This window comes from Peribacillus butanolivorans (assembly GCF_001273755.1).
In the GTDB taxonomy this organism is placed as follows: domain Bacteria; phylum Bacillota; class Bacilli; order Bacillales; family DSM-1321; genus Peribacillus; species Peribacillus butanolivorans.
Genome location: NZ_LGYA01000001.1, coordinates 4,266,514 through 4,444,802 on the forward strand (window position 1 = coordinate 4,266,514; position 178,289 = coordinate 4,444,802).

Below are 178,289 nucleotides of genomic sequence, written 5' to 3' on the forward strand. Positions count from 1 at the left end.
AGCTGGGTAATAGTAATTTTCATCAAAATTATACATTTTCAGCTTTCCTGTAATTACTAAAGATCGAGCTTCTCCTGTTGGGCACACATCAACATTCGAAAGTCCTCTCCCATTTTCGTCATATCCCCCTTCACATTGATTGGCTGCGGTAGCCCCACCCCATAAAAAATCATCACTAAACTTCATCACTCATTCCTCCAGTATCGAAGTATTATCCCTAATGACCGTGTACAGAAAACTTTTTTGCCTAGATTAGGCCGTCTTTGATATCAAAATATAACCGTAATTAAATTCGTTCCTCTATCCACGTTACCCTCTTTATACTCCGCAACCTCCAAATAATCTGCGGAATTCGTAATAACTATTGGAGTAACAGCACTGTAACCAGCTTGTTCTATTTCTTCAATATTGAAATCTAACAACCTTTGACCTTTCCTCACCTTATCGCCTTGTTTTACATAAGCTTTAAATCCTTTACCTTCTAATTGGACTGTGTTTAGACCAACATGAATCAGAATCTGCACTCCATTCTCCGATATAATTCCAATCGCATGTAAACTAGGGAATAACGCTGTTACTTCCCCATTAACAGGGGCCACAACCACTCCTTCTGCAGGTACGATTGCAACTCCACTACCTAATACACCTGATGAAAAAGCCGCATCTTCTATATCTTTTAATTGCATCACTTCACCTTTTATTGGGCTTTCAATTATTTCTTTCTCTAATCTACTTTTCTTTTCCTCTTGGATAACTTCAATTTGAGCCTCATTCACACCTGCGTAAACAGTCTCTTTATCTTTATAGACAATCATCGTCAATATAAATGCCACTACCATCGAAATTGCAATACCGATAACCGCGACAATTAAATTCCCCATTGCTCCATCCGGTTCAATCATTGCGGGTAATTCAAAAATACCCATTCCACCAGCCATGAACTTTCTTAAATTAAAGAATCCATAGAATCCTCCACCGATCCCACCAGCAATACAACTTATAATAAATGGTTTCTTTAAGGGTAATAGAATTCCATAAATAGCTGGTTCTGTTACCCCGAATATACTGGATAGGAAATTTGGCAAAGACATTTCCTTCATCTTCTTGTCTTTTGTTTTAAGTAAAATTGCTAGGACAACTCCCGCAGTTGCAAAAGTACAAGCAAAGAAAGGCATCATCACATTATCGTATCCCATAGTCATAATGTTATTTAGATATACAGGTATGAATCCCCAGTGCATACCAAAGATAACTAGTATTTGCCACGTAGCTCCTACGATGATGCCAGCAAACACTGGGCTGAAGTCTCTAACTGCAAATACAAATTCAGAAACAACCGTTGAGCCAAATGTTGCAAGTGGGCCAATTACAATAAATGCAACTGGTAATGCAATTAATAATGTAAGCATCGGAACAAAGAAGAATTTAAGTAAATCTGGTACAACCTTATTACAAACTTTTTCGCATTTTGCAGCAAAATATACAGCTAAAATAACAGGAATAACTGTCCCTGTATAATCTATCGAAATTAAAGGTATGCCAAAGAAGTCAATGTAAATCGGCGCTTCAAACATGGAACCTTGAAATAATGTATACATTGCATTAGTACTTGAAGAAACAACACTAGCTTGTATGTTTGGGTAACACATAATAGCCCCTACAACTAAGCCTAACATGGGTTTCAAACCAAACTTTTTAGCTGAAGTATAACCTAAAAACAATGGTAGAAAAGTAAATAGGGCATCACCGATTGCGTTAATGACCATTGAGCCACCCGAAGTTGGGCTATATAATCCTATAGCAACGAACAGCGCATCTAGTCCTTTCAACATACCACATGCAGCCATAATACCTAATATTGGCTGGAATATGCCTGATATGATGTCAATTGCCTTATTTAGTAATTTTTCAGGCTTTTGCTCACCTTGATGGGATGCATTCAGTTGATCTACGTCAATCAGTGCACTAATGTCATCATATACTTGTGGTACATGGTTTCCGATAACGACTTGATACTGCCCACCACTTTTCATGACCGTGACAACACCATCTATATTTTTTAGGATGTCATCATTTGCGATGTCCTCGTCCTTCAATTTAAACCGTAGTCGAGTCACACAATGTGTTAAGCTATTTATATTTTCCTTTCCACCTATATTTTCAATAATTTTTTTTGCTAATTCGTTGTATTTCCCCATTTTTTAATCCTCCATTTTTTCTTGTATTTATTAACAAAAATAGTGAAGGTTTGGCCAACTTAATGTTACCATCCAGCTATGTATTGCATGTTTACAGTCATCACCACCTTTAATGTTCCTTTACCTATCTACTCGACTCCCGAACTACCTTTGCTACATGAATGGTCAGATAAATTATTTCATTTGAGGTTAAATCGTATCCGTATTTCTTATGGATAAATAGTTGAATCTTCGAAACACATTCAAAATCTTTCACGTACTTGTTTTTAATAATCTCAAGTAACTCTTCATCAGATCCATCACTGTATGTGCTATCCGTAATTAGCCGGGAAGCGAAAAACTTTAAATGGCTAATAAAACGATAAGAGGAAACCGATTCTTCCATAATCTCAATACCAAAATGAACTCTAACAATTGTCAGCACTTCTTGAATCAACTGTGTAATCTCTTGTACGATTGGCTGTTCTTTACCCAACTGAGCATTTACAATATGAAAAGCAATAAAACCTGCTTCATCGTCAGGTAAACGGATATGTGTTTCTTTTTCTATAATATCCAGTGCTTTCATTCCAATATTAAATTCATCTTTATAAAATCGTTTTATCTCCCAAAGAAGTGCATTTTTCATCTGAATTCCTTCTCTAATTCTTTGAATTGCAGTATGGGTGTGATCACTCAATGAAATATAAATACCTTCATTGAGTTTTTTACCTAATTTGCTTTGGGCATATCCAATAATTTCATCTGTGAGTTTCATATGCTCAATGGGTATGTTATTTAGCAGTTCTTGTAATTTAGTAGATATATCTTGATTGGCTATGCGAAAAATTTTGTTTACCTTCCTTTCATCAATCACATCACCTTTTGATTTTTGATAGCCTATTCCTTTTCCCATAACAATTATCTCTTCACCGTTTTTATCTTCCGTAATAACGACATTGTTATTTAGAAGCCTTTTAATTTCCATATATTTCACTCCAATCAAGGATATTTTAGTATGGATTCATTGTATATTTCATTTTAGGGGGATTATCTATCATCCCAATATAACAAAAAAAAGCCCATTCATTACAATGCATAGAAGTACCTAAAGTCTTCTCTGCACACTAATGAATAGGCTTAGCTTGTATTTAAACAATTACTACCCAATTCCAATAATATACGTACATAATAGCCTACATTTAAAATTTCGTCAACGCCGTTAGGGGACATATCTACGGTAGGACCCCATCGCCATCAAGCTAAGGTGAATTTGTATCATCATAACGAAAAAAAACGCTATTCTTTTTGTAGAAATATACAGGAAGGATGGCGTTTTCTATGAGTTTTTCTGTTTCAGACGAAATGAATCTCTTTTCTCAAGAACTTCAAAACTACTTATCTCCGTCTTCTCTACAACAATTAGCTAAAGAAGTTGGTTTTGTTCAACGTACAAGTAAATATCAAGCACAAGAATTATTTGCTTTATGTGTATGGCTTAGTCAACAGGTCGCGAGTACGCCACTCACACAATTGTGTAGCCATCTCGAAGCATCTACAGGTGTCCTTATGAGCCCCGAAGGGCTTAATCAACGATTTAATGGTTCAGCCGTACAGTTTCTTCAACAAGTTCTAGCTAATCTTCTCACTCAAAGAATTCATTCAACACAAGAAATACTTCACCCATACTCCACGACTTTTAAACGTATTCGGATCCTAGATTCTACAACATTTCAACTTCCAGATAAGTTTTCCTCACATTATCAAGGTTCTGGCGGAAGCAGCCATACCGCAGTTGTTAAATTCCAACTTGAATATGACTTATTGAGTGGGAAGTTCCTCCACGTTTATGTAGGAGAAAGGAGAGAAAATGAATGATGAAGGCGCTTACTATGTCTCACGTTTGAAGTTAAATTCTCGTATCTAAGAACGATGAACCAGAGTTTTTTCGAAATGGGACTGTGAAGAAAGGTACTCTCTTTATTCAGTTAGACAGGGAAGAGCTTATGAATCAATTACAACCTGGTCAAACACTCGAAATTTCAGAAGCATACATTGGGCTGTATCAAAAACTACCCGCACGAGTGGTTATTCATCGACTAACTGAGGCACAAACAGAGAAAAGATTGAAAGAACAAGCAAAAAAAGAAAAGAAGAAGGGCATTACCTATAAAGACCGAAGCAAACGATTAAGTGGAATGAGCGTATATATTACAAATCTTTCTTTAGAAGAAGTTCCAACGGAACATATCCATGACCTGTATTCGTTACGTTGGCAGATTGAAATTCTATTTAAAACATGGAAATCTTTCTTTCAAATTGACAAGTGCAAAGAGATCAAGAGGGAACGCTTAGAGTGTCACTTGTATGGCCAACTGATTAGCATTTTACTCTGTTCCTCTACCATGTTTAAAATGCGTCAGTTACTTTTAGACAAGAAAAAGAAGGAGTTAAGTGAATATAAATCTATCTATATGATAAAAGACTATTATTTATTGTTTTATCAAGGATTACAAAAGGACACCCAAGAACTATCAACGACTTTTCTCCGTCTGTTTTACCTTTTGGAGAAGACGGAAATGTCATCGTTATAACAAGAAAACGGTCTTTGATATCTTAGGTGTTGTCTATGATTATTCGATGTCACAAAAACTCAAAGTTTCCTAATATTTTAAAAAAAACCTATTTAATAGGTTTTTTTGTCATGCACAATTTTAGTATTACTGTAGCAAAATAAAGAGAACACACTTTCATATTAACTCTTGGCACGATTAGCTTGATGGCGATGTGGCGGTACCCCATAGCCATCAAGCTAAGAAAATAAATGCCCCCAAAATGAAAATTTTAGTTACTAGCTAAACAAAGCTCGACTTTTTCACTTTGGGGGACATAAAAATATTAACTTGATGGGCATGTGGTGGGACCCCACTTAGCGTAAGAAAAGTCGGTTTTTTTATTAGGATATTGCTTAGCGTATGTTTTCCGCGTTTTGCTACTGGGACCCCATATAAGGCAAAAAAAAGAAGGATAGATAAAATTTGCTTTATCTATCCTTCTTTGTACTACATATGACCTCATTTACTACAACAACATTAAGATTTACTACAATAAAATAAAAAATTCGTTGTTCAATTAATGCGCCCTTTAATTGAATAACTAATAAGTTTTTTATTAGCTAGTATTGGAAATTTTTGTTTATTAATCCTCATCAATCTCATCTTCAAATGCAGAATTCAATACATTAAATTCTTTTAAGTTAGAAGCTAATTCTTTACAGTTTTTGTTGCAAGGACGCTAATCTCCGCAGCCGATGCCCAGCCGTTAACACCCGCCGTTGCTTCGAGCTTTACATATGATGCATCTGTCGAGTCAAAAATTGCTTCTTTCTCCACATTGTTATTTGCCCAACTTCCGCTTGCAACCTTGGTAAAGGTCACTCCATCCGTACTTACATATACATTATAGCTTGTTATATTTCCGTTTAGCCCCGATTGCCTTGGTAAATACGTGACTTTATTGACTTTGTAAGCTCCTCCAAGGTTTAAAGTAATCGATTGAGGGAGAACATCAGATTTATCCCACTTTGTATGCCACAGCGTTTCTGGGTTTCCGTCAATCGCCATGGATGCAGCACTATTTTCACCACTTGTTTCCTGACTTGTCGCCGTTGCCTTCATTTGTGACTGAGGGATCTTATTAACAGTTACTTTAATGCTTGTTGTCAAAGGCACGTTATTTGGATTTGCCACCCCAGTTGGCAAAGTTACAGCTCCATTTACATTGAAGGTCTGTACAGTCGTTACAGCAGGATCATAGTTTGAAGCATCTACATCCCATGTCACTTTGGCATCGCCACCACCACCATCGGTAACCAAGGATACTGTCTTTGGCAATCCAAGGGCGTCTGCTGTCTTCGCCGCTCCGATTGCCACCCCTGTTTTGTCAGCAGGTGCAGTGATGCTCTCTAAATTAACACCTTGAGGCGTAATGTCAATGTCCTGCGACGAACGGTTATACATGGAATCCGCAGCGAATACTCGGAGGGTATATGGAGTAATCGGCGACAAACCTGTAATCTTGTATTCCCTGTGTTCATCGAATGGCTTGTCTAGCGGCAGCGAAAGACTGTTAAACGATTTGTCAACTTCCCCGGTAAGCTTGTTGATAAGCTGAACATTGTATTCCAACACACGCACATTGTCATTGGCTTGCTTCATTGTAAAAGTAAGTTCGTTGTTTTTGAAGGAATTGATCGTAATACCCTCATCAAACTGCGGAGCGATGAGTTCTCTTGTATCGCTTTTGCTATACGTAAAGGCATCTTTGCCTTCGCCAACGTAGACTACAGAAGGTATGCCTACAAATTCTTCTGTGCTTAAATTATAATGTTTGATGATAACTTTTGTACCATAAACCTCTATGAAATTCGAGATGCGAGGTGTGGTATTATAATTGATATATGCACCTTCAATATATCCGCCGGACGGACCGCCATCAATATAACTAGAATAATTCGTCGAACCAGCATCGAAATACGATGCCGCACCTTGATAGAGTGAACGTTCGTCGGTCGGATCGTAATGCGTATGACCTGACAGATAGACTACCTGCGACAAATTATTGTCAGCAATATATTTACCTACATTATTACTTCCTGCGGTGCTCCATGCCGATCCCCAATTGGTTCCGCTGATAGGGAAATGAGAAGATACAAATATCGGTTTGGTTGGATCGTAATCCGCTTCTTTTTTAATTTGGTCAAGGAAATTTTTAGCTTTTCCAGACGTGTTGTTGTTGTCATAATTTCCGTCAAAAACCACAAGATTATATCCTTTTATCTTGACCCGATAAGCATCGTTAAAGAAATTGTTATCGTACGATTTCGTAGATTCGTTCCAAGCGCCCGCCGAACCAACAGGAATTAATTTTTCGGCGCCGCCCATATCATGGTTGCCTCTTACTAAATAAAGCGCGATATTGTCAAATAAACTTTCATCTTTAAGTTTATTGTAGACTTTTGTCAGCTCATTCATCCACAGATATTCGATGGCATTGTTACCGCCGGTAACGTCGCCGGGAATCAACATTACGTCGGCTTGCGAGAATATTTTCAGGCTTTTTCTGAAATCATCTTCCACTCGCGCGATTGCAGCAGGATTACCACTGATTTCCGTATCGCTGTTCACAATCATATTTAAATCGGCGGGCGTTGCTGTTTTATTACTTTTTTGATAGATGAAGATGGCATTGGTTAGTTCACGTTCGTAATAATTGATCGTTTCCTGTGTAAATAATTTTTCTTTTTGCGTTGTTGCAACCGTAGTTGCCTTATTCAAAACCTTTTTCAAATAATCAAAATCGGATTCGCTGAAGCCGTTGCCGAGACCGCCTGCTTTGATTGCATTTGCTTCTGATATTGTGTCGTTAAGTGCGTTCATATCTACTTTATTTACAGCGTAACTATTATAATTCGCTTGAACTACATCACTGCTCAAAACACCTTTCCAAACCATCAGATCAGCTATATCGAATGAATTACCGCCGAGGTTGCCCAAACCGTCGACACCTATTTTTAATGGGTTCGATGTATCTAAAGTTCCAAGCTTCAGCGTAGTTTCAGCCATTTCGTAACCATCAATATACAACGACGCGAGCATTTTATTTCTGTCTACGGCATATGTCACGTAACGCCAATCGGAAGCATCAAACGTATTGCGCCCAAAGGAAATGTTCTTATCTTTTGCGGTCGGGAATCCTAAATTCATGTTGACCGAATTGGCTGATGTGTAAATCGCCCAGCCTGCGTTAGAGCCGTTACTAAAATCCTTGTTTGATAATATTACCTGATTATTCTTAGTGTCGCCCTTATACCAGAAGGATATGGTAAAACTGTCATTACCAAAATTCAAGCTATGCTTCGTACCGACATAATTGCCGTCTCCGCTTTCTAAGTGCAGAGCTTTGGTCCCAGGTAATACACCGTCTACATAACTATAATTTCCTTTCCCTTCCAAGTTCTCTTGATTAGCATCGTCCTTTAAATTATTGTCGAATTTCATCGATGCAATAAGGGGGTTGGCATTTAATACTGCGTTCGTGGGCAATGAAGTTTTTTTGTCACCATTTGATGGTAAACCAACTACAACGCGCAATTTTTTACCAATATCATTTAACGTTACGGTGTAGCTTTTGGATTTACCACCCGATTTTACATTAATATATTGATCGCTTATACGTGATTCCTGTACTTGCCATTGAAATGTTAGATTTTTGCCCATTGAACCATGATTCATGATTACACTGGCGGTGATCGTTTGACCGTAAACCGGCTGCATATTGTCGATTTTGACGAGTTTGTCGCCCGATGCGTTTGCAAGTGCGTCTGTGGTGGTCGATAACATAACGAATATCATCGTTAATACGACGGTAATGGATAAAATTCTTTTCATTACAGAAAACCTCCAAATTTTATGTATTTTAAGAGCCTATTCAAAAATCTCGTAAAATTAAGTAAAAAAACAAAAACGCACCGTAGCGAAACTTTGGTGCGGAACTCATTGATTATATCGATCATGTTGACGACTCCATTGTGCTAGAGAAAGTCGCCCCGCTTTACAAGGATGGCGGGCATCCTCCCATCGATCGGGATGAGAGGAGATTTTTCGTCACGGAAATCCCCCTTTCGTTTCTAATATTGGAACCTTGATTTTCTCCTTCTGCTGCTCTCATTAAACTAAAATGGTGCTTTTTGAATAGGCTCTTTTTGTATTCTAATGTAAAAATATTATATTTATATTTTCTCAGAGTAAATTTATAGTAAATCTGGCGGGCAACTATAAAGGGCCTTATTATCTTTAAATGTAGAATAAGGTAAATGTCTACCTACATTATAAAATGCCTCCTACGGCACCACTCCCGTATAGTATTTATAAATAATATATGAAAATTTCAACTTATATAAAATAATGAGATTATAGATAAAAGTATCTAGTATATTCAAGGAAAACTTAATAGTTCATCAACCAAATATTTTATTTAAGGGGTACCGCCATTGCCATCAAGTTAAAGTTTTGTAGTACCCACAGAACGAAATTTTGGACTTTCTTGTAACTTCTAAGTTCAATTTATCGTTTTGAGGGTGACCGATTTTCTTGGCTTGATGGGCATGTTGCGGTACCCCTTTTTTTCAACTTACTACCGTTTATAGTCTGATACAAAATTTCTGATTTCTTTTATCGGTATTTCCAAATTATTAACCATTTTAATGAGTTCAACCCATTCTTTATCAAGTTCTTCTACTGTATCGTTTGCCTCCTGACTTAGCATTACTATTCCCCTATCAGAATCAGAGAGTAACCCAACTATCTTTCTTACACCAGATTCACCTTCTTTTTCTTGATAACCCTGTGATTCTTCGTGTAGCAGTTCCCGCTGCTCATATAGGCTTTTAGCTGTCTGATAGTCATCGAAGTAAGATTGGTTCACATTGAATTAGAGCAAAGGTTTTAACAGTAGAACAGGCTATGGACATAGGCTAGAAAAGAACATAAACTATATCAATATTGGCAATATTGGGCTAGTATGAAGCTTATTTATTCTGCCGTTATATTTCCCTCCGTATTAAAAATTATTATCCAACCTAAAGGCGAATAAAAGATGGAAATAAAAGAATTATTAGAATAACAAGGTACTTTTTTGTTAATAGCCAACACGAGCTAAACCCCACATATTGATTACAAATAGTTATTATAGTGATTAAAATACAGCGTTTTTTTCGGTATTTGCCTTAGCTTGATGGGCATGTGGTATGACCCCTGTAAGATTCAGAAACAGCAATTATTGAAATAAAATTAATATCGTTTATTCCCCGTGAAAACTAGGGCAGTATCCATAGCGATTATAAAGTTCTTTTTTTATGAATATTCTCGGAAATACAGCAGATAGTACTAGGGTAAATACTTTTAAAGGAGTGACTAACATGAAATACACATTTTTAACAAGCGCCTTGATTGCTCTATTCCTTACGGGCTGCGGGGTAAGTGATAATAATGATAATGGAAAAAATGTAGGAATGAATACTAGCAATAAAAATAATGCCATGGACAATACCTTGAATGTAAATGACAGAAACAGGGACAACGATTACAATACCAGGCAATTAAGCAATGATGACAATGATAATAAAATGCGCGTGGCTGATGAAGTAGCAAATCGGCTAGAGGACATGGATAATGTAGACGGTGCCTCTGTCATTATTACAGATAATAACGCATATGTCGCCGTGAATCTGACAAATGACAAGAACCTGACAAATGACTTAGAAAAGAGAATTGTTGATCATGTAAAAAAACATGATGAAAGTGTAGACAACGTTTATGTCTCTGCGAATCCTGACTTTGTTAAAAGTATGAATGATTACAGGAACGATATTCAAAATGGAAAGCCGATTGGCGGACTATTTAATGAGTTTGGTGATATGGTACAAAGAATGTTCCCGGATGCCAAATAAAAGAGCTTAAAACCTCTGTTTATAATCGACTTGAGCTCATATTGCTTAGGTTCACTATCGGATCAAGATATCGATACAAATTGTTAAACGAGGAAGCATTTTGGTGTTTTTCGTTTAGACCTGTAAGGCTTTAAGGTCAAGAAGAGGTGCTACCTATTGTTACAGGTAGCACCTTCTCATACTTCTTTAATCCCTAAAAGGGGTATCTTTAGCAAAACGCGGATTTACAACGTTATACTATTAAAACTCCCAATCTTTCAGTGATATAAATGAGAAATTGGGATTTAATTATTCAACAATCGCGCCCTTTAACAGAAGACTCGATTTCAAGATAATCTTAACAGACATTAATATCGATCTTCAGTTACTGCCCCCTTATATGTCCTAGTGACAGGGTTCTTAACATAGACCGCAAAGCACCATGATGTCAATAATTCTCCTAATTCGAATGCTCATCTTTTATGATTTACATGTAATGAATTATAGTATTTCTATATAACCTTCTGTTCCATTTACTCGAATACGTTGCCCATCTTTTATCAGCTTGGTGGCATTTTCAACACCGACAACGGCAGGTAAGCCATATTCACGTGCGATGACTGCTCCATGGGTCATCAGTCCGCCAACTTCGGTGACAAGTCCTTTTATGGATACAAACAATGGTGTCCAGCTAGGATCGGTGAAGGTTGTAACCAGTATATCTCCATCTTCTAGATCTGCATCTTCCATTTTTAAGATGACGCGTGCTCTGCCCTCTATAACTCCGGAAGAAACCGGTAGACCTACAATAGCTTCGGCTGTGAGATTTTCTCGTTTGTACTCACCTACAATGATTTCACCATCAGACGTGATAACACGTGGTGGAGTTAGTTTTTCATATAATTTGTACTCGTCTTTTCGTTTGCTGATGATCTGGTAATCTAGTTTATTTGTGCGTACAACTTCGTGAAGTTCTTCAAAAGTGAGATAGTATATATCTTCTTTTTCATGAATAACGCCCGCTTGTACGAGTTGTTCGGCTTCTTTCAGTAAAGCCTGCTTATAAACGAAGTAGCGATTAACCATGCCGTATTTTGGATATTCCCGATAACCGATGAAATTCCGGATTAGGTCGATCATTCGTTTTGTTTCTTTGGCTTTTTGTTCACCATCCGGTAATTGCTTCAATCGATCTAATAACTCTTGTTCTTTTTTCAAAGCTTCCTGTCGCCCTTGCTCAAATTTCCGATTGCTAGCATTAGGCTCAAAGTTTTTGATATTACTAAGAATCACGGGGACAAGTGTAGTTGGTTTTTCGCTCCAACGAGTTTTAGTAATATCGATTTCTCCGGTACATCGCATTCCGTATTTGCTGAGAAAATCATAGATAGCGTCTTGGGTTTCCTGTCCACCATCAAACTTAACCAGTTTATCCAAAAAGTTTTCATCTTTAACATGTTGTAAATGATCAATTACTTCTGGATAAGGACGAATCACATCTGCGACATCCAATAGCGCCAGACCCATTTCTGAAGTAATATTGTTTGGTACAGATTGAGAAAGGGTGTCGGCTGCGTTTTTTTCACCTAACCACTCGTTCATATTTTCATTGATCCATGATGAAGCATCTATAGCAGCCATAAACACAGCTGAACTTTGTGGGTCAAATAAAATCTTCTTTAATATCTGGATATCTTCCAGAATAAAATCAAATAAATCCGATCCTAATTTCGTTTGGATGTTTTGTTTTAACTCTTCTATCGATGTTTGACTACTCTTAATCAAATCAGAAACGATTGTCGGGTCGTTTTCGATTTGTGCCCTAGAATCCGCAGACGACACACTTTTATTGCTTTTACTGGAACTCTGTTCTTGCTTATCATTTGGTAAAGATTTTATGAAATCTCCTCGCTCTATTATGGTAATGAGTGCGTCTTTCATGAGCGGATCGTGTTGTCCCATGGCATCTAATAACATTTTTCTGCTGACAGGTAAAGCCAGATTATTTATTACATCAACAAACAACCTTCCGCCAGCTTTAAATCTTGGTCCAAAAGATGTCAACTGAAATAAAGACATTCCCAATGGTTTCATGGGGTCGGTCATCATTTGTTGATGACCAACAGATACGTAAACGTGATTTTCTTGATCATTCGCTTCAGGGATCGGGTATAAAGTAGTGATTGGCCGACTCTGGACAATATAAAATGTATCATCAACCAAACACCATTCGATATCTTGTGGGCAACCAAAATAAGCTTCGATCTGTCTTCCTGTGCGTGCTAGTTGTAAAATTTGTTGTTCATTAAGTGTTTGAGTCTTTTGCTGATCGGGATCGATCTGCTGGGTCTCTGTTCCGCCTTCTTTTAGTCCATAGATAGCCAATTTTTTGGTTGCTATCATCTTATCGACGATTTCCTCTTCCTGTACTCTATAACAATCGGCAGATACCAAGCCAGAGACCAGTGCTTCTCCAAGCCCAAAACTGGCATCGATTGATAGCAGTTTTCGGTTAGAAGTAATCGGATCAGCGGTAAATAAAATCCCTGAAGCCTGTGGGAAAACCATCCTTTGAACGATAACGGATAAATAAACTTGTCTGTGGTCAAATCTATTTTGCATTCGGTAGATTACCGCACGATCCGTAAATAGGGAAGCCCAGCATTTGCTGATATGCTGTAAGATTGCTTCTTTTCCGATGATATTTAAATAGGTATCTTGTTGACCGGCAAAAGAGGCGTGTGGTAAATCTTCAGCAGTTGCACTGGAACGCACTGCATAAGCATGTTCATCGCCAAACTGGGAGAGATAGTGAGCAACAGCCTTCACTACATCGGAGGGAATCTCTACTTCCATAATGATTTTCCGAATCTTCCTGCTGATTTCACCAATTTGATCTCGATCCTCTACTTTTAGCAGTGTTAGTTGATCCAACAATGCGTAGAAGGCTTCGTTTTGTTCGAGGGCTTTTTGATAAGCTTCTGTCGTAACACAAAATCCTTCTGGCACTTGTATTCCATGAATCTTCGATAGTTCCCCTAAATTCGACCCTTTTCCTCCCGCGAGCAAAAGTTGCGTTTTATCGATCTCCCGAAACTCTAGTACATATGGTTTCATTTCTTTCCCTCCCATTTATCGCTCAATACCAAGACGAATCATATTACAAAAATTGTTCATCTGATCAACCAATTACGCTGTCCACTCGTTCCTGCTCCTGGCGAAGTTCCATGTTCCCTAAAAAAAATAAAAATAGTAGTTGACTGAAAAGGATTTTATGAAGTATAATTAAAATAGGGATAATTTATACAAAAATACATAATCGGTGTATCTATATAAATTTACCACAGTTTCTCATTTTTATCAATGTATTTACACGACCATAATTGTTGCAAATTCAAAGGAAGAAAAACTCCTTTTTACAAGACAAATGACTCACAAAAAATGATATTCAAATATCAAATCATAAAGTGTAGCGTCAGGAGAATACGGATTTACAACTTTAAGAAACTCCAATATTAAAAAGCCCAATTTCTTAGTATTAATATTAAGGAATTGGGCTTTTTTCGTTCCCCATTAAAGCGCCCGTTTATTGAGAATTTATAGTCCAGTTTTTGAGGTGTAATAGCCCAATTGTTATTCAACTAATATGCCCCTTTAGTGAAATCCACTTTATTCCCCCTAAAATAAAAATAGTGCCAACTTCTCTTTAATAGAAATCGGCACTTCGTTTATTCGCTATACATTATCGTGCCGCTTTAGGCGGTTGGCACACGTCACATTTACGTTGGTTATTATTTTTAAATTTCGTAAATGTTTTTTCAAAGTTGCTACCACATGTACATTTAAATAGTAACTTTTGAGAAAAACCGTGATATTCCGTCGTTAGCAACTTACTTTCCGAGTTCTTCTCAACAAATTCTTTAATTTTACCAATCGTCCATTGTTTATTCATTCTTACACCTCCATATTTTATCGCTATGCGGAGGCTTTTCTTGGCATCCGTTCAATTATAGGTAAAAATAGTAATTATCTTAAGTTATCCATTATAACATGAGCTGGCACTCAATTAAACAGATGGAAGATATCTTATTAAACTCCCTCAGTTTAATAAGATTTTCTCACAAATACAGCTACTGTCATAGATAATATTTTTTTATGTTTCTTTTTCATACGATTTCTCCCTCCTTAAAGAAACTATCATTTTACGTTTTGTGTAGAAGCGAACATGATCAAATCATTATTATCTTTTCGTCCATAATAATGGCCAAGTAACCTTTGTAGCTTTGGTATGCACGTACTGCCACTCAAACGTAGTCTCCTCTATCCTCGTCGTAGTATTTTTTTATATACTCGATGGAGTCTTTCCTTGGATGCTTAGCTACATAATCCGGTTCCTGAAGGATTTCAGGTCAAAGAGGTATTCATTAGACACGAAATAAAACATATACTGAATGATACTTATGATCAGATTAGAAAGGAGAAATCAGCTTTGACAAAATATCGGATCATGACCTTTGATGGAGGCGGCACCTTAGGGGCTTTAAGTTTACAACTTTTGAACAGACTGGCTCAGCAAAACCCAAAATTAATTAGTCGAACCAATGTTTTTTCGGGAAATTCAATCGGTTCATTCACTGCCCTTGCGTTAGCAAGTGGAAGATCGCCGAAGGAGACACTCCAGTTTTTTAAGGATAAAATCCTGCCGGCATTCAGCGTTTCCCGACCAGGTGGACCTGTTTATAACCAACAATTACCTTATTCTGGTTTCATTAAAGCGGTAGAAACCTTTTTCCCACCAGATCTTCTCCTCAAAGACTTAAAAAGACGAATTGTTGTCCCTGCATTTCATTTATTCTCACCGGAGCTGAATCGTTGGACTCCTGTGTTATTCCACAACTTTCCTGGCTCTCCCTATTTAAATGAGAAAGCGAGTGATGTAATACTACGGAGCAGTGGTGCTCCTGCGACACAACGAGCCTATCAGAACTACGTGGATGGGTATACAGTAGCAACTAACCCCAGTACAGCCAGTATTGCGTTTGCAGTGGGGAAAGCCAAACAGCCTTTGGATCAAATTGCGGTATTATCCATTGGAACAGGTGAAGAGCCGACTCAATTAAGAAGAGATACGAAGGGGTGGGGGATGGTGAGTGCAGATAACATACGCCCCGAAAATATGAAGAACCTTCCCCCAAATTGGGGAGTTCTTTTGGACCGATCTCCCAATGAACCCTTACTGCCATTTCTTCAAATAGTCGCTAGTGGATCCGGTTACTATGAATCCATGGTCAGTTCTCAGCTTCTAGGAAATCGTTTTTTTCGGTTAAATCCACGGATCCCTAATTTATCCAAAACGGACCCTTCTGTGGTTCCCACTGTCATTTCAATTGCTAACAAAACAAATTTACAACCTGCAATTCAATTTATAGAGAAAAACTGGAACATAAAATTATCCCATAAATCTGATTGATTTTTTTATTTTCAAGAATTTGGATTTTTTATAAAAAAACAGCCAGAACCTGGCTGTTTTTATTTATTTATTTATTTATTCAGTTCATCTTCAACTAAACTGCCCTGTTAGTGCTACGAATAACAATGACATCCTTTTAAAGTAGATTACCTTAAATAGGATGATTTTTTATGCAAATGTGAATAAGGTATGCAATTTTACATGTTTTTGGAACTTAATTGTGGTTTCAAGTACAAATTTCTTCTCATTTGATAAAGGATTTCTTAAGGCTTGTGTCACCACAAAAGACAAAATGGCATATTTTTTGCTTTGTTTTATGTGTAGAAACTAAAAAGAAATAAAGGGGGTTGTTATGTGTCAGATTCAAAAGGGATGAAGAGGTCGTTAACGGTTATTCCTGTCGTTCTATTTGGTTTTTCATTTATGGCGTTGGCCACTGTGTTTAGTACATATGGAATCGCGGCTCAATTATCTCATGGTATGGTTCCAGGATCCTACTTACTCGCTTTAGGTGTGATGTTCTTTACGGCATACAGTTATGGACAGATGGCAAAGGTTATACCTTCAGCAGGTTCTGCTTATGCGTACACACAAAAATCAATTAATTCTTATGCTGGTTTTCTCGTAGGTTGGTCGATTTTAATGGATTATTTATTCATTCCAATGGTCAATTACTTATTATTTAGCATTTTCTTCTCGGCAGCTTTTCCATCTATACCGGCTTATGTTTGGGTATTAAGTTTACTGTTGATTGTGACAGTGATTAATGTGATAGGCGTAAAAATGGCGACGAAAGCAAATGCTCTCCTTACAATTTTAGCCCTTCTTTTCATCGCTATATTTATCGGATTATCCATCCGTGAAATTACCGGTGGCACAGGAACGGGTACACTTTGGAGTTTTGAATCTTTTTATAATACGAATGAGCACTTTTCTTTCATAGTCGCAGGAGCAGCACTTCTTTGTTTCTCATTTCTTGGATTTGATTCTGCTACAGCATTTGCTGAAGAGACGATTCAACCTGAAAAAACCATTCCCCGCGCAATCTATATCATCATGTTTACAGGAGGAATTCTATTTATAGCCGTTTCATATTTTGCACATAACGTATGGCCTTTATATGATACGTTCAGTAATGCGGATGCTGCAGCTAATGAAATTATTACATTAGTTGGCGGAAAAACATTTGCTACTTTCTTCTTAGCTGTTTATGGATTCACCGCCTTTGGATCTGCAATGTCTTCTCAAGCAAGTGCATCACGTGTCCTCTATGCAATGGGGCGTGATGGACAATTACCGAAGCGATTCTTCGGAACTCTCCATAAAAAATATAACACTCCTGTTAATAACATTCTTGTAATTAGTGGGTTTTCACTACTTGCATTAGTTTTAAGTTTGACATTAGTTGCTTCATTTATAAACTTCGGAGCCTTCCTTGCCTTCACTTGTGTTAATCTCTCTGTAATTTTTTATTACTTTATCAAGAACAAACAGCGATCTTTCAAAGGAACCATTCTATATTTAATCATCCCACTTATTGGAGCCGTTCTTGATTTATGGTTACTTGTGAACTTAGATATTCACTCAAAAGTACTTGGAGGGATTTGGTTCGTGCTGGGGTTTGTATACATGCTGGTATTAACAAAAGGATTTAAAGAGTCACCACCAGAAATAAACTTATCAGGTGAACATACTTAAAAATAAAGGAGAAATTATCATGATAAAAGAAGATACAATAATCAAAAGTAATAGGATTAAGTGAACAGCCAGAGTTAATTTGGCATAGAACTTGCAATTTTTAAATAAAACAAGTGGCATGCGAAAATAAGATTTTACTCTATAAGGAGAGGTTACAATGCCGATCATAGCAGATATTGTTATTAGTGGGAATGCAGTTTTAACTGGGTCAACAGACTCTCCCGTTCCAGCGTCTATATTAATCAAGGAAAATAAAATTATAGAAGTTTTAGAATTAGGTTGTTTTGCTGAATATGTAGATAGTCAGACGAGGATTTACCATTTTGGTGATCAACTGATTATGCCGGGTTTCCATGACTTCCATATCCATTTGTTGTTAGGAGGTTTATTGAATGATAGCGTTCGGCTCAATTCAGCGAAATCGGCAAAAGATGCCGCTGAGATGGTTAAAGCATACGCAGACACCAAAATAGATGACCCCTTTGTCATAGGATGTAGCTGGGAACAAAGCCTTTGGGAGGATGGGCAGCCGCACCGATCCTTCTTGGACGAAGTAATTTCGGACAGACCTGTACTGTTATATCAGGCTGAATTTCATAGTGCATGGGTGAATTCCAAAGCGTTGGAATTGGCAGGGATCGATAAAAATACGAAAAATCCTCCATACGGCGAGATTGTTAGGGATGAAAATGGGGAGCCTACAGGATTATTACTTGAGCACGCTGTAGGTTTTGTCACGAAAGCATTACCTATTAATCTTGAAATGCAAGATAAGTTACTCAATAATTTCTTACGTGAAGCAGCTAAATGCGGAGTTACTTCTGTTCACGATTTATTAAGGATCCCAGAAATGGGTGTGGAAGAAGCTGAATTGTATGGTGAATATGAAAAACAAGGTAAGTTAACAGCAAGAATTCATTTTGTTGCTCCCTTAAACGGAGATTTGGGACTGGCAAAAAGTTTACGTGAGAAATATACATCAAATTTGGTTCAATTCTGTGGCTTCAAGCAGTTTGTCGATGGAGTCACCACCAGTCATACTGCCTATTTGCTAGATGAATATGCAAACAATCCAACGACAAAGGGGAATACAGTTTTTCCTGAGGAGACGATTAAAAATTGGACAGTAGAAGCTGATGAAGAAGGATTTCGGGTTCGCTTCCATTGTATTGGGGATGGAGCGGTTAAATTAGCCTTGGATTCTTTTGAAGCAGCACAGCGGAAAAACGGGGTGAGAGATTCCCGTCATGTAATAGAGCATGTAGAAATGATTCATCCTGATGACATCGAAAGGTTTAACAAACTAGGAGTACTTGCCTCTGTTCAGCCAGAACATATCAACGTTTCACAAAGGGAGGTGTACGAGGACTTAATCGGGCAAGAGCGAATGAAATATACCTTTTTACTAAAAACGATGATAGATAATGGCACAAATGTTGTATTTGGCACCGACTATCCAGTTGTAAAGTTGGATCCGTTGTCAGGGATTTATCGTGCTGTTACAAGGCTAGATGATGAAGGTGTAACATGGGATGAAAAGGAACGAATTTCATTAAAGGATGCGCTACTTGCTTATACTGCGGCTCCGGCATATGGGTCTTTCCGTGAAAAAGAACTAGGAACAATTGAGGCTGGAAAACTTGCAGATATTATTGTCCTTGACCGTAACTTATTTGATGTCCCATATGAGGAAATCAAAAATGCAAATGTTGTTTTTACCATGGTAGACGGAAGGGTTGTCCATGAAATTGTTGGGGAGGTATCCATATGAGCAAAGTGAAGATAGGATTAATTCAATTGACTTGTGATGAACGAATTGAAGTGAATGTAGAAAAAACAAAAGTGAAGGTCAGAGAAGCTGCAGCTCAAGGAGCAAAGGTTATTTGTTTACAGGAACTCTATCATTCTGAATACTTTGCTCAAACAGTTTCTGTAGAGAATTATCAATTAGCAATCCCTTTAGACCACGTAGCTATAAAGGAGATGCAGGAACTTTCCAAAGAGCTAGGAATCGTGTTAATCGTTCCTTTCTATGAATGGGTAGCAAAAGGGATTTATTTTAATAGTGCGGCGGTTTTTGATGAAAATGGACAACATTTAGGCACAACACGGAAAAACCATATCCCAGACGGGCCTCAATACCATGAAAAATATTACTTTACGCAAGGAAATACAGGGTATCCAGTGTACGATACGAAATTTGGGAAGATTGGAATCGGCATCTGCTGGGACGAGTGGTTTCCGGAGGTAGCCCGTATTTTGACATTGAAGGGAGCAGATATACTATTCTATCCCTCCGCAATTGGTTCGGAGCCGGATCATCCAGAGCTATCCACTAGAAGAACCTGGACCAAAGCCATCTCTTCACACGGCATTCACAATGGAGTATTTGTAGCTGCGGTTAACCGAGTCGGCCAAGAAAAAGATATGAGATTCTATGGTGGAAGTTTCATAAGCAATCCAATGGGGGATATTGTCCAATCATTAGATGATGAGGAAGGAATCCTGGTCCAGGAAATCAATATAAAAGAAATCGAGATTGCAAGAAATCTCCTACAATTTTTAAGGGATCGACGAACGGATACATACGGGCCGATTTTGGAACAATGTTAGGGTTACCTGTCCTATGTATAAGTACGTACTAATCATTTAACATTTTCTATTAGAAAATGTTGAATCCTATAAAACACTAATTGGTAACTAACTCTTTTGAAGTTAGCTCAAATAAACCGAATAAACGTTATGTAGATACAAGAGCATAATGCAACTCTTGCTATATTTCGTTCGGTTTATGTATATGAGGAAGCAAATAATAATCACGTTTTGGGGTCCTACCAATTTATTGAAATAAAAAAATAACATAATAAACTGAAGGGACTGCCTTATTTTATATAAGACAGTCCCTCTTCCTTTAAGTCATTCGTTCGTCATCCTTGCTTTTGATAATGACTTCATATGGATCGTCCTTCACCTTTTCTCAAATTTCATCTGTCATGATAAACTCTTCAATCATCGTGTTTAGATCGCCTGCCAATTCAGTGGCTTTTGGTATGGCGCTAGGAAGTTTTATTCACGCCTTCCCAATTAGCTGTATAAGGAAATTACTCTTCATTTCACTTTTTTGTACAATAGACGCACTTTTTCGAAGTAAAGTCCTGTCTCACTATTTAGGTTATAATTGCGGGACGATACCTAGCAATTTTTTAGCCTTTAGCCATATCGTCAATCCAGTTGTCCAAAGGATTAGTGCGGAGCCGAAGCCGATTATCGACAACGGTGCAATGATTTGATGCTCAAACAGCGTGACACTCTCAGGCACAACCAGTAATGTAATAATCGCAAGTAAACAGAGAAGTAATCCGGTAACATAGTAGATTCTTAATTGAAAAAGATGCGCCAAAGGTAAAAAATGAATACCCACAATTAAGGCGATAATTGCCGGTATTAGATCAGTAAAATTAGTTGCGTTACAGATGGCAATTGCAATCCCGATTGCCAAACCTTCCGCAATGAAGGTTATGTTAAACCAAAACCTTATACGCTTCCAGCGCCTGGCATCTTCTTGTGAGACCTGATTAGATAATCGTTTTGATGCTCGTATTAATGAAATCCCACCAATAATCAACGTAATACCTACGAAAACAGCAGCTAACTCCACGTAAGGAAATCCCCAACCTTGCAATCCCATTACACCTGTGCCTGCCCAAAGCGTACCGAAAAACGCCATGAATAGTAAACCACTTGCAGATCCGCGAACAGCAGCTCTAGAAATGAATCTTGAAGTTTGTACCATAAATAAAGGTTTCCTTTCATCTTAAGTATTTGATCATTACACCTTTCATTGGCATTGGCGATAAAAAAACTACATCCCTTTTTCATTATATTCGAGCGTGCAAATTACTGAACTATTCACTCCCATTTGCTCTACAAGAAAAAAGCGACACTTCATTATTGAAGTATCGAAACAGTTCGTTTAAGAAGAATTAGTTTAGGTCAGCAGAAGATATTCAAAAAGCATATGCTGAAATTTTTCCATCTATACAAAGCTATGGATATCAAATTGATAACAAGCCCATCTTGGAAAGATACACTGGTGATATAATTAATAACCCTTATTGCGAAATATGCGTACCAGTAAAACCGTAATAGTTGATTAGCTTTTTTCTAGTTTGATACTTTATCAATGGATAATTTCCCAATTAATAAAGGGTAACCCTGCTACTTAATCAAGAACGTCTCTCCTTTTTCATCAAATGCATGCTTAAAATCAAATGCAAAAGGAGTGGGACCATGCTGAATATAATAGTTATATCTCTTGAAGGCCTCCTCCCATGAGACATCCGTCTCCTTTTCTGTCCACCAAACTACATAAGAAAGGTGTTTCTCTGGATATGGCTCGATCCATCTGCTTCTATCTCGTAATGCTTGCATATGCTGTCCTGAATAGGTAAAGCGATATAAGGATTGAAGGCTTCTCCATACAGTTAGTGTGAGAATAGGAGAACCATTTCCCTTTACGGTTTCGTCTGGGAAAGGGACTCCTTCAGGTGAAAACGCCTCTATAAGTCCTGATTTAGTTGCCTGACGATATACTTCATTTCCCACTTGAAAAAATTCACGAGAGGCAGGGTGGTCATAGGGGTGGTTTAGCCTACCAACAGTATAGATTGAAACTAATGCCATAAACAGCCCTCCATCTATAGTCTTTTCCTAGATATATTCAAGTAAAAATGTGAAAATTCCTTCTTCAGCTAACCTGCCCCTTTAGTTGCATAAGAAAGAGGTCGCCTCAGCAACCTCCCTAATTGTAGTAAAGCACCCGTTAGTAAAAGAACATTGAAGCTACACTTATTGGAATAGATGATGAAGCAACCGATCTTTATCTTCAAAAAACTGTTTCATTAATAAATAGTGATTGGACTCCTCTAAAGTTACTTCACTCAATCCACCCTCTTTTATTTCAATAATTTTAGCATCTGGATAGGCCATAATTATCGGAGAATGGGTGGAAATGATGAACTGGGACCCTTGATTAACAAGTTCATTTATTCTGGCTAACATCGATATTTGTCTCAGTGGTGACAAAGCTGCTTCAGGCTCATCGAGGATGTACAGACCATTGCCTTGAAATCGTTCTATAAAAGCTGAAAAAAACGATTCACCATGAGATTGTTGGTGAAGTGATTTTCCTCCAAAGGAATCTATAATTTTCCGACCACTCGATGGCTCCTTGTCTAATTCCTCTATATTTGTAGCTAAATTATAAAAGGTTTCCGCCCTAAAGAAAAAACTATCCTTCGGCTTATATACCCCCTTTTTTAAACGGAGATATTGTTCTAAATTCGAGTGTGAATCATAACTGGAAAAGTTAAAATTTAAAGTTCCACCTTCTGGGTTAAATCCAAATGCAATAGCAATCCCTTCAAGCAAGGTTGACTTCCCCATTCCATTTTCACCTATAATATAAGTAACATTGGGATGAAAAGTTAATTCTTGCAAGTGCTTAATTACAGGTAGATTAAGTGGGAAATTTTCATATGAGGAAATTTGATCTCTTTTAAGGTAGGTACCCCTGATAAACTGTGAATCATGATATAGCTTCATTATTAATCACCTCGTGTCAAATACAATTCTTTAGCTATAAACAAATAAACTTCTAGGAACCTTTACGACAAATAAAGCGAGCTTCATACGTATCTTAATAATAAAGTATAGCAGATCTATTTACACGATACTCCCTTAATATAAAGTGTAATCTCCCGTTTTCTCAGAATTTTATAGAGGTTTAATTTAGCTAGTTATCTTCTATTCTTTAGAGTTATTCTGCTTTCTAAGACTGCTCTTCACCATTCCCAGAAACAGATTCTAAATTAGGTCCTTTGAGTTAATTAGTTGTCACCTAGTCATATTTTACATAAATTTATATAGACATGTTTCTCTGTTTAAGAAGTTTCCTAATAGAATCGGCAATTTTTTGTACACCAATACTGATAGAATCATCTTCAATTTGAGAAACACTAAGTCGAATAACATTTTCTTTTTTACATTCTGGCATGTACATTTTTCCAACATCGTCCACATACACACTTTCCATCATTAAATGTTCAATGAGATGTTTAGCTTTTAGAGGATAAGGTAATTCAATGGTTGAATAAAAACCCGATAATGAACCGGAAAAAGAAGCAGAAGATGGCAGATGATCTCTATAGGCTGTTTGTAATAGCCTCCCTTTGTTTCTATACATCTCCCTCATTTTTTTTATATGTGCATGAAACATTCCATTTTTGAAGTAAATTTCTAGTGCACCCTGTGTAAGAACCGGGGTATGTAAATCTGCAGCAAATTTGGCCTGCAAAAATACTTCTTTCATCGAGTCAGGTATGACTGTCAGGCCCAGCCTCAAACCAGGAAGTAATATCTTAGAAAAGCTTTTTGTATAGATAACCCTTCCTGAGGTATCATAGGCAAACATCGGGTCCTGCTTCAAATTGAAATCAAGATCTCCCATATAATCATCTTCAACGATATAGACATCATATTGTTGTGCCAATTCCACAATCTCCTTTTTTTCAGCATTCGAATAACTGTAACCAGTTGGGTTATGAAACCTTGAAGTTATGTAAAAGAACTTGATGCTATTCTGTTTAAATATTTGTTCCAAATCATGCAAATCTATCCCAGTTTTCGTTACCTCTATTCCATAAACAACAGCATTCTGATGTTTTAGAGATTCAATGAATCCAGTATGTGTTGGCTGTTCAATGCAAATATTATTCTTTCCGTTGGGAAATGGAAGTGAGACAAAAAGATGAAGGGCTTGTTGAGATCCAGTTACAACAAATATTCTTTCGGGTATGGTAAAAACCTGGAGGTCCTGTAAATGCTTCACTAGCTCTAAACGAAGCGAACGCAATCCTTGAATCTCTGAATAGGAAAACATTTCTTCTTTATATAAATCAATCGCCTGGTTAATGCAATGTTTAAAGTCAAGATATGGCATTGAATGTTTATCGGGACCTGCAGACAAAAAATCTATTTTCTTATTCTCTATGTGATCCTTTTGGCGAAAAGAGTAGTCCTCGACAACATAATAACCGCTCTTGGGAACAGAATAGATTAAATGTCTATTCTCCATTTCCTGGTACGCCTTGATCACACTGTTTTTACTGCAAGAGAGCTCGTCCGATAAAGCCCTGATAGAAGGCAGCTTGCTCCCTGTCCCCAATAAACCTTGCGCTACCCGATGATTAATGACCTCGATAATCTCCTCGTATATCCTCACTATTTTCCCCTTCCCTTCTAATCTGTATGGGCACAGCATAAGAAAAACATCGTTTAGTTTCTCAACGGAAATAAGTATACTTTAGCTATCAAATCTTGTTAACTATTTTTGATTGCAGTAATGAAGGCCTGCATTGCTGCTGATCCATCAATCCATGACTTTAAGGAGAGTGTGAAATGAAAATCCTAAAGGTATTTCTAATGCTTATTGTACTCCTATTTAGTGGTTCAATGAGCAGCATTCAAGTAAGTGCAAACAACCAGAAGGTGAAAGTACTGCAAGTTGGGGAATCGTTCGATGGGGTACAAGGGACAACCGTAATACAAAACATTAAATCTGATACGGTATATATCTATAACAAAAAGAGAAGTACAGTGCGCTTTACTCCAGAATCGACTTTTAAAGTGCCAAATGCATTAATCGGCTTACAGACAAAAGCCGTACATGATGAATATGAAGTGAAGCGCTGGGATGGTGTACTTAGGGAATTTGAGGATTGGAATAGGGATCATACGCTGGCTTCAGGCATGAGACATTCAGTGATCTGGTATTATCAAGATATGGCCCGGGATATTGGTGCAGAGGATATGCAGAAATACGTGAAACGAATCAATTATGGTAACCAGGATATATCCGGTGGGATTGATCATTTCTGGCTTGACAGCAGCATAAAAATATCTGCCCAAGAACAAGTTCATTTTATGGAGAACCTCGTAGAAGAAAAACTGCCCCTTGATAAACAGCATATGAGAACAGTAAAAAGAATCATGATTAATGAAGAAGCAGACTCATATGTTCTCCACGGAAAAACAGGTACACGCCTTTCTGACCTAGGGTTAGGCTGGTATGTAGGTTACATCGAAACAGAGAAAGGAAAATGGGCCTTTGCAACGAACATTAACGGAAGCGGAAGCAAAGCAAAGACGATTACAGTAGATGTTCTGAAAGAGTTGAAAATTATTAACGAATAAACCTTCACGTATGCTCTTAATCAGATTTTACAATATGAGGAAAAATCAAAAGGAACCGATTGATTCAGGTTCCTTTTAATTTCCTTTATGTTCTGCCATCTCTTAATCTGATATTCCAACCAAAACAGAAACCTTTTTCATATTACCTAAGCTACAACAATTTTACATAAGTGTATGTATGGTAATGGATGACACATTAAGCAAAGTGTTGGACAGCATACATGCGGTTTTTTGAAGGATTTCGACCCGTTATTCTTATCCTTTGGTCATAAAAAAAACAAAAACTCCTTTCCACAATAGAAAAAGAGTTCAAAAAGAATTTTTAATCTATTACAACATAAATCTCACAAGTAGATTCCTGAGAAGTTGTTTATTTTTGGGTGAAGTTAATAATTTCTAACCGGTTGGTAATTTCATTTTATCTTTGATTGTTGAAAAATATTTTCTTACAGTCCCAATTGTGTTACTTTGCTGATTAGAGGGTTCAATTGTGGTTTGAGCATCGGCCAACAGTCCTAACACTCCCATTTCCTGTTCATTATAGTTGGAAGCATGATCTATAAGTTCGGGGGAGTAAATTCGCTTTCCATCCATTATACTGCGAATCGAACAGGCTAACTCGTCGCTTGGGCTGTCCTTCAATAAATATCCTCTTACATTAGCTTTTAACGCACGTTGAAAATAACCATTTTTCCTGAAAGTTGTTAAAATAATTACTTTGTAATCAAATGGCTTTAAAGCTTCTGCTGCCTCAAGTCCACTCTTTTCAGGCATCTCTATATCCATGATACAAACATCCGGCTGTAATTGGTGCACAAGTGTAAGTGCCTCTTCTCCATTACGCGCTTGCCCGACAACTTCAATATCTTCTTCAAAATTAAGTAGGGAACTCATTGCCTCTAACAGCATTTCCTGATCCTCTGCAATTACAATTCGAATCATTTAAGTTCTCTCCTTACCGGGCAGTAGTTTTATATTAATCAAAGACTCCCCCTATAATCAAGGGGAGTCTGTCCATAAATGGGGCAGTTATATCTCAGATTTCACTTTAGCAGAAACACTTTTTTCCGCTACATATCTTAAATCTTTGAAGCCAATAAAATTCTTATTTTCCTCATCCCACAGGCGGAAACGGATTGACCGCAAGCTTGTAGCAAGAGTAATCGTTGGTACGTTCTTTAAAGGAAGGGTATTATTATGTGCCTCTTCTAGTTTATAGTTAGGTACCCTTGGACTTAAATGGTGCACATGATGGTATCCGATATTACCAGTAAGGAATTGCATCAGTTTTGGAAGCTTATAAAAAGAACTTCCTTCCACTGCTGCTTTTACATATTCCCATTCCTTATCTTCTTCAAAATAAGAATCCTCAAATGTGTGCTGTACGTAAAACAGCCAAATGCCTACTGAACCTGATATTAAGAATATGGAACCTTGTACTAAAAGAACCGACTGCCAACCAACTGCCAAGCAAAGTAATCCTACTAAAACAACGATTAGTACATTCGTCAAATAGGTATTCATTTTTTCCTTCTTTCGAGCACCTTTTCGGTTAAATCTATTTTTAAGAAGGAAAACATAAATTGGACCTATTCCGAACATTACCAATGGATTGCGATAAAAACGATAGGCTAAACGTAGTTTAAGTGGTGCTGCCAAATATTCATCCACCGTAAGTGTCCAAATATCTCCCGTACCTCGCTTATCTAAATTACCACTTGTAGCGTGATGAACAGAATGCTCATGCCCCCACTGATCAAACGGGAATAACGTTAAAACACCCATAGCTGTCCCCACTATTCTATTGATACGACGGCTTTTAAAAAATGAATGATGGGTACAATCATGAAAAATAATGAAAATTCGTGTCAAGAAGCCAGCAGCTATCACGGCTGGAACTAATGCTAGCCAATAAGAAACGGAAAGGCTTATATAGGTTAAGTACCATAAGATAATAAATGGCCCCAACGTATTGATAATCTGCCATATACTTTCCTTTGTGGTTGATTGTTCAAAAGGAGCAACTTGTTTTCTCAAGTTTTTAGTATTTTGTATGGTCATTATTCAAATGCACTTCCTTTTGTTTTTGTTGTTACTTCATATTATAAAGGAAGGAAAATGACATTGTTAGTACCTGGTGTCATGACTAGCATATGACAAATGTCATGTACAAGTTAAATTTATACTACACTTGCCTATGATATTTCCCTAAATTTCTGAACAAAGGACGTAATATCAGAAACATCCTAGTTTCCTTAGCCTTTAATTCTAGGAGTAGTCAATGCGTTTCTATGGGGTCTTGGTAGAATGCTGCCCCCAAAATAGCTTCTAAATCTAAAAAAAAGTTAGCCTTCACTAAAGGCTAACTCAAAAGTTCAAATTAAGAATAAAAAATCAAGAACTATGCCTTTAACCTTTAGGGCATAATAGGCATAGTTCTTCCAATAAAAATTCTATATATTAAAGTTATTCTCGATCGAAAAGAGAAGCACCCGCAATACCAGGCTTTGTCATCTCATAAGGGTTTAGAATTAAATCTAATTCTTCTTCTGTTAACACATCATACTGTAAGCAAAGTTCGCGAACTGATTTGCCTTTTAAAATCGCTTCACGTGCAATACGTGAAACCACTTCGTAACCAAGGTGCGGGTTGACTGCTGTAATCACTCCAACACTTTGTTCGACATAATCTTTTAAATGTTGCTCATTCGCTTCAATACCTTCTAAACAATAATCTGTAAAGACATTGAATGCATTATTCATAATGCTAATTGATTGCAATAAATTGAATACAAGTACAGGCTCCATTACGTTTAATTCTAATTGTCCTGCTTCTGATGCTAAGCAAATCGTATTATCATTCCCAATTACTTGGAAAGCAACTTGATTAATTAATTCTGGCATTACTGGATTTACTTTTCCTGGCATTATTGATGAACCTGGTTGACGTGCCGGAAGCGAGATTTCACCTAACCCAGCTCTTGGCCCTGATGCCATCAAACGTAAATCATTAGCAATTTTAGACATATTCATCATACATACTTTCAATGCAGCTGACACTTCAGTATAGGCATCCGTATTTTGTGTTGCATCTACTAAATGTTCTGCACCTACAAGTGGCAATTCACTAATTTCAGCTAAATAAGTAACAACATTTTCGATATAACGTGGATCTGCATTTAATCCAGTTCCAACAGCTGTTGCTCCCATATTCACTTCATATAAATGCTGACGTGATTGACTAATTCTTTTTATATCTCGTTCTAGCACGCGACTATATGCTTCAAATTCTTGGCCGAGACGAATTGGCACTGCATCCTGAAGATGTGTACGGCCCATTTTGATAACATGATCAAATTGTTTTGCTTTTGCCTTTAATACTGACGCCATCTTTGTCATTGTTTTTATTAACTGCTCTAATAGTCGTAGTGTTGATAAATGAATAGCAGTTGGAAATACGTCATTGGTTGACTGCGACATGTTAACGTGGCTGTTTGGACTAACTTTTGCATAGTCACCTTTTTCGTGCCCCATTAATTCTAACGCTCTGTTCGCAACGATTTCATTGATATTCATATTCATCGATGTACCCGCGCCACCTTGAATTGGATCAACGATGAAATATTCATGCCATTTTCCATCGATCACTTCATCTGAAGCTTTAACGATAACGCTTCCAATTCCTTCATACAAACGTTTTGTGTCCATATTTGCTAAAGCGGCTGCTTTTTTTATCATGGCTAGTGCACGAATCATTTCTTCATTGACTTTGTAACCGGTAATCGGAAAATTTTCTACAGCGCGCATAGTTTGTATTCCATAATAAACATCTGCTGGTATTTCCTTTTCACCTAGAAAGTCTTTCTCAATTCGGCATGTTCTCTCGTCTATCATCATTTCCCCTGCTCCCCCATGTTTCAAAATGTAATATCTTCTGCAATTGGTGTTTCCATCATTTCCTTCACCTTTTGTGGATCCTGTGTCTTGCCTAATACCCACATCAATTTAGGAACGATGGCTTCTGTATTCATATTTCTGGAACGAATGATTACATTCTGATTTACTTTACGCCCCACTTCGTATATATCCATATCCTCCCCTTCCTCTAAACATTGAGTAGTAATGACAACAGATATTCCACACTCTGCCAATTCATTCAATTTCTCCAAAATGTTTCTTCCGTGAAATGGAATACCGCCGCTTCCATAACTTTCTATTACAATCCCCTGATATTCGTTTTTCAGAAAATCAAAGAATTCTGGCTTAATTCCAGGATGTAACTTTACCAAAGCAACATCTGTACAAAGGGAAGTATCTAATTTAACTTCCTTATTCTTTGATAAATGAACAGACTTATTATACTCTATTTTATCTTTATATATAGTAGCAACATAAGGGTAATTAATACTTTCAAACGAGTCATAGCTTTTCGTTCTCAATTTAATAGCCCTTGTTCCCTGAATGACTCTACCATCAAAAACTACATATACTCCTCCGATCCCTTCACAAGCAAACCGAATTGCGTCCGAGATATTTCTTTTGGCATCTGTTTTTTTAAAGGCAATTGGGATTTGAGACCCTGTAACCACAATTGGTTTCTCTACATCTTGTAACATATATGAGAGCGCAGCTGAAGTGTAGGCCATTGTATCTGTCCCATGGGTGATTACAAAGCCATCGTAATCATGGTAGTGTTCATGGATGGATTTTGCCATTTCAGACCAATATTCCGGTTGCATATTTGTACTATCAATATTCATCAAAGGCTTACTATCAATCTGACAGAGTAAATCCAAACCCGGTAGATGACCTAAAATTTCATCAGCTTTCATCTCTGGAACCAGTCCATTTTTCCCTTCTAACGAAGCAATTGTACCACCAGTCGTGAGAAGCATCAACCTCTTCATAATTATACCTCCTCTATAACTTACCTATATCGGTATTTACAATTACTATAAGTATAACGACAGAAATAAATGCATTTTTCATTAAAATTCGCGTTCCGCGAACGCTATTTGTATTATAATTTTATAAAAGAGGGAAATCAAGCAAAATATTATTCGCTTCGCGTACATTTTATATTATTATAATGGTATAAGAATAAGAAAAAGAAGGAGTACTGGAACATGATATTAAACAGAATTATCTCATTAAGAAAGAAAAAAAGATGGTCATTGCAATACACCGCTGATCGACTCGGGATTGCCAAGAGTACATATGCAGGTTACGAGTCCGGATATCGTCGTCCATCATTAGAATCTATTAAGTCAATGGCTGATTTATTTGAGACTTCGATTGACTACATTCTAGGTAGAGTTGAACATTCAACTTTTCTGCCTAAAGAGATTTCCACAGAGTCCGTTCAATTCATGGAATTAACGGATCCCTTAAATTTGGAGCTGGCTGTCGATGGAATATCTCTTTCTGAAGAGGAAATGATACAATTTATTGCTTTTATTAGAGCTAAGCGAGAATTGGAAGGAAACTGCTATAAACAATATGTGACAAGAGATTCATTGGGCTAAGGCCGTAATGGATTCTTAATCAACCTCAAATTTTTTCAACAAAATAAATAGATATAACCAAAATACAGAATATTCTAATCATAAAAATTCAACTTTAAGTATGATTATATAATCCATTAACTGAGATTATTTTGTTTTTGCTATCTGTTTATTTTCGCTCCAGAACCACAAAATAATTATTTCCCTAAAAGTTTATCATCAGGAACAGTAGGTGGTTTATCTGAATATTTCAAGCTGAACCACCGTAAACAGTGGTTTTGCTTGAAGAATCCCCTTTTTGTTGGTTATATTATCAAAAAGATTAGAAAATCTTTGGAATCAGATAGAAATGGTTGCAATTGATGAGCATGATCCTTAAGATCACTTGGTGAGATGCTGCCTTTTGCAAAGGATTCTTTTTGACAAGTTTCTTCTATTGTATGATGATTTTTTTAAGATTCCTTGTCATATTCCCTAACCAACTTATAAATAGTCTGATCATTTAATGAATTAAGTTATCCACTCTCTATAACAGAACATTACAATTTCTGAACTTCGATTTTCTCCATTTCTTTCTTCCTCTTCTTTGAAACACGTTCACGGCCATCCAAATCCCCAGTAAGATTACTGTCCCAAATAAACCTAGAAAAATTGCCCCCTTATCATCAAACAGAAAGAACCCATTTTGAAATAGAGCTAATCAAAATAGGTTCTGTACTTACATATAAGATTGTGATTTTTATCCATCTTCTTTTAGAAGTCCCATGAGTAAAACGCGGAAAAGATACCTGGACTTCATTGGTAAAAAAATTTAAAATAATCGTTCGTGTTAACTTCATAAGCTAGCAATTTTATGGAAACTGAGAATCTATGTTTCTAGGGAGTAGATTTTGCAAGATAGCCATTCATTTTCTTCGACTGTTGCAGGCTTGTGCCCCATACCCTGTTTAACCATAAAGACTTTATCTTTAAGTAATGCCATCCGTGATCCATTGTTAGGATGAACTTCGTAATAAATCTCTCCCTCTCCTGCTTTGGCGACCAATTCTTCCACAAGTTCAGGCGACAGAGTGTGTTCGACAATCTGCTTCTTTCCAATAAATGCAGACATTCCATTCGCAGTTACCATTCCATCCACTTTCAAATCAGCCGGCAAAACGTCTCTTACTTCTTTTAACGTTCTTCCCGTTGCAATAAAAATCAACTTTCCACTTTCTCTAAGTTCGATTAAGTAATTTTTCAGTGTCTCATTCACTGTATTCATTTCATTCAGTGTCGTGCCATCCAAATCTAGCACAATTACTTTATAATCCATACCATCACCTCATACATTTCTATTATGTAATAAAAAAGCCAACAGCCTACTATCTATAAGATCTTAGGCTGTTGGCAGATATATGATTTTTTCCTTATTCAATATCAGATTAAGATAATCCTAATAGTTTCATAATACTTAGAATTAAGAGTCCAACCACACCGAAGTCTGAATCACCAAATGTGGTACCTTCAAACCCTACATCTCCTAAGAAGACCAAGAGAACCGCAGGCAGAAAACTAATAATGATACCGTTGGCAAATGATCCTAGCATCGCTCCACGTCGGCCACCCGTAGCATTTCCAAATACACCGGCAGCTGCCCCAGTAAAGAAATGTGGTACGAGCCCTGGAACGATAACTTTTAATCCTATTGCCGGAAGAAGGAACATGGATAATAGTCCAGCTAAAAAACTGAATAAGAACCCGATGATCACTGCGTTTGGAGCAAATGGAAAGATGGTTGGACAATCTAACGCAGGCTTTGTATCAGGCGCCACTTTATCCGCAATCCCTTTGAAGGCAGGAACGATTTCAGCAATTAACATCCGCACCCCTGCAAGAATGATGTACACACCGGCCGCAAATGTAATGGCCTGGATGAATGAAAATACGATGAAGTTAGAACCACCGGATAGTTTCGTTTCAATATAGTCTTGACCCGCAAACAACGCAACAATCACAAAGAACAATGTCATCGTAAGTGATACAGCGACTGAAGTGTCCCTTAAAAATCCTAAAGATTTAGGAACCTTAATCTGCTCCGTCGTCTTTTCCTTATTTCCAAACCATTTTCCAACAGTCGCGGAAACAAAATACCCGATCGTCCCAAAGTGGCCGATGGCAAAATCATCGCTTCCGGTAATCTTCCGTACGTATGGTTGAAGGATAGCAGGGAACAACACCATGCATACCCCTAATATAATAGAACCGACCAGGATAAGCGGAACACCGTTAAGCCCTCCGACCGACAGGGTGACCGCAATTAAACAAGCCATAAATAATGTATGATGGCCAGTTAAAAATATATATTTAAATGGCGTGAAACGAGCTAGTAAAACATTGACAACCATACCAAATACCATAATAAGTGCAGTCGAAGTACCAAAATCACTTTGTGCTGCTGCGACAATGGCCTCGTTATTTGGTATGACGCCTTGAACATTGAACGCATGATCGAACATTTGACTAAAAATATCAAGGGCGCCAACAAGTACTGTCGCTCCCGCTCCAATGATAATGAAGCCCATAACTGTTTTTAGCGTTCCAGATACAACATCAGCACTGGACTTTCGCTGTAACAGCAAGCCAATGAGAGCAAACAGCCCTACTAGTATGGAAGGTGTACCTAAGATGTCATTCATGATAAGTTCCAGCATTGCCTCTCCCCCTCTTCATTCTGTTTTTTATTATAAATGTGACGCTAATTTCGATGTAATTTCAGGAATGCTCATCATGTTTTCCAGGGTAACAATTGTACGGGTCCCATCATCAAGTTGACCTACAATATCCGCTGCTCCAAGGAAAATATCCGCCTGTACCGTTTTTGCGGATGTTAGATCTGTATGATCTACCTCCGCCGTTTTTCCCATTTCCGTTAATGCCTTTTTCACATTCATCTCCATTATGAAACTGCTGCCTAATCCGTTCCCGCACACTACCATGATTTTCTTCATATCAATCTCTCCTTTTTTTATCCTAAATGCGACTCTAATTTAGATTTGATTTCAGGAATGCTCATCATATTTTCAAGCGTAACGATTGTTCGGGTTCCATCATCTAGCTGGCCTACAATATCCGCTGCTCCAAGGAAAATATCCGCTTGCACTGTTTTTGCAGATGTAAGGTCTGTATGATCTACATCAGCTGTTTTTCCCATTTCCGTTAATGCTTTTTTCACATTCATTTCCATTATGAAACTGCTGCCTAATCCGTTTCCGCACACTACCATGATTTTCATTCCGCTTCCTCCTTTGAATATTTATGAACATACTCCATAAGCACAGATTTATCTGCAGTCTGTAAAATCTCCTCAATATTAGCTGGTTCATTCAATAATTGAGTGAGCTGAATTAATGCCCGTAAATGCGAATCGTTATCTACAGCTGCCAAAACAATAATCAGCCGGACCGGTTTATTTGGTGCGAAGTCCACAGGTTCGTCCAATTTCAACAGACTCATGGATAAAGAGCGAACTCCCTGCTCCGGACGCGCATGAGGTATGGCCACTCCAGGCGTGATGACCACATATGGTCCATTCGTTTCTATAGCCTTAATCATGGCTTCCACATATCGCTCTTCCACAGTTCCTAAATCTACGAGTGGCTTGGCTGCGACTTGAATGGCTTCTTTCCAATCTGAAACATGCGACTGTAATTGAATCGTTTGTAAGTTGAGTAATTCTTCTAACACAGGCTTCTCTGCCTCCTTTAAAGAAAATTGGGTTACTTTTGGTGTGTGATTATACACATTTGATTGAAGTGCCTTTTCAAGCTGATCCGGTTCATGAATGGTTGCATACTTGGAAATGACTTTTAATAATGCTGCAACATCTACATTGTCCGTCGTATACCCATACAATTCCTGCATGACTTGCTGACGCAGCTTATGTTTGTCCTGCATTTCTAATATAGGCGGTACAACAAATAAAGTTGCTTTTGTTCTCATATGCACCGTTGAAAAAACAAGATCGTACGACAGTCGATAATCAGCGGCATCTCGAACAGACAGAACATCCAAAAATAAAATATCCGGAAACAATTCTCTCAATGTATAAATGAGAATATTGCTGATTCCTATACCATTCGGGCATACAACAATCGCCCTTTTTCGATCATCCAATGTTGTCCCTTGCTTGCGCAGCCATCCGCCAAAATAAATAGTAAAGTATGCTATTTCTTCTTCAGATACTGAACGGCCAATCTCTTTTTCTAATAACCATAGAGATTTTTTGGTCAGATGATGCAGTTCAGGATAGACCTTCTGCACCCGTTCTGTCATCAGATTCATTTGTGGGAGCCCATATTTTAGACGATGATAAGCCGGTTTAAAATGAACGTACAATTGTTGGCATAGCTGTTCTTTATCATGTAAATGAACAAAAGCCAATCTCTCAAACTCTTCCACAATCTCCTGCAAAAGATGTTGAATGACTTCATCATCCTTAAGAGGGGAAATATCCTTCGTTCTATTCATACTTAGTAAATGTAAGGTTGCGTATAAATTTTCCGTTTCGCTCCATACTGATTGAAAAGCATCGGTTTTGGTCATTTCCTCAACCATTTTATATTCTTCAGTTGTAACAAAAGGCGCCCAGCTCTGATCAGATTGTAATTCTTCTCCTTTTCCAATGAGCTGATCTGTACATAAAAACAAATATGTCAGTTCATGAAGCCGCTCATCCGTAAAGGTAATGCCCAATTTACGCTCGATTCTTTCAAGCTGTAACCGGATTGAGCTTATTTGTTTTTCTTGATTTCCCCATATGCACTCCAAGATCAATTCACTATTTGGGCTGTTCAGTACATCATGTACGAGATGTTCGATGATATATCTCTTTAATCGACTTTCACCCTTCATCACGTAACCATCTTGTTTGGAATACTCGATCTTAAGCGCTATGTTCCTGTTTTTCTCCTTAAGCCGCTTTAAATCTTTCAACACAGTATTTCGAGAAAGCCCTGTGATCGATTGGAAATGATAGACGGATAATTCTTCCTGGCTTAGTAAAATCATGAGGTAAAAAACTTTTTCTCTATCTGTCTCTGAAAATATATAATTGCGTTTTGTCAGTTTTACGTTCAATTCTTCATCTCTGATGTTTCCAGAAAAGGAATAGCCTGTTTCACGTTTATATTGAATGGGCTGATATCCTTGAAATTGGAGCCAGTCATTCGCTTTATTCAGGCCATATTGTATTTGCCTTCTTGTCAGACCGGTTTGTGCTTCAAGTTCTTTCATTTTTGAAATGGGCGAATGCTGTAATAGTTTTAGTAAATTGGCGCTTCTTTCATCTAAAAACATTCTCTTATCCCTCTCCCTGCTTCTACGATATCTTACTTCTTATTGAAAATGAATCGTTTCTAAGTCCGATTGTTGTCACATGGACTGCACAACAATATACTCTATAAACATTTGTGCACATTACGGCATTCACTTGTTTAAGATTTTTTCGTTCATGTACGTATGTAGGTTTAATAAATAAGACGTATATTTTTTACTTCCCTTCACTAGACTACTATAGGATTATTCTATGGAATTCATTTAGCCTGTTACCATTACTTTTTATAATGATGTTTTTCCAGAAGATATAAACGGGTTCTTTGTTTAACTGGACCTTATAAATAAAAGAATTACATGTAAGCTTGAAGATCATACATTTCTTAATATTAAATTTACCAAGCATACCACGATATGCGTAAATATTTGAATCCAAATTGACAATATGTATACGATTGTATACGATAATAAACATAACGATATGTATACAATCGTATACACAGAAAGAGGTTTTAACATGAGAAATGAAAAATTCAAGGATTCTAAGAAAGATGGACATCACAGAGAGCATTACAAAGGAAAAGACCATGGTTCACACCATCGTGGTCCAAAAACGTTTCGCCGTGGAAGGGCAATTGTTTTTTTAGAAATGATGAATCTTAAACGTTCGACCATCAAGGAGCAATTAGATAAACCAGAGTTTCAATCCATAAACCAAATCTTAGTCGGTGAATTGAAAGCCATTGATATGTTAATCAACGAATTTATTCAATTATTTGAAATACAAGAAAGTGAGGCAGCCTATAAGAAAAGTGAAGAAAAGGAAACTTCCAATAATGATGAGAAAGGAATTGAAATGAATGAAACAAATTAACAGTTATATCGATTCATTGTTTTATACCCAAGATGCTCTTTTGGAAGAAGTCATTACGACCATACAAGAAAATGGAATGCCGTCCATATCGGTATCTCCCTCATCTGGAAAACTTCTTACCATGCTTATATCCATTTCAGGAGCTAAAAATGTTTTGGAAATAGGAGCTCTTGGGGGCTATAGCGGAATTTGCCTTGCCAGGGGATTCGGCAGCGAAGGAAAATTAACCTCCCTTGAATTAAAGGAGTCATACGCAAAGTTAGCTTATGCCAATCTATCCAAAGCTGGCTTTGGCGATCAAGTATCATATATGACCGGAGCAGCTTTGCAAAGCCTTGAAAAACTCGTTGGTGATAACCAGCGATTTGATTTTTTCTTTATAGATGCTGACAAGGACAATTATGAAAATTACCTGCAATATTGCATTAGACTGGCGGAACCGGGTGCTTTAATCGTCATGGATAACGTACTTGTGGGAGGCAGTGTGGCGGATCAGGATGCTGAACCTAAACATTATACTGCATTTATGAAGACATTCAATGAAACTGTGGCCAATCATCCTCAATTAGAATCCCTGCTGATTCCAATCGGTGATGGGCTGACCATTTCAAAAGTAATCGATCAAACTCACGAGTAAAACAGCTATATTCACGAGTAAACAGCTCAAACTCACGAGTAAAATAGCTCAAACTCACGAGTAAACAGCTCAAACTCACGAGTAAAATAGCTCAAACTCACGAGTAAATTGCTCAAACTCACGAGTAAACAGCCAAACTCACGAGTAAATTGCTCAAACTCACGAGTAAATTGCTCAAACTCACGAGTAAATTGCTCAAACTCTCGAGTAAAACAGCCAAATTCACGAGTAAACAGCTCAAACTCACGAGTAAAACAGCCAAACTCACGAGTAAATTGCTCAAACTCACGAGTTAACAGCCAAACTCACGAGTAAATTGCTCAAACTCACGAGTAAATTGCTCAAACTCACGAGTAAATTGCTCAAACTCACGAGTAAACAGCTCCAAACTCACGAGTAAAACAGCCAAACTCACGAGTAAATTGCTCAAACTCTTGAATTTATCGCCCAAACTCAGAATTTATCGCTCTAACTCGAGTTTATCGCACTAACTCTCGAGGATATCGATCAATCTCTCGAGGATATCGATCAATCTCTCGTGGTCATGAAAAAAAAATAAAATGAATTTCTATAATCTTGAATGAAAATGATAATTATTATCAATAATATAAATAAAGAAGGGTAACCAGTATGATGGTTACCCCCAATGATTTAAATTTCTGGATCAAATGTTTTGCAATCAGTTTCTTCGCTATTAGATGCTTGTTTCCCTTTATTACTAACTACATAAATAGCATCTGCACTACATTTGTTTCCAGAATCCCAAAATTTACAATTATTCACTTCACATAGAACATCTTTTGCCATAGTATCACACCTCCTCATCTGCTATCATTAACAAAGTTGGAGTTATTGATACTTCCTTTTTCAGGCTCAAGTTCCTTCACTTTAAAATAAATGTCATGAATCGGGAAATAAAAGCTTTTTAACCAACAAAGGACTTTTTTCTCGTTAAACTGTTTAGATATTAAGACATTAGGTCGTTTTTTTTCTGAAGTTGATGGGATATAAATGAATCTGCCCGGATTCTTTAACATTATGCTGACTTTTCCAAAAGTTCGGCTTGTGGGATCTTCCAAAGCTCCCGCCATTTTTTCAAGGCTGAAATAAGAATGACTAATCCTAGGCATAACATGGTGATAGATAATACACCATTTAAGATACTAAATCCTGCTGATTCTGGATTTAAGTATACGTTTCTTACCATCCAGTACCCCGCTACATTAACCGTTACATATAAGTAGGCAAGAGGTACGAGGCATGTCCATATATACCAACGTTTGTCTGCAATTTTTAAGACGACAGTCGCACCGATGATGAGTCCAATCGAGGCCATAAGCTGATTTGATACACCAAAGAGTGCCCAAATTGAACCAATGTCACCAGAGTAGAGAAGATAGCCCCAAATAAAGCAGGCTAACGCACTGGCGAAGATGTTACCCGGTAACCAGTCGACTTTCTTTAATGGTTTATAAAACTCTCCGAAGAAGTCCTGGATTAAGTAACGGGCAACACGTGTCCCAGAGTCGATTGCGGTTAGTATGAAGACCGCCTCGAACATGATGACGAATTGGAAGAAAAATGAAGCCAGCTTGTCAAAGAAGGGAATTGCGGTAAAAATATAGGTCATCCCAACAGCAAGTGTAACTGCCCCACCTGTTCTTCCCTCAAGATTAATGCCAATTTCCTCACTAAGTTCGTTAAGATGTACGGTTTCCATGCCTAATGTTTGAAATACCTCAGGTGAGGAGTTAATGGCAAAATAATCGCCTGGTTGTAACGAAACTGCAGCAATCAATGCCATAATGGCAACTACACATTCTACAAGCATCGCACCGAAACCAACGGATTTTATATCACTCCAGCGATTTAACATTTTTGGAGTTGTGCCTGATCCAACAAATGCATGGAATCCTGAAATGGCACCACAGGCAATGGTTATTGAAATAAATGGCCAAACCGGACCGGCGACAATCGGACCTCCGCCATTAATGAATTCCGTAACCGCAGGAAATTGTATCTCTGGATTTACCACGAAAACGCCGATTATCAATGCGGCAAACACACCAATTTTCATAAATGTACTCAAGTAATCACGCGGTGCGAGCAGCAGCCAAACCGGTAATGCGGCCGCGAAGAAAGCATAGATTGGTAGAATAATAGCAAGTGTGCTTGCTTCTAGTGTCAATAATTCCCCAAGTGCTGTACCTTGAATGTTAGGCCCAAGTAAAATCCCGGCCATAATGAGCCCGAACCCGACAATGGTGGCACCTTTTAGATTGCCAGTTTTTTTATGGTAAAGCCCAACACACATTGCGATAGGAATTGTAATCCCAACAGCAAAGGTCCCCCATGGGTTATTTTCTAAAGCATGCAGAACGACCATTGAAAGTCCTGCCATCGTAATAGTAATGATAAAAAGCATCGCTAGTCCTGTACAGAAGCCTGCTACAGGTCCAAGTTCTTCTTTCGCTACTTCCGATAGGGATTTACCGTCTTTACGCATGGACGCAAAAAGCACCACGGCATCATGGACGGCTCCCCCGATTACAGCTCCGATTAAAAGCCATAATAAACTTGGCAAATAGCCGAATTGTGCAGCCAAGATGGGGCCTACAAGTGGACCAGCAGCTGCAATGGCTGCAAAATGATGGCCAAATGCCACCCATTTATTTGTTGGTACATAATCTTTTCCATCTTCTAATTTATGAGCCGGAGTCGGCTTAGAATCATCGAGCTTTAATACTTTGAGTGCTATGAATGTCCCGTATAAACGGTAGGCAATCATTAAAATACAAATGGAGCCTATGACGATTGGAACCGCATTCATTTTTGAACCCCCTCTATTTCTTACATCGTAAAATGATGATATCACAATGAAAGCGGATTCAAACGGTTTTCAAGTTATAATGCAAATAATGAGGGATGGGTTGCAAAATAAAGAAGTTAAAATGCAGAATTGTTAAAATATTAAAAACCAATAAGCTGCTTTAGCTCTTTCACATATGTGCGACTTACTGGAATGTTTGATCCATTACTCATAATGAGGTTATAAGTCGAGTTGAACCAAGGTTGTATTTCTAATATATGGACAATATTTACAATGAAACTACGATGCACGCGTAAAAAAGAGCGATTGTCGAGCTTCCTTTCAAGCACAATGAGAGGGTCACCTATTTTATATTCATTATCTTCGGTTTTAATGATTGTCTTTCCTTCTATGAATCCTAAAAATATAATGTTATCCCGATCAATCAAGACAATCCGATCATCTATTACAACAGCCAATTTACTTGTTTGTTCAACCGCGGTTCGATTATCAGGAGATTTTATCCTAGATTCGTCTTCCCCGATCTTATGGAGTTTCATAATTTTATCCAAAGTTTGACGAATTCTTTTTTCATTAAATGGCTTTAATAGATAATCAAAAGCATATAATTCAAAGGCTTGAAGGGCAAACTCGTCATAAGCCGTCGCAAAAATAATCGAAGGCGCAGGGTCAAGTTCTACTAATTGTTTAGCCAATAGTAAACCATTTCCCTCCGCAAGCTCAATATCCAAAAAGACAAGATCAGGATTCAATCGAGGGATATCCCTCATGGCTTCTTCTATCCCATCAGCCTCGCCCACAACTTCAACCTGTCTGCTTCTCTTCAGAAGATATTTCAATTCATCTCTTGCCAGTGGTTCATCTTCTACGATAAATGCTTTCATCATCGTTGACATATACTCCTTTTTCGTTAAGTGGTATTGATATTTTCACTTGTGTTCCATGACCAGTTTCACTTTCAATAGAGAGGCTGGCATGACCATTATATATACCTTCTAGCCGTTCACTGATATTATAAAGGGCGGTTCCTGTTCCTTTATTCGATTTTACAGCATGTTTACCTAATTCATCTAATTTCTCGCTTGAAATCCCTTTCCCGTTATCTTCCACAACAATAAACATCATTTCGTTTTTAAAATATACATGAATGATAATTTCACCTTTGCTCTTCACATGTAGAAAGGCATGGTGTATCGCATTTTCAACAAGTGGCTGTAACGTAAATGGAGGCAATAGAACTTCTTTAAGACTTGGCTCAATTCGATACACGATATGATATTTATTTGGAAATCGGGCCTGCTCTAGTGATAAATAAGCGTTGACATGCTCTAATTCTTTTTCAAGCGGAATTAGTATTTGACGAGCACCTTGTAAATTGCTACGAAAAAAGGCACTTAGCTCCAACAATAAATTTCTTGCTTTCTCCACATCAGTCCGGCATAAAACAGATATCGTGTTGATCGCATTAAACAAAAAATGAGGGTGGACTTGGGCCTGTAAAGCCTTGATTTCAGCATCCTTTAATAATTTCGTTTGCATTTCCGCTTCGGCTAGTTCCAATTGTGTGGAAAATAGTTTCGCCAACCCCTCAGCTAACTCTTGTTCTACTTGGCTTAATTTATCGGGATGCTTGAAATACATCTTCAAAGTTCCGACCGTTTTCTGTTGGACTTGCAATGGCAGGACTACGGCAGCTTGCAATGGACAAAGTTCATGGAAACAATAAATATCCTTTCTTGTTTTAGCAATAATGATTTTGCCTTGTTCAAGGGCTTTTCTCGTTAAGCCTGTAGCTATTCCCTCCTTTGGGACATGGTGATCAGAAGCAGCACCCACATGAGCAAGGACACTATGTTCATTGGTTATGGCCACAGCGTCGGCTTCAGTCAGCCCCAAAATGATTTGTGCTATTTTCTTACAGGAAGTTTGATTTAATCCTTGTCTGAAATAAGGTAATGTCTGATCAGCAATCAAAAACGCAAGGTTCGTTTGTACAGCCCGTGTCCGTGCTTCATCCCTCATAGTGGATTGAATGATGAGCATAAATAGCAAAGTGCCAAACCCGTTGATAATAATCATAGGGAGTCCGATTACTTCTACGAGCTCCCACGCCCTTTCAAATGGTTTAGCGGTTAATAGTATAATGACCATTTGAATCGCTTCTAAGGCCATACAAATAGGAAGAGCAAACCAGGGAGTGATCATCCCATACTTTCGGCGCCTTTTACCCAAAAACCCCGATAAGACTCCAGCCAAAATTGCTGCTATCGCACAAGCCCCCGCTGTAAAACCTCCAAGTGAATAACGGTGCAACCCAGCAATCAAACCGACACCTAAACCAACAAATGGTCCCCCTAGCAAACCACCGATCGCTACTCCCATGATCCGCGTATTCGCAATAGCGTTATCGGGAGCTATCTCAGTATGCCAAACACTTTCTGGTATTACATGATTCCCAATTTCTATTCCTGTATAGTTACTTATAATTCCGAATGCCCCAAAAAGTGCTATGAGCATGATTTTCTTTGACATTTGATGTTCATGACCAATCATTTGTCGAAAGGGTTTCATATAAGAAAGCAGGAATGCAGCTATCACAATAATCCCTACTTTTTCAATAAGCGACGGTAATAAATGAACCAAATCATTCACCCTTTTCATGGTTTTTTCATTCATCTTACAATAGCTAAGAAATCATTGTCGAATCTGGTTTTACGTTAGCTACTTAATAGTCATAGGGACTCCCCCATGAACCTGAGACCAGTTATTCCTCGGGCACACGCGATTCCTAACTTCCTAACTACGTGCATACATAAAACTCCTGCTAGTATTTTTGGAATGGAAAAGACGATTTTACCTAATCCAAGGGGAAAATCGTCTGTTTGCTATTATTTCTTGCATGTTCGGGACAGGCCCAAGTTTCAGCGATCCTTAATCATTTTATGTAAAGAGATATGATACCCCCAGACCTCCATATTGGCTCAGGAATGGTTCCATGCTTTTGCTTAAATCTGTTTAACCGTACATTCATGATGAGCTTCAATTGTTTGTAAGAAGCTTTGCATGGAGTTTGTCAAATAAGCATCTTTACGGTGAATGAAGACAGTCGAAATATTGCCGTACTCTTCTGGAATTGCATGAACATGCACATTTTCATTGGCTGCAAGGTGATTTACCGCTGATTGTGGTACGAGGGTTATGCCAAGGCCGAGTGTTACGCTGGTTAAGATGGTCTCTAATACATTGAACTCCATAATCCTTTTAGGCATCACTTCTTCTTCTTTCAACCATTGTTCTAGTTTAGAGCGATATCCACACCCCTGACTGAATACTAAAATTGGTTCTGTTAAAAATTCTTCAAGGTTGAATGTTTCATTTCTTGTAACTAAAACAAGTTTTTCTGTACATACATCGTACGGCTGAATGAGTGGATGTTTAATCGGCCCTGTAACAAAAGCGCCATCTAGCCTATGTTCAATTACATCTTTAATTAAATCCTCTGTTAACCCAGCCTTTATGGACAAATCGACATTTGGGTACTGTTTATGATAAGAGGCTAGAATCTTAGGAAGACCGCTGACCGTTTCAACTGTACCGATGTTCAATATCCCTGTAGGTGTTTCACTATCCAGGAATACTTGCTTGAGTTCTTCCATATCAAGCAAAATTTTATTTACATACTCTAGCATTTTTCGGGCCTCTGCAGTTAAAGACATACCACGTTTATGCCTATTGAATAAAGGCGTCCGTAACTCATGCTCCAGATGCTTAATCCTCGCCGTTACATTGGATTGGACGTAATTCAACTCAACAGCTGCCTTACTTATGCTTCCATATTTAGCGACGCACTGGAATATTTGCAAATCCCTCATTTCCATATAAGTGACCCCCCTTTCCAAAATATCATTAATAATGATGGTTATATTCATTTTAAGTCATTTTACATGATAATGACTTTATCATAAGGTGTGTATAGGAATTTAATCAATCATTATTTTTTTGAGGGGAAGCTTTTAATGAAGAAAAATCAAGTTTTAATCGGTGCACTTTTATGTTTGACAGCCAGTATTTCTTGGGGAGCCATGTTTCCAGTTGCAGAAAGGGCACTAAGGTATATTGATCCTATTTATTTCTCTTTTCTGCGATATTTAGCTGTTAGCATAATTTTAGGGATATTGCTTTTAATTAAAGAGGGAAAGAAGTCTTTTTGCTTGGAAGGTAAAGGAAAGAATTTATTGTTTTTTGGAACGATGGCGTTTACAGTATACAATTTTCTCATTTTCTCAGGTCAAGACTTACTGGGCCATAACGGGGTAATTGTTGCTTCCATCATGGAATCATTAATGCCTATGATTTCAATTATGATAATGTGGGTTTTCAAAAATGCAAGACCCATGAAATATACCATCGCCAGTATGCTCCTTGCCTTAATAGGGGCCATTCTTGTTATTACCAATGGAAACTTATCATTCCTTTTTTTATTGAAAGACAGCATCATTCCTATCCTTTTCATTCTTATTGGGGTTATAGGATGGGTTATATATACGATGGGCGGCAACCAGTTTAGTGGATGGTCAACACTCCGCTATTCAACTTTAACGTGCATTTTAGGAACATCTGTATCAGGAATCATAACATTCTTTGCAACTGTCCTGGGCCTGTCCGTCCCTACAGCAGAGGTTATCCAATCCATTTATGGCGAGATGATTTTTATGATTATTTTCCCCGGAGCCATAGCACTATTAAGCTGGAATTTAGGTATTAAACTTTTAACTCCCATTAATGGAATTCTATTTATCAATGTAGTTCCGATAACCACGTTAGTCATTGTATTTATCCAAGGGGGATCACTTTCATCATTCGAATTACTGGGAACTTTTTTAGTGATATATGCATTGATTCAAAACAATTATTATCAAAGAAAAAACTTGCCTTCCCAAGTTGAAGAATTGAATCCAAGGAAAGTAAAAAGAATCGCTTAATTATAAAGGTACAAAACATCAATTGGGAGGACAACAATGGATTACTTAACGCTTATGATAATCTTTGGATTAGCTGTACTATGGGAATTGGCAACGATTAATAAGAATGTTAAAAAAATGAATAAGCAAAATGCAGAATTAATTAATCTATATAATGATAGAAGTAAAAGAAATCAGTAATAATCAAAAATAGACTTTTGGTAGTGCCTGAAAGCAAAAGCACACGAATAATATGCAAAAAAGCCTATCATTTAGAGAGGCTTTTTTGCACTTTGGTTTGATATAAAATGGTTTATTTACTGTCTCATGACCGTACTATTCACCAAGTTTCTTCCGTATATCCGCTGCTACATTCTTCAACGCCTTTTTGGATCCTCTTTCAAGGTCCCGCTTCAATTTTCTTTCTTTGTAACTGACAAATAAAGAATTCAGATCATAGCCTTCAGGATATAAATCGATGGCTTTTATTTCAAGCTCCATTCTATTAACGTGAACCTCTATGAATGTATCTTCGAAAAGCACAACTACATTATTGTAAGAATCCATTTTTTTATATACAATGCCATAACCATTCAGTTCAGTTAACTTTACCTTGTCTCCAACTTCAAATTCATACAATGCTTCCTTTGGAACCGCCGCTACTTTCGGTTTTTTGATTTTACCTTCTTGGATACGGTTCAAGTCATAGTCTTTATTCTCGATATAAAGCTTTGCCTTTTGCAAAACCTTTTCGCGCACATCCATTTTTTTCGCTATCCAAAGTGCGTTACTATCCCCTGACTTACCAATCACTATCTTATACATGGGCTCTAGTGTTTCACTATTGAACTGCATGGCCGCATTCATAAAATCACTGTGTATTTCCGAATATCGTTTGATTTCACCATAATGGGTTGTTGCAACTGTTATGCAGCCCATTTGATAAAATTCCTCGAGTATTGCAATAGCTAGAGCTGCGCCTTCATTCGGTTCCGTCCCGCTCCCTATTTCATCGAATAAAAGCAATGAATTATTGGTTGATGCACTCATAATATCTGAGATGTTTTTCATATGTGATGAAAAAGTACTGAGCGCATTTTCAATACTTTGATTATCGCCAATATCGACAAATACTTGATCAAAGACTGCAAGTTCCGTCCCCACGTTTCCTGCAACATGAAACCCTGACATAACAGCCAATGTAAGGATACCGATTGTTTTCAGGACCACTGTTTTACCGCCGGCATTAGGACCTGTAATAATCAAGCTGCGATAGTCCTTACCTATCTCAAAATCCAAAGGTACGCTATTTTGGGGCAAAAGAGGATGTTTACAACTTTTCAACTGAATATAACCATGATTATTGATCTTCGGTTCAATGGCATCCATGCTTTTACTGAACTTTGCTTTTGCGAAAATCATGTCGTATTGACTGATTAGTTCTATATTTATTTTTATTGGTTTCAGTTCCTCGTAAATCGTACCGGATAGAGTTGCTAAAAGTTGATACACTTCCATCGATTCTTCAGCTTTTAAACTCGCTAATTCTACATTTAATTTGGTCACAGATGCTGGTTCAATGAACACTGTTGCCCCTTTAGATGATACTTCCACGATTGTTCCAGCCACCTGATTTTTATAAGAAGCTTTAATGGGGATCGTAAAGCGATCATCTTTTTTACTGATAAAAAACTCCTGAATGAACTCTTTGTTGGCTCCACTCTTTAAGAATTTATTTAAGCGTTCCTCTATTTTAGATTCTGTCTTAACTATTTGGTTTCGAATTCGCTTCAAATCCTTACTCGCTTCGGAAACAACCATATTTCCTTTTATAACGAATTGAATATCTTCTTCAATACTCCTGAATTCAGTCATGGAGTGAGCATAGGCATGCAATGTGGGTGCGAAGAATTCTTTATCGTTCATAAATTTCTTAATATTCCTGCAGCCTCTTAAGAAATCTGCTATTGCAACTAACTCTGATGGTTCTAAAATCATTCCTTTTTCTAGCTTTTCAATTTGGTATCCAACATTAGATATGCCTTTTAAGGGAATATGGTTTTCAGCATTCAGTAAATTCCTCGCCTCAGTCGTCTCGTTTAAACGAATTTTAACCACATTCAGCTGAGTACTTGGCTGAAGCCGATCCAACAACGCTTTTCCTAAACCACTTACGCAATGGTTTTTCACCATTTCTTTCAGTTCTATATATTGTAATTTTTCATATGTCATCTTATTCATTATGATTGCCTCCTTGAATGAGTGAGAGATTAAAAATCCTCGATTCCAAAAAAATGCCCGCAAAAGTCCTCCTACCTTTACAAATGAACAGGCTGCATTGACAGCCATTCATTTGAGTAGAAAGCTCCTGCGGGCATCGGCCTTATAGATAATAAGGACCTTTATCGATAACAAAATTGGCAGATCAAATAGACCTACTTACAACGAAAAAGCATGGCAGGACAAATCCCACCATGCTTTTCGTCGTAACACCTTTATGTTACACGATTATGGAAAAGGAAGCAGTCTTAAGGTAGGTATTTACAGTGCATATTTACACTGTAAAAAAAGGTACACTTAATGCACTGATAAACCAGTGATTAAAAAACCTTATTCAACTAAATTAGTTGATACCTACTCCCGACATAAAACACCACACCTTTTCTTAGATTGGAAAAATTATACCATATCAGTAAAAAAGAGTCAATAAAATTCAATAACCATACAGAGAAAATATTTATTACCGTAAATTTACAGCTAGATAGGAAAGCCAAATATTCAGGCAAAAAAACTGATGCAGTGCAAAACTTATCAATTACAAATACAATACTGGATTAAAAAGAGAAAAAACTGAGCCAACCCCACTTTATATGGTTTTTGGTATCAGTTTTTTCCCTGATTTAATGTTGAAATGATTTATATACTAAACTAATCCTCATCACTTACTATAAGAGGGACAATTTTCCCTTCATTTACGTTGATTAATCCATGGTCAGTTATTTTTAGAGCCGGGCTGACAGGAAGCGATAAAGTGCTCAAGGACATAATTACATTGTAATGTTCATATCCTAACGACTTAAGTGCATTAGTTAGATGCTGAACCTGTTCCGATACAATGTCTAATGGCTCTTCCGAAAGAATTCCTCCTACCGGGAGAGGAATCATGGAAAGGACTTTACCATCTTCTACGCAACAGACTCCGCCTTGCTTCCTTATTACTTCGTTAGCGGCAATCAGCATATCCTGCTTATTGCGACCAATCACCAATAGATTATGGTTATCATGGGAATAGGTGGTGGCGACTGCTCCCCGCTTTAAAACATCCCCTGTGATTAACCCATGCGCACGATTACCGTTTTTTCCGTATCGTTCAAATGTTGCGATTAAACCGTAAGAGCTTTCTTCCCAGCATAACTTACCATCTCTTATATCAAGCATATCATGTGTTTCACTTGTAAAAGTTGAACCATTCTGCACGTTTATAATGCGGCATTTGCAACGGTCATGCTTGTGTGAAAGTGGGACATCAAAATCGTCTTCTGTAAGTGCCTCAAGCTTCACACTTTGATAAAACTCCTCAGGAAATTGTCTCTCCTTTACTACTTGCATATATGGCTGTGAAGATTCATAAACAAGCTCACCTTTTTTGTATACTTGTTCAATGTCAAAGTTTTCCAAGTTTGATACCAGCAGAAAGTCAGCCACTTTCCCTGGTGCAATGGTACCCCGGTCATACATTCTCATCCGCTGTGCAGGTGTGTAAGTGCACGCATAAATGGCTTTTTCCGGAGACAAGCCCATTTGAATCGCTTTCTTTAAAAGGACATTGAGATGTCCTCTTTTTTGAAGAGAGTCAGTCATAACATCATCGGTGACAAAGCAGAAATGTTCATCTACTTGTTTTTCCTTTAAGTAATCGATAACTTCTTTAGTCATTGATTTTTCTTGAATCTCAAGAAACATACCAGCAGCAATCCTAGCATCCATTCCTTCCACTGTTTGGTGGGTGTGATCTGAATTTACTCCGGCATATGCTATCTTTTGTAAGTCTAAATCGAGCAGTTTCGGAACATGCCCCTCTATTATTAAATCGGGATAACGAGAACGGATATGAGACAAAATCTGATTCGTTTTACAATCCGGGTCGGAAATAATCTCATAGTAGTTCATGATTTCACCCAGACATTTAATGTCTTCTGTTTGGATCAATTCATCTATGTCGCTAATTTCAATAGAACCGCCTGTTGTTTCCATCGACGTCGCAGGAACAGAACTCGGGATTGCATAAAACATATCTGCTACGCACTCTTTACTCGCTTTAATCATTTCCTTAACACCTGATATTCCGAATATATTGGCCATTTCATGTGGTTCCGGCACAATAGTGGTCACGCCATTTTTGATTACCCCATAGGAAAACGTGGACGGCGTTACCATCGTACTTTCAATGTGTAAATGGATATCAATCAGACCTGGAACCATATACTTACCATGCCCATCAATAATCTGATCCGGCTGGAAGGTCTCTATTTCCCGATCTCCAATATAATAAAACTTCCCGCCTTTGATAGCTGCATTTCCTTTAATAAATCTTTTAAAATAGCTGTTAAAAACGTAGATATCTCTTACCAGCACATCTATTTGCATAACTTACCCTCCTAAGCTAATCAACAAGCACCATCTGGTTTCTCGGAATTTCAAGGACAATTTCCTGACCAGCACGATAAGATTCTGTCATTTCCTTGTTCACAGTGAAATCTCCTATTGGAGTTTCAACAACATATTGAAAGCTTCTTCCCAGATACGTGCTAACTTTAACTCGGCCAGATATACTATTTTCCGAAACAACTTCAGAGATATCTTTTGCCCGAATTAATAGATCGTCCGGTCTGATAGCTCCTATTTTTCCAGATAAATTGATCATTTGTGCGTCCTTTTGTATCACAAAGACATAACCCGACTTACTAAGTTCAATTTTATCCTCGTGATCCACGCGCTTATCAAAATCAATGAAGTTTTTAAAACCGATAAAGTCAGCAACAAATTTGGTTTCAGGATATTTGTAGATAGACGCAGGATCGCTAAGCTGCTCAATGACACCTTTATTCATAATCGCTACCTGATCAGAGATGGAGAAACATTCTTCCTGATCATGCGAAACATACACCGTTGTAATCCCCAGCTCTTGTTGGATACGGCGAATCTCAACTCTCATATTCACCCTCAAATTTGCATCAAGATTACTCAAAGGCTCGTCAAATAATAGGATATCAGGTTCAATGACGAGTGCCCTTGCAATCGCAACTCGCTGCTTTTGTCCTCCAGAAAGCTCTTGTGGATATCTCTTTTCAAATCCTTTTAGATTAACAATTTCTAGCACATTCATAACACGCTTTTCAATTTCACTTTTAGAAATCTTTCTAAGCCGAAGACCGAATGCAATATTATCGAAAATGGACAAATGCGGAAATAATGCATAGTTTTGAAACACAAAGCCAAAGTTCCGCTTGTTAACAGGTACTTTCGTATAATCCTTATCTTTAAATAAAAACTTCCCTTCGTTTGCCTGTAAAAATCCAGCAATCAAACGCAAAGTTGTTGTTTTTCCACAGCCGCTAGGGCCAAGAAGAGAAACTAGCTTTCCTTTTTCAATCTCAAGATTGAAGTCTTTTAAAATATTTTGTTTATTATAAGCTACAGAAATATCTTGTAATGTAAATAAAGCCATCCATTATTACCTCCTTATCGTTTTGTGAAATAGGACAAGCCCATTAGCCGTTCAACTATAAACATGAAGAAAGCCGTAATGATCATGAGTAATACCGAAATAGCTGAAATGGTAGGATCAAAGTAGTTCTCTACATATGTCAGCATCTGAATCGGAAACGTGCTTACCCCAGGACCTGTCATATACACTGAAATGTCTACATTATTGAAGGATTCTAAAAAGGCAATCATGACAGCTGCTAAGATTCCTGATTTTATATTCGGGAGGACCACTGTAAAAAAGGTTCCCACCTTACTCGCTCCTAGACTCTCAGCCGCTTCTTCAATTGAAAAGTCAAAATTTGATAAGCTTGAAGAAATCACACGTATAATGAAAGGAAGCATTATGACTGTATGTCCAACAAACAGTGCCGCATAAATCGGTAGCTGATACGTCCCCACAATGTATCGTAAAAACGCAAAGCCCAGCACAATTCCCGGAACTAATATAGGAGAAACAAAAAATGCATTTATGATTGTTTTCCCTTTAAAATCAAATCGGCTTAATGCATAGGCAGCTGGCACTCCTAGTAAAAGAGCCAAAAGATTGCCTGCAAGTGAAACTAGAATGGACGTTTTAAACGAAATTAAAAACATTTCCACATTAAAAATATTTTCATACCATCTTAAAGAAAATTCTTCTGGCGGGAATTTTAAAATATTGCCGCCTTCAAATGACGTAACGGATATGATAAGTAAAGGCCCTAGTAAAAAGAGAAACACCAGGAAGGTAAACAGGGCCAATCCTCGATTTTTTTCCTGCATACACCTCTACCCCTTTGGATTTAATTTTTTAGCCAAACCATTCATTATTGATATGATAAGAACCGTAACTGCGATCATTATCGTAGCGACAATTGATGCCACTTGCCATTCATTCAATGTAATGGCATTTTGATAGAGAAACGTCGAAATAACACGCTGTTTCCCACCAAGTAATGCTGGCGTTGTATACGCAGTAAAGCTCCCTACAAAAACAAGAATACTACCAATGACCAAACCTGGAACCGAAAGCGGAATAATCACTTTTGAAAATACCGCTAATCTTGAAGCACCTAAACTCTCCGCTGCTTTTAATAGATCCGTTTCGATATTTTCCATCACTCCTACCAGTGTTACAATAATCAATGGCAAAAATAAATGGACTAATCCGATAATAATAGCCGTTGGCGTGTACAAGATGTCGAGTGGTTTGTCGATCAAGCCCATACTCAGCAGCAATTTATTTATCACGCCGTTTTTACCGATAATCACCATCCAGCTAAATGATCGAACAACCGGACTTGTTAATAGTGGGAAAATTGTAAACAAAAGCATGATAGCTTTTGTTCTTTTTCCTAGCTTAGAAATATAATAGGCTGCTGGAAATCCTAACAGAATACAAATAATAGTCGTGAACAGACTCACTCTAAGTGTCGTGAGCAGAATTTCAATGAAGTATCGATCTTTGAAAAAATCGAGGTACCCTTGGATAGTAAAGCCACTTTCATTAAAAAATGTCGTTCCAATCGTTAAGAAGATTGGAACAATCATAAAAATCGTTAAAAAAAGAACACCTGGCAACAGCAACAGGTATAGATAACGTTTTTTCACCTCGTAACCCCCTGTTCATATTATTTATGAATTGATTATGCGAATAAACAGGTTGAAAAACGCCTCCGCATTGACGTCTAGACAAACATTTGCATTTGCTGGCTTCATCAGCCGGTTTTGAAAGTCGCAAACCATCTGCCCGTCACAAATCTCACTTTTTATTTCAACATCCACATAGTATTCTTCACTAGTGACAAGATCTTTTTGCAAAGCAATACCTACAGCTAATGGATCATGCATTGCACACGCCCAAATATTATTACGTTCAAAATACCTTTTCCGATATTCAGACGTACTGTCTCTTATATAGTCAGCAAGTGTACTGTTTTGAATCAATTGTATATGCTCTTCTGTTAGAAGAACCTTTCTTGTGACATCAAGACCAACTTGTGTAATCGATTCGAACCCCGCTTGTAATACAATTTTGGCTGCTTCAGGGTCGACAAACGTGTTATACTCCGAGGTTGGTGTGACATTGCCCACCCCTTGTACAACTCCTCCCATAAAGATAACTTCTTTCACAAGCTTGGTAATTTGCGGACATTTTTTAACTGCCAGGGCCAAATTTGTAAGAGGTCCCGTCATGACAAGTGTTACTTCATTAGTGAAATTTAAAATGGAATTAATAATAAAGTCAGAAGCAAAGCCATCATCAGGCTGCTTGTTAACTTCAACATTCTTTAAGGCACCTCCAAGACCGTCTTCCCCATGAACTCGATGTTCAAAAAAGGAATTCCTGATAATTGGAGTATCTGCCCCCTTAATGACTGAAATTTCTTGTTCACCCAACAGATCTAGTATTTTGCATGTATTCCGTGTGGCAGTATCAAGTGATACATTCCCGTTTACTGTTGTAATGCCTAATATGTCAAATTGACGGCTTTTAACAGCAAGAATGATCCCGATTGCATCATCTATTCCTGTATCCACATCGAGAATCAATTTTTTTTTCATCGATCAAACCTCTTTTTCTTAGTGTGCAAGTTCACGATTCCAACGATCAATCCATTGTTTAGAGTTTTCATTAACAAACTTCATATCTAGTACAAATAATCTGTTAACAACATCTTCTCCATACGTTAAGCCTTTTGCTTCTGTTTTAGATAGCTTAACTTCTGTGTTAACTGGAGAGTCGATCTTCGCTTTCGCTGATTTTTCCTGAACTTCATTACTCAAGATGTAATTAATAAATTCTTCAGATAATTCTTTTTGATCGCTTCCTTTTACGATATTCATCGTATTCATGACTGCGTATCCGCCTTCTTTAGGGGAAACGAACTTAGCATTAGGAACGGCTTCCTGTAAATCGCCAAAGTACATTTCCATTATTGGACCTGCAGCAATTTCTCCTTGCGAGAACATGTTGACAAACTCAGATGTTTGTCCATATTCTTTAACAACATTTGGCAATACTTTTTTCATTTGACCAAAGGCTTTATCTTCATCAAACTCATTACTTCCACTGACTTTTGAAGCAGCATCTAAAAACATTGGTCCAGTTGTTGAAGTAATTGATGGAATTGTAATTTCACCTAAATCCTTACTCCAAAGATCTTTCCAAGAGGAAATTGGTTTACTCACTTCATCAGGGTTATACGCAATTCCAAATTGCGCAATTGTATAGGCTGGTCCATATTCATCGCCATTTGGGGCTTTTGCTTTGTCATAAATTTTATCAATATTCGAAATCTTGCTATGATCAATTTTTTCAAACAAACCATCATCGATTCCCTGTTGTGCATAGTAGTCGGATAGATAGATAACATCCACATCGGTGTTTGCTTGACGCACTTTGTTCAATCGATCTGCATTGTTTCCTGAATCTATTACAATTTCAACATTGTGTTCCTTTTCAAATGGTTCGTAAACTTCAGGTCGAAAGAAATCCTCAGCAAATCCCCAAGTTGAAATGACTAATTTTGTTGGCTTTTTCCCATCAGAAGTATTTTCATTTGAAGAGCATGCAGCTAAAACTAATGCAAAAACCGATAACATCATAAATGAGCTAATTATTTTTTTCATCAATTAAACCTCCGTTTTTTATATGTTTAAAGTTGCCTTTCTTACTAATATAAATGTAAAAAAAGACAATCTTAAATAGAATAAAAATTCTACCCAAGATTGTCTTTTCTTTGTAAACAAAGATAAAACCTATCATTTGGTTCTTTTGTGGCGTTCCCTCCAGATAAATCCGAAGTGGAAATCCATTTATATTATTATATTATTTTTCTTTCAATACTATATTGGTAAATGCCCGTTGCGTCGCTGAGTCATAATCTCTTAGAACGGCTTCAATATCCCAATCCGTTTGCGTTTCTAACTTTTGTCTTAATTTCTTTTTATAAAGCAGTGACATATGAAAATCAACCTCTTGCTTTAGGCTAGGAACTTCTCCCTCTAAAGCTTCAGAACGTGGGGCACGTCGATGTTTGGCCTGAAATGTAATCACATTCAGCTCAACAGTAACCTTTAGCAACGTCGTACCAAAGCCGAACAATTCCTTCGATACCTCATTATACATATGAGAAAGCAATTTCTTCGTTTCGTTAGAGTTTATCGGTAAGATGACTATCACCTGCCAAACCTGTTGTTTGTGGTAATTATATATACTTTTTGTGAATTACACAAGATAATATTCGGATTTTCAACAAAAAAAATGTTTTTTCTTCAGAAAAAGAACATTTACCAACCAATACCCGAATTATACTAAAAATCATTTGGGTATTTTTGTGATTTTATTTACAACTATATATCAGTATAATCACCCAAAATGTGGATTTCAACCTTAATCATAGCGAATCCCCCCTATAACGTCCATACAACTACAGCTTTAAAAATTGTAGAAAACAGGGCAATTGTAGTTGTTAGTGATATGTATCATAGGGCTGTAGGTTTTCAGTATGTTTTTGTTAGCTAAACCTGACAGAAGGTCACATTCGATACTATTCATAATACTGGAGTTAAACTAACATTAAATATATTTACGACGGATTTTAATGACTCCGTTCCTTCTAAATAAGCAAAAACAGCTTTAATTTTCAAAAAATGAATAATTTGTCATAAAAAAACTACACCTCCAATTGTTAGACGGTGTCTAACAATTGGGGTGCAGTTCCTTTTAAACTATATCCCTTATTACTGGCATAGAACGTTCTTGGAGGCTATCGGAAAGCAGACTATACGCAATTAATTTCTTCTTGTACTGTTTAACTACATCCACGTGGTCGTTGTAAATGTACACAAATAATCTAACATCCATTTTGCCTCTTTTAGTATCAATGACTAATGGAGTCCCACCGTTCTCTGGATGCAAAAATAATTGCTCGTTCCCTGGAAATATATGATTTTTTTTCAAAAATTTCGCTTTGTTAAAATAATTAATAACTTGAATCTTGTCTTCACCTTCCAAGCGTTTTCCGTCAATGGTTACGATGGCATTCGCGTCACTAAGTTCTGAATGCAGCTTAAATTTGCTGATAATCCAATTCACTGCATCGGTTGGAAGACAGGTAACTAATATTTTTAACAAGGCTAAGAGAATTGTTAAAATCAAAATAGGCAATGTCATATTTCATCATCTCCGCTACGTAATAAATTAATTGTTATATCCAAGAGGCGGACAGTTTTTCTTAGAAGTGACCGTTCTATTAACGTTTCACTTTTAGTGAAAAGTTGTACTTAAACTAGAGACCAGTAAGTTAAGTTCACAATTTTGTCACATTTGTGAACTAATTCACAAATACTCACAAATAGTTAGTGTCATGTACTTCACTCGAACAAACATGACCTTTATACAATTAAGCCTATATTTCTCTCCTGTCTTTTCATCTCCATTCTGTCAATAATCAGCAACTAGCAAGTTGGTTATAAGTTGATAATTCTATCATAATAAAATTGGATGAAATTAAACCATCCACTTGGCTGGTATTTTGACCATCCACTTTATTTTTTTAGAAAAAATCCAAATTAGTTAACCTCTGCTTCATGCTATTAATCCAAATCTTAGCCATAAATGAACTATAAAAAACCTCAAGATTTGATTTTTTAGAAGTGCTTTATACATTTATAAAAATACTTATTTACGGTATACCTTAAACAATAATTCATGCTAATTTTATTATGAAGTAGAAGATGCCTACAGTTAATACTAGTGCAAGACCAATATAAATATAACTAAGATTCAACAAATTCCCTTTTGTAGCTGAAGAGTAATTACTATCACCCTTCCCCATTAATGAAATGGTACTAACTAAGGCAACTAAACTAATGGCTACTACTAATATTACACTAATCATCATCGTCATACGCCTCCAATATTATTAGTATTTATATCCTTTAACCATTTGACATTATTCCGATTCTCATTATTGATGTGTAATGTAAATATATCAGGTCTGCTGTAATGACCAACTGGATCAAAGTCAAATTGGCTGTATGCTATTTGTTTAAGGTTCAAATCACTAATTAGTATTGCTTCTTCACCATACACTGGTTCATAGACATATTCACCAAAAGGATTAATAATTGCGCTTCCTCCCCGGCACATTTCATTGGGGGAAGTCTCTAATTCATCATAGCAGGCCAAGTCCTTAGGATACATATCCTTTGTTACATATTGATTACATGACAAAACAAAGCACCTTCCTTCCATAGCAATATGACGAATAGTAGATTGCCAGGAGTCCCTTGAATCAGCTGTTGGAGCAATATAAAGTTGTATGCCCTGTGCATACATGGCGCTCCTTGCTAATGGCATATAATTTTCCCAACAAATAAGCGCCCCAATCTTTCCATATGGAGTATCAAAAACAGGTAAAGTGCTACCATCTCCTTCGCCCCATACAATTCTTTCTGAGGCCGTAGGTTTAAGTTTACGATGTTTTCCTAAAATCAATCCGTCCGGACCAATAAAAAGCACTGTGCAATAGAGAGTTCCACCGCTATTCTCAGAATCCCTTTCTATTACTCCAATAACAAGATAAATATTAGCTTTACGGGCAGCTGAACATAATAAATTCGTTTCTTCCCCTGGTACAAGTATAGAATTATCCCAATAACGATACCAATCCTCTCTTCCTGATTGAGAACGGCTGCCAATTTTTGTTCCGAATGAAAGCCCTCTTGGATACGCAGGGATGAACGCTTCCGGGAAAACGACTATATTAGCTCCTTTACTTGCAGCCTCGTGAATAAGATCAATGGCTTTTTTCACACTTGCCTTTTTATCCATTATGACGGAAGCAGCCTGGACAACAGCTACTCGGACATTCTCTTTGTTCTCCATCCCTGTACCTCCTCTACTAAAGTGCAACAATACCTTTGTTATATTTTCTTTAAAATTTGATCATTTATAAATAACATAAAACATTCAGTGTATATGAAATAATTTACAAGCTCTTAGCTTTTACGGTGTATATATTTTAGAATGAGCCCTACTTCTCTATAATAAAAGAACGACCGAATTTATGACCATCCAATCTTGTAATATTTCCACCCTCCACTTGTTGAACTCTTTTATTAATATACATAAAAAGGTAAAAGCACCTCTGAAGGAACGGCTAAGATACCACGGCTTGTGGCACCTCTAACCTAACTTACTTCTTTGAAAAGACAAAAAAAGAATCATGACTTTGTCATGATTCACTCGAGAGTATTTGAGCACACAGCTATAAGCTCCTTACAGCATCTGCAAATCTTTTGATCCCTTCTTGAATGGATTCCTCGTTTTCTCTCGCAAAGGTAAAGCGAATATATTCCTTGTTTGTTCCCAATGTTGAACCGGGAACGTAAATGACTCCTCTTTTGATAGACTCCTCTAGTAATTTTATTTCGTTTAATTGTACTTTCAACTTACACCACAAATGAATACCACCATTTGGCGAATAATACTCAACTTTGTTATTTAGAAATTGTTGAAGACTCGACACCATTGCATCCCTTCTTCTTTCTAGCTGCTCTCTTAAGTAGGTAATATGAGTAGGGAAATGCTCTGATTCAAGAAAATCGTTTGCTATCCATTGAGTGAATGAGCCATGGCCGAAGTCAACCTGTTGCTTAGCATCAGAGAGCCTCTCTATTACTGATTTCGGTCCTATAATCCAGCCAATTCTTAAACCAGAAGCAACAATTTTTGACAAAGAGCTTATATATAAAACATTTCCGTTGTTGTCCATCGATTTTAGAGTAGAGATTTCCTCCCCAGTAAAGGAAGTTAAACTATAAGGATCGTCTTCTATAACCGGTATGCCATATTCGGATGAAAGCTCTAGAATCCTTTTACGACGGTTGATATGAAGTACAGTTCCTGTTGGGTTTTGAAAAACAGGGTTCAAAAATATCATCCTGATTCGATGTTTTTTATGTAGTGCTAGTAAATCCTCTGGGTTGATGCCATCCTTATCAACTGGTAAAAGAAATGTTCTTAGTCCTGCGGATTGAAAAATGGGAAGGTTGTAACTGTATGATGGATCTTCCAACGCAACGGCATCGCCTGGTTTTAACAAGCATTGGACAACGAGATGTATGGCTTGTTGTGCACCAGAAGTAATTAGTATGGAAGATGGATGAGTATCAATTCTTCTATACTGTTTAACATGATTGGTTATTGTGTCCCTTAAAATCGCATTACCCTGGGGATGATCATAACCTAAACTACCAATAAAAGACCTATTCGAAATGATTTCACGTAAGGATTCGACTGGAAATAAGTCTTCTGATACCTCTCCACTAGCTAAGTTTATAAGGTTATGCCCTTCCGTTTCTTTACGTATTCTTTGGGTTACCGGCAAATTGGGTAAAAATGAACCAGCTTCGATATATCTATTCCAACTAGGTATACGTTTTCTGTTGATTCCCCATATATCCTTGCTGATCATCGTTCCGCTTCCTTTTTTTCGTTCAACCAGCCCATTTGCTTCCAATTCATCATAAGCTGCTACAACTGTACTTCTGTTAACCCCCAGTTCATGTGCCAAGAAGCGCTCAGAAGGTAATGGCTTATCTAGTAAAAATGTCCCATCAGCAATACCACTCTCAATATAACCAGCTATTTGTTTATATAAAGGCTCCTTGGATTTCCTATCCGTTCTCCATTCCATAAGCTACATCCTTTAAAATCGTTTAGTTAAAAGCGTACTAAATCCCTCTTTATTCCCTTAAATGGAAAAACCATTTATGTTAGTATAATCCTCTATCAAGATTATTGCACCCTTGGGATAGAAGTTCGAAACATTTTTCAAATTTCATCCATTTTCCCAAACTCATTGGATTTCCCTCCCAAAACAAAAAATGGCCTCTATCCCTTAAAAGGAATGGAGGCTTTAGCTTATTAAGAATGATACATTCTATTAACTACGCAAACTTCCTTTCAGCCATGGGCGCTGTCGATAGGGACCGATTGGAATTTGGATGAGGCTTGTTTTTCCGTGATTTTCCATCTTGTAAATGTCATCACACACGTTCACATCAAATCCGAGTAGGGGGTGACCATTCATCCCGAGTGCTGAAGCCGCTATAAGTAATCGTTGTACGAGCATACCTGCTTCCATTTGCTGGATTCGATATCCTCTATAACCTAGTTCCGGTTTGTAGTGATCCTTATTACCCGCTACATGAAGGCAGAGCGGTATTTGCTGCAAATTCACATTATCCAGCGACATTCCGTATTGCAACGGAATCCGATGATCTCCGGGCTGTATCTGACGTAACACATGATCCATGCTGTCATATTGATAAGCTCCATCAGGTATGTCTTCTACATTATATAAACAGCCATACAAGGAAACACGCGGATTTTGCTTTGTATCTGTTTCATCCAAATCATTTCGATAGGAAAAGGAAGCCGTCGCCTCCTGAAGAAGTGTGGCTAGTTGTGTTTGACTTACCTTTCCCAAAACGAAATCCATTTCCGGTGAAAATCGCTTTCGGCAAACCGAAGCCAAATCATACGACAATCGCTTCGTAGATGGCAGATCGATCTCGATTCCCTCACAATTCCTACCTTTCATTGCTTTCATTGGTCGAAACGACTCTGTTGACTCCATCATGGATGCTGCATTCATTTTGGTTAACATCGGATACTCTTTAATCTTCAGTGACCGAACATAGTGATTACACTGAATCGTTGTCAATTCCCTGTATAATTCTTTTGAAGAGACAAACCCGCCTGTGTTGCCTACATTTGCAAACGAGTGAATCGGTTCCACAGATAAGGGAATCACCGCATACGTGCTCTCTTCTTCTTCGGATAACCCAAGCAAATGATTGATGGCACGATCTAAAAATTGGAAGTATACCATGGATGTAAAGCCAAACCGTTTTGCCACTTCTAGCAACTGTCCAATCAGCACTCCAGCATCCAATCCTTGCAGACGGTATGAAAAATTATTGTATTTATAGAAATTTTTCCAAAACATGGTCGATACAAAAACAGTGCCAAAACAGGATGAGATGTCACACCGATTCCCAAGAGCCTGTTTTAAATATTCATCAAAATTGCCTTCGCGCAACAACACCAATCGATGATGTGCCACATCATAATGGTACACACCTGCAGGCAACTTCTCCATCTTCAAATACACGTATAATTCGTTTGGATACAACGCTCCTCCTGAAGGAGCAAAACGCCGAAAGGATTGCATGAGATCCGCCTGATCTGCAGAACCCAAAGTCTGACTTACTTGTGTAAGTCCGAATACATACCAGAGAAAATGACCGATTCTATCGCAGTCAGGGATCGAAGGCGTTGCCCCTTCTTCAAGCGTCAGCGGCACCTCCATGGATAAAGGAAACACTGGTCTATCACGGTAGAGCTTATACGTAAGCGGTGCATCATTCCAATCCACCACCCAATCTGGTGGACTTGCCTTCTCAACGTCAAAATGTAGATTGTGAAGAAATGTGTCTAGACTCATCCTCCTACCTCCTAGTCACCGCTTAGGGAAACGGGTGCGGATGTGGGTTGAGCTGTTCAGGTTTTAGCGGTTGTTTTGCATATCCGAGTTCCATTGGAACCTTCAATACCCTCTCCAGCCCAGTTGTACGGGTAAGATGATGTCCGAATGTCATCGGCAGCATTCCTGGAATCAGCACCTTTACGCAATGTAATCCGTTTCGTTTGATTTCCGGAGTCGTCTGATCTACCACAATCACCTCAAGTTTCAATCGGCGAAATTCTTGAAGAATATCTTGCAAATCATCAGTCAAATCTGGATGATTCGCCTTTTGCTTGAATTCCTCATCAAATGTTCTCAATGGACGATTATCATCCAATAAGAACTGCAAGCGTTCTTCAGCTTGTAGCAAGCCATACAGCATTCCATGATCATCCATCTTCTGCACCAGCGAGGAATCATGCAGCATTTTTTCAATCTCCTCTTGGTCCTCCTCCATTTTCTCGTCAAGAGTCAGCATCATGCCAGCCAACTCGAAAACTGCGCTTTTCACCGCCCTTATCGGATCAAGATGAGCTCCGGCCGCACATATGATATTCAAGCCTTTTTGCTTCCTGTTTTTCGCCATCGCCCATACGCTTGGAATGCCGTGTTCCATTGTCGAATTATACAAATAAATATCATATCCCGCCGCAGCCCTTGCCCGGTCAATCATCAACTCCAGTTCTTTGTCATTTGCAGAATAAGGGTCAAGACGCGGGAGAGACAACTGCGCGTACCAAGTCAACAGAAACGAATCACGCTCCACCACTTCCATAATGCCGTAGAAAATAGCCTCCTCCAAACTTCCACCTAAAGCGCAGCCATTGGAGGTTTCATAAACAAATCCTTCCCCGCAGCCTAAGCTGTAATAAGAAAGTAACTCCGGAACAAGGATCGGACGCTCCTGCAGAAATGAATGGCCCCATACCCAATCTATTGAGCGATCAGGATTAAACGGTGGAAACGGAAAATCAGACTTTGCATATTGTTCCTTGGCGTGTACGCCTACCTTGGTAGGATTAAGTGCATGATCTTTCAAATTACGATAGCTGTCATGGATTACTGTCCGTTTGCCACGGGGCTCCATCCCACAATACCTTTCCAAGCCCTCCAATATAGCCGTCATCTCACTTACGGCGTATGAGAGAGTCCGACCTGCAGCTCCCTCATCTCCAATGAACAAAGGCAGATTAACACTTACATCAGCAAATGGAGGCACAAGATCATACATTTTATTATTCAAAAATCCCATGCGGTGGTCCAAATAATCTTTGGCTAATACTTTACTCAAATCCTCCATCGAACGACAGCGGTAACTGTCGGGACTGATTTTCGGACTTGATTGTAATGAAATACGAGCCAGTTCTGGCGAGTCTTCAGGTAATTCGCTGCAAACTGCACACAGCGGATCAGGTAAAAAAGAATGCCATGAACTATTCAGTGTTTTCAGGTTGATTAATGCAACCCTTCCTTCCGAATGAGGGTGATCACCTTTCATTACCCTCCCTACCTCGGCGCCTATCAGGTGAGCCATCTGCATAAGTCCTGTACGTGATGCCGCCACATCACGCTGTATTCCTCCTTTTTCTTGTAACTGCTTGCGAATTTCCCACATCTCTTTACGATCACGTCCTGCCATGAGATGCCTTAAATCTGCACACTGAGAACACCCCTGAGTGTCCGGGCGTACCAGCGGACCGATTATTCCTTCTCCAAATGAAACGAAGCCCCGCAGCCAAGGAATGCCCGTTGGCCGTAACATCTCTTCTGCCTTTTGATGGGCAATAGGATTCCAAGCATCTTGTAACACCAGAACCATAGCAGTCGTTTGCGGTATTCCTGCCTCGAAATCGGTTTGGTGAGTGACCTGGTATTGGCCGGACAGGTCTCCATAAACATGGTCAGCCAACACTCCTTCTCCGACAACCAATACGCCAGCTTTCACCCTGATTCCTCCTCTCGCAACAACACCCCAAACACCCCTGCCAGTTCTTCTTTCAAAAACGATTCCAACTCTAGTTCGAAAACACAGATTCGCTTTTTATTCCTTTCCAAAACTTGCATGGCAGACTGAAAAACCTCAGAATGCGCTGTCACCTCGTACGCAGGAATCACAAGCTTTAGCGGCGGTTTGCCTTCCTGAAGCAAGCGTGAACCTTCTACCTCTTCCGTTGTGGGGCAAACTGTTTGATTTTGGGCTTTCGTAACGGCCTGCTGTAACGCATTTCGCAATGCCATTGTTATATTCAAACCGACAGAACCAGACCAGTCATCACCCGAAAAGACCCATACCACAGGGAAACCGGATATTTCCCCTCCTAAGCCAATGATTGGTTCACCTTGCAGCGTGGTCAGTGCCTGCAAGAAATACCGGCAGCGTTCATCTTTTACCGCGTCCAACTTCACCTTGGCAACAATATTCTCTTGATTGAATGGCTGCTTGTTTAACTCATCATCTAAACACCTTTGCAATCCTCGGCACATGCATTCCGCGAACGTTTCCCCTGCACCAATACCGACAAACCCCTGCACTTTCTCTACTCCCTGGAACGGCGATAAAGTCGTTACGAGCTGTTTGACTGTTGGGGACACATACGCTTCAATCCCTACAAGGCCCGCTTCCCTCCTTGCTTCTTCATGCGTCAAATCGGAACAGATTATTTCTGGCTGCAGCTCGCATGGTCCCTCTGACAATGGATCAGCCACCTGAACTCGGCATTGAGCCAGCGGCAACTGCTTAAGATCTCCCTCATCCCAACGATGGAAAATTCCTGACTGTACCGATGTCAATCTGCTGAAACCCAAAAATAATTTCCCCTGCTCATCGCTACCCAATTTCTGTTCGAGACGCTGACCGAAATCCTGAACCCATTTTGCTGCCGTATTTCCAATCACCAGCGGGTGAGGCATGAACGAATGCCAGTTTCCCTCCAATGTTTCCATATTAAGCAGGTAGAATTGATTATTTTGCCTCGATTCGTTCACTTCTGTCGTTTCTTTAAAAAATTCAAATACCATCACATTGGCCAACATCGCTCCTGCTGTGGATGAAAAGGCGGTGACATGCTGATTTTTACTCAGTACAGACTCGTGTATTCGACGCCATGAAGACTCCCAACACGCAATAGAATCCGGATTCACCAGCGGGCCTGCCAATCCTACTTGATTTAGACTTATTGCAGGGAGAAACATTTTTTTCTCTTGCCTACAAACCGAATGAAGTTCTTGTAATTCCTCTACAGCACCTTCTTGTGACACATACAATATCGAATCAAACGGCTGTACAATCTCTTGCCAAGAAGAACCGCCCTCTCTCTCCAGCTGGACCTCATCTACGGCTACATCGGAGTCTGTCTTCCGTGCATGTGCCACGAGCTCCTTCAACCGCTGTCTATCAGTTGGTACCGAGTCTGTAATGAAAACATGGAATGTGGGTAATCCAGCTTCCATTAATGCAGAAACCAACGAAATAAAAAAGGAACCAGAACCAATAGCCAATACTTTTACTTGGCGAAAGCCTTGAAAACGGTATGTGCCCGAACCCCCAAAACTGTCCAAAAACTCTATTTGAGAATCATACTTTTTAAGAACCTGTTCCGACAGTTCATGCGGTCGATCTTGACTTACATCCCGAACAAACCCGTTTTTATATAAAACCTCTGCAATTTCGAACACTCGATTTCGGTACGGACCTGGCAATCCTTCAGTCAATTCACTCAATGTATGGTCCCCATTGAACATCGGTAATAGCTTTTCAATCCACGGAACAATCGTACTGCCCTCCATACGGAACGAACTTATGTTATTCCTGAAATACACACCTCTGTTTGGTTCAGGGAGAAAAAACGTGTCCCTTTTCACTTTCAGACGCATAGAAGGGGTCATATTTTCCATTCCGGTCCTCCTAACCCGAAGCTTTTCTAGTTCTGCTTCAGCACTTCACTTTAATCCTATGTATGACAATTTGTCTCTTATGTCTATTCTTTCAAAGAAAAGTCCCTGCAACATCAATGCAGGGACATCTCCTTCTCTTTAGAAAACCTGAACTCTTAACGACCGCAACGTCCGCAGCCGCCGCAACGACCGCAACCGCCGCAACGAAAACCGCAACCACCGCAACCACCGCAACGACCGAACCCACAGCCCCCAATAAAGCAACCAAGACATCCAAAACAACCAAAACCGAAACCAATGAGTCGAGAATCGTCCGCAGAATACGGTTGCTGGAACTGGTTTTGATCCCAAAGAATTGGCTGGCTTACCTGAAAATCGTCAACATTCAACATTTGCAATTGATTTTGAAACTCATACATTTATATAACCTCCATATATTCATTAATAAGGTAATGCTTAGTACTTAATAACAGGAAAGAAAATCGGACCGAAATTGTCTGGGAATCCACGTCGTGTACTCCCTCCAACAAAATATGTAAGGGGAATGGGGATTGTTACTGATTCAAAAGCCTATTTTTATTGAATCTTTATAAAACGGTTCAAGAGGAAACAGGGATAATCACTTTATTAATACGTGGCTTAGTACAAATGAAAACTTAGAGACAAAGCTAAAAAAGCTGGGACTAAGTTAGCAAGCCTAGAGTAGGGACTTAGCTTATCAACTCGAAAATCGCTCTGGTGCAAGTTAGAAACATAGAATCTCAATATCCTTTTCATCTATGAATAATGATGGTACTCAAAACAATTTATGTATGAATTCAATCTCGCTTCGGACCAAAATAAAGCCCTTGCACTAACTTATGCAAGGACTTTATTTAATCATTTTGAATTTTCTTTTGGTAAATCTAATGTTGGAGTACGATCAAAGAAATTCCACGGTTTTAACATGGCGTGTACCCATTCTGTTGGCATCATTGGCCATTCTTCAGCTCGTGCTATATGAGTTGCACCTGTAGTCATCCATACCACATTATCTGTATTTTCAATGGAACCGTTGTCTGCCGAATATTTTCCTAATCCTGTATCGGTTTTGCTGCGGTTCGGATATTTACCTTCCGGATATCGCTCATCCGGGTCATAATTTGTGACCCACAACTGCTTATCCATGAAGTTAACTCGTTTGAAAAGCCAGTCATCATCACTAAATAAGGCTCCTTTGGCAATCGGGTGGGTGCCTCCTGCAAAAGGGATGATTTGATAGGAGACAGGATTTCCTACCTTATTCTCCTTGTTAAGATTACTGAACAGTCGAATAGTGGAAGAATCAAATTTTTGAATCGACTCTTGCTCCGTCTTTACTGTTTTTTCTTCTGTTACCATAACACTTTTGCGTGGACCGCCCTCTTGATTTTTTTCTACTTTTGGATTAATTTCCATTAGGGAATTACTCTCGCCATCAACATCTAGGTCAAGCCTGAAATTGTAAATGTGCTGGTGAGTTGTTCCGACAATGTTATTATCAAGCAAAGTACCATATTTTGTATCCTCTTTTGCAGTTTTGTCATGCATTGTTTTTGATTTAACACCTTTTACTGCTTCAATACCGGATGCTCCTACATCAATATTAATTATTCCATTTTGTGATAACTTCCAATCAAAGATATAATCATAGTTTCCTATTGTACTAACCCAGCGAACCACTAATTCACGGCGTTCACGGCTTTGATTTTCTTCTTTAAATGTCGCAAGGTCGGCATGTTTATATTCTGGCCCCGCATATTGTTCAAATACAGCAATGGCATTTTTAATAACGTAAGGATTGCCCGAATTATCTGCAATTGTTGCATCTAGCAGCACGGCGTTTTCTGGTACGTCAGCTCCAAGTTCTAGCGGTGCAGTTAATGTACCCATTCCATATTCACCAGCGTCTAAATAGGACTTGAAGTACCAGCCAACGTCCGGATCTCCGTAAGGAACTATCATCCCACCCAGCGATCCTTCATACATAATTTTTCTTTTTTTCCCTTGGTCATCATAAGTAACAGTTGATAACACAGGTCCTACCCGCGTATCCAATCGCAAGTGGAAATCCCAATTTTGCCAGCTAATCGTATTTCCTTTTATTTCATAGTTCTTGCCTTCAGGCTCGGTAATATTAAGCGGTTTTACATCGGACTTCTTCTCATAATCTCTACCATCATATGCGTTTAATTGCATCGGGATTGGAATGACACCTTCATCTTCTACTTTAATAACCGCTTTCTTTTCAAGATCTACAACAGCGACCAGATTTTCAATTGGATGCGCCCAAAAATTCCCATCACCAGTATCCAAATAAGATACTATTTTCAATAGACGCTTATCATGTTCCAATTTATCTTCACCATCGAAATAACCTACTGTTAACGGGGTCGCGACGACCTTTTTAGGGTCATCTATCCCCCGCTTTTTTAGCGCTTTTGCATATTCTTCACTTGCTTCAATGGCTCCTTGAACAGTAGCAAAATCATCCAGAATAAACATGCCATGAACGCCGTCCATTTCATTCCATGAAACTAGTTTTTTTGATGATATATTCACTTCACCCTCAATAACTTGTTTGCCATTCAATGCAATGAACTCTGCTTCTCTTGTAAATGCGTTGTCTTTTTTCTCTTTATCGTACTCCCACTCCCACACTTTCTTTTTTTCGGGAAGCTTCAGTGTAATTTCTGTAAAACGAAGAGTATCTTTATATTTCCCTGCCTCTTTGATTACATTAACCACCGCTTTAATTTCTTTAGGAGTTAAAGGATCTAAAGGATGATAAGCTTCTTTTATTTTAGCTGTTTGCTTGATGTCAGGGAGAACTTCATTCACAAAATGATCAGTTACGTAGATTTTCTCATCTTTTTCTATCACGTTTGATTCAAGTGTAATCGCTTTTCCATTAATATACGCTTTATCAGAATCAGGTTTTATTTTTATGACCGTATCATCTTTTTCGATGGTAATTTTTTTTGTAAAAAAACTCCAAAAATCAGATTTAACAGTTGCACCTGTACCGTCTAAAGCTGTTTCTAACTTAATTAATTCCACTTCACCGCCATGAGCAGAAGCATTGTTTTTATGAATTAGTGAATAAGGAGAGAATATGAAAGTTAGTGCAGTCATTACAATAATTGCTGCTTTGAAAGTTCTTTGCTTTGTTTTCATAGAATGTTTCCTTTCATTTTTTATTTTTAACTTTCATTAGCTAAATAATAGTCTTAGCCACCGTACCAATTTAAACCTTTTTCAGCTAAATCAATCCATACACTCTTTGAGTGTGTATACATATCCATGGCTTGTACCCCTAACTCTCTACCAAATCCACTTTGCTTCATTCCTCCAAAAGGAGTTGTACTATCTAGCATACTGTACGTATTCACATAGACAGTTCCTGCTTGGATACCACGTGCCATACGATGAGCTCTTTTTAAGTCATTGGTCCATATCCCTGAGGCTAAACCGTAAATAGTATCATTTGCTTGTCGTAGAGCATCCTCTTCATCTTTGAAGCGGATAACCGACACAACCGGTCCAAATATCTCTTCACGAGCAATCGTCATTTCGTTGGTTACATCTCCAAAGATGGTAGGTGTGAAATAATATCCATTTTTATTGCCTCTTTGGCCACCAGTCACTAATTCCGCACCTTCTTCAAGACCAACCGCTACATACTTTTCAATCGTTTTTAACTGTTGTGCTGAAACTTGTGGACCCATCTGTGTTGTCGCTTCAAGGGGATTTCCTACTCGTATTGATTGTACTTTACTAGCAAATAGATCCATAAATTTATCATAAATACTTTCTTGGACAAATAAACGAGAACCAGAAGCACAAACTTGGCCTTGTGCAAAGTAAATGCCAAACATCGCTCCATTAACTGCATCTTCAAGGGTGGCATCGTCAAATACAATGTTAGGTGATTTCCCTCCCAGTTCTAACGAAACTGGTTTCAAGTTTTTTGTAGCTGCTTGCATGATTAAGCGACCCGTGTCCGTTGACCCCGTAAAAGCAATTTTATCGACGTCGGGATGAGAAGCTAAAGCAAATCCCACGGTTGAACCTGGACCGGGTACAATATTAATCACCCCATCAGGAATACCGACTTCTTGGAACAGTTTAGCCAGTTCTAAAATACTTGTTGATGTTTCTTTTGCTGGCTTAATAACAATTGTATTTCCAGCAGCTAAAGCAGGAGCTAATTTCCACATCGTCAGCATTAAAGGAAAGTTCCAAGGGACAATGGCGCCAATTACACCTAATGGTTCTTTTAGTGTGTAGTTGAAACGATTGTGAGGCGATGCTAATGTATCACCCTGAACCTTATTTGCAAGTCCTGCATAGAACTCCAGTACATCTATGGTAGAAGGAAGAGCTATATGCTTGGTTTCATTGATTGGTAAACCATTATCTTTTGATTCTACTTCCGCTAAAAAGTCTGAATTCTCCCACATTTTCTGAGCTGCTTTATACAGAAGTCTACCTCGGTCACTTGGAGACATAGTCGCCCATGGTCCGGATTCGAACGCTTTTCGAGCTGCTTTAACTGCATGGTTTAAATCTTCCTCGCCCCCTTGTGAAACAAGGGCATGAACTTCTCCTGTGCCAGGATTAATCGTTTCAAACGTTTCCCCTGAGAGTGAATCTGTCCATTTTCCATCGATAAATAGTTGATATTTTTTCATTTCTCCACCTCTTATTTATTTTTTTGATGAAACTTTGAAATTACTAACCATACAATTTTGAAAAACATAGGTTGCTAAGTTTCCCTATGTGATGCATATCTTGAGTAAACGATAAGCTAAAAGCTCCTAACTTTGTTTGCACGCAGCATTGGAAAGCGATTACATTTTTATGATTTTTAAAGATGGATAATGAACTCTTAAGTCTTGTTTTTTGGTAAATAGCTGTTTTGTAACATCAATTAAAATTGAATGTCATCAGGAATAATCCCTAGCTCTTTAAACTTCGTTCGATAAACTCTATATTCAGATAGATATGTCTTAATGTAGTCTGAAGTCTGCTCATTTATAGTGCTTCTATTTCAGCACGAGTTAGCGTTTCAATTTCTGAATTGTACATGAAAGCATACCTCTTCCATTATTTTATTGATTTTTTTCAAGAGATAGAGTAATTAGTAACTCTAAAAAACACATAAATATATCAAAAATTTTACAGCCGTTACAAAAACGTTATATAAATAAACATTACTCTCCTTCAATTAACCTTAAATCAATAACTTAAAAGTGTACTACGCATCCACTTATTCAGTTTTGATAAGGAGGTGTTTATTTTCCTACCTTACACACTTCCGTTTCTTTCATCTCCTTAGATTAATTTTAAAAAATTATTAACTATTACATTGTAATTACGTGTAAGTATTTTATATTATCCAGAAAAATCAAAAAATTTACTATTACCCAAATGGGTCATTTTATATCAAAAAGTAATTCATTTTATTAAATAATGTTATATAATCAAAAAAAAGTTAACATGGAGGAAAGCCTATGAAGGATATGTCTAACCCCAGCTACAAAAAAATTTTATCTTTTATGGATGAAATAACTTTTTCAAATGAAAATTTCCGTGAAAAAGTACTACAGACCTTTGAAAATTTATTTGGTTACTGCCAATCTATTTTTTGGTTATGTGATGATAATAATGACTTGTTCGAACCTATTACGTTAAATATAGATAAATATGTTGTGGATGATTATCTTAATAACTTTTATCAATTAGATTTGCTAGTCCCAAAATATAATATGCAAAAAGCAAGTAAACAAACGGTTATAAAAAACCTTGATTTACTTCCGCCTGAATTATATGAAAAAAGTGTATACTACAATGATTTCATGTTAAAATATGGATTTTATTATGATGTAGGTGTTTTTTTATATGATAGAAACAGTATTAAAGGTGTTGTGAACTTCGTTAGATCCAAAAAGGAGAAGCCTTTTAGTACGTCCGATATTATGTGTTTAGAGGTTATTTCTAGGTTCTTATCGCAACAAACAAGCGAGTTCCCTCGTTCTTTTGTAAGCGTTTCCAAAGAAAACCTAATTAATCCTGTGAAAAATAAGATTCTTGCTAGTTCTCAAGATCTCAGACAACCAGATTTAACATTAAAAGAAGCAGAAATATTACAACTGCTTCTAAAAGGGCATACCAATATCACCATTGCCAGCGAGCTATTTATTAGTGTTAATACAGTAAAAAGACATTTGCAAAATCTTTATAGAAAGTTTGATGTCTCAAACCGCACAAGTTTATGCTATAAAATTGTTAAACCTTAAACACAATCAAAAAAACCAGAAGGTTCCCCAACACCCTTCTGGTTTTCATGCATATGTAATTCTTTAATTATTTGTCTTACAAGTATTCCAATTAGTTCTGTAGTTGTTCATAACTCTTCCAGTTTACCGATTTTTCTAACACTATCGATATTAATACTCCCATTATGAGCCCATTTGTTAAAAAGGGCTGTAAAAGCATGGGAACGTTCGCAAATGCGTTGGGCAAGATGTTCATCAAACTCACTCCAATCAATACAGGTACTGCAAGCCTAAATATCGTGTCTGAAGTAAAATGCTGACCCTTGACGCTATTGAAAGCCGTTCCAAACAGTTGAAGGTAAGCAACAAACAATACAGCGTTCCCGACGGTTATTGGCATGGTGGCCAGGAAAGAGATAAAAGGAGGAATGAGTCCAATTATGGTCAACAACATGCCTCCAATTAGAAAAGGCCTCCGCTCATAGATTTGAGTACTTTGCAAAAATCCGATGGATGAGGTAAAAGGCGTATACGGAACAAGGCCCAGTACCGGAGCGAAAATGGTAAAACCGCCAGTCATAAATAAAGAATTTCTATATTGCTTGTGGCTAGCATCATCTCCCATTAGCTCGGATGCGGCTTGAATGGAAGCGAATGTGTTACACAAATTCAGTAATCCTGCAAAAAAAGCAATCGCTATTATACCGAATTCCAGGTTTGGAACACCTAAAGGGAAAAATGAAAAAGAGACACTTGTTGACCCCATTTCAGAACCAGTATTTGGAAATAGCAACGAGTGAAAAATCCAACCCACAATAATTCCGATCAAAATAGAGAAATTGCTAATATTTCTGGATCCTTTTAACTTTAATATACTTACTAAAATGACAATTCCTAATGATAGGAAACTGACAGGGATGTTAATTTCCCCTTCCTCTGTAATTCCCAGCATCCCTTTAAAAAAGACGAAAATGAGCTGAAATGTCAGAAGGAATAAGTAAACGGTCATGACCATGGGGGTGAAAATATTCTGGACATAAGAAATCAGGTTAAAGGCAGAAATAATTAGGGTCACGACACCAGCTGCAAGTAGTCCTGTAGCTATTCCTCCTCCTATTTCGGCATAACCGAGCCCTAGTGATGGTGCAGATAATCCCAAATTCAACATCACTCCCCACAATAGACCAGAGTGCCCTTCCATAATTGGATACTTATGTCCCTTCCAACCCTGTATAACACAAGCAACCCCTGTGAAAATAAGCGAGCTTCTCATGGTCATTTCCGTAACATCAGAGGGAAGATGAAAGGCAGCTCCGATTGAAATGGGCACTACTACGGTATTTGCAAAAATAAAAAACAGCCATTGAAAAGAAGAAAATAGAGTCACAGTTGATCTCAAGCTTTGCATTGTTTCCATCTCCTTTGAACTTTGAACACGATAATTTCTAAGCTTCTTGCGAATATATGGCTTCCTCCATAACTCTTTTCCCCTTAAAGGCAGTTGAAAGGACTACACCAATGATTATTAATAGCGCACCGAATAGTTGTGATGGTGTGACGCTATTTTTCAGCACAACCAACCCGACCAACATGGCAACAAAGGGCTCTAAGTTAAGAAACATAGATGCTTTAGATGCCCCTACAATCTGAATTTGATTATTCCAGATTAAAGTGCAAATTCCATGCATAATGATAGCGGTTACTATTAAAAGGACCCAAGGCCACGGCTCCCTGCTCATTTGTTGGGGCGACTCGGATAATAGAGCAATGGGCAACAGACCGCCAAATCCAATTAAGTTTGAATAAAGAGTTATAGTAATGGAATGGTTTCTCTCAGTAAGCTTCCTAATCATGATAATGGATATGGAAAAAGAAAGCATCGTAAGAAATATCCAAATTAGACCAATTGAAAGATGGAGCGTTCCACCACTTGCAATAACTAAGAAAACACCTGCCAATGCAACGATTGATCCTAATAAAAATCTCTTTGTTAATCTTTCCCTCAGAAAAACTGCAGCCAAAAGGGCTGTAGTAATAGGGGCCAGGGCAAGTATTAATGCCGAAGTTGTCGGATGGGCTGTTTCTAGAGCGGCATAAAAGGACCATTGATTGATAAACGTTCCAATGAATCCTAGCAGAATCATTGTTAACCAGTCCTTTTTTTGAATCGAATTCCATTTCTTCTTCTTTAAAGCGTATAAGGCAATAAAGATAATGATAAATAATAACCTTGTTGCTGAAAGCAGCATAGGAGGGAAGTCCTTGACTAGTATAGCCCCAAAAACAAAATTACTTCCCCAGCATATTACACAAATAAGCAATAGTAAATAAGACCCGATCATGTTAAGCAGCCTGCTTTCTTTGTCTTTCATTAACCAAAACGAAAAAGGAAATCTGGACGTGTCCAGAGATCCTTTTTTTGGGTTAGCATTACACGTTAATTGATTGATTTTGCAGATATAGTGAACCGGAAACTATATTTCCCTTGTAAAATACCGCTTTACGCTCAGAGCGCCTTGCAACTGCTTCAGCAGAACAGCTGGCATCAATTAACACCAGGCTAGCAGCATCCCCTACTTTTGGCCATACCTGGTTACCATCTTTATCTAACGGGGTTTTGCCGCCAGTTATATACCTTAGTGTTTGGGACAGAGAGACTTCATCAACCCACTTGAAACGTTCTGCTAGCCGTCCAGCTCTTTCTAGAATATCACCATTTCCTAGAGGTGACCATAAATCAAAGATATTATCGTTCCCTACTGATACCTCAACCCCTCTTTCATGTAACAAATCAACCGGAGGCATTTGTCTGTTAATAGGTACACTGGTAACAATGGAAATCCCTGCATCCCTTAAAATATCAGCAAGCTCATAGGCTTCTTCTTTCGAAACATCTCCTATACCGAATGCATGGCTTACAGCTACTCTGCCTTCCCAGCCCGCTTCCTTAGTAAGAGCCGCTAGCCGTTTCATAGTAAACGTTCCCAGGTGACCAGGGTCATGTAAATGCAGATCAACATCAGCATTTGCTTCCACTGCTAAATCTATTAATTGTACTAGTGAGGCTTCAATATTGTTATCGATTGTGGCTGGGTCGACTGCCCCTACTATTCCTGCTCCATTTCGCAATGCCTCTCTGACAAGCTTTGTAGAACCTGATCGCAACAATCCGTGCTGCGCAAATGCGACTATTTCTGAACTGAGTCTATTAGAATAGGTTTCTAGTGCCTGTTGCACTTGCTCTAGGTTTTGCAATCTTACTTCTGGGTAAATATCAACATGAGTCCGTACATGAGTAGAGCCAGAAGCTAAAAGTATTTCAAGTAAAGATTCAGCACGTTTACGTGTGCTGGTTGCTATAGTAGGAAGCACTTTTTTTTCATTTTCAAAGCGTTCAGTGACACTTGAAGAAGGGGTACATGCTCTCCATACATCCCCCATTAGGGTCTTATCAAGATGTACATGCTTTTCAATAAAGGAAGGAAGCACTAGCAATCCTTTTGCATCTTCCACCGGTACATCATTAGAAATGGGCTCCCCATCTTTGACAATCTTCGTGATCCTCCCATCCTCTATTAACAGATGAAATAGCCCAGTTATTGTGCCTGTAACTCTTTCATTCTCTTTTTGGTAACCACATTCTAAACGTGCATTCTTTAACCAAAAGATTGTATTCATGCCATTCATCCCTTCTTGTAATAGACATTCAATTTGCCTTCAAAGCAGATTCACAGTTGAGTCCACCGTAAACCAAATTTCCATTGACGATAACCGCAGCACGCCTTGATCTTCTAGCAACTGCCTCGGCAGAGCATGATGCATCTACTAATACCATACTTGCATCATCTCCAACATTCGGCCATAAACGATTTCCTTCATCGTTTAGTGTCTTAACCCCGCCCGTAATGAATTGGAGGGATTGAGTCAGTGCATACTCATCCTTCCAGTTGTACCTCTCAGCTAATCTACCTGCCTTTTCAAGCATATCTCCTGTACCGAATGGAGACCAGGAGTCATAAAAACCATCACATCCAAGAGCTACGTGTACACCCTTTTCATGAAGTAAATCAATGGGGGGAATTACCCGGTTTATCGGAACAGTAGACATGATGGCTATTCCTAAGTTTGATAAAATACTAGCCAGATCATTTGATTCTTCAATTGGGACATCCCCAATTGCAAATGCATGACTAACAGCCACTCTGTTTTTCCACCCTGCTTCTTCGATTAAAGAAGCCAGTTTCTTGATTGTATAAAATCCAAGATGACCTGGATCATGTATATGGATATCAATATCTGCATCAAACTCAACAGCTAAATCCACCATTTCATATAGTGAAGCCTCTATATTATTATCAACTCCACCAGGATCTAAGCCTCCCACTAAGGACGCTCCTTCTTTCATCGCCTGTCTCATTAATGCAGTTGAATTTGTTCTTAGCAGCCCATGTTGGGGAAAAGCCACTATCTCGTGTGTCATTTTCCCTTTAAAACTCTCTAGTGCTTTCTGAATTTCTTCTAAATTCTTCAAACCAATGTATGGGTCAATATTAACATGAGTTCTGACATGTGTGGCGCCACCTTTTAACAGAAGATGAAGCATCTGCTCAGCTCGGTGTTGTCCTGTTTCGGCGAGTTCAGCGAGCTCCACCGCTTCTAAGTTTAAGCGCTCCATTAAATTCGGAACCGGAGTGCATGATTTCCATGGCAGTCCTAAGTAGGTCTTGTCAAGATGGTTATGCATTTCTTTAAAAGCAGGAAGAGCAAGTAAATTTCTTGCGTCTTGAACTGGTAAATGAGTTTGCAAAGGAACATTAGCCAATTGAATTTCCTTAATGATCCCGTCATTTATAAAGATATTGTATAGGGCAGTCTTTGTTCCATCAATTCTTTCATTCTCAAATACATATCCGCTATCAAGTGTAACGTTAGTAAGCCAGTACGCTTTATACATTAAATCACTCTCTTTAATAGAAGATTAGACACCTGTCGTCTCAAAAGATGAAATAGATCCACTTACAACATTCCCTCTAAAGATGACAGCGGCACGTTTTGACCTTCTAGCCACCGCTTCTGCTGAACAGCTGGCTTCAACCAGAACTATATTCGCTTCATCCCCAATATTAGGCCATGTCTTGACTCCTTCTTGGTTTAATGGAGTCTTTCCTCCTGTAATGAATTGTAGGCTACGAGCTAAAGATCTTTCGTCAATCATGCGAAATCTCTCTGCAAGGCGACCGACCTTTTCAAGATTGTCCCCGATACCAAAAGGTGTCCAATGATCAGTAATGCTATCATTACCCAATTCAACTTTTACGCCTTTTTCATGTAACAGAGGGATTGGGATCGTTCTGAAAATAGGCACTGTCGATGTAATGGATATTCCTAATTCCGAAAATCTTTCGGCTATACTCGTTGCTTCTGGAACTGAAAGATCGGCCAAGCCGCTGGCGTGGCTCACAGTTACTCTTCCTTGCCATCCTGCGTCTTCCGTTATGGAAGCAAGGCGTTGCATAGTAAAGAGTCCAAGTTGATCTGGATCATGTAAATGAACATCAATATCGGAATTCGATTCAACGGCAATATCCATGATTGTTTCAAGAGACCGTTCTATATTTTCATCAATGGAGGCAGGGTCCACTCCCCCTACAAGATTCGCCCCATTCTTCATGGCCTCCCTAATTAGCCCTACGGAGTTGCTGCGTAATAGTCCATGCTGTGGAAATGCGACTATTTCATGAGTTAATTTATCTTTATATCCTTCTAGCGCTTGTAATGTAGCCTCTAAATTTTTCAAGCCTATAACGGGGTCTACATTACAATGGGTGCGTATATGAGTAGATCCGAAGTCCAATAATAAATCCAACATTTTTTCTGCTCTTTCTTTGGCAGTAGGTAATAATTTAGGAAGTAATACCTGTTCTTCTTCTATCCGGGTTTTCACACCATTAATTGCTGGCATACAAGCCTTCCAAGGACCACCATAGTAAGTTTTATCAATATGAATATGCATTTCTTTAAACGAAGGGACCATCAGAAGGCCACGAACATCATATTGTGGGTTTTGATCTGTTATAGATTCCTTTGCTAAAATAATAGAAGAAATTTTTCCGCTTTCAATCCTAACGTGGTAATTTCCGGTTGCGGTACCAGTAATCGTTTCATTTTCATTATAAGTAAATCCATTTTCCAAACGTACATTCGTTAACCAATACGATTGTGACATTAAACTCACCCTTCCACTCCAGATTGAACATGCATCTATTTCATTATAATTCTAAAGGACATTTTATAAATTCAGGATTTTTACTCATTTTTATGTTATTTTTACTTTTTCATCTCCAACGAAAAAGCTCATCCTGGACTGGATGAACTCTTTCTTCATATATTATTATCACTTTAATGTTATGTCATTAATCTCTAGATAGCCTGAAGGACTGATTGAAAACCCTTTTACCTCTTTCGAGACTGCAGCAACATTTTCAATGACCCTTACAGGAATGTATGGGGTATCACTCAGCTCAATCTCTTGTGCCTCTGCGTATAGATCTTTGCGTTTTTCCTCCTCTTTTTCTTTACGGGCAGCATCTATTAAATTATCAACCTTTGGATTGCTGTAAAAGAAGGTATTTCCAGCCGCTCCCTGTGAATCCGTATGAAAAAGATTATATTGATTATAATCAGCATCTCCCGTTGCATTTCTCCAACTGATTATAAACATTTCCGATTGCCCTTTATTTACTTGTTCAACGAACGAACCGTACTCCATGACCTGAACCTTTATATTAATCCCGATACCTTTTAACTGGGATTGAAGTACTTCTGCCAAATTAACTCTTTCTTTACTATCCATTGTTAGAATAGTTGCATCAAGACCTTTAGAATAACCAGCATCAGCCATCAATTTCTTGGCTTCTTTAAGATTGTAATCATAGGTTTTTAGATCAGCGTCGTACCCGAATACCTTAGATCCCATTAAGGAATTTGCCTTTACACCCACATTATTAAAGACACCCTTAATAATGGAATCCATTTCAATGGCATGGGCTATAGCTTTACGGACACGGACATCATTAAACGGTTCTTTATTGACATTAAATCCTATATATTCGGTACCATACCCTTCATTGCGGTAAACATCCATAGCCGCTGAGGATTCTACCTGGTCCATGACAGCTACAGGAAGAGGTTCTGCAATATGCGCTTCTCCCGTTTCTATCATAGATATTCTTGTAGAGTCTTCTGGGACAACCTTGAAGATAACTTTGTCTACCTTTGGCTTGTCTCCCCAATAATTTTTGTTTTTCATCAATGTAATTTCTTGGCCTGGTGACCATGAATCGAAAACAAAAGGACCGGTTCCATTCGGTTCTTGGATAATTTTTTTTCCATACTTTTCAATAGTTTTTGGACTTATAATCCCTCCTTCATGATTCGCTAAGATAGAAAGCAGTGGGGAAAAAGGTTCCTTTAGAATGAATTGCACGGTATATTCATCAACTGGTTTCACTTCTTTTACCATATCAAATACTACGGCTCTAGGAGAAGCAACATTCGGATCTAATAGTCTGTCAAACGTCTTTTTTACTGCATCCGCATTAAATGGTGTGCCATCATGAAACTTCACATCATGTCTAAGCTTAAATTCCCAGGTTGTGTCATTTATCTGGTTCCATTTTTCTGCTAGCATAGGCTGTATCTCACTATTTTTATCTCGTTGCACAAGCCCTTCATAGATTTTATGGTGAGTAACACTAGCGGCATTAATCGTGGACATAAATTGCTGATCCAAATTCTCAGCATCTGATAAACGAGCAATAACTAAGGTTCCACCTTCCTTTGATGCTTTGTTCGGATCACTTGCTTTTGTGCTTACGTCATGATTAGAAGAACAGCCAGTAATTACGATAGCCACAATTATGACCAGAAAAAAATTCCTTATACCTCGTTTTAACCCCATGGACTTCGACCTCCTGCTTTTATTTTGTTTCCGTGACCATTTATCTAATTATAGGAAATATTCAGAAAATTTATTTTGAAAATCTTTACTATATTTTTCATTTTCTTTACTTGTTTTTAATAAAATAATGTTCATGCTTCTGTATGATCTATCGATTCTACAACCTTAAACGACGGCTGAAACAATTCCTTCTCTGAAAGCTGCTGATAATCTCTTTCCATATATCCTCTTCTCATCTTGTTAAAATATTTTTGTCCCTTGTCTTTGATTACTTCCATATCAAGATTAGGTATATTTTGATTTTCCATGACTATCCTGCCATTAATGATAGATAATTTAACGTCTCTTCCAGATCCACTAACGAACATGGTTCGAATAGGATCATCTATTACACCCATATGAAAACTGTCTAAGTCAATCGCAATAATATCTGCTTTTGCACCTACAGCAATACGGCCGAGGTCGTTCCTCCCAAGGAAAGCAGCCGCACCAAGAGTGGCTGACCGAAAGAGATCGGCATACGTAGAGCCTTCAACCTCTTTTTCCACCAGCCGTGAGAGCATGCTCCCTGTCCTAACATTCTGAAACATATCTGGAGGGAAGGTATCCGTTCCAAGCGCTATATTTATTCCTGACCTTTTATATTTTGCAAAGGATTCTAAAGCTGAACCATGCCTCCCGATAATTAGAGGGCAATGAATCACTGTTGTATTTGTTTCTTTTAGAAGCGCTAAGTCATCACCCTTGCCGTATCTCGCTTCACTATATCCTGACACAAAATGGGCATGCGGTATCCCTGTTCTTGGACCCAGAAAACCAAGATCGTACAAATACCTAATAGGTGTTACACCATGTTCTTCCAATATGGTGTTGAACTCAAAACTTCCTTGTGCAGCATGAAGCTTTATGGGAACCCCTAATTTTTCACTGTAATATTTTGTCTGAAGCAAATTATCTTCAGTTTGAGACTCGATACGTTCTGGGGCAAGCATCCCTCTAACCAATCCTTCAAAGGCTCCATCAAATTTTTCTACAAACTCTACAGCTCTCTGTAATCCAGCTTCCCCCGCTTTTTCATCCCAGTGCAGTTTTATATTTCCATCAGGCTGGACGACTCTAATCCCGGATTGATAACTGGGTCCTAGGTAAATTCTTAACCCTAAGCTAGCCGCATGTTTCGCTGCAGATGCTAATTCTTCATAGGTTTCAGCCCAGCCTTTATAAAAAACAGAAGTTATAGGCATGGCTGTTGTTACCCCATGAAGAATGAGCTGTGAATAAGCATATAAAGATTTAAAGGACTCTTCTTCCTCGGTCATTAATTCATGATGTCCCCTTTCTATATATTGCTCTGACCAGAGAAGGTTTTTCTGTCTATTAGAACCAGCTTCTAAATGTAAAATATCATGGTCAATGTCCCCTAATGCATTTAAATCTATAAACCCAGGACTAATGATAGCATTACCAGCGTCTATCACCTCATCTACTTCTTCAGTATAATTTTTTCCAACATACACAATCGTGTCTTTTTCATAAACAATCTCCGCATTTTCCAAAATGACATGGTCGCACCCATCATAACCAATTACGTATCTTCCTTTAAGTTTGATTTTCATCTTATTCTCCTTTCCACATAGCAGCAGTGTTTTCTCTTTCGTCATATCTCTTTTCATCTACATATGCACGGGCATGTCCCCAGAAATATTTCGTCGGCTGCATATATTTTTCGAGTCCAGCACGCTTTATCGTTGAAAGCGCCTCTTCATTTGCCTCATTTAGTACTGTACTTTCATGAACTGTTCGTACATTTCGCCCTTCCATAATTAATTTGCCGTCGACAATGACATGCTCCACATCATTCGCCACTGCTTGAAATACAAGTCTATGAACATGCATGAATTCTGGAGTCAGATGCGGCTGATGCAGATTGACTGTGATGACATCCGCTTTTTTCCCAATCTCGAGGGAGCCTATTTCATCATCCCAGCCAATGCATTTCGCTGCATCTATCGTAATCATTTCTAATAGCTTGCCAGGGGGTAAATAATAATAGTCTCTAAGTGCTGCTTGGTGAACAAACTGTGTTTTCCTCATTGCCTGAAACATATCAAAACTTGTAGAAGGGGAAGTCCCATCTGTAGAGATTGCTACAGTTGCACCCATTTCTAATAATTCAGTTATGGGGGTACGTGCATGAACCTGCCCAAATCCAGGAGATGCACTAACATTAGTACCTGTTTCTGCAAGTATCCTTGCCTCATCAAAGGAAATACCGCGACAATGCTGTAAATGGACATCGGGACCCAACAAGGCATTTTCCTTATCCTGTATCGCTAAATGAATCATCCCACCAAAGGCATCAGAGTGTATCCTTGTGTCATATTTCCTGGCAATTTCTCTAATTTTTTTCGCTTGATAAAGATCATGATTATTTAACCCATAAAGCCTGTCAGGAGATGTGGGATTGGAGGGATCAACGGACGTAACAATGACAAATGGTGTAATAAAGGCTCTCGTGCGGTCTTCATTTGCATGATTCAACGCTTCAATTACAGCTTCTGCCCCCATTAATACTTCTTCATAGGAAACTTCCTTTACAATTCTTTTTCCGTCAATCCATCGGCTGAATGAATGAGGCCATGGAGGGTTGCAAGGACCCGTGCAGACAACCTCTCTAACACCTACTTCAGCGTACGCTTTCGCATGATTTATTGCGAAAATTGGATCATCGGATCGTGGCATGGAGCCTAAAACACTTACACCTGTTGTCACGCCAGCCTTTAATCTCTCTAGAGAGGAGAGTTTTCCTTCGTAGTACCAAAAGTCATCTGTTACAAAATGTTTATACGTGTTTGTCATAATAGGCATCCAAAAATCAATATTCTCCATAGCAATTGTTTTAAACATAGAATGTCCCCCATGACCATGAACATCTATTAATCCAGGCAATATACATTGATGGCTACAATCAATAACTTTTTTTGCCTCATACTTCGATTTCAGTTTTTCTGTTAAATCAACGTCTAAAATTCTTCCTTGGTTTATGGCGATGGCACCATCTTGAAGAATTCGTCTATTTTGATCCATGGTTATCACAGTCCCATGAATGAGAAGCAAATCAATCATATTTTCCCTCCTAATTGAGAAGACAGCATAACGGCCGTATGCTGTCTGCCCTTTTTGATAAATTCTCTACTGCACAGTTATGTCATCAAGCATTAAATAATTTGCTGGATTCAGCCAAAGTCCTTTAACAGTTTCTCCATAAACGGCAAGATGTTCATAGTTACGGATTGGAACATATGGTACTTCTTCTCTTTCAATTTCTTGTGCTTTCGAATATAGTTCCTTACGTTTATCTCCATCTGATTCTTTACGTGCTGTTTCAATCAATTTATCCACTTCAGGATTACTGTAGAATGAACTATTTCCAGCAGCACCTTGGGATTTGCTATCAAAAAGATTGAATTGATTATAATCTCCATCTCCCGTAGCATTGCCCCAACCACCTATTGAAACCTGATGTTCACCTTTAGCAGTCGCGTCAATATAAGCCCCATATTCAAGAACTTGAATTTTGACCTTAATTCCAATTCCTTTTAACTGGGATTGAATTACCTCTGCCATATTTATTCTTTCCTTACGATCACTCGTTGTTAATGTAATCTCCAAGCCATCCTTAATTCCGGCTTCCTTCAACAGCTTTTTCGATTCATTTATATCATAGTCGTATCCTTTTATATCTGGATCATAGCCAAAAACCTTCGGGCTCATTGTGGAATTTGCCTTCGTACCAACATCGTTATAAACGCCTTTAATAATAGAGTCAACCTCAATCGCATGCGCGACCGCTTTACGAACACGTACATCATCGAATGGCTTATTCTTAACATTAAAGCTTAGGTATTCAACAGCAAGTCCATCTGTGCGATATAAATCCATCGTGTCTGATGCTTCAATCCTATCAATCTCAGTCACGGGTACTTGATCAGTCACATGTGCTTCACCTGTTTCAACCATCGCAATTCTCGTAGCATCTTCAGGAACAACCTTGAATACTACCCCATCAATCTTAGGTTTATCTCCCCAATAGTCCTTATTTTTTGATAGTGCAATCTCTTCTCCTGACTTCCAAGATTTAAAAACAAATGGTCCTGTTCCAACAGGATTTTGGCCTAGCTTGTCACTATTTTCTGTAATGGCTTTTGGACTTAAAATGCTACCTTCATTACTTACTAATATGGATAATAGTGGAGCATAAGGGTATTTCAGTTTAAATTGTACAGTCGTTTCATCAACTACTTTGATTTCTTTGATCATTTCCAATTTACCCGCCTGAGGAGAGGATGTTTTTGGATCTAGTAATCTGTCAAAATTAGTTTTTACCGCTTCAGCATTGAATGGTGCTCCATCATGGAATTTCACTCCTTCACGCAGTTTAAACTCCCACGTTACATCATCGAGCTGTTTCCATTCTTTTGCGAGCAGAGGTTGTGGTTCCATGTTTTTGTCGGGAACGACCAATGTTTCATAAACCTTTTCATATACAACATTTGCTGAAGGAATATCTGTAATGAAATGAGGGTCTAGGGTAGTCGCGTCAGATAGCCGGGCGACGACTAGTGTTCCCCCTTCTTTCGCTTCTCTTTCTGGTTTCTTGCTGCTTGTTTGATCTGATGTACATCCAGATAAAACCGATGAGATACCTAATAACGATGCAAATAGTAATCCAACCATGCCTTTTCTCATTATTTTTCCTCCCTTTCATACTTCCCTTTGTTTTCCAAGTAACTTTTAACTATAGTACATTGGGCATAATCAAATTATAAAAAAAAACAAAATTTTATATTTTCAGAATCTTTACTCATTTTTTTATTATCTTTACTGCTTTTCTGCATCATATTTACTTCAATACCTATTTTGAATAAATTTAATGAAAGAAAAGGAGGAAGTGCCATGAAGCCAGAGGTCGTTATGAATAATACCGAATTGAATGTAAACAAAAAAAAATCTTCAAAACTACAACACTGGAAAGCCTTTTATAAAAAGTTTAAGAGAAATAAATTGGCATTGATAGGCGGTTACATCGTACTTTTTTATATTTTATTGGCCATTTTTGCACCTTTAATTTCACCACAGGATCCCTATGAAATTGATTTAGTCAACACACTCCAGCCCCCCACAACAGATCATTGGATGGGAACAGATGATAAGGGAAGAGATATTTTAAGCAGATTATTATATGGAACCCGTCTTTCATTAGCTGTTGGATTTGTCTCTGTGTTCTTCGGGGCGTTTATTGGCATACTCTTAGGATTAACAGCAGGCTATTATGGAAAATGGATTGATACCGTCATTATGAGGATTGTTGATGTTCTACTTGCTTTCCCAGGAATATTGCTTGCCCTTGCAATTATAAGTGCTCTAGGGCCAAGTTTAATTAACGTAATGGTAGCAGTTGGTGTCTTTTCAATTCCTATGTTTGCACGTATTGTACGGGGTTCCACACTTTCAGTCAGGAAGCTTGAATATATTGATGCCATTCGTGCATTAGGTGCCACTGACTTCACGATTATTTTCAAACACATTTTCCCTAATATTCTTTCACCTGTCATCGTTCAAGCTACATTACGTCTAGCTACAGCCATTCTATCAGCAGCCGGCTTGTCATTCCTAGGGCTAGGAGCTCAGCCTCCTTCTCCAGAATGGGGAGCCATGTTAAGCAGCGGACGAGATTATTTGTTCAGTGCCCCTCACATCGCTTTGTTTCCAGGAATCGCCATATCAACACTTGTACTCGGATTCAACGTATTCGGTGATGGACTAAGAGATGCCCTAGACCCAAGAATGAAAAAATAAGGAGGAGAGAAAATGTTTGTATTTATTGTCCGGCGAATTTTGCAAACCATACCGGTATTACTAGGAGTAAGTCTTGTGGTTTTTCTCATCATGCAGATGGTTCCCGGAGACCCGGCAACCCTGCTTGCAGGTGAAGGAGCAACTAAAGAAACGATAGAAATGATTCGACATCAGCTTGGCTTAGATCGTCCAATCCTCTATCAGTACTTCGACTATGTAATCCATGCTGTACAAGGTGATTTTGGAGAATCACTTCGTAGTAGCCGCCCTGTTTTGGACGAGATTTTGGTCCGCTTGCCAATCACCCTAGAACTTGCCCTTGCAAGTATTTTTATAACCGTTGTCCTTGGAATGGTGGCGGGAATTATCTCAGCAACTAAGCAATACTCAGCAGCTGACATTTCTATCATGATCGTTGCTTTATTAGGAATCTCTTTACCTAGTTTTTGGTTAGGTCTGATGCTTATCTACTTTTTTTCCGTTAATCTTCAGTGGTTTCCTGTTTCAGGTTGGGGAACTATTAATCACATGATTCTCCCAGCTATTACCCTCGGGGCGGGAGGAGCTGCAATTGTAGCCAGAATGACCAGGTCAAGTATGCTCGAAGTTGTTCGTCAAGACTATATTCGTACAGCAAAAGCCAAGGGATTAAAAGAGCATGTCATTATATATAAGCACGGTCTAAAAAATGCGCTTATCCCTGTTATTACAGTCGTTGGTCTTCAGTTCGGTGCGCTCCTTGGCGGTACCGTATTAACAGAGTCCGTATTTGCCATCAATGGACTTGGTAGGTTAATAGTTGATGCCATTAGAACGAGAGATTTACCAATGGTACAAGGCGGGGTCCTTATTGCATCTGTTATCTTTGTATTTATGAATCTAGCTGTAGATGTCCTCTATCGATACTTTAACAAGCGAATAGACTTAAATTAGGGAGGTACTAAGATGAAACAGTTTGAAGAAAAAATACTGGAAGTTAAAAATCTGCAGACCTACTTTTTTACTGATGAAGGAACGAGTAAAGCAGTTAATGGAATTAGTTTCACCCTAAACAAAGGGGAAACGCTTGGAATAGTAGGGGAATCTGGGAGTGGTAAAAGTATTACTTCCTTATCACTATTAAGGTTAATCCAATCCCCTCCCGGAAAAATTACCGGGGGCAGCATCCTTTTTAAAGGTGAGGATCTACTTACAAAGACTGAAAAACAGATGCGATCCATACGTGGTAATGAGATTTCTATGATTTTTCAGGAACCAATGACATCATTAAATCCCGTTTATTCAGCGGGTGAGCAAATTGCAGAAGCAATAAGACTTCATCAAAAGCTAGGAAAAAAAGAAGCTTGGAACAAAGCAGTTGACATGCTTCGGCTTGTCGGAATTCCCTCTCCTGAAAAAAGGGCAAAACAGGAGCCGCATGAACTAAGCGGCGGAATGAGACAAAGGGTCATGATTGCAATGGCACTTGCATGCCACCCTGAGGTACTAATAGCGGATGAACCTACAACAGCCCTTGATGTGACGATTCAAGCCCAAATTTTAGAGCTAATAAAAACCCTGCAAAAGGATTTCGGTACGGCTGTCATTTTGATTACTCATGATTTAGGGGTCGTATATGAAACATGTGACCGAGTAGCTGTCATGTACGCAGGGAAAATTGTTGAATACACACTGGCAAAAGAGATATTCACAAATCCTAAACATCCATACACGATTGGTTTATTGAACTCCCTACCACGTCTCGACATGGACCAGGAAGAATTAACTACCATACCCGGGACTGTTCCAAGTCCATACAATATGCCCAAAGGCTGCAGCTTTGCACCCCGTTGTGCACATGCGAAGAAAATTTGTGAACAGGCTGTACCGGATCTTCAAACAACCGGCCCAAGTACCCAGGTCAGCTGTTGGATGTTTACCCCCCAATGGGAGAAAGAATATGACGCTCAAGAGAAAGTAGGGGTTTAATAATGGTATTACCAGTTGTAGAGAAAAAGGTTCTTCTAAAAGTAAATCAATTGAAACAATATTTCCCAATTAAGGGTGGGTTTTTCGGGAGAACTATTAATCATGTAAAAGCTGTTGACGACATTAGCTTTAATATCTATCAGGGAGAAACCTTGAGTATAGTAGGTGAATCTGGCTGTGGTAAATCGACAACTGGACGGGCCATTCTTCGATTAGATGAACCTACAAGTGGGAGTATACACTTTCAGGATAAGGATTTACTAAGTTTAGGAAAAAAAGAAATGAGGAGTACAAGGAAGGATTTGCAAGTTATTTTTCAGGATCCATTTGCCTCCCTTAATCCTAGACAGACTATAGGACAAATTCTCGGAGAAGCCTTATCCATACAAAATGTAGTGCCTAAAGAAAACCGAAAGAGCAGAATTGAAGAATTATTAGGCCATGTCGGCTTGAGACCAGAATCCATGGAAAGATACCCACACGAATTTAGTGGGGGCCAGCGGCAGAGAATCGGTATTGCACGGGCGCTTGCAGTAGATCCAAAATTGATCATTTGTGACGAAGCTGTATCTGCACTTGATGTCTCTATTCAAGCGCAAGTACTAAATTTATTAAAATCATTACAACGACAATTCGATCTTACCTTTCTTTTTATTTCACATGATTTAGGTGTGGTTAGACATATCTCGGATCGTGTAATGGTCATGTACCTAGGAAAGATAGTCGAAATTGCTGACAAAAAGTCCATTTTTGAACAGCCGCAGCACCCATATACACGGGCATTACTATCTGCTATCCCAGTTCCAAATCCAGTGCAAGAAAGAGAACGAATTCTATTAACGGGTGATGTCCCCTCACCTATTGATCCTCCAAGCGGCTGCCGCTTTCATACACGGTGTCCTTTTGCTATAGATATCTGCAAATCACAGTTACCTGAATTAAAGATTTCTGCCCAAAATCATCAAGTCGCTTGTCACATCGTGTCATAAATTGTAATAGATTTCCGAAGGAGTCTTTAGTAAGATACTAATAAGCAGAATTATTAAAGTTATATAAAAATATTATCATTAGAGGTTCATAATGCTTAGTTACGAGGGATTTACATTACTAATCATGCTTTTTATTTTAGCTCCTATCATGGGAGCTATTGCTCTTTTATTTCTGTTTGTATTTGAGAAGAGAATTGATCTTCTTGAAAATAAAAACAAAGAGATACGGCTGGAACAAGCACTCCAAGAAGCCCAATATAATAAATTAAACCAGCAAATTCAGCCTCACTTTTTGTTTAATACACTAAATGTCATTTTAAGCTTGGCACGTTTAAACAGAACGACAGAATTGATACGTGCCTTAGAGGCATTTTCGCAATTCTTAAAATTCAAGTATAAAGCATCTGAACCATTAATTCCCCTAGCTCAAGAAATTCAGTATACTCAGCATTATCTAGATATACAAAGTCTTCGCTTTGGTGATCGGCTTAAGATAGATATGGAGTGCCCCGACCAATTATTAATAGCACTAGTTCCACCCTTCATTCTGCAGACTTTAGTTGAGAATTCGTTTAAACACGGTTTAGAAAAAAAAGTGGGAGAAGCACTTCTTAGTATCCGATTCTATCAGGATTCCCAGACGATATATTTAGAAGTAATAGATAATGGTTTAATGGTAAAAACCACTTCCTTTACAGAGAAAGTCGGTCATGGCTTAGACAATATCCAAAAACGTTTAGATTTGTACTTTAGTAACCGTGCACAAATAATTATTTCTTCTAATGAGTCAGGAACAAAGGTAAAGGTAGTTTGGCCACTGGTTTATGATAAGAGAGTTGAGGAGGGAGCTTCGGAATGAATGTTTTATTAGTTGATGACGAACCATTAGAACTTGAACAAATGGAATATATGATTCAGTCTATATACCCTTTTTGGAAGTTTCACAAAGCCGCTGATGCCTGTCAAGCACTTACCATCAACCAAAATTTCAAAATAAACCTCGCTTTTTTAGATATTAATCTACCTGGGCGATCCGGTCTTGAATTTGGTGAAGATCTGAGGGCGGTAAACAAAGAAGTAGAAATAATAATGGTTACAGCACATCAAAGTTTCGATTATGCCCAACAATCCATAAGAATAGGAGTGGTTGATTATTTAACGAAACCTGTAATTGAAAGTGATTTGCATAAAGTTCTATCTAAGTATAAAAAACAAGACTCATCTCATGATTATTCAAGCCTAATTCATCATTCGCTTTCATTTATTCATGACAATTTTGCTGAAAAAATCTCTCTTTCCGACATTGCTCGTGAAGTACATACAAACCCGACCTATTTGAGTAGGAAATTTCACGAAGAAGTCGGCGCTTCTTTTACAGAATATTTAATACATTATAGAATACAAGCCGCTAAACGATTTTTAACCAATAACACGAGTTGGAACATATCAGACGTTGCTGAAAACTCAGGTTTTAATAGTCAACATTATTTCAGCACTATATTCCGTAAGACAGAAGGAATAACGCCAAAAGAGTTCCGTGAGAAAGGAAAATAAACATTGCGTCCTCGTTCATTTCAAGAATACGTACAAGGCCCAATTCAAATTGGGATGGGCTTAGGAATTATCTCCCTCCTGGCACGTTGGGTGACAGGAACCACGATATTATCCTCTCCTGAGTCCATGGTAAAGTATGGAGTTTTCGGAGGAATTGGCTATGCTTTAATGGGAGCGATTGCTCTATTTATGTTCAGTTTTATCGGGAGGAGAGTTCGACAGGATTTCCCTGTGGGATTGACTATGGGAGACTATTTAAAAACCAGACTTCATCCCCTTGGATATTGGATATTGATAGTGATTCTGGTATTAACTAGTTTACACACTTTATTCATTCAGGGAATGGCAGCGTCTACCCTTTGTCAATTTCTTTTTGATACGCCACTTTATGTAGGGTTGTTCTTCTTTTTCTGTTTTTGTGTTCTTTTTGCTGGATTCGGTGGGTTAAAATTTATTCACGGAGTCGCATCTTTTCAAGTCATTTCTATGTTTGCCGCCGCTATCTTAATTCCATTATACTTTTTCGTCAAGGAAGGGATTCAACCTGTTTATGATGGGATCCGTCTATATCACCCATATATGCTAGTAATCAATAAGTATGATTTATGGAATTTTATTTTTGCAGGGCTTCTAGTAGGATTCGGTCAGTTTTTCTTTGACCTCACATCATGGCATCGTCTATTTATGATAGAAATAAAAAAAGTCCCCTTAACATTTTCCTTATCTGGTCTTATATGGATTACATTCCCATTATCCTTTTCATCTCTTTTTATTATGGTTATCTTTACAGGTGGGTTCACTGATATACATTCTATTTTAGTTGGATTAGCTAACAAGATTACGACACCTTTCATTTTTATTCTTTTCATATTATGTGCATTTAGTGCAATCACCTCCACATTTGGTGCCTGTCTACATTCATTAATAAGCTTAATTGTAGCCAATATTTTAGAACCTTTCCAAACTAAAAAAAGTGACCAGCAAAAAATAAGAATGGCCTACCTTCTATCAATCTTGATTGGAGGAATGGTTTTTGTTGCTACACTCTTCAATTCTCCAACCTTATTAGAGCTTTTATTTTATTCTGGAAATATATATTCAGCATTGCTAGCACCATTTCTAGCAATAGTATTTAGTAAAGGGAAAGTTGCGAATTTCATTCCAATAAGCGCCGTCTTAGCTATAGTTACCTCATACATTATTCAACCTTACGTAAGTGATTTTCAAAGCATTTGGTTTAGTGGGTTAGCTTCATTTACCATTATAGTGATTTGTACGATTCTTACGTTCATTAAGACTAAATGGAGATTTTTTAAAACTAAACTGAACTAATTACGAAGTAAGATTTATCGGATTCGGTGCAATATTTAAAGAACGTCTAAATACTACCAACCCCATTCATGTACATTACGCTGTTCCGTACATGAATGGGGTTTCTCTATTAATCTCGTAAAAAGTAAAGAAAACGATTATCTTAGCTTTCCACCTTTTTGAAATACCGATATACCTTATCTAGTCTTTTTGTTTGTTTTCCATTTGAACTTTCCATATTACCAAATTCAAAAAACTTCACTTTTTTGATACCCACAAAATTAAATAAGGCTTTTTTCATCAATATTTTATGCGCATTATTCAACCAGAGAAGTGGATATTTTGTAGGTCCCTTCATAGTGGAAACACATACAACTGACTTTCCTTTTAAAAGTCCTTCTGGTAGAAGTCCCTTCTTATCCCTGTAGGCAAAATTTGCAGCAAATAATTGATCAATATATCCCATAAGCATTGCGGGAGGCCTCCCCCACCAGATTGGATAGACAAAGACAATCTTGTCAGCCCAAGTAATTTGATTTCTATATTTTTCAAGGTGAGGATCACGGTGCATATCACGCCTTCGTTTATGCTCATTGAACACTAGGAGTGGATTAAAGCCCTCTTCATATAAATCTAAGACCCGCAACTCCTTTATGTTAGGGTTCTCATTACTACCTTTGATGATTTTTTGTAAAAACGCATAACTTAAACTTTTGTGATTAGGATATGTGTAAATGACTAGCATGTTCATGGCGTACCCCCTACTTACTTATCATTTGATAACAAAACTATAACACTCTTAGATTTTTATTGTCAAATGATAATTGTATTATGATAATATTTTTGTTATCTTCTCAGTAAGAGGTGAAAGTTATGGACAAAAAAGCTCTTTTTGATAAATGGGTGTCATTTACAACTTCTGTTCATCAGGTGACACACGAATTAACACAAAATGCTAAATCTGATTCCATCACGCCAGTTCAATATAATATTCTTGAATATATAACCGTCAGTCAGCCTGTCACTCCAAGCGAAATCAGTGACTGTCAGCATATATCAATGCCAAACACGAGTCGTGAGCTTAAGAAATTAAGCGAAAAGGATTTAATCGAAAAATTAAGTGATACTGAGGATCGACGAAAACAATATATTCGTCTCTCGAAAGAGGGGGAAACCATGATGAACGAAGCCTTTGCAATCGTGGAATCTCGTTTCCAAAGTCGAATACGAAATGCTTCGAAAGAAGATATAGAGGATATTGAGCGTGCCATGGATATTCTTCAAACAAAACTATTTTACTAACGGACCTGTAGTACAGAAAAATGGCTCCCTCGATTGAAAGATAATCGTTTACAACTGATCATCTTTCAATCGAGGGAGCTCCTTTATGATCTCCAAACACTAGCGGGGTTTTAATCCAAAATCCATTTCATCCTCATTCACGCTTAATGAGGAGAATGTTCTAGGATCCTTCTTTTGTCTTTCAGCCTCACAAATTGACTTCTCTAATCCTATAATCAGGTACCGCAAAAGGTCCGGTAAGGTGTTGTTGACTCAGGCAGCGTGGAATATTCAGCCTGTTCGCCGGAGTGCGCGTAAGGGTTTGAAAGAACATCTAAAAGCCGTTCCATCACGCTGTAGTCTCCTTTTTCCACTGCTGCTTCCAGTGCCTCTTCTACCCGGTGGTTTCGTGGGATAACCGCAGGATTGCTGTTTTGCATCAACTGATTCGAGGATGCTTTCGATTCCTTCTGCCTGCCTAGTCTCGCCTGCCAGAGCTCCTGCCACTGAGCGAATTCCGGTGTCCCAAATAGGGCAGTATCCCTCGGTGTATCAAAAGTTAATGTGCGGAAGGTATTGGTATAATCGGCACCATGCTTCTTCATCATATTGAGGAGGTCATCAATAAGCGCTTCATCCTGTGACTCTTCGTTAAATAGCCCCAGTTTTGCTCTCATTCCCGCTAGCCAATTAGATTGATACAACTCATTAAAAACAGAAATCTTATCCTGGGCCAGTTTAACAGCCTGCTCCTGATCATCATGCAACAGCGGCAATAATGCTTCAGCAAATCGTGCAAGATTCCACCCGGCAATATAGGGCTGATTGCCATAAGCATAGCGGCCTTGGGTATCAATGGAACTGAAAACCGTTGTCGGATCATACGCATCCATGAAGGCGCAAGGACCATAGTCGATGGTTTCTCCGCTAATCGTCATGTTATCAGTATTCATTACCCCATGAATGAAGCCGACCAGCTGCCATTGTGCAATAAGCTCAGCCTGGCGCTTGATCACTTCCTGAAATAGCGAAAGATAGCGGTTCTCATCTGCTTCAACGTCTGGGTAATGGCGCTGTATTGTATAGTCGGCAAGGGTCCTGAGTTCTTCGACCGTGCCCCATTTTGCAGCGAATTGAAAGGTTCCGACGCGCAGATGACTGGCAGCCACACGGGTCATGATAGCCCCAGGCAGCCTGGTTTCGCGGATTATCGATTCACCTGTTGTCACCACTGCCAGACTTCGGGTGGTAGGAATGCCTAGTCCATGCATCGCTTCGCTGATGATGTATTCACGCAGCATCGGTCCAAGTGCAGCCCGGCCATCACCCCCGCGGGAGTATGGAGTTCTTCCTGGACCCTTAAGCTGAATATCGACCCTCTCGCCTTGAGGCAAGACATGCTCGCCCAGCAGCACCGCCCGACCGTCCCCTAACATGTTAAAATGCCCGAATTGATGTCCCGCGTATGCTTGAGCAAGAGGCGAAGCACCTTCTGGAATCCGGTTTCCAGCAAACACCGCTACGCCATCTTCACTTTGCAATGCCTGAACGTCCAAACCAAGGGATGCTGCCAACTGTTCATTGAGAATGATCAACTCCGGTGAACTTACAGGAGTCGGGTTGGTACTTGTGAAAAATTTTTCCGGAAGACGGGCATAACTATTGTCTAAATTCCATCCTGTTTCATTACTTTTTGTCATAGTTTCTCCTTTTCTTCTTTTGTCTTTTTGTATAATGGTTCCTTCTCTCATCATTCAGTTATATACACGCCATTAAAATCAAGTGCAGTCCATTTTAATGTCTACTTCTGCCAATTTATTATACCGTTTCCACATAAAAATGGCTCTCTTTAAGTATGGATGATTGCCTGTCGCTGATTAGGATTTTACGAAAACATCGGCATACTCCCACCATTATCTCTTCACACTGCTCCTAGAATTGAATTGAAGCAGGTACCCTTAATGGGTTCCTGCTTCTTCTCTAAAGTCTATCTTTGTTGATCTTTTACTTTCTTAATTACAACGCTTTATCACAACAGTATACATCGCCCCCCATATTATAAACTCTGATTTTTTTTCAATTCATTTGTACTATTGGTAATTTCCATCTTCCTTTTTACCATCACATGTGATACGTTTCATTCTAAACAAAAAAAACCTACCTATGATTTGGCAGGCCTTGAATGGATTTTTACATTCTCTATTATCTTCCCAAAGAAAGACATGCAACTCGAGTGGAGGCTTCATGTTTTCAGTCATGCCGCCTTCACCTTTTTTATAGTCCTCTCTCTTTCCTACTTTGCCTCCCACATCCCCTCTCGACTCCAGGCTATGCTCAATTCAGTATAGTCAGGCTGATAAAGGCAATGCCAAATATGCAGTACAGGCCGAGGGTAAGGGGCTGAGGAATAATAATGTATACAATCATGCTTACAATCACCATCAGGATGCTAAAGGCATTTATCTTATCTCTCCACATACTCATCTTTGGTCAACTCCTTTTCTATTGCTTTTCTATTTAAAGATTCAGAAACTCTTTTTGTATATTCATATTCAAAAATGGTTTTGTACCTAATTTGTATTTTTTTCATTTTTCGTTAGTATGTCAGCGTCAGATAATTTATAATTATAAGATTGAATCTACTAAACAGCCATGTAATGAAAATGATAAATCCATGAAAATAATCTAAATATTTAGACTCTTAAGGAGATAAGAAGTGAATGAGCATCAAAACTTTTAAGGTTGTATTGAGAACCATGAACAAAGGCCAACCTGAAGAATTCGCCTATGTCTTTGAAGGAAAAAGCCTACTGATTGGCCGTGCCAGCCAACATTCCAAAGCTGATTTCAAGCTTTACAATGATTTCGTTTCCAGGGAACATTGCCAGATTTATATGAAGGAAGGAAAGCTTCTTATTGAGGATTTGTCGAGCAAACATGGCACCTCAGTGAACCAGATGCCACTTGTGCCGGGGCAGCCTTGCCTAATTGAACCGGGGGATACCATTACTTTGATTAATGGAATGATTGAATTCATGATTTCCATCGACAACGATTTAACACAGGATTTCACTCCGTTGAACATCACTTTTCACCAAAACGTGGTTATTAAAGAGCATCTTCAGACTGTGATCATCAATGAAAAAGCTCCCATTAAAATGCCTTTAAAGGAATTTACTTGCTTTAAGTTGCTTTATGAGAATTTGGAGAACCTTATTTCAAAGGAAGAGATTGTCCGACATGTATGGCCCGAGAGAATTGGGGATCCCCAGCAAATTGTGTCGGCGGAAGAAATCGCTTCACTTCTGTACCGGGTACGAAAACGGGTAAATGGCCATTTCGCAATAAAAGCTGTTGTTCAAAAGGGATATTATATGGAATCCACCCTTTCAATCAACCTATCGGACCTGTAATGAACAATGATTCGATTTCATGAAAAAAAGCATTGCGGATAGCAATGCTTTTTTTCATGCTTTTATTGCTTTGGTAAGTCCAGGTTAGTGAATTGATCGACCGGGACGATGTCCTCGTCCATATCCATCACTTTCAGCACAACCCGGTCTCCTACATTCGTCAATACAATATCAGAGAGTGCGCTGACTCCAGGGTCAACTGAGAATCTTTTGGCATTGCCTTCTACAATTAAATAGAACACGTAGCCATTTGAGAGATTAGCATCGTTGATCCTTGTTACTTTCCCTTTGATTTCTTTCAGTTCAAATCCTTTTTGAGGCGTTACACCGCTGACTTTCCCTAAAGAAGCAATTAGCTTTTTATAGTTCCGGAATGCTTCATCTTTTGTTTTTCCAAAAACTACTTGGGGATTATCGCTATTGGCATACACGATCGCTACCCCTTGAAACTTACTGCCCTTTGTAACGGGAATTACATAAGTGGGTGCACCGTATATCGTATAGAAAATTCCATTAGTGGCTTTCCACCCTGGATATTTAGACAGAAACTCACTCGCATTTGCGTTGGATTTTGCTTCTTTTCCAGTTAGAACGGAGGTGACGCCTTTGTAGTACGTCATTTCACCGGTTTTAGCATTGAAAACACCGTAACCTACTAGAGTTTTGGAGTTTCCTTTTGATTTTGCTCTTGTAAAATCAACTACATATATTAATTCGCCTTTTTCGTTAAAAGTAACTTGCATATTATCCTCATTAGGAATCAAAACATCTTTCTTCGCTCCAATTAAGGACTGATTTTTCCACCCGTGAACATATTTCCCCCAGTAGGTCCAATATTCCAAGGCTGTTTCTAATGTAAATGTTCTATCAACCCATTTAGGTTCTTTTCCTAACGGATAGTATTTTGTGTCGCCCGTTTCCGGATTCACTAATACCACTCCGTCCACAACGGACCCACTGCGGTATTTCAGGTAATGCCCCACTGAAGCTACAAAGAAGGGCTTTCCATCTTCGTTTGGTTCTAGGTATGAATCATGTATGATTTTATTCGGATATGCCTTACGAATCGTTCTTTCTAAATCATAATCAAGATATTGTGATGGAGCATACAACAATTTTCCTTTTACAGTGCTTGCGCCTTTATCTGTCGAAACGGCAGAAATAAGATTATAACCGGGCGTGTATTCAGCTTTCCCAGCTTTCAAAAATCCGTCCATTTCAATTGGTGAAGTATATGTTAATTCACCGTTTATATTGGTTAGACGGTACTCGCCTTCAGTGAAATACGATGCGTTTGCTATTTTATTAATAGCTGCATCGCCTTTTGCGTCTGCCATTTTTACTGTTACAAGCGGCATTGTTTTTATGTCTTGAACTTCTTCTAGCTTATTTTTCTTTTCAACTTTTGCTAAATCATGAAGTTTCTCGGCAAATGTTAGTGGATAAAACAACATGATAACCCAAGCTGCGATCAAAGCGATTCCCAGCAAACTGTTGAAATGTACATTCCAAGGTGTTCTTGTTGAATGTTTTGACCCCTCATTTTTCCGATTGCGGCGGGGTATTGAAGACTCTTTTGCACTGTACATGTACATTCTTGAATCAAAAATAAGAATAAGTCCAAAAATAACGGCAAAATTCGAAAAGAATGCAGTCGCAGTAAGATCTAGTAACATAATATCAATAACAAAAAATAATACGATAGCAGAAAGTAAAAGTCTCAGCACTTGCTCAATGAAAAAGAGTATATCCTTTTCCTTGATTGAGTTAGTCCATCTTTGTGGAATTAGGGAAAGTCCCAATACAGCAAATGGTATTTTCGTTAAAACCCCTTTTAAGATAAAAGCTATTAGTGAAAGTATCATGGTTTTAAAAATCTCCCCTTGTAGTATATGTTTCTATTTATTTACTAATTTTATCATTTTTTGACCAACTAATTTACTATCTTCTTCATCTCGTCTAAATATATCGATATAGCATTTTCTCCTAAAATATAAGATTCCTAAATTTTTTTTTCTACGATGCTACTTTTTCATATGTAAAGTTTATATAGACAGTGAAGATTGTTCCTTTCGATACAGCTATCCCAGACACTCGGAAGGTTCAATCCAGACCATTTAGGAGGAATAGAAATGGAATTGGAAACGTTATTGGATCAGGATTACAGCTTGGGGTTCAACCCTTATTTAGCAGAAACAATCGGCATACCAAAGGCGCTGATGCTGGCACATCTTCACTCAACAATAGAAGCGTATGGAATGGAAAGAGACGGAAGGGACTGGATTTACTCTACATATGATCAATTGCACACGCAGCTGCCGTTTTGGTCAAAAGGGACCATCAAGCGGATAATCCTTAGTCTCGAAAATGAAGGCTTTATGGTTTCCTGCAACTATAACAATTCGAAAATGGACAAAACGAAATGGTACAGCATCTGTTATGAAAAGTACATCGACATGCGTGAAGACCCAGACGGATTTTTGCTTGATTACTAAGAATAAAATGCCCCCTGCCTCATAGAAAAAGGCGGATAATAAAGGAGACGAAACCGTATGATTCCGTTCGTTTCTTCAAGATGTGAAAAAATCAGGCATTTCTATGGATATACAACATGAACTGCTGAAGCTAGCACGGTTCGTCTATACCTATTCTCTTAAAAAACTCGGTCTGGCTCTTCCTGCCAATAAACACCTACTTGCGGCTCCTAAACAGGCATCCGCTTATTTAAGTACAATTATTTACCATGAAACGTTAGAACAGATGGCAAAGTATTCTCACCAAGCAGAATCGATCAAAAGCCTTCTTGACCGTGACCACTTTCATAAAAGCATCTCCGAGAAGGCTCTAGGCCGGGAAGTGAATTATCTGGAAGTAGATCAACATATCGAACCCATTCGCGTCAAGCTCAAGCAAGCCGATTTCATCCACAATGTGCTGAACAACTGGTGCGAGGAGTGGCTCATCTCCCGCGTGAAGACAGTGACAGAAGAAGGCGAAGAAGGGATAAGGAAAAAGACCAGAGATAATAAACGTACCGCATCCGAATTTATAACGGACCTTAGAAACGATACATATGATAAGTTGGACAAGCTGATGACACTAATCCGCAAGTTCGGCAATCATGCGGTTCCTCCATCCAGTCAAAATTCTTCCCTCACAATGAAAAAGGCAACCATTCAATCCTACTTTGCTATTCAAAAGGAGCGTCTCGACGTACTCTCTATATCATCTTCCTAACATTCACACTGAATGTATTCGTTCAGTGTGTTTTCCCCTGCCCTTTTTTATTAATGGTTCTATCACTTTTTTAAAATCATCATGAGAGCTGACCAGTTCTCTTTTTTTTGCCCTCATCGGGTTCTGTGGATAATAAATGCAGTCTGTGAATTGCAGATTTCCATTTGTAGATTGTGAATAACTTACTGTGGGTTTTACCTTTCAATATGTAGGTTGCAAGTTCGCCTTGTTAATAGCGGTTATAGTCGGCAGTTTGTTTTTAAAGTAGGGGCCCAGCCCTGTGATAGTAAGGGTTTCCATTAATAATTTATCTAAGGGTCTAAAGAAATGGTCTGTAAAAAGGAACTGAAAAAGATTCTGAATATCATTATTAATAAGGAGATGAATCGCCGAACCCTTTACGAATTAATAAAGAATGAATGGAAGCAGCCTAAAAAGAAGTATTCGAGGACTACCTATAAATAAGCTAGCCCTCGAATACTTTATGGTATTAATAATATTTTCCCAGTACTTTTACGGCTTTCTAGAAGTCTATGTGCGTCTGCCCCGTCTTCTAAGGAAAAGAGAGTCGGTTCTTCGATTAGGATCTTCTTAGACATGATCCATTCAAACAACTCTGCTGCTCTTTTTTTCCGTTCATCATGAGAAGTTAATACATTCCAGAGATCTCCTCCTATTAATGCTTTTGAAGTATCCATTAACATTCTAGGATCGATTTTCTCTGGATCCCCACCTGCCATTCCAAAGAATACGACAGTCCCTCTAATCTTAGTTGCTTCGAAACTGTCTAGCAAAGTTTTCCCAACTGATTCATAAACAAGATCAACACCTTGTCCATTCGTTACATCCTTAATGGATTTTACCCATTCTGACTCATAAAGAAAAACATGATCCGCACCAGCTTGTTTTGCTACAGTTGCTTTGTCATTTGATGAGGTTAAGCCAATAACTTGACCACCCTTCATCTTGATTATTTGTGTCAGTAATTGCCCGACTCCACCTGCAGCAGCATGAACAAGGACGGTCTCTCCTTCTTTAACTGAATAACTGTCTTGAGTCAAATATTGGGCAGTTAATCCTTGAAGTAAAACTGAAGCGGCAGTTTCAAAAGAAATGCCATCAGGAAGCGGTAACAGCTTATCAGCAGAAACAGAAACTAGTTCAGCGTTGGCATGGGGAACATCAGCAAACCCGACACGATCGCCAACTTTCACACAATGAACATCTTCTCCAACATATTCAATGACTCCTGCACCTTCATAACCTAGAATAAATGGCGGATTACCCACTAAGTGATAATTCCCTTTCCTTCTATATACATCAGCAAAATTCAAGCCGATTGCTTTCATTCGAACAATTACTTCTGATTTTGAATGTTTAGGTTCCTCAATTTCTCTTATAGATAGGACTTCTGGTCCACCAAAATTATCAAAGACAAGTGCCTTCATTTTCATTTCTCCCTTCAAACGTTGTTCCTTCTTTACGATATCGAATGAAGCCTCTGATAGCAAGAAAGTCACTACCTTGAAAGAGAACTTTTCAATTAGTTCTTTTACTAGACTAACCACATGGTACCTTTTTAATCATTACAAAAAATACCGCTATGCCCTAAAGGCATAACGGTTGTTGGAAAATGTAAGAAAGGATAGAGAGAAACTCTCCTCTATCATTCAGTATTGGAACCAGGACCATTTTTTCGTTTTTTCGGAGAAAATTCTTCACCATGTGCTTCTTGTTCGGCTATAATGGCTTCTTCAGGAATATGATTATTTTTTTTCGGTGCATTGACGCGGTTACGGTTTTTTTTACCCATCATTAATCTCCCCTTTATTATTTGGGTTGAACTTCTGCGACTTATATTTAACCTATTGTGGAAAGGCTAATGATAGCTTGTCCGAAAGCCCGCAAAAATACCTGCAAAATGAACATTTCAAAAAAAAGGAAATACCTTCGATTTGAACGATCTAATAGACCATAAATATTTGTTATCTAATCTACTCCATATTTTTCTAATGTTCTTCCATATTAAAAATTATTTCTTCATTATTATTTTGCTCGTATTCTTTTCTTGCTAATTTACTTATTTCTTCTTCATTATTTAAATCAATATCATGTAAATTATCTTGCTTATTGTCCATTATAAATATCATTTCATCCGTAATTACCTTCACTGTTGGATTCACTTGAATAAAATCTTCTATAGGCTTCGTTTTATTTTTATAGGGCTTTATGAATAAAAAATATCCGACAAATAGTATAAATATTGAAGTTAAAATACCTAATTTTTTTTTCATTTATTCATCCCTTTCTATTTTCCCAAAAATCTAATTATACTTATTTTATCATAAAAGGTTATTTTTACCTTTAAAAACTTTCATTCCTAGTTAATGGAACACAACAAAAAAAGGCTGCTGCAACAGCCCTCATTATTTAAGTAAAACATCCTTTAGTTTAAGAAAACCATACCTTTTATTGTGTTAAATTAGGTTATAATAATTATATAACCTATTAATGAGTTTTTTTATGGTTAGAATAAAAGGTGAAATGAGAGATAAACGTAATGACTAAAACAAATAAATTTCCACTTATATCAGGAAATCTTTCTCTTGATTTAGTGAACACAGAACTAGTAAAACGTGGACAGCGGCACGATTTATTGCTCTTGGAAAGAGATGTGCTGGAGTGGCTTCATGTAATAAAAGTGGAAAACGCATTTTGGGATGATCGGTTATTCTTAAAGATTGAAGAAAGAATCGGACAAGTATTTTTATGTATTCTAGAAATGCGTGCTGTTTTAAGAGAGCGATTTGAATTAATAGCAGATGGACAATCAATTCCAGATGAATTTATCTCTTTTTTAGAAAATAAGATTGAAAAAGCGCCATTCATCTATAAATTAATAAATCAAAAACTGATACCCTCACCTATTGGAGAGATAGAGGATGTTCTTTTGTCTCTAATTGCCTTTGACGCTTTAACGTTAATTGAAACAAACAAACTTCCCTCCCTCAAGAGATGCTCTAATCCGGACTGCGTACTTTTATATATTGATGAAAGTGGAAGACGTAAATGGTGTTCAATGAAAATATGTGGCAACAGAAAAAAGGTAGCCCGCTTTCAACACCGGAAGTCTGATGATGAATGAAGAGCCAACTTATTTCAGAGTTGGTTCTTTTTTTCACACACTTTAACTAACCATTAAAAAATACTTTGACGGGTTAGTTTATTTCGTGTAAAGTGAAATATGAATAAAAGGAGCGTGAATGATGGACAGTACAAAAATAGCAAGCCGAGAAGAAAAACATTTATTTAATGTACGATATTTATCTAAAATGAAAGGAAAAGGGAGAAGTCCATTACAGGTTAATGCAAAGGACTCAGTAACAGGTTTGATTGGTGGATTTTTAACCATTTTCGTTCTAGTTTATTTAACAAATATGACATCTGCCATGTGGTTAATGGCTCCATTTGGTGCAAGCTGTGTACTGGCATTTGGTGTTTGGAACGCGCCATTATCACAGCCACGAAATATTATTGGTGGCCATTTTGTTTCTACATTTGTGGGTTTAGCTATATATCATCTTTTTGGTGATGAACCTTGGGCAATTGGCTTAGCTGTAGGCTTAGCAATTGCGGTGATGATGCTAACAAAAACAACGCATCCACCAGCAGGAGCCGACCCTCTCGTTGTTATGCTGGGCGCATACAGTTGGAGTTATTTAATTACGCCTGTTTTAATTGGCTCTATCGTGATCGTTTTCTTTGCACTAATCATCAATAATTTGCGCAGCAACCGGGAATATCCAACGTTTTGGATTTGACTTTTATTATTGGGGAGGAAAAAGTATGAAAAACTACATCTTCAAACAATTAAAGTTTGTTCGGGAAAACACTATTAGGTACGTGGCAAATATGAATGATGAGACATCACTTTTCATTCCAGTAGGATTCAATAATAATATCAAATGGAACCTAGGACATATATATGTTGTACAAGAAAGGTTCGCCTTTGATATTATTGGAGAAAAAATGACAATGCCGAATCACTTTACGGAATTATTCTCTACTGGTACTAAACCAAGTGAATGGGGAGAACAAAAATCACCCGCGATCTATGACTTAATCCAATTGCTCGATAATCAAGTCAACCGGGTTGAGCAAGCATTGGAATTTCGGTTGAACACAACGTTAGAACAACCATACACAACATCTACAGGTCTTACTTTATCATCAGTAGAAGAATTACTAACCTTTTGCTTATACCATGAGGGAATGCATTTTGGTGCGATTAAATCGATCTCACGAATGTTTCAAGATGGAGATAGAAAATGAAGTATTTTACTAAGAACTGAAATATTTTAGTCCTGCCTTTTTATACAATAAGTTTTATAGTATTTTCAAATCTGTTTTTAAAAACCATTCAGCCACATTTCAAACGAAATATGGTTAGCAGCTTTAAATAAAGTCTCCAGAATAACTAAGAAAAATAAAATTCATTTACAAACGTTCAAATTTTATTTTAATTGATCAGTCTATTAAATAATGAACATGCAACCAATTGGATGTTCATCGCAAAAAGGGCTCTGAAGCAAAAATTACAATGAATGCAATCTGTGCTCCAGAACCCGTATATTATTAAACCTTAGTATTTATTCCAAGTTATTAAAGTATCAAGTGGTAAACGTACTTTTTCAAATCCTGCTTTCATTCCTTTTCCAATGGAGATTAACATGACAGGTTTGAAGTTTTCCGGTACATTGAATGCATCCACAAATTTGTTTTCATCGAACCCTCCCATAGGGACTGTATCGTATCCTTTTGCTTTTGCAGCTAACATGATCTGCATGGAAACTAAGCCACCGTCAATCATTGCTACACTTAAAGCTTTTTCAGCAGAAAAGTTACCATAATTATGCATAATTGAAGCTACATATGGCTCTTTGATTTCATTCTTCATAATTCCTTTATTAACTAATTCACCATAAATTCGTTCAGCATTTTTGTAACCTTCAATATCAGCTAAAACTGCAATGACAGCAGAGGCATCAACAATTTGTTGTTGGTTATGTGCGATGGGTAGCAATTCTTGTTGGGTTTGCTTATCTTGAATGACAAGGAATCTCCATGGTTGTAAGTTAGAAGAAGACGGTGCTTGAATCGCAATATCCAGGATTTCACGAATTTCTTCTTCAGTCATCGCGTATTCTGCATCATATTGGCGAACTGATCTCCGTTCTTTCGCTATCGTAATGAAGTCTGTATCAGTAAGTACCTTTGGCTTTTCAAGTGATGTATTTATTTCATTTGATTTAGTTAGGTACTCTTCTTTACTCATTGTATTTTTTGTCATTTATAATGACCTCCATTTAACTGTGTTTATTACAAGAACAGTATATATCAGATACTGTTCTTATGTCAAATACAGTTTATAAAAGACGAAACCCTATTAGTTTCGTTTTTTACATTATGATTTTGATAGTAAGTCAGCAATCGTCTTTTGTTCAAGACCTTGTATAATCCAGCTCTCCATCTCATTTTTCAAGCCGCATAAAGCATCACGAGAAGATGGTTGAAAGCATTTTTTATCATTCACATCAAGGAAGCCTTTTGCAAAAGGTTCAGATTTTATTGCAGAGTAAATATCGGCAAGTATGATTTGATCAGGATCTTTGGCAAGTGAATATCCACCATCCCTACCTTCCTTAGCTTGAATCAGCCCTGCTTTTACTAAATTACTTAATATTTTTCTAAGAAAACCAGACTCCGAGTTAAGCTTTGTTGCCAACTTACTACTGTTACATAATCCCTCATGATCTGCAAGAACAAGTAGAGCTTGTAATGCAAGACTGAACCACATTATACTTGAAACCTTTTCGGTCATTTCTTTCACCTCTCCTCTACTTTAAACTATTTTAATGCATATACAACGAGGTATCAAAGAATTCTGCCGGAAAGCCACTCTTTTTCAGATCTATCTGGATACGAATTTCTAACCATATTGCATTGTATATAACCACTGCAGTACTAGTCTATTAACACTGAGGTTATTTTATTATCCTCGTTGAACTTACCTTTGTTTCATACGATCTTTAAAGAACCATTGCTCCATTAGAGGGAATATGTGTTTATTTGCCATTCCATTTTTCTTTGTATTCTTCATAAGCTGCTGTCCAGTGATACGGTTGTACTTCTGATAATGTTTTAAAAGTTAGGTCTCGTCCGGGTAAAGTAACAGCTACTTTAACTGTTGGACCCCAATTAAATAGTCTTTCTTGGCAAATTCCACAAGGAGAAAGCACTTTAAACTCTGACTTCTCATCATCACGAACTACACATATCGAATGCGTAATCTTTTTATTCAATTTATGAGCCTCTAAAATAGCTCCTGTTTCCATACACAGATTTGTCGAATCGTTTATTATATCAGGAGCGACACTTGTAAGTATTGAACCGTCTTCTAAAGCCATTGCTGCTGCTCCGCCCCAACCTTCGGGGTATCTTTTTTCTATTAAGTTAGTAACTGCATCAAATAATTTTTGCTCGGTATTCAAGTCATTACCTCCTTTAACATTAGTTAAATTCTAACAACCAATCTATTCGAGGTATAGTTTTTTTAAAGCGAACCCCTTTAGTTGCATTTGAAAAGAGGCTGCCTCAGCAACCTCCTTTACCGAAATAAAGCAACCGTTTGTTCATTTTGATCAGTTTAAGTTCGTTAAAATCTTACTTCCCTTCCAATATGGTATCAGATATCCGGTAAATAAAACTTTTAATAAACTGAACATCATGGTAATTACAGGTTTTTTTTAGTTTATCGTGAAAGGGTACCCTGCAATCGATTCACTTCGGCAATTACTTTTTCTTCATCAATCGTTAAGCTGCAGCCGTCTTTCACAACCATCTTGCCATCAATGTATACATCACATACATCATTTCCGCGTGCCGCATAAAGCAAATGCGAATACGCTTCACTAAGCGGTTGTAGATGCTCTTTATTATAAGGATAAATAGAAATGAAATCTGCTTTTTTATCTACTTCCAAAGAACCCGTATGGCCCATGCCAATCGCTTCGGCTCCCATTCTTGTTGCCATAGCCAGTGCCGTTTGAGCAGGGAATTTGGTGGCATCTTTATAAATGCCTTTTTGAAGCAATGCAGCCGTTCTCATTTCCTCGAACATATCGAAGTTGTTATTGGAAGCTACGCCATCTGTTGCAACCCCTACTTTAATCCCGGCGTCCAAAAGACTGACAATATCTGCAATCCCAGATCCCAGCTTCAAATTACTAATTGGATTATGGGCAACCCTTACATCATGCTGTTTTAATATCGCTCGCTCTTCATCGTTGAGAACCACTCCATGGGCCATCACGGTTGGTTGATCGAAGAGACCTAAACGGCGAAGGTGCTCGACAGGACGAAATCCGTATCGCTTTTCAATGTCCAGAATCTCAAAATCCGTTTCCGAAACGTGAATGTGCACCATCAAATCATTCTCTTTAGCAATCCGTGCACTCTCAACAATCGCCTCAGGCGTACAAGCATACGGGCTATGTGGCGCTACCATGGTAGTCAGGCGGCCATCGGCAAACGTTTTATAGTTTTTAGAAAACTGCTCAGCCCCCACGAGATTCGCTTTTTGTTCTTTTTCCGTACCTAAGCTAAAAATCGTGTAGGAAAAGGCTCCGCGCATTCCTGTTTCGCCTATCGTCTCCATAACAGCACCCGCATCTATTCCATTAGGATTAAACATATCCGAAAATGTAGTTGTTCCTGATTTTAACATTTCCAAAATGCCAAGCTGAGTACTTACAGAGGCGATTTCTGTTGTAAACTGGCTCTCAATCGGCCATATTTTCGTTTCCAACCAGGGCTTCAGCAACATGTCGTCTCCGATCCCTCGTAAAAGGGTCATCACAATATGCGAATGAGCATTCACAAGGCCTGGCATAATCCATTTTCCGCCAAGGTTGACCACTTGATCTGCATCTGCCAATTGCTCTTCAGAATGCGGTCCGATGTAGGATATGAGTTCATCTTGCACAATCATCATGCCGTTTTCAAAGATTTGATTTTCCTTGTCCATGGTAAAAAAGGTACCGTTAATAAAAATCGTCTTCATTTGTATTTCCTCCAAAATTATTACGTATCATTAGAAAAACTTGTTTCTATTCCGCTTTATTTAAAAGCTTCTTTGATAATCCTCTGTATGCCTTCAAGCTGTGATTTGCCAAGTCTATTGCAGATAACATTAGCAAATGTTCTTTTCTACCACGCTTATTATTCTCTCCATATAGTTAGTAAACGACAGATATCTGTCTATATATCCTCACCCATAAAATATTAATTACTACTTCTTCTACATTTAAATATTTTTTAGGCTGTGAACTTTCCACAATGATATCTGCACTATCATCTGGATCCATCAGATTCTTCGTCTTTTTTAGAGTAAAAATTCAGTTCCAAAATTCGCTAAGATGTACTTTTACGAACGGTTTAGAAACTCACTTGAGACTTCCAAATCCACATGGAACTTCAAAAAAAACACTTCAAACAACAAAAAAAGCTATCGCAATGACAGCTCCGATTTTAAAGTAAAGCACCCGTTAGTTCAAGAACAATATGATTTTTTCATAAATCTCCCTCAAATAAAAGGTTCTTCAAGTTGCCGTAGGCTGCGATAACACGACCTCTATTAAATTGATTTTAACAAAGGGTAAACGTTCGTACCTTCTTTATTGAAAAATTGTCCCATTAGTTGAATTAAAGCTTCATTTTTAGACCCTCATGAGTCGCTTTAAATCCTAAACGTTCATAAAAATGCAGCGCTTCTTCGCGGTTTTTATCAGTTGTTAGCTGAATAATATGACAGTCACGCTCTTTTGCACGCTCGATTGCCCATAGGATTAACTTGGTTCCTATCCCTTTTCCCCGTTCTGTAGATGCCGTTCGAACCCCTTCAATAGTAGCTCTCCAACCACCTTGATGTGTAATATATGGAGTAAAAGTAATCTGTTGAACACCAACAATTTCTTCACCAAGGCACGCAACAATCAATTCATTATTCAGGTCTGAATCAATTGATTCAAATGCTTTTAGATAGCTTTCAGGAAGAGGATTTTCGTAACGTTCTCTCGTCCTCCCCAATTCATCGTCCGCAAGCATTTGTACAATTTCATTTAGGTCTTTTGCTGTGGCCTTTCTAAATTTAACCATACTACCCCTCCAAGATTTAAGATAAGTTACTTTAGTACCAATCATCATACCTAACGATTAGATAATGATTAAATTTCAATAAATTATTTACATTGATGACTTTTCCTTAATCAACTATCCAGCAACCATTTATCACATATCCCACGCTACCATAAAAACGTTGATACTTAACGTTTCCTCTTAAATGTTCATAGTTGGTACATTATTTATACCAACTATTTCATACCTGCCAATACTAGAAAAAGGCTGCCGCAGCAACCTTCATTATTGAAGTAAAGCACCTGTTAGCGAAATAAGGGAGCAATCGTTATCATTACCATTGAAAAGCAAATTAAGAAAATACTTATTTTATTTGAGAGTTTTTCTTTTCCTTTACCTTTATAAAACCCTGAAAATTGAAGACGATTTCTATAGAATACAAAAAGTATAATGAAGATCGCTACACCAACAAACCATCCACCAGTAGTATTATCTACGTTTATTTCCATACTCGCATAGATTAAGTTAACTAAAGCTCCCATTAAACTGCCAAGAATAAAAATGATAGCTACGATGCGAAGTAATTCCAAGATTACCCTAAACATGATTCATCCCCTTATTCAAAAATTATATCTGCTTTTGCAACTCACTATAATGACTGTGTGGTGACTATCTTCAATTGCACTCTAATCATACAGTGTCTGCCCTACTCTTCTACATAACCTTGTTTTCGGATTCTGTAAGGGTTTTAGGAGCCTTAAGTACATAAAACAATCCGCTGAAGATTAATAAAATTCCAAGGCATTGAAGCAAATCTGGATGAAATCCAGTAATCAAGATATCTAAAAGTATAGCAACAAACGGGTCTACAAAAATCATAAAAGAGACTATGTTTGTAGGCAAGTGACGAATACTATTAAAAAACAAAAGGTACACAACTCCTGTATGAACGATACCAGTGAAAATGGCATAAAACCACTCCGCTGAATGTAGGACTGTGTAGGTTGAAAAATCAATAAACGGAACTAGTAATAGAATACCTATAAACATTTGAAGAGAAGTGGTGGCATACACACTTGTCTTTGTAATGCTCTTTCCTAAAATCATTGTAGCTGCATAGAAAAGCGCCGCAAGCACTCCATATATAATTCCTTCCCATTCAGGAGATGATGACCGGAACCCATCTGTTCCCATAATAAATAATGTTCCTATGAAACATAGAAAGATTGCTACGATAGAGAACAATGTCAATTTCTCTCTAAAGATGAAGCTCCCTATAATAAGAACAATCATAGGAGCTAAATGATAAAGTGAAATAGCAATCGTCACGGATATCAATTCAAACGATTTAAAGAGGAATATCCAGTTTAATAAGTTGGTTCCCCCGCAGAGAATGATCAAAGGTGTCTCTTTGAAATTCCATATCTCTTTCTTATAATTCCCTGTCAATACCCAAGCAGTACATAAGAATACTGCAGCACAAATGCAACGAACAAAAACCAGTTCCATTGCCGGAAGGCCTGTGAGTTCAGAGAAAAAACCGACAGTTCCAAATATGGTCATGGCCAAAGAGAGTTGGAATAATGCATTTCTATTCATTGTTAATTTTCCTTTCTTCATTTCAATAGTAAGCTGGTCATGCTATCTTTCTCAGGCATGCCATCGTGCGTGACAATATTGGCCCACATTTGTTCTAGAATTACTAATCTATCCAGGTTATTGCGCGGCAAGACTGTCACAATATCATCTTCCATACCTTTCATTAATTATTTAGCCTAGGCGGGTTCTATCAATAATTCCCTACAAAGTGCCGAGGCTTTTTGTTCTAAATCCAGTCATTCGGTTATGTATATATCTGGGGCTTAATTCTAAAATAGAATTAAGGGTTCGCCCATTTTTATTGTATTTAACAATTCTCATTATATACTCTTGAATTAGGTTAACGGATGTAGTTTCTCCTTTATCAACTAAAGCTGCCAACTGAAAAATGGTTAATTTCAACAGCTTGGATTTACTCAGTACCCAAACTGTTCCCTTCCTTGCAGTACACATTGCAATACATTATGTGTTATACCTCCTTCCTATTTATTTCTACTTACTTCAGTTCGACAAAAGCAATAAAGAACCTCCCTTTATATTCCATATTACCCACAAAAAAAAGTCACCACTACATGGCGACCTTTGACTGTTACGATTTAACTCACAACCATATAATCCCTTAAGGCCTGCTGTAGCGTTCCCTTTATCTCTGCTTTATTATCGAAACAAAGCCCTGCACGAATCATTTTTGTAACAATTTCTGGGCGTAATCCAGTAATCACAGCTTTACACCCCATCATTGAGGTCCCATCAAGAATCTTCATTAATTGATTAATGATCTCAACCTCCATTTCAAGAATACCAGATAAATCCAGGATCAAGATTTGAATCTTCAGTTTACCTATTCCCATCAATACCTTTTCCTCGATTATACGCATACGCGATTCATCGATCGATCCAATTAACGGAAGAACGCAGGTAGAGGGAGTGATTGGGATGATAGGAACAGATAGATTTTCTACCAAGTTTTGCTGAGCTAGAATCAATTTGTCTTTATAATCAGAATAACTGATAAAAAAAGATTTAAGGAAAACATCAACCTTTTCGTTCACTTTTTTCTCTAAATCGAAAAAGACTTTCGAATCGTTAAACACATCTTTTAATTTCTCAAATTCATAAAGAAAATTCCACAGCGTTCTTCGGATAGCTTGGATCCATTCCAATTTGAACGAGAGAGTTAAGGAATAAGTTGCCCAGACTACTCCTTCTTTTTCTGCAAAGGCAATCATATCATCCTCATTCTGCTCCACGATATAACGGATCAGCCTATGTGCATTATTCAAAAGGTCGACATGTCCAATCAACAAGATTTCTTCAATTTTCTCTCTGACATTGACTGCTTCCGACAAAAGCTGTTCCTCAATCTCACTTTTGTTTTGCACAAGGAATTCCATTATTTTATCTTCCTCATTTAAAGAGAAACTCACTATTCTCCACTCCCTTTTTGGCATATTTCCCCTGTGATCTTTGTTACTAATACATTCTCTATAGTCGAAGTTTTATCCTTCTTAATTAGAAAGTTCCCCTTAAAGCTAAAAAAAGGTTCCGAATCTAATCGGAACCTCTCATTAACGAGTCATAATAATTTTTTATTAGCTTGGTAGTATCAGCTTATTCCAATAAGCTAGTGTACGTATTCGCTTTGGATTTCGGAGGATTTCATACAAAGAAGAACAAAATTAAGTAAGCATAACTATATAGCTATGCTTACTTACAATCATTATTTATTAGGTGTTTCTTTTTCATCATCATCATCCATATTAGTGAGATATGCTTCTTGAATTCCATTCATCCCGTTCATTAGTTGTTCTGTGGTATATTCAAGACTTCCGACTTTACTACTTTGCTTATTTTTATTATTCTGTTCGACCTTTTTAGAATCTGAATTATCCAAGTTTTTCACCTCCAATGTATAGGATGTCTAAACATGGAAGAAGTATGTATGATGGCTGGCCTTCTAATGAAGGGGCCAGCCTTGAAATTACACTCTACTCTACATTACTATGCTTGGAATAAGTTAGTTCATGGCTTATAGACTGGCTTAATGAATAATTTAGACATACTGCATCACACAAAACATGTACGCACTGATCAAATAATGAACTTAAAGGCTGGACACTTTTCGTTTCATGGTTTAAACGATTTTTCGTTGCAGCCGGAATCACCAGAACCTCATTAGAAACATTCGCTAAATCCGATTGATTATTCGTAGTAATGGAAAACACCTTGCATCCGATGTCTCTGCCTTTTGCAGCAACGGAAATCACACTATTCGTAGAACCACTCCCGCTAATGGCTATGATTAGATCTCCTTTCGCAAGAGAAGGTGTAATCGTTTCCCCGACTACAAAAACGTTTAAGCCAAGATGCATCAGTCGCATCGCAAAGGCTTTAGCCATAAAGCCCGATCGTCCTTCACCTACAATAAAAACTCTAGTAGCAGGCTGTAGCTGCTGTAGGAGCAATTCCGTTGCTCCTACATCCATTTTGTTAAAAACACCGTTCACTTCTTCTAAAATAATCGAGATTTCCTTTTTCAAACTTCATTCACACCTTTCACCATATTTATCGTTTCCTTAAACAGACGGGCAGCTTCTGCAGGATCTTTTGCTTTTGTAATCGCCGAGCCAATAATAATAACATCTGGACCCTGCCTGATCATTTCTGGCAAGGATGCAAGTGTAATCCCCCCTGCTACTGCTCTTATTAATCCATCCTGCTTCCTCATTTTGGCGACGGCATGATCAGCGATCTCCTGGCTATCCTTACTTACATGCTCACAAAACACTGCCTGATTGTATATCTGTAATTGTTCAAACCGGGAATCAGATACATTCAATAAATCAATCATGATCTGCCCTTTGTATTCACTCGCTTTTTCCAGGCATTTTTGTATGGTTACATCGGGTGCAGCTCCCATCACCGTAGCAACATCTGCACCCTCCTGAAAACATAAATCCATTTCGTAAGCCGCATTGTCCATCGTCTTCATGTCTGCAACGATTTTTTTATCCGGAAATTGATTTTTCATTTTTTTAATACTAGTCGCTCCAAACTCTTTAATAAGAGAAGTTCCTACTTCTATCCAATCAATAGAGGATTCCACGGTTCGAGCCATTTCAATGGCTTCCTTCATGTTCATGCGGTCCAGTGCTAGCTGAATGATCATGACGAAACTACCTCCCTTTGCTCGACTGATGCAACCACTGGCTTTTTAACCGTCAATGTGAGCAGAGCTGAAATCAATAAGGAACCGGCCATAAAAATATAGGATGCTCCTGGCCCTCCAGTTAAGCCGTTCAAATATCCAACAAAATAGGCACCTACAAATGAACCAAGCGCCCCCATACTATTAATTAGGGCCATTGCTCCTCCAGCCACATTCCGCGGAAGAATTTCAGGAATGATGGCAAAGAAAGGGCCATAAGGGGCATACATAGCACCGCCAGCAATGACCAACAGAGCATATGAAAGCCAGAAATTCGATGTACCGATCATGAAGGATCCGAAAAATGCGACCGCCCCTACAAGCAGAGATGTCCAAACAAACGTTTTTCGATTTAATGTTTTATCTGAAAAATAGGATAATGTCAGCATCGAAATAACAGCTAACAAGTAAGGCCCAGATGATAACCAGCCCGTTGCTACAATATCCATATGGGAGGCCTTTTTAATAATAGATGGCAGCCACATAACAAACCCATATACTCCAATGCTCCACGTAAAGTATTGGATGCTGAGTACGATGACCTGTTTTGATTTAAAAGCTTCACGATAATCTTTTACAGGCTTTAATGCAGCCTGTTCTTCTTGAAGGACAGACTCCATATTTTTCTTTTCTTGATCCGTAAGCCATTTAGCATCTTTTGGGCGGTCATTAACAAGCTTATACCAGATAAACGCCCACAGGACGGCCGGAAGTCCTTCAATTATGAACAGCCATCTCCAGTCAAATGCCTTCAATAAATAACCGGAAAGTATCGACATCCATAATACAGTAACTGGATTTCCTAAAATCAAAAAGGTATTGGCACGAGAGCGTTCTTCTTTTAAAAACCAGTGGCTTAAGAAAACGAGCATCGCAGGCATAACAGCGCTTTCAACTACTCCCAGCATGAAGCGAATGGGATATAACCACTCCACACTTGTCGCCATTCCCGTTAATGTGGCTAGTCCTCCCCAGAGAATCAAACTCCAGAAAATAAGTTTCTTTGCACTTTTCTTTTCCGCGTAATGTGCTCCAGGAACTTGGAAAAAGAAATAACCAAGGAAAAATAAGGCGGCCAGAAAGGAAGATACTCCTGCTGTAATATTGAGGTCTTCCCCCATCCCTCCTGCTACACCAAATCCATAGTTGGCACGGTCGAGATAGGCGAGACTGTATGTGATGAACACCAAAGGGATTAATCTCATCCACCTTTTCCTCGAAGCTACCTGTAATTGAGCAGATTTCATGATTGAAGCACTCCTTTTTTCATAAAGTGTTCTAGCTCTACCATATTAGGAAACCCCTCATGATCTCCAGAAGACATCACGGCTTTTGCTCCTATCGCATTTCCTCGTACAACAGCTTCTTCATATGACAACCCTTGCAATAATGCGCTGATTACCCCGACAGCAAACCCGTCTCCCGCCCCAACTGTATCAACCACTTTCGTGACAGTAAAACCGGGCACCTGTTTCCTTTCATTTTCTGTAGCAAGATAGGCTCCTTCTTCCCCCAGTTTAATCACCACAAGCTTAACCCCTCGTTCTAGATAATAACTGGCGATATCCTCTTTGTTGCTATATCCTGTAAGAATTTCCCCCTCCTGAATTCCGGGAAGCAGCCAATCCGCCTTTTCTGCAAACTGATTGACGACGTTAATCATCTCCCTCTCATTCGACCAGAGGGTAGGACGAAGATTTGGATCGAATGATATGGTTACATCCTTTAGTTTCAGATGATTCAACACTTGCCACGACAAATCTCTGAAACTACCTGAAATGGCAGGCGGTATCCCTGTTAAATGCAGGTGCTGAGTTAAAGGGAGCTGTTCTAATGGAAAATCCTCTAGGGAAATCTTACTGGCGCTTGAATTCTTCCTAAAGTATTCAACGACCGGATCTCCTTTTTCGACTTTCGATTTCAGCTGGAACCCTGTTGGATTTAGCTCATCTACTAAAATATTCGAGACATCTACTCCTTCAGTTGTGAGCGTTTTCATAATCATTCGCCCGAATGAGTCATTTCCGACCTTGCTCATCCATGCAGTCCTGATTCCTAACCTTGACAAGCCAATGGCTACATTGGTTTCCGCCCCCGCCACAGAACGTTTATAACTTAAGCAGTCTTCAAGGCTCCCCGGCTCATCCGCTATGAACATCGCCATTGCCTCTCCCATCGTTAATACTTTAAGCTCGCTCATTGGTTAACCCCCTGTTCCATTTTCATATGTGAAATATAGGTTGCTACATTTTCCAGGGTTACCGGGAATTCAATCGCTCTCGGATAGGTACCACTAAACCTTTCTAATAACTCATTCACATCAGACTGCAGTGGCAATGAAATCGGCTCAGTTATCCATTCCTCTTTCTCCCTCTTCACCTGTTTCAAATGAACATAGACAACATATCTCCCTAACTCTTGTGCAGCCTTCATTGGAACCTCATCTGTGTACAGCCAGTTGCCCATATCAAAAGTCAATCGAATCGGAATGCCCAACTTCTCAGAACGATTCAGAAAATGAGCGATTCGATTTAAATTTCCACCTTCAAGCGTTTGGTCGTTTTCGATGGTAATCTTTAATCCACTGTGGCTTTGCATCTCTTCTACTAAAACCTTATTTACTTGAGTCATATCAGTTTCCGTGAAATGATAGTGTCCTAGAGGCAGCTTTAGCAATTCAGCTCCCAGTTCATCCGCTTCCCTAGCCAGTTGCTTAAAACGTTGCTCATCCATTTGATAGTGAGGGCCGATCAGACATTCAGGAGCAGAATAATAAATGTCTAAGTTAAGCTCTCTGCATAAGGCACCTAATTCTTTCAATGAATCATCTTGGCCCAATAGCTCTCTTCTGATTTCGATTCCATCTGCTCCAGCGGCTGAGATTGATTTTATGATTTCAAGATGCCCGAGTGTTTGAAGTATTTCTAATGGTATTGAATTCATGCATACAAAGACTTTCATATTACTCCTCCTAATGAATGCGTTTTCACCAAAATGGTATCGGTACCATTTTGTGATGAAATAAGACTTCCTTTCTTAGAAGACTTATTTCTGGATATATGGCGTTGTTTGTCTTATGTTCAGTTTCGCTTGATACGCCATTGTTTGGGCTGGAGACTCGTTCCCGTCAATACGACGCAATATCATTTCCATAGCAGCCACCCCGATTTGATACGTAGGCTGTTCAATTGTTGTAATTCCTGAATAAACAATCGTACTCCACTCTGGATTATCAAAGCCAATCATTGCTAAATCTTTTGGAACCGACAGTTTCTTTTCTTGTAAAAGCAAAATTAATTTTAATAGCACCACACTATTTGCGGTTAATATAACTCGTGCCTTGCCTTCCGAGTCATCTAAAAAGTGCTGAAGCTTGGAATCTACATCATTTAAATCGTCGACATTTACCTCATAAACATCTTTTGAACTCGGATGACCGTGGCTCAATAACGTTTGCTGAAAGGATAGCCGCCGTTCATACCGGGTACTTACTTTGCTTGCTGGTTCGCTGAAAAACGCTATTCGTTCATAGTTTTGGTTGACCAAATAATTGACCGCTTGCGAAGTGGCCTGAAAATTATCCAATCCTACAGTATCAATTTCAAGATCAGGTACTTTCCGATCCAGCAAGATAATCGGCGTCTTCTGGTCTTGCATCTGTTTTAACATGTCGTGATTTCCGCCGGTTGTATGAATAATGAGCCCATCAATACGATGGGATAGAAGCATTTCAAAATATCCTCTTTCCTTAACCGGATTATTATCCGAGTTGCAAATCATCAGATTATAACCGTTCTGGCTGCATATATCTTCAGCCCCACGAAGGATAGCCGTCGTGTATGGATTGTTAATGTCTGCAACGATAATTCCAATCAAATAACTCTTATTGCTTTTAAGCCCCCTGGCCATGGTACTGGGGCGGTACTCCATTTTGTTGATTGCCAGCTCGATTTTCTTGCGGGTTTTGTCAGAGAGCTCATCATATCTCCCCCCTAAATAGCGGGAAACCGAGGTTTTTGAGACACCCGCTTCTCTAGCGACGTCGTAAATTGTAACTTTTGAATTTTCTCGTTTAACCATTTCATTCATCCATTCGCGAATTTTGGTACCGGTTCCATTTTTATAAATATTAACACATTACCAATGAATGTCAATCTATTTTCAATCATAATACTCTTTCGAATTAAAAAAAGTACATTACATTAAATCACTTATATTCTTTAGAGTTTTCCTTTTTAAAAAGTTTATTTTCAGGTAGTTGCATAAACAAAAAAAGCGGCCAGAGGGCAGCCGGATCTTCAATGAAAGCAAGTTTTCAACCTAAAAAAGCCGATTAGTGTACGTTAAAGTATCGACTTCCTTAATTAGTTTAGTTAAACTAACTCCACCATTAGCTTAAAAATAAGTTATCCGCAGATTAATAGTTAAATATGTTAAGAAGCATTCATGTGGCGGACTTTCCAAAAAAAATTGTAAATATTAAAATCTGTCATAGGAGCATCGGTTAAACCAACATTTCGTCCAATAGTTATAATTTGCCCTCGATGATAGGTACTATGATTCATTACATGGAGAATATATTCAAATCTTGGACGGGTTTCATTAAACCATGGAGTTTCCACATGGCAATCTTTTGTTATTGAACTTTCGGTAAGTGAATTCACATATAGGGCCAGTTCTTTGGAATTGTCCACAATAACACTTCTTCGACAGTCTTATTTGATCGATCACTGAAAACCCCTATATCCGGTGTTGACTCCTGCTTTAACACTTCCAACCAAAATTTCTCACCAACAGAAACATGCTTGAGTGTCCATTTGATACTCGGAAAACTCGAAAGTATTTTCTGTTCTATTATTTCAGATGGCTTTGTTTTCAGCCAATCTATCAATTGGGCATTTGCCCAGAGGTTGTAGTTCACATAGTCTTTCATGAGCGATGTTAAATTCATTTCTTTTGTTTCTGGTTGTTTTTCTTTCATGTTTACCTCTCCTTTGTTTTAAGATTTTTTTCTACCCTTCTTTCTTACGTTGTTACCTTCAATCATATTCTTCCATATCCCCCTTTGACACCAATTATTGTAAGTTGAAAGAGTGTTAAACTAAACGGCTACGTTAGCACAATAAAAAAAGAGTTACCGCAGCAACCCCCACTTTAAACTTAAGCCCCCGTTCATTAAATCAGAGGTCATATTCAAGTCTATCGTTTAATAGTCATCTATCTCATCACTTTGAAGAACTGGACATTTGAAATAAAACCTTAATAGGGTCCTAGTGAACCCCCTGGTATTTTAGGAACCATCCATATCTAATCTTAGTTCTATGTTTTCTTAACTTGGAAGCATTTCAATTACAACATGTATATTTTAGAAATTTGGAACAAATATTATTACAGTTGCAAATCCAAAGGAGGTGGCTAAAATGAACGCACAACGAGCAGAAGAAATTGCTTCTTCGCCAATTATGGCTAATGTGACCTATAATGGGGAAAGTATCTACATTGAGCACGTGGATGAACAGAATGGAATAGCTACAATCCATTCCCTTGATGAACCAAATAATAAACAAAGTGTTTCTGTAACCATCTTAGAAGAACAGTAATTTGTCGTGTATTTCCTCGATACAATAAGAAACCTTCACCTTCGGGTGGCGGTTTCATTTTAGATTAAGTTCAGTTGCCATCTTCTTCTTTAACAATCTATCTCCTTGATTAGAGCCTTTTCAATAAACTGCCAAATATGTAGTCATCCTCTTGAACTCCGATACCAAGATAAGGCTTTTCGTTCAATTTCCAATAATACCTTTTCTTTTCCTTTAATGTACGAATCCATATCGTAAGGAAATATATATGACAATTCCTCTTTAAGATCACCATATTTTTCTGCAGCAGAAGGATTTTCTCGTAAGTAATTTCGAAAAGCAAGATGACGTTCAATTCCGGGATTGCCTAATTGATAAATATGAACGTGATGAGTTCGGTTATCTCCTCCTTTTTGAAAGAACCTACGTCCAGATAATCCGTTTTCTCCTTTCGGCTCATAACCAATCCCTAACATATTCTTGTTAAACTCATCTATTAGATGGATTTTTCTTACCACAGGCATTATGTCAATAACAGGCTTTGCCTTTAGTCCGTAAACAGAAGTACTTCCTATATGATAAATTTCAATGATTTCAGGCCCGAAAATCTTATGTATTACATTAGCCTCTTCCTTAAACATAGAAGGCCATTGGTTATTATATTCAGTTACTTCAACTTTTCTTATTTTTAATCCCTCCTCATATATTTCCCATCGTTTATTTTACAATATATTAGCTCTGCTGATCTTATCTATGCTTCGTACAGATACCGTCTATATTGAAGACCAACAAAGATCTAAAGGGTTTTGGGCAGAAAAAGTGGATTTTGAAGTTGTCGCAGACCATCCAATGGGTCCAAAAGAGAAAGCTTATGTAGTTCCGATTTTTCAATAAGCTTAGCTTCTAGCATTAACATAAAAAAACCTCCTATCATTTTCTTAATAGGAGATTTTATAAGGTAAGTCTATAATACTCATTAATCTAGACTTTTTTGCTATAAGAATATACCTTCAGAATCCTTCGTTCTTCTTAACGAATAGTGTTCTTGAAATAGGATTATTAAATCATGTACTATCTGCACTCTTTCAGACGGTCAAAATTTGTTATGCCCCTATAATTTACGAAAACTAATAGAAAACTAGTGTAGGTATATTCATATAGCCTCATAATTTTCTGATTCTTTCCCCCGACTTAATGATAATATTCATATTCCATGAATCGCCACTTTCAATATGACTTTCCATCTGTGATACATCAATATCTGTATCGATTTTCACCCTTTTACGCTCTTTTCCTCTTAACCTTACCTCATATGGAGAATCGGTATTCATAAGTGAAATCATTTTTACATCATCTTCGTACTCGTCAAAAAATTCAATAGTGAATTGTGCATCATCCTTGCTGTAGTTTTCAAAAGGAAGTACACATTCCCCATGCAATGTTGTCTCATTGGTCATTTCAAAACTACAACTACTTATATCACGTTCATAGGAAATGGCGTAAATGCCAGTTGCAAAATATTTTTGAAACGAACTGGCTAAGAAAGGAGGAGTAAACATTGCAACCATAATAGCCAGCACTACAAATCTACCATGATATTTTTCCAATGATTTCACAAGAAAAAATAGGCTCATAATTAAAAAAATTAATGATGTAATTCCTATATACTGTAATCCATTTACTGATTCAACAGGTATATTTAAAACCAAAGCAACTGTTTCACCATAAGGACTTTCATGTGGGAAAGGGAAATTTAATGCCATAGACACAAATAAAAAAATGAGAGCAAAATATATAAATTTTTTATCTTTTATCAATATGAACCACACCTATTCATTTACTATTATTCAGAACACTTCTTACAACAGGTTTTATTATCTTATTTATCTTGTCACAACACAGGATAAAATCCCTATCTACCCTGCCCCTTAGTTCAATAAAAACCCCTGTATAGAAACAAAGAAAGCATATAAAGAGACAATAATGCTCATATACCCCCAAAATCTTTTTCTATCTTTTTGAAGTTCGGCTAATCCTATCACCAACATTAACGCTCCTAAGAAAAAAATCATATATGAAGATAGCTCGAAATTGTCAGTGATTAAACCATATCCTGATAAAATAAGAACTATTATCGAAAAAACGATTCTTAATATTTTTAACAAGGTACCCCACCTTCCTTCCACATTAATCCATTATATTAGAATAAAAAAGCTATCTTTTATAAAAAAAGGCCTAAGCTACTTCAATAACTAATGAGAAAATTCCACCGACCTAATCCCCATTATAATCCCCCCACCAATTCCAATCACTATGCCAAAAAGTGTCCATTGGGATATATAAATTCCTAATAGAAACAACGATAACCCTACTAGCCCCATTAACAAACCAATTTCATAGGAGCCCCTTTCATAATCTTCTAATAGATATTTACGGATATAATTGGATAAAGTTCCAATTATATTAATTTCTTATTAACCTTTTAGCTTAATAAAGGACTGTTATTCAACTAATGCTACCCATTTAGTTGAATAGAAAAAGGCTTTACTCCTCATTGAAATAAAGCCCCCATTATAAAATAAGACTGCTAATAAATTTTAAGGTGTAAAAACATTCCAGTTATGTTACGATACAACAGATGGGTAATTTTAACATTTTCAACACCCGTAAAATGAGAACATTAAAGGAAGTGATATATTATGAGAAAAAGAAAGGGAATTATATTTATGACTTTGCTTTCAGCGGCCCTTTTTTGTGTTTTACTGATTACAATCTCACTATCCCCGCTTGCAGATATAGGACCGAATGCTAATCAATTCGGGTCTTCAGGAATGTGGATATCAATAGGAATGGTACTTGTTTTTTATCTAGTGCCCTTAATAATATATTGGATGGGTTTAGATGTAATTAGATTCGTTTTAGCCTTGTTTTGTTGCGGCGGTCTACTGATAAATTCTTCAATAATTGTAGCCGTTCTAGTAATAGCAAAATTTAAAGACATTAGCGCTATATATATTGCTAGTATCACAGGTCTTTGTCTTGCTGCAATAATTGTAAATATTTTATGGTTCTTCATAGCTTTTCGTTCACCTTCAGCTAAGAATAATCCAAATCAAACCGTATTACCTTAAAAGCAAAAAGCCTACAATAAATGCTCTTCATAATGGAGAGCTTTTTATATGCTTATATTTATTCTTAATTATCCTGCTCCGTTAACTGCATAAGAAACTCCTATGGCGGGAAATCAATTATTCAAGTTCAGCGGGTATTAATTTAATTTTTTTCCCTTGTTACTATAAATATTGATCTCATATTGATCGTTTTTAATTATTTTCTTTACTTTCTCTGAGTTAAGATAATCTTGAACTGTTTCTTCAATGGCTTCAAAATCAAGGCCTTTACCAATAAACTAAACGCATCTTTATCGCCCCTCCTAATTTTATTGACTAATTCTTGATCATTCTTCAAATGTGGGACCTCCCTTTTTTCGCTGTACATATGTATAACGCTAGGAACGATTATTCGGTTTCACTTTTTCAAATAAAGATGGGTTTTTGATATTTTATTTATTACAATATTTGTACGTTTTTGTAGAAATTTGTACTGAAAAAGCAATAAAAAAAGGCGACCCCTTTTATTAAAGAAGCGCCTATTATCAGTTCATCCCACTTATAGCTCGTACTTAATAACCTTACTCCCTTATTGAAGTAACACACACACTAGTGCAAACCGTGAAAATGCAAGCTGTAGAAAGTTCATAATGGATCTTTGATCGACTTAATCACTCTAAGAGACTAGTTCCATTTGCCGGAATCGATCCAAGTGTCTTTGAATCTGGTACATTCAAAGGGACTTTAATTCGGATTATCAAAAAAAGGTTCTAGTAGGCTATGACACACCTTGTACATGGCCGTTAAATGTGCCATTCGTGATTGTCGCAAGAAGAAAATGAGATGAAATCATCCCTCGGAACAAGAGATTACGAGAGTGTTACGATAAGAAGCGTGAAGAAGAAAAGCCCTTTAAAGTAGCTGTGATAGCATAAATAACTCAGGAATACACTTTTCCTCAGTTTCTTCCTGTAAAGTCTTTTTTCGCAACCGCTCCAGCAGCCGTAAATCATGATTGACGATCTTCAAAAGCGCGCTAAATCAGGACTATTTTCCATCAGACTTGCCTTTTCAGACTTGACTTGACTTGCCTTCATTTGACTTGCTTTCATTTGACTTGCCTTTTTCAGACTTGCTTTCATTTGACTTGCCATTAGCCTTTTTCCCTTTCGGCATACATACCCCTCCTTTATATAAGAATAAAATATAATATGCAAAATAGCTCTAACATGTACGTTAGTTAACAAAATCGAGCTAAAAAAATTATATTATTATATCTTTTATAAATCGATTTTTCCGAGAAGTTTCAATTTCACGCGACCAACATTGTGAATAGAAGTCAGCTATGGGAGATTTTGAAACAATCCGACGATGATTTCCTTTATGAATTGATCAAAAAAATCAATACTAGACCACTATATTAATTCCCTGATGAAGCCTCGTAGCATATTAATATTGATAAATACCTACGCTATCTCGTTGGAACAGTTTGTACTATAAAGAATGACGGATTTACTCACATCTTTGCCCTGTATCATCAATAGTGAGTTGTTCGAAATTATTCCTCGGAACTATGATGCTTGGGTACAGAAATTCAACAAGTGGGAATCATGGAGTACACTTACGTCCCTATATTTAAAAAAGCGCCTAGGAAATTTAGATTAAAATAGTACATTAATACTAGACTTTACACTTGAAAAGCAATCAATAATTTCAGAAAGGAGCTACTGCTGTGGCACCAATATGTATTAAAAATACTGGAAAGTATGGTAGAGGGGTATATTCTACACGTGATATTAAAAAGGGAGAACTCATTGAGGTATCACCTGTTTTAATATCACCTGAAAAAGAATGGGAATATCTAGAGAAGACTATACTCTTTAATTACTGCTTCTTTTGGGGGGATCATAACGACATAGCCATTGCACTAGGATATGGAGCACTATTTAATCATTCATACACTCCGAATGCGACGTTTGATAATAATGAAGATAATTTATCAATAGACTTTTATGCAATAACTAATATTAAGGCGGGTGAGGAAATCACTATAAATTATAATGGTGATCCTGATGATAAATCTCCGGTATGGTTTAATGTGATTGAGTGAACTACTCGCTACCTCAAGAACCGTCGGAAAGGTACACTTTTACGAACGAGGGATTGATAGCTATTTTGAACAATGTTTCTATATGTCAGGTTGTGACGGTGGTTTTGGATTTAGTGGAGGTTAATAAGGTAAAGAACATAACAAAATAGAAATCAAAATTATTGATAAAGCCCATTACCAACACGAACAATATTGCTAGGCTCATTAAGATTTTTATTATAATAAATGATTTTGTACTTTTCTTTGCCCTTTTTTCAAAAAATACCCCCAATCTAAAACACCATCCTCATTCATTACATTCCTTTTTCTTCAAGCATAATTTAATACGAAATGAATTTGGTATAAATTCTCAATGTTCTTGTTTTATTAAAGCCCTTTGTCTGAATAAGAAAAACCGAAATCAAAGATCGATTTCGGTTCATTCTATTTATAAATGGAAAAATCTTAGTTTGAAATATCCTTCTTTTGAAAGAAGAAAAAGGTTAATGCTAAGAAGATAAGATAATAGATTGCTAGTACACTTATAGAAAATCCAAGAGTTGCTCCATCAAACATTGAGAACGATTCAGAAATGTAACCTCTTAAATTGAGATGAGGGAATAAGACGAACTTTAACCACTCGTTTTTTTCAATAAGTGACTGTATAACTAAATTTAAAGGAGTTGAAGCAAATAAAATAGATATTGAAACGCCTACTGCAAGTGCTTGGCTTTTAAATAATGTGCTTAACATAAAAGCAATGGTTGTGATAACTAAAAATCCTGGTATCCAATAAACCATCATATCTACAAAATAATCGCCTACTATTACAGGACTAAAGCCAAAAGATGCAGGATCTAGAATTTTATCTGAATACGACCCACTTCCAAAGAATAAAATTCCTACTATATAACTGAATATAAATAGACTCACAAGTAATAACGCTGCAAATAATAGTGATGTTATATATTTAGAAAGGAGAATTTTCCAACGTTTATAAGGCCTGATTAACAATTGCTTAATGGTGCCATCTGAAAATTCAGATGAAACTAAGGAGCTGCAAACAATCACAACAAATAGAGTAACAAATGATGTTAATGATGTAGTCCAGTTTGCCATATACGTCCAGTTCGTACGCAAGTCAGGGTTTATATTAGCGTCTAAAAGTTGTTTATTTAAATCGATTTCTTCCATTATCACGGACTTTTCATCTTCACTAATTTTAGAAGTTTTTAATTCATTCTGCTGTTCTTGTATTTCTGCTTGTAACTCTTGCTTCCAATCTTTACTTGATTCGACTGGATTTAGTTTATAATCAATCAACGCTGTTCCTACAGCTGCCAATAAAAGAAAAACGATAAACAAATATGTAGATCCTTTTGAAAAGATTTTCATCCATTCATTTCTTATCAAGGACATCATACAGACTCCCTCATTTCCTGCTCAGTTATTTCAAAGAATTTATCTTCTAGTGATTTTCTAGTAATGCCTATTTCATAAACATCTAATTGATTACCATTAAAACTTCTGTTTATACTAGCCGTTTGTTCACGTGTGGCTGATACAGAAATTGAATTCGCCTCATATTTAAGAATAGGTATATTACCAAACTGTTCTTGAAGGATTTTTTTAGCTAGCTCTCCATCACTGACAGTAAAAAGAACTTCACTAATTGCTTCAGTTTTTTCATCTACAATATGTTCTTTCGTATGTATGAGTTTTCCCTTTTCAATAACGGCAAAGCTATCACACATTAATTGCATTTCTGATAGTAAATGCGATGAAATTAAAATACCCACGCCCTCACTTGCCAGTACCTTCAAATAATCACGAAACTCGCGAATCCCTTGTGGATCTAAGCCATTAGTTGGTTCATCAAAAATCAGTAAAGACGGTTTATGCAAAATTGCTTGTGCTACACCAAGGCGCTGACGCATTCCTAATGAATATGTTTTAACCTTTTTATCTATGGCATGATCTAATTTAACAAGCTTTATTACTTCTTCAATTCGCTCATTAGATATTTTATTAGGTGACATACGAGCATAGTGAAGGATATTTTTTCTGCCTGTCATGTATTTATAGAATTCTGGATTTTCAACAATGGCACCTAATTGATTCATGGCACCTTCAAAATCTTTATCGAGGTCATATCCATTAATCATGACTGTACCGCCCGTACGATTAATAAGACCCGTAATCATACGAATAATAGTGGTTTTACCAGCTCCATTGGGACCAAGCAAACCAAATATTTCCTTACTTTTTATTTCAAAGCTAACATTATCTACAATGGTGGCTTTTCCAATTTTTTTAGTTAAGGATTGGACCTTAAGAACAGTTTCAGACATATAATACCTTCCTTTTTGTATATTTACCAAAATCACACAAATGTAATATTACCATATTATGCATATTATTGCTATGCTGATATTTTTCCATATTGGCTATAACATAGTCTCTTAGGTGAATGAACATAGAAAAAAGTAAATCTAGTGAAGATAATCTATTATAAAAGTATTATCTTATTCAAATGTTTCTATTTATTTGCCTTAGAGGTACATGGGATATATTAAATGAATATTCAAAGCCCGAAATGTTGCTTAATATGGAAGTTATTAATCGACTTCCAGATATTCCAGATGAATTGATTGGAATAATGAAACAAGGATAGAATTAAAAATGCAGGAGCAGCAATGGTTTGAACATCAATTTTTAATAGCAAGAAAAGAATAATTCATAAAAAAAAGCCCATATAGGGCTTTTTTTAAAAAACTGCATTTACCTGACGCTGCCCCAGATAGTAGTTATTAGAGAAAGGGATATCTATTTGCTCGTTTTACTTAACCAATTTTCAACCTTTTTCTGTAGTTGTTCACCTAAATCAGCACCATCTTCTGTATCTTTGAAAATTTCAATTGAAAACCTCCTGATATCCTAATAACAATTTCCTAATATTAACAAATTTATTATAACATTTTTTTCATATATTATTTTAAATGTTCATTTTTTAATATAGGTTAATTGGTTTTGCGTAACCAATTGATTGTGCGGAGATACTTCTAAATACGATAGAATAGTTGTCTCTAACGAAAAATTAAGAGGAAGAACCCTATGTAAGTTCTTCCTCTCAAAACTAAATTATCATTTTAATGGTAGTTCAATTATTTGATTGCTAAATGAAGTTATTGTATATCCTTCAATTTCTATACCAACTGGAACAAAATGCTCCTTTTTATCATCCCTTGACAATTCAATATGATGCTCAGTAGAGAAGAATCTAGGCTGTTCAAGGTCATTTAAACGGTAAAACTTTTTCATAATCCCATTCAATCAGTAGAGTCTAGTAGTATCTTCGACTTTCATTTGAATTTCCCCGTTCTTATTAATAGATTCTAAAGTGATTTTTCCCTCACCTGAATATCCTTTTTCAAAATACCCGATTACATATTCTGTATGTTGTTTTCCTTTACTATCTTTATATTGTAGTTTCATCGAATTCTCTCCAAAGTCTTCAGTTGGCGTTACATGTAACTTAGTTTCTTCGCCTGGCTGGATTGAGGGAATTTTAATATCAGAGTTTATATGTTTATAGGTCAAATATAAACCTGTAATTTCTTTATTCGTTTGATTTTTTACCGTGAATTCAAATCCTTTTTGCCTTAATAATAGAAAATAACTTCCCAATCCAATAATCCCCAATACCAATATTACGCCTATAACTTTTTTCATTTAGCCAACCACAACTCCTAAGATTTTGTCGCATTTGATACGACTCTGAATGTTAATTCGTCCTTCAGAAAGATAATTCGTCCGTTGTGCAAAATAATTCGTCCTTCAGGAAGATAATTCGTCCGTGTGTCAAACTAATCCGTCCTTCAGGAAGATAATCCGTCTTAAAATAAGAATTATCGAAAATATCTTCCCACCCATTTAATTCAATATTTCAACAAAAATCTTTGAACACTGTAAGTTTAAAGATTTCCCGCATATTCATATCTAGAATTTAGTTGATTCAAGCCTCAAAATATATTCTTCAACCTCTTCGCCTCGTGCATTTGAATATCCTTTGTCCTCATCGGTAATTGCAAACCCGCATTTTTTCAATACTCGAATAGATGCGATATTATCCTTAGCCGCTCGGGCACAAAGAGGCCGAACATTTATTTCATGGAGGAATTTACTCAGTGCATCAGTGGCAATCCCCTTGCCCCAATATTGCTTTCCAATCCAGTAACAGACTTCTGGATTGCCAAACTGTTCAAAGTTTAGAATGTTGCCCACCACACACCCTTTATAAAGTATGGTCTTTTTCAAGATATTCTGGTTCGCTAAAATATTCGTCCAGTGTTTCAAAAAAGCCTTTCTGTCAGTAGGATCTTTAGATGTGAAAGCAGCCATATTGTTTGCAGTAGAATCTAATTGATGCTCGAAAAAGATGGATAGATCACTCTCTCTGACATCTTGCAGTTGGACTTCTTCGTCATTTTTTAGGAATCCCATAAAATTCACACTCACTCACTGACAGATTTAGTGTCTATCTTTTACATTAGCATTAGGAAAAGGTTTCTCAGCAATCAACCTCATTGAAATAAATCAGACCCCATAGTTCAATTAGAACTATTTCTTTTCGGTAATTGCTCATTCAATAAGGTTCGTACTTCATCCACTCCCCCTATTTCAGTAAAGAGTATACGTTCGTATCAAATGGTACATCATTTTGATACATATAATTCTTTAAAACCCCTTCCTTCTCAAAGCCCAATTTTATTAATAACTCATTAGATGCTTTGTTTTCTACAAACACAATAGCTCCAATACGCTTTAGATTAAGTTCTTTAAAACCATATGATATGACTTCTAAAACAGCCTCAGTGGCAAGCCCTTTTCCCCAATTCTCTGGAAAAAGTGCATAACCTATTTCAGCCCTCTTATGTTCAGAAGACCAATCGTGAAATCCAATTGTTCCGATAATGCCTTCCTTTTCTTTACTTTCAATTCCCCATTTAATGCCGCGTTTTTCATTGTAGTTATTAGAAAAATTCACAACAATATTTTTCACCTGATCTAAACTGGTTAACGGTTTTTGTCCATAATAACGCAATACATCTGGATTCGAAAAACAGTTTAATATATCCTGTGCATCATCTACAGTAAGTTCTCTCAAGATAAGCCGTTCTGTTTCTAATTTAGGAAACATTCTCCCACCCCTTTTTTCATAGTCTTTCACGTTAATCAAACAACAAGCTAGGTAGATCTAATTTTTCAACTGGTTATTTACTATCTTTTCTAAAAGGGCCTTAATTTCTTCATTCTGTTTTGTATGTTTGTGTAAGTCCTTTGCTATTAAAGGTAAGTAGTAAAGGAGAAAAACAGTAATTGCTATAAAAAAGATTATGGATAAAAATTGCTTGAGTTCACTCCTAATGGTCATTTACAACAATGAAAAAATAACATTAATACAATCAAACTGCCTCGTTGAATAAAAAAGAACTGTCATATAGACAGCCCTGATCCACTACTTGACTAGCAGTTAGACAAGTTTGTCGTTATCTTTTTTTCCTAATATAAATGTAAAGTAAGTTAGTATAAGTGTTAGTATTCCAGTGCCAAATAAGACACTTCCAATTATTATAAAATTATTTTTATGAGTCTCAACCACCATATTGTATTGGTCAGTATCATAGATTCCATCTTCCTGATTATTAAGCCAAGAATCCCCTAGTGAAATGCCAAAATGAATACTTGAAAACATCAGTGCTAGCCCTGTTATTGCTAGTAAAGATGAAATAATCAATAAGTTATTACTATGTTTAGTTAACATGTATATTTCCTCATCTCTAAATCTATTTCCATAATAAATAAATATTACCATATTTTTCTTCACAATTGGGAGTTAATACATGACAGGACCTCAATAAATCAAAGGGTTTGTTTTACTATGAATTGATGGATTCCACCATTAATACTTATCGGTTGTAGCACCAAGGATAGAGGCGCGGATAAAATCAAGGTTTTGGAAACGTTTGAGTTCCTTCGGTGTACCTGTCACGACCGCTCCATTTAATCAACCTCAATCAAAACCAGCACTTGATGTCATTCTGCATGGAGGAGCCACTGGTAAAATCGATTTCTTCTACTTTTTTTGATTCATTGATTATACGGAGAGCTAGAATTGAAAGGGATTAAGAGTTTATTATATTTAGTATTATTTTCCTAAGTGGTTGTGTAAATTAAGAAAAAATCTTTCTTTTAAGTACGAATGTCCGATAACTGCGTATATGCCACCTCTTCTTCTTCTTCAAAAATGAACTACGCTATTACAACTAAGGATATTGGCATCATATATCCTCCCTATTCGTTTCTCTGTTTGTTACATGTATTAACAATTCTTTAGTGCCTTCGAGGTGTTTTTCCTTAACTGCGCCTGAAAAAGTGATAGTTTAGCGAATTGTTTAAGGCAAGAAACAACGAGGAGGACAAACATGAAAAAAATATTATTTACGATCATAACGGCTTCTATATTCATTATGGGAATTTGTATGCCAACTAGAGGTGAAGCTGCCGTTGGAGATCGCACACTTTCGTATGGAACGAGTCATAGTGATGTAAAGGAACTACAGGAATTATTAATGACAAAAGGGGTCTTCCCCTATCATGAAGCAACAGGCTACTTCGGTCCGATTACAAAAGAGTCTGTTAAGAAGTTCCAGGAAAAATCAAGACTAAAAGTTGATGGAATAGCAGGTTCACAAACGAACCAGAAAATAAAAGTCCTGCGCAGTGGGGATATCGGTAAGCCTGTAGCTGAACTACAAAGGCTATTGAAGGTATGGGGTGTTTACACTTCAACGGTCGATGGCATATATGGCAATGGTACAAAGCAGGCCGTTTCAAATTTTCAAAAGCAAAAGAGTTTATCGGTTGATGGAATTGCAGGGGCAAGAACTTTAGGCAAATTAGAGGAGAAAGCCAATTTAGTAAGCCAAAATGTTAAGGAGCTGACCGTTGCAAGCACAGCTTATACGGCAAGCTGTTCTGGATGCTCCGGCACCACGAGAATGGGCGTCGATTTAAAAAAGTATGATGATGCAAAAGTGATAGCAGTCGACCCAAATGTGATCCCTTTAGGTTCTACCGTAGAGGTTGAAGGTTATGGACAGGCCCTCGCTGTAGATACGGGCGGAGCGATCAAAGGCAATAGAATTGATGTTTTCATTCCAAAAGAAGCGGATGCTTTAACGTGGGGAAGAAAAGAAGTGAAAGTAAAAATAATAGAGTGATTGAATACGGCTCCAGCGTTTCAATCTGAATCTGCTAAATAAATAGAGAGAAAGAGCATGTATTGAAAACTTAAAATACATAAACAATTATTAGAAATAAAAAATTAAAAAGAGCATCAAGTGTTGATGCTCTTTAATTTCTTATACTACATATAATATCTCTAGGAAACTTCAGATTAACCTATTTCTAATTCCATTTAAATATTCGTTAATCCTTCAAGAATGTACCTTGCCGATACTCTAGGTAAGCTTGATCAATTTCCTCTTCTGTATTCATGACAAATGGTCCACGGGCAACAACTGGTTCCATCAAAGGTTCTCCCGCATATAAAACAATACGCAATGGTTCAATTGCTGTTATATCCACTTCACTTTCCTCTGATTCTTTCCCTGCACCCAGCCACAACACTTGACCCTTTGAAGCTTTCATTTCGTTTTTACCGAATAATCCACTTCCTTCTATTAGATAGATCATTCCGTTGTAGCTACCCGGCAAATTCTGTGTGACCGAAGCTCCAGGCTCTAGAAGCATTTCCACCATCGTAACAGGAACATGGTTTTTCGTCGCAGAGATAACATCCTTTGATGAACCAGAAAAGACGCGGATGATAGCTCCTTCTTCTTTTCTCACTGGCATATCTTTTCCCATTAAATTTTGATATCGCGGTGTTGTCATTTTTTTATCACGGGGAAGATTGACCCAGAGTTGAAGCGAATGGGCAGTAACACCTTCAGAAGGCACCTCATTATGCACAACGCCGCTTCCGGCTGTCATCCATTGGACATCACCCGGTCCGATTATTCCACCATCCCCGGTATGACTGTCATAGTGCTCAATCGTTCCATCGATAACAAATGTGACTGTTTCAATCCCTCTATGTGGATGAATATCAAATGAACCTTTTTGAAATTTATCCTCCATCATTAAAAGAAAGGGATCACTCTTCTCCCAATTTCCTGGTTCAATGACTGGACCCGCAGTATGAATCGGACTATATTTTTGAAGTTTCACATCTCTTACCTCAGCAATATCACGTTTGAAGATATTTTTACTTTCCATGCCTCTATTCATCCTCCTTGAAGTTACTAGTAAACTGATAAAGTGCCGTTACGATTATTTCTTCCTTTTTAGCTACTCAATAACTCTCCTCAACGCTTTGAAAACAAGTTTCGCTCCAATCCCATACCTGATTTAGGATTCCTCTTGTATTGAATTAGGCACTTCCGTTTGTAAACTATATCTATGAACCTTTATCATCATCTCATGCAGGTTCTTCTTTTCAGTGTCATCCAATACATCAAATAATGAAGCTTGAAAATCTGATTGAATTGGCATTACTTTTTCCATTAAATCTTTCCCTTTTTCAGTTAATGAAATATATTTAACTTTCCATTGTTGATCCCGAACAATCAGATTATCTTTTTCTAACCTTGTTAACATATGTGATACGCCTCCACGACTGATCGTAAGGTGCTCCGCCAATTCCAGTTGTGAAACAGGTTGATGAATAAGCACTTGTGCCAACATATCAAATTGCGCAGCAGTGACGCCAAAATGTTGTAAATGATCATTCGTAAGCTGGTTACTTCTTTGATAAAAACGAACCATTCGCAGCCAAATCAACAAACTCAATTTATTATCATCGGTAAACCCCCGTCTATCCATGTTTGACCATCACCTCTCCTCTTGATACACCATCAGTTTACTAGTAACTTGATAACTAGTCAAATGGCATTAGTTTATCATACAAATTCCCCCATATAGTATAGCCATTCTGTTTCTAATATAGAAGATATTCTCTCATCTAATGAGAGATTTTGGGAGAATTATTGTAGTAGCAAATAAAAGAGATTGTTAAACCTAAAATAATATCAAAAAAACACCTCATACCTTGGTTTGAGATTTACGAGAAATCACTACCAAACTGCTAAGGTGTCCTTATAGGATACTATAATTTAATGCTACATCTCTAACCTCTATACTTCTTATCGTAATATTTTTCCTTCTTGCAATTCCAATAGTATTGAACGGGTCTGGGTAGTTTTTAATATTGCCATTCAAAATACCACCCTCAATCATGATATTACCAAGTCCATAACTGCAAGCAGCAGCTCTTTCTTCAAGGAGTAAATGATGCTTACAGACTAGGCTTCGATAATCAAGATACTTTTATAATTGGCTTACTTGTTAATACGTCTAAAATCCAAAAAACGGGACGTTCCACTGACAAGCATATAAACCTTCAATAAGAAACCAGTAAAAAATACTGATTTTCTATGTGGTTCTAATACTTAATTCATTTGAGATTTATGCCATTTCCATGCACTTTCAATAATCTCGTCTAAATCTATTGCTGCTTTCCACCCAAGATCTTCATATATCTTATTGGCTGAAGCAACCAGTCGAGCTGGATCTCCTGGCCGACGATCTGCATATTCTATATTCGGTTTTACCCCTGTGACTTTTTCACATGTGTCTATTACATCTTTAACCGAAAATCCTTTTCCATTCCCAAGGTTGTAGATTGCCGTATTCTTCTTCCCAGACAATAGGGCTTGAAGAGCTAATATATGTGCTTTAGCTAAATCCGTTACATGAATATAGTCGCGAATACAAGTACCATCTTGTGTATCATAGTCTGTACCAAACACGGAAATTTTCTCACGTTGACCTAATAAATGCTGTAAAATAATAGGAATTAAATGTGTTTCTGGATCGTGACTTTCACCGATTTCTGCCGACTCATGTGCTCCAGCCGCATTAAAGTATCGCAAAACAACATAATGAAGTCCATATGCATGGGCAAAGTCACCTAAGATTTGCTCTACCATCAATTTCGAGCGACCATATGGATTAATCGGATTAGTTGGCTGTTCTTCATCAATTATATCTACATTTGGTATCCCGTAAGTAGCTGCCGTAGATGAAAAAATGAAGTTCTTAACATCATGCTTGAGCATAGTATTTAATAAAGTAATAGTTGAAGCAACATTATTTTCATAGTATTTATAAGGGTCTTGAACAGACTCACCAACTAAACTATTAGCAGCAAAATGCATAACAGCCTTAATTGGATATTTGAGGAATATATCATTTAAAACCGCTCCATCCCCTAAATCCCCTTCTATCAAGATGGCCTTCGAATCCACCAGCGAACGAAAACCCGTTGAGAGATTATCTAGAATAACCACCTCTTCTGTATTTACTAACTCTTTTACAAGATGACTTCCAATATAACCTGCACCGCCAACAACCAAAATCATATTATTTACTCCTTTCAATCTAAAAAACCTTTAACATTAAAATTAAGGGTATACATTCCTTTTCATAATCCATGAAAAATGAAAAAGTCAATCAAACAAGACATATGACTTTTGAACCAGCAAATCTAGTATCTTTCAGTATATCAAGGATTGGTATAACTGAAAACGAATTCATGGCAGCATCAGTTATATGGCGCTTCAAACGATTGAACTATTAATTATTTTTTCAAGTCCATGATGAAATAATTAATATGTATCCCGAAATCAATTGTGCTTTTTTCGTGTCCTTTGATTATTCATAGAGTGGGGCAGACTCCTTTCTCATTGAATTTGAGAAAAGAACCTGCCCACTACTTTATAAGCATTTATTAAATGTTTCCATAGCTAAAGAATTATATTGATTGTAATCAAATTTTTCTATTTTGAGATTCTCTTTTCTTATCATAGAGTATAAACCTTTTTCAAGTCCATTAATGCTATCTTCAACAAGCAAACCATATTTCCCGTCTTCCAAAACGGTTCGATTAGCAATTATATCAGTAGCCATAATTTTCATTCCTAAAGTCATCGCCTCTAACAAAACCATAGGTTGACCTTCATAATGTGAAGAAAGAACAAAACAGTCACATTTTTTCATAAACGAAAAAGGATTTTCAAGTTGTCCTAAAAGATGAACTGAGTTATTCAAATCTAGCTCATTGATTAAGTCCTGTAAATCTTCCTTTAAAGGACCCTGTCCTAAGATATACAACTTACTATTTTTGTGTTCCTTTTGGAATCTTGCAAATGCATAAATCAAATTATCTTGTCCTTTTTCTGGAGATAATCTTCCCATGTTGACAAAATTAAAATTATCTTTTCTGGGATACGGGATAAATTGATTATCCACCTCCAATCCAAAGACTTCTTTTATTTTTAAAGCATTATTATCTAACCAGCCTAGAGATACACCATCCTTTATTATATGAGAATAAGTACCCTTTAGAGTAACTGCTTCCCTATCTACACTGACTATACTTCCATTAAGGCTTTTTAAATTTCCAACCGTCGTCTTAGCACCTTGTAACCCAAACGGTTTATTCCAAATATAATCCTTTTTCCCGAAATTAATTTCTGAAGTGCTCTGTACTTCTCTCTCTTTTAACTTTATTGGTGTATCTATAATTTTAAATGCTCTGGTATCCAGCCACCCAATTTTTTCATTATCTATTTCAAAAAGATAATAAATACCTTTTATGGTTTTATTTACTGTTATAATGTTTGCAATTTGTCCTTCATACTCTTTTGCTTTAGCTATTTTTTTAGCATTAAAATTTGGATAAGCTTTTGTCCAAATTTTATGGTTTTCTGGTTTAGTTATTACTCCATACATCTGCGTACTAATGTTTATTTCTTTCAAAGTTCTATTTTCAATATTATCAATTATATTCTTATTCTTTTTATAATTTCTGGATATAATATACTTTCTTTTTAAATGAATTTTCTTCTTGTTTATATTGCTCAAATTTTCATAAATTGAACAATGTTCAAGAATAGATAAAGCTGAATTATCTATCCACCCTATTAATGTATTATTAATTGAAATTCTACTATATATCGAATGTTGTGTTTTTACTTCCTTATCAACTTTCACAATAATACCTTTAAAATCTAGACTAGTAGAAACTTTGTATGTGCCTTCAACCTTGTATGGTTTAGACCAAATATGGTTTCCCCCTGGTCTTACCAGTTTTGCGATTTTATCAAGATCTTTTTCGTAAATAATACTGTCTGGCATTAACTCAATGGCCTCATCGGTTATCCAGCCAATAATTTGATTGTTAAAACTGAATTTGTAAAAAGTATTATACTCATCTCTTGCTTTTCTTGAAATCACAATTTCAGCATTTTCAAATCGTTTTCCTAGACGAAACTTAGTTGCACCCAAATTACCAGGAAGGATATTCCAAGCGTAGTATTTATTAATACCCTTTAATATCGCTCTGGCTTTGAAATTTTCTGTAATCAATGACTTTTCGTCATTTTCTATAACTTCCAGTTCCTTTGATTCAATTTGAAGGATTTTCTCTGGGTTGATAGAATTCATAACATAATCGAATTTATCATAGTCTGCATACTCTAACAAATTCTTTCGGTTTAATTCCATTGTTCCCTTGGAAACACTTACAAGTTTATCAAATCGATTATATACGGAAAAAAGTCCCCTCAGATTTATACGATGAGGTCTCTTTCCATTAATAATTTTCTCACTCTCAGAGAGCAAATCATTATGCAAATAACAAATTTTCTTTTTTGCATCTGCGGACAAGAGAAATTTAGCCCAATAAAGACTATACCCACTAAAATCAATAACAAAGTCAAATTTAGTTTTACCGAATAAGCGTGCATGTTCTCTAACATATGCATTTTCGGGGTAAAGCTTTTTCCCTAAAAAACCTCTTTCCCCTCTATTATTAATAAATTTATTCCTATATACTTCAAAAAATTTATAAGCAGGTAGTCCAGGTTTAAAAAGAAAACGCACATTCTTATTTACCCTGTCCAAATTTTTCAAGACTTCTTTAGAGTGAGGAGTAGCAGTAAAACAACTAACATCATATTTCTCATAATCTATGTTATTCATTAAATTGAGGAAAGAAGATGTAATCCCGTTATTTCTCATGCCTCCCGGATATATTAATATTTTTTCCTTTGAGGAATCTAGACCAGTAATGGTGTTGAGTTCTTTCGAAGACCTATTGAATATATTAAGGACAATTCTCTCTGTTACTTTCCCATCTTCATAGTTCGTGAATTTCTCCTGCATCATTTTATATTTTTCACAATAACTCATTTTCACATTTTTAATATCCTTAATTGCATTAACTAATTCTTTCGAGTTAAAAAGCATTGGGCCAGGAAGTTCATCATTTTTAAGATATTGCCCTCTTTGCTCTGTATAAACATCAGCATCCCAAGTGTAAAATAGAATTGGCTTATTGGTAACAAGGAAATCAAAGAAAATACTAGAATAATCAGTAATAAGCAAATCAACAGTAGCAAGCAATTCATTTGTATCCACATAATCAGGGATCAATCTTTCCTTGATTTCTGTGTGCTTATTAGCTTCTTTATAAAGATAAGGGTGAACCTTAATCAAAATATTATATTGATCACCGATTTGACTTTCTAAATAATTTATATCTGCAATGATTTGAAGAACATCGTTATTCACTTTAGAAAGATTTGTTCCCTTCCAAGTTGGAGCGTATAAAATATTCTCCTTACTACCATTGATTCCTAAACCTAAAGTTCTTAAATAATCATTAAACTCTTCAGGATTTGTATTCAGAGTTAAGTCAATTCTTGGATATCCTTCTTCGATAATTTTCCCTTTATACAATCCGTTTAATTTATAGCTTTCAGTAAATATTTTGGTAGTATGAGCATTAGGACTCAAAATGTATTCTGTGCTTAAAAAGTTCCTTAAAACGTTTTGAGAGAGTGATGGATTACCCGGTATATCAAAACCCATATTTTTAAGTGGTGTACCGTGCCAAGTATTAATATAAACTTGATCATTTTTTGGTATAAAAAAAGACTGGAATGTTGAATTATTAATTAGATACTCACTTGTTGCTAAATACTTAAAATAGTCCTTTGAGTTACGTTGAACAAATTTAACATTAGGCATGTCTTTATACTTTGATATTACACCTGAAAGCGGACTAAAATCTTGAATAGACCATATATGCACAAAATCTTTAAAGTCTTGATTTCCTATCATATATTTAAACATCGCGTATGGACTGTCAGTGATACTATTCCCATCGCGACTCTCATAAAATATAGTGTTTTTTTTCACAATTAACTTATCATAAAACTTTGCATAATTATTTACACGCTGATGATTTTCCTTTGATAAGTAATTAGCAATTGGTTCTTTAAGGAAATCGATTTTTCTTTTTAATACCTTCTTATTCACTAACTGGGCATCCCCTTTTTTGATTAAATTTTCCCCTGATTCAAAATCACAATTATCTTTCCAGGGATAAATAATAGCAACAATAAATTTTCAATAGTTGGTGACTTTTTATTACTACTTTTATAGAGCTTTACTTTGATTATTAAGCTATATATTCCCTCTGTCTTAGTAAGTATATTACTTCACAATAATCTATATGAAAATAGCACTTTCACTTCTAAATATACCCATGATAAAAATATCAACTTTATTATCTAACATCTCTTGAATCTTTTGTTCTCAATTATCTTTAGGGATCACTTAATACACATTACAATAGTTTATATATTAAACTATTAAATAATCGCAAAGGTCTATGTCACGCCTGATCGATATTTTAAACTTTTTCAATTTAGATTCATCATTTTTAATAAAAATGCAGCAAACAACAAAGCAAATGATTAAACTATCCTTTGCCCTTGTTTTTATAAATTCCTATCCATAAGCCTAGTTAAAGTTAAAGAAAATCTCATAAGAATTAATGTAAAAAAACTACTTAACTGCCTTATGTTTTTTGAGTATACTTTCCAATTCTCTTAAAATGTCGTCTCTCAATTCAGGACGTTGTAAGGCAAATTCAATGGTAGTTTTTACAAAGCCATCTACAACTCCGACATCATGTCTTTTTCCTTCAAAATCATAGGCAAATACTGTTTGGATTTCATTTAGTTTTTGAATGGCATCAGTTAACTGAATTTCACCACCAGCACCAGTTTCATGTTTAGCTAAAAAGTGAAATATTTCTGGAGTTAATATATATCTCCCCATAATCGCTAAATTAGATGGAGCTGTTCCTTGTTCTGGTTTTTCAACAAAGTTATTAACTTCGTACCTTCTACCATCTTGAGTAAGCGGGTCAATGATACCATACCTATGCGTTTCGCTTTCATTAACGGATTGTACTCCAATAATAGACGAACCTGTCGCATCATATTCATTTATTAATTGACGTAATGAAGGTACCTCGCTTTGAACGATATCATCACCTAAAAGTACGGCAAATGGTTCATCCCCAATAAAATTACGGGCACACCAGATAGCATGTCCAAGGCCTCTCGGCTCTTTCTGCCTAATGTAATGGATATTGGCTAAATTAGATGGATATTGTACTTTCTCCAATAAATCAAATTTTCCATGATCCCTCAAATTATTCTCTAGCTCAAAGGCATTATCGAAGTGATCTTCTATCGCACGTTTATTCTTTCCTGTGACAATAATAATATCTTCAATGCCTGATTCTACAGCTTCTTCTATAATATATTGAATAGTTGGTTTATCCACGATTGGAAGCATTTCTTTTGGCATTGCCTTTGTAGCAGGTAAAAAGCGTGTTCCCAATCCCGCTGCAGGTATAATTGCTTTTTGTACTTTTTTCATTAATTTGTAGCTCCTTCATACTTTAGAAAATGTAAAAAAAAAACCTTTCAACAATTACAATTGTTGAAATTTTTTTAATCAAATGGATACCTCTTATATTAAAAGAAAATTCATAAAGGTAATTAACTAATGTTCATTCCAGTGTTAATAATAAATTGAAAAAACACTAAAAATTTCTTAATCACATTATTGATAGTAACATAGACTCATTTTTTGTAAATATTTCAGAATAAATACAATAAAATTTGTAATTATTAATATTTTGAGGTAATTTCATATTTGATTTTTTTAAAAATAAAAAGACCTACAGAATTTGTGTTTCTGCTACCCCATTCATAACTTAACTTCTTAATCTTATTATGAATGGTTCTATCACTTACATGATGATGTATCGCTATCTCTTTAATAGTCATTTTTTGTTTGCAATTTTTTTTGATGATGTCTTTTACTAGCATTTCTCCCCATAGCTTCTAAGTATAATTATGGTGGAAATGCACCTAATCCATCAGAAATTGATTTAAATTCATTTAGTTAGTAAATTGGTAGCAAAGAACGGGGCTCTAGAGGGTAAAAGGACGGATCATCCATAGTTATATTGACATACTACTACATGGTAGTAATCCCAAAACAAAAAGGAGTATCGAGGATTTTCCTTTGATGAGGATATTTTTGATAGTGTAGACAAAAGGAAAAAAGTTAGAATTAGTAATCCAAGCACTGAGTTTGTCCAATAGCGGTATTCGCCAGTACAAGTTGACTCTATTATAGAATGGAAGAATATTGATTTACTTGTAAATATACATACACCTATAATAGAGTAAATCTTTGCCATTCCTTGTTAGTCAGGTACGTTCACCCTTTTTATTTTAATGGATATCCCTGACTTATTAGGCAATATTCTGAGATGCTCTCATTCTCTATTCTAGATAATCAAAGAGTTAAGTTTCCTTCGAATATGGTCACTGCATTTCCAGAAAGTTTAACTATATCTTCTACTACTTCAACCTTTATTACGCCCCCTCTTTCCGACGCTTGATAAGCTTGAAATATATTTTTGTTCAGCTTACTTTTCCAATATGGCCCTAAACAACAATGTGCAGATCCTGTTACATAATCTTCGTTAAGGCCTTGGGCTGGAGAAAAGAAACGAGAAACAAAATCATATTCACTCGAATCTGATTGACTCGTTACAATGATGCCGCGAATCGGTAACTGAGCAATTAAGTCTATATCGGGATTTAAGTTTCTTACGATTTCTTCTGATTGAACTTCAATTAGGTAATCCCATTTGTTTTGACCAACATAAGTAGGAGCAACGCCTAAAGCCTTAATTAGTAAGTCAGGAGCAATAGCCTCCTTCTCTATTAATGACGGAAATTCCAACTGTACCATTCCATCTACCAATTTTGAAGTAAGAACTCCACTTTTCGTTTGATAGACAATTGGTTTATTTTTTTGTGCGTATCCTTTTCCCCATAAAAAGAAAGAACTTGCTAGTGTTCCGTGACCGCAAATAGGTATTTCAATAGAAGGAGTAAACCATCGTAAATTACATTCATTTTTATGAAGATTAATAATAAATGCAGTAACAGGTAAATTAGTCTCTTTAGCTATCTGTTGCATCCACTCTGTGTTCTTTTCCTCGCTAAGAAAACAAACAGCAGCTGGGTTCCCTCTAAACGGTTGGTCTGTAAAGGTATTGATAATAGTTAATTCCATCAAGTAGGCCTCCGGTAAAAAGTATTGTTAGCTACATATTTCTACTCCAAAGATCACAATCCCTTTGTAAACCTTACTCAAAATTTTGGTTAGTTGTACAAGGGGGCTTGAACACCTTCTCCAACTTCGTTACCACATTACCACTTTCATCTTTCATAAAAAATCCTTCTACCAATGGTATCGACATAAACTGCTCGTTATTGACCTCCTTTATAAAAATAATAGAAACACTTATTGGGCAATTCAGCTTCAAATGATAAATACAAAAAAAATAACATTTTTTTCAAACCGTTTTGAGGTTTGTCTCGTTACCTATAGTACAAAGAATTTTTCCTGAAAGGAGAGAAGAAAGACGTGAAGAAAATTTTTTTTGTTGTTGGTTTGATATCAATAATGATTGTCGTGTTAGGATTTTCAACCGAAACGGATTCTAAACAGAGTCTAGCTGTCAACGATGTTGTAAAAGTATACGGCCCAGGTGGACCTCTTGGACCAATCAAGGAATTGGCGGATCAGTTTACTAACGAAACGGGTATAAAAGTTGAAGTAACTGCAGGTCCCGAAGCAAAATGGATTGATCAAGCCAAAAAGGATGCCGACATTATTTACGGAGGGTCCGAATATATGCTAACTGATTTTATGCTTAATCATCCGGGTATCATTAATGAAAAAACCCGTACAGAATTGTATTCGCGCGCAGCCGGAATTTTGGTTAGAAAAGGGAATCCCAAGAATATACAGTCTTTGGAGGATTTAACGAAGAGTGGCGTAAAGATTATTGATGTTAATGGAGCCGGACAACTGGGGCTATGGGAGGATTTAGCAGGAAGAAAAGGACTTATTCCTGGAATTAGTAGCAATATTGCTATTTCAGTAAAATCCAGCGCAGAAGCAATCGATTTATGGAAGGCAAATTCTAAATACGACGCCTGGATTACATATGAATCCTGGCATTACCGTCTGTCAGACGTGACAGAACTGGTTCAGCTTCCTGAAGAAGATAAGCTCTATAGAGGAACTCCTGTAAGTATAACAAGCACAACCAACAATAAGAAAGAAGCAGAACAATTTATTAATTATCTAAAATCTGATGCATCCCATCAAGTGTTTCAAAAGTGGGGATGGAAATAAATAAATGAGGAGTGGGATTATATGAAAAAATGGATGTTTATTTTAATGACTTTGACAATGGTGTTGGTTTTAGGAGCATGTGGAAATGACGCTAAAGATCCTATCAAGAAGGATCAAGTGGTGAATAGCACAGCTGATGATACCGCTGAGAGCCTGAAATTATTGGAAAGTGGAACAACGAGCGAGTACCTGGCTGATTCCAAAGGAATGACACTGTACTATTTCAAAAAGGATGAATCAGGAAAAAGCAATTGTGCTGGTGAATGTTTAGAAAATTGGCCGCCGTTCATGGCAAAGGATTTCAATGTGCCAATGGGCTTTGACAAAAAAGATTTTGGAACAATTAAAAGAGAAGACACTGGGGCAGAGCAAGTAACTTACAAAGGATTTCCACTCTACTATTTTGTAAATGATAAAAAAGAGGGAGACGTCAATGGTGAAGGTGTGAAAGATGTTTGGTATATTGTAAATAATGAAACAGTTTTTCCAAAATAAGAAAATAGAGGGAACGATCAAATAAAAGTGATCGTTCCTGTTGTTTGTTTTCCAAATTTACTTGGTGAGGAGTTGCAGGTGCGATTGGAAGAAAAACTTGATAAAGAATTAATGGCATTAGTAAAGAAAAAGTATCGTCCTGCTCTTGAAGAACTTTATGACCGGTATATTAAATTAATCTATGGCTTTATTTTTAAATTCACAAATGGAAATGAAGAAAAAACAAAAGAGATTGTGCAGTTAGTTTTTTTAAAGCTTTGGACGACAAAAAGCAGTTATAACCCCGAAAAGGGAAACTTTGTGAATTGGCTTTTGACTGTTACACGGAATGTATGCGTCGATTATGTTCGTAAAGACAGTATTCATATTCGGAATAACAAACAAATGGATTTGAGCAAGCCCATTGATATAGAAGATCCGAATAATGATATAGAAAATGGACTTATAAACAGTGAAATTGCCAAAGCAAAAAATAAGTTAAGCAAGCCGCAAAAAAGACTAATAGATTTACTATATTGGAAAGGCTATTCGCTAACCGAAATTGCCAAAATTGAAAATGAACCGATTGGAACCATCAAGAGCAGACTACATCAGTCTCTCAAGCAGTTGAAAAAGTATTTGGAAGTAGGTGATTTGTAAATGAGTATAGAATGCGATAACCTGCTTTCATTTTTATCAGATGAACTAGAAGAAAAAGAAAAAAAGGCATTCGCGGAACACTTAATCCACTGCCCCGAATGCACCAGGGAGTATGATCAAATGACGGAAGCCTGGAATTCATTGAAGTGGGATTTCGAAGAATTTGCCCCCCCTTCTTCCCTAAAATCGGAAGTTATGAATTTTGTATTTGAGAGTAATCCTGAAATTCCTGTTCCTGTACGAAAGGTGAAGAAATGGAGCAGTTTTTTCCGTAAACAGTTTACTCCTATTACTTCAGGCCTCTTGCTGGCCACTCTAGTTTTGGTGATCGTTCTGTTAAATTCCAATGTGCAACTAAAAAAAGAACTCTCAGCTATCAATCTGCCTGTAGAGGTTGAAACGACACTTTCTTTACAGCCTGCTGATAAGACGGCTGTAAATATGAATACTGACGGAGTTGCATATGTTTTGCAACAAGGTGAAGAAAGAAGATTAGTCGTACAGATTCAGAATTTGCCTACTCTTAAAGAGTCAGAGGTTTATCAAGTATGGCTGCTGAATAAAGGCGAACGGGCTAATGCAGGAACTTTCAAGCCTGATGAAGCTGGCACAGGATTGTTGACATACAAGCTTATATTAAATGATCAATTCAATCAAATCGGAATCACAAAAGAACCAGACCCAAATGGTACACAGCCGAGAGGTAAAAAGATAGTTGGATCTTCATGACAATGAGAGACCTGCCTACATGAGGAGTCTCTTTTTTGGGATATTTTTCAGACCATACCTAAAGGAGTTTAATCATCCAATTGGCAGTTTCGATATTGTTCGATAAAATCGCAAATACTAAAGAAAGTACATATCGGATATGTACTTTCTTTTTTTATACTATTGAACTAAGCTGACGAACACCATAGAAGAATGGATATTCATCTACTACGTTGTTCCTTTCGTACAAAGAAACAGCTGCTTAAAGGTCCTTCATCCTTTTTAAAGTATAAACTAAATACTCCCAGTTATTTATTGCTGAAGGGATACTTAGGTGTTCATCAGGTGTATGTACGGCAAACATATCCGGCCCGATTGAAACAGCATCTAATCCTGGTATCTTATCTATGAATACCCCACACTCGATCCCTGCATGCACAGCAATGATTTCAATCTCGTTATTATACTTTTCATTATATGTTTGTTCAAATAATTTCTTGAGCTTCGATTCAGGATTATATGGCCATTCCGGATAATCCGCATCTATTAATAGTTCACATCCAAGCATTTCCGCTAACACTTTTGCCTGAGTAACCATATTGTATTTCATGCTTTTGACCGAACTTCTGATTTCACTTTCGAATTTCATTTCTGTATCCGTTGTTGTTACGACCCCTAAATTCGTCGAGCTCTCAACCAATCCTTCTATTCCCATATTCATCCCCTGAACACCATGTGGGATTAACAGTAAGGATGTAATGGCTTTACGCACCGTTTCTTTGGACAAAACTTTTGTAGAGGAGCTATCGCTTTTTTCAAATCCAATCCATACTTCTGGGTCGGAAGATTGTAGTTCATTTTTAAACGTTTCATCCCACTGCTGGATTTTCTCAGCAATCTTCTGAACATCGTCTAAATGAATTAGAACACTGGCCTCTGCTTCGCGAGGAATCGCATTCCCTTTTAGACCTCCACTAATTTGCTGTACAGAGCAAGGGAATTCTGTTGTTAAATCCTGTAACAATCTACCCAATAGTTTATTGGAATTCCCTCTTTCCTTATTGATTGATATACCAGAGTGACCGCCTTTTAACCCTCTAATACTGATACAGTATGTTACTTCAGTATTTGACGCAGGTTCCCATATAATAGGAAGGATTTGCCTAACGCGTATTCCTCCTGCACTGCTAACTAGCAGCTTCCCATCTTCTTCTGAATCAATATTTATCAAAATTTTACCCTCAAAGTGAGATGCATCAACATCAAGAGCGCCGTTCATTGTCGTTTCTTCTTCAGTAGTGATAACTACTTCAAGAGAAGGATGCGGAATATCATTTGAATCTAATAAAGCTAAAGCATAAGCAACTGCAATTCCGTTATCCGCCCCTAATGTTGTACCCGTAGCATACAACATGTCCCCTACAATCCTTAATTGAAGAGGATCTTTCTCAAAATTATGAATAGTATCCTTATTCTTTTCGCAAACCATATCCATATGCCCCTGGATAATTACGGTGGGCGCACTATTATAACCAGCTGTAGCGGGTTTTTTTATTATGACATTTAATGTGTTATCCTGTACTACCTCAAGGTTTCGATCTCTTGCAAAGCGAAACAGATAGTCACTAATCTCTTTCTCATTACCTGACCCTCTTGGGATATTGGATATCTCCGCAAAGTAATGAAACACTGGATGGCTTGTTAACTCTGCTAAATTGCTATACATAGGATACACCCTCTCATTTATCTTATTTGTTATGCCCAAATTCAATATCTCCATCAACTTTTTAATTCTTCACAAAATCATATTATCCTTTTCATTTTTCCTGAACGGAACGCAACCACTTTTGTAAACAATGGATACAGGATGTAACCCAGGTAAACGCCAATCATATTCAATATAAGGTCATCAACATCCAAACTTCCTCGTCGAAAAACATACTGACAGATTTCAATGCTCAAGATTGAGAAAAATGGATAAAGAAATTTCCGAAAAGAGGACAACTCTTTCCCCTCCCTGGACATCAAGTACAGCCCAAATGGAATAAACAATCCTACATTGGCGCTAAGGTTATAAAAAGACACAAGCCAGTTAGTTTCGTTCGACAAATAAGAAAGAATCGTAGAAAAAGGGATAAAATTATACGAATAATCCTGCCCATTCGGTCGAAAGAACAGCAAAACCAATAATGAAAAACTGTATCCAATCATACCTGCCTGCCACCAAAACCGAGGAAGCATGATCGTTTCACCTCGAAACAAAAGAACCAGCATCGAGACAACAACCAAGATACAAACCCACACAACCACGATAACCAAAGGATTCAAATATAAAAGGAGCTGAAGAAAAACAGACAGCCCACACAAAAATAAAGCTTGCGATAACAAAAGGGAAAGAATAATCGATTTTAGTGACATGTATTTTTCTCCCCCTTCTATTTCTTTCCAAAAATAACTCATATCTTTTTATCCTAGGACATCTTGTACAAGGCGTCAACAAACTATATGAAAAAGAGACAGAACATAAAATTCTCTCTCTTTTTCCGTTTATATAGAAAACTCTTAGTATACTAAGAGTCGCTAATATGAATGTATGATAGTAAACAACTATTTAAATAAAAGGAAGCAGCTTCGCAATAGAAGTTAGAAACATGGAGAACATATTATGGCTATTATCTGACATAAAAAGGCCTTCTCTATTCGCTAAATTACTAGGTTGTCTATTTAACTCCTGTCTTCTTGACCGAGTCACATTAAGGGTAAGTTATTATCTGCTCAACTTTATCAAGAGTAAGCGCATTACTTGGTATAAATTGAGCAGTTAATTGATAGTCACCTTTTGAAAGTAACTTCGAATTAACCTTTATTGTATACTCCCAAGTATCTCCTTTATTAAATTCTTTTTTGTGTTTTTCGGTCGGTTGAGATTCAATAGTAATAATATTGCCCTCTTCAATTGGACTATCAGTTAATGTGTGGAATTCTACGTCTATTTCATTACCTGTGCCAAATAGCAGATTAAAATTTTCATTTGTATTATTGGTAATTTTATAAGTAAAACTCTCGTAGTCTTTGGTTTTTAATTGATGTTCAATGGATTGTTTGACGTTAAGATCCATTCTGTTGTTCTTTTTGTCACTTTGAGCTATATAGTCAAAATATAAAAAGACGATAAGAAAAATAGCAACAATACATAAAACTAACTTTTTCATATATAACCCTCCGCAATGTTTCTTACTGTTCATGTAGAAATTCCGTTCTTTTAATTTCGAGCTTGTACATCCCCACTAAATCATCTTCCTGAATAACGTATATGTGGCAAAAAACCTTCCCTCATCCTACTTCTACCATTATTTTTGTTAGGTAATTTTCGTAACCCTTTACTGAGACTTCATCTAACATATACTCTTCGTATGAAAACGTTTTGAGGTTCAAGTTTTGACTTTGCATAAAGTTTACTATTTTTTCATATGTTTCGGAAATACTCTTATAACTCCCTTTATGATAGGCAACAATATATTGTCCCTTGGGCTTTACATATGTAAAAGAGCTCGCATGATTGTCCATAACTTTCGTGTACAAATATGAATAGTTATCATGGTCTCCTTGAACGATCTTTTCTTTGTTTATCATGGCCCCAATAGGGAAACCCGTATAAAACTTATTTCTATTACAGTAATCGATAAATTTAGATGTTGATCTTAAAAAATCAGCATCAGAAGAATTCAAGATGGAGTCACTAAGGAAAAGTTGTTCTTCCTCCTGAAATTCTAATGTGATTTGAGAATAATCAATACGTATCGCTTTTTCAGTGAGGGATATTTTCGTTTCAATAATCTTCTGTATTCGATAAAGATTATCTATTTTTTTTTCTAATTCTATGGATTTTTCTTTAAAAAGGTTAATTAATTCTATAGGTGATCTGTTAGTAAGAAACCATTTAATCTCTTTCAAGGGCATTTTAACTTCTTTTAAAAGTGTGATTACAGAAAAAACTTCAAATTGTTGATAGGAGTAATACCGATAGCCTTTTTCATTTTTAATATCGGGAGAAAAAAGCCCAATCTCATCATAGTGAATTAGCGTTTGTTTTTTTACATTACATAGTTTGGCGAATTCTCCAGTAGTAAAATATTTGCCTAAATTTCCATCGACCAATACAATCTCTCCCTTGACTATATGGTAACCATATACCTTAGGCTATTAGTATATCATGTTAACAAAACGGCTAAACATGAGGAAAATGAGGAAGGATTAATATTATGACCATCACTATTAATGAAGTCACGAACGAAAATGTAAATGATATTTTAAAGTTGGGAATAAACACAAAGCAAAAATCGTTTATTGAAACGACAGAACAATGTTTAGAAGAAGCCATGGAGTGTAAATATTATAAGCCAGTGGGACTTTATTCAGACAATAGCTTGGTCGGTTTTGCTATGTATGGATTTTTTCCCGAGGAAGGGGAAAATGGAAGAGTGTGGTTAGATCGTTTTTTAATTGATGCTAGATATCAAGGTCTTGGGCTTGGAAGTATCATGTTAAAAGCTTTAATACAACGATTAACTAAAGAATATAATTGTAATGAAATCTATTTAAGTGTAGTTGAAGATAATCAAGCTGCACTTCACTTGTATAAGAAATTCAACTTTACATTCAATGGTGAATTAGATATTAACAAAGAAAAGATCATGGTTAAAAAAGTATAATACATCAGAATGGTATAAATAGATATATATGTAACATGCCACCTAATTGGTGGCATTCTATCTTGATAAACGCAATGGACAACAACTTGTTTTATTGATCAAGAATTTCATGCAAATAATCACCATGTCCTCTAACCAATTCTACTTCGCCCAACATAGATACCCAAAAGAATCGGAACGTTAAACCAGACTCTGCCCCACCACCTGTGGGATAGTGATTAAAGAAAGAATTCATACTTATCTCAGCAAGTATGCTTGGCACTAACTAAGTTATGAGGTATTTTAAAATTGAAGTCTCCACATATTCACCCCTGTACTTTATCTTCAGTAGCAAACTTATAATGATAACAAGTATGATACAACTCTTCTAATTCTTGTTTAGTTGGGACCCTCGGGTTATTAGCAGGGCTCCCGCTATCTATGGCGTCTCTTGCCATTTTACTGACTGAGAGATTAAATTTCTCCTCTTCTATTCCCCATCCTTCGAGATTAGGAATGTTCAGCTTTTGGCAAAGTGCCTTAACAGATTCTACCGCAACCAAAGCTGCCCTTTCTATAGAAAGGTTTTTATATTCAGTTTTAAAAATTCTCCCCAAATCCGCCAACCGCTCCATACAGGCTTCCTTGCTGAATTCCAATACCGCTGGCAATAGCATGGCATTCGAGTATCCATGAGGTACATGGAACAAAGCTCCAATTGGTCTCGACATTCCATGAACCAAACAAACGGAAGAATTCGAGAATGCTATCCCTGCTTGAAGGGCTCCTAATGACATCTTTTCACGGGCATCTATGTTATCCCCATCATCGTAAGCGTTTTCAATATTCTCCACAATCAATCTCATCGCGGACAGAGCCATTGTGTCTGTCATTGGGTGAGACCGTTTTGATAAATAGGCCTCAACCGCATGACTTAATGCATCCACACCCGTCGCAGCTGTTATATGTGGTGGAGAAGAAACTGTCAGCAACGGATCGACAATGGCGACTAAAGGCATAAAATTCGGCTGTTTAATCATCATCTTCACATCATCATCGGTGTTAGTAATAACAGTAGCATCCGTCGCTTCTGAACCCGTTCCAGCAGTTGTTGGAATAGCAATGTGCGGTATTGCCGCTTTGTCCGCTATTTTTCTTCCACCCATATATTCTCCAATATATCCACCATTCGTGGCAAGGACAGCAATTGCTTTCCCAGTATCAATACAGCTTCCTCCACCAAGGGAAATGATTAGATCACATGACTCCTTTTCAAAAAGTTCTAATGATTCTTCCACATATTGGTCTGTTGGTTCTGAATCAACTCCAAGATAAACTGCACTTGCTACTCCGTTGTCATGAAGATACTGACAACATTGATTGACGCAACCGAGTCGGCTCATTACCTTATCACTTATAATGAGTGCTTTCTTCCCACATAATGCCGCTTCCGCTCCCACTTTCTCAAAAGATTGCCGGCCATATATAATAGTCTGTGGCATTCTGAAAAATTCAAATCCCTTCACTTGATAATCCCCCTTTTGTTTTCATACAAATAAATAAAGCAAAAACCAATACCCCACATCCTTATTGAAAAGTACTGAAGAGAGTTCTAGTATCCCTGCAGAAAACATACAGAGCCTTGCATCCGAAATGCTTGACCCTGGAAGATATCATTCTCCATTACCTTAAAGTAAAAGAAAATGAAAAGGCAGCTGACATAACAGATTTATAAAACTACCAATGTACTAATTGATTCTGCTTCTTTGTTTTTTATTTAGATAATACCCGTTTTTTATCCTGATTATTATCTATAAATATCATCTGATTAACTCTTGAATACATATGCATCTCTGCTAGTGAATACAATGTAATAAATCTTTTTCACTAGGGGCGAAGATATGCCTAATAATCAGTTAACGACTCAACAAATGATTAGCATTATTAAAAATGGTCTTAAAAAGTCGCAAGTTCCCAAGAATATTACTATTGTGGGCGCAGGACTAGCAGGACTGGTTGCATCTTCTCTATTGAAGGAGGCAGGGCACAACGTCACCATCCTTGAAGCAAACAACAGGGTGGGCGGACGCACCTATACAATACACTCTCCCTTTAGCAATGGGCTTTATTTAAACCTAGGTCCAATGCGTATTCCTGAAGGTCATTTTTTGACATTAGAGTATATTAAAAAATTTGGACTAACCGTAAACCAGTTTATTAACCGAACTCCAATGGATATTCTTTATCTCAATGGTATTAAAACACGTCTTAACATCTTTGAACGGTCTCCTGGTATTCTCAACTTTCCCGTTGCCCCGAATGAAAGAGGTAAAAGCGCAGAGATGCTGGTGAATTTAGCTACACAGCCAATTCTCGATTTTATTAAACAAGATCCAAAGAGAAATTGGGATCTCGTAGAAAAAGAATTTAAAAACTACTCACTAGGTACTTTCTTAAACACTTACCATTATCAATATGCTACGACTTTTTCAGATGGCGCGGTCGATATGATAGGTTTACTCCTTGACTACGAAGCATATATGGGGATGTCATTTGTTGAAGTTTTACGAGAAGCGGCGTCCTTCGGAGCAAATCGTTTCTATGAGATAACCGGTGGTATGGATCTGCTTCCAAGGGCATTTCTGCCGCAATTAAAAGATGTCATTATGTTCTATCAAAGGATGACTAAAATTGTTCAACATAACAACCGTGTAACCATCCATTCCACTCATCAGCACACCTTAGAGCATTCCACTATAACTGGTGATCTTGCCATCATAACTATCCCCTTTTCACTGTTACGATTTGTGGAAGTTGAACCATACCATTCTTTTTCCTATTATAAACGGAGAGCGATTCGTGAGCTCAACTATATGGAAGCTACCAAAATCGGAATCGAGTTTAAAAGCAGATTTTGGGAAAGGCATCATCAATATGGTGGTAAATCCATAACTGACCTTCCGATTCGATTCACTTATTACCCAAGTCAGGGGATTGGTACAAAAGGACCTGCTGTGGTTTTGGCAAGTTATACATGGGCGGATGAAGCTTTAACATGGAACGGTTTATCAAAGAAAGATCGCATTCAATATGCTTTAAAGAACTTAGCTGAAATTTACGGTAACCAAGTCTATTCTGAGTTTGTTTCAGGAACTTCCTTTAGTTGGGTAGATAATGAATATTCTTGCGGAGCTTTCACTGCCTTTGAACCGGGTCAGGAAACCGAGCTTTATCCTTATATCTCTATACCTGAAGGAAGAGTGCACTTTGCCGGTGAACATACTACACTTACCCACGGTTGGATGCAAGGGGCGATTGAATCTGGAATACAAGTAGCATATGAAGTAAATGATTTGCCAAAATAAAACAGAAAAAAAGGTAAAATCAGCTGTTTACATAGGGACTTCTCATGTTTCCTAAAAAATTTCATAGAGTCCTAAGTTTATTACCATTTAGGACATTGAATATAGATGTATTTAAGACTATTATTGGAGTAAACGAACAAAAAGTCAATAACTTCCAAACAACAAACTATCTAAAAAATGGATATTAAGTAAAAGTATTGTCGCCCCAGTATTACCACATGTGTCATGGAGGTTCCCCCCCATGTCTTAGAGAATAATCCAGGGCGAGGTTTCCCCCGAATACGATTAAACCTTCTTATCCTCTATGGATGTGAAAAATGAAAAGATTAAAAGAAGATGTTTAGACTAAGAATGTCTAAACATCTTCTTTACATAGGACCTAATGATCTATTCAAAATGTTAGTAGCAATTTATTTAAAGTTTGTAAAAGTGTCCTTTTATGATGCTATAAATAAAATGGTTCTAGGGGCGTACCGGGTACTCCACAATGAACTCTTTGAATAATACTGACATATACTCTAACTTCCTCATATATTGCATTACATTTTCATGGTAAGTTTGCATAAACCAACTATCCGAACGAATGCAGAAATATCCTTTGATCCATATGATATAAGGCATAACTTTTTCCTCATCGGTTTTCAGTCTTCCAGGATTTTTCACTCGTTTCTTTTAGAGCCATTTTCGAAAACACTTTCTATTACATCCAACTCTTTTAAGCTTTTTGGAGTATTTCCATCCCAACAATATACACGCAAAAAAAACTCATTCAATATAAAATGAGTTTGAAAATAAAAACGCATTATGGATGTTTAAGCTTCAGGTTGCGTGATTAACTCAGGAATTACATAGTTGAAATGCTGCAAAAGGAAATGATGAGTGAATTAATTATTCAATATACTTGACCCTCTACTATCTTTTAATGTTCAATTATTTATTCGCATGATCCAGTTAATAAGGACCTCTGGATTCAGATGATATTACCTTTGAAAAAAAAATTTATCAATGGATTCTTTTTCTTATCTGTTATCCTTAACTCATTCATTATTATTTGATCCTCATGATCGGCTATCCATTTCCTTAGTGCATCTTTATCCTGGCATTGAGTTAAATACGTCTGTCCACCTTTACCTGTAGCGTTAACAACATATCTATTAAACGTCTTCTCCATACTTGCCCGCCTTTTTTATATAATGTATTAAAATTTCAAAATTCGAATGCAATGAAATTTGAGCTTTTCTGTATCTAATTCCAAAAGGAAATACCATATATATATTAGAAACATAGATTCGCAATGACATACGCTTCAAGAAATGATGTATAAAATTACTGGTGTCATTTTTCAAATTTATCGAACCTATCATAATGTCCCAACTAATTTTTGTCAATAAGTTTTTAATATGTAAATAAAACGTAAATTTTCTGTTTTGTTCTAGCAATATTTTTTTACAATTTAGGGGTTTACAACTAGTAAATGATGGGAGTAGAATACGTTTATCAATTTAATACATTTCGGCCTAAACTCAAGGAAATTGAGTACGGAGGACCCAATCATTTGGGGTTAATTCTGCCATGCAGAAGGGATGAGATCAGCTCTTTTCCTACCCGTCAGCTAACTTCGTCGGCTAAAGCGAAGGAGGTCATAAGACCGCCGATTTCAGGGGCTATTTTGTTAGCTTTTTTGTGGCAAAATAGCAGCCAGATGTTTACGTAGGTCTTTTTATTATGCATTAAAAAGGGATTTTCCAAAGAGAATTTCCTAAGCTCGACTCAATTAGGGATTAAGGATAATAAATACCTTTATCACACATAAAGAGGCTTGTGCCAAATGGCTTCATGTACAGGAAAAGTAACTTGGTCCATTGGTTGTACGAATAGAATGAAATACAAGCGAAATACTAACCCTACCACTGGATAACGATTTCCTGATGGAAACATCAGAGAGGTATATTTCGTTTTGTTATTATTGTAGCTTACTAATTTACAGGTAAGGATGATCATTTTGATAAAAGCAAAAGATTTGTTAGATCCGCCAAAAATTCTTGTACTTGGCTTTGCCTTCCTGATACTTGTTGGAGCCTATTTATTAACCCTGCCGATTTCCACTGAAAATGGGAATGGTCTTTCTTTTCTAAATGCTTTATTTACCTCAACCTCTGCTACATGTGTAACAGGACTTGTCGTAGTGGATACGGGAACCACTTTTACTAAATTTGGAGAGCTAGTCATTTTATCACTCATTCAAATAGGCGGGTTGGGGTTTATGTCATTTGCGACGTTTTTCTTTTTCCTATTAGGCAAAAGGATTTCTTTAAAAGGCAGGTTACTCTTGCAGGAGTCCTTAAATAATCTATCCATGGCAGGTGTAGTCAAGTTAGTAAAACGGCTTTTAATTTTCACGGCCATCATTGAAGGCATGGGTGCCCTTATCTTATCGATTCGCTTTTCTTTTGACATGCCAATCGGCAAAGCAATCTATTACGGGGTTTTTCATTCCATATCGAACTTCAATAATGCCGGCTTTGATTTAATGGGAGAATTCAGGAGTTTGACTCCTTATGTATCAGATCCTTTCGTAACCCTTACAGTCGCTTCCCTGATCACATTAGGCGGAATAGGATTTATCGTGATGAATGAAATTTACGAATACCGTGTTACATATCGTTTGTCTGTACATACGAAGGTTGTACTGATGGCTAGCTTAATCCTTACAATTGGAGGGGCCATTTTAATCTTTATATTTGAATTTGGAAATGCCAAAACATTGCAGCCTTTATCTTTCATGGGGAAAACGTTGGCTTCTTTGTTTCAATCCGTTACTCCGAGGACAGCAGGTTCTAATACATTGAATATCCCTGATTTAACACAACCCACATTGCTGCTTATCATTTTCTTGATGTTTGTTGGGGCTTCACCGGGATCGACTGGCGGCGGGATTAAAACCACCACATTAGCCACGCTGATTGGAACGGTTTGGTCACAGATTAAAGGAAAAGAAGATGTGGTATTGTTTCGGTACCGCATTGTGAATGAAACGATATTTAAAGCATTATCCGTTACTTTCATAGGGTTATTTATCGTTTCAACCATCACCATTCTGCTGACTATTACAGAAACCGGAAGTGATTTCTTGACGGTTTTATTTGAAGCCACTTCAGCATTTGCTACCGTGGGTCTCTCAATGGGATTAACCCCTGAATTATCCCCCATTGGTCGGATGCTCATAATTTTCACAATGTTTGCGGGCCGGGTTGGACCTTTGACTTTTGCTTTTGCTATCGCAATGAGACGTAAACCAGATCCATTCCGCCGTCCAAAAGGCAAAATCATGATTGGTTAATCATTAATGAGGGAGTGTTAAAGATGGGAAAACGACAATATGCCGTTATCGGTTTAGGAAGATTCGGAACGAGTGTAGCTCATAGATTATATACAGCCGGACAAGAAGTCTTGGGTATTGATGTAAGCGAGGAAAGAGTCGAGAATGCAGAATTAAGTGTAACTCATGCAGTTATGGCTGATACTACCGAAGAAGAGGCACTAAAATCCATTGGTATCCGTAATTTTGATTGTGTCATCGTAGCCATCGGAAATGATATGCAGTCAAGCATTTTAACTACATTGCTTTTAAAGGAACTAGGAGTGAAAAAGGTAATAGCAAAAGCTCTAAATAAACATCACGGTCAAGTGCTCGCTAAAGTTGGTGCTGACTGGGTTATCTACCCTGAAAGAGATATGGGTGAACGGGTCGCTAATCAACTCCTATCACCCAACATGCTGAACTATATAGAACTCTCAAAAGAATACAATATCGAGGAAATCATTATACCCATAAGCATGACAGGAAAAAGTCTCAGAGAGCTTGATTTACGTGCGAAATATAATATCAGTGTAATTGCCATCGTGAGTAATGGAGAAATTATCATAGCTCCGTCACCTGATCAGAATATCCTTGAAAAAGATATGCTTTTAGTGGTTGGTAATAAAGAAGATCTAGCCGTGTTTGCAAATATTGAATAACCTAGGTCCCTAATCAAGGAGCAGGATACCCTCTCATCGGTTCCGGCTTTCGCTGGACGAGATGACCTAAAAAAGATTGGGCTTATCGGCCAATTAAGAATGACTCATCGTATGACTTCGTGTCATATATATCAATCCCTATAAAATCTAAACAGTCAGCATCCGAAAAGAGAAACACTATTTTCGCAGTATCTGGATGAGTAACTGACTGTTTTACTGATTTATCATTCAATCTGAAAGAGTAAAAAAGCTCATGATCTGGACTTTTATCACAGTATCTCCTGCTAATTCAATTCCGATGATCGGAAGGTCGTTACCAAAATCTAACATTATATCATTATTTTTTGGGAGCTCATCCGTATTTGAAATTTTGTACTTATATGGTTCAGCCAAGTAAATATAGCCTATTTCTGCTTCATTATCATATGTTACTTGTTTATCCAATGGTCCACCGTCCAATCTATTTTTCTCTTCTACATGAAAACCAAATCTCCTTAATACTTCCTTACCATTCACGTAAGAATTCCCCCAGTTAAACCATTTTTAGCTTTATGGCCTTGTGTCCCAGCCTGTAGATAGTTTATTCATTTGTATTAATCGCTTGGGCCAGAGTGGATTTTATCGTTACTTTATCAAAAGGCAGTTGATGTTGCACAGCAGTAATAGCTATGTCTGGACGAAGTCCCGAAAGAGTTGTATCAACCCCAATTAGATGCAAGGATTCAATCAATTTTGACAGTTGTTGAGCAGATACACTGTCGATTGCATGAACACCTGATAAGTCTATAAAAAGCCTAGTAACATTTTTTTCTGCACATTTTTGTAACGTGTTTTCAAGCAAGAACATCCCTCTCATTGTGTCAATATCACCAATAAGGGGAAGTAACGCGGTGTTATCGTTTAGTGATATGACAGGAGAGCCTAATTCATTAATCGTATCCTGTTGAGCTTTCATTATTTCATTAGAATATCTATTGTTAGCTTCAGTAAACCTCTCTAGAACTTCACTGAACACTTTGATAACAATCCGATACCATGAATTTATTTCCTTTTGCGAGTATTGACCTTCATTTAATGATACAAATTGCTCAATAAAATCTAGATATTGCTCCTGCGTTCGAAAAAATTCTCTTAATATAAAATAGATGGGTGTTTCTAAATGCTGCCCATCCTGTGCGATTTCTTCAATCCACTCATCAAAATGCCTAAAGAATTCTGATTCCTCTTTTATAAACACCTGAAAAAAATGCAAGTGAAAATCGTTATTTTGTAGCTTTAGTTTTTTAATTACTTCGGGATTAGCTGAGCTATAAACGCCTATCTCATCATTTTTATTTAATGTTTCGTACCATTCCTCTGTCAATTGTGCTGCTTTGTCTAATAGAAATGAATGTAATTTTTGGTTTCTATGCATAAATTTCTCCACCTATTTAATTTTTTATAAAAATAGCAGTCTAGTACTCGCTTCTATTTACCTCGTATACTTCAATAGAAGTAGGTCCTCATTATATTCCCAACAATATCCACAACCTCATTGTTGTTATAGTTTAACATTTATGTTTTTTACCGACAATTTTTTCGCCATCCAATATATTCAAGATACCTTAAGGAACCTCTATAAAAATTGAATTCTTCACAAAGAAAAAAGGATCTACACTCAGATCCTTAAAGTTCAATTTACTATTTTCATCATAAAGTTCATCCACACTATCTACAAAATCTCATCAGAGATCTTCATTATTATCTGAATGCCATCGCCCTATGCTTCCTTGAATTGCAGGGTCTAGTTCACAAAAATTACTTTTTCCTAAATAAAGCAGTCCATAAACCAGATACCCCAAAGACTTCATTAGACCGCTTAAATTCCTTCATTTTACGTATTTCTATCTCTTCAAAATCCTTGAAAATCGTTCTTAGTTTTTCCTCAGTAAAACCTAACCCGCCTCTAAGACTTCCTAATCTATATACTTCCCAATCTGAAATATCTGCACCACCTAATATTCCTCCTTGAACAAAACAAGTAATCGCATAGAAACCCTTAGGCTTTAACGCCTTTTTCACCATTTCTATATAATTCATTCTTCTATGTGGAGCAATATGATGAAAGCAACCTGAATCATAGACGGTGTCATATTTTCCTTCTTCAATTTCTAAGTCAAAAATGTTTTTTTGAATAAAATTGATGTTCACTTTCTTTTCTGTTGCCCACTCTTTTCCCCATTCAAGAGCTTCTTTTGAAACGTCAACAGCATCAACTGAGCAGCCCTTTTGAGCAAAATAAATGGCATTCCTTCCAGGACCACATCCAAGTTCAAGAACCTCCCCTGAACCAAGTAACTCTCTGTCAAAATAATTAACTAAATTCTCGTCTGGTAGGTTTTCAAAAAAGGGAATCTCCTTTTCACGATCTTCATAAAAATCATTCCAGAATTTAGTTGGTTCACGCAATAACGAGTCCAGCATTTCTAATAAATCTTCATAGTTATAAATCGTTTCAGACAAAATATCCCCTCTTTTCAATTAAATCCTTCCAACTAATTGTACTGAATTCCAAAAAATTTATTCACCTGAAGTTATTTTTGATTAGAATCAGAGTTAGCTAGACAACTTAGAACAACCTAAGTCGATTTGACAGCTCTTCCCCTTTTTCTTGAACTTCAAGACGGTTCTGTAAATGAATGGGTAGAATACAAGTTGTTTTTTCTAAGTATTCAGCGGTAATGTTTTCTTGGTTTGTATCACCTGAAATTTCTTCCCCTATCATTGCTAAGACAAAAGATGATTGATTATATATGTTTTCTGCTATTTTTATAAATATCTCATCAACTTTATTTAACCAGGGGTTAAGTTCTTTTGTAAGCGGATATTTATAAGGATATATCTGCTCGAATATTGCTTGTGGTATTGATATATCTAACCAATCAGATTCGCCATCGATTCTGATGATAGTGATTGCACAGGGCAAAGTATTTCCATCAGATATAAATAGTGTTCCATAAAAATGATTCACACTGTCATCTTCTATTTTTATTGGTAAAGAAATTGAATGCGTTTGAAAGTCCTGCCGTTCTTTCCAAATCCCGTTGAAAAATTTGCTTTTCTGCAATGAAACAAGAGCGTCATTCAATCTTTTATTATCTCCAACTGGGTGAAACTCAATTGATAGTTCATAGAAACCGCCAATCCATTTATCAGGGTTAATAACTTCACTATAATTCATATATTTTCAACTCCATTATTAACTCTTTAAGAGTTCCTTGTGATGCAATTGGATTTTTGGCAAGCCGAATTAAGCATTTGTAAAATGCGATCTGTGATTAACTTTCTAATCTCTTCTTCAAGATTATCAACATTTTGCATGTTTATAATTATATATCGGACAATTTTCTGATTTATATATATATTACAAAAATTTAAATTTAATGTATTATTAATAAAACAATGACTATAAAAAATAAGAAATGGACCTATTATGTTGAATTATCTTAAATTTAGATCTAAATCATATATTGTTATTCTTTTAGGATTTCTTATTGGTATAACAATTTGTGAAATTTCATTTGAAAACCCAGATCATTTTACAGGTGTTACTTTCTTTCTAGTAGGTATTTTAATTGGAGAATACACAATGATAAAAAAGTGGCTAAAAGAAAAGTAAACAAACATGTTCGCTAATAAGTCCAAGAAGTTGGAATTATTAAATGGGTACAGGCTTATTTTGTTTTTCTTATTAACCTTATTCACTGGTGGAGTAATATTCTTTGTTGTTAAGCTGATTAACAAAGTGCTTTGTTGCTGCCTTTTCTTGATATAATTAGTTCTGTAAATAAGTACCCAGCTGGAAAGTATCTCGTTTGGGTTTCGTATTGACTTCTTCCAAGCCACTTCTGAAACATACAACCACCAATTTAGTGATGTTATTCCGCGTTCTTCTATTTATCTCATATTTTTTCCAAAAGCTCTATAACCAGTTTATTTTGCTTTTCTACCGGTTTTAACGTCTTCTCAATTGTATTCGTAGCTATAAACAAAACAAATAAGATAGGTATTCCAACAAACAACTAGTACTTCCCCTCACAAATGCATACTTGCAATCGTTCACCATTTATATCTTTTCACCGACAAACTATCTTGTATCCCAATCTTCTAATGACATCATTTCAAAGTATTCCTCAAAGTCCAATCTTAAGGGAGTAATTCATTCAAGGGAATTACCTTCAGGATCTTGAAAATAAATAGCAGCGTGAGCTTGAGGGTTATAGGAAGAATAAGTGGTTGCTTTTCAGGAGGAAATCCAAACGCAATCTTTATTTGTATTCCCTTTCCTTCAAGCCAATCCTTTGCATTCTCGACATCTTTTATGTCTATACTTAACGCAATATGCCTTAAAGAAGGGTGATATGGTGTGTCTACTTTATCTGTTTCCCATAATCCTAACCAGCTGTGTCCTTTCTCAATCCAGAAGAAAGCTAATGTATCATTTGATAGGCTATTTCTCTAACTTTTTATAAAACTCAATTGAATTAGCAAGATTACTCACTGGTAGGTGTGCTTCATAAAGACCCTTATTCATTGTTTCCTACTCCTTAGTTAGGCACGCCATCTTCATTTACAAATTATTATCTTTCTATACATTCCATTCATCATAATCGATTGATCTTCTACGATTTTTAGATTTTTACCATGTCTACGATACAAGTCTTCAAACCGCAAGCCAATATCTGTACCTAAAACTCTAATAAAAGGTCTAAGAAGCTTCTTCGGTAATGATAGCTGTTTATTTTTAGAAATAAACTTATCGAATATAATTATTTTCCCATCTTGTTTTAAAACCCTAATCATTTCTTGAAAACATTTATTTGCATCAGGCACTACAGAAAGGACCAAATTTCCAACTATATAATCAAACGATTCATTGTTGAATTCCATATTTTGTGCATCCATTTCTAAAAACGTGATAGAGGTATTTTCATATTTCTCCATTGCTTTTTTAAGCATATCAGTTGAAAGATCCATTGCTGTTATCTCTAAGTCAAAGTGCTTGATTAACTCTATGTCAGCACCCGTTCCTACGCCCACAAACAGAACTTTGTCTCTGCTATTAAACGATATCTCATCAAATACTCTTCTTCTGGCATTAAAAAAAAGATTTGAATTGAAGATTTTGTCATAAATTGGAGACCAAATCTTATATATCACTTTATTCCAAGAATTATTCAAATTCTCCCCTCCTAGATATCCCTTAACACTACTTCTATAGATCATAATAAATTCCTTCCAAGTATGCATTAAAGTTACAAATACCCCTTATTACACCAACTGTTTTTCTCGACAAAGTGTAGTAAAAACAATTTTCAACTCACAAAGCTAAGAAAAAAACACCAATAGCTAATAAGTAGATGATTCCGGATCAATTTCAGGGTCATTTTTCTTATATAAAAGGTTTTTTTCTTGCGTACTAAATGACCTAAAATTCTTATGCTCCCCCTAATGAATAACATTACCTTGACTGTCATAGTAATATGTTATAAGGTATACCAAAGGAGGTGAGGATTTGGTTCAACGAAAACTATCCTCTGACCTGCTACGCGGACATGTTGATACGATGATTTTAAAACTCCTGCAAAGTGGCGATAAATATGGTTATGAAATTAGTAAATTGATATATGTGAGTTCAAATGAGCAGTACGAAATAAAGGAAGCAACGATGTATTCCAGCTTAAAACGTCTTGAAAAAGACGAATGCATCATCTCCTATTGGGGAGATGCTACACAAGGTGGCAGAAGAAAATATTATAAAATCACCCCAATCGGAGAAGACACATATACGCAAAACAAAAATAACTGGGAGCAAGCCAAGCAAATACTTGAACGCCTCTTGTAGAAAGGAAGAAAAAATGTGATTGAAAAACTAAATGCACATGTTCACAGCATTTTTGCTCCGTATCAAAATGCCAAAACAGCAAAGGAACTGGAAGAAGAACTGCTGCAAAACTTAATAGAGAAATATAATGACTATAAACAAAAAGGTTCTAGTGAGCAGGAGGCTTATAGATTAACGGTGGATTCAATTGGAGAAGTGTCAGAGCTCCTAGAAGCATTTAATCTCCAATACAGTGAGCTTGAACAGGCGATAAACATGGACTATTCTAGGCAACGCTTATTGGATTCCGACTTCCGCTCGGTTTCGGTGCATGATGGAAAATTTAATTCCTGCGATTTAACCCGTTCTGATTTCAGCCATTCCGACCTAACGAACAGCACATTTAAAAGCAGTAACTTAAATAATTGTATCTTTGAAAACGTCAATTTAACGAGTACCCTATTTAAAAGTTCAAACTTAAAGGGAGTCATTTTTAAAAATAGTAACTATAACAAAACCCACTTTAAAAGCTGTAATTTAGCTGGTCTTATCTTTGATGGGGAAACATTTAACCAAACCATTTTTGAGGGCTCAACATTGAAGAAAGCATCATTTCGCGACGCAACACTCAAGAATGTTCAATTTCGAACGTCTGATTTAAAGAAAATCGACTTTGAAGGTGCGTCAATGGATAAACTTACTTACAACTTTTTAATTGGAGCTAAGGTTGATCTTAGCAACGTAACAATACTTTAAAGGAGGGATTTTTTATGAGTTTACCAATCGCCATTGTAGTATCTACCTCAATCATATGTGTGACTGTGTTCATAACTGCTGTGACATTAAAAGGGATGAGCATGGGAGACTAATCCAGCAGCAACTTTTTATCAGATTCCACTTGCCCTTGCTAAGACTGAAAAAGTGTAAGTAGCCTTTCTTCTTTCCTTAAGTAGTGTGGCTTTACACAAGATTTCATCTTAATGGAAATGTCTTAGCTTGGTTTTTTATGTTTATTTAACATTTCCCCACTAATTTAAGAAACAGAACGTTCCCCTTTATTCGAGTTATCAATGAACTTAAAGAAAGGAAGTAATATTCCTAATAAAGATACAGTGCAGATAATGCTTCCTATTAAAAAGTACAATGGACGTATCCCCCAGATATCACTCAAAAATGTACCTGTTATTACCCCTAATAGCATCGTCCCTCTAATAATAAACAATCGAACCGAGGATATTTTCCCCATTATATGATTAGGTACGCTTTGTTGAAAAATAGTTTTATTATGAATACTAAAAATAGCCATAGCTATTCCAGCAAGAATTTCAGTCAAGAATGCAACAACTATACTATTGCTAATACCTAAGGAGATATATGTCAGACCTCCGATAATTAATGCTCCTAACATCAAAACCCTGCGACTCTTATGTTTTATTTTACTTACAAGCATGGAACCAATTACATACCCTAAAGGGAAACTAGCCATAAAATATCCGTACTCTGCATAACTACCAGATAACTCACCAGTGATATAGGGAAGAGTGATAACCATCGTAACTCCCACTCCAAATTGAACAAACGCCAAAAAGACTCCTAACCAAACGATGAGGGACTGTCTGAAAAAATAGGATAGACCCTCAATAAATTGGTTTAACCATGATTTGCGTATAGATAATGAGACTCTTGATTCTTGGATGAACAGCAGTATAAAACCACTTGTAATAAGCAATAAGCAAACAAGTGGTAATGTGGTTTTAACACCTAAGTACTCTACAACGACTCCCCCTCCAATTGGTGCCAAGAACGTCATTAATCGAATCGTTCCATCTAAATAAGCATTTGCAGCGCTTAGCTGGTTTTCAGGAACAATTGTAGGCAAAATTGATTGATTAGCGGGTGAATATAAGGGCGTAATTAAACCTACTATGATTTGGACTGTGAAAATGTGCCACGCTTCAAGATTCCCCGTTATTAATGAAATAAGTGGGATAAGAAAAATTACACCTCTACTCCACTGTGAAAGTATCATCGTCCACTTACGGCTCCATCTATCAATAAAAGGGCCAATAAATAATTGCAAAAGCAAGGATGGAACAAAATATAATATCCACATACTTCCCAAAGCCATAGTGGAACCTGTAAGTTGATAGATAAGAATTGAATTACAAAAGGTTCCAAAGGCAGCGCCTAATTCAGAGATCACATTACCAATCCATATGAAGAGAAATGAACGGTTCTTTAAAATATGCTGATTCATTTAAACGCTCACCTTCCTCTTCATCTGTTAGTCCATCCTCATTCTAAGACGACACCTGCTGGACTTCCTTTATTCGGTTTATTGCTAAACCAATGTATGACGTCTCCTAACAAATGAATGATAATCCTATTAGTTAGTACTTCTATATTCTTATTAATATCCCTTTTACGACCAGTTAATCTATATTAAGAGAAAGACTGAAATGATAGGGGTTTAATTTATTTTTGAAATGAAAACGTTTATCTAAAAAGGAAATGGAAAATTCGGGGCGAAAGGTAGAAGCCTAACTCCACTAACCGTGCAGGATAGTGACACCTGAAAAAAATAAAAAAAAGAACGACTTTTAAACAGAGTCGTTCTCTCAAATAAAACAATCGAATTTTTAATCTTTACTCCAGTATAGTGAACTAGTAAGACCTTGCTGCTCTATTGGGTGTGTATTCTTTTAATTCATTTGAGATTTATGCCATTTCCATGCACTTTCAATAATCTCGTCTAAATCTATTGCTGCTTTCCACCCAAGATCTTCATATATCTTATTGGCTGAAGCAACCAGTCGAGCTGGATCTCCCGGCCGACGATCTGCATACTCTATATTCGGTTTTACCCCTGTGACTTTTTCACATGTGTCTATTACATCTTTAACCGAAAATCCTTTTCCATTCCCAAGGTTGTAGATTGCCGTATTCTTCTTCCCAGACAATAGGGCTTGAAGAGCTAATATATGTGCTTTAGCTAAATCCGTTACATGAATATAATCACGAATACAAGTACCATCTTGTGTGTCATAGTCTGTACCAAACACGGAAATCTTCTCCCGTTGACCTAATAAATGCTGTAAAATAATAGGAATTAAATGTGTTTCTGGATCATGACTTTCACCGATTTCTGCCGACTCATGTGCTCCAGCCGCATTAAAGTATCGCAAAACAACATAATGAAGTCCATATGCATGGGCAAAGTCACCTAAGATTTGCTCTACCATCAATTTCGAGCGACCATATGGATTAATCGGATTAGTTGGCTGTTCTTCATCAATTATATCTACATTTGGTATCCCGTAAGTAGCTGCCGTAGATGAAAAAATGAAGTTCTTAACATCATGCTTGAGCATAGTATTTAATAAAGTAATAGTTGAAGCAACATTATTTTCATAGTATTTATAAGGGTCTTGAACAGACTCACCAACTAAACTATTAGCAGCAAAATGCATTACACCCTTAATTGGATATTTAAGGAATATATAATTTAAAACCGCTTCATCCCCTAAATCCCCTTCTATCAAGATGGCCTTCGAATCCACCAGCGAACGAAAACCGGTAGAGAGATTATCTAGAATAACAACCTCTTCTATATAACTCTTTTACAAGATGACTTCCAATATAACCTGCACCGCCAACGACCAAAATCAAATTACTTTTCTCCTTTCGAAACTACCTTCACTTACCCTTACACTGTGAGAGGCTTTTTTCTTACCAAATTTGCGAAATGGGCCTCCAATTTTTTTATAGGCATTTCTTGAAGGTTTCCATGGCTAATGCATTATATTGATGGTAATCAAACTTTTCTAGTTTAGAATTATCATTACTAACCACAGTGGATAAACCTTTTTCAAGTCCATTTATGCTATTTTCAACAAGTAAACCATATTTACCGTTTTCCAAAACGGTTCGGTTCGCAACTATATCAGTAGCCATGATTTTCATTCCTAACGTCATTGCCTCTAATAAAACCATAGGCTGACCTTCATAATGTGATGAAAGAACGAAACAGTCACATTTTTCCATGAACGAAAATGGATTTTCAAGTTGGCCCAAAAGATGAATAGAATGATTTAAATCCAGCTCGTCAATGATGGCCTGTAAATCTTCCTTTAAAGGACCTTGGCCTAAGATATACAGCTTGCTATTTTTGTGTTTCTCATGGAAGCTAGCGAATGCACGAATCAAATTATCTTGACCTTTTTCAGGAGATAATCTTCCCATATTGACAAAATTAAAATCATTTTTATTAGGATATGGGACGAATTGATTATTTACTTCCAACCCATGCACTTCTTGTACGATTAACGCCTGTTTATCCAACCAACCTAGGGATATCCCGTCCTTTAATATATGAGTATACGTACCAAGTTGAGTAACTGCTTCTTTATCGAATTCAACAAGGCACCCATTAAAGGTTGGCCCATCTTCCACGATCATGGCATCTTGTAACCCATACGGTTTATCCCAAATATTATAATTTCCTAACTGGATTTCTGCAGTGCCGCGCACTTCCCGTTCTTTTAACACTATTGGCTCGTCTATCATTTCAAAGGCGCCCGTATTTAGCCAGCCAATTTTCTTATTATCTATTTCGAAAAGGTAATAGCCGCCTTTTCTGGTTCTGTTGTATTTTGTGATTTTGACGGTTTGCCCTTCAAAATCGATTGCCTTAGTTACTCTTTTAGCCTTGTAATTCGGATAAGCCTTTGACCAAATTGTATGGTCTTCCGGTTTAGTTATTTTTCCATACTTCTGTTCACTGGTGTTTACTTCCTTCAACGTTCTATTATCAATCTTATCAATGAATTTTTTATTGCTTTTATAGTTTCTGGATATCATATACTTTCTTTTAAAAATGATTTGCAGCTTGTCCTTAAAACTCGTGTTTTCATTGATTGTACACTGTTCAAGCATGGATAAAGCTGAATTATCCACCCAGCCGATTTCCGTACGATTCACGGATATTCTACTATAAATCGAATGTTGGGTTTTTACTTCCTTATCGACCTTCACGATTATGCCTTCAAAATCTTGACTGCCAGAAACTTTGTATGAACCTTCAATCTTATATGGCATCGACCAAATGAAGTTTCCTCTTGGTCTTACTAGCCTTGCGATTTTATCAAGTTCCTTTTCGTAAATAATACTGTCTGGCAAAAACTCTACAGCCTCTTCGTTAATCCAGCCGATTATTTGATTGTTGAAGCTGAATTTGTAAAATGTATTATGATTAACATTGGCTTTTCTAGAAATCATAATTTCAGCATTTTCAAATCGTTCTTCCAAAGGAAATTGAAATGCTTTCGCATTCCCGGGAAGGGTATTCCAGGCATGATGATTCCTGACGTCCCTTAATACCGCTCTTGCCTTGAAATTCTCTGTCGTAATGGATGAATCTTCGTCTCCAGCGAATTCAGTTTTCTCGGTATTGATTTGAAGAATTTTCTCAGGGTTGATAGAATTCATTACATAATCGAATTTATCATAGTCTGCATACTGCATTAGATTCTTTCGGTTCAATTCCATTGTCCCTTCAGATACACTTACAAGTTTATCAAATCGATTATATACGGAAAATAGTCCTCTTAGATTTATCCGATGAGGCCTCTTTCCATTAATCACTCGCTCACTATCAGAAAGCAAATCATTATGCATATAACAAACTTTCTTTTTTGTGTCTGCAGCTAGGAGGAATTTAGCCCAATAATGGCTATATCCACTAAAATCAATAACAAAATCAAATTTAGTTTTACCGAATAAACGTGCATGTTCTCTAATATAGGCATTTTCTGGGTAAAGCTTTTTCCCTAAGAAACCTCTTTCCCCTCTGTTATGGATGAATTTATCCTTATACACTTCCAAAAATTTATACACAGGCAATCCAGGTTTAAAAAGAAAACGCACATTCTTATTTACCTTGTCCAAGTTTTTCAAGGCTTCTCGGGAGTGGGGCGTCGCGGTAAAACAGCTGACATCATATTTCTCATAATCAATATTGTTCATCAAGTTGATGAAGGAGGATGTGATCCCGTTATCTCTCATACCGCCCGGATAAATCAGGATTTTTTCCTTTGAGGAATCTAGACCGGTAATTGTGTTTAGTTCTTTCGTAGACTTATTAAATAGATTAAGGACAATTCTCTCTGTTACATTCCCATCCTCGTAGTTCGTGAACTTTTGCTGCATGTTTTTATATTTTTCGGAATAAAACAATTTTACATTTTTAATATCTTTAATTGCATGAGCTAATTCTTTCGAGTTAAAAAGCATTGGGCCTGGAAGTTCATCATTTTGAAGATATTGCCCTCTTTCCTCTGAATAAACATCCGTATCCCAAGTGTAAAATAGAATTGGCTTATTAGTAACAAGGAAATCAAAGAAGATACTAGAATAATCAGTAATAAGCAAATCAACAGTAGCAAGCAATTCATTTGTATCCACATAATCAGGGATTAACCTATTTTTAATTTCTGTATGCTTATTAGCTTCTTTATATAGAAAAGGGTGCACCTTAATCAATAAATTATATTGTTCACCGATTTGACTTTCTAAATAATTTATATCTGCAATAATTTGAAGGATATCGTTATCCACTTTGGCAAGATTTGTTCCCTTCCAAGTTGGTGCGTATAAAATATTCTCTTTACCATCGTTGATTTTCAAACCTAGAGTTCTTAGATAGTCCTTATACTCCCTCGGATTCGTATTAAGAGTTAAATCTATCCTAGGATATCCTTCTTCTACAATTTTCCCTTTATACAATCCGTTTAACTTATAGCTTCGTGTAAAAATGTCTGTAGTATGGGCATTAGGGCTCAAAATATAATCTGCACTTAAAAAGTTCCTTACAACGTTTTGAGAGACCGAGGGGTTACCTGGTATGTCAAAGCCCATATTCTTAAGGGGCGTACCATGCCAAGTATTAATGTAAATTTGGTCGATTTTAGGTATGAAGAAAGATTGGAATGTTGAGTTATTGATTAAATACTCACTTGTTGCTAAACACTTTAAATAATCCTTTGAATTACGTTGCACAAATTTAACATTAGGCATATCTTTATACTTCGATATGACACCTGAAAGAGCACTAAAATCTTGAATAGACCATATATGCATAAAATCTTTAAAGTCTTGATTTTCTATCATATATTTAAACATCGCGTAGGGACTGTCAGTTATACTGTTTCCATCACGACTCTCATAAAGAATTGTGTTTTTTTGCACGTTTAATTTCTCATAATACTTTGCATATCTATTTACACGTTGATGATTTTCCTTTAATAAGAAATTAGCAATCGGTTGTTTAAGGAAATTGACTTTTCTTTTTATTACCATCTTATTCACTAAATAGGCATCCCCTTTTATGAATTAATATTCACCATTCAAAATTACAATTGCCTTTCATTAACAAAAATAACAACTATGAATGATCAATAGTTGGAGATTTTTTGATATTAAATTAAAACGATAAAATTTGATAATTAGCAGCAAATAAAAATACGAACCCCTTACTTACTCCTTTTTCGTTTATGACTTTCAATAATCTTTGTTGTGTAGAAAGATACTTCCTTTATCCTTGGCAAGTAAATTATTTCACAAGACCCTAAAATAAGAAATTGAAGTGTTCCATAGTAATGATAACAAAATACTCCTAAAAACTCTCGAATTTGTGACCATTATTTTCATCAAAAATTTTTATCTACCAAAATGATTGACAATTCCGTCATGGTTATGGGAAGCAATCAACGGACAATTTATTAAATTAATCCGTTGAAATGACATCGATAAACAACCAATATCTTTGATAACATATATAAATTGCTGAAAAGATATTCATTTAATTTTATTCAGAGAGTGAAATTAAATAATCTATTTGCTTACTGCCTTATGCTTTTTAAGTATACTTTCCAATTCTCTTAAAATGTCGTCTCTCAATTCAGGACGTTGTAAGGCAAATTCAATGGTAGTTTTTACAAAGCCATCTACAACTCCGACATCATGTCTTTTCCCTTCAAAATCATAGGCAAATACTGTTTGGATTTCATTTAGTTTTTGGATTGCATCGGTTAATTGAATTTCACCACCAGCACCAGTTTCATGTTTAGCTAAAAAGTGAAATATTTCTGGAGTTAATATATATCTCCCCATGATGGCTAAATTAGATGGAGCTGTTCCTTGTTCTGGTTTTTCAACAAAGTTATTAACTTCGTACCTTCTACCATCTTGAGTAAGCGGGTCAATGATACCATACCGATGCGTTTCGCTTTCATCTACGGATTGTACTCCAATAATAGACGAACCTGTCGCATCATATTCATTTATTAATTGACGCAATGAAGGTACCTCGCTTTGAACGATATCATCACCTAAAAGTACGGCAAATGGTTCATCCCCAATAAAATTACGGGCACACCAGATAGCATGTCCAAGGCCTTTCGGTTCTTTCTGTCTAATGTAATGGATATTGGCTAAATTAGATGGATATTGTACTTTCTCCAATAAATCAAATTTTCCATGATCCCTCAAATTATTCTCTAGCTCATAGGCATTATCGAAGTGATCTTCTATCGCACGTTTATTCTTTCCTGTGACAATAATAATATCTTCAATGCCTGATTTTACAGCTTCTTCTATAATATATTGAATAGTTGGTTTATCCACGATTGGAAGCATTTCTTTTGGCATTGCCTTTGTAGCAGGTAAAAACCTTGTTCCCAATCCCGCTGCAGGTATAATTGCCTTTTGTATTTTTTTCATTAATTTGTAGCTCCTTCATATAACCTTTTAAAAAACTACTATGTTTTTTAATCTCATATTTATAGTAACATAGACTTGTTTTTTGTAAACATTTTCCCCTAAAAAATCCAATTATATTGTAATTGGATACATAAATGTAATTTTAATCTAATAACTACATCCCAATTACTCATACTTAGGTACTTTAAGACCCATACTTAAGAGTAATCCTTTTAATTGGGGATGACTGCCTGTCTAATACTATTTCCAACTATATCACATGGTTCAAACCCTTAATGAGCTACTCCTTTGACAAATTTGGAACTGCACTCCCCCTCTTCCCTCTTTGACAAGAGAAAAACATCACATACTCCATTCAGTTTTTTGTTTATCATTCACCTGCTACACTGAAATATCATGATTGACATATAAATGTATGCTAAATTTCTTAAAGTTCATAATGCTTTTAACACTAATTCATCAACTATTCTATCCGTTGGTCTCTAAACCAAATACAAAAACGGAGAGACTGAAAATCCCTCCGTTTTTGGACTATATTTTAATTAAGCCATTAATTTTTTCTATCTGAGTTTACACTTATAAATCGTTACGAATTATTCAGCTTCCGAAACAACAGTAAACCGTTCATTTATGTGCTGAGGGCTTTCAATTTCATCTAATACTGCAATAGCAAAGTCAGCATAGCTTACATAACTTTCGCCTTTTGAGTTTACAAGGATGTTATCTTTCCCTAGTTTATACCCACCTGTTCTTTTGCCTTGTGGATCAAAGAATGCAGATGGACTGATAAACGTCCATTGAATTCCACTAGTACTTTGTAAATCCTCAAGGTTTTTAGATTGATTAGATGCTGTTGCAAAGTATTCTTTAGGAAAATCCGGTGTATCTAGTACGCGAGTTGTTTTCGCTTCATCAACAAACAGACTTCCTGCACCACCAACAACAAGCAATTTAGTATTAGGTGCATCTTTCATAGCTTCAATTAAGACTTTACCAGCTTCAACATGTAGATGCTCATGCCCTGGAGCAGCCCCAAACGCATTTACGACCACATCAAATTCTTTAACATCATCTGCCTTCAAAGCAAATACGTCTTTTTCTAAAACTGCAGCTCCTTGATTATTTTGTACTTTCGCTGCATCTCTGACAATAGCCGTAACCTCGTGGCCTCTAGCTATAGCTTCTTTATAAATCAGACTTCCGGCTTTTCCACTTGCACCAATAATAGCTATTTTCATTTTAAAACTCCTCCTATAATCGTCTTTATATTCAACTTGTAACTAATTTGTTTACATGTAATAATATAAGTTACAGGTTGACGTTTTGTCAATTTATTTTATCCAAACTTTTAGTTTACTAATAACTTTTGTGAGCAATACTAACTTGTAACTACTCAAATTACATGTTAAGGAATTTATACTTAAAAGTAGAGATTTTAAAGGAGAGAAAAAAATGTCTATCAGTACCCGCTTTTCAGTAGGAATCCATATACTATCTCTTTTAGAAGTAAATAAAGAGGGAGTTAATACATCTGAATTTATCGCAAAAAGTGTTAACACCAATCCTGCTTTAATAAGAAAAATCACTGGAATGCTAAGAAATGCAGGTTTGGTAAATGTTCGGCCAGGTATTGCTGGAGCTACTTTGGCTAAGGAATTATCCGATATTACATTACTCGATGTTTATCAGGCTGTTAACGTGGTGCAGGATAAAGAATTATTTGGGATTCATGAACAGCCAAATCCAGCATGTACCGTTGGAAGAAACATACAAGATACAATTGGACCCATTTTTTCCGTTGCAGAATTAGCCCTAGAAAAGGCATTAGGAGTAGTAACTATTGAAGATGTTGTAAAAGATATTTTAGAAAAAGAAAAATTTAATAATCAGTAATGTATATAGAGGATTTTGGGGATGTACATCAACTTTACGAAATGGTGCAAATTAAATAAAAGCACCATTCATTGTAGAGGTAAAGTGAAACCATTTCCACAACGAAAGATGCCTTTATCAAAGGGTGTATTAATATAAAGATTACTTACTCAATCATTATTGTTCTTACTCATAAGTATTCCCATACATACAGTAATAAATGAAAAAGCAGTAAAAGCTAACAACGGAATGGTGATAAATCCAAGCCAGTTAATATATTCTCCTGAACAAGGAACACCACTTTGACACATTTCGAACTGTTGAAGAGCAGGGATTTTTTGCAAGCTATAGTGATATCCTGAAACCAACATACCTAAAATCGACAAAGGGAGAATATAACGATAAATTTTTAGTTCCTGGTCATAAAAAGCACGGCCTAATAAAAAAACCAATGGATACATCAGGATTCTTTGATACCAACAAAACGTACATGGTACATAATGAAGAACCTCACTAAAATAAAGACTTCCAGATGTCGCAATGATAGATATTATCCAGGAAAATAACAGTGGCTTATTCATGAACTATTTCTCCTTCGCAGCTTCGTCTACCATTTTCACTAAATCCTCAATTGTATTTCCTTCAAACTTCTTGCCATTAACAAATAAGGAAGGTGTTCCAGATACTCCTAATTCGGCCGCAGTCTCCATATCTTTGTTCCATAAATCCTCAGAAGAATCTGCTTTAAAAGATGTAACAACCTTTTTGACATCACTAGCATTTACGATTTCTTTCAAGGTTTCTTCTAAAAACTTGTCCGTAAACACATCTTCTTTTTCATATTTCTGATCATCTGGCTGTTTACTGTATAACAGCTCATGAAATTCCCAGAAGGTATCATTTCCTAATTCCTTATAAACAGTCTCCGCGAACTTAGCGGATCGTATTGAATCTACGTTAATAAACGAATAATTCATGAAATAAAATTGTGCTTTTCCGGTGTCAATCAATTCACTTTGAATAGAGGGAAAGAAATTCTCCTCAAATGATTTACAGACTGGACATTTATAATCACCAAATTCAACAATTTGAACAGGAGCCTTTTTATCTCCTAAATAGGGTTGTCCTTTATAATCAATTTCAAAGGCTACATCTTTTTCTTTTCCATTTGCTAAAAATATAAAGCCGATAATAATAACAGCAATTAATCCTATGATCCAAAATGTGAATGTAGACGATTGTTTTTGTTTATTATTTTTTTTGTTTTTATTGTTTTTATTGTTTTTAGTCATCTTATACCTCCATACTTATGTATTTGGGCAGAAACACTTCGTGGAGGTTCGGTTTTCAAACTCCATTTTGCTTCTCCATTTATTGATACTTACTACATGTCACGAAATAATCAGCTTCCGAAACAAAAAATTCTTTCATGGATATACTAAGGTTTTTCTCTTTCATCTAATGCGGTACTACCAAAATTAGCACCTAAAATGCCAATTTCCCCCCTTCTACTTTTCCGCCCTGTAACTAATTCATTTACATGTAATAATATAAGTTTCAGGAGAGTGTTTTGTCAATTACACGTAACTTTTATTTTGGCTCTTAACATACCTTCCATTTTTACACACCTTTCAAACTAAAAACTGGGTTATCTCTCTAATTTATTTAACTTGTAACTACTTGTATTACATGTTAAATAATTTATACTATTTAAGTATAGAGATTTTAAAGGAGAGAAAAAGATGTCTATCAGTACCCGTTTTTCAGTTGGAATCCATATATTATCTCTTTTAGAAATAAATAAAGAGGGAGTTAATACATCTGAATTTATCGCAAAAAGTGTTAACACCAATCCTGCTTTAATAAGAAAAATCACTGGCATGTTAAGAAATGCAGGTTTGGTAAATGTTCGGCCAGGTATCGCTGGAGCTACTTTGGCTAAGGAATTATCCGATATTACATTACTCGATGTTTATCAGGCTGTTAACGTGGTGCAGGATAAAGAGTTATTTGGAATCCACGATAACCCAAATCCAGCATGTCCCGTTGGAAGAAACATTCAAGATGCAATTGAACCTATCTTTTCAATTGCAGAACTAGCTTTAGAAAAGGCATTAGGCGTAGTAACTATTGAAGATATTGTAAAGGATATTTTAGAAAAAGAGGAATTAGGTAAACGGTCATTCTAAGGAAGATCAGCTTATCCCTTAGTGATATTTGTTTATTTTTGTAGAAAAATCGATATAGAGATAATTTCGAAGATATTATGCTTTTTTCGTAGATATATTCCTTAATTCGAAGATAATATGCTTTTTTCGTAGATATATTCCTTAATTTCGAAGATAATATGCCTGTTTCATAGATATATCCTCTCATAAGGAACAAAGTAGTCTGCGAATAATTGCTTAAAGTAAAAACACATGAGATATTCACATGTGTTTTTACTTTTTTATTTATATTTAGGAATTTCAATCGTCAATTTATATGAATCTAACAAACTATACAAATTATAAATCTGTTTCACTTGTTTTGTTGCCCAACCAATATCAGTTGCGTACTGGTGTGAAGCATATCCATATTTCTCTGAGGCTGTGGGATTCCATCTCATTTTGTATAGCGTATCCTGTCCAGCAGAGATATATCCTTTGGCAATGAATTCAGCACCGCCAATGATGGCCGCTTCTGGAGTGAACCATCCTGCATTATAAGCATATTGTGCACCACTGCTTACCGCTGATCCATCATATGCTCCTACTCCATACATATTATAGACCGTTCTTCCATTCACCTTGACACCTGTCGCTAACGGTGAAGTCCCGTTCCCTGTCTCCAACAAAGCGTGTGAAATAAGATAAATCTCATTTACCCCATATTTTTCTCCTGCCGAAGTGAAGGTTGCAGCATGGCCTTGTAAGATACCTTTACCCGAAAGGATTCTATCATTCACTTCAGAAACATTCATGTTGGTCAATTGAGAGAGCTTGACGAATTGGAACGAATGGACTGGATCATTCACAAAATTATCAGGGTTGATATTATATTTTATATCTTCTGGACTAGCATTTACCCATGTCTTGTTATAATTCACTTCATACCAATAGTATCCGTCAGAGCCCTTTACTTTTGATTTAATATCCAATGATTGATTATTGCTGACAGCCCCCACTACCCAATAATTAGATCCGGCTCCGCCCCTTACACGCCAATTGGTTCCTTTTACCGTGCCTTTTGTTGAATTGATTAAAGTTAACCCATCCTCACGTATGTAGGTTTTATACTTTTTATCCGTTTGACCATTTACAGCCATTTGAATTTCAACCATCTTGTCCAGCGTAAGATTATACTCTTTATCAACCCTGATGATCGTTCCATTCGAATTCCCTGGACTTTCTGGTGCTTTGGCTGATAAATATTGCGAACTTACATATCCTGTCTTTCCATTCGCCGTGATTCTTGACCACCCATTAGACTCCGAATAAACTGTTACCGCCGTATTGTTTACAAGTTTAGCTATAATCGAAGCTGAAGCTGATGCTGAAGAGCGCATATTTAAATTAGAGCCATCAACCACTTTTACATATTTAACTACCGTGGTTTCTTCATCGTCTGGATCCGGATCCGGGCTTTCCGGGATAGAACCAGGCTTCGTTGTTGATAGATATTGCGTACTAACGTACCCTTCTCCACCATACGCTTTAATTTTTGACCATCCATTCGATTCCGATATGACTTCTACCTCTACACCTTTTGCCAATTTCACAATGATGGAAGCGTCTTCTGACGGTTTATTCCGCATATTGAGCGTCCCTGAACTTACATTTACATATTTCGTCGTCGTTTTTTCAGGTATGGATGGTGTGGATTCCGTTTCTGGCCTTGTTGTCGATAAATATTTGGTACTGACATACCCGTCTTTTCCATCCGCTTTGATTTTTGCCCAACCGTTGGATTCTGAATACACCGTTACCTGCGTGCCTCTCGATAGCTTCGCGACTATGCTGGCACTTTCCGTCCCACTTTTCCGCATATTGAGCGTCCC

The 178,289-nt window shown here is 37.0% G+C and carries 153 protein-coding genes, 6 pseudogenes and 1 riboswitch (1 of these 160 running past the window's edge); of the genes and pseudogenes, 48 read left to right on the forward strand and 111 right to left on the reverse strand.

Translation table 11 applies throughout. From position 1 onward, the window contains the following. The 3 genes from AKG34_RS19685 to licT all read right to left on the reverse strand — a co-directional run. A protein-coding gene (locus tag AKG34_RS19685; protein ID WP_053347665.1) for a 6-phospho-beta-glucosidase crosses the window boundary here: on the reverse strand, positions 1-186 show its 5' end (the start). It extends 1,242 nt beyond the left edge of the window; 186 of the gene's 1,428 nt are visible here — the first part of the coding sequence; its start codon is at positions 184-186; its stop codon lies beyond the left edge, outside the window. Positions 187-269: 83 nt separating this feature from the next. After that, a complete protein-coding gene (locus AKG34_RS19690; protein WP_053347666.1) occupies positions 270-2,198 on the reverse strand; it encodes a beta-glucoside-specific PTS transporter subunit IIABC in 1,929 nt (642 codons plus the stop codon). 124 nt (positions 2,199-2,322) lie between these two features. After that, positions 2,323-3,165, reverse strand: coding sequence for a BglG family transcription antiterminator LicT (gene licT / locus AKG34_RS19695; protein WP_053347667.1), 843 nt, complete (start codon positions 3,163-3,165; stop codon positions 2,323-2,325). A 353-nt stretch (positions 3,166-3,518) separates the two neighbouring features. Between licT and AKG34_RS29745 the strand changes: the two are divergent. Both AKG34_RS29745 and AKG34_RS29750 read left to right on the forward strand, forming a co-directional pair. After that, positions 3,519-4,049, forward strand: a pseudogene (locus AKG34_RS29745) (IS4 family transposase); the annotation flags it as partial. Positions 4,050-4,053: 4 nt separating this feature from the next. Continuing rightward, positions 4,054-4,844 (forward strand): annotated as a pseudogene (locus AKG34_RS29750) (IS4 family transposase); the annotation flags it as partial. A gap of 596 nt (positions 4,845-5,440) precedes the next feature. Here the strand turns inward: AKG34_RS29750 and AKG34_RS19705 are convergent. Together AKG34_RS19705 and AKG34_RS29355 are read right to left on the reverse strand one after the other, a co-directional pair. Beyond that, positions 5,441-8,626, reverse strand: a complete 3,186-nt coding sequence (locus AKG34_RS19705) for a discoidin domain-containing protein (RefSeq protein WP_053347668.1) — start codon at positions 8,624-8,626, stop codon at positions 5,441-5,443. A 745-nt stretch (positions 8,627-9,371) separates the two neighbouring features. Beyond that, the gene (locus AKG34_RS29355) at positions 9,372-9,503 is read right to left on the reverse strand and encodes a hypothetical protein (protein ID WP_269083745.1); all 132 of its coding nucleotides are present in this window, start codon (positions 9,501-9,503) and stop codon (positions 9,372-9,374) included. A 652-nt stretch (positions 9,504-10,155) separates the two neighbouring features. Here AKG34_RS29355 and AKG34_RS19710 point away from each other — a divergent pair. Continuing rightward, positions 10,156-10,686, forward strand: a complete 531-nt coding sequence (locus AKG34_RS19710) for a YhcN/YlaJ family sporulation lipoprotein (protein WP_053347669.1) — start codon at positions 10,156-10,158, stop codon at positions 10,684-10,686. 480 nt (positions 10,687-11,166) lie between these two features. Here AKG34_RS19710 and ppsA read toward each other — a convergent pair whose 3' ends face one another. Further along, positions 11,167-13,782, reverse strand: a complete 2,616-nt coding sequence (ppsA, locus tag AKG34_RS19715; protein WP_053347670.1) for a phosphoenolpyruvate synthase — start codon at positions 13,780-13,782, stop codon at positions 11,167-11,169. Between the two features lie 625 nt (positions 13,783-14,407). Further along, a complete protein-coding gene (locus tag AKG34_RS19720) occupies positions 14,408-14,617 on the reverse strand; it encodes a hypothetical protein (protein ID WP_053347671.1) in 210 nt (69 codons plus the stop codon). A gap of 537 nt (positions 14,618-15,154) precedes the next feature. On the opposite strand from AKG34_RS19720, the gene AKG34_RS19725 reads away from it, so the two are divergent. The 4 genes from AKG34_RS19725 to AKG34_RS19740 all read left to right on the forward strand — a co-directional run bounded on the left by AKG34_RS19725 (position 15,155) and on the right by AKG34_RS19740 (position 20,446). Continuing rightward, entirely contained in the window at positions 15,155-16,135 is a 981-nt protein-coding gene (locus AKG34_RS19725; protein ID WP_053347672.1) for a sporulation hydrolase CotR, read from the forward strand. A gap of 354 nt (positions 16,136-16,489) precedes the next feature. Then, on the forward strand, positions 16,490-17,833 hold the full coding sequence (locus tag AKG34_RS19730) for an APC family permease (RefSeq protein WP_330219164.1): 1,344 nt from the start codon (positions 16,490-16,492) through the stop codon (positions 17,831-17,833). Between the two features lie 157 nt (positions 17,834-17,990). Beyond that, positions 17,991-19,604, forward strand: a complete 1,614-nt coding sequence (locus tag AKG34_RS19735) for an amidohydrolase (RefSeq protein ID WP_053347673.1) — start codon at positions 17,991-17,993, stop codon at positions 19,602-19,604. Next, positions 19,601-20,446: a carbon-nitrogen hydrolase gene (locus tag AKG34_RS19740; RefSeq protein WP_053347674.1), complete on the forward strand. Its 846-nt coding sequence runs from the start codon at positions 19,601-19,603 to the stop codon at positions 20,444-20,446. Before AKG34_RS19735 ends, AKG34_RS19740 begins: the two co-directional genes overlap by 4 nt. 559 nt (positions 20,447-21,005) lie before the next feature. On the opposite strand, the gene AKG34_RS19745 is transcribed toward AKG34_RS19740, so the two are convergent. Further along, the gene (locus AKG34_RS19745; RefSeq protein ID WP_053347675.1) at positions 21,006-21,626 is read right to left on the reverse strand and encodes a hypothetical protein; all 621 of its coding nucleotides are present in this window, start codon (positions 21,624-21,626) and stop codon (positions 21,006-21,008) included. A gap of 200 nt (positions 21,627-21,826) precedes the next feature. Between AKG34_RS19745 and AKG34_RS29755 the strand changes: the two are divergent. Further along, positions 21,827-21,979, forward strand: a pseudogene (locus AKG34_RS29755) (DNA gyrase inhibitor); the annotation flags it as partial. 72 nt (positions 21,980-22,051) lie between these two features. Here AKG34_RS29755 and AKG34_RS19750 read toward each other — a convergent pair. The 3 genes from AKG34_RS19750 to AKG34_RS19760 all read right to left on the reverse strand — a co-directional run bounded on the left by AKG34_RS19750 (position 22,052) and on the right by AKG34_RS19760 (position 25,154). Next, positions 22,052-22,516, reverse strand: coding sequence for a DUF3291 domain-containing protein (locus AKG34_RS19750; protein WP_053347676.1), 465 nt, complete (start codon positions 22,514-22,516; stop codon positions 22,052-22,054). Between the two features lie 165 nt (positions 22,517-22,681). After that, on the reverse strand, positions 22,682-23,437 hold the full coding sequence (locus AKG34_RS19755) for an AAA family ATPase (protein ID WP_053347677.1): 756 nt from the start codon (positions 23,435-23,437) through the stop codon (positions 22,682-22,684). 316 nt (positions 23,438-23,753) lie between these two features. Further along, a complete protein-coding gene (locus tag AKG34_RS19760; protein WP_053347678.1) occupies positions 23,754-25,154 on the reverse strand; it encodes an aminotransferase-like domain-containing protein in 1,401 nt (466 codons plus the stop codon). A 137-nt stretch (positions 25,155-25,291) separates the two neighbouring features. On the opposite strand from AKG34_RS19760, the gene blaOXA reads away from it, so the two are divergent. Continuing rightward, positions 25,292-26,086 (forward strand): class D beta-lactamase, encoded by a 795-nt coding sequence (blaOXA, locus tag AKG34_RS19765; protein ID WP_053347679.1) that lies wholly within the window; start codon positions 25,292-25,294, stop codon positions 26,084-26,086. Between the two features lie 370 nt (positions 26,087-26,456). Here blaOXA and AKG34_RS19770 read toward each other — a convergent pair. From AKG34_RS19770 to AKG34_RS19785, 4 genes and pseudogenes are all read right to left on the reverse strand, one after another. Further along, a pseudogene (locus AKG34_RS19770) lies at positions 26,457-27,028 on the reverse strand (response regulator). Positions 27,029-27,115: 87 nt separating this feature from the next. Further along, entirely contained in the window at positions 27,116-28,147 is a 1,032-nt protein-coding gene (locus AKG34_RS19775; RefSeq protein WP_053347681.1) for a Delta(5) desaturase DesA, read from the reverse strand. Between the two features lie 405 nt (positions 28,148-28,552). Then, positions 28,553-29,983 (reverse strand): aspartate ammonia-lyase, encoded by a 1,431-nt coding sequence (gene aspA, locus AKG34_RS19780; RefSeq protein WP_053348174.1) that lies wholly within the window; start codon positions 29,981-29,983, stop codon positions 28,553-28,555. A gap of 20 nt (positions 29,984-30,003) precedes the next feature. Continuing rightward, positions 30,004-30,993, reverse strand: coding sequence for an asparaginase (locus AKG34_RS19785; protein WP_053347682.1), 990 nt, complete (start codon positions 30,991-30,993; stop codon positions 30,004-30,006). A 219-nt stretch (positions 30,994-31,212) separates the two neighbouring features. On the opposite strand from AKG34_RS19785, the gene AKG34_RS19790 reads away from it, so the two are divergent. After that, positions 31,213-31,611 carry a helix-turn-helix domain-containing protein gene (locus tag AKG34_RS19790; protein ID WP_053347683.1) on the forward strand — a complete coding sequence of 133 codons (399 nt, stop codon included), beginning with the start codon at positions 31,213-31,215 and terminating at the stop codon, positions 31,609-31,611. Between the two features lie 847 nt (positions 31,612-32,458). Here the strand turns inward: AKG34_RS19790 and AKG34_RS19795 are convergent. The 5 genes from AKG34_RS19795 to AKG34_RS19815 all read right to left on the reverse strand — a co-directional run bounded on the left by AKG34_RS19795 (position 32,459) and on the right by AKG34_RS19815 (position 36,927). Then, the gene (locus tag AKG34_RS19795) at positions 32,459-32,905 is read right to left on the reverse strand and encodes an HAD family hydrolase (RefSeq protein WP_053347684.1); all 447 of its coding nucleotides are present in this window, start codon (positions 32,903-32,905) and stop codon (positions 32,459-32,461) included. 109 nt (positions 32,906-33,014) lie between these two features. After that, positions 33,015-34,283, reverse strand: coding sequence for a PTS ascorbate transporter subunit IIC (locus AKG34_RS19800; protein ID WP_053347685.1), 1,269 nt, complete (start codon positions 34,281-34,283; stop codon positions 33,015-33,017). 30 nt (positions 34,284-34,313) lie between these two features. After that, the gene (locus tag AKG34_RS19805; RefSeq protein ID WP_053347686.1) at positions 34,314-34,580 is read right to left on the reverse strand and encodes a PTS sugar transporter subunit IIB; all 267 of its coding nucleotides are present in this window, start codon (positions 34,578-34,580) and stop codon (positions 34,314-34,316) included. A 17-nt stretch (positions 34,581-34,597) separates the two neighbouring features. Next, complete coding sequence (locus AKG34_RS19810; protein WP_053347687.1) at positions 34,598-34,864, reverse strand: PTS sugar transporter subunit IIB; 267 nt, start codon at positions 34,862-34,864, stop codon at positions 34,598-34,600. After that, positions 34,861-36,927 (reverse strand): BglG family transcription antiterminator, encoded by a 2,067-nt coding sequence (locus tag AKG34_RS19815; RefSeq protein ID WP_053347688.1) that lies wholly within the window; start codon positions 36,925-36,927, stop codon positions 34,861-34,863. Before AKG34_RS19815 ends, AKG34_RS19810 begins: the two co-directional genes overlap by 4 nt. Positions 36,928-37,420: 493 nt before the next feature. On the opposite strand from AKG34_RS19815, the gene AKG34_RS19820 reads away from it, so the two are divergent. After that, positions 37,421-37,777 (forward strand): hypothetical protein, encoded by a 357-nt coding sequence (locus AKG34_RS19820; RefSeq protein ID WP_053347689.1) that lies wholly within the window; start codon positions 37,421-37,423, stop codon positions 37,775-37,777. Beyond that, positions 37,764-38,414, forward strand: coding sequence for an O-methyltransferase (locus tag AKG34_RS19825; RefSeq protein WP_053347690.1), 651 nt, complete (start codon positions 37,764-37,766; stop codon positions 38,412-38,414). Before AKG34_RS19820 ends, AKG34_RS19825 begins: the two co-directional genes overlap by 14 nt. A gap of 651 nt (positions 38,415-39,065) precedes the next feature. On the opposite strand, the gene AKG34_RS27175 is transcribed toward AKG34_RS19825, so the two are convergent. The 5 genes from AKG34_RS27175 to AKG34_RS19850 all read right to left on the reverse strand — a co-directional run bounded on the left by AKG34_RS27175 (position 39,066) and on the right by AKG34_RS19850 (position 45,122). Next, positions 39,066-39,221 carry a DUF1540 domain-containing protein gene (locus AKG34_RS27175; RefSeq protein ID WP_082527361.1) on the reverse strand — a complete coding sequence of 52 codons (156 nt, stop codon included), beginning with the start codon at positions 39,219-39,221 and terminating at the stop codon, positions 39,066-39,068. 229 nt (positions 39,222-39,450) lie between these two features. Beyond that, complete coding sequence (gene cstA / locus AKG34_RS19835; RefSeq protein ID WP_053347692.1) at positions 39,451-41,244, reverse strand: carbon starvation protein CstA; 1,794 nt, start codon at positions 41,242-41,244, stop codon at positions 39,451-39,453. A 140-nt stretch (positions 41,245-41,384) separates the two neighbouring features. Continuing rightward, positions 41,385-42,131: a LytR/AlgR family response regulator transcription factor gene (locus AKG34_RS19840; protein ID WP_053347693.1), complete on the reverse strand. Its 747-nt coding sequence runs from the start codon at positions 42,129-42,131 to the stop codon at positions 41,385-41,387. After that, the gene (locus AKG34_RS19845; protein WP_053347694.1) at positions 42,103-43,887 is read right to left on the reverse strand and encodes a sensor histidine kinase; all 1,785 of its coding nucleotides are present in this window, start codon (positions 43,885-43,887) and stop codon (positions 42,103-42,105) included. Before AKG34_RS19845 ends, AKG34_RS19840 begins: the two co-directional genes overlap by 29 nt. Before the next feature lie 362 nt (positions 43,888-44,249). Beyond that, positions 44,250-45,122 (reverse strand): LysR family transcriptional regulator, encoded by an 873-nt coding sequence (locus AKG34_RS19850; protein WP_053347695.1) that lies wholly within the window; start codon positions 45,120-45,122, stop codon positions 44,250-44,252. Positions 45,123-45,260: 138 nt separating this feature from the next. Between AKG34_RS19850 and AKG34_RS19855 the strand changes: the two genes are divergently transcribed. Together AKG34_RS19855 and AKG34_RS27695 are read left to right on the forward strand one after the other, a co-directional pair. Next, entirely contained in the window at positions 45,261-46,226 is a 966-nt protein-coding gene (locus AKG34_RS19855) for a DMT family transporter (protein ID WP_053347696.1), read from the forward strand. Positions 46,227-46,262: 36 nt separating this feature from the next. Then, positions 46,263-46,406 carry a YrzO family protein gene (locus AKG34_RS27695; RefSeq protein ID WP_152952320.1) on the forward strand — a complete coding sequence of 48 codons (144 nt, stop codon included), beginning with the start codon at positions 46,263-46,265 and terminating at the stop codon, positions 46,404-46,406. Positions 46,407-46,541: 135 nt separating this feature from the next. On the opposite strand, the gene AKG34_RS19860 is transcribed toward AKG34_RS27695, so the two are convergent. The 18 genes from AKG34_RS19860 to AKG34_RS19945 form a co-directional block, all read right to left on the reverse strand. Then, the gene (locus tag AKG34_RS19860; protein ID WP_053347697.1) at positions 46,542-48,446 is read right to left on the reverse strand and encodes an endonuclease MutS2; all 1,905 of its coding nucleotides are present in this window, start codon (positions 48,444-48,446) and stop codon (positions 46,542-46,544) included. 687 nt (positions 48,447-49,133) lie between these two features. Further along, positions 49,134-50,852 carry an adenine deaminase C-terminal domain-containing protein gene (locus AKG34_RS19865; protein ID WP_053347698.1) on the reverse strand — a complete coding sequence of 573 codons (1,719 nt, stop codon included), beginning with the start codon at positions 50,850-50,852 and terminating at the stop codon, positions 49,134-49,136. A gap of 16 nt (positions 50,853-50,868) precedes the next feature. After that, positions 50,869-51,933 carry an ABC transporter ATP-binding protein gene (locus AKG34_RS19870; protein ID WP_053347699.1) on the reverse strand — a complete coding sequence of 355 codons (1,065 nt, stop codon included), beginning with the start codon at positions 51,931-51,933 and terminating at the stop codon, positions 50,869-50,871. Positions 51,934-51,947: 14 nt separating this feature from the next. Then, a complete protein-coding gene (locus tag AKG34_RS19875; RefSeq protein WP_053347700.1) occupies positions 51,948-52,736 on the reverse strand; it encodes an ABC transporter permease in 789 nt (262 codons plus the stop codon). A gap of 6 nt (positions 52,737-52,742) precedes the next feature. Beyond that, positions 52,743-53,564: an ABC transporter permease gene (locus AKG34_RS19880; protein WP_053347701.1), complete on the reverse strand. Its 822-nt coding sequence runs from the start codon at positions 53,562-53,564 to the stop codon at positions 52,743-52,745. 24 nt (positions 53,565-53,588) lie between these two features. Beyond that, complete coding sequence (locus AKG34_RS19885; protein ID WP_053347702.1) at positions 53,589-54,518, reverse strand: nucleoside hydrolase; 930 nt, start codon at positions 54,516-54,518, stop codon at positions 53,589-53,591. 18 nt (positions 54,519-54,536) lie between these two features. Beyond that, positions 54,537-55,586 carry an ABC transporter substrate-binding protein gene (locus AKG34_RS19890; protein WP_053347703.1) on the reverse strand — a complete coding sequence of 350 codons (1,050 nt, stop codon included), beginning with the start codon at positions 55,584-55,586 and terminating at the stop codon, positions 54,537-54,539. Between the two features lie 199 nt (positions 55,587-55,785). After that, on the reverse strand, positions 55,786-56,085 hold the full coding sequence (locus AKG34_RS19895) for a DUF2294 domain-containing protein (RefSeq protein WP_082527362.1): 300 nt from the start codon (positions 56,083-56,085) through the stop codon (positions 55,786-55,788). Between the two features lie 597 nt (positions 56,086-56,682). After that, entirely contained in the window at positions 56,683-57,132 is a 450-nt protein-coding gene (locus AKG34_RS19900) for a YfmQ family protein (protein ID WP_053347705.1), read from the reverse strand. A 535-nt stretch (positions 57,133-57,667) separates the two neighbouring features. Next, the gene (locus AKG34_RS19905) at positions 57,668-57,862 is read right to left on the reverse strand and encodes a M48 family metalloprotease (protein WP_053347706.1); all 195 of its coding nucleotides are present in this window, start codon (positions 57,860-57,862) and stop codon (positions 57,668-57,670) included. Between the two features lie 2 nt (positions 57,863-57,864). Further along, on the reverse strand, positions 57,865-58,848 hold the full coding sequence (locus AKG34_RS19910; protein ID WP_053347707.1) for a carbon-nitrogen hydrolase family protein: 984 nt from the start codon (positions 58,846-58,848) through the stop codon (positions 57,865-57,867). Positions 58,849-59,230: 382 nt separating this feature from the next. Further along, complete coding sequence (gene pdxR / locus AKG34_RS19915; protein WP_053347708.1) at positions 59,231-60,661, reverse strand: MocR-like pyridoxine biosynthesis transcription factor PdxR; 1,431 nt, start codon at positions 60,659-60,661, stop codon at positions 59,231-59,233. Between the two features lie 249 nt (positions 60,662-60,910). Then, entirely contained in the window at positions 60,911-62,476 is a 1,566-nt protein-coding gene (locus tag AKG34_RS19920; RefSeq protein ID WP_053347709.1) for a SagB family peptide dehydrogenase, read from the reverse strand. 22 nt (positions 62,477-62,498) lie between these two features. Then, positions 62,499-64,442 carry a TOMM precursor leader peptide-binding protein gene (locus AKG34_RS19925; RefSeq protein WP_053347710.1) on the reverse strand — a complete coding sequence of 648 codons (1,944 nt, stop codon included), beginning with the start codon at positions 64,440-64,442 and terminating at the stop codon, positions 62,499-62,501. Beyond that, positions 64,439-66,391: a putative thiazole-containing bacteriocin maturation protein gene (locus AKG34_RS19930; protein ID WP_053347711.1), complete on the reverse strand. Its 1,953-nt coding sequence runs from the start codon at positions 66,389-66,391 to the stop codon at positions 64,439-64,441. The genes AKG34_RS19925 and AKG34_RS19930 overlap by 4 nt, the downstream gene beginning before the upstream one ends. Positions 66,392-66,546: 155 nt before the next feature. After that, positions 66,547-66,810: a heterocycloanthracin/sonorensin family bacteriocin gene (locus AKG34_RS19935; protein ID WP_053347712.1), complete on the reverse strand. Its 264-nt coding sequence runs from the start codon at positions 66,808-66,810 to the stop codon at positions 66,547-66,549. A gap of 460 nt (positions 66,811-67,270) precedes the next feature. Next, positions 67,271-69,586, reverse strand: coding sequence for a copper amine oxidase (locus AKG34_RS19940; protein ID WP_053347713.1), 2,316 nt, complete (start codon positions 69,584-69,586; stop codon positions 67,271-67,273). A gap of 53 nt (positions 69,587-69,639) precedes the next feature. Beyond that, positions 69,640-71,103: an aldehyde dehydrogenase family protein gene (locus tag AKG34_RS19945; protein ID WP_053347714.1), complete on the reverse strand. Its 1,464-nt coding sequence runs from the start codon at positions 71,101-71,103 to the stop codon at positions 69,640-69,642. Positions 71,104-71,925: 822 nt separating this feature from the next. Here AKG34_RS19945 and AKG34_RS19950 point away from each other — a divergent pair. Then, on the forward strand, positions 71,926-72,711 hold the full coding sequence (locus AKG34_RS19950; protein ID WP_053347715.1) for a LuxR family transcriptional regulator: 786 nt from the start codon (positions 71,926-71,928) through the stop codon (positions 72,709-72,711). A 91-nt stretch (positions 72,712-72,802) separates the two neighbouring features. Here the strand turns inward: AKG34_RS19950 and AKG34_RS19955 are convergent, their stop codons facing one another. From AKG34_RS19955 to AKG34_RS19995, 9 genes are all read right to left on the reverse strand, one after another. Then, positions 72,803-74,098, reverse strand: a complete 1,296-nt coding sequence (locus AKG34_RS19955) for a uracil/xanthine transporter (protein ID WP_053347716.1) — start codon at positions 74,096-74,098, stop codon at positions 72,803-72,805. Between the two features lie 37 nt (positions 74,099-74,135). After that, a complete protein-coding gene (locus tag AKG34_RS19960; RefSeq protein WP_053347717.1) occupies positions 74,136-75,032 on the reverse strand; it encodes a DMT family transporter in 897 nt (298 codons plus the stop codon). 88 nt (positions 75,033-75,120) lie between these two features. Next, positions 75,121-76,368, reverse strand: coding sequence for an amidohydrolase (locus AKG34_RS19965; protein WP_053347718.1), 1,248 nt, complete (start codon positions 76,366-76,368; stop codon positions 75,121-75,123). Between the two features lie 28 nt (positions 76,369-76,396). Continuing rightward, positions 76,397-77,644 (reverse strand): amidohydrolase family protein, encoded by a 1,248-nt coding sequence (locus tag AKG34_RS19970; RefSeq protein WP_053347719.1) that lies wholly within the window; start codon positions 77,642-77,644, stop codon positions 76,397-76,399. A 24-nt stretch (positions 77,645-77,668) separates the two neighbouring features. After that, positions 77,669-78,916, reverse strand: coding sequence for an amidohydrolase family protein (locus tag AKG34_RS19975; RefSeq protein WP_083450856.1), 1,248 nt, complete (start codon positions 78,914-78,916; stop codon positions 77,669-77,671). A gap of 168 nt (positions 78,917-79,084) precedes the next feature. After that, positions 79,085-80,650 carry a glutathione ABC transporter substrate-binding protein gene (locus AKG34_RS19980; RefSeq protein WP_053347721.1) on the reverse strand — a complete coding sequence of 522 codons (1,566 nt, stop codon included), beginning with the start codon at positions 80,648-80,650 and terminating at the stop codon, positions 79,085-79,087. A gap of 131 nt (positions 80,651-80,781) precedes the next feature. Further along, on the reverse strand, positions 80,782-82,266 hold the full coding sequence (locus AKG34_RS19985) for an amidohydrolase family protein (RefSeq protein ID WP_053347722.1): 1,485 nt from the start codon (positions 82,264-82,266) through the stop codon (positions 80,782-80,784). A gap of 1 nt (position 82,267) precedes the next feature. Further along, positions 82,268-83,776, reverse strand: a complete 1,509-nt coding sequence (locus tag AKG34_RS19990; protein ID WP_053347723.1) for an amidohydrolase family protein — start codon at positions 83,774-83,776, stop codon at positions 82,268-82,270. Between the two features lie 66 nt (positions 83,777-83,842). Next, on the reverse strand, positions 83,843-85,399 hold the full coding sequence (locus AKG34_RS19995) for a glutathione ABC transporter substrate-binding protein (protein WP_053347724.1): 1,557 nt from the start codon (positions 85,397-85,399) through the stop codon (positions 83,843-83,845). Between the two features lie 225 nt (positions 85,400-85,624). Here AKG34_RS19995 and nikC point away from each other — a divergent pair, with 225 nt between their 5' ends. The 7 genes from nikC to AKG34_RS20030 all read left to right on the forward strand — a co-directional run bounded on the left by nikC (position 85,625) and on the right by AKG34_RS20030 (position 92,352). Then, positions 85,625-86,509: a nickel transporter permease gene (gene nikC, locus AKG34_RS20000; RefSeq protein ID WP_407946290.1), complete on the forward strand. Its 885-nt coding sequence runs from the start codon at positions 85,625-85,627 to the stop codon at positions 86,507-86,509. A gap of 12 nt (positions 86,510-86,521) precedes the next feature. After that, positions 86,522-87,442, forward strand: a complete 921-nt coding sequence (gene nikB / locus AKG34_RS20005; protein WP_053347726.1) for a nickel ABC transporter permease — start codon at positions 86,522-86,524, stop codon at positions 87,440-87,442. Between the two features lie 12 nt (positions 87,443-87,454). Then, entirely contained in the window at positions 87,455-88,477 is a 1,023-nt protein-coding gene (locus tag AKG34_RS20010; protein WP_053347727.1) for an ABC transporter ATP-binding protein, read from the forward strand. A 2-nt stretch (positions 88,478-88,479) separates the two neighbouring features. Continuing rightward, the gene (locus AKG34_RS20015) at positions 88,480-89,466 is read left to right on the forward strand and encodes an ABC transporter ATP-binding protein (protein ID WP_053347728.1); all 987 of its coding nucleotides are present in this window, start codon (positions 88,480-88,482) and stop codon (positions 89,464-89,466) included. A gap of 91 nt (positions 89,467-89,557) precedes the next feature. Continuing rightward, the gene (locus AKG34_RS20020) at positions 89,558-90,325 is read left to right on the forward strand and encodes a sensor histidine kinase (RefSeq protein WP_053347729.1); all 768 of its coding nucleotides are present in this window, start codon (positions 89,558-89,560) and stop codon (positions 90,323-90,325) included. Then, a complete protein-coding gene (locus tag AKG34_RS20025) occupies positions 90,322-91,020 on the forward strand; it encodes a response regulator transcription factor (protein ID WP_053347730.1) in 699 nt (232 codons plus the stop codon). Before AKG34_RS20020 ends, AKG34_RS20025 begins: the two co-directional genes overlap by 4 nt. 3 nt (positions 91,021-91,023) lie before the next feature. After that, positions 91,024-92,352 carry an SLC5/6 family protein gene (locus AKG34_RS20030; RefSeq protein WP_152952321.1) on the forward strand — a complete coding sequence of 443 codons (1,329 nt, stop codon included), beginning with the start codon at positions 91,024-91,026 and terminating at the stop codon, positions 92,350-92,352. A 142-nt stretch (positions 92,353-92,494) separates the two neighbouring features. Here AKG34_RS20030 and AKG34_RS20035 read toward each other — a convergent pair whose 3' ends face one another. Continuing rightward, a complete protein-coding gene (locus AKG34_RS20035) occupies positions 92,495-93,082 on the reverse strand; it encodes an NAD(P)H-dependent oxidoreductase (protein WP_053347731.1) in 588 nt (195 codons plus the stop codon). A gap of 122 nt (positions 93,083-93,204) precedes the next feature. On the opposite strand from AKG34_RS20035, the gene AKG34_RS20040 reads away from it, so the two are divergent. Further along, positions 93,205-93,633, forward strand: a complete 429-nt coding sequence (locus tag AKG34_RS20040) for a MarR family winged helix-turn-helix transcriptional regulator (RefSeq protein ID WP_053347732.1) — start codon at positions 93,205-93,207, stop codon at positions 93,631-93,633. A 215-nt stretch (positions 93,634-93,848) separates the two neighbouring features. Here the strand turns inward: AKG34_RS20040 and AKG34_RS20045 are convergent, their stop codons facing one another. Then, positions 93,849-95,312: a protein adenylyltransferase SelO gene (locus AKG34_RS20045; RefSeq protein ID WP_053347733.1), complete on the reverse strand. Its 1,464-nt coding sequence runs from the start codon at positions 95,310-95,312 to the stop codon at positions 93,849-93,851. A gap of 1,020 nt (positions 95,313-96,332) precedes the next feature. Between AKG34_RS20045 and AKG34_RS20055 the strand changes: the two genes are divergently transcribed. Further along, positions 96,333-97,025, forward strand: a complete 693-nt coding sequence (locus AKG34_RS20055) for an FHA domain-containing protein (protein ID WP_053347735.1) — start codon at positions 96,333-96,335, stop codon at positions 97,023-97,025. Positions 97,026-97,087: 62 nt separating this feature from the next. Here AKG34_RS20055 and AKG34_RS20060 read toward each other — a convergent pair whose 3' ends face one another. Next, positions 97,088-98,890, reverse strand: coding sequence for a hypothetical protein (locus tag AKG34_RS20060; protein ID WP_053347736.1), 1,803 nt, complete (start codon positions 98,888-98,890; stop codon positions 97,088-97,090). A gap of 267 nt (positions 98,891-99,157) precedes the next feature. Here AKG34_RS20060 and AKG34_RS20065 point away from each other — a divergent pair, with 267 nt between their 5' ends. Together AKG34_RS20065 and AKG34_RS20070 are read left to right on the forward strand one after the other, a co-directional pair. After that, complete coding sequence (locus tag AKG34_RS20065) at positions 99,158-99,520, forward strand: hypothetical protein (protein WP_053347737.1); 363 nt, start codon at positions 99,158-99,160, stop codon at positions 99,518-99,520. A gap of 103 nt (positions 99,521-99,623) precedes the next feature. After that, positions 99,624-100,262: a hypothetical protein gene (locus AKG34_RS20070; protein WP_152952322.1), complete on the forward strand. Its 639-nt coding sequence runs from the start codon at positions 99,624-99,626 to the stop codon at positions 100,260-100,262. A 482-nt stretch (positions 100,263-100,744) separates the two neighbouring features. Here the strand turns inward: AKG34_RS20070 and AKG34_RS20075 are convergent, their stop codons facing one another. The 3 genes from AKG34_RS20075 to AKG34_RS20080 form a co-directional block, all read right to left on the reverse strand. Continuing rightward, positions 100,745-101,710: a quinone oxidoreductase family protein gene (locus tag AKG34_RS20075; protein WP_053348176.1), complete on the reverse strand. Its 966-nt coding sequence runs from the start codon at positions 101,708-101,710 to the stop codon at positions 100,745-100,747. A 218-nt stretch (positions 101,711-101,928) separates the two neighbouring features. Further along, a complete protein-coding gene (locus AKG34_RS28395) occupies positions 101,929-102,075 on the reverse strand; it encodes a protein YoyE (protein WP_162878680.1) in 147 nt (48 codons plus the stop codon). 196 nt (positions 102,076-102,271) lie between these two features. After that, entirely contained in the window at positions 102,272-102,556 is a 285-nt protein-coding gene (locus AKG34_RS20080) for a hypothetical protein (protein ID WP_053347739.1), read from the reverse strand. A 266-nt stretch (positions 102,557-102,822) separates the two neighbouring features. Between AKG34_RS20080 and AKG34_RS20085 the strand changes: the two genes are divergently transcribed. The 3 genes from AKG34_RS20085 to AKG34_RS20095 all read left to right on the forward strand — a co-directional run bounded on the left by AKG34_RS20085 (position 102,823) and on the right by AKG34_RS20095 (position 104,594). After that, entirely contained in the window at positions 102,823-103,407 is a 585-nt protein-coding gene (locus AKG34_RS20085) for a CGNR zinc finger domain-containing protein (RefSeq protein ID WP_053347740.1), read from the forward strand. Between the two features lie 121 nt (positions 103,408-103,528). Further along, the gene (locus AKG34_RS20090; protein ID WP_053347741.1) at positions 103,529-104,083 is read left to right on the forward strand and encodes an HPP family protein; all 555 of its coding nucleotides are present in this window, start codon (positions 103,529-103,531) and stop codon (positions 104,081-104,083) included. A 25-nt stretch (positions 104,084-104,108) separates the two neighbouring features. Further along, the gene (locus AKG34_RS20095) at positions 104,109-104,594 is read left to right on the forward strand and encodes a DinB family protein (RefSeq protein ID WP_053347742.1); all 486 of its coding nucleotides are present in this window, start codon (positions 104,109-104,111) and stop codon (positions 104,592-104,594) included. 310 nt (positions 104,595-104,904) lie between these two features. Here the strand turns inward: AKG34_RS20095 and AKG34_RS20100 are convergent, their stop codons facing one another. The 17 genes from AKG34_RS20100 to AKG34_RS29360 form a co-directional block, all read right to left on the reverse strand. Further along, positions 104,905-105,612, reverse strand: coding sequence for a nitroreductase family protein (locus tag AKG34_RS20100; protein ID WP_053347743.1), 708 nt, complete (start codon positions 105,610-105,612; stop codon positions 104,905-104,907). A gap of 114 nt (positions 105,613-105,726) precedes the next feature. Next, positions 105,727-106,143, reverse strand: coding sequence for an RrF2 family transcriptional regulator (locus tag AKG34_RS20105; RefSeq protein WP_053347744.1), 417 nt, complete (start codon positions 106,141-106,143; stop codon positions 105,727-105,729). A gap of 244 nt (positions 106,144-106,387) precedes the next feature. Beyond that, positions 106,388-106,813, reverse strand: a complete 426-nt coding sequence (locus AKG34_RS20110) for a cytidine deaminase (protein ID WP_053347745.1) — start codon at positions 106,811-106,813, stop codon at positions 106,388-106,390. A gap of 260 nt (positions 106,814-107,073) precedes the next feature. Next, positions 107,074-108,402 carry an amidohydrolase family protein gene (locus AKG34_RS20115; protein ID WP_180320484.1) on the reverse strand — a complete coding sequence of 443 codons (1,329 nt, stop codon included), beginning with the start codon at positions 108,400-108,402 and terminating at the stop codon, positions 107,074-107,076. A gap of 623 nt (positions 108,403-109,025) precedes the next feature. Then, the gene (locus AKG34_RS20120) at positions 109,026-109,478 is read right to left on the reverse strand and encodes a GNAT family N-acetyltransferase (RefSeq protein ID WP_053347747.1); all 453 of its coding nucleotides are present in this window, start codon (positions 109,476-109,478) and stop codon (positions 109,026-109,028) included. Between the two features lie 284 nt (positions 109,479-109,762). Then, positions 109,763-110,062 (reverse strand): hypothetical protein, encoded by a 300-nt coding sequence (locus tag AKG34_RS20125; protein ID WP_236694976.1) that lies wholly within the window; start codon positions 110,060-110,062, stop codon positions 109,763-109,765. A 109-nt stretch (positions 110,063-110,171) separates the two neighbouring features. After that, entirely contained in the window at positions 110,172-111,056 is an 885-nt protein-coding gene (locus tag AKG34_RS20130; protein WP_053347749.1) for a DMT family transporter, read from the reverse strand. 596 nt (positions 111,057-111,652) lie between these two features. After that, the gene (locus AKG34_RS20140; RefSeq protein ID WP_236694978.1) at positions 111,653-112,483 is read right to left on the reverse strand and encodes an STAS domain-containing protein; all 831 of its coding nucleotides are present in this window, start codon (positions 112,481-112,483) and stop codon (positions 111,653-111,655) included. A gap of 293 nt (positions 112,484-112,776) precedes the next feature. Then, a complete protein-coding gene (locus AKG34_RS28100; RefSeq protein WP_157444338.1) occupies positions 112,777-112,950 on the reverse strand; it encodes a hypothetical protein in 174 nt (57 codons plus the stop codon). A gap of 94 nt (positions 112,951-113,044) precedes the next feature. Further along, on the reverse strand, positions 113,045-113,596 hold the full coding sequence (gene hxlB, locus AKG34_RS20145; RefSeq protein ID WP_082612602.1) for a 6-phospho-3-hexuloisomerase: 552 nt from the start codon (positions 113,594-113,596) through the stop codon (positions 113,045-113,047). Next, positions 113,593-114,225, reverse strand: coding sequence for a 3-hexulose-6-phosphate synthase (gene hxlA / locus AKG34_RS20150; protein ID WP_053347752.1), 633 nt, complete (start codon positions 114,223-114,225; stop codon positions 113,593-113,595). Before hxlA ends, hxlB begins: the two co-directional genes overlap by 4 nt. After that, a complete protein-coding gene (locus AKG34_RS20155) occupies positions 114,222-115,511 on the reverse strand; it encodes an MFS transporter (protein WP_053347753.1) in 1,290 nt (429 codons plus the stop codon). Before AKG34_RS20155 ends, hxlA begins: the two co-directional genes overlap by 4 nt. Next, positions 115,508-116,464 (reverse strand): sugar kinase, encoded by a 957-nt coding sequence (locus AKG34_RS20160; RefSeq protein ID WP_053347754.1) that lies wholly within the window; start codon positions 116,462-116,464, stop codon positions 115,508-115,510. Before AKG34_RS20160 ends, AKG34_RS20155 begins: the two co-directional genes overlap by 4 nt. Continuing rightward, on the reverse strand, positions 116,461-117,225 hold the full coding sequence (locus AKG34_RS20165; protein ID WP_053347755.1) for a sugar phosphate isomerase/epimerase family protein: 765 nt from the start codon (positions 117,223-117,225) through the stop codon (positions 116,461-116,463). Before AKG34_RS20165 ends, AKG34_RS20160 begins: the two co-directional genes overlap by 4 nt. Before the next feature lie 84 nt (positions 117,226-117,309). Continuing rightward, complete coding sequence (locus AKG34_RS20170) at positions 117,310-118,344, reverse strand: LacI family DNA-binding transcriptional regulator (RefSeq protein WP_053347756.1); 1,035 nt, start codon at positions 118,342-118,344, stop codon at positions 117,310-117,312. 353 nt (positions 118,345-118,697) lie between these two features. After that, complete coding sequence (locus tag AKG34_RS29760; protein WP_161804957.1) at positions 118,698-118,958, reverse strand: DinB family protein; 261 nt, start codon at positions 118,956-118,958, stop codon at positions 118,698-118,700. Continuing rightward, complete coding sequence (locus AKG34_RS29360) at positions 118,925-119,245, reverse strand: DinB family protein (protein WP_053347757.1); 321 nt, start codon at positions 119,243-119,245, stop codon at positions 118,925-118,927. Before AKG34_RS29360 ends, AKG34_RS29760 begins: the two co-directional genes overlap by 34 nt. Before the next feature lie 439 nt (positions 119,246-119,684). Here AKG34_RS29360 and AKG34_RS20180 point away from each other — a divergent pair, with 439 nt between their 5' ends. Further along, positions 119,685-119,864 (forward strand): small acid-soluble spore protein H, encoded by a 180-nt coding sequence (locus AKG34_RS20180; RefSeq protein WP_053347758.1) that lies wholly within the window; start codon positions 119,685-119,687, stop codon positions 119,862-119,864. Between the two features lie 143 nt (positions 119,865-120,007). Here AKG34_RS20180 and AKG34_RS20185 read toward each other — a convergent pair whose 3' ends face one another. Next, positions 120,008-120,529 (reverse strand): GrpB family protein, encoded by a 522-nt coding sequence (locus AKG34_RS20185; RefSeq protein WP_053347759.1) that lies wholly within the window; start codon positions 120,527-120,529, stop codon positions 120,008-120,010. A gap of 67 nt (positions 120,530-120,596) precedes the next feature. On the opposite strand from AKG34_RS20185, the gene AKG34_RS27700 reads away from it, so the two are divergent. Then, a complete protein-coding gene (locus tag AKG34_RS27700) occupies positions 120,597-120,737 on the forward strand; it encodes a VOC family protein (RefSeq protein WP_236694981.1) in 141 nt (46 codons plus the stop codon). A 269-nt stretch (positions 120,738-121,006) separates the two neighbouring features. On the opposite strand, the gene AKG34_RS20190 is transcribed toward AKG34_RS27700, so the two are convergent. Together AKG34_RS20190 and AKG34_RS20195 are read right to left on the reverse strand one after the other, a co-directional pair. Further along, the gene (locus AKG34_RS20190; protein WP_053347760.1) at positions 121,007-121,660 is read right to left on the reverse strand and encodes a hypothetical protein; all 654 of its coding nucleotides are present in this window, start codon (positions 121,658-121,660) and stop codon (positions 121,007-121,009) included. Between the two features lie 111 nt (positions 121,661-121,771). Next, positions 121,772-122,008, reverse strand: a complete 237-nt coding sequence (locus AKG34_RS20195) for a DUF3953 domain-containing protein (protein ID WP_053347761.1) — start codon at positions 122,006-122,008, stop codon at positions 121,772-121,774. Positions 122,009-122,542: 534 nt separating this feature from the next. On the opposite strand from AKG34_RS20195, the gene AKG34_RS20200 reads away from it, so the two are divergent. After that, complete coding sequence (locus AKG34_RS20200; protein ID WP_053347762.1) at positions 122,543-122,974, forward strand: DUF5391 family protein; 432 nt, start codon at positions 122,543-122,545, stop codon at positions 122,972-122,974. A 205-nt stretch (positions 122,975-123,179) separates the two neighbouring features. Here AKG34_RS20200 and AKG34_RS29365 read toward each other — a convergent pair whose 3' ends face one another. After that, positions 123,180-123,311, reverse strand: a complete 132-nt coding sequence (locus AKG34_RS29365) for a hypothetical protein (protein ID WP_269083747.1) — start codon at positions 123,309-123,311, stop codon at positions 123,180-123,182. A gap of 302 nt (positions 123,312-123,613) precedes the next feature. Here AKG34_RS29365 and AKG34_RS27710 point away from each other — a divergent pair. Continuing rightward, a pseudogene (locus AKG34_RS27710) lies at positions 123,614-123,885 on the forward strand (transposase); the annotation flags it as partial. 93 nt (positions 123,886-123,978) lie between these two features. Here the strand turns inward: AKG34_RS27710 and AKG34_RS29370 are convergent. Next, positions 123,979-124,107 (reverse strand): hypothetical protein, encoded by a 129-nt coding sequence (locus AKG34_RS29370; protein WP_269083748.1) that lies wholly within the window; start codon positions 124,105-124,107, stop codon positions 123,979-123,981. A 578-nt stretch (positions 124,108-124,685) separates the two neighbouring features. Between AKG34_RS29370 and AKG34_RS20205 the strand changes: the two genes are divergently transcribed. Continuing rightward, complete coding sequence (locus AKG34_RS20205) at positions 124,686-125,063, forward strand: SET domain-containing protein (RefSeq protein WP_152952324.1); 378 nt, start codon at positions 124,686-124,688, stop codon at positions 125,061-125,063. Positions 125,064-125,507: 444 nt separating this feature from the next. Here the strand turns inward: AKG34_RS20205 and AKG34_RS20210 are convergent, their stop codons facing one another. From AKG34_RS20210 to AKG34_RS20235, 6 genes are all read right to left on the reverse strand, one after another. After that, a complete protein-coding gene (locus AKG34_RS20210; RefSeq protein ID WP_053347763.1) occupies positions 125,508-126,461 on the reverse strand; it encodes an ABC transporter permease in 954 nt (317 codons plus the stop codon). After that, positions 126,461-127,393 (reverse strand): ABC transporter ATP-binding protein, encoded by a 933-nt coding sequence (locus AKG34_RS20215; protein WP_053347764.1) that lies wholly within the window; start codon positions 127,391-127,393, stop codon positions 126,461-126,463. The genes AKG34_RS20210 and AKG34_RS20215 overlap by 1 nt, the downstream gene beginning before the upstream one ends. 982 nt (positions 127,394-128,375) lie before the next feature. Next, entirely contained in the window at positions 128,376-128,774 is a 399-nt protein-coding gene (locus AKG34_RS28400; protein ID WP_053347765.1) for a hypothetical protein, read from the reverse strand. Between the two features lie 267 nt (positions 128,775-129,041). After that, positions 129,042-129,545 carry a GNAT family N-acetyltransferase gene (locus tag AKG34_RS20225; RefSeq protein WP_053347766.1) on the reverse strand — a complete coding sequence of 168 codons (504 nt, stop codon included), beginning with the start codon at positions 129,543-129,545 and terminating at the stop codon, positions 129,042-129,044. 172 nt (positions 129,546-129,717) lie between these two features. Then, complete coding sequence (locus AKG34_RS20230; protein ID WP_053347767.1) at positions 129,718-130,242, reverse strand: GNAT family N-acetyltransferase; 525 nt, start codon at positions 130,240-130,242, stop codon at positions 129,718-129,720. Between the two features lie 333 nt (positions 130,243-130,575). Next, on the reverse strand, positions 130,576-130,866 hold the full coding sequence (locus AKG34_RS20235; protein WP_053347768.1) for a hypothetical protein: 291 nt from the start codon (positions 130,864-130,866) through the stop codon (positions 130,576-130,578). Positions 130,867-131,068: 202 nt separating this feature from the next. Here AKG34_RS20235 and AKG34_RS29375 point away from each other — a divergent pair, with 202 nt between their 5' ends. Further along, entirely contained in the window at positions 131,069-131,191 is a 123-nt protein-coding gene (locus tag AKG34_RS29375; RefSeq protein ID WP_269083749.1) for a hypothetical protein, read from the forward strand. 336 nt (positions 131,192-131,527) lie between these two features. Then, entirely contained in the window at positions 131,528-132,325 is a 798-nt protein-coding gene (locus tag AKG34_RS20240) for a peptidoglycan-binding protein (protein ID WP_053347769.1), read from the forward strand. 208 nt (positions 132,326-132,533) lie between these two features. On the opposite strand, the gene AKG34_RS20245 is transcribed toward AKG34_RS20240, so the two are convergent. The 6 genes from AKG34_RS20245 to AKG34_RS20275 form a co-directional block, all read right to left on the reverse strand. Then, on the reverse strand, positions 132,534-133,385 hold the full coding sequence (locus tag AKG34_RS20245; protein WP_053347770.1) for a pirin family protein: 852 nt from the start codon (positions 133,383-133,385) through the stop codon (positions 132,534-132,536). A 132-nt stretch (positions 133,386-133,517) separates the two neighbouring features. Then, positions 133,518-133,991: a MarR family winged helix-turn-helix transcriptional regulator gene (locus AKG34_RS20250; protein WP_053347771.1), complete on the reverse strand. Its 474-nt coding sequence runs from the start codon at positions 133,989-133,991 to the stop codon at positions 133,518-133,520. Between the two features lie 626 nt (positions 133,992-134,617). Next, positions 134,618-135,589 (reverse strand): UDP-glucose 4-epimerase GalE, encoded by a 972-nt coding sequence (galE, locus tag AKG34_RS20255; RefSeq protein WP_053347772.1) that lies wholly within the window; start codon positions 135,587-135,589, stop codon positions 134,618-134,620. Positions 135,590-135,944: 355 nt separating this feature from the next. After that, positions 135,945-139,553 carry a CDP-glycerol glycerophosphotransferase family protein gene (locus AKG34_RS20260; protein ID WP_053347773.1) on the reverse strand — a complete coding sequence of 1,203 codons (3,609 nt, stop codon included), beginning with the start codon at positions 139,551-139,553 and terminating at the stop codon, positions 135,945-135,947. Between the two features lie 531 nt (positions 139,554-140,084). Next, a complete protein-coding gene (gene galU, locus AKG34_RS20265) occupies positions 140,085-140,969 on the reverse strand; it encodes a UTP--glucose-1-phosphate uridylyltransferase GalU (protein ID WP_053347774.1) in 885 nt (294 codons plus the stop codon). Between the two features lie 930 nt (positions 140,970-141,899). Next, on the reverse strand, positions 141,900-142,688 hold the full coding sequence (locus AKG34_RS20275) for a PhzF family phenazine biosynthesis protein (RefSeq protein ID WP_053347776.1): 789 nt from the start codon (positions 142,686-142,688) through the stop codon (positions 141,900-141,902). Positions 142,689-143,042: 354 nt separating this feature from the next. Here AKG34_RS20275 and AKG34_RS20280 point away from each other — a divergent pair, with 354 nt between their 5' ends. From AKG34_RS20280 to AKG34_RS20295, 4 genes are all read left to right on the forward strand, one after another. Then, positions 143,043-143,819, forward strand: a complete 777-nt coding sequence (locus tag AKG34_RS20280; RefSeq protein ID WP_053347777.1) for an extracellular solute-binding protein — start codon at positions 143,043-143,045, stop codon at positions 143,817-143,819. Positions 143,820-143,840: 21 nt separating this feature from the next. Beyond that, the gene (locus AKG34_RS20285) at positions 143,841-144,314 is read left to right on the forward strand and encodes a COG4315 family predicted lipoprotein (RefSeq protein WP_053347778.1); all 474 of its coding nucleotides are present in this window, start codon (positions 143,841-143,843) and stop codon (positions 144,312-144,314) included. 84 nt (positions 144,315-144,398) lie between these two features. Then, complete coding sequence (locus AKG34_RS20290; protein ID WP_053347779.1) at positions 144,399-144,953, forward strand: RNA polymerase sigma factor; 555 nt, start codon at positions 144,399-144,401, stop codon at positions 144,951-144,953. Beyond that, positions 144,954-145,682, forward strand: a complete 729-nt coding sequence (locus AKG34_RS20295; RefSeq protein WP_053347780.1) for an anti-sigma factor — start codon at positions 144,954-144,956, stop codon at positions 145,680-145,682. A gap of 241 nt (positions 145,683-145,923) precedes the next feature. Here AKG34_RS20295 and AKG34_RS20300 read toward each other — a convergent pair whose 3' ends face one another. The 4 genes from AKG34_RS20300 to AKG34_RS20315 all read right to left on the reverse strand — a co-directional run bounded on the left by AKG34_RS20300 (position 145,924) and on the right by AKG34_RS20315 (position 149,819). Next, a complete protein-coding gene (locus AKG34_RS20300; protein WP_053347781.1) occupies positions 145,924-147,387 on the reverse strand; it encodes an aminoacyl-histidine dipeptidase in 1,464 nt (487 codons plus the stop codon). Between the two features lie 77 nt (positions 147,388-147,464). Next, positions 147,465-148,121 carry a VanZ family protein gene (locus tag AKG34_RS20305; RefSeq protein WP_053347782.1) on the reverse strand — a complete coding sequence of 219 codons (657 nt, stop codon included), beginning with the start codon at positions 148,119-148,121 and terminating at the stop codon, positions 147,465-147,467. Between the two features lie 293 nt (positions 148,122-148,414). Beyond that, on the reverse strand, positions 148,415-148,873 hold the full coding sequence (locus AKG34_RS20310) for a hypothetical protein (RefSeq protein ID WP_053347783.1): 459 nt from the start codon (positions 148,871-148,873) through the stop codon (positions 148,415-148,417). Between the two features lie 121 nt (positions 148,874-148,994). Continuing rightward, positions 148,995-149,819 (reverse strand): MerR family transcriptional regulator, encoded by an 825-nt coding sequence (locus tag AKG34_RS20315; protein ID WP_053347784.1) that lies wholly within the window; start codon positions 149,817-149,819, stop codon positions 148,995-148,997. A gap of 104 nt (positions 149,820-149,923) precedes the next feature. Between AKG34_RS20315 and AKG34_RS20320 the strand changes: the two genes are divergently transcribed. Beyond that, positions 149,924-150,373 (forward strand): GNAT family N-acetyltransferase, encoded by a 450-nt coding sequence (locus AKG34_RS20320; protein ID WP_053347785.1) that lies wholly within the window; start codon positions 149,924-149,926, stop codon positions 150,371-150,373. Positions 150,374-150,678: 305 nt separating this feature from the next. On the opposite strand, the gene AKG34_RS20325 is transcribed toward AKG34_RS20320, so the two are convergent. After that, the gene (locus AKG34_RS20325) at positions 150,679-151,854 is read right to left on the reverse strand and encodes an iron-containing alcohol dehydrogenase (protein ID WP_053348179.1); all 1,176 of its coding nucleotides are present in this window, start codon (positions 151,852-151,854) and stop codon (positions 150,679-150,681) included. Positions 151,855-152,253: 399 nt separating this feature from the next. On the opposite strand from AKG34_RS20325, the gene AKG34_RS20330 reads away from it, so the two are divergent. Next, entirely contained in the window at positions 152,254-153,717 is a 1,464-nt protein-coding gene (locus tag AKG34_RS20330) for a flavin monoamine oxidase family protein (protein ID WP_053347786.1), read from the forward strand. A gap of 970 nt (positions 153,718-154,687) precedes the next feature. On the opposite strand, the gene AKG34_RS20335 is transcribed toward AKG34_RS20330, so the two are convergent. Continuing rightward, entirely contained in the window at positions 154,688-154,888 is a 201-nt protein-coding gene (locus AKG34_RS20335) for a hypothetical protein (protein WP_053347787.1), read from the reverse strand. Between the two features lie 333 nt (positions 154,889-155,221). Beyond that, positions 155,222-155,359, forward strand: a riboswitch (cyclic di-AMP (ydaO/yuaA leader). A gap of 351 nt (positions 155,360-155,710) precedes the next feature. Between AKG34_RS20335 and AKG34_RS20345 the strand changes: the two genes are divergently transcribed. Continuing rightward, positions 155,711-157,057 carry a TrkH family potassium uptake protein gene (locus AKG34_RS20345; RefSeq protein ID WP_180320469.1) on the forward strand — a complete coding sequence of 449 codons (1,347 nt, stop codon included), beginning with the start codon at positions 155,711-155,713 and terminating at the stop codon, positions 157,055-157,057. A gap of 23 nt (positions 157,058-157,080) precedes the next feature. Beyond that, the gene (locus tag AKG34_RS20350) at positions 157,081-157,737 is read left to right on the forward strand and encodes a potassium channel family protein (RefSeq protein ID WP_053347790.1); all 657 of its coding nucleotides are present in this window, start codon (positions 157,081-157,083) and stop codon (positions 157,735-157,737) included. A 228-nt stretch (positions 157,738-157,965) separates the two neighbouring features. Here the strand turns inward: AKG34_RS20350 and AKG34_RS20355 are convergent, their stop codons facing one another. From AKG34_RS20355 to AKG34_RS20385, 5 genes are all read right to left on the reverse strand, one after another. Then, complete coding sequence (locus AKG34_RS20355) at positions 157,966-158,253, reverse strand: DUF2283 domain-containing protein (RefSeq protein WP_053347791.1); 288 nt, start codon at positions 158,251-158,253, stop codon at positions 157,966-157,968. A gap of 64 nt (positions 158,254-158,317) precedes the next feature. After that, positions 158,318-159,151, reverse strand: coding sequence for an STAS domain-containing protein (locus AKG34_RS20360; protein ID WP_053347792.1), 834 nt, complete (start codon positions 159,149-159,151; stop codon positions 158,318-158,320). 383 nt (positions 159,152-159,534) lie between these two features. Continuing rightward, positions 159,535-160,239 carry a class I SAM-dependent methyltransferase gene (locus AKG34_RS20365; RefSeq protein WP_053347793.1) on the reverse strand — a complete coding sequence of 235 codons (705 nt, stop codon included), beginning with the start codon at positions 160,237-160,239 and terminating at the stop codon, positions 159,535-159,537. A gap of 106 nt (positions 160,240-160,345) precedes the next feature. Further along, on the reverse strand, positions 160,346-160,957 hold the full coding sequence (locus tag AKG34_RS20370; RefSeq protein ID WP_053347794.1) for a hypothetical protein: 612 nt from the start codon (positions 160,955-160,957) through the stop codon (positions 160,346-160,348). 1,385 nt (positions 160,958-162,342) lie between these two features. Continuing rightward, a complete protein-coding gene (locus tag AKG34_RS20385) occupies positions 162,343-162,957 on the reverse strand; it encodes a class I SAM-dependent methyltransferase (RefSeq protein WP_053348180.1) in 615 nt (204 codons plus the stop codon). A gap of 334 nt (positions 162,958-163,291) precedes the next feature. On the opposite strand from AKG34_RS20385, the gene AKG34_RS20390 reads away from it, so the two are divergent. Further along, positions 163,292-163,621 carry a PadR family transcriptional regulator gene (locus AKG34_RS20390; protein ID WP_053347796.1) on the forward strand — a complete coding sequence of 110 codons (330 nt, stop codon included), beginning with the start codon at positions 163,292-163,294 and terminating at the stop codon, positions 163,619-163,621. A gap of 15 nt (positions 163,622-163,636) precedes the next feature. Beyond that, positions 163,637-164,356, forward strand: a complete 720-nt coding sequence (locus AKG34_RS20395; protein ID WP_053347797.1) for a pentapeptide repeat-containing protein — start codon at positions 163,637-163,639, stop codon at positions 164,354-164,356. 277 nt (positions 164,357-164,633) lie between these two features. Here AKG34_RS20395 and AKG34_RS20400 read toward each other — a convergent pair whose 3' ends face one another. From AKG34_RS20400 to AKG34_RS20420, 5 genes and pseudogenes are all read right to left on the reverse strand, one after another. Then, positions 164,634-165,857: an MFS transporter gene (locus AKG34_RS20400; RefSeq protein WP_053347798.1), complete on the reverse strand. Its 1,224-nt coding sequence runs from the start codon at positions 165,855-165,857 to the stop codon at positions 164,634-164,636. A 445-nt stretch (positions 165,858-166,302) separates the two neighbouring features. Next, positions 166,303-167,269, reverse strand: a pseudogene (gene galE, locus AKG34_RS20405) (UDP-glucose 4-epimerase GalE). 93 nt (positions 167,270-167,362) lie between these two features. Continuing rightward, positions 167,363-170,956, reverse strand: coding sequence for a CDP-glycerol glycerophosphotransferase family protein (locus tag AKG34_RS20410; RefSeq protein WP_236695026.1), 3,594 nt, complete (start codon positions 170,954-170,956; stop codon positions 167,363-167,365). Positions 170,957-171,490: 534 nt separating this feature from the next. After that, positions 171,491-172,378, reverse strand: a complete 888-nt coding sequence (gene galU / locus AKG34_RS20415; RefSeq protein WP_053347800.1) for a UTP--glucose-1-phosphate uridylyltransferase GalU — start codon at positions 172,376-172,378, stop codon at positions 171,491-171,493. Between the two features lie 593 nt (positions 172,379-172,971). Further along, the gene (locus AKG34_RS20420) at positions 172,972-173,616 is read right to left on the reverse strand and encodes an NAD(P)-dependent oxidoreductase (protein WP_053347801.1); all 645 of its coding nucleotides are present in this window, start codon (positions 173,614-173,616) and stop codon (positions 172,972-172,974) included. 214 nt (positions 173,617-173,830) lie between these two features. Here AKG34_RS20420 and AKG34_RS20425 point away from each other — a divergent pair, with 214 nt between their 5' ends. Beyond that, positions 173,831-174,271 (forward strand): Rrf2 family transcriptional regulator, encoded by a 441-nt coding sequence (locus AKG34_RS20425; RefSeq protein WP_053347802.1) that lies wholly within the window; start codon positions 173,831-173,833, stop codon positions 174,269-174,271. 149 nt (positions 174,272-174,420) lie between these two features. Here the strand turns inward: AKG34_RS20425 and AKG34_RS20430 are convergent, their stop codons facing one another. Together AKG34_RS20430 and AKG34_RS20435 are read right to left on the reverse strand one after the other, a co-directional pair. Next, entirely contained in the window at positions 174,421-174,831 is a 411-nt protein-coding gene (locus AKG34_RS20430) for a disulfide oxidoreductase (RefSeq protein ID WP_053347803.1), read from the reverse strand. Positions 174,832-174,834: 3 nt separating this feature from the next. Next, entirely contained in the window at positions 174,835-175,542 is a 708-nt protein-coding gene (locus AKG34_RS20435; protein WP_053347804.1) for a DsbA family protein, read from the reverse strand. Positions 175,543-175,992: 450 nt separating this feature from the next. On the opposite strand from AKG34_RS20435, the gene AKG34_RS20440 reads away from it, so the two are divergent. Continuing rightward, complete coding sequence (locus AKG34_RS20440) at positions 175,993-176,439, forward strand: Rrf2 family transcriptional regulator (RefSeq protein ID WP_053347805.1); 447 nt, start codon at positions 175,993-175,995, stop codon at positions 176,437-176,439. A 260-nt stretch (positions 176,440-176,699) separates the two neighbouring features. On the opposite strand, the gene AKG34_RS20445 is transcribed toward AKG34_RS20440, so the two are convergent. After that, on the reverse strand, positions 176,700-178,289 hold a 1,590-nt coding region (locus AKG34_RS20445; RefSeq protein ID WP_236694982.1), incomplete at its 5' end, for an SH3 domain-containing protein.

Bases quoted from the DNA above. Each gene is read 5' to 3' on its own strand.
- AKG34_RS19690 (WP_053347666.1), bottom strand. From the start codon at position 2,198: ATGGGGAAATACAACGAATTAGCAAAAAAAATTATTGAAAATATAGGT.
- licT (WP_053347667.1), bottom strand. From the start codon at position 3,165: ATGGAAATTAAAAGGCTTCTAAATAACAATGTCGTTATTACGGAAGAT.
- AKG34_RS19705 (WP_053347668.1), bottom strand. From the start codon at position 8,626: ATGAAAAGAATTTTATCCATTACCGTCGTATTAACGATGATATTCGTT.
- AKG34_RS29355 (WP_269083745.1), bottom strand. From the start codon at position 9,503: ATGCTAAGTCAGGAGGCAAACGATACAGTAGAAGAACTTGATAAAGAA.
- AKG34_RS19710 (WP_053347669.1), top strand. From the start codon at position 10,156: ATGAAATACACATTTTTAACAAGCGCCTTGATTGCTCTATTCCTTACG.
- ppsA (WP_053347670.1), bottom strand. From the start codon at position 13,782: ATGAAACCATATGTACTAGAGTTTCGGGAGATCGATAAAACGCAACTT.
- AKG34_RS19720 (WP_053347671.1), bottom strand. From the start codon at position 14,617: ATGAATAAACAATGGACGATTGGTAAAATTAAAGAATTTGTTGAGAAG.
- AKG34_RS19735 (WP_053347673.1), top strand. From the start codon at position 17,991: ATGCCGATCATAGCAGATATTGTTATTAGTGGGAATGCAGTTTTAACT.
- AKG34_RS19740 (WP_053347674.1), top strand. From the start codon at position 19,601: ATGAGCAAAGTGAAGATAGGATTAATTCAATTGACTTGTGATGAACGA.
- AKG34_RS19745 (WP_053347675.1), bottom strand. From the start codon at position 21,626: ATGGTACAAACTTCAAGATTCATTTCTAGAGCTGCTGTTCGCGGATCT.
- AKG34_RS19750 (WP_053347676.1), bottom strand. From the start codon at position 22,516: ATGGCATTAGTTTCAATCTATACTGTTGGTAGGCTAAACCACCCCTAT.
- AKG34_RS19755 (WP_053347677.1), bottom strand. From the start codon at position 23,437: ATGAAGCTATATCATGATTCACAGTTTATCAGGGGTACCTACCTTAAA.
- AKG34_RS19760 (WP_053347678.1), bottom strand. From the start codon at position 25,154: ATGCTGTGCCCATACAGATTAGAAGGGAAGGGGAAAATAGTGAGGATA.
- blaOXA (WP_053347679.1), top strand. From the start codon at position 25,292: ATGAAAATCCTAAAGGTATTTCTAATGCTTATTGTACTCCTATTTAGT.
- AKG34_RS19775 (WP_053347681.1), bottom strand. From the start codon at position 28,147: ATGACCATACAAAATACTAAAAACTTGAGAAAACAAGTTGCTCCTTTT.
- aspA (WP_053348174.1), bottom strand. From the start codon at position 29,983: ATGATGATAGACGAGAGAACATGCCGAATTGAGAAAGACTTTCTAGGT.
- AKG34_RS19785 (WP_053347682.1), bottom strand. From the start codon at position 30,993: ATGAAGAGGTTGATGCTTCTCACGACTGGTGGTACAATTGCTTCGTTA.
- AKG34_RS19790 (WP_053347683.1), top strand. From the start codon at position 31,213: ATGATATTAAACAGAATTATCTCATTAAGAAAGAAAAAAAGATGGTCA.
- AKG34_RS19795 (WP_053347684.1), bottom strand. From the start codon at position 32,905: ATGGATTATAAAGTAATTGTGCTAGATTTGGATGGCACGACACTGAAT.
- AKG34_RS19800 (WP_053347685.1), bottom strand. From the start codon at position 34,283: ATGCTGGAACTTATCATGAATGACATCTTAGGTACACCTTCCATACTA.
- AKG34_RS19805 (WP_053347686.1), bottom strand. From the start codon at position 34,580: ATGAAGAAAATCATGGTAGTGTGCGGGAACGGATTAGGCAGCAGTTTC.
- AKG34_RS19810 (WP_053347687.1), bottom strand. From the start codon at position 34,864: ATGAAAATCATGGTAGTGTGCGGAAACGGATTAGGCAGCAGTTTCATA.
- AKG34_RS19815 (WP_053347688.1), bottom strand. From the start codon at position 36,927: ATGTTTTTAGATGAAAGAAGCGCCAATTTACTAAAACTATTACAGCAT.
- AKG34_RS19820 (WP_053347689.1), top strand. From the start codon at position 37,421: ATGAGAAATGAAAAATTCAAGGATTCTAAGAAAGATGGACATCACAGA.
- AKG34_RS19825 (WP_053347690.1), top strand. From the start codon at position 37,764: ATGAAACAAATTAACAGTTATATCGATTCATTGTTTTATACCCAAGAT.
- AKG34_RS27175 (WP_082527361.1), bottom strand. From the start codon at position 39,221: ATGGCAAAAGATGTTCTATGTGAAGTGAATAATTGTAAATTTTGGGAT.
- cstA (WP_053347692.1), bottom strand. From the start codon at position 41,244: ATGAATGCGGTTCCAATCGTCATAGGCTCCATTTGTATTTTAATGATT.
- AKG34_RS19840 (WP_053347693.1), bottom strand. From the start codon at position 42,131: ATGATGAAAGCATTTATCGTAGAAGATGAACCACTGGCAAGAGATGAA.
- AKG34_RS19850 (WP_053347695.1), bottom strand. From the start codon at position 45,122: ATGGAAATGAGGGATTTGCAAATATTCCAGTGCGTCGCTAAATATGGA.
- AKG34_RS19855 (WP_053347696.1), top strand. From the start codon at position 45,261: ATGAAGAAAAATCAAGTTTTAATCGGTGCACTTTTATGTTTGACAGCC.
- AKG34_RS27695 (WP_152952320.1), top strand. From the start codon at position 46,263: ATGGATTACTTAACGCTTATGATAATCTTTGGATTAGCTGTACTATGG.
- AKG34_RS19860 (WP_053347697.1), bottom strand. From the start codon at position 48,446: ATGAATAAGATGACATATGAAAAATTACAATATATAGAACTGAAAGAA.
- AKG34_RS19865 (WP_053347698.1), bottom strand. From the start codon at position 50,852: ATGCAAATAGATGTGCTGGTAAGAGATATCTACGTTTTTAACAGCTAT.
- AKG34_RS19870 (WP_053347699.1), bottom strand. From the start codon at position 51,933: ATGGCTTTATTTACATTACAAGATATTTCTGTAGCTTATAATAAACAA.
- AKG34_RS19875 (WP_053347700.1), bottom strand. From the start codon at position 52,736: ATGCAGGAAAAAAATCGAGGATTGGCCCTGTTTACCTTCCTGGTGTTT.
- AKG34_RS19885 (WP_053347702.1), bottom strand. From the start codon at position 54,518: ATGAAAAAAAAATTGATTCTCGATGTGGATACAGGAATAGATGATGCA.
- AKG34_RS19890 (WP_053347703.1), bottom strand. From the start codon at position 55,586: ATGAAAAAAATAATTAGCTCATTTATGATGTTATCGGTTTTTGCATTA.
- AKG34_RS19895 (WP_082527362.1), bottom strand. From the start codon at position 56,085: ATGTATAATGAGGTATCGAAGGAATTGTTCGGCTTTGGTACGACGTTG.
- AKG34_RS19900 (WP_053347705.1), bottom strand. From the start codon at position 57,132: ATGACATTGCCTATTTTGATTTTAACAATTCTCTTAGCCTTGTTAAAA.
- AKG34_RS19905 (WP_053347706.1), bottom strand. From the start codon at position 57,862: ATGATGATTAGTGTAATATTAGTAGTAGCCATTAGTTTAGTTGCCTTA.
- AKG34_RS19910 (WP_053347707.1), bottom strand. From the start codon at position 58,848: ATGGAGAACAAAGAGAATGTCCGAGTAGCTGTTGTCCAGGCTGCTTCC.
- pdxR (WP_053347708.1), bottom strand. From the start codon at position 60,661: ATGGAATGGAGAACGGATAGGAAATCCAAGGAGCCTTTATATAAACAA.
- AKG34_RS19920 (WP_053347709.1), bottom strand. From the start codon at position 62,476: ATGAGTCTAGACACATTTCTTCACAATCTACATTTTGACGTTGAGAAG.
- AKG34_RS19930 (WP_053347711.1), bottom strand. From the start codon at position 66,391: ATGGAAAATATGACCCCTTCTATGCGTCTGAAAGTGAAAAGGGACACG.
- AKG34_RS19935 (WP_053347712.1), bottom strand. From the start codon at position 66,810: ATGTATGAGTTTCAAAATCAATTGCAAATGTTGAATGTTGACGATTTT.
- AKG34_RS19940 (WP_053347713.1), bottom strand. From the start codon at position 69,586: ATGAAAACAAAGCAAAGAACTTTCAAAGCAGCAATTATTGTAATGACT.
- AKG34_RS19945 (WP_053347714.1), bottom strand. From the start codon at position 71,103: ATGAAAAAATATCAACTATTTATCGATGGAAAATGGACAGATTCACTC.
- AKG34_RS19950 (WP_053347715.1), top strand. From the start codon at position 71,926: ATGAAGGATATGTCTAACCCCAGCTACAAAAAAATTTTATCTTTTATG.
- AKG34_RS19955 (WP_053347716.1), bottom strand. From the start codon at position 74,098: ATGCAAAGCTTGAGATCAACTGTGACTCTATTTTCTTCTTTTCAATGG.
- AKG34_RS19960 (WP_053347717.1), bottom strand. From the start codon at position 75,032: ATGATCGGGTCTTATTTACTATTGCTTATTTGTGTAATATGCTGGGGA.
- AKG34_RS19965 (WP_053347718.1), bottom strand. From the start codon at position 76,368: ATGAATACAATCTTTTGGTTAAAGAATGCACGTTTAGAATGTGGTTAC.
- AKG34_RS19970 (WP_053347719.1), bottom strand. From the start codon at position 77,644: ATGTATAAAGCGTACTGGCTTACTAACGTTACACTTGATAGCGGATAT.
- AKG34_RS19975 (WP_083450856.1), bottom strand. From the start codon at position 78,916: ATGTCACAATCGTATTGGTTAACGAATGTACGTTTGGAAAATGGATTT.
- AKG34_RS19980 (WP_053347721.1), bottom strand. From the start codon at position 80,650: ATGGGGTTAAAACGAGGTATAAGGAATTTTTTTCTGGTCATAATTGTG.
- AKG34_RS19985 (WP_053347722.1), bottom strand. From the start codon at position 82,266: ATGAAAATCAAACTTAAAGGAAGATACGTAATTGGTTATGATGGGTGC.
- AKG34_RS19990 (WP_053347723.1), bottom strand. From the start codon at position 83,776: ATGATTGATTTGCTTCTCATTCATGGGACTGTGATAACCATGGATCAA.
- AKG34_RS19995 (WP_053347724.1), bottom strand. From the start codon at position 85,399: ATGAGAAAAGGCATGGTTGGATTACTATTTGCATCGTTATTAGGTATC.
- nikC (WP_407946290.1), top strand. From the start codon at position 85,625: ATGAATAATACCGAATTGAATGTAAACAAAAAAAAATCTTCAAAACTA.
- nikB (WP_053347726.1), top strand. From the start codon at position 86,522: ATGTTTGTATTTATTGTCCGGCGAATTTTGCAAACCATACCGGTATTA.
- AKG34_RS20010 (WP_053347727.1), top strand. From the start codon at position 87,455: ATGAAACAGTTTGAAGAAAAAATACTGGAAGTTAAAAATCTGCAGACC.
- AKG34_RS20015 (WP_053347728.1), top strand. From the start codon at position 88,480: ATGGTATTACCAGTTGTAGAGAAAAAGGTTCTTCTAAAAGTAAATCAA.
- AKG34_RS20020 (WP_053347729.1), top strand. From the start codon at position 89,558: ATGCTTAGTTACGAGGGATTTACATTACTAATCATGCTTTTTATTTTA.
- AKG34_RS20025 (WP_053347730.1), top strand. From the start codon at position 90,322: ATGAATGTTTTATTAGTTGATGACGAACCATTAGAACTTGAACAAATG.
- AKG34_RS20035 (WP_053347731.1), bottom strand. From the start codon at position 93,082: ATGAACATGCTAGTCATTTACACATATCCTAATCACAAAAGTTTAAGT.
- AKG34_RS20040 (WP_053347732.1), top strand. From the start codon at position 93,205: ATGGACAAAAAAGCTCTTTTTGATAAATGGGTGTCATTTACAACTTCT.
- AKG34_RS20045 (WP_053347733.1), bottom strand. From the start codon at position 95,312: ATGACAAAAAGTAATGAAACAGGATGGAATTTAGACAATAGTTATGCC.
- AKG34_RS20055 (WP_053347735.1), top strand. From the start codon at position 96,333: ATGAGCATCAAAACTTTTAAGGTTGTATTGAGAACCATGAACAAAGGC.
- AKG34_RS20060 (WP_053347736.1), bottom strand. From the start codon at position 98,890: ATGATACTTTCACTAATAGCTTTTATCTTAAAAGGGGTTTTAACGAAA.
- AKG34_RS20065 (WP_053347737.1), top strand. From the start codon at position 99,158: ATGGAATTGGAAACGTTATTGGATCAGGATTACAGCTTGGGGTTCAAC.
- AKG34_RS20070 (WP_152952322.1), top strand. From the start codon at position 99,624: ATGGATATACAACATGAACTGCTGAAGCTAGCACGGTTCGTCTATACC.
- AKG34_RS20075 (WP_053348176.1), bottom strand. From the start codon at position 101,710: ATGAAGGCACTTGTCTTTGATAATTTTGGTGGACCAGAAGTCCTATCT.
- AKG34_RS28395 (WP_162878680.1), bottom strand. From the start codon at position 102,075: ATGGGTAAAAAAAACCGTAACCGCGTCAATGCACCGAAAAAAAATAAT.
- AKG34_RS20080 (WP_053347739.1), bottom strand. From the start codon at position 102,556: ATGAAAAAAAAATTAGGTATTTTAACTTCAATATTTATACTATTTGTC.
- AKG34_RS20085 (WP_053347740.1), top strand. From the start codon at position 102,823: ATGACTAAAACAAATAAATTTCCACTTATATCAGGAAATCTTTCTCTT.
- AKG34_RS20090 (WP_053347741.1), top strand. From the start codon at position 103,529: ATGGACAGTACAAAAATAGCAAGCCGAGAAGAAAAACATTTATTTAAT.
- AKG34_RS20095 (WP_053347742.1), top strand. From the start codon at position 104,109: ATGAAAAACTACATCTTCAAACAATTAAAGTTTGTTCGGGAAAACACT.
- AKG34_RS20100 (WP_053347743.1), bottom strand. From the start codon at position 105,612: ATGACAAAAAATACAATGAGTAAAGAAGAGTACCTAACTAAATCAAAT.
- AKG34_RS20105 (WP_053347744.1), bottom strand. From the start codon at position 106,143: ATGACCGAAAAGGTTTCAAGTATAATGTGGTTCAGTCTTGCATTACAA.
- AKG34_RS20120 (WP_053347747.1), bottom strand. From the start codon at position 109,478: ATGGTTAAATTTAGAAAGGCCACAGCAAAAGACCTAAATGAAATTGTA.
- AKG34_RS20125 (WP_236694976.1), bottom strand. From the start codon at position 110,062: ATGTTTAGGGTAATCTTGGAATTACTTCGCATCGTAGCTATCATTTTT.
- AKG34_RS20130 (WP_053347749.1), bottom strand. From the start codon at position 111,056: ATGAATAGAAATGCATTATTCCAACTCTCTTTGGCCATGACCATATTT.
- hxlA (WP_053347752.1), bottom strand. From the start codon at position 114,225: ATGATCATTCAGCTAGCACTGGACCGCATGAACATGAAGGAAGCCATT.
- AKG34_RS20155 (WP_053347753.1), bottom strand. From the start codon at position 115,511: ATGAAATCTGCTCAATTACAGGTAGCTTCGAGGAAAAGGTGGATGAGA.
- AKG34_RS20160 (WP_053347754.1), bottom strand. From the start codon at position 116,464: ATGAGCGAGCTTAAAGTATTAACGATGGGAGAGGCAATGGCGATGTTC.
- AKG34_RS20165 (WP_053347755.1), bottom strand. From the start codon at position 117,225: ATGAAAGTCTTTGTATGCATGAATTCAATACCATTAGAAATACTTCAA.
- AKG34_RS20170 (WP_053347756.1), bottom strand. From the start codon at position 118,344: ATGGTTAAACGAGAAAATTCAAAAGTTACAATTTACGACGTCGCTAGA.
- AKG34_RS29360 (WP_053347757.1), bottom strand. From the start codon at position 119,245: ATGAAAGAAAAACAACCAGAAACAAAAGAAATGAATTTAACATCGCTC.
- AKG34_RS20180 (WP_053347758.1), top strand. From the start codon at position 119,685: ATGAACGCACAACGAGCAGAAGAAATTGCTTCTTCGCCAATTATGGCT.
- AKG34_RS27700 (WP_236694981.1), top strand. From the start codon at position 120,597: ATGCTTCGTACAGATACCGTCTATATTGAAGACCAACAAAGATCTAAA.
- AKG34_RS20200 (WP_053347762.1), top strand. From the start codon at position 122,543: ATGAGAAAAAGAAAGGGAATTATATTTATGACTTTGCTTTCAGCGGCC.
- AKG34_RS29370 (WP_269083748.1), bottom strand. From the start codon at position 124,107: ATGGCAAGTCAAATGAAAGCAAGTCTGAAAAAGGCAAGTCAAATGAAA.
- AKG34_RS20210 (WP_053347763.1), bottom strand. From the start codon at position 126,461: ATGTCCTTGATAAGAAATGAATGGATGAAAATCTTTTCAAAAGGATCT.
- AKG34_RS20215 (WP_053347764.1), bottom strand. From the start codon at position 127,393: ATGTCTGAAACTGTTCTTAAGGTCCAATCCTTAACTAAAAAAATTGGA.
- AKG34_RS28400 (WP_053347765.1), bottom strand. From the start codon at position 128,774: ATGAAAAAAGTTATAGGCGTAATATTGGTATTGGGGATTATTGGATTG.
- AKG34_RS20225 (WP_053347766.1), bottom strand. From the start codon at position 129,545: ATGGGATTCCTAAAAAATGACGAAGAAGTCCAACTGCAAGATGTCAGA.
- AKG34_RS20230 (WP_053347767.1), bottom strand. From the start codon at position 130,242: ATGTTTCCTAAATTAGAAACAGAACGGCTTATCTTGAGAGAACTTACT.
- AKG34_RS20235 (WP_053347768.1), bottom strand. From the start codon at position 130,866: ATGTTAACTAAACATAGTAATAACTTATTGATTATTTCATCTTTACTA.
- AKG34_RS20240 (WP_053347769.1), top strand. From the start codon at position 131,528: ATGAAAAAAATATTATTTACGATCATAACGGCTTCTATATTCATTATG.
- AKG34_RS20245 (WP_053347770.1), bottom strand. From the start codon at position 133,385: ATGGAAAGTAAAAATATCTTCAAACGTGATATTGCTGAGGTAAGAGAT.
- AKG34_RS20250 (WP_053347771.1), bottom strand. From the start codon at position 133,991: ATGGATAGACGGGGGTTTACCGATGATAATAAATTGAGTTTGTTGATT.
- galE (WP_053347772.1), bottom strand. From the start codon at position 135,589: ATGATTTTGGTTGTTGGCGGTGCAGGTTATATTGGAAGTCATCTTGTA.
- galU (WP_053347774.1), bottom strand. From the start codon at position 140,969: ATGAAAAAAGTACAAAAAGCAATTATACCTGCAGCGGGATTGGGAACA.
- AKG34_RS20275 (WP_053347776.1), bottom strand. From the start codon at position 142,688: ATGGAATTAACTATTATCAATACCTTTACAGACCAACCGTTTAGAGGG.
- AKG34_RS20285 (WP_053347778.1), top strand. From the start codon at position 143,841: ATGAAAAAATGGATGTTTATTTTAATGACTTTGACAATGGTGTTGGTT.
- AKG34_RS20295 (WP_053347780.1), top strand. From the start codon at position 144,954: ATGAGTATAGAATGCGATAACCTGCTTTCATTTTTATCAGATGAACTA.
- AKG34_RS20300 (WP_053347781.1), bottom strand. From the start codon at position 147,387: ATGTATAGCAATTTAGCAGAGTTAACAAGCCATCCAGTGTTTCATTAC.
- AKG34_RS20305 (WP_053347782.1), bottom strand. From the start codon at position 148,121: ATGAGTTATTTTTGGAAAGAAATAGAAGGGGGAGAAAAATACATGTCA.
- AKG34_RS20310 (WP_053347783.1), bottom strand. From the start codon at position 148,873: ATGAAAAAGTTAGTTTTATGTATTGTTGCTATTTTTCTTATCGTCTTT.
- AKG34_RS20320 (WP_053347785.1), top strand. From the start codon at position 149,924: ATGACCATCACTATTAATGAAGTCACGAACGAAAATGTAAATGATATT.
- AKG34_RS20325 (WP_053348179.1), bottom strand. From the start codon at position 151,854: ATGCCACAGACTATTATATATGGCCGGCAATCTTTTGAGAAAGTGGGA.
- AKG34_RS20330 (WP_053347786.1), top strand. From the start codon at position 152,254: ATGCCTAATAATCAGTTAACGACTCAACAAATGATTAGCATTATTAAA.
- AKG34_RS20335 (WP_053347787.1), bottom strand. From the start codon at position 154,888: ATGGAGAAGACGTTTAATAGATATGTTGTTAACGCTACAGGTAAAGGT.
- AKG34_RS20345 (WP_180320469.1), top strand. From the start codon at position 155,711: ATGATCATTTTGATAAAAGCAAAAGATTTGTTAGATCCGCCAAAAATT.
- AKG34_RS20350 (WP_053347790.1), top strand. From the start codon at position 157,081: ATGGGAAAACGACAATATGCCGTTATCGGTTTAGGAAGATTCGGAACG.
- AKG34_RS20360 (WP_053347792.1), bottom strand. From the start codon at position 159,151: ATGCATAGAAACCAAAAATTACATTCATTTCTATTAGACAAAGCAGCA.
- AKG34_RS20370 (WP_053347794.1), bottom strand. From the start codon at position 160,957: ATGAATTATAGTGAAGTTATTAACCCTGATAAATGGATTGGCGGTTTC.
- AKG34_RS20400 (WP_053347798.1), bottom strand. From the start codon at position 165,857: ATGAATCAGCATATTTTAAAGAACCGTTCATTTCTCTTCATATGGATT.
- AKG34_RS20410 (WP_236695026.1), bottom strand. From the start codon at position 170,956: ATGGTAATAAAAAGAAAAGTCAATTTCCTTAAACAACCGATTGCTAAT.
- galU (WP_053347800.1), bottom strand. From the start codon at position 172,378: ATGAAAAAAATACAAAAGGCAATTATACCTGCAGCGGGATTGGGAACA.
- AKG34_RS20420 (WP_053347801.1), bottom strand. From the start codon at position 173,616: ATGAAAATAGCTATTATTGGTGCAAGTGGAAAAGCCGGAAGTCTGATT.
- AKG34_RS20425 (WP_053347802.1), top strand. From the start codon at position 173,831: ATGTCTATCAGTACCCGCTTTTCAGTAGGAATCCATATACTATCTCTT.
- AKG34_RS20430 (WP_053347803.1), bottom strand. From the start codon at position 174,831: ATGAATAAGCCACTGTTATTTTCCTGGATAATATCTATCATTGCGACA.
- AKG34_RS20435 (WP_053347804.1), bottom strand. From the start codon at position 175,542: ATGACTAAAAACAATAAAAACAATAAAAACAAAAAAAATAATAAACAA.
- AKG34_RS20440 (WP_053347805.1), top strand. From the start codon at position 175,993: ATGTCTATCAGTACCCGTTTTTCAGTTGGAATCCATATATTATCTCTT.